This window comes from Cohnella sp. GCM10020058, from assembly GCF_042683485.1.
Lineage (GTDB): Bacteria > Bacillota > Bacilli > Paenibacillales > Paenibacillaceae > Cohnella.
This window is the reverse complement of sequence record NZ_JBHUJV010000006.1, coordinates 115,343-346,028: the sequence shown is the minus strand read 5'-3', so window position 1 is coordinate 346,028 and position 230,686 is coordinate 115,343. Positions and strand designations below refer to the sequence as shown.

176 protein-coding genes, 2 pseudogenes and 2 riboswitches (2 of these 180 cut by a window edge) are annotated in these 230,686 nt (G+C 56.3%); of the genes and pseudogenes, 39 read left to right on the top strand and 139 right to left on the bottom strand.

Going from position 1 to position 230,686, the window contains the following annotated elements; translation table 11 throughout:
- The 5 genes from ACFSR7_RS09930 to ACFSR7_RS09910 all read right to left on the bottom strand — a co-directional run.
- A protein-coding gene (locus ACFSR7_RS09930; protein WP_378161022.1) for a CBM35 domain-containing protein crosses the window boundary here: on the bottom strand, nt 1-159 show its beginning. It extends 3,189 nt beyond the left edge of the window; the window shows 159 of its 3,348 coding nt (coding positions 1-159); it begins with the start codon at nt 157-159; its stop codon lies off the left edge, out of view.
- Between the two features lie 99 nt (nt 160-258).
- Nucleotides 259-1,869 carry an ABC transporter substrate-binding protein gene (locus tag ACFSR7_RS09925; RefSeq protein ID WP_378161020.1) on the bottom strand — a complete coding sequence of 537 codons (1,611 nt, stop codon included), beginning with the start codon at nt 1,867-1,869 and terminating at the stop codon, nt 259-261.
- 53 nt (nt 1,870-1,922) lie between these two features.
- Nucleotides 1,923-2,810, bottom strand: coding sequence for a carbohydrate ABC transporter permease (locus tag ACFSR7_RS09920; RefSeq protein ID WP_378122133.1), 888 nt, complete (start codon nt 2,808-2,810; stop codon nt 1,923-1,925).
- A gap of 11 nt (nt 2,811-2,821) precedes the next feature.
- Nucleotides 2,822-3,775 carry an ABC transporter permease gene (locus ACFSR7_RS09915; RefSeq protein WP_378161018.1) on the bottom strand — a complete coding sequence of 318 codons (954 nt, stop codon included), beginning with the start codon at nt 3,773-3,775 and terminating at the stop codon, nt 2,822-2,824.
- Nucleotides 3,776-4,000: 225 nt separating this feature from the next.
- A complete protein-coding gene (locus tag ACFSR7_RS09910) occupies nt 4,001-6,685 on the bottom strand; it encodes an alpha-mannosidase (RefSeq protein ID WP_378161016.1) in 2,685 nt (894 codons plus the stop codon).
- A gap of 173 nt (nt 6,686-6,858) precedes the next feature.
- Between ACFSR7_RS09910 and ACFSR7_RS09905 the strand changes: the two genes are divergently transcribed.
- Nucleotides 6,859-8,022 (top strand): GntR family transcriptional regulator, encoded by a 1,164-nt coding sequence (locus ACFSR7_RS09905; protein WP_378161014.1) that lies wholly within the window; start codon nt 6,859-6,861, stop codon nt 8,020-8,022.
- A gap of 612 nt (nt 8,023-8,634) precedes the next feature.
- Here the strand turns inward: ACFSR7_RS09905 and ACFSR7_RS09900 are convergent.
- The 7 genes from ACFSR7_RS09900 to ACFSR7_RS09870 all read right to left on the bottom strand — a co-directional run bounded on the left by ACFSR7_RS09900 (nt 8,635) and on the right by ACFSR7_RS09870 (nt 17,311).
- Nucleotides 8,635-9,672: a Gfo/Idh/MocA family protein gene (locus tag ACFSR7_RS09900; RefSeq protein WP_378161012.1), complete on the bottom strand. Its 1,038-nt coding sequence runs from the start codon at nt 9,670-9,672 to the stop codon at nt 8,635-8,637.
- Between the two features lie 151 nt (nt 9,673-9,823).
- Nucleotides 9,824-10,834 carry a Gfo/Idh/MocA family protein gene (locus tag ACFSR7_RS09895; protein WP_378161010.1) on the bottom strand — a complete coding sequence of 337 codons (1,011 nt, stop codon included), beginning with the start codon at nt 10,832-10,834 and terminating at the stop codon, nt 9,824-9,826.
- Nucleotides 10,827-11,693 (bottom strand): sugar phosphate isomerase/epimerase family protein, encoded by an 867-nt coding sequence (locus ACFSR7_RS09890; protein ID WP_378161008.1) that lies wholly within the window; start codon nt 11,691-11,693, stop codon nt 10,827-10,829. Before ACFSR7_RS09890 ends, ACFSR7_RS09895 begins: the two co-directional genes overlap by 8 nt.
- Before the next feature lie 52 nt (nt 11,694-11,745).
- Nucleotides 11,746-12,570 carry a carbohydrate ABC transporter permease gene (locus ACFSR7_RS09885; protein ID WP_378161006.1) on the bottom strand — a complete coding sequence of 275 codons (825 nt, stop codon included), beginning with the start codon at nt 12,568-12,570 and terminating at the stop codon, nt 11,746-11,748.
- A gap of 27 nt (nt 12,571-12,597) precedes the next feature.
- Nucleotides 12,598-13,554, bottom strand: a complete 957-nt coding sequence (locus tag ACFSR7_RS09880; protein WP_378161004.1) for a carbohydrate ABC transporter permease — start codon at nt 13,552-13,554, stop codon at nt 12,598-12,600.
- A 26-nt stretch (nt 13,555-13,580) separates the two neighbouring features.
- Nucleotides 13,581-14,996: an ABC transporter substrate-binding protein gene (locus ACFSR7_RS09875; protein ID WP_378161002.1), complete on the bottom strand. Its 1,416-nt coding sequence runs from the start codon at nt 14,994-14,996 to the stop codon at nt 13,581-13,583.
- A 62-nt stretch (nt 14,997-15,058) separates the two neighbouring features.
- Entirely contained in the window at nt 15,059-17,311 is a 2,253-nt protein-coding gene (locus ACFSR7_RS09870; protein ID WP_378161000.1) for an Ig-like domain-containing protein, read from the bottom strand.
- Nucleotides 17,312-17,566: 255 nt separating this feature from the next.
- On the opposite strand from ACFSR7_RS09870, the gene ACFSR7_RS09865 reads away from it, so the two are divergent.
- Complete coding sequence (locus ACFSR7_RS09865; protein WP_378160998.1) at nt 17,567-19,543, top strand: sensor histidine kinase; 1,977 nt, start codon at nt 17,567-17,569, stop codon at nt 19,541-19,543.
- Entirely contained in the window at nt 19,515-20,582 is a 1,068-nt protein-coding gene (locus ACFSR7_RS09860; protein WP_378160996.1) for a response regulator transcription factor, read from the top strand. The genes ACFSR7_RS09865 and ACFSR7_RS09860 overlap by 29 nt, the downstream gene beginning before the upstream one ends.
- 88 nt (nt 20,583-20,670) lie before the next feature.
- Here the strand turns inward: ACFSR7_RS09860 and ACFSR7_RS09855 are convergent, their stop codons facing one another.
- The 3 genes from ACFSR7_RS09855 to ACFSR7_RS09845 all read right to left on the bottom strand — a co-directional run bounded on the left by ACFSR7_RS09855 (nt 20,671) and on the right by ACFSR7_RS09845 (nt 35,851).
- Nucleotides 20,671-21,936, bottom strand: coding sequence for an outer membrane protein assembly factor BamB family protein (locus ACFSR7_RS09855; protein ID WP_378160994.1), 1,266 nt, complete (start codon nt 21,934-21,936; stop codon nt 20,671-20,673).
- Nucleotides 21,937-22,136: 200 nt separating this feature from the next.
- Nucleotides 22,137-34,169 carry an S-layer homology domain-containing protein gene (locus ACFSR7_RS09850; protein ID WP_378160992.1) on the bottom strand — a complete coding sequence of 4,011 codons (12,033 nt, stop codon included), beginning with the start codon at nt 34,167-34,169 and terminating at the stop codon, nt 22,137-22,139.
- 293 nt (nt 34,170-34,462) lie between these two features.
- Entirely contained in the window at nt 34,463-35,851 is a 1,389-nt protein-coding gene (locus ACFSR7_RS09845; RefSeq protein ID WP_378160990.1) for an MFS transporter, read from the bottom strand.
- A 116-nt stretch (nt 35,852-35,967) separates the two neighbouring features.
- Here ACFSR7_RS09845 and ACFSR7_RS09840 point away from each other — a divergent pair, with 116 nt between their 5' ends.
- Nucleotides 35,968-36,861: a LysR family transcriptional regulator gene (locus ACFSR7_RS09840; RefSeq protein ID WP_378160988.1), complete on the top strand. Its 894-nt coding sequence runs from the start codon at nt 35,968-35,970 to the stop codon at nt 36,859-36,861.
- Between the two features lie 115 nt (nt 36,862-36,976).
- Here the strand turns inward: ACFSR7_RS09840 and ACFSR7_RS09835 are convergent, their stop codons facing one another.
- From ACFSR7_RS09835 to ACFSR7_RS09825, 3 genes are all read right to left on the bottom strand, one after another.
- A complete protein-coding gene (locus tag ACFSR7_RS09835) occupies nt 36,977-37,300 on the bottom strand; it encodes a hypothetical protein (RefSeq protein ID WP_378160986.1) in 324 nt (107 codons plus the stop codon).
- Nucleotides 37,301-37,459: 159 nt separating this feature from the next.
- The gene (locus ACFSR7_RS09830) at nt 37,460-40,084 is read right to left on the bottom strand and encodes an S-layer homology domain-containing protein (protein ID WP_378160984.1); all 2,625 of its coding nucleotides are present in this window, start codon (nt 40,082-40,084) and stop codon (nt 37,460-37,462) included.
- 5 nt (nt 40,085-40,089) lie between these two features.
- Nucleotides 40,090-42,492, bottom strand: coding sequence for a dockerin type I domain-containing protein (locus ACFSR7_RS09825; protein ID WP_378160982.1), 2,403 nt, complete (start codon nt 42,490-42,492; stop codon nt 40,090-40,092).
- Between the two features lie 202 nt (nt 42,493-42,694).
- Between ACFSR7_RS09825 and ACFSR7_RS09820 the strand changes: the two genes are divergently transcribed.
- Nucleotides 42,695-43,384: a response regulator transcription factor gene (locus ACFSR7_RS09820; protein ID WP_378160980.1), complete on the top strand. Its 690-nt coding sequence runs from the start codon at nt 42,695-42,697 to the stop codon at nt 43,382-43,384.
- Here ACFSR7_RS09820 and ACFSR7_RS09815 read toward each other — a convergent pair.
- Complete coding sequence (locus ACFSR7_RS09815) at nt 43,360-45,435, bottom strand: sensor histidine kinase (protein ID WP_378160978.1); 2,076 nt, start codon at nt 45,433-45,435, stop codon at nt 43,360-43,362. The two genes, ACFSR7_RS09820 and ACFSR7_RS09815, sit on opposite strands and share 25 nt — an antisense overlap.
- A gap of 123 nt (nt 45,436-45,558) precedes the next feature.
- Entirely contained in the window at nt 45,559-46,296 is a 738-nt protein-coding gene (locus tag ACFSR7_RS09810; RefSeq protein ID WP_378160976.1) for an SDR family oxidoreductase, read from the bottom strand.
- Between the two features lie 181 nt (nt 46,297-46,477).
- Here ACFSR7_RS09810 and ACFSR7_RS09805 point away from each other — a divergent pair, with 181 nt between their 5' ends.
- Entirely contained in the window at nt 46,478-47,464 is a 987-nt protein-coding gene (locus tag ACFSR7_RS09805; protein ID WP_378160975.1) for an AraC family transcriptional regulator, read from the top strand.
- A 412-nt stretch (nt 47,465-47,876) separates the two neighbouring features.
- On the opposite strand, the gene ACFSR7_RS09800 is transcribed toward ACFSR7_RS09805, so the two are convergent.
- The 5 genes from ACFSR7_RS09800 to ACFSR7_RS09780 are packed head-to-tail and all read right to left on the bottom strand — an operon-like array spanning nt 47,877 to nt 55,000.
- The gene (locus tag ACFSR7_RS09800) at nt 47,877-50,123 is read right to left on the bottom strand and encodes an alpha-L-fucosidase (RefSeq protein ID WP_378160973.1); all 2,247 of its coding nucleotides are present in this window, start codon (nt 50,121-50,123) and stop codon (nt 47,877-47,879) included.
- A complete protein-coding gene (locus ACFSR7_RS09795; RefSeq protein ID WP_378160971.1) occupies nt 50,120-51,430 on the bottom strand; it encodes an alpha-L-fucosidase in 1,311 nt (436 codons plus the stop codon). Before ACFSR7_RS09795 ends, ACFSR7_RS09800 begins: the two co-directional genes overlap by 4 nt.
- Before the next feature lie 15 nt (nt 51,431-51,445).
- Complete coding sequence (locus tag ACFSR7_RS09790) at nt 51,446-53,080, bottom strand: type 2 periplasmic-binding domain-containing protein (RefSeq protein WP_378160969.1); 1,635 nt, start codon at nt 53,078-53,080, stop codon at nt 51,446-51,448.
- Between the two features lie 48 nt (nt 53,081-53,128).
- A complete protein-coding gene (locus ACFSR7_RS09785; protein ID WP_378160967.1) occupies nt 53,129-54,013 on the bottom strand; it encodes a carbohydrate ABC transporter permease in 885 nt (294 codons plus the stop codon).
- 27 nt (nt 54,014-54,040) lie between these two features.
- A complete protein-coding gene (locus tag ACFSR7_RS09780; RefSeq protein ID WP_378160965.1) occupies nt 54,041-55,000 on the bottom strand; it encodes an ABC transporter permease in 960 nt (319 codons plus the stop codon).
- A gap of 223 nt (nt 55,001-55,223) precedes the next feature.
- Here ACFSR7_RS09780 and ACFSR7_RS09775 point away from each other — a divergent pair, with 223 nt between their 5' ends.
- Nucleotides 55,224-56,807, top strand: coding sequence for a response regulator (locus tag ACFSR7_RS09775; RefSeq protein WP_378160963.1), 1,584 nt, complete (start codon nt 55,224-55,226; stop codon nt 56,805-56,807).
- On the top strand, nt 56,804-58,555 hold the full coding sequence (locus ACFSR7_RS09770; protein ID WP_378160961.1) for a sensor histidine kinase: 1,752 nt from the start codon (nt 56,804-56,806) through the stop codon (nt 58,553-58,555). Before ACFSR7_RS09775 ends, ACFSR7_RS09770 begins: the two co-directional genes overlap by 4 nt.
- A gap of 410 nt (nt 58,556-58,965) precedes the next feature.
- Here the strand turns inward: ACFSR7_RS09770 and iolB are convergent, their stop codons facing one another.
- The 16 genes from iolB to ACFSR7_RS09690 all read right to left on the bottom strand — a co-directional run bounded on the left by iolB (nt 58,966) and on the right by ACFSR7_RS09690 (nt 79,685).
- Nucleotides 58,966-59,769, bottom strand: coding sequence for a 5-deoxy-glucuronate isomerase (gene iolB / locus ACFSR7_RS09765; RefSeq protein ID WP_378161176.1), 804 nt, complete (start codon nt 59,767-59,769; stop codon nt 58,966-58,968).
- A gap of 22 nt (nt 59,770-59,791) precedes the next feature.
- Nucleotides 59,792-60,946 carry an inositol 2-dehydrogenase gene (iolG, locus tag ACFSR7_RS09760; protein WP_378160959.1) on the bottom strand — a complete coding sequence of 385 codons (1,155 nt, stop codon included), beginning with the start codon at nt 60,944-60,946 and terminating at the stop codon, nt 59,792-59,794.
- Between the two features lie 16 nt (nt 60,947-60,962).
- Nucleotides 60,963-62,429 carry a CoA-acylating methylmalonate-semialdehyde dehydrogenase gene (locus ACFSR7_RS09755; protein WP_378160957.1) on the bottom strand — a complete coding sequence of 489 codons (1,467 nt, stop codon included), beginning with the start codon at nt 62,427-62,429 and terminating at the stop codon, nt 60,963-60,965.
- A 46-nt stretch (nt 62,430-62,475) separates the two neighbouring features.
- Nucleotides 62,476-63,489, bottom strand: a complete 1,014-nt coding sequence (gene iolC / locus ACFSR7_RS09750) for a 5-dehydro-2-deoxygluconokinase (protein ID WP_378160956.1) — start codon at nt 63,487-63,489, stop codon at nt 62,476-62,478.
- A gap of 2 nt (nt 63,490-63,491) precedes the next feature.
- Entirely contained in the window at nt 63,492-64,421 is a 930-nt protein-coding gene (gene iolE / locus ACFSR7_RS09745; protein ID WP_378160954.1) for a myo-inosose-2 dehydratase, read from the bottom strand.
- Nucleotides 64,422-64,471: 50 nt separating this feature from the next.
- Nucleotides 64,472-66,316: a 3D-(3,5/4)-trihydroxycyclohexane-1,2-dione acylhydrolase (decyclizing) gene (iolD, locus tag ACFSR7_RS09740; RefSeq protein WP_378161174.1), complete on the bottom strand. Its 1,845-nt coding sequence runs from the start codon at nt 66,314-66,316 to the stop codon at nt 64,472-64,474.
- 89 nt (nt 66,317-66,405) lie between these two features.
- On the bottom strand, nt 66,406-68,718 hold the full coding sequence (locus ACFSR7_RS09735; protein WP_378160952.1) for a glycoside hydrolase family 88/105 protein: 2,313 nt from the start codon (nt 68,716-68,718) through the stop codon (nt 66,406-66,408).
- A gap of 89 nt (nt 68,719-68,807) precedes the next feature.
- Nucleotides 68,808-70,562: a hypothetical protein gene (locus ACFSR7_RS09730; RefSeq protein ID WP_378160950.1), complete on the bottom strand. Its 1,755-nt coding sequence runs from the start codon at nt 70,560-70,562 to the stop codon at nt 68,808-68,810.
- Nucleotides 70,559-71,554, bottom strand: coding sequence for a sugar phosphate isomerase/epimerase family protein (locus ACFSR7_RS09725; RefSeq protein ID WP_378160948.1), 996 nt, complete (start codon nt 71,552-71,554; stop codon nt 70,559-70,561). Before ACFSR7_RS09725 ends, ACFSR7_RS09730 begins: the two co-directional genes overlap by 4 nt.
- On the bottom strand, nt 71,551-72,423 hold the full coding sequence (locus tag ACFSR7_RS09720; protein ID WP_378160946.1) for a carbohydrate ABC transporter permease: 873 nt from the start codon (nt 72,421-72,423) through the stop codon (nt 71,551-71,553). Before ACFSR7_RS09720 ends, ACFSR7_RS09725 begins: the two co-directional genes overlap by 4 nt.
- Before the next feature lie 27 nt (nt 72,424-72,450).
- Complete coding sequence (locus ACFSR7_RS09715) at nt 72,451-73,353, bottom strand: ABC transporter permease (RefSeq protein ID WP_378160944.1); 903 nt, start codon at nt 73,351-73,353, stop codon at nt 72,451-72,453.
- 93 nt (nt 73,354-73,446) lie between these two features.
- Complete coding sequence (locus ACFSR7_RS09710; RefSeq protein ID WP_378160942.1) at nt 73,447-75,084, bottom strand: extracellular solute-binding protein; 1,638 nt, start codon at nt 75,082-75,084, stop codon at nt 73,447-73,449.
- 477 nt (nt 75,085-75,561) lie between these two features.
- The gene (locus ACFSR7_RS09705; protein ID WP_378160940.1) at nt 75,562-77,814 is read right to left on the bottom strand and encodes a helix-turn-helix domain-containing protein; all 2,253 of its coding nucleotides are present in this window, start codon (nt 77,812-77,814) and stop codon (nt 75,562-75,564) included.
- Between the two features lie 270 nt (nt 77,815-78,084).
- Nucleotides 78,085-78,591 carry a DinB family protein gene (locus ACFSR7_RS09700; protein ID WP_378160938.1) on the bottom strand — a complete coding sequence of 169 codons (507 nt, stop codon included), beginning with the start codon at nt 78,589-78,591 and terminating at the stop codon, nt 78,085-78,087.
- A gap of 262 nt (nt 78,592-78,853) precedes the next feature.
- Nucleotides 78,854-79,234 carry a VOC family protein gene (locus ACFSR7_RS09695; protein WP_378160936.1) on the bottom strand — a complete coding sequence of 127 codons (381 nt, stop codon included), beginning with the start codon at nt 79,232-79,234 and terminating at the stop codon, nt 78,854-78,856.
- A 58-nt stretch (nt 79,235-79,292) separates the two neighbouring features.
- Entirely contained in the window at nt 79,293-79,685 is a 393-nt protein-coding gene (locus tag ACFSR7_RS09690) for a VOC family protein (RefSeq protein WP_378160935.1), read from the bottom strand.
- Nucleotides 79,686-79,867: 182 nt separating this feature from the next.
- Between ACFSR7_RS09690 and ACFSR7_RS09685 the strand changes: the two genes are divergently transcribed.
- Nucleotides 79,868-81,004 (top strand): hypothetical protein, encoded by a 1,137-nt coding sequence (locus ACFSR7_RS09685; RefSeq protein WP_378160933.1) that lies wholly within the window; start codon nt 79,868-79,870, stop codon nt 81,002-81,004.
- A 163-nt stretch (nt 81,005-81,167) separates the two neighbouring features.
- Here the strand turns inward: ACFSR7_RS09685 and ACFSR7_RS09680 are convergent, their stop codons facing one another.
- From ACFSR7_RS09680 to ACFSR7_RS09630, 11 genes are all read right to left on the bottom strand, one after another.
- Nucleotides 81,168-81,536 (bottom strand): VOC family protein, encoded by a 369-nt coding sequence (locus ACFSR7_RS09680; RefSeq protein WP_378160931.1) that lies wholly within the window; start codon nt 81,534-81,536, stop codon nt 81,168-81,170.
- On the bottom strand, nt 81,533-82,006 hold the full coding sequence (locus ACFSR7_RS09675) for a MarR family winged helix-turn-helix transcriptional regulator (RefSeq protein WP_378160930.1): 474 nt from the start codon (nt 82,004-82,006) through the stop codon (nt 81,533-81,535). The genes ACFSR7_RS09680 and ACFSR7_RS09675 overlap by 4 nt, the downstream gene beginning before the upstream one ends.
- 604 nt (nt 82,007-82,610) lie before the next feature.
- Nucleotides 82,611-85,574: a DUF4962 domain-containing protein gene (locus ACFSR7_RS09670; RefSeq protein ID WP_378160928.1), complete on the bottom strand. Its 2,964-nt coding sequence runs from the start codon at nt 85,572-85,574 to the stop codon at nt 82,611-82,613.
- A gap of 131 nt (nt 85,575-85,705) precedes the next feature.
- Entirely contained in the window at nt 85,706-86,011 is a 306-nt protein-coding gene (locus tag ACFSR7_RS09665) for a DivIVA domain-containing protein (RefSeq protein ID WP_282906780.1), read from the bottom strand.
- Nucleotides 86,012-86,067: 56 nt separating this feature from the next.
- Entirely contained in the window at nt 86,068-87,273 is a 1,206-nt protein-coding gene (locus tag ACFSR7_RS09660) for a multidrug effflux MFS transporter (protein WP_378160926.1), read from the bottom strand.
- A gap of 835 nt (nt 87,274-88,108) precedes the next feature.
- Nucleotides 88,109-90,001: an allophanate hydrolase gene (gene atzF / locus ACFSR7_RS09655; protein WP_378160924.1), complete on the bottom strand. Its 1,893-nt coding sequence runs from the start codon at nt 89,999-90,001 to the stop codon at nt 88,109-88,111.
- Nucleotides 89,998-93,639, bottom strand: coding sequence for an urea carboxylase (gene uca, locus ACFSR7_RS09650; protein WP_378160922.1), 3,642 nt, complete (start codon nt 93,637-93,639; stop codon nt 89,998-90,000). Before uca ends, atzF begins: the two co-directional genes overlap by 4 nt.
- Nucleotides 93,640-93,687: 48 nt before the next feature.
- On the bottom strand, nt 93,688-94,338 hold the full coding sequence (locus ACFSR7_RS09645) for an urea amidolyase associated protein UAAP2 (RefSeq protein WP_378160920.1): 651 nt from the start codon (nt 94,336-94,338) through the stop codon (nt 93,688-93,690).
- A gap of 24 nt (nt 94,339-94,362) precedes the next feature.
- The gene (locus tag ACFSR7_RS09640) at nt 94,363-95,067 is read right to left on the bottom strand and encodes an urea amidolyase associated protein UAAP1 (RefSeq protein ID WP_378160918.1); all 705 of its coding nucleotides are present in this window, start codon (nt 95,065-95,067) and stop codon (nt 94,363-94,365) included.
- 85 nt (nt 95,068-95,152) lie between these two features.
- Nucleotides 95,153-95,290: riboswitch (guanidine-I (ykkC/yxkD leader) on the bottom strand.
- Between the two features lie 116 nt (nt 95,291-95,406).
- Entirely contained in the window at nt 95,407-96,750 is a 1,344-nt protein-coding gene (locus ACFSR7_RS09635) for an APC family permease (RefSeq protein ID WP_378160916.1), read from the bottom strand.
- Between the two features lie 65 nt (nt 96,751-96,815).
- Nucleotides 96,816-96,921, bottom strand: a riboswitch (guanidine-I (ykkC/yxkD leader).
- A gap of 277 nt (nt 96,922-97,198) precedes the next feature.
- Nucleotides 97,199-97,537: a VOC family protein gene (locus tag ACFSR7_RS09630; protein WP_378160914.1), complete on the bottom strand. Its 339-nt coding sequence runs from the start codon at nt 97,535-97,537 to the stop codon at nt 97,199-97,201.
- Nucleotides 97,538-97,709: 172 nt separating this feature from the next.
- Between ACFSR7_RS09630 and ACFSR7_RS09625 the strand changes: the two genes are divergently transcribed.
- The 3 genes from ACFSR7_RS09625 to ACFSR7_RS09615 all read left to right on the top strand — a co-directional run bounded on the left by ACFSR7_RS09625 (nt 97,710) and on the right by ACFSR7_RS09615 (nt 99,678).
- Nucleotides 97,710-98,177, top strand: coding sequence for a MarR family winged helix-turn-helix transcriptional regulator (locus ACFSR7_RS09625; RefSeq protein ID WP_378160912.1), 468 nt, complete (start codon nt 97,710-97,712; stop codon nt 98,175-98,177).
- A gap of 42 nt (nt 98,178-98,219) precedes the next feature.
- On the top strand, nt 98,220-99,158 hold the full coding sequence (locus ACFSR7_RS09620) for an NADP-dependent oxidoreductase (protein WP_378160910.1): 939 nt from the start codon (nt 98,220-98,222) through the stop codon (nt 99,156-99,158).
- 115 nt (nt 99,159-99,273) lie between these two features.
- Entirely contained in the window at nt 99,274-99,678 is a 405-nt protein-coding gene (locus ACFSR7_RS09615) for a VOC family protein (RefSeq protein WP_378160908.1), read from the top strand.
- Nucleotides 99,679-99,798: 120 nt separating this feature from the next.
- On the opposite strand, the gene ACFSR7_RS09610 is transcribed toward ACFSR7_RS09615, so the two are convergent.
- The 5 genes from ACFSR7_RS09610 to ACFSR7_RS09590 form a co-directional block, all read right to left on the bottom strand.
- Nucleotides 99,799-100,254 carry a DinB family protein gene (locus tag ACFSR7_RS09610; protein WP_378160907.1) on the bottom strand — a complete coding sequence of 152 codons (456 nt, stop codon included), beginning with the start codon at nt 100,252-100,254 and terminating at the stop codon, nt 99,799-99,801.
- A gap of 25 nt (nt 100,255-100,279) precedes the next feature.
- On the bottom strand, nt 100,280-100,462 hold the full coding sequence (locus ACFSR7_RS09605) for an RCC1-like domain-containing protein (RefSeq protein WP_378160905.1): 183 nt from the start codon (nt 100,460-100,462) through the stop codon (nt 100,280-100,282).
- 191 nt (nt 100,463-100,653) lie between these two features.
- Entirely contained in the window at nt 100,654-101,055 is a 402-nt protein-coding gene (locus ACFSR7_RS09600) for a hypothetical protein (RefSeq protein WP_378160903.1), read from the bottom strand.
- Nucleotides 101,056-101,061: 6 nt separating this feature from the next.
- A complete protein-coding gene (locus ACFSR7_RS09595; RefSeq protein ID WP_378160901.1) occupies nt 101,062-101,685 on the bottom strand; it encodes a DUF6199 family natural product biosynthesis protein in 624 nt (207 codons plus the stop codon).
- Nucleotides 101,686-102,001: 316 nt separating this feature from the next.
- Nucleotides 102,002-102,382, bottom strand: coding sequence for a DUF2500 domain-containing protein (locus ACFSR7_RS09590; protein WP_378160899.1), 381 nt, complete (start codon nt 102,380-102,382; stop codon nt 102,002-102,004).
- 252 nt (nt 102,383-102,634) lie between these two features.
- Here ACFSR7_RS09590 and ACFSR7_RS09585 point away from each other — a divergent pair, with 252 nt between their 5' ends.
- The 3 genes from ACFSR7_RS09585 (at nt 102,635) to ACFSR7_RS09575 (ending at nt 105,848) form a co-directional block, all read left to right on the top strand.
- Nucleotides 102,635-103,723 (top strand): alpha/beta fold hydrolase, encoded by a 1,089-nt coding sequence (locus ACFSR7_RS09585; RefSeq protein WP_378160897.1) that lies wholly within the window; start codon nt 102,635-102,637, stop codon nt 103,721-103,723.
- Nucleotides 103,724-103,828: 105 nt separating this feature from the next.
- Complete coding sequence (locus tag ACFSR7_RS09580; RefSeq protein ID WP_378160895.1) at nt 103,829-104,509, top strand: response regulator transcription factor; 681 nt, start codon at nt 103,829-103,831, stop codon at nt 104,507-104,509.
- Nucleotides 104,510-104,630: 121 nt separating this feature from the next.
- The gene (locus tag ACFSR7_RS09575; RefSeq protein ID WP_378160893.1) at nt 104,631-105,848 is read left to right on the top strand and encodes a sensor histidine kinase; all 1,218 of its coding nucleotides are present in this window, start codon (nt 104,631-104,633) and stop codon (nt 105,846-105,848) included.
- Nucleotides 105,849-106,159: 311 nt separating this feature from the next.
- Here the strand turns inward: ACFSR7_RS09575 and ACFSR7_RS09570 are convergent, their stop codons facing one another.
- Both ACFSR7_RS09570 and ACFSR7_RS09565 read right to left on the bottom strand, forming a co-directional pair.
- Entirely contained in the window at nt 106,160-106,819 is a 660-nt protein-coding gene (locus tag ACFSR7_RS09570) for a suppressor of fused domain protein (protein WP_378160891.1), read from the bottom strand.
- Nucleotides 106,820-106,863: 44 nt separating this feature from the next.
- Nucleotides 106,864-107,730, bottom strand: a complete 867-nt coding sequence (locus tag ACFSR7_RS09565; RefSeq protein ID WP_378160889.1) for a DMT family transporter — start codon at nt 107,728-107,730, stop codon at nt 106,864-106,866.
- 120 nt (nt 107,731-107,850) lie between these two features.
- On the opposite strand from ACFSR7_RS09565, the pseudogene ACFSR7_RS09560 reads away from it, so the two are divergent.
- The 3 genes and pseudogenes from ACFSR7_RS09560 to ACFSR7_RS09550 all read left to right on the top strand — a co-directional run.
- A pseudogene (locus tag ACFSR7_RS09560) lies at nt 107,851-108,039 on the top strand (GntR family transcriptional regulator); the annotation flags it as partial.
- 117 nt (nt 108,040-108,156) lie between these two features.
- A complete protein-coding gene (locus ACFSR7_RS09555; RefSeq protein WP_378161172.1) occupies nt 108,157-109,224 on the top strand; it encodes an aminotransferase-like domain-containing protein in 1,068 nt (355 codons plus the stop codon).
- Between the two features lie 29 nt (nt 109,225-109,253).
- Nucleotides 109,254-110,090 carry an alpha/beta hydrolase gene (locus ACFSR7_RS09550; protein ID WP_378160887.1) on the top strand — a complete coding sequence of 279 codons (837 nt, stop codon included), beginning with the start codon at nt 109,254-109,256 and terminating at the stop codon, nt 110,088-110,090.
- A gap of 65 nt (nt 110,091-110,155) precedes the next feature.
- Here ACFSR7_RS09550 and ACFSR7_RS09545 read toward each other — a convergent pair whose 3' ends face one another.
- The 28 genes and pseudogenes from ACFSR7_RS09545 to ACFSR7_RS09410 all read right to left on the bottom strand — a co-directional run bounded on the left by ACFSR7_RS09545 (nt 110,156) and on the right by ACFSR7_RS09410 (nt 142,773).
- Nucleotides 110,156-110,899 carry an SGNH/GDSL hydrolase family protein gene (locus tag ACFSR7_RS09545; RefSeq protein WP_378160885.1) on the bottom strand — a complete coding sequence of 248 codons (744 nt, stop codon included), beginning with the start codon at nt 110,897-110,899 and terminating at the stop codon, nt 110,156-110,158.
- A gap of 24 nt (nt 110,900-110,923) precedes the next feature.
- Nucleotides 110,924-111,916: an alcohol dehydrogenase catalytic domain-containing protein gene (locus tag ACFSR7_RS09540; RefSeq protein ID WP_378160883.1), complete on the bottom strand. Its 993-nt coding sequence runs from the start codon at nt 111,914-111,916 to the stop codon at nt 110,924-110,926.
- A gap of 18 nt (nt 111,917-111,934) precedes the next feature.
- Nucleotides 111,935-112,897, bottom strand: a complete 963-nt coding sequence (locus ACFSR7_RS09535) for an alcohol dehydrogenase catalytic domain-containing protein (RefSeq protein WP_378160882.1) — start codon at nt 112,895-112,897, stop codon at nt 111,935-111,937.
- Between the two features lie 33 nt (nt 112,898-112,930).
- Nucleotides 112,931-115,939, bottom strand: a complete 3,009-nt coding sequence (locus ACFSR7_RS09530; RefSeq protein ID WP_378160880.1) for a FlgD immunoglobulin-like domain containing protein — start codon at nt 115,937-115,939, stop codon at nt 112,931-112,933.
- A gap of 68 nt (nt 115,940-116,007) precedes the next feature.
- Complete coding sequence (locus ACFSR7_RS09525; RefSeq protein WP_378160879.1) at nt 116,008-117,795, bottom strand: extracellular solute-binding protein; 1,788 nt, start codon at nt 117,793-117,795, stop codon at nt 116,008-116,010.
- Nucleotides 117,796-117,864: 69 nt separating this feature from the next.
- Nucleotides 117,865-118,752, bottom strand: a complete 888-nt coding sequence (locus tag ACFSR7_RS09520; RefSeq protein WP_378160877.1) for a carbohydrate ABC transporter permease — start codon at nt 118,750-118,752, stop codon at nt 117,865-117,867.
- 28 nt (nt 118,753-118,780) lie between these two features.
- Nucleotides 118,781-119,710 (bottom strand): ABC transporter permease, encoded by a 930-nt coding sequence (locus ACFSR7_RS09515; protein ID WP_378161171.1) that lies wholly within the window; start codon nt 119,708-119,710, stop codon nt 118,781-118,783.
- A 161-nt stretch (nt 119,711-119,871) separates the two neighbouring features.
- Nucleotides 119,872-121,785 (bottom strand): cache domain-containing sensor histidine kinase, encoded by a 1,914-nt coding sequence (locus ACFSR7_RS09510; RefSeq protein WP_378160875.1) that lies wholly within the window; start codon nt 121,783-121,785, stop codon nt 119,872-119,874.
- Entirely contained in the window at nt 121,763-123,382 is a 1,620-nt protein-coding gene (locus tag ACFSR7_RS09505; protein ID WP_378161169.1) for a helix-turn-helix domain-containing protein, read from the bottom strand. The genes ACFSR7_RS09510 and ACFSR7_RS09505 overlap by 23 nt, the downstream gene beginning before the upstream one ends.
- 197 nt (nt 123,383-123,579) lie before the next feature.
- A complete protein-coding gene (locus ACFSR7_RS09500) occupies nt 123,580-123,954 on the bottom strand; it encodes a YciI family protein (RefSeq protein WP_378160873.1) in 375 nt (124 codons plus the stop codon).
- Between the two features lie 285 nt (nt 123,955-124,239).
- Nucleotides 124,240-124,839 carry a hypothetical protein gene (locus ACFSR7_RS09495; RefSeq protein WP_378160871.1) on the bottom strand — a complete coding sequence of 200 codons (600 nt, stop codon included), beginning with the start codon at nt 124,837-124,839 and terminating at the stop codon, nt 124,240-124,242.
- Nucleotides 124,840-124,985: 146 nt separating this feature from the next.
- A complete protein-coding gene (locus ACFSR7_RS09490) occupies nt 124,986-125,342 on the bottom strand; it encodes a cupin domain-containing protein (RefSeq protein WP_378160869.1) in 357 nt (118 codons plus the stop codon).
- Between the two features lie 28 nt (nt 125,343-125,370).
- On the bottom strand, nt 125,371-126,636 hold the full coding sequence (locus ACFSR7_RS09485) for an MFS transporter (protein WP_378161168.1): 1,266 nt from the start codon (nt 126,634-126,636) through the stop codon (nt 125,371-125,373).
- A 146-nt stretch (nt 126,637-126,782) separates the two neighbouring features.
- Complete coding sequence (locus ACFSR7_RS09480) at nt 126,783-127,256, bottom strand: MarR family transcriptional regulator (protein ID WP_378160867.1); 474 nt, start codon at nt 127,254-127,256, stop codon at nt 126,783-126,785.
- A gap of 73 nt (nt 127,257-127,329) precedes the next feature.
- Entirely contained in the window at nt 127,330-127,947 is a 618-nt protein-coding gene (locus tag ACFSR7_RS09475) for a DUF1349 domain-containing protein (RefSeq protein WP_378160865.1), read from the bottom strand.
- Nucleotides 127,948-127,967: 20 nt separating this feature from the next.
- Nucleotides 127,968-128,519 carry a GNAT family N-acetyltransferase gene (locus tag ACFSR7_RS09470; protein ID WP_378160863.1) on the bottom strand — a complete coding sequence of 184 codons (552 nt, stop codon included), beginning with the start codon at nt 128,517-128,519 and terminating at the stop codon, nt 127,968-127,970.
- A gap of 35 nt (nt 128,520-128,554) precedes the next feature.
- Nucleotides 128,555-128,992, bottom strand: a complete 438-nt coding sequence (locus tag ACFSR7_RS09465; RefSeq protein WP_378160861.1) for a hypothetical protein — start codon at nt 128,990-128,992, stop codon at nt 128,555-128,557.
- A 94-nt stretch (nt 128,993-129,086) separates the two neighbouring features.
- Entirely contained in the window at nt 129,087-129,596 is a 510-nt protein-coding gene (locus tag ACFSR7_RS09460) for a DUF6886 family protein (RefSeq protein WP_378160859.1), read from the bottom strand.
- 277 nt (nt 129,597-129,873) lie between these two features.
- The gene (locus ACFSR7_RS09455; protein ID WP_378160857.1) at nt 129,874-130,317 is read right to left on the bottom strand and encodes a metallophosphoesterase; all 444 of its coding nucleotides are present in this window, start codon (nt 130,315-130,317) and stop codon (nt 129,874-129,876) included.
- 114 nt (nt 130,318-130,431) lie between these two features.
- Nucleotides 130,432-131,250, bottom strand: a complete 819-nt coding sequence (locus ACFSR7_RS09450; protein ID WP_378160855.1) for a stalk domain-containing protein — start codon at nt 131,248-131,250, stop codon at nt 130,432-130,434.
- A gap of 107 nt (nt 131,251-131,357) precedes the next feature.
- Nucleotides 131,358-131,705, bottom strand: a pseudogene (locus ACFSR7_RS09445) (GNAT family N-acetyltransferase); the annotation flags it as partial.
- A gap of 187 nt (nt 131,706-131,892) precedes the next feature.
- Nucleotides 131,893-132,192 carry a hypothetical protein gene (locus ACFSR7_RS09440; RefSeq protein ID WP_378160854.1) on the bottom strand — a complete coding sequence of 100 codons (300 nt, stop codon included), beginning with the start codon at nt 132,190-132,192 and terminating at the stop codon, nt 131,893-131,895.
- A 13-nt stretch (nt 132,193-132,205) separates the two neighbouring features.
- Nucleotides 132,206-138,076: an RHS repeat-associated core domain-containing protein gene (locus ACFSR7_RS09435; protein WP_378160852.1), complete on the bottom strand. Its 5,871-nt coding sequence runs from the start codon at nt 138,074-138,076 to the stop codon at nt 132,206-132,208.
- Between the two features lie 119 nt (nt 138,077-138,195).
- Nucleotides 138,196-139,791, bottom strand: coding sequence for an RHS repeat domain-containing protein (locus ACFSR7_RS09430; protein ID WP_378160851.1), 1,596 nt, complete (start codon nt 139,789-139,791; stop codon nt 138,196-138,198).
- Between the two features lie 879 nt (nt 139,792-140,670).
- Nucleotides 140,671-141,117: a hypothetical protein gene (locus ACFSR7_RS09425; RefSeq protein WP_378160849.1), complete on the bottom strand. Its 447-nt coding sequence runs from the start codon at nt 141,115-141,117 to the stop codon at nt 140,671-140,673.
- Between the two features lie 128 nt (nt 141,118-141,245).
- On the bottom strand, nt 141,246-141,812 hold the full coding sequence (locus ACFSR7_RS09420) for a dihydrofolate reductase family protein (RefSeq protein WP_282906714.1): 567 nt from the start codon (nt 141,810-141,812) through the stop codon (nt 141,246-141,248).
- A 203-nt stretch (nt 141,813-142,015) separates the two neighbouring features.
- A complete protein-coding gene (locus tag ACFSR7_RS09415; protein WP_282906713.1) occupies nt 142,016-142,354 on the bottom strand; it encodes a hypothetical protein in 339 nt (112 codons plus the stop codon).
- Nucleotides 142,355-142,413: 59 nt separating this feature from the next.
- Nucleotides 142,414-142,773, bottom strand: coding sequence for a MerR family transcriptional regulator (locus ACFSR7_RS09410; RefSeq protein WP_378160847.1), 360 nt, complete (start codon nt 142,771-142,773; stop codon nt 142,414-142,416).
- 119 nt (nt 142,774-142,892) lie between these two features.
- Between ACFSR7_RS09410 and ACFSR7_RS09405 the strand changes: the two genes are divergently transcribed.
- Complete coding sequence (locus tag ACFSR7_RS09405) at nt 142,893-143,531, top strand: nitroreductase family protein (RefSeq protein WP_378160845.1); 639 nt, start codon at nt 142,893-142,895, stop codon at nt 143,529-143,531.
- A gap of 77 nt (nt 143,532-143,608) precedes the next feature.
- Here the strand turns inward: ACFSR7_RS09405 and ACFSR7_RS09400 are convergent, their stop codons facing one another.
- From ACFSR7_RS09400 to ACFSR7_RS09385, 4 genes are all read right to left on the bottom strand, one after another.
- On the bottom strand, nt 143,609-145,183 hold the full coding sequence (locus ACFSR7_RS09400) for an ABC-F family ATP-binding cassette domain-containing protein (RefSeq protein WP_378160843.1): 1,575 nt from the start codon (nt 145,181-145,183) through the stop codon (nt 143,609-143,611).
- Nucleotides 145,184-145,262: 79 nt separating this feature from the next.
- Nucleotides 145,263-146,042: a transporter substrate-binding domain-containing protein gene (locus ACFSR7_RS09395; protein WP_378160841.1), complete on the bottom strand. Its 780-nt coding sequence runs from the start codon at nt 146,040-146,042 to the stop codon at nt 145,263-145,265.
- 27 nt (nt 146,043-146,069) lie between these two features.
- Nucleotides 146,070-146,846 (bottom strand): amino acid ABC transporter ATP-binding protein, encoded by a 777-nt coding sequence (locus ACFSR7_RS09390; RefSeq protein WP_378161166.1) that lies wholly within the window; start codon nt 146,844-146,846, stop codon nt 146,070-146,072.
- Between the two features lie 26 nt (nt 146,847-146,872).
- Entirely contained in the window at nt 146,873-147,550 is a 678-nt protein-coding gene (locus ACFSR7_RS09385; RefSeq protein ID WP_378160840.1) for an amino acid ABC transporter permease, read from the bottom strand.
- A gap of 117 nt (nt 147,551-147,667) precedes the next feature.
- Between ACFSR7_RS09385 and ACFSR7_RS09380 the strand changes: the two genes are divergently transcribed.
- Nucleotides 147,668-148,030, top strand: a complete 363-nt coding sequence (locus tag ACFSR7_RS09380) for a winged helix-turn-helix transcriptional regulator (RefSeq protein WP_378160838.1) — start codon at nt 147,668-147,670, stop codon at nt 148,028-148,030.
- Here the strand turns inward: ACFSR7_RS09380 and ACFSR7_RS09375 are convergent.
- Nucleotides 147,976-149,451: a hypothetical protein gene (locus ACFSR7_RS09375; RefSeq protein WP_378160836.1), complete on the bottom strand. Its 1,476-nt coding sequence runs from the start codon at nt 149,449-149,451 to the stop codon at nt 147,976-147,978. The two genes, ACFSR7_RS09380 and ACFSR7_RS09375, sit on opposite strands and share 55 nt — an antisense overlap.
- Nucleotides 149,452-149,857: 406 nt before the next feature.
- Between ACFSR7_RS09375 and ACFSR7_RS09370 the strand changes: the two genes are divergently transcribed.
- Nucleotides 149,858-150,151 (top strand): hypothetical protein, encoded by a 294-nt coding sequence (locus ACFSR7_RS09370; RefSeq protein ID WP_378160834.1) that lies wholly within the window; start codon nt 149,858-149,860, stop codon nt 150,149-150,151.
- Nucleotides 150,152-150,269: 118 nt separating this feature from the next.
- Here the strand turns inward: ACFSR7_RS09370 and ACFSR7_RS09365 are convergent, their stop codons facing one another.
- A complete protein-coding gene (locus ACFSR7_RS09365; protein WP_378160832.1) occupies nt 150,270-151,355 on the bottom strand; it encodes an AI-2E family transporter in 1,086 nt (361 codons plus the stop codon).
- Nucleotides 151,356-151,608: 253 nt separating this feature from the next.
- Here ACFSR7_RS09365 and ACFSR7_RS09360 point away from each other — a divergent pair, with 253 nt between their 5' ends.
- The 3 genes from ACFSR7_RS09360 (at nt 151,609) to ACFSR7_RS09350 (ending at nt 153,908) form a co-directional block, all read left to right on the top strand.
- The gene (locus tag ACFSR7_RS09360) at nt 151,609-152,274 is read left to right on the top strand and encodes an NAD(P)H-dependent oxidoreductase (protein ID WP_378160830.1); all 666 of its coding nucleotides are present in this window, start codon (nt 151,609-151,611) and stop codon (nt 152,272-152,274) included.
- A 30-nt stretch (nt 152,275-152,304) separates the two neighbouring features.
- Nucleotides 152,305-152,952 (top strand): peroxiredoxin-like family protein, encoded by a 648-nt coding sequence (locus ACFSR7_RS09355; RefSeq protein ID WP_378160828.1) that lies wholly within the window; start codon nt 152,305-152,307, stop codon nt 152,950-152,952.
- 101 nt (nt 152,953-153,053) lie between these two features.
- Nucleotides 153,054-153,908, top strand: a complete 855-nt coding sequence (locus ACFSR7_RS09350) for a sigma-70 family RNA polymerase sigma factor (protein WP_378160826.1) — start codon at nt 153,054-153,056, stop codon at nt 153,906-153,908.
- Nucleotides 153,909-154,044: 136 nt separating this feature from the next.
- Here the strand turns inward: ACFSR7_RS09350 and ACFSR7_RS09345 are convergent, their stop codons facing one another.
- Entirely contained in the window at nt 154,045-154,548 is a 504-nt protein-coding gene (locus ACFSR7_RS09345; protein WP_378160824.1) for a hypothetical protein, read from the bottom strand.
- Between the two features lie 217 nt (nt 154,549-154,765).
- On the opposite strand from ACFSR7_RS09345, the gene ACFSR7_RS09340 reads away from it, so the two are divergent.
- Nucleotides 154,766-156,682: a serine hydrolase domain-containing protein gene (locus ACFSR7_RS09340; RefSeq protein ID WP_378160822.1), complete on the top strand. Its 1,917-nt coding sequence runs from the start codon at nt 154,766-154,768 to the stop codon at nt 156,680-156,682.
- Between the two features lie 754 nt (nt 156,683-157,436).
- Here ACFSR7_RS09340 and ACFSR7_RS09335 read toward each other — a convergent pair.
- Nucleotides 157,437-158,891: a P-loop ATPase, Sll1717 family gene (locus ACFSR7_RS09335; protein WP_378160820.1), complete on the bottom strand. Its 1,455-nt coding sequence runs from the start codon at nt 158,889-158,891 to the stop codon at nt 157,437-157,439.
- A gap of 767 nt (nt 158,892-159,658) precedes the next feature.
- Between ACFSR7_RS09335 and ACFSR7_RS09330 the strand changes: the two genes are divergently transcribed.
- On the top strand, nt 159,659-159,988 hold the full coding sequence (locus ACFSR7_RS09330) for a tyrosine-type recombinase/integrase (protein ID WP_378161164.1): 330 nt from the start codon (nt 159,659-159,661) through the stop codon (nt 159,986-159,988).
- An 83-nt stretch (nt 159,989-160,071) separates the two neighbouring features.
- Nucleotides 160,072-160,782, top strand: a complete 711-nt coding sequence (locus tag ACFSR7_RS09325) for a hypothetical protein (RefSeq protein ID WP_378160818.1) — start codon at nt 160,072-160,074, stop codon at nt 160,780-160,782.
- A 953-nt stretch (nt 160,783-161,735) separates the two neighbouring features.
- Here ACFSR7_RS09325 and ACFSR7_RS09320 read toward each other — a convergent pair.
- The 21 genes from ACFSR7_RS09320 to ACFSR7_RS09220 form a co-directional block, all read right to left on the bottom strand.
- A complete protein-coding gene (locus ACFSR7_RS09320; RefSeq protein ID WP_378160816.1) occupies nt 161,736-162,584 on the bottom strand; it encodes a sulfurtransferase in 849 nt (282 codons plus the stop codon).
- Between the two features lie 171 nt (nt 162,585-162,755).
- The gene (locus ACFSR7_RS09315; RefSeq protein ID WP_378160814.1) at nt 162,756-163,529 is read right to left on the bottom strand and encodes an ABC transporter ATP-binding protein; all 774 of its coding nucleotides are present in this window, start codon (nt 163,527-163,529) and stop codon (nt 162,756-162,758) included.
- A gap of 19 nt (nt 163,530-163,548) precedes the next feature.
- Nucleotides 163,549-164,601, bottom strand: coding sequence for an ABC transporter substrate-binding protein (locus tag ACFSR7_RS09310; protein ID WP_378160812.1), 1,053 nt, complete (start codon nt 164,599-164,601; stop codon nt 163,549-163,551).
- Between the two features lie 75 nt (nt 164,602-164,676).
- The gene (locus tag ACFSR7_RS09305) at nt 164,677-165,456 is read right to left on the bottom strand and encodes an ABC transporter permease (RefSeq protein WP_378160810.1); all 780 of its coding nucleotides are present in this window, start codon (nt 165,454-165,456) and stop codon (nt 164,677-164,679) included.
- 18 nt (nt 165,457-165,474) lie between these two features.
- Nucleotides 165,475-166,860, bottom strand: a complete 1,386-nt coding sequence (locus tag ACFSR7_RS09300; protein WP_378160808.1) for an LLM class flavin-dependent oxidoreductase — start codon at nt 166,858-166,860, stop codon at nt 165,475-165,477.
- Between the two features lie 46 nt (nt 166,861-166,906).
- Nucleotides 166,907-167,896 (bottom strand): aldo/keto reductase, encoded by a 990-nt coding sequence (locus tag ACFSR7_RS09295; protein ID WP_378160806.1) that lies wholly within the window; start codon nt 167,894-167,896, stop codon nt 166,907-166,909.
- 134 nt (nt 167,897-168,030) lie between these two features.
- Nucleotides 168,031-168,891, bottom strand: coding sequence for an ankyrin repeat domain-containing protein (locus tag ACFSR7_RS09290; RefSeq protein WP_378160804.1), 861 nt, complete (start codon nt 168,889-168,891; stop codon nt 168,031-168,033).
- 1,462 nt (nt 168,892-170,353) lie between these two features.
- Nucleotides 170,354-170,908: a dihydrofolate reductase family protein gene (locus tag ACFSR7_RS09285; protein WP_378160802.1), complete on the bottom strand. Its 555-nt coding sequence runs from the start codon at nt 170,906-170,908 to the stop codon at nt 170,354-170,356.
- Nucleotides 170,909-171,046: 138 nt separating this feature from the next.
- Entirely contained in the window at nt 171,047-171,805 is a 759-nt protein-coding gene (locus ACFSR7_RS09280) for an ABC transporter permease (protein WP_378160800.1), read from the bottom strand.
- Nucleotides 171,798-172,718, bottom strand: a complete 921-nt coding sequence (locus tag ACFSR7_RS09275) for an ABC transporter ATP-binding protein (protein ID WP_378160798.1) — start codon at nt 172,716-172,718, stop codon at nt 171,798-171,800. The genes ACFSR7_RS09280 and ACFSR7_RS09275 overlap by 8 nt, the downstream gene beginning before the upstream one ends.
- A 116-nt stretch (nt 172,719-172,834) precedes the next feature.
- A complete protein-coding gene (locus tag ACFSR7_RS09270) occupies nt 172,835-173,764 on the bottom strand; it encodes a sensor histidine kinase (protein ID WP_378160796.1) in 930 nt (309 codons plus the stop codon).
- Complete coding sequence (locus tag ACFSR7_RS09265; RefSeq protein ID WP_378161162.1) at nt 173,764-174,468, bottom strand: response regulator transcription factor; 705 nt, start codon at nt 174,466-174,468, stop codon at nt 173,764-173,766. The genes ACFSR7_RS09270 and ACFSR7_RS09265 overlap by 1 nt, the downstream gene beginning before the upstream one ends.
- A 564-nt stretch (nt 174,469-175,032) precedes the next feature.
- Nucleotides 175,033-175,203, bottom strand: a complete 171-nt coding sequence (locus ACFSR7_RS09260) for a hypothetical protein (protein ID WP_378160794.1) — start codon at nt 175,201-175,203, stop codon at nt 175,033-175,035.
- 634 nt (nt 175,204-175,837) lie between these two features.
- Nucleotides 175,838-177,058, bottom strand: a complete 1,221-nt coding sequence (locus tag ACFSR7_RS09255) for a CynX/NimT family MFS transporter (RefSeq protein ID WP_378160792.1) — start codon at nt 177,056-177,058, stop codon at nt 175,838-175,840.
- Between the two features lie 548 nt (nt 177,059-177,606).
- Nucleotides 177,607-178,173 (bottom strand): helix-turn-helix domain-containing protein, encoded by a 567-nt coding sequence (locus ACFSR7_RS09250; RefSeq protein ID WP_378160790.1) that lies wholly within the window; start codon nt 178,171-178,173, stop codon nt 177,607-177,609.
- Between the two features lie 110 nt (nt 178,174-178,283).
- Nucleotides 178,284-179,192: an aminoglycoside phosphotransferase family protein gene (locus tag ACFSR7_RS09245; protein WP_378160788.1), complete on the bottom strand. Its 909-nt coding sequence runs from the start codon at nt 179,190-179,192 to the stop codon at nt 178,284-178,286.
- 5 nt (nt 179,193-179,197) lie between these two features.
- On the bottom strand, nt 179,198-179,521 hold the full coding sequence (locus ACFSR7_RS09240) for a hypothetical protein (RefSeq protein ID WP_378160786.1): 324 nt from the start codon (nt 179,519-179,521) through the stop codon (nt 179,198-179,200).
- A gap of 55 nt (nt 179,522-179,576) precedes the next feature.
- Nucleotides 179,577-180,617 carry a HAMP domain-containing sensor histidine kinase gene (locus ACFSR7_RS09235; RefSeq protein ID WP_378160784.1) on the bottom strand — a complete coding sequence of 347 codons (1,041 nt, stop codon included), beginning with the start codon at nt 180,615-180,617 and terminating at the stop codon, nt 179,577-179,579.
- A gap of 46 nt (nt 180,618-180,663) precedes the next feature.
- Entirely contained in the window at nt 180,664-181,350 is a 687-nt protein-coding gene (locus tag ACFSR7_RS09230; RefSeq protein ID WP_378160782.1) for a response regulator transcription factor, read from the bottom strand.
- A 26-nt stretch (nt 181,351-181,376) separates the two neighbouring features.
- Nucleotides 181,377-181,943, bottom strand: coding sequence for a class I SAM-dependent methyltransferase (locus tag ACFSR7_RS09225; RefSeq protein WP_378160780.1), 567 nt, complete (start codon nt 181,941-181,943; stop codon nt 181,377-181,379).
- Between the two features lie 11 nt (nt 181,944-181,954).
- Nucleotides 181,955-182,443: a DedA family protein gene (locus tag ACFSR7_RS09220; protein WP_378160778.1), complete on the bottom strand. Its 489-nt coding sequence runs from the start codon at nt 182,441-182,443 to the stop codon at nt 181,955-181,957.
- Nucleotides 182,444-182,699: 256 nt separating this feature from the next.
- Here ACFSR7_RS09220 and ACFSR7_RS09215 point away from each other — a divergent pair, with 256 nt between their 5' ends.
- Nucleotides 182,700-183,200 carry an RNA polymerase sigma factor gene (locus ACFSR7_RS09215; protein ID WP_378160776.1) on the top strand — a complete coding sequence of 167 codons (501 nt, stop codon included), beginning with the start codon at nt 182,700-182,702 and terminating at the stop codon, nt 183,198-183,200.
- On the top strand, nt 183,185-183,847 hold the full coding sequence (locus ACFSR7_RS09210; RefSeq protein ID WP_378160774.1) for a zf-HC2 domain-containing protein: 663 nt from the start codon (nt 183,185-183,187) through the stop codon (nt 183,845-183,847). The genes ACFSR7_RS09215 and ACFSR7_RS09210 overlap by 16 nt, the downstream gene beginning before the upstream one ends.
- A 70-nt stretch (nt 183,848-183,917) precedes the next feature.
- On the opposite strand, the gene ACFSR7_RS09205 is transcribed toward ACFSR7_RS09210, so the two are convergent.
- A complete protein-coding gene (locus ACFSR7_RS09205; protein ID WP_378160773.1) occupies nt 183,918-184,346 on the bottom strand; it encodes a MarR family winged helix-turn-helix transcriptional regulator in 429 nt (142 codons plus the stop codon).
- Nucleotides 184,347-184,503: 157 nt separating this feature from the next.
- Between ACFSR7_RS09205 and ACFSR7_RS09200 the strand changes: the two genes are divergently transcribed.
- Nucleotides 184,504-185,811: an amidohydrolase family protein gene (locus ACFSR7_RS09200; RefSeq protein WP_378160771.1), complete on the top strand. Its 1,308-nt coding sequence runs from the start codon at nt 184,504-184,506 to the stop codon at nt 185,809-185,811.
- 286 nt (nt 185,812-186,097) lie between these two features.
- Here the strand turns inward: ACFSR7_RS09200 and ACFSR7_RS09195 are convergent, their stop codons facing one another.
- On the bottom strand, nt 186,098-186,781 hold the full coding sequence (locus ACFSR7_RS09195; protein WP_378160769.1) for a VOC family protein: 684 nt from the start codon (nt 186,779-186,781) through the stop codon (nt 186,098-186,100).
- A gap of 403 nt (nt 186,782-187,184) precedes the next feature.
- On the opposite strand from ACFSR7_RS09195, the gene ACFSR7_RS09190 reads away from it, so the two are divergent.
- Together ACFSR7_RS09190 and ACFSR7_RS09185 are read left to right on the top strand one after the other, a co-directional pair.
- Nucleotides 187,185-188,303 (top strand): phosphotransferase, encoded by a 1,119-nt coding sequence (locus tag ACFSR7_RS09190; RefSeq protein WP_378160767.1) that lies wholly within the window; start codon nt 187,185-187,187, stop codon nt 188,301-188,303.
- Between the two features lie 57 nt (nt 188,304-188,360).
- Complete coding sequence (locus ACFSR7_RS09185; RefSeq protein WP_378160765.1) at nt 188,361-188,699, top strand: hypothetical protein; 339 nt, start codon at nt 188,361-188,363, stop codon at nt 188,697-188,699.
- 58 nt (nt 188,700-188,757) lie between these two features.
- Here the strand turns inward: ACFSR7_RS09185 and ACFSR7_RS09180 are convergent, their stop codons facing one another.
- From ACFSR7_RS09180 to ACFSR7_RS09160, 5 genes are all read right to left on the bottom strand, one after another.
- On the bottom strand, nt 188,758-189,528 hold the full coding sequence (locus tag ACFSR7_RS09180) for a hypothetical protein (RefSeq protein WP_378160763.1): 771 nt from the start codon (nt 189,526-189,528) through the stop codon (nt 188,758-188,760).
- A 142-nt stretch (nt 189,529-189,670) separates the two neighbouring features.
- Nucleotides 189,671-190,114, bottom strand: coding sequence for a YhfM domain-containing protein (locus ACFSR7_RS09175; RefSeq protein WP_378160761.1), 444 nt, complete (start codon nt 190,112-190,114; stop codon nt 189,671-189,673).
- A gap of 138 nt (nt 190,115-190,252) precedes the next feature.
- Nucleotides 190,253-191,245: a cation diffusion facilitator family transporter gene (locus ACFSR7_RS09170; RefSeq protein WP_378160759.1), complete on the bottom strand. Its 993-nt coding sequence runs from the start codon at nt 191,243-191,245 to the stop codon at nt 190,253-190,255.
- Between the two features lie 64 nt (nt 191,246-191,309).
- Nucleotides 191,310-192,032: a gamma-glutamyl-gamma-aminobutyrate hydrolase family protein gene (locus ACFSR7_RS09165; protein ID WP_378160757.1), complete on the bottom strand. Its 723-nt coding sequence runs from the start codon at nt 192,030-192,032 to the stop codon at nt 191,310-191,312.
- A gap of 158 nt (nt 192,033-192,190) precedes the next feature.
- Nucleotides 192,191-193,729: a glycoside hydrolase family 31 protein gene (locus ACFSR7_RS09160; RefSeq protein WP_378160755.1), complete on the bottom strand. Its 1,539-nt coding sequence runs from the start codon at nt 193,727-193,729 to the stop codon at nt 192,191-192,193.
- A gap of 124 nt (nt 193,730-193,853) precedes the next feature.
- Between ACFSR7_RS09160 and ACFSR7_RS09155 the strand changes: the two genes are divergently transcribed.
- On the top strand, nt 193,854-194,720 hold the full coding sequence (locus ACFSR7_RS09155) for a helix-turn-helix transcriptional regulator (protein WP_378160753.1): 867 nt from the start codon (nt 193,854-193,856) through the stop codon (nt 194,718-194,720).
- A gap of 30 nt (nt 194,721-194,750) precedes the next feature.
- Nucleotides 194,751-195,158: a hypothetical protein gene (locus ACFSR7_RS09150; RefSeq protein WP_378160751.1), complete on the top strand. Its 408-nt coding sequence runs from the start codon at nt 194,751-194,753 to the stop codon at nt 195,156-195,158.
- A gap of 316 nt (nt 195,159-195,474) precedes the next feature.
- Here ACFSR7_RS09150 and aroC read toward each other — a convergent pair whose 3' ends face one another.
- The gene (aroC, locus tag ACFSR7_RS09145; RefSeq protein WP_378160749.1) at nt 195,475-196,530 is read right to left on the bottom strand and encodes a chorismate synthase; all 1,056 of its coding nucleotides are present in this window, start codon (nt 196,528-196,530) and stop codon (nt 195,475-195,477) included.
- Between the two features lie 110 nt (nt 196,531-196,640).
- On the opposite strand from aroC, the gene ACFSR7_RS09140 reads away from it, so the two are divergent.
- Complete coding sequence (locus tag ACFSR7_RS09140; RefSeq protein WP_378160748.1) at nt 196,641-197,522, top strand: LysR family transcriptional regulator; 882 nt, start codon at nt 196,641-196,643, stop codon at nt 197,520-197,522.
- 26 nt (nt 197,523-197,548) lie between these two features.
- On the opposite strand, the gene ACFSR7_RS09135 is transcribed toward ACFSR7_RS09140, so the two are convergent.
- The 4 genes from ACFSR7_RS09135 to ACFSR7_RS09120 all read right to left on the bottom strand — a co-directional run bounded on the left by ACFSR7_RS09135 (nt 197,549) and on the right by ACFSR7_RS09120 (nt 199,812).
- Entirely contained in the window at nt 197,549-197,719 is a 171-nt protein-coding gene (locus ACFSR7_RS09135) for a hypothetical protein (protein WP_378160746.1), read from the bottom strand.
- Between the two features lie 51 nt (nt 197,720-197,770).
- Complete coding sequence (locus ACFSR7_RS09130) at nt 197,771-198,259, bottom strand: DinB family protein (RefSeq protein WP_378160745.1); 489 nt, start codon at nt 198,257-198,259, stop codon at nt 197,771-197,773.
- Nucleotides 198,260-198,409: 150 nt separating this feature from the next.
- Nucleotides 198,410-199,291 (bottom strand): PhzF family phenazine biosynthesis isomerase, encoded by an 882-nt coding sequence (locus ACFSR7_RS09125; protein ID WP_378160743.1) that lies wholly within the window; start codon nt 199,289-199,291, stop codon nt 198,410-198,412.
- 125 nt (nt 199,292-199,416) lie between these two features.
- Complete coding sequence (locus ACFSR7_RS09120; protein WP_378160741.1) at nt 199,417-199,812, bottom strand: (R)-mandelonitrile lyase; 396 nt, start codon at nt 199,810-199,812, stop codon at nt 199,417-199,419.
- A gap of 189 nt (nt 199,813-200,001) precedes the next feature.
- On the opposite strand from ACFSR7_RS09120, the gene ACFSR7_RS09115 reads away from it, so the two are divergent.
- Nucleotides 200,002-200,550: a TetR/AcrR family transcriptional regulator gene (locus tag ACFSR7_RS09115; RefSeq protein WP_378161160.1), complete on the top strand. Its 549-nt coding sequence runs from the start codon at nt 200,002-200,004 to the stop codon at nt 200,548-200,550.
- Nucleotides 200,551-201,252: 702 nt separating this feature from the next.
- Here the strand turns inward: ACFSR7_RS09115 and ACFSR7_RS09110 are convergent.
- From ACFSR7_RS09110 to ACFSR7_RS09080, 7 genes are all read right to left on the bottom strand, one after another.
- A complete protein-coding gene (locus ACFSR7_RS09110; protein ID WP_378160739.1) occupies nt 201,253-203,679 on the bottom strand; it encodes a DUF4832 domain-containing protein in 2,427 nt (808 codons plus the stop codon).
- Nucleotides 203,680-204,319: 640 nt separating this feature from the next.
- Nucleotides 204,320-206,041, bottom strand: coding sequence for a sensor histidine kinase (locus ACFSR7_RS09105; RefSeq protein WP_378160737.1), 1,722 nt, complete (start codon nt 206,039-206,041; stop codon nt 204,320-204,322).
- Nucleotides 206,038-207,555: an ABC transporter substrate-binding protein gene (locus tag ACFSR7_RS09100; RefSeq protein WP_378160735.1), complete on the bottom strand. Its 1,518-nt coding sequence runs from the start codon at nt 207,553-207,555 to the stop codon at nt 206,038-206,040. The genes ACFSR7_RS09105 and ACFSR7_RS09100 overlap by 4 nt, the downstream gene beginning before the upstream one ends.
- Before the next feature lie 84 nt (nt 207,556-207,639).
- Complete coding sequence (locus tag ACFSR7_RS09095; protein WP_378160733.1) at nt 207,640-214,071, bottom strand: S-layer homology domain-containing protein; 6,432 nt, start codon at nt 214,069-214,071, stop codon at nt 207,640-207,642.
- A 457-nt stretch (nt 214,072-214,528) separates the two neighbouring features.
- Nucleotides 214,529-215,365, bottom strand: coding sequence for a carbohydrate ABC transporter permease (locus ACFSR7_RS09090; RefSeq protein ID WP_378160731.1), 837 nt, complete (start codon nt 215,363-215,365; stop codon nt 214,529-214,531).
- A 12-nt stretch (nt 215,366-215,377) separates the two neighbouring features.
- Nucleotides 215,378-216,247, bottom strand: coding sequence for a carbohydrate ABC transporter permease (locus ACFSR7_RS09085; protein ID WP_282906634.1), 870 nt, complete (start codon nt 216,245-216,247; stop codon nt 215,378-215,380).
- Between the two features lie 77 nt (nt 216,248-216,324).
- Nucleotides 216,325-217,683 (bottom strand): ABC transporter substrate-binding protein, encoded by a 1,359-nt coding sequence (locus ACFSR7_RS09080; protein ID WP_378160729.1) that lies wholly within the window; start codon nt 217,681-217,683, stop codon nt 216,325-216,327.
- 245 nt (nt 217,684-217,928) lie between these two features.
- Between ACFSR7_RS09080 and ACFSR7_RS09075 the strand changes: the two genes are divergently transcribed.
- Nucleotides 217,929-219,464: a glycoside hydrolase family 31 protein gene (locus tag ACFSR7_RS09075; protein WP_378160727.1), complete on the top strand. Its 1,536-nt coding sequence runs from the start codon at nt 217,929-217,931 to the stop codon at nt 219,462-219,464.
- Nucleotides 219,465-219,621: 157 nt separating this feature from the next.
- Nucleotides 219,622-221,259 carry a response regulator gene (locus ACFSR7_RS09070; protein WP_378160725.1) on the top strand — a complete coding sequence of 546 codons (1,638 nt, stop codon included), beginning with the start codon at nt 219,622-219,624 and terminating at the stop codon, nt 221,257-221,259.
- A gap of 637 nt (nt 221,260-221,896) precedes the next feature.
- On the opposite strand, the gene ACFSR7_RS09065 is transcribed toward ACFSR7_RS09070, so the two are convergent.
- Nucleotides 221,897-223,288 (bottom strand): family 4 glycosyl hydrolase, encoded by a 1,392-nt coding sequence (locus ACFSR7_RS09065; RefSeq protein WP_378160723.1) that lies wholly within the window; start codon nt 223,286-223,288, stop codon nt 221,897-221,899.
- 178 nt (nt 223,289-223,466) lie between these two features.
- Here ACFSR7_RS09065 and ACFSR7_RS09060 point away from each other — a divergent pair, with 178 nt between their 5' ends.
- The gene (locus tag ACFSR7_RS09060) at nt 223,467-224,306 is read left to right on the top strand and encodes an AraC family transcriptional regulator (RefSeq protein ID WP_378160721.1); all 840 of its coding nucleotides are present in this window, start codon (nt 223,467-223,469) and stop codon (nt 224,304-224,306) included.
- 368 nt (nt 224,307-224,674) lie between these two features.
- Here the strand turns inward: ACFSR7_RS09060 and ACFSR7_RS09055 are convergent, their stop codons facing one another.
- The 3 genes from ACFSR7_RS09055 to ACFSR7_RS09045 all read right to left on the bottom strand — a co-directional run.
- On the bottom strand, nt 224,675-229,246 hold the full coding sequence (locus tag ACFSR7_RS09055; RefSeq protein WP_378160719.1) for a polysaccharide lyase family 8 super-sandwich domain-containing protein: 4,572 nt from the start codon (nt 229,244-229,246) through the stop codon (nt 224,675-224,677).
- A gap of 101 nt (nt 229,247-229,347) precedes the next feature.
- Nucleotides 229,348-230,394: a glycoside hydrolase family 130 protein gene (locus ACFSR7_RS09050; protein WP_378160717.1), complete on the bottom strand. Its 1,047-nt coding sequence runs from the start codon at nt 230,392-230,394 to the stop codon at nt 229,348-229,350.
- A gap of 13 nt (nt 230,395-230,407) precedes the next feature.
- Nucleotides 230,408-230,686 carry the 3' end of an extracellular solute-binding protein gene (locus ACFSR7_RS09045; RefSeq protein WP_378160714.1) on the bottom strand. It continues 1,257 nt past the right edge of the window, so only the last 279 of its 1,536 coding nucleotides appear in the window; the start codon falls outside the window, past its right edge; its stop codon occupies nt 230,408-230,410.

Here is a 230,686-nt window from a genome sequence, read left to right as displayed (position 1 = left end):
CGCCGTGCCGCCGATGACGCCGTTCTCGGCCTGATAGGTCACGTCCCCGGCCGCGTAGGCGCTGCCCGACGGGCCTGCCGCCAGCCAAAACGCCCCCAAGCCAAGCGCAAGCGCCGCGCTCCATACGTACTTCCTCAACCCGCTTCGACTTCTTCCCACTTTATTGACCACCTTTACATTAGGGTAATGGCACAGGTCAAGCAGCTGCCAGAGACGCGCCCGCCTCCGGCAGCCCCTTACAGGGGAATGCGGCAAGTCTTATTTTTTCGCGGCCAGGAAAGCGTCCGCTTGCTTCTGAATCTCAGCTACGATCTTGTCCGTACCCGCTTTCTTCTGCTTCTCGATGTAGTCGGCGAGCGCTTTGTCCGCATCCTTGACGATGCCGTACATGAGCGGCTTGCCTGCTTCGGTCGTCAGCGCGGTGCGCTTGGCGATCTCGTTCTTGATCGAGTCCGTCGTCGGGAAGAAACCCGTGAGGCCGGAGACGAGACTGTTCGGCTGATTGGTGAAGTCGGCGATCGCCTTCCAGCCGTCGGCCGTTCTCGACTGCGTCGGCCGCACCAGGTTGTCGCGCCAGAAGCCCCATTGCCCCTGCCAATCCATGTAGTTCGAAGTCTCGGCCGTCATGCCCTCCGGATAAACGAACGTATCGCCGTTTTTGACGTACGTCTTGCCTTCGATGCCGAACAGCACCATGTCGTAGAGGCTCTGATCCGTCGCCATCAGGTCCATGAACATGAGCGCTCTTTCCGGGTTTTTGGCGTTTTTGTTAATCGCCATCATGTTGGCCAGCGGCGACCGTCTCTGATAATTGCCTTCCGGATACATCTCGGAGTAGAAATTCTCCGGCTTGCCCAGGAAGTCGTTGAAGTTGATGTATTCGTTCGTGTTGAACCCGACGACCTTCAGATTGCTGGATTCGCCGGCATGCGCGTCGCGATTGATCATGAGATCGGCCGGAATGATGCCTTGGTCGGCCCACTTCTTGGCCCAGGTGACCGCTTCCTTATACCAGTCGGTCTGCTCGACCGGAATGAGCTTCATCGCCGGATCGTCGAGCTTGTAAGTGAGGCCGTACAAGCCGTCGACGGGATCCGCGTAGTTGTATTTAGGGGCGAGCATCGAGAGGATCTTGCTGTATGTCAGGCCGCCGTCCCATTCGAGAATGTGGCTGTTGGGCGCAGCCTTTTTGGCTTCCTGCAGGAAGGCGTCCAGCTCCTCGACCGTCTTGATGGAGCCGTTCTCCGGTTGGGCGACTTTGCCTTCAAGACCCGACTTTTTGAAGTCGACCGAGACGAAGGCGTGGTCGTTCGTGATTTGCGTCCAGGGCATCGCGGTGATTTTGCCGCCGGACGTGATGGAGTCGACCAAGTTGCGCGACTGCAGCTGCTCATAGTAGTTCGGCGCGAATTTTGGAAGCAGATCCTTGATGTCCAGGTAGTTGTTGACCATCTGCGGATAGGCGAGCCAGTCGGCGTCGAAGTTCAGGTCGTAGTTGTCGCCGGACGTGGCGAGCAGCTTGATCTTGGTCGCGTAGTCGTTAAAAGGGATGAAGTTGATTTCGAATTTGGCGTTCAGCGTGTCCTTCACTTTTTCTTCGACGGCTTTCCATACTTCGTCGGTGGCGGGTCTCTTGTCTCCGGCGAAATAAATCTTGAGCGTCACCGGGTCGAGCTGCTGCGCGGCAGGCGAGGATGCGGAGGAATCCGAAGCCGAGGCGGAGGCGGAGGCGCTGGATTGTTGAGGCGGCGCGGACGAGGATGCGGCGTTGCCGTTGTCGTTATTGTTGTTGCCGCACGCCGATAGCGCGCCCCCCAGCATAAGCGCGGACAGGACCGCGCCGGTCAGACGAATGGTTCTTTTTTTCATCGTCGTAATCTCCTTCATCTATATTCTACATAAGGGTTTGACCCCCAGAGTAGTCAGCCTTTGACTGCGCCGATCATGATGCCTTTGACAAAATAACGCTGCACGAACGGATACAGGAATACCATCGGACCGATCGTTAAAACGCAGGTCGCGAGCTTGATGCCTTCGGAGGGAACCAGGCTGCCCGACAGCATCCGCGCCGCCGCGTCCGACGACTTCAGGAACATGATGTTGGAAACGATGGACCGCAGCAGCAGCTGCAGCGGCTGCAGATCGCTGCTGTCGATGAGCATGACGCCGAGGTACCAGTCGTTCCAGTACGTCAGCGCGATGAACAGCGATACGGTCGCGATGACCGGCGTCGACAGCCGCATCACGATCTTGAAGAAAATCGTCGCTTCTCCCGCCCCGTCGATCTTGGCCGACTCGGACAGTTCCTCCGGCAGCGACTGAAAATAATTGCGGATCAAAAACACGTTAAACGCGCTGCACAGATACGGAATGATAAGCGCGGCGACGCTGTCCTTGAGGTGCAGGTAATTGACGCAGACGATGTACCACGGAACCATGCCGCCGCTGAACAGCAGCGTGAGCATCGAATAGACGGACAGGAACTTTCTGTACTTCACTCGCCGGAGCGACATGGGATAGGCCAGCATCGCGCAGATCAGGACGCTCGCCGCCGTCCCGACGACGGTCACGATGGTCGAGATCTTGTAGCCGTTCACCAGCACCTTCCACTGGACGAACAGAATGTGGTAAGCGCTTAGGCTGAAATGACGCGGGATCAACTGATAGCCGTGCGCCTGAATCTCCAGTTCATTCGTGAAGGAGCCGCCAATGACCATCAGAAACGGCAGCAGGCACAGAAGCGAGAAGGCGAGTACGACCGCGTATATGACCAGATCGGAAAATCGAATGGCGCCCCATTTGCTTGTCATCTGCTTCCCTCCTAGAACAGGCCGGAGCCGCTCTGATATTTGTTGGCCCAGCGATTGCAGGCAAGCACGAGCATGAAGGCGATGACCGATTGATAGAAGCTGGCCGCGGAGGCCATGCCGACATCCCCGAGTACGCGCAGATTGCGGAAAATAAAGGTGTCCAGCACGTCGGTCGTCGCGTACAGGTTCGGGTTGTCGCCGATGATGCCGTAGAACATCCCGAAGTCCGCGTTCATGATGCGTCCGATCGCGAGCAGCGTCAAAATGATCATGGTCGGCTTCAGCATCGGCAGGCTGATGTAACGCATCTGCTGAATCCGCGTGGCGCCGTCGATCTCCGCGGCTTCGTAATAGCTGGTGTCTACGCCCGATAATGTCGCGATGTACAGGATGGAGTTGTAGCCGGCGCTTTTCCAGATCGTGATCAGCGTCAGGATGATCGGCCACGCCTCCGGCTTGTTATACCAGTTGACCTTCGAAAGGCCGAACCATTGCAGCAGCTGATTGAGCATGCCCTGGTCGAACGCGAAGATGCTGTAGGCGAAGACGCTGACGACGATCCAGGAGACGAAAAAGGGCAGCAGCGTAAACGATTGAACGAGCTTCTTGAACGTCTTTTTTCTCACTTCGTTAAGCAGGAGCGCCAGCCCCACCGCGACGACCGTACTGCTCGCGATGAACAGCAGGTTCAGCAGAATCGTATTGCGCGTCGCCCGGAAGGTCGTATCCGAGGTGAAGAGGAAGTTGAAGTTGTTGAAGATCGGCTTCGTCCATTCGCTGCCGAAGATGCCTTTGCCGAAATCGAAGTTTTTGAAGGCGATCAGCACGCCCGCCATCGGCAGGTAATTAAAGAAAAACAATACGACCAGGCCTGGCACGGCCATGAAGTACAAGAACGCGTTTTTGTTGAGCTCGAAGGCGATTCCCTTCGTTTTGCCGCGCTGCCGGCCTGCGCCTGCGTCCATACGATCCACCTCGCTGTTTATATTCGTAACCGCTTACATAAAGCGCTTTCAATCGTTTGCTTGAAGGACGCGCGAAGCTTCATCTCCTCCATCTCATCCATTTCCTCCATCTCATCCACCTCCGCTGTCATTCAAAACTAACATCTCAACTTGTTATATTTGTTATAAACTTATATGTTGCTTGTATATTGAGATTATACTTTTAGAACAACATGTTGTAAAGGGTTAATTTACCTCCGCGGAGATCCCTTCAAAGCCCAGCGTCAGCATCTTCTTCGACGCAAGCGGGAAGGCAATCGTCCCCTTCTCGGCCTGCATGGGCGTCACGGCTCGTTCGTTCAGCATCCGCTCGCTGATGGCGACGTCGCCTTCGAACAGTCGTCCCGTCGCCATGACGGTCCCTTCCGAGTCGCCGAGATTGACCATCCGGAGCACGACGCCTCCCGCATCCTCCGCCCGCTTGAGCGCGGTCGTCACGACGGCGCCGCCAGGCGAATCGACGCTTGCCCAAGAGATCGCCGGAGGAAGCGTGCCGCCATGAATGCCGGTCGTCACGGCCCGAAGCGGCGTATTGAACGTTTGTGCCGTACGGACCACCTCGCGGTAATCTCCGCCATGAGGCACGATGGCGAAGCGGCAGCTATAATGTCCAAGGCACTGGGCGCCCGGCGTGGGAAAGCAGTTCCAGTCGCCGAGCTCGCCCACGCAGCGTAGCAGCGTCAATGCGATCGTGCCGCGGCCGTCGCGCAGCGCCTCGTACTCGGGCAATCCCGCCGTGACGACCGCCAATCCCCGCTGGCCGTCCGACACGTCGACGAACGACTGCATCCGCTCGTTGCGCGATGGATTACGCCAGCCTTCCCATGGCGCGATCGACCTTTCCACGACGTCGAACGGCGCGTCGGCGCGGACGGTCCCGGCATTCGCGTCGCTCGGGAACAGCGCGCGCAGCCGGTGGTCCTTGGCCGCATTGTCCAGGCTGACGTCGATTTCTGCGTATTTGGCGCCGGATCTGAGGCTGACGACGACTTCGATCTCTTGGCCGATCGTGCGCGGCGACCGCCCGCTCCCTTCGCGTTCCGCCGGCAATTCGAGCCGGTGCCGGACGGCAAGACGCGCGCAGCCGGCGGCGGAACGATCCTCAAGCAGCACCGGCACCGCACCTGTAACGATCGGGCCTGCGCCCTCGGCGGCCCGGTACAGGTATTCGTTGCCGATATCGCCGCTGTCCTCGAGCCTGAGCAGATCGCGATATACTTGCCCCGTTTCCTTGTCCTCCAGAGTAAGCGTGCCGCCCGCGTCCGTTAAGATACGCAAGTAAGCGTTTTCTAAAATCGCCGAATCAGCTCCCATGAAGCACGCGGCTTCGGCGCCGCTTCCGATCGGCGCCAGCTTGCCGCCAGCCCGCCGCACCCAAGCAAAAGCTGCGTGCCCCGTTCCCGGTATTCCGTTCGCCAGGAAAGTCAGGCGGTATCTTCTTTTCCGCCAGGGTATCCGGAACCGGTCGTCCGGCAGCGTAAATCCGCTGATCCAGCCGAGGTCTTCCCAAGCGTAAGCGACTGCGGCGCCGTCACGGTCCAGCAGCGCGTACCGGTCGGGCTCAAGCTCGGATTCGGCGTCGATGTCGACCGCCGCCCATTCGTTCCGGGTCCAACCGAGCGGGTTAAATACGACGAACGGATGCGCGTCCTCCGTCGCGCAGTTCTCCGCCGCGGCGAATCCGGACGTATCGGTCCTGCCGGCGATATAGGACATCGCGTCAAAGCTTAGCGACTCCGCGATCTGCGCGCTCTTCATAAAGCGCGTCACCATCTCCTCGTGAACCGCGTCGACGCTGCAGCCGCAGATGCTGTCGTGCGGATGATTCTGAAGCAGCAGCTTCCAGGCATGCTTCAAAAAGGCGGCCGGGCATTCCCGCCCCAGCAGGCTCGCGATCGCGGAAAAAGGCTCGGCCCACCGTTCCAGTTCGCCCTGTACGCGCGTATTCCATTGCTTCAAATACATGCGCGAGGACGCCGTGTTTACCAGCGTGGTCCAGCCGTCGGTCCGCTCGCCGATGAGCTCGCCCAGTACCGCAGCGGACGGAGACGCGCACGATTCCAGCTTGTCGAAATAATCTTGGAACCGGCTGTGGATGAACCGGTAAGCGGGCAAACCCTCGTTCAGCGCCGCGATGGCTTGCCCGACGTCGGACTGCACCGGCTGATGGTCGCAGCCGTTCATAAGCAGTAGATGCGGCGTGGAGGCGAACCGCTCGACGTTGTCCAGCGCCTGTCTCCCCCGCTCGCCCGCCCGCACCGCGTCGGTCGGCAGCTCCATGCCGTTGTGGTACCAATTGGCAAGAAAGACGGACAGCACCCGCGAGCCGTCGGGCGACGCCCACCACAGCTCCGACGGGTAGCCCGAGCTGTCCGCGTTGCGGACGGCGTTGTTCTCGGCGATGGCGTTGATGCCGCGGCCGAACACGGCATGCCTGATTCCGAAGCCCTGCAGCAGTTGCGCGGATTGGGAGATGTTGCCGAACGTATCGGGGAAGTAGCCGATCTCGGTCGCGCCGCCCAGCTCCGCGGCGCGCGCGAGGCCGAGCTGCATGTTGCGAATCTGCGCTTCGCCGCTCGTCAGAAAAGCGTCCTGCAGCACATACCAGGGACCGATGTTCAGCTTGCCTTGCCTTACAAGCGCGCGAAGGCGCTCCTCCTGTTCGGGGCGGATCTCAAGATAATCGTCGACGAGCAGTACGTGCCCGTCCAGATGAAAAAAAGTAAAGCCGTTATTTTCCGCCTCCAGCAGGTCCAGCACATCGTCGATCAGCTTGACGAGCCGCATCCGGAACTTTTCGAAGGGCATGTACCACTCGCGATCCCAGTGAGAATGCGAAATGATGTGAACCGTCGCTTTCTCCATCTCCATCTCCCTGCCCCTCCCGTTTATCATCGTCTTTTTCAAATTAACTTGTATACTTTATAACAAGCTTGTAATAAAATATTAGCATGTTCATGACAACCTGTAAATTAAGGAATGCAACTGTACAACCTTGCGTTTAAGTTATATATTTGTCATAGAAAATGTTAGGAGTGTTAATGATGAATAAGGCCGTGCAGCGCGTCCCGTTATATACGCAAATACGAGACTACGTATTTAAGCAAATATCGGACAATGTGTGGAAGCCTGGAGACAGGCTGCCTTCCGAAAACGAGTTCGCGGAGCAGTTCAACGTCAGCCGGATCACGGTTAAAAACGCGCTCGCGCAATTAATCGAGGATAACCTGATCTACCGGATTCAGGGTAAAGGCTCCTTCGTCTCGCGCGATCTTGCCGGCGAACCCAAGCTGTATCAGGAGGGCGAGCAGCCGCAAGCGGAGGAAAAGCAGCTCGTCGCCTATCTGATGCCGAGGCTCGGGAACACGTTTACCGCCCAGCTGCTCAGCGGCATCGAGAGCGAGCTGACCAAGCTGAATTACAGGCTGCTCTTCTGCAAGACGGACGACTCTCAGGAGACCGAAAAAGAAGTGCTGCGCGAAGTCATTCAGCTCGGCGTAAAAGGCATTATCGTTTTCCCGGTCGACGGAGAGTCTTATAGCGAAGAGATTCTGCGGCTCACGCTGAACGAATTCCCGCTCGTCGTGGTGGACCGCTACCTGCGGGGAATCGAGACGAACTGCGTCTGCTCGGACAACGTGGACGGCGCCCACAAAGCGACCGCGCATCTGATCGAGAACGGCCATAACCGGATTGGCTTCATCTCGACGGCTTATCAGGGGACGACGAGCATCGAGGACCGTCTGGTCGGCTACGAAAAGGCGCTCGCGGAGCATCAGATCCCCGTCGAGCATCGGCTTCGCCTGCATCACTTCGACGGCGAACGGATCAACGCCGTGCTGAAGGACGGCGAGGCGGACCCGGGAATCAAGGAGGAGATTCAAGCCTTCCTGCGGCAGAATCCGGACATGACCGCCGTCTTCGCCATCAATGCCGCGGTCGGCTTGACGGTGATCGAGGCCGCCCGCGAGATCGGCATCCAGGTGCCCGGGCAGCTGTCGATCGTCTTCTTCGACAACTACGAGCTGTCGGCGCTGTCGAGCGTCCCTCCGACCTGCATCAGCCAGGAAGAGGAGCTCATGGGCAAGGAAGCCGCGCGCCTGCTCGCTTCGATTATCGAAAATCCCAAGCAGGAGCGCCGGAAGATCATCACGCCGAACAAGCTGATCGTGCGCAAGTCGGTGGCGCCGGTGGGCACGCCTGTTTAACGCGCGAGATTCGCACGGTTTGATAGACGCATGAAGGAGAGGGCTGCCGAGGCAGCCCTCTCTTTGCATGCAAACGTCCAGCCCGCAGGACGCCTCCCCTCCCGCGCCGCAAGTCGCATCCGGCAACTCAAGTATCTTCTCTCAGTCGTCAGCCGCGCCAAGCTTCGCAAGTAACTCTACCAACTTTACTTCTCCCCCGCATTTGGTCGCGGTACAGCCAGCCTCTCCGCGCCCGCAAGCGGCTCCTTTATACGCTAGGCTCTTAGCAAGAGCAAGCGCTGACGATCGGACACACAATCCTCTATTTACTCAAAAATCATCATTCAGAGCGACATCCGGACACACGGTACGTTAACAAGGCAAAACGAGGGGGGATATACGCATAAATCCGATGATAACGGATCCATAGTCCGCCGCCTGGCAGTATGGGGTGCATCCGGCCCATTAACGGATCCTCTGTCCAGCAAGCGCCCCAGGTGCAACGATGCATCATCAACGCGGCCACGTTCAACCGGATCGTCCCCCTCCCCTGCTCCTTTATGACAAAAAAGGCACAGTCTCGTGTGTCTCCACAAGGACTGTACCCTTAAGCGCCGTATCGATAGACAGCGTTCAGTTACTCACGCTCCCGACGGGCACGCTCAACATCTCTAATTCGCATCCCCGCCGCGAAGATTCATAGACGCCGAGGATGATCGCCAGCGAGTGACGCCCCGCCGCGCCTTCTACGACGGGCGGCCTGTTGTCCCGAATCGCCAGCGCCAGATCGCGCAGTTGGGCGAAGTGTCCGTCCGGGATGACCCGGAACGGCGCGAACGCGGGCAGCTCCGCCTCCTCGCCCTCGATCTCGAGCGAGACGATGTCGTCCTCCACGATGACCAGCGTGCCTTTTTCACCATGAATCTCGAGACGCTGGCCCTTGCCCTTGTAGGCGGTCGTCGTGATCTCGAGCACGCCCAGCGCGCCTGATTCATAGTTCAGCACCGCCGCGGCGGTGTCCTCCACTTGGATATCGCGAAGCACCGCACGGGCTTTTCCGTTCAGCGAAGCGACCGGCCCGACGAGCCACTGGAGCAAATCGACCGTATGAATGCCCTGATTCATCATGGCGCCGCCGCCGTCCATCTCCCAGGTCCCCCGCCATCCGGCGCTATCGTAATAGGCTTGGTCGCGGTAGATCTTCACGTACGCCGAGCACAGACTCAAGCGGCCGAGCTTGCCCTCCCGGATGATCTGCCTCGCGTACTGCGCCTGCGGCGACATGCGCCGCGGGAAGACCGTCGCGAGCCGCACGCCCGCCTCCTCGCAGGCGCGCAGCATCGCCTCGATATCCGCCAGCTTGATTGCCATCGGCTTCTCGACCATGACGTGCTTGCCCGCACGCGCGGCCGCGATCGCCTGCTCCGCATGGAGCCCGCTCGGCGTACAGATGCACACGGCGTCCACATCCCCGCGCGCGAGCAGCTCCTCCAGCGTGCCGCAGACGTCCCCGCCGTATTGCTTCGCGAAGTCTGACGCCTTTTGCGCCGACCAGTCGTACACAGCCGTCAGCCGCGCCTCCTCTATCTCCAACAGGCACTTGGCATGAATCTCCGCGATGATGCCGCAGCCGACGATGCCGAATCTAACCGGTTCGATACGCTTTTCCATCCCGCTTGTGTCCTCTCCCGTCTCTCCAAAATCCGCCCCATCGATCCTCTATCCCTGATTCCTCTATCCCTACACTCCTCTATCCCTGCATTCCTCTGCCACGCCAGTCCTCTACCACATCAATCTTCTATCCCGTTAATCTTTTATCCCTTTAATCCCTACTCCGCTCGATCCGCAAGGCGCGCTCGTCCGCCGAGATCGCCGCTTCGGAGGCGGCCAGCAAGTCCCGATGGGCCAGCATGCAGGCGCCCCCGTCCAGACGACTCAGGAAATCCGCCGTAACGAGCGCCGCCGGCTCCAGCTCCCGAACGCGATGCCATGGTTCTGCGTCCGTGGTCATCAGCAGCGCCTCGTCCGTCTCCAGCAGCGGATCCCCTTCCAGCCGAAGCTCCAGCGTCCCTCTCGTTCCGGTGACGAACATACGGCCGTCGCCCCACGTCCAGCTGCCCGCGGGCGTGAACCAGTCGGCGTACAGCTGCGCCGTGATCCCGCCTTCCATCACCGCCTGCACGCTCGCCGTGTCATAGAAGCCCGGATGCGGCGAGCCCGCCTCCTTTCCCATGCAGCCTTCGACCGAGCGGAGCTCCCGCCCCGTCAGCCAGCGCAGCAGATCGAAGTCGTGAATGAGCAGATCGACGATGATGCCGCCGGACAACGCTTTGTCGAAGTGCCAGGCCGGACGCCCCGCCGGGTTGAGCCGATGAGGCTTGCGCATGCCGATGTGGACGATGTCGCCGATGACCCCCTCCTCGATAAGGCGCTTGGCCGTCCGCGTCGAGGCGCGGTACCGCTCCGTGAGCAGCATGCCGACCTCGATCCGGCCGCGGCCGATCGCTTCCCGCAGCCGCTCGAGCCCCGCGCGGTCGACGACGGCGGGCTTGTCGAGCATGACGTGCTTGCCGTGCCGCTCGCACCATTCCACGACATCGATCTTGTCCGCGTTCACGGCCGCGCAGCCGATGACGGATACGTCCTCCGCCAGCAGCGCCTCGCGATCCGTCAGCAACTGGCCGCCGTGCGTCTCCGCAAGCCGCCTCGCCAGCACCGTATCGCCTGGCTCCCAAATGCCTGCGAACGTATGGCCCAGCCGAAGCATCTCTTCAATAAAGATGCCGATATGCGCATGCTGACAGCCGACGATGCCGAACTTTCGTTTAACCATGCATGCGCTCTCCTTCCCGCCACCACGACCGGACGACGGCCAGATCGTGCCCCAGCTGCTCCTCGGGCGGATAAGGCGCGAAGCACTCCAGCGCGATCCACCCGCCGTAGTCCGCCGCTTGCAAGGCGGCGAACAGCTCGCGGTGGTCGACCTCGCCTTCGCCGAGCCGGCATTGGAGGAAGTGCTCCTCGCCGCGCACCGTCCGGTTACGGAACGAGCCCGGCATATCCGCGAGCGGAATCCGCTTCTCGTCCTTGACGTGAACATGCCGGATCGCGTCGCCGAGCCGCCTCACCGACTCCCGGCCGAAGTCCTCTCCCGTAATATACATATTGCCGGCATCGTGGATGAGCCCCACCCGGCTGTCGCCGACGAGCGCGAGCAGACGCTGCGCGCCGTCAATCGTCTCGATGAGGCTGTTGTTGTGAATCTCCAGCAATATCCGCTTGTCCTGCCGGCGCGCCTCGTCCGCGCACCGCCGCAGCCAGAAGGCCGTCTTTTCATAGTGATAATCCTGTGCGAGAAAAGCGCTCGGACCGCCCTGGAACAGGCGTACCGCATCCGCGCCGAGCCGCCCTGCGCGCTCGAGCAGCGCGGAGAACGCCTGGCACGAAGCCTCGCACTCCGCGTCCGAGGACTCGGAGAAGGCGCCCATGTATCCCGCCAGCACAGGGATCGCGAGGCCCAGTCCGTCTGCGACCCGGCGCATTTCGTCGACCCGTTTGAGAGACGTATCCGGACCCAGATGCGGCTCCCTGCCGGCGATCTCGATGCCGTCGAAGCCGAGCCCCGCGACGATCGCCATCGCCTCGTGTATGCTGTACTCCATGAGCGGGCCGCTGAATGCCGCGTATCTCATCGCTGCTCCTCCTTCATCCTGCGTCGGCACGCCTGCGACATGCCGCCCATGCTCACTTGATGCCAGAGCTGGCATGGTTCTGCACGAAGTACTTCTCCGCGAACAGGAACAGCGCCAGAATCGGAATCAGGCTGATCAGCGCCGCCGCGACCATGAGCTGCTCGTTGCCGACCCATTGCCCGCCGAGGGACAGAATGCCGATCGGCAGCGTGAATTTCTCGTTGGTCGTCAGATAAATGACCGGCGCGAGAATCTCGTTCCATTTGCTCATAAAAGTAAAGATGACGAGGGTGGCGATCGTCGGCTTGGCCATCGGGACGAAGATGCGCAGGTAGATATGGAACGGATTGCAGCCCTCCATCTTGGCCGACTCCTCGTACTCCTTGGGTATGTTCATGAACGCCTGCCGCATCAGGAAGATGCCGAACGGCTGGGCCAGCCACTCAATGACCCACAGCGGGGTCAGCGTGTCCAGCAGGCGCATATTATTGAAGATAATGAAGTGCGGAATGATGATGACGACGGGCGGGATCATCATCGTGCCGAGCACCATGACGAACAGCGCGCCTTTCATCGGGAAGCGCAGCCTCGCGAACGCATAGCCTACCAGCGAGCAGGAGAATACCGCGCCCGCCACGGACAGCGCCGCGACGTACAGACTGTTCAGCGTATACTGGCCGAAATTGCCGAGCTCCAGCACCTTGGCGTAGTTGGACCACTGGAGCGTCTCCGGAATCCATCTGGGCGGCACGGAGGTATATTCCTTGTAGGTCTTGAGCGAATTCATCAGCGTCGTGACAAAAGGCACGATCATGATCAGCGAGCTGATCGCGATGGCGAGGTAAGCGGCCGCTCTGGACCATCTCTTATGCTTCATATGCCGGTCTCCTTCCCGCCGCGGGTCCTAATCGTAATGGACCCACTTTTTTTGCCCCCACAGCTGCAGCATGGTCAGGGCGAACAGAATCATGAACAGCACCCAGGCGATCGCGGAAGCGTAGCCCATCCGCATATAGGTGAACCCTTCGCGGTACAGGTCCAGCATGAGCACCATCGCGGCGTTGTTCGGCCCGCCGGCCGAGCCCATATCGCCCCTGCCGGTCAGCACGTAGATCTGCTCGAACGCCTGGAAAGTCGAGATCGTGCTCATGATGACGACGAGGAAGGTTGTCGGCGAGATCATCGGCAGCGTGATGGACCTGAACTTGCGCAGTGCGCCTGCCCCATCGATCTCGCTGGCCTCGTACAGATCGCCAGGCACGCTTTGCAGTCCCGCCAGATAGATGACCATGATGTAGCCGATGCCCTTCCATACGGCGATGATCACGAGCAGCGGGATCGCCAGCGCCTCGTCCTGCAGCCAGCGCTGCGGGTCCAGTCCGAGCCGGGTCAGCAGCGCATTGGCCATGCCGAACCGCGGATTGAAGATCGCGTCCGCGACGTAGAGAATGACCGTCCAGGAAGAGATGACCGGGATGAAGTGCGCCATTCTGAACCACTTGAGGCCCTTGAGCTTCTGGTTGAGCACGACGGCCAGCACGAGCGCCAGCAGCGTCTGCAGCGGCACGAACAGCACGGCGAAGTACAAGGTGTTCCACAGCGACCGCCAGAACAGCGGATCGTCCGCCATCCGCGCGAAGTTGTCCAGTCCGGCCCACTTGGGCGGGTTCAGCATGTCGTAGTCCGAAAAGCTGAAGTAGAGCGAGGCCGCCAGCGGCCCCGCGACGAATACGAAAAAGTGTATCAGGTAAGGGGAGACCATGATCAGTCCCCACCTGCCCTCCGAAGAGAACCGCTTCCGCCTGGCGGCCGGGAACGCCCGGGTATCCGGTCGTCCGGCCTGCTTGATCGTCTGGTCCATCGGAATTCCGCCTCTCTAAGCTAGCTTTACTTGTTGAGATAGAAGTCGTCGAGCACCTTCTGCACGTCGGTGTTGGCGCTCTTCAGCGCATCGTTGATCGGCGTATCGCCGAGGAAGGCCTTCTGGACGTTATCGTTGAACTTGCCGACCCACTCTTCCCATACGGCGTTCACGTCCAGCGTCTGGGCGAAGCCGAGGCTGTCGAGGAAGGCTTGGCGGTTCGCCGGCTGCGCGCCCGCCTTCAGGAAGACGTCGGAGTTCGCGACGGACTTCTTGACCGGGACGGCCTCGCCGAGCTCCGCCCACTGCTTCTGCACGTCGTCCTGCGTCGCCCAGTATTTGACCCATTCCCAGGCGGCCTGCGCCTTGGCGTCGCTCGACTTGGCGTTGACGACCCAGGAGTTCGCGATGACCGGCGCGACGCGCTTGCCGTCCGGGCCCTTGGGCAGCACGGTCACGTCGTAGTTTAGTCCGGCTTCGTTCGCCGCCAGCACGCGGGCGTACAGGCCGATCCGCATCGCCGCCGATCCGCTTGGGAAGACGGCCGTATTGCTCTGGAAGCTCTTCAGGTCGACGGGGTCGGTAACGATGCCGCGGTTCATGCCGTCGACGATCCATTCAAACGCCTGCTTGTTCTGCGCGGAGTCGATCACCGATTTCTTGCCGGTCTCGTCCAGCACGCCGCCGCCGTAGGATTTAAGCACCGAGAACCAGCCTTCCGTGATGCTGAAAAAGGTGAGGCCGAACTGATTCACGTTGTTTTTGTCGAAGCCGCTCTCGCCCTCCGTTTTGCCCTTGGCGTCGATCGTCAGCTTGGCGGCGTTGGTCTTCAGATCCTCCCACGTCCAATCGTCCGTCGGATACGCGACTCCGGCTTTGTCGAACATGTCCTTGTTGTAAAAAAGTACGCCGACCTGGATGCCTTGCGGGACGCCCCAGTATCTGCCGTTCGCGTCCTTGTTGTATTCGAGCCCGTAATAATCGTCGGCCTTCAAGTCCTTGGCGATCCAGTCGGTAAGATCCTTGGCCGCGCCACGCTCGGCATACTTCATGACGTAGACGCCGTCGGAGAGCCAGACGTCCGGCGCGGTGCCGGCCGCGATCTGCGTGTCCAGCTTCTGATAGAACTGGCCGTACGGCGCGCTCTGGGTCTTGACGTTGATATTCGGATGCGCCGCCGTGAACTGGCCGATGAGCTCTTTCATCTTCGAGTCGGATTTCTCGTCGGAGTAGTAGCCTAGCAAGATGTCGACCTTCTCGCCGGAGGCCGCGGGTGCCGAAGCGGATGCGCCGGTATCGGATGAGGAAGCCGGTGCGGATGCGCTCCCGCTCGCTCCTTCGCTGCTTGCGCCATTGTTCGCATTGCTGCTTCCGCAGCCGGTTGCAGCCAGCGTCAGCGTCAAGGACGCCGCCAGCATCGTTTTTTTCCAGGTAATCGCCATCGTTCAGTCATCTCCTATAGGTAAGGTGCGTGCGAGTTCCTATATTTGCGAAACCTTATATGTCAGGACGGCCAGGCCGTCGCAGGCGCTTCCTTGGTGTCGTAAGCCGAAGCCCAGTAGTAGCCGGCGGCCAGGATACGCGTCGGCGCGAAGCCGATCTCGCCGGAGGCGGCCGATACCGTCTCGGAAGAAGCGACGTACGTGCCGCCCGCGCCCGCCGTCCCGTCTACGAACCGTCCGGCCATCGCCGTGAACCTGCCGTGCACCGAAGCCGGGATGCCCGCGCCCGTCTTGAGGTCGGACACCCGGAGCGTGACCGTCGCCTTCGAGGCGGCGTAAACGATGTCGATGTCGCTGACGATCATCGGCTTCAGCTCGGTATCGGCCGTGCGGGCCGAGACAGTCGCGGATGCCGGTCCTTCATGGCCCGCCAGATCGACGGCGGCGACCTTGTAATAATAGACCGTATCCGGCAGCAGGCCGGTATCCTTGAAGCCAAGCCCTCTGGAGGTGCCGGCAAGCCGCTCGGGCGACGGTACAAAGTCGGGACTGTCGCCGCGGTAGATGCGGTATTCCTTCAGTTCGCCGTCGTCATAGGCTCTGCCGTACGCAAGGTCGATCCGCTGGTAATCGAAGGCCCTCGCCGTCGGCGTACCGCCGATCGCGGTCGGCGGCTGCGTATCGGCGGGCGGCTGCCAGTACACGGCGCCTGGTCCCCATGCCGACGGCAGCAGCAGAAGCGAGTCGTAGTGATGCAGCGCGATGCCGCCGAAGGCCGGGTGGCTGCCGATCGCCGCGTAAACTTCGTCGAGCTCGGCCTCCATATAGGTTCGTCCTTCCTCGTTGAAGCTGATTGTCTCCGGATCGCCCCCGCCGGCGATATCCTTCGTTTCCACGCCTACGACGACCGACTTCGGCTTGCCGATCGACTGCGCGTAATCGAGCTCGCCCAGGGCTTGCTGGATGATGCCGACGCTGCCCTCCGCCTGATCCCGGTAGTCCATGATGGAGATGTAATCGGCCGTATCCTGAATGTGCTGGGACATCCACTTGACCGCGCCGTGCCAATCGATGCTCGCAGCCGAGACCGACGAATCGTACCACCTCGGGATGGCCGCCCCTACGGCGAGGCCCAGACCCGAAGCTTGCTTGCGCTGCATGAGCGCCTCCAGCATGTGGAGATACTGAATCTGCACCTCGGGATAGCTCGTATGGAAGTCCGGCAGGCTGTAGGGCTCGGTATCCAGATTAATGCCGTCGAACCGCTCGCCGTCAGCCGATGCCAGATTGTAGTTCAGCACCTTCTCGAATTCGCGCAAGGCCTGTTCCCGGTAACGCGTGTACGTCCCGAAGTACGGCGGATTCGTGCCGCCGGCGATCAACGCCTCTACCCGGTATCCGCGGTCATGCGCCCAGGAAACAAAGCTGCGAACGCGGTCGCGCTCGTCCTCCAGCATATCGATGCCGTCATAAGCGCCTACGCCCAAGTATAACGTCGTCACCGCATCCTGTCCGAACGTCGTCGTGTCGGACGCCATGGCGTCCAGCACCGTGCGCGAGCCGGGATTCAGAATCAGGTTGTAAGAGGCGTTCTCCCAGATCCACATCGACCGGTCCTGATCGGCCGGCACGGTCGTCTCATGCGAGCCCGCGCCGGTGTCCACATAGGTTGTGAGACTGCGGCCGATGTTCCCGTTGCGGTCGATCACGCGAGTCTCGATGCTGTGCGTGCGGTCACCTTGACCGGAAGCGTCCCAGGCGTAGACGTACTGCTTGCCGCTTTTCGCCGCCTCCAGCCACTGTCCGCCGTCGATCCGCACCTGTACGCGCCGCACCGGCTTGACCGCATCTGGTTCGGTACGAATCTGCACCGTCCCGCTCACCACCGCGCCGTCCGCCGGAGCAAGCACCTCGATCTCGGGCGTGCTCGCCTGCGGATGAACGGCTCTGAACCGCAGGAAGTCCGACCATGCATTGTACCGTGTGGCGACATCCGCCGCGCGCACCGCCAGCTCCACCTCTCCGTGGTAGGCCGATGTGTCGAGGTCGTAGTACCACGTGCCCGACTCGTCGCCGTCCGGGTCGACCATGTGCGTATCGAAGATCCGCTCGCCGTTGACCACCAGTTGAACGTTATAGGCGCCTGCGTAAGTCCCTTCGATTCGCTTGACGTCCGACGTCACTACGGCCCCCTCCTGAAGCGAGTCAATCGTCAGTACGGCCGCCGCATCCGCCCTCGGCATAGGCAAGAGCGCACCTGCGGGCAATATCATCGACATCAGACACAAACCTACTCGTTGAACGCTGCGATGCATAGATCGTCCTCCTCTGCGTATCGATATGTTAGGTAAAGTGACGCAAATAGCTTCGATCGATCCTCCGTTGATCCTCCCCGTTATAAATGTCAGAGTAAAGCGCTATTATAAAGCGCCTTCTTCTTTTTTCTGTTCAGAGTATAAAAAATTGTTTGCTTATCTTACATGTATTTTCATATACAACTTGTGTTTTTTTGCTATAATGTGAGACATTCATTCGATAAAAGGCATGCCAGAGGGGAATGAGCCGCGGCGGTGGAGGAGCAGGTTAAGCACCGTGTCACGTTGACGATCCATCAGAGGCTGCTCATGCTGATCGTCTGTTTCATTTGTTTTCCGGTGCTCGTCATCGGATGGTCCTGGTATCGCTCCTCGACGGAGACGATCGAGCAATCGGCGATCGAAGCCAACAAACGAATCATTGAGCAGACGAACGATTATCTCGACCTGTATGTGACGAATCTGGCCAACTCGACCTATCCTTTTCTCAACAATGCCCTGATCCAGACCTTGCTCGCTTCTCCGTCGCTTACGCCCTACGCTTATTTCCAGCTGTCAGAAAAGGTGGAGGACGATCTGTTCGCCCAGATGGTCTACGGCAGATCCGATATCGTCGGCATCTCCCTGATCACGAGCTCGGGACGGCAGATGCACGACTTCAGCGAGGCCGACCAGCTGCTCGACATGAAGGAAATCCGCATTCGCAACGCCGGCTATATGACGCGGATCGGCGAGATGGACGATTTTCAGGTGCTCGGCACCGGCAAGGTCGGAACAACCCCGGTCTTTACCGTCGTGCGCAAGCTGTACAGCAATACGACTTACCAATACGAAGGGCTGCTGATCGTCGACCTGAATCTGCGGCAGATCGAGCATATCAGCCGCAATGTGTCGCTGGGCAGCTTCAACGTCTGGATCGCCGACTCGGACGGCTCCGTCATTTACGATTCCGATTCCGCGTTGACGGATACGAGCCTGCCGCAGGAATTTATGGACCGCATCCAGGGCGCACGCGGCAATACCGCCTTTCGCCTGCGGCAGTCCGGGGAGGAAAAGATCGTGCTCTATGCCTTCTCCGGCTCGACGAACTGGATTATCGTCGCCGATATCTCCCTGCACGACCTGATCGGCAATATGATCCGGATGCGCAATCTGTCGCTCGTCGCCGCCGCTATCCTCCTCTTGGTCGCCATAGCCGCCGTCGCCGGCTTTTCATTCTCGTTCACCCGGCCGCTCACCAGGCTTCAACGGCTCATGGCCAAGGTCGAGGCCGGCGACTTCACCGTCCCCAAGCCCGGCAGGCGGCTCAAACACGACGAGATCGGCTCCGTCTTCCGCAGCTTCTACCGGATGGTGGGCGAACTGAACCGGCTCGTGCTCGAGGTCCACTCCGCCAAGCTGAAGGAGCGGGAGCTCGCGATCAAGCACAAGGAATCCGCGCTGCAGGCGATGCAGGCGCGCATTAATCCGCATTTCCTGTACAATTCGCTCGAGATCATCAACTCCGAAGCGATCATCAGCGACAACCGGGAGATCAGCCGGATGACGACGGCGCTGGCCCATCTGTTCCGCTACAACCTCGGCAACCCCCGGCAGCATGTGCCGCTGCAGGAGGAGCTGGCCCATATTCGCTCTTACTTGAGCATTCAGCAGGCCAGGTTTCCCAAGCTGCAGGTGGACGTCGCAATCGGCGAGGCGGACGCCGCCCGGGTACAGGCGCTGCGGCTGACGCTTCAGCCGATCGTCGAGAATGTGTTCGTGCACGGCTACAAGAACAAGAAGCCGCTGTATATCGGCATCGAGGGGACTGCCGAGGACGACGGCTACTGCGTGACCATCGCCGATCGGGGCGTCGGTATGACGCCTGACCGGCTGGCGTCGCTGAGACGGTTGTTGGAGACCGCGGACGCGGATACCGGCGATTCCGGAGCCGCCTATGAGGCTGCGGCTGGCGACGACTTGCGGCAGCGGGTTCCCGCGGAGGGTGGATTTAGCGAAGAGGGCGCGCGCGAGGAAGATGCCCGCGACGGCGGACGTTCTTCCGTCGGCATCGGCCTGCTGAACGTGCATCAGCGCCTGCGTTTGTATTACGGAGCGCCGTTCGGCGTGAGCATCCGCGCCTCGTCGCCCGGGGAAGGCACCGCATTTGTCGTCCGGCTGCCTTATGAGACCGGCCTAACCCTTAGGGAGGTGGAGAAGACCGATGTATCGGATGATGATCGTAGAGGATGAACCGGCCATTCACCGCAGTCTGAGGAAGCTCGTCGAGACCTCGGGCTTTGACGTCCGCATCGCGGGAGAAGCGGAGGACGGAGCCGAAGCGCTCTTGCTGCTGGAGGAAGTCGCGCCCGATATCGTCGTGACGGATATTCGGATGCCCGAGATGGACGGACTGGCTTTCATCAAGGCCGCCCGGGAAGCTTCGCCGCACATCCGGTTTATCATATTGACAGGCTACGAACGCTTCGACTACGCCCGTGAGGCACTGCGGCACGGGGTGTCCGATTTTCTGCTCAAGCCGATCGATCCCGATCAGTTCGTGCAGACGCTCGGCAAGCTGCTGCAGGAGCTGGCGGACAGCGAAGCGCGCCACGCGAGACATAACGATCTGTTCCTGCTGCAACAGGAGCAGATTAAGGAGCTCGCGGAGCGAATCTGGGCGACCGACGCCGAGGGCGTTTCGGCGAAGCTGACAGAGGTCCTGGCGTCGCACCGCGAGATCGCCGATGCCGATACGCGCGCGGGCCAATTGGCCGGCCATGTCATGCGGTCGGTGGATCAGGAGCTCCGCGCCAGAGGGTACGAGTGGACGGGGCCGGATGCGGCCGAGGAAGATCAACCGGTCCGGGAGGCCGACTGTCAGCAATGGCTGAAGGAAGCCTGCCTGCGGAGACTTGCCGACGTCAAAGGCTCCCGCAACTTCGGCTCCCGCCAGACGATCAACAAGGCCGTTCGCTATATCGAGACGCATTATGCCCGCGAAGATCTATCGCTGCCCGAAGTCGCCGCCTCGCTCGGCATGTCGGTATCCTATCTGAGCCGGAGCTTCAAGGAAGAGATCGGCGTTCCCTTCGTCCAGCATCTGATCGGCGTACGGCTAAGCACGGCGCAGCGACTGATCCGGGAGACGTCCGAGCCGACGTCCGAGATCGCCTTTCGCGTCGGATTCTCGGATTACGCGCACTTCAGCAAGACGTTCAAAAAGCATTTCGGCATGACGCCGTCAGAGTACCGCAAGCTGCCGCATGCAGGCGGCGGCCTGCCGGGTTAAAGCGAGGCTTCTCGAAAGCTTCGCGCGCCTCCGGCCGCCATGAAAAAGGACCCGTCCATATCGGGCGGGTCCTCGCATCTTGAGTCGCCTATTTCACTTTCTTTTGCTTGATCGCCAGCACGCCCATCTCCGTATCTACTACATATAGCGTCCCGTTGCCGTCGACCAGAATCTCGCTGATCGATCCCATGTTCTTCACGACCAGCACATACCGTTCCTTACCGGCTGGATCAAGCGAGAATACGCTGCCCCCGTTATCCTGAATATAAACGTTGCCTTTGGAATCGCTCAGCAAGGACATGACCGTGTAATAGCCGTTGAATCGCAGCGGATATTCCCATATCGTTTTGCCTGTCGTATCGATCTGGGCGATGCCGCGGTTCGCTTCCACATAATAGCGTCCATTTCCCGCCTTGGGCAGGATCAGATCCAGCTGAGCCGCGGTCGGCTTGGTCACTTTGGTCAGCTTCCCGCTCTTCAAGTCCAAAATTTCCATACGCGCCGTCGGATTGCCGAACGCCCGGACCCACTGTCCGGTTTTTTGGATATAGCCCGATGCCTTCCAATCCTTCGGCGTCGAATCAAGCGCCACGTCCCACAACAGCTTGCCGGAGCTGTTTACGTAGTAAACATGATTTAAATCGGTCAAGACAAGTACGTTATTCTGGGCGTCGACGATCAATTCTTCGATATTGGTCTTATGCGTCGTAAAGACATAGCTTCCGCTCGATGAAGAAGAAATCGTCCAGTCCACAAAGTCGTCGTTGACCCAATTGACCGCCCCATTCGGAGCAACGGAAACGAGCCCCCCGCTTATCGTCGTGATCAGGTTGTCATTCGAGTCCAGACCGCTTGCAGAAATAAAATCCGGAAATATGAAATCGTCATGAGGAAGATGATAAGTGGATTTGACCTTGCCGTCGCGCGTGAGCAGATCCACCCGGGCGTCGAACGTATCGTCCACAATATCCTTGCGGAGTGTGAAGATCGTTCCATTTGAAGATTGCCCCCATGCGTCCACACTGAGTAAATCGGAATCAAAATAATGCTGCTCCCACAGCTTTCGTCCGCCCGAGGTAGAAATGGCTTTCGTGTAATCTCCGTTCAGAAGCAGCAGCCGATCCACATTCAGCATGACCGGCCAGGCATCCTTTTCCGCTACGCTCCAATCGACCTCGAAGTTTTTGTAGCCCCGAAGCTGTACCTTTTTCCCGTTGTCGTTGATATAGGGCAACTCCTTGTAGTCGTTGGAAGGAAGCAGCTGCACCTTCGCCGCTGCGGCGGCACCCTGGAGGCCGGAAACGCTGACAAGAAGGAAGAGTGCCGCGAATAAGCCGAGTATCTTTCTTTTCATTCACAATCCCCTTTCATAAACAAGTAAGTTAGCACTAGATTTGGGACTATAGATTCATAGGACCTATTGTATTATGATATGGAATAATCTTCAAGGTACAATCAAAAAAGAAGGCTCCGGCGCCTGCCCGTTCAAGGTACAAGCAGCGCCGAAGCATCCTGTTCCATTCTCATCACGCAGTCGATCGGCAAGCCGACCAATTATTTTACGTTTTTGCTGATTATCGTAACGATCTTCTCGATCACGAACTTGTACTTGTCCCAATCCTTGATGAGCTGACCCGCGCCGGAGCTGAACAATGCGATCAGCACCTGGATGCCGATCTCCGTCCGATAGGTGTCGAATACCGCATTAATGACGTCCGTGACGCCGTAGCCCGACATGAAGAGGATCAACGTAGCGAATTTCCAGTCGCTCACGCCGCCTTCGTTCTTCAGGATGACGGACGCCTGGTTCGCGCTCACGCCGATCGCCCGCATGATGGACAAGCCCGCGATGTTGGGCACATGTTCGCCGACGACTTCGGCGGCAATCCCCAGGGAGCTGCGCAACGACGCTTGCTCCGCAGTCGACAACGCCTTGACGATCGTGAACGTTTCGCCGTACTTATTACCGTTCGCATAATTGATCAGGCCTGCCAGCGCCACCAGCGAGATCGACTCGTGCTTCTGCAGCTCCCGCACGACGTCGATCAGCGGCCAGCGATGGGTGGTGCCCGCACCGTACGACGTCCCGTAAATGTAGATATCGTGAATCGTCCACATCATCGGCTCGCCCGACCGATAATAAGCGTCGACCAGCGTCGGCAGATCCGAGAAGCCGCCTTCGTCCAGGTAACGGATCATCCAGAATGGCTCCGTATTCGCGCGGTAGAGCGACTGTGCGATCTGGACGGCCGAGAAGCCCTGTTTTTTCAAAATGACGACGAGATCCGTGCTTCCGTTGCCCAGGGTGCCGAAGTAATTTTCCAGCGGATAGCCCAGTTTTTTCAGCCAGACGACTTTGCTTTCCGTCGAGTAGCGGGCGCTGTGCAGAATCTCCGACGCTCGCGTCGCCGAGAAGCCGAAGCTCCTCAGCAGCGCCGCGATGGAATCGTCGAAGCCGAAGGCCAGCATGCCGCTCACGATCGCTTCCGCCGTGAAGCCCGCCTTCTTCATCTCCTGCGCGATGCTGCCGTGCGTCGCGTTCGGCAGCGCCAGCGTGAGAACGCGGACCGGCGTAGCGCCTTCGTTCGGATTGTAGCGCGTCTTCAGCAGCATCGCGGCCATGCTCGCGGCATCGGAGAAGCCCGCTCTCACAAAGTTCTGCGCGATGTCGGCTTCGGTGCTGTAAGGCTTGTAACGTGTAAGAATTTCGTACATGATGCTCTCTTTATCGTAGCCCAGGGACTTCAGCGTATCGATGAGGAAGCTGCGTCCTTCGGCGCTGAAGACGCGCCCTTGCTTCTCCAGCTCGTTCGTAATCTCGTACGCATTGGCGCCCCGCTGCTTCATCAAGGCCAGATAGCTCGATAACGGATCCGAACCGTAAGCCGTCTGCAGCGCCACGAGGATATCCTGCTGCCGGTAGTTGGAGATCGCGCTCATGTAAGTCAGTGCCGCCTGCATATCGGCGTGGTAAATCTCGTTCAGTACGCGCGCGGTCAAGGCCATGCCCGCACTTCGATCCGCCAGGTACCGCACTGCCGAGCGGGCATCCGTGATGCCCGCGCCGACGAGCAGCTTCGCGGCGTTTCCGATCTCGTCGCCGGCTCGGTAGGCCTCGTTCACGCCGTAGCTGATCTGCACCGTATTGTAAGCGGCGCTCTCGAACAGAAGAGCCGAAGCTTGCGCGGCATCCTGGCCGTAACCGTTTTTCAGCACGCGCGCGACAATCGCGAGGTTAACCGCGCCGTTCGCCTTGTCGTAACCCAGCTGACGCAGCTTGACGATCGCCGCCTTGGGCGACGTCACGCCCTGCGCGGACAGTACGTCGAGGATCGTGCTCTCTTCCGTGGAACTGTAAGCCAGCGTCACCTTATTAAGCACTTCGCCGAGCGTATAATTGCTGTTCCCGACGAAGTAAGCATTGAGCAAGGCGGTCGCTTCGCCGGAGGTTTTGCCGTATACCGTTTTTAGGGCGACGGCCATTTGGAGCAGCTCGTAATGATGCGTCGACATGAACGACAATGCTTCTTCCGGCGTATTGGCGGCTGCGCCCGCCAGTATGTCGGCGAGGCCAAGCTCCTGCTGGCCGAACACGTACTTGAGCGCCGCGATGGCCGCTGGCAGTTGAGTGACGCCGCTGTTGCGCTGCAGAACGACCGCCGTCACTTCGCTCTTGGAGAAGCCTGCTGCCGCCAGATTGCTAGCCAGGTTGCCCGGATCGTTCACGCCGTGATTGTTCAGGTAAGTGGCGACCTCCGAGGCATTGAAGCCTTGAAGCTTAAGCAGCTTCACCGCTACGGCGATCTCGGCTTCGCGATAGATGTAGCCGATCGCCTGACTGACCGCCTGCACGTCGTGCGACGCCGTGAGCAGCGACAACGCCTGGTCCGCCGTCAGACCCATATCTGCGCGCAGCACAAGCACGATTTCATTTATGCTGTACGGGCTCAGCTTGCCCACGATCTCGGCGTTGGTCAAGCCCTTATTCTTGTAATACGCGTTCACGTCGCTGGCGGTCAGGCCGTATTGCTTGAACTTGTCGATCCACCCGCTGCCGTACCTTGGATTCGACTCGATCGCGGCCAGGATCGTCTGCATCGGGATGCCGGTATTTTTAAGAATGCCGATGATGCCTTTGACATTCGCCGAGCCGAAATAATCGTCTAGCCCCTGGATCAGCTCGTTCAGCGTGAACTGGCTGGAGACGCTCATCGCATTCGCGACATCCTGAATGGTCACCGTACTGCTGCCGTACAGCAACAGCGTATCCCGGATAATGCCCCAGGTCGACGGCACGCCCGGTCCGCTGACCCGGCCGTCCGACTTCTCGAGCTCCATCCACTGCTGCATCGTCATGCCCATCCGGCCGCGCAGCTGCATGGCTCTGTCGTAGAAGCCGGTCGACCAGCCGTTCAGTCGGATCTTGTAAAAGGCCAGGCCGACCGTCTGGACGTCAAGCGTCACGCCGGTATCCTCCGCGAAGGCGTACAGGACGGCCGACAGCACTTCGTCGCTCGTATAGTAGCCGCCCCCGAACGATTGGAAGGCGCCGTCGATCGTCAGCGGATATCCGTCCTCCTTGGCGATGTCGTGAATCGCGCGCAGCGCCTGGTCCGTACCGATGCCGGCCGCCTTCATCTCCCGCAGGACATTCGGTATATTCCGGCTGTACACCCGATCCAGATAATATTTGGCTAGTTGGGCAGAATCGTACCCCGCATCGGTCATCGCCTTGAAAATCGTAGATTGCGCGCCCGCGCCGGAATTCGTAGACGCGAACGCGTATCTGAACCGGTCCTGAAGCAAGACGTAGGCCGCCGGGATCTCCAGCTCGTAAGCCTGCTTGAAGACGACTGCAAGCTCGCTGAGTCCGTAGCCCGCCGCCAGGACAGCCGATGCCGTCTGATCGACGGCGTAGCCGCCCGCCCTCATGGCTGCGGCGAGCTCGATCGCGCCCAAGTTCGTCTGCTTGAAGGCGTAGGCGATGACCGCAGCGCCGTCGGAAGCGCCCGCAGCCTTCACTGCGGCCAGGACCTGGCCGAAGGGAATTCCCGCGCGCAGCATGCCCGCTGCCGCATCTTTGCCGGCAAAGGCGCGGCTGGCCGCGGCGTAAACCTGCTCTTCGCTCAGACCCGCGGCGATCAAAACGTTAACCAAAGACGCGGCGTTATCGATGCCGTATGGCGACGCGATAACCGAGCCGATCTCCGTCGGCGTATACCCGGCGCCGTACAGCAGCTTGACGGCCGCTGAAGCGCCCGGGCTGCCGGCCTGACCGGCCGACAGCGCCGCGGCGGCGTCGGCGATGCCGATGCCGGCTTCCTTCAGCGTCTTGTAGGCCGCCGAAGGCGCCAATCCGTAAACCTCGCCCAGCAGACGGACGATATCGGCCGTGCTCGTACCGAGCTTGCGAAGCGTCGAGACCGTCTTGGCCGCCGGATCCGTCAGGTTGGCGTACAGAATGCCGGCGATCTCCCGGTCGGTCTGACCGGTCTCCTTCAACAGCGACGCGATCCGGTCGCTCTGGAATCCCGCAGACCGCAGCGCAGGGACGAAGATCGGCGCCTCATAGCCTGCAGCCACGAGCGTCTTGAAAATGTCTGCGCTGATTAAGCTGTATCCGGCCGGCAGCAGGCCGGCAAGCGCGGTCAACCCGTCCGCCTGCATATTTCGGAACAGCTGCGCCATCTGGCTCGCGTTCAAGCCGTAGACGCCGGCGATCGCCTGCGCGTAATTGTTCGTCTGGAAGCCGGCGACGCGCATGATGTCGGCTGCCTCCGTCGCGCTCAGCTTGAAGCCGTCCTTCAGCTTCTGCGCCGTCGGTGCGGCGTCGTATCTGGCTTGCGTCATCGCGTAGCCCAGCGCCGTCGTGCCGACCAGCACGATGGCGTCGCTGAATGCGGCCAGGTTGGTTCCGTTGATCGCCTTGACCGTATTCTTGCCGGAGAAAGTCACATACACCTTGTCCGAGGGACTGATCAGCGTGTACGGATCCAGCTGCAGGATAATCTGGGTCGGATCCGAGCCCAGGCTCTTGCCGATCCCGCTCAGCCAGCTGTTATTGTATTTGACCGAAAACTGCGCCGACGTCGGAACCGTGGAGATCGGCCTGTCGAAGCTCAGGACGATTTTGTTCCCGATCTCATCGGTCACGGCGTTCAGCAAGGCAGGTTCGACGGCTGCGTTGTTCACGGTGAGCGGCGTGCCAAAGTCATAGCCGTCCTTGCTCACGACGAGCACGTATTCCGTATTGACGCCAACGTTCGCCTTGATCCGGTACGTATATCCGCCGTCCGTCGTCGTCGCGGATTGAACGGCGAGGGTCTGTCCGCCTCGCGTGAGGGAAAACTTCGCGTCCTTGACGCCAGGATCGAGCTTGACGGTAAATCCGCTCGTATCCGGATTCAATACCGTTGCCTCGACCTTGACCGGCACGTGGAACGCGATGTCCGCGCCGAAGTCGTAGCCCTTTTTGCGAAGCTTCAAGGTGTAATCCATGCCCTCGACGATATCTCCGATGACCTTATAGGTGCCGGCTTGGTCTCCTGCCGTCAGCGTGACCCCGGTCACAGCGTCTCCTTCCGGCGTGTACAAGCCGATATCCGCCGCGGAGAGCTCGACCTGGGTCGAGCCGAGCGTCAGGCTGAAGCCGCCTCGCACCGGCTGGCTAACTGCGGCTGCGACCGCATAAGGCTTGATCACTTCGATCGGCGCGCCGAACGGATGGTTCGGATCCGCGATCGCAAGCGTATAGCTGGCGCCTGTCTCGAGGCGGAACTTCAGCTCGAAGCTCGAGCCGGTGAAAATAGCGCCGCTCAGATCGTACAAATCGTTGCCGCTGCCGAATGTGTACGCACGGCCGTCTGCGTCCGTCAGCTTGACGTAAGCGCCGTTTAGATGCGGTACGGGACGGCTGAGGTCGAACCGGAAGGTCGACTCCCCGATGCTGCCGAGGCGCACCGTGATCGTTTCCCGCACGCTTGCCGTCAAGGCGGCTCCGAAGTCGTACCCGGCTTTGAGCAGTTCAAGCTTGTAATCCAATCCGGGCTTGAGCGCTGCAGTTACCCGGTAGGAGGCGCCGTCGTCCGCGGTCGTCACAGCCGCGATCGCGACAGGCGTGCCATCGCTGTCCGACAGGTTCAGGTCGCTTGCAGCAAGTCCCGCGACAGGCGTTCCGAGATGGATCGTCAAGCCCTGCTCGGATACGTAATCCAGATTCGCCGCTACGGGAATCGGCACCTGGAACGACAAGCCTGCGCCGAGCCCGTATCCGTTTTTCGACACCGTCAGGCTGTAACTCTCGCTCTCCGTCAGACTCGCGCGGACGGTATAGGTCAGACCTTGGTCCTCCGTCGTCACGCTGCTCACCGCTACGGGCTGGTACTGACGATCGCGAAGCTGGAGATCCGCGGCGTTCAATCCGACGACGGCTGTATCGAACTTCAGCGTGAAGCCCGACTTTGTCATGCCCGACACGGATGCCAGGACCGGAATGTCCACGTGGAAATCGGTTGGCGTAAACGCATAACCGGATCGCTGCGTAGTCAACGCGTACGACTGGCCGCCGGTCAGCGCCGCCGACAGCGTATAGCTGGCACCTCCGTCCACGGTTGTCGCGGAAGCCACCGGCGTCGATACGCCGCCCGAGATCAGGCTGAAGTCTTGCGCAGTCAATCCCGCTACGGCCGGACTGAAGGATAAGGTTAAGCCGCCCGTGCTTGCGTCGGTGATCGTCGTCGCAATCTGACTCGGAATAAAGGCCGAGACCGCTGTGCCGAAATCATAGCCCGACTTGCCCGCCGTCAAGGTATACGTTCGTCCGCCGGCGAAGTCCGCCGATACGGCATACGTAGCGCCGCCGTCCGAAGTGAGCGCGGAATCGGCCGTCCAATCGTTGCCCAGATCGTCCTTGATCGTGAAGCTGTCCGTCGTTAGATCCGGGACGGCAGGGCCGAACGCAATCCGGATCTCCTTCGCCGCGACATTCGACAGGCTCTGGATGACGCCGACCGGCACTTCGGCCGTCAACTGCGCCCCGAAATCGTAGCCGTCCTTAACGATCGACAGGCTGTAAACGCTGCCCTGCGCGAACAGCGCCGTCAACGCATAGGTCAAGCCGCCATCCTCGGTCACGGCATCCAGGATCGGGAGCTCCTTGGGGCCCGCGACGAGATGGAAGCTGCGTTCGTCAAGGCCCGGCAGGGCCGGATCGAATGCGACCTTTACCTTGCTGCCGTTGCTGCCCGGCACCACGCCGCCGTAGCTGGCGTCGACATGGACGACTTTGATCGCAAGATCTGCGCCGTAGTCGTTGCCCGGGGTCGCGTTGTTAATACCCACGTTTTCCACTTGAACGGTATAAGTCTCGTCAGGCGTCAGCGCGATGCCTACCTCGTAGCTGAAGCCCTGGTCCGTCGAATACAGGCTCCTGATCGTCTGCCGCTCGCCCGCAGCATCCAGTACCCGGACTTCGATTTGGCCGAAAACGTGCTTCTTCAGCAGGTTCAATCGAAAGCCCTGGAGGCTCAGACTGTCGATCGATGCGCCGTTGGCGATAAGCGTGAATGTGGCCTTTTCCGGATTGTAATTCGCCTTGGTCACGGTCACCGTATAGGTCGTCCCGCCGGTCAGCGGCGCCAGGATCCGGTAGCTCTTGCCGAAGTCCGCCGTGGACGCGGCCGTCGCGCCGACAAGATGACCGTCCGCATCTTCAATCGCGATATCCGCCGCCGCGAGACCCGGAATGGCCGGCGAAAGGTTCATCGTAAAGCCTTTCTGCGACTGATTGGTCAAAAGGGTCTCCACAAGAATAGCGTCCGAAATCGTGATGGCTGGCCCGAAGTCGTACCCCGGATACACGATTTGAAGCGTGTAGGCCATCGGCTGCGACAGGTCCGCGTACAGCGTGAATACGCCGGCGGATACCTGGTTGACCGTAAACGGCACAAGTTCTCCGTCGCCGTCCTTCAGGATGAAGTTCGCTGCCGTCAGCTCCAGCTCATGGTCGATGCTGAGCAGAATGGACGTATTGTTCTTGGAAAGGAGCTGAACGACGCCCGGCTTCGGGATGTCGAAGCTGACCGGCGAAGCCAGCGCGTACTTGTCCTGATAGGTGCCGTATTCGTCGCCGGACAGCGTCACCGTATACGTATCCGCGAAGGCCAACTGATAGGCGATCCGGTACGTCTTGCCCTGATCGGCCGTCGAGATCGTATACTGGCCGGTCGGCAGGCGCACGCCTTGACTGTTCTTCAAGGTAAGGTCCATCGCCCGGAGTCCCGGCACCGGCTCGCTGAACGTCAGCGTGAAGCCGTAGAGGGAAGGACGCGACACCGTGGCGCCCACGTTCTTCACGACGGTAACCCGCAGCGGATCGTAGAGCTGATCGTCCTCGTTCGGCAAATAGGTGACCCAGTACAGCTTGCCCTCCGGCATCGATGCCTTGACGACATAGCTCAGGCCGTCATCCGCGGTCTCCGCCGCGCTGATCGGCACGACCGTTCCCGCATCGTCTACGAGCTTGAAGCTAGCCTTGGTCAGACCGGGCACCGGCACGTTAAAATTCAGCGTGAGCTGCGCGGCCGACTTGCTCGCCACGGATACGATGACCGGCGTCGTAATCCGGATGGCCGCGGTCGTATAGCCCGGCTGGTTCACCGCGACGTCATACGTCTTGCCCCAGCCCAGCAGGTTCAGGTTGCCGAAGTCGGCCCGGTAGCTCGCGCCGCCGTCGGATGTCGTCAGCGCTTCGTACAGCTCCTGATGCTGCGCGTCTGTAATGACGACCTTGGCGGCATTCAGATCCGGCAAGGCCGGCGTTAAATACAGCGTAAAGCCGTTCGGCGTGACATTGCCGACGCGGACGGACGCGCTTTTGTTCACGTAGAACGAATTGGACGCATCGAATGCGAAGAAGCTTTTTGCGAAAACGGCCTTATACGTCTTGTCGCGAATCAGTATCGCCGTCACGCGATAGCTCAGGCCTCCGTCCTCCGTCGCGAGCAGAACGTTCTGGACGGACGCGCCCGACGAATCGGCGAGGCTGAGGTCGGACGGTTCCAGATCCGGCACCTGATGGTTAAACGTGACGGTGAAACCGCCCGTCGTGACGTCCGTAATGACGGCGCCCGTCGCATCGACCGTCTCCGGCACGACGAGCGTCGCCTGCGCGTCCGATTGATAAGGCGTGCCCGAGGGGAGCGATCCGCTAAGCGTCAGCGTGTACGCGCCCGCCGCCAAGCCTGCGCCGCCCATCACAACCCGGTAGGACTGGCCATGGTCTTCCGTCGAGACCGATTCGGGATAAAAATAGTGGCTATTGGCATCTTTCAGCCTGAATCCGTTTGTCTCGATGCCGTCGACGGCGATGCCGAGCCGAACCGTAAAGACGTTGTTGGACTCGGCCGTTGCCGTCAGCCGCGTCTCGAGCGGAATCCATACGAGCGGCAACTCCGTACTCGGGTTCGATTGCAGGGACAGCGTGTATGCGCCAGGGCTGAGACTTGCCGTAAAGTCATACGAAGCGCCGTTCCCGTTCTTCGTCACGGATCCGATGGGTACAGTCTGATCGGCGCTGTTTTTCAGCACGAAGTCGGAAGTTGCATAATTCATGGCGGGATTCAGCAATAGCCTGAAGCCCGACGGGGATGCCGCTTCAATATAATGAAAGGAAGTAGGACGGATCATCTTGGGGTCGCCGAAGTCGTAGCCCGGGATCATGACACGAACATAATAGCTCTGCGCGGCCTCCCTCGCGAAGTGAAGCAGATAAAACTGCTGAGGCGCGTACCAGCTGACCGTGAACGTCACAAGGTTGCCTGCGGCGTCCGTCACGCTGAAGTTGCTATGCGTCAAGGCCGAGCCGACGCTGGGGTTGAAGCCCGCGAACACATCGTCCTGTCCCCAGGGCGAAATGGTGACGTTCGCGATTCGGAAGGTCGGAATCGTGCCGAAGTCGTACCCGGCGCTCGTCATGCCAAGCGTATATATACGACTGCTGCTCAGCGACGCTTCGATCCGATAGCTCGCGCCTTGATCGGCGGTCGTCGCCGATGCGACGGCGATGGTCCCGCCCAGATCATCCGCAAGCGTGAAGTCGGCTGCGGTCAGATCCGGCAGCGGGACGCTCAGCTTCACCGTGAATCCGGCGTTCTCGACCGACTTGACCGTCGCCGTGACCGCGATCGTATCCGTCATGTCGAAGCCGCCGGCCGCGACCTTGTTATCCGCCCAGGCGATCTGGAACGTATAAGGCTGCTGCCCGGACAGCGGCACGCTCACAACGTAGCTTGTGCCTGCAACCTTCTCGGTGACCGACGGGATGACGACACGGTTGCCTTGGCCGTCTTTGAGCACGATCTCTCTGGCGAAAAGGTGATCGACCTGGCTCCCAAAGGTCAGGAGGAACCCGTAATGGGCAGCCCAGGTCACGCTCACCGGAATCTCGGACTTGTCCGTCACGGGGACCGCGACGACCGCATCCTCTGCGAAGGCGTATCCTTCTTCCGCCAACGCCAGCTTGTAGGTCTGGCCTTCGCCGAGCTGCGCCCAAACGCGGTACGTCCCGTCCGTGTCCGCCGTAACCATGTCCACGGGAACGTTGGCTGCGCTTGAATCCTTCAGGACAAAGCTGAGCGCATCCAGATCCTGGATCGCCGGGCTCAGACGGATGGTAAATCCGGACGATGTGACGGCGCCGACCGTCGGCGTGACCAGGACATCCGGCACGCGCGGAACGACGACGCTCGAAGCCTGCGAGGCCGCCGAGGTTCCCGCCGCATTAATCGCTTGGACGACAAAAGCGTATTCCGTGCCGTTGGTGAGGCCCGTTACCGCGATCGGGCTGCTGTCGCCCGTCGCCGTGAACGAACCGTCGGTCGTTGCGACCTTATAGCCCGTGATCGTGCTGCCGCCGTCGTCGGCCGGCGGCGTGAAGTGAACGATAGCCTGGCGGTCTCCACCGACGGCGGCTACGATTGCAGGCGCGCCCGGCACGGTGGCCGGTGCCGTTGTCGGTTCAGTCGTCGGCGATGTTGTGGGCGATGTCGTTGGAGATGTCGTTGGCGACGTTGTTGGAGATGTCGTCGGTGACGTTGTTGGTGACGTTGTGGGTGTTGCAGTTGGCGTTGCGATCGGCGTAGGCGTCGGGGTTGCCGCCGGCGATGTCGTCGGGCTTGTCCCTTGACCCGCATTCGAATGGCCCGCCTGCCCCGCCGCTTCTCCGGACTTTTCAACGTTGGCAGGCTGCTTCTCGAACGTTACGTTCGCGGAAGCCACGATGGCTTTTTGAATCGTGCCTTCGCCTTTGACCGAAGCGCCGCCCTGCAGATTCATCTCGGTCACGCGTACGCTGCCGTCAAGCGTAATCGTCGATCCGGTTACCGCCGCGTCTACGGACAGATGCTCGATGACGCCTGCGGATACCGACAATTTCACGTTCGCTTTCACTTCAACATTTTTAAAGTCGCCGGACAAGGTCACTTCTCCCGCCTGGGAGATCGTGATGCCCTCGATGCCGGCATTGCCTTCGGACTCGACAGTCGCATCCGAACGGATGTCCATTTGCTCGACGACCGTCGTTCCGCCGACGACGACGCGCACGCGTCCGCCTACCTTCTCGACGACGATCGACGTCAGGGTGGAATTATCGATGTGGATACTGTTCGGTCCGCCGCCTTTTACGATCGTACTGCCGGAGACTTTGACGTTCTGCAAATAGACGTCGCCTTCGCCCACGGACTCGGCGATTGTGAGATTACCGCGAATCGTCAGGTTTTGCAGCGTGATGCCCGGTGCTTGAATCGACACGTCGCCGGCTACAGCCGCCTCGCCGCTTGCCGGACCGTAAGCGCCCGCGTCCGTCAGCGCCTTCGGAGCGGCCTTGAACGTCGCCGTCTGCCCCGCATCCAGGCTACCTTGCTTGAGAATCCGATTCAGCAGCGCGGCTGCTTCCGCGCGGGTCAAAGCCTGGCCCGGCCGAATCGTCGCATTTTCGAAGCCCTTCATGTAACCGGCTTCGATTGCGCCTCTGAAGGCGTCCGCGCTATAAGCGGGAACCGCAGAGCGGTCGCCGAACGCGGTTAACGGGTCCGTACCGGTTTTCGTCAAGAAAGGGACGAGCCGCGACAGAATAACGGCCGCCTCGGCACGGTTCAATGGCTGGTTCGGTCGAAACGCTCCCAGCGCATCCCCTTGAATATAGCCTGCTTGCGATCCGATGCTGACTTGCGTAGCGAACCAATTTTTCGGTTGAACATCCGAAAAAACGGCAGCGCCCGGAACGCTAAAATGAAATAGCTTGTTCACTAACGTCACGAACTCCGCTCTCGTGACAAGGCTATTCGGCCGGAACGTGCCGTCCTGGAAACCGCTGACGATCCCCTGATTCGAGAGGTCCGTAATCTCCTGTTCCGCCCAGTGCCCCTTCGTATCGTTGAATGAGGTCAAAGTGCTCAGCAGGTCCTGGATCGCCGCTTGTCCGCTCTCGGCCGAGGCGCGATTCGCCGGAACAAGGTTTGCCAGCATGGCCAGCACAAGCAAGCAGCTGACAAAAATACGATTTCTTTTGTGCATCAAATGATGGTACACACGTTTGCCCCTCTCGATGTTGACACGCTCCGACAAAAAATGGTTCATATCTACCATCTTAACTGATCCGGATGTCAGCAGGATGTCGAAATTAAAAATAAATGTAAAATATTCGACATTTATTTAATAGAGAAGAAAGCAAGAAAAACGGCGACCGTTCCCCGGTTGTACACCGGAATACGATAACCGCTTCGCTAGTCTCCCGTTCTTGGCTGGCCTACGCCACCGTGCACATTTATTGTGCATCTACGGAGTCGCCGCGCCGACGACCTTTCTTCCCGCCTACTAACCGGCTAATCCCGGACGACCGCCGCCAGCGCGGACGCGCTGCGCCGCAAGTTCATCAAGACCAGGACCAGCGCGATCACTGCGAGGAAGACGCCGAGCTGGCGGAAGCCGGCAAAGCTGAACGTCCCGCCCATGATCAGGCCTGTCAGCAGCGAAGATAGAATCGTCCCGAGATATCTCGATGTATTGAATAGGCCCGCGGCTACGCCGGTCAGATCCTTGGGCGTGCTGTTAAACAGGACGGCCTGCATGCCGACCGCGTTCAGTCCGTTGCCGGTCCCGAACGCTGCCAACGGCAGGCCCACGCCGATTACCGGCGAGGACTCGCCCAGTGTAACAAGCCACAATGAGCCGAACAGCATCAGCATGGCGGCCGCAAGCAGCGCGGGCCTCGGTCCCGACTTGTCAATCCATTTGCCCGCGAACGGAGAAGCGACAAGCGAGCACAATCCCAGGGTCAGCATCAGAAGCCCCGCATGGAACTCGCCGACATGGCGAACCGTCTGCAGATATGAGGGAACGCCGAAGAAGAGTGCATAAAAAAGCAGGTTAACGAGCAGGTATTGAACATTGACCCAAGTCATGGCCGGGTACTTGGCAAAGGCGCGCAGCGGAATAAACGGCGCGGCTGCCGTCAGCTCATGCCTCGCAAATGCTGCCAGCGACACAATTCCGATCGCCCCGACGGCAACGTTCCAATATGAGGCATGCCCGGACGATTTGATAGACAGCAAGCCTATGAGCAGTCCTAGCAATCCCGCCGTAAAAAGCAGAATCCCGATCGCATCGATTCTCGCCGCCCATTTTCGAAGAGATAGCTTGCCAGACTCTCCCGCCGGACCGTCCGCGGGAATCGCACGCCTCGCCAGCAGGAAGCTCGCCGCCACGAACGGAATATTGACGATAAAGATCGCATGCCAGTCCCACCGCGCCAGCAAAACGCCCCCCGCAAAAGGACCGATCGCCGCCGCTCCCGACAAAAATACCGACAGCACGGACAGTGCCGTCGCCTGCTTTTCCGTCACGTGCATTCTTACGATCGCCATGCCGACCGCGACCAGCATGCTCGTTCCGACGGACTGCACGACACGCGCCGCGATCAGCCATCCGAAGCTCGGAGACAGCGGGGCCAGCATCGAGGAGACGAAGGCTACGACGAGACCCGCGAGGAAAATTTTTCTGCGGCCGAATAAATCGCTGACCTTGCCCATAACAGGCTGGGCGATCGCGCTCGCCAAATAAAAAGAAAAGATGATCCAGGAGACTTCCGTATAATCGAGCTTGTAAACTTGCTGCACCCGCGCGATCGCGACGGCGATCATCGAAGAATTTAACGGATTCAATAAAACGCCCAATCCGATCGCGATCAACAGCTTTCTGCTGCGAACATCCATTTATGCATCCCCCTCCAAAAACCGTTCTATAGCCATCTTACTTAACGCCATCCATTTACTCCAACGCATTTAAAGCTATAATTGCATTGATTATAAGGAATGAATGGAGGGTCGGTATGGAGCTTCTTCAGCTGCAATACTTTATCGCGGTCGCCCGCCTGGAGCATATGACCGAAGCCGCGCGGAGCCTGCATGTGACGCAGTCGTCGCTCAGCAAAACGATCCAGCGCCTGGAGGAGAGCCTCGGCGTGCCGTTGTTCGACCGAACGGGCAGGCAGCTGCGGTTGAACGCGTTCGGCAGCCGGTTTCTGCGCCGTGCGGAACGGGCGCTGTTCGAACTGGAGCAAGGGAAGCAGGAGTTAAGCGATCTGACTGATCAGAAGGAAAGTACGCTTAAGCTGGCGATGACGACCGCGAGCACGCTGCCCGGCATTTTGAAGGCGTTTCGGAAAAGGCGTCCTTCCGTCCATTTCCATGCGCAAATGGCGAATCTGACGGAGATGATCGCGCTGCTTCGTCGCGGAGAGGTTGACTTCTGCATTACGTCGCCGGCTGTCGAGGAGGAGGGCATTCGCTGTCAGGTCGTATTCGACGACCCTTTCGTTCTGGCGGTTCCGAAGGGACATCGGCTGGCGGATCGAAACAGCGTATCGTTGGGGGAGCTTCGTGACGAATGGTTTGTCGGCGTAAAGAAGGGCTATGGCACGCGCGATTGGTTGGATGCCGTCTGCGATGCTGCCGAATTCGCCCCTCGATACGTGTACGAGGGTAATGAGCCCGCAAGGCTGAGCGCCCTTGTCGAAGCCGATATCGGCATCGCTTTTATGCCGGGCACGGCAAGGTACCCGCAGGCCAATGTCCGTTATCTCTCGCTGGAGGATGCCGGATTGACGCGGGAGATTGCTTTGTTATGGCACGAGAGCAGATACCTGTCCGAGGCTGCGCTAGATTTTCGCGAGGTCGTCTTCGGCTATTTCGAGTCACAATCCGAGCGCTCGTTGAGAGGCTAAATGATCAACGGGGTCAAATGAAAACGAAATCGGCAGGACATTCGGGAGCACAGCTGTCCATAAAGAGGGGCTTGCTCGCAATAAGACCCGGCCGGGGCCGGGTCCTGCGGTTCGATCAAGGGTAGCAGGTCGTCTTGACGCTCAGCGACGTGGGAGCGGAGGTATAATATTGCGGCACGACCGTAAACGTGTAATCGGTACAAGAGGTTAACCCGTATGCGGTATAGCTATAGGCCGGCCCCGAGTAGACCAGCGTTCCGTTTTTAAACACGTTGTACACGGTACTCGCATTCTCTCCCGGCGAATAGTCCCATAGCATCGCTACAAAATCTGGCCCCTTGTACATCACGCGCATATTGGTCGCCGCGCTCGCCGACGTCGCGGACGCCAGCAGCATGGCCGCCGCCAGCGCTATGCCCGCCTTTTTCGCCAATTTCATCATCACACGCTCCTCGATTCATATATAGGCATTACGCCTTTCTTTAGTTTAGTCGGCCCTCCATTCCATTTCCGCCAACTCTGTGTCCTGCGCTGCTGCGATTGTGACCTGCGCATCAAAAAACGGAAACCCTCGGGATGAGGATTTCCGCAGCTTGCATTAATTGTTTGTGTCCCATTGCTCGCGGCCATCGGCATCCGTCGTGTACCGGTGCGTTACCGACGCTTCGAGGATGTCGGCGTATGCCCAGTGCGTGCCGGGAACATCTCGCCATGTATGGCCCGCCGCCTGCGCGGATGAACCGTCGCGATCGAGCAGCTTATTCACGATCGCGACTGCCTCGGCGCGCGTCAAAGGCTTGTCCGGACGGAAGCTGCCGTCCGCGTAGCCCTTGATGATGCCGGCGCTTTGCACTTGCTTGATCGCCGATTCCGCCCACGTGCCGGCGGTATCCGTGAAGCCCCTTCCAGCGTTAGGTTCGGCGGTCGTCCCCGTCGCAGCGCCATCCAACAGTTTCGCCGCCAGGCTTGCCAACTCGGCGCGTGTGATCGGCTTGTCCGCGCCGAACGTGCCGTCTGCGTAGCCCTTCATCAGTCCCATCGTCGTTACCGATGAGATAACATCCTTGGCCCAGTAGCCGCCAGCCACATCGTTGTATGCGATATCGGCCGCCGTCGCCGGCAGCGTCACCGTGCGCGACAGAATCGCCGCGATCTCCGCGCGCGTGATCGTGCGATCCGGACGGAACGTGCCGTCGTCGTAGCCCTTGATATACGCGTCATGCGTTTCGCCAGTCGTCTGCACGAGCGTGAACGTACTGAACTTGCTCACCGTAAATTCGATGCCCTGCTCGCTGCCCGTCTCATTGTACGAGACGATTTTGCCATACAGCAGTTCTTTGGTTCCATCGCTGTGCTCCACGTAAATCGCCATGTTCGCCAGTTCATTCTGGCTCAGCTGCACGCCCTTCAACGGCATGACCAGCGTTACTTCGCGATTTTGCAGGTTCGTCTCGATCGTCATCGGACGGCCGATAACCTTAACGCCCAGCTCGCCTGCCGCCGCCAGCACGAGCTTGTCCTGCTCGGCGCGCGTCTTTACCTCCTGCTTGCCCGCTTCGCTCTTGATCGGCACGAAGCGGAAGTACAGTTCATCCTCGAAGCCTTGCAGCGACGCTGCAGGGATTTGCACCTTCACGTTGTCCGTCACGATGCCGAGGCCGATCTTCGCGTCCCGGATCAGCTGTCCCGCATCCTTGGGCACGGTCACGTTTACTTCGGACACTTCGTCCTTCGCGTCCGGAATGACGATGTTCGCCATCTTCGACCCTGCGGCCACGATGCTCGCCACCGTCTGCTTCGCCTGTTCAGCCGTCAGCACGACTTTGTCGCTCTTCGTGCCGTCCGCCTTCTTCGTGCGCTCGATCTGCGCCTTCGCGACCGCGCCGCCGCCTGCCGCCCCGCCATCCTTCACGTCGACCGTGATGATCTCCTTGTCCGGCTGCGCCGTCGACGGCGCGTAGACCTCTACGCTGCCAGCCGTCAGCGTCTTCGTCGTTTCATTGGCATCCGCGTCCGTCACGGAGAACTGCCGCAGATCCGCCTCGTCGGCAACGGTCAGCGCCTTGGCACCGTACGTCGCGTCGGCCTTGATCTTGAACGTCACGGTGAACAGCTTGTCGCCTGCTTCTAGCGCTTCGTCGCCGCCGGCGATGTCGGCCCAGGCCGCCTTCATCCAGCCCGCCTCGTTGTCGAAGCCGCCGTCGAACAGTTCGCCGCCGGGACCGGCGATGCCGGTCACCTCAAGCGCCTCCTCGTCGAACCCGATCTTCATGCCGTACGAGCCAATCGGCGCCGAAGCGGCCGCCAGCGTCACCGGCACATCGACGGTTGCTCCCGGCAGGCCGGAAACTCGACCGATCGTCACCGCCGCCGTCTCCTTCACAGCCTCTACCGGTCCTGCGACCGCACTAAGCGCCGCAGCGCCCGCAGTCGCTCCGCCCGTCGCGATTGGCGTCACCTCGAAGAATACGTACTTGCCCGTCAACGTTGCTGTCGTCTCCAGCGTGTTCGCCGTCGCGCCTTCGATTGCCGTCTTATCCGTACCCGCGGCATCGGACGCCGCGTACCATTGATAAGTCGACGTTCCTTCGGCGTTGCCTTCCCGGTCCGCATACGCGTAACCGCCTGTCAGCGTCTGTCCGACCGTTGGCGTGCCGGCGATGGCGACGCTCCCCGCCGTCGGCGCGTCGTTCATTACGTTCACCGTGCCGGACGTCAGAGACACGATATTCACCGGATCCTGATCGATCGTGTACGATGCGGACGTCAGCGTGACGGCCGTATCGCCCGGCGCTGCGTCCTTGTTGATCGTGAAGTTCAATGTAACGACCTTCTGCCGCTCGGAGATGAAGCCGAAATCGCCGAACGATTCCGCTTCGATACCGACAGCGCCCGCCGTCGACGTATCCGCTTGGAACTGTTGCGCAGCCGCTTCATCGGCGACTGGAGCCGACAGCGTCAGCACATTCGTATCGTACGTCAAATTCAGCGTATATGCCCAGTAGGCATCGTCATAATCAGCTACGAGACCCGGCTCCAGATAGACCGAGACTGCGACCGACTGGCCTCCGACACCTGCAGTATCCGCGACCTCAGCCTTGAAGAGCTGCATCGGTCCCGCTTGCGCGGCAGGCATCAGGCCGAAGAGCAAGCATAGGGCCATAGCCAGCGCGACCAGTCGGCGAGAGGCGGATTGCCGATTCGTGACGGATTGTTTATTCATCGCCCTCAAGCCCCCTTGCCGTTATAAATGTTTAGAATGAGCTTCGCGTCGTTCGCGTCGACGTCGCCGTCGTCGTCGATGTCAAGCATGAGCTTCTGCTCGTCGGTCAGCGTCATCTTGCCCGCGACATACTTGTTGACGATGAGCGCATCGGCAGGCGTGACGATACCGTCGCCGTTGGCGTCTCCTTTAAGAACGCCGACCGGTCCGAGCGCCTCGCTCTCGACAGGCGTGCCCGTTAGCGTACCCGCCGCCGCGACCGGGGTCACCTCGAAGGTGATGTATTTGCGGTACTGAGCCGCCATTAGCTCCAGCTTAATGCCGGTCGCGCCGGCGATAGCCGTCTTGTTCGAGCCCGCAGCGTCGTCAGCCGCGTACCACTTGAAGATCGGCAAACCTTCCGCGTCTCCTTCAAGGTCCGCGTAAGCGTAAGAACCCGTCAAAATCTGGCTCAATTTAATGCCTCCGGTAATATGGACGCCGCTCACGACCGGCGCGGCGTTCGCCGCGACCGCCGAGTTGCCCGTGAAGGTCGTCGCGGTTCCGGAAGCCGTACCTGCCGCCGCTCCCGGCGTTACTTCGAAAATAATGAACTTGCCCACCTGCGCGTTCGTCAGCGTCAGCGTAGACGAGGTCGCTCCCGCGATTACCGTCTTCCCCGTACCTGCCGCGTCGGTGGCCGTATACCACTTGAACGCCGTCGCCAACTCCGCATCGCTCTCCGCATCCGCGTACGTATACGTGCCGGTCAGCGTGTTGCCTTCCTTCAACGTGCCCGTGAAGCTCACCGCGCTCGCCGTCGGCGCCGCGTTCGCCGCGACCGCCGCCGTGCTTGTATAAGCGACTGGCGTTCCGATATTCGTCCCCGTCGCCGCTCCCGGCGTCACTTCAAAGATGATATACTTGTTCGCCTGGGCACTGGTCAGCGCCAACGTGGACGAGGTCGCTCCCGCGATCGCCGTCTTACCGGCGCCTGCCGCGTCGTTAGCCGTATACCACTTGAACGCCGTCCCCAACTCCGCATCGCTCTCCGCATCTGCGTAAGCGTACGTGCCTGTCAACGTGTTGCCTACCTTTAACGACCCCGTGAAGCTCACGCTGCTCGCCGTCGGCGCTTCATTATCCGGCCCCATCCGCACCACTCTTACTTGATTGGCGGTACCGTTGCTCTCCAAGAATATCGCGTACAGGCCACTGTCGCCGCCGTGAGAATGAACGACTAAATCGCCATAATTTGAACTCTTCGTCGCATCCTTGTTCAAGCCATTCCCGCTCGCCGGCTCAGCGGAGGTCCAACTGGTCCCGTCATACTTTTTTGCGCGTATCGTATTGATACTGAAGTAATTCTGCGCCCAAATCGCGTACAACTTACCGTCGTACACGGCGAATCTGGCAAAAGAGTCTCTTTCGTATTGCCTATGGGTGGCAATCCCTTTGACTGGGTCTCCGCCGTCCGCTGATGTCCAGGTCGTGCCGTCAAACTTTTTTACGCGAATCTCGCTGCCGTTATCGATCGACTCCACCCAGGTCGCGTACAAATTGGAAGGTTCCGAACCGGCACCGTACACGGCCAGTCTGGGTCTCATCCCGGACATGCCGACGTTTACATTAAGACCGCTTGTTCCCCCCCCGTCTGCGGAGGTCCAGCTCGTGCCGTCATACGCTTTGACGCGAACCTGGTATTTATAATTGTCGTCCGCCTCATGCCAGGTGGCATACAGCTTGCCGTTCCAGATGGCCGCCTCGGGATATTGCGCAGCGTGACTCTCATCATAATTCAGCGGCGTCCCGTTCGTCAGACTCCAGGTGGCTCCATCATTGTTATACTTTCGCATCCATATGAGCGTCTTGATTCCTGTCGACTCGTCCCAAAGCAAATATAAAGCGTTGTTGTATACGACAAGCTTGGCATCCCGGGCATTGATGTTCGGATTGAAGTTCAGACCGTTCGCACCGTTGCCGTCGACCGACGTCCAAGATGAACCGCTGAGCTTTTTGACGCGTATCTGCCACATCGGTCCGACTTCTTCCCATGCGACATACAACTCGCCGTTGTATATGGCCAACGAAGGATTTTTCGCTTCTTGGCCTAACGAATAGTTAAGCGGATTGCCGTTATTGGCATCCATCCAGTTATTGGTTTCGTCGTCGTACTTTTTAATCCGAATTTGTGTCGTCTGCCCGAAAGATTCCGCCCACGACGCATAAAGCGAGCCGTTGAATTCTACCATCGCTGGAATTTGTGCATTTTGGCTCACGTCCGCGTTAATACCGCTCTCGCCGTTGCCGTCGATGAAGGCCCAGGACGCTGCTGAAGCCGACGAATGGCTCAATATGGACACCGTCAAAAGCAGTAAAGCCAGCGTGCCTGCGCAGACACTCCAAAATTTCTTCTTTCTGATAGTCAAGCGGATTCCTCCCCATAACATGGTATCGCTCTCCCGGAAAACTCCGTCCGGTCCCCAATGTCGACAAATTCATACAATTTCCCCATAACGAAATGAAGTATAATGGAGACCGTACACGAAGCCTAGTAACGGAAAGACACTATAATAGTGACCTTTAGTCACTTCGTCCTGCGCATCCCATGCAGCGGAAAGGACCTACATCGTGCCGACAAAAACATGGAACGTGCTCATCGTGGAGGACAATGCGTTAATGCGGGGAGGACTGCAGCTGGCGATCGACAGCGAGGATGACTTGAACGTCGTAGGCACGGCCGCGAACGGCCTGGATGCGCTTGATTGCTGGGAGCGGCTCCAACCCGACATCATCCTCATGGACGTGCAAATGCCCAAGATGGACGGGATCGCGTGCATCAAGGAGATTCGCAAGCAGGACGATCAGGTGCGGATTGTCATCTTGACGACATTTAATGAAGAGGAATATATATTCGAAGGGCTGGCGAGCGGGGCGAACGGGTATTTGCTTAAAAGTCTGGATGTCGATAAGCTGATCCGGACGATCCGCGATGCCGCAAACGATGCGTTCGTCCTGCCGGCGGAGGTCGCGGCCAAGGTCGCCCGCTACGCCGTCAATAACTCGCAGACTGTGCGGCAGCAGCAAATGATGAACCGGTTCATGGCGAACGACACGCGGTTCACCGACAAGGAGAGGCAGATGATCTCGCTCCTGCTGCTCAAGCTGTCCAACAAAGAAATCGCGGCCAGACTCGCGCTCACCGAAGGCACGGTGAAAAACAAGCTGACCGTCATTTACGATAAATTAAACGCAAACAGCCGGCACGATGCCGCCCGGCTGTTGAACGAATATATTCACGGCTTTGATTCAGGTACCTGAAGCGAACGCCCCGCCTCGGCGCACGGCAACAGCGGCAGCGCGATGCTAAACGTGCTTCCCGCCCCCTCTTTGCTGTCGACGCCGACCGCGCCTCCGTGCCGCTCGACGATTTCCTTTACGATCGCCAGTCCGAGGCCGCTGCCGCCTTCATTGTTTTCCCGCTGCGTGTAGAAGCGGCGGAACACGTGGGGCTGTTCCTCTTCCGCGATGCCGACGCCATAATCGCGCACGGCGATGACGAGCGCGCCTTGCGGATGCGCCGAATCCGGCCGGACGTACGCCTCGAGCTCGAGCACCTCGCTGACGCCCCTGCTGAACTTGACCGCATTGTCGATATAATTTTGCATCGCCTGCGCGATGCGGACCGGGTCGATCGAGGCGACCGCTTCCTCGCCGTTCTCCGCAGCCGTGTGCCATATCCCCCGGCGCAGCGCCATGCCCGCGTGACTCAGATCCGACTCGAGCTTGCGATACGCCGCTTCAAGCCAGGTTCCCATGACGATAGGCTCGAACTGGAAGGCCTGTCCGCCCGATTCCAGCTTGGACAGCTCGAACAGGTCGTCGACGAGGCGTTTCATATACCCGGTATGATCAAGCAGCTGCTGCGTCAGCGCCTCCCGATCCGCCCCGGCTTTTCCTCGCAGCATCAATTGCAGATACGTCTGTATGCCGACAAGGGGCGTTCCCAAGTCGTGCGCGATGTTCAGCAGCATCTTCGTTCGGCTGTCGTTCGCCTCGCGGAGGCTGTGCGTGCGCAGCGCCACCTTATGCTCCAAGTCCGCGTTCAACCGGTTCATCTCCGCCAGCAACATATTATTGCGCGTCGACAGCTGCGTATAGCGGTACGATACGATGATCGCCTGCGCCATAATAAAAGGAATGACGCTGTATCCGAGCAGCTCCGGCGTATCGGCCAGCCTCAGATAATACAGCATATCGTTCATCGAAGCTGCCACGATGATACCCAGCGCGATGAGATGGATAAGCGCGCCTTCTCTTTTTCTCAAATAAGCCCGCACGCCGACATAAAACAAAAAATAAAGCAGCACCGCCGCCTTGACGACAGTCTGAAGGAGCATCGTCTCCGTGTAGACACGGGCGGGCGTAAGCGCGACGAACAGCGCCAGCGCCAACGCGACGGTGAGCGAGATTCTCGCTATCCAACGACCCGTCTCCTGCGGGTACAGCCGCTTCATCAAGAAGACGCAGGCGACTAGACCGCCGATCTCGCTTATATATTCGAGCTTGACGAGCAGCTCCCAGCTCTCGATGCCGAGCAGCTGCGTAGACACGTAGCCGTTGATAAACAGCGTCCGCAGCGACACAGCCAACGCCAGCAGACCGACCCACAGCGTCGCCTGGTCTCTCCTGCGCATGGCGAAGAGGATCAGATGATAAATGCCGATCATCAGAAAGCCGCCGATGACGCAAATATCGATCAGGAGTTCCTTGAGGACGAACGGAATGAGCGCGGCCGTATCGCCGTACACGATGTCGCGGTTAATCCCGCCTTCGCGGAACGAGTAGTTGGACACCTGCATCACGATCTCAACCGTCCGGTCGCGAGGCTGGAAAAACACCATGTTGATATGCGCCTGCGGGCGCTCTTCGCCCAGTGCGGTGCCCACTTTGCCCAGACCTTCCATCTCCGTACCGTCGATCCACAGCCGGTAGGCGCTCCCGACGGAACGGATAAAGAGCGCCTTGCCCTGGCCGACGTCGGAGGCCGGTACGCGAAGCAGCAGCCGGTAGGTTCCGTACCCGTGCGCGTCCCACGAGGAGGGAACCGTCCGGTAGGAAGGCTGGACATCGTTTAATTGCAGGTCCTGCGGGTCGAGCAGCTTGTTCCAGTAAAATTCCCACTCGCCGTCAAGCGCGATTTTCTGCCCGCCGGCTTCGGCATCGTCGCCGATCTGCAGGGTGCCGCCTGTCGCAGGCGGCTGTGATTGCGTCTGCGACTGCTTCTGCGGTCGAACGTCGCCCACCCCTGCCGCAAACGCCCGCTGCGGCAGCGATGCCGCACCCGCGACCAGCAGCAACAGCAGCAACAACGGCCATAGTCTTCCAACCGATCTTCCTTGCATCCGATCCCGCCTCTACGTTCGACAAAATACGCGAATATGCTGTAAGCATACTTCACGCTTGCCTGCGGGTAAACGAATTTTACCGGAAAATCAATTGAATCCGCCGTTCACGCGAATCGTCTGTCCGGTAATCCAACGCCCTCTGTCTCCGGCGAGCAGCTCCACCGCGTTCGCGATGTCCTCCGGCTCCCCCAGACGTCCGAAGGCGTTCATCCGACGGAACGATTCAACCAGTTCTTCCGACTTCCCGGTGAGAAACAGCTCGGTCGATACCTGCCCCGGCGCGATGCAGTTGATCGTGATGTCCTTGGGACCGAATTCCTTGGCCAGTTGGCGGGTCAATTGCTCGACGGCGCCCTTGGTCGCCGCATAGACGCTGTACGTCGGCAGCATCGCGCCGGCTACGGAGGTCGAGAAGTTGATGATCGATCCGCCCGGCGACATATGCTTCATCGCTTGCTGGCAAGCGAAGTATGTTCCTTTTACGTTGATGGCGAATTGACGGTCGAACGCCGCCTCCGTCACGTCCGCGATCGCCGCGTTGTCCATGATGCCGGCATTGTTGACGACGATGTCGACGCGGCCGTATTGCCCGAGCGTCCGCTCGAACAATGCTTCGACGTCGCTCACCTTGCTTACGTCGGCGCCGATGGCGATCGCTTCGCCGCCGGCTTGCTTAATGGTCTCGACGACCTCCTCCGCCTTGCCCGGATTCGAAGCATAATTGACGATCACCTTCGCGCCGGAGCCTGCCAGCTGAATGGCGATCTGCCGCCCGATTCCTCTCGATGCCCCTGTGACGATCGCGACTTTTCCCTGCAATTCCATATCGAATCTCTCCTTTTGGTTTAAACGGCCGCCACGCTGACTGCGTCCGACCTCGTATCCTCATTATAGGAAAGCTTGGCTCTCACAGGGTAGAACAGACGTCTTCGATCCTTGCCTATTTCTCTTCGAACCGGGTATGATGAAAAAAAACGCGAAGCGCGCGGGAAGGAGCCGTCGACCGATGAATGAAACTTCGCGCATGGAGCAGGCCCGGCGGCGATTGGCGAATGCCATTCAGCGCCATGCTCCGAGAAGCGGCACGCATCGAACGGCCATACCGGATTTGACGCTGCTGCATGCCGTGCGAACGTCCGAACCGCTGGAGTCCGTCTATAAGCCCTCCATCTGCATCGTGGCGCAGGGCGCCAAAACGGCCGCCCTGGCAGACGGAACCTATACTTACGATCCGATGACGTACCTTGTGACCTCCGTCGAGCTGCCGATCTTCGGCAAGATCGTCGAGGCTTCGCCCGAGATTCCCTATTTAAGCCTGAAGCTGTGCTTCGATGCCGACGTCATTCTGGACGTCGCCGGCGAGATCCGGCCTCCCGAACTCGTCTCTTCGGAGCCGGTCCGCGGCATTACCGTGAGCCGCATGTCCCCCGCCTTGCTCGAAGCCGCCTGTCGGCTGGTCGAGCTGCTCGATGCACCGAAGGACGTCCCGGCGCTCGCTCCCCTCGTCATCCGCGAGATGTTGTACCGCCTGCTCCAAGGCGAGCAAGGTCCGCTCCTTCGCTCGTTCGCGACGGTCGGCAGCCAATCGCACCTTATCGCCCAGTCTGTCCGGTTGATCAACAGGCAATACCAGCGTCCGCTTCGCGTCGAAGAGCTGGCTGGCGCCGTTAACATGAGCGTGTCGGCGTTCCACAAGCACTTCAAGCGCGTCACCGCGATGAGTCCGCTGCAATATCAGAAGACGGTGCGTCTGCAGGAAGCGAAACGACTCATGTTGACGGAAGCCGCACCGGCGTCCGAGGCGGCTTTTCGCGTAGGTTACGAGAGCCCGTCTCAATTCAGCCGGGAATACGCCCGCTTGTACGGCCGGCCGCCGATGCAGGACATCCAGGAGCTTCGCGAGGCAGCGGCCGTGGGGGCGAGCGGCGCGGGCGGCGGAACGGACGGCTTTCAAAGTGCCGGCGGAGCGGACAGAGGAGAATATTCGCTATAGGCCGTTCTTGCAAGGGTTGCGAGGATGGCCCGCGCGAGATAGATGCAAATATGCAGTTTTATAACACGAGGGAACGAGGTCTGAGAAAATACCTGCGAATATGCAGTTATTTTCTCAAGATAAGCGCGTTTGGCTGCGAGCGGGCTGAAATACCTGCATTTTCGCAGGTATCGGACTCATACTGGTGCGTTTGGAAGAAAAAAGATGCACGTTTGCAGGTATTGCAACTTCCCGCTCGACACCGCCGCTTGCACCGACCCCGTACCGAATCTGCACACCTGCAATGGTACTCGCACCAAATGCCTCGCCGGCTCGCGCCTCCCCCGTCTGCCCCCCTATCGGAAGCAACCGCGCGCAAGCAGCCCTGGGTCGCTCCATTCGGAGCGGCCCAGGGCTGCTAAGGTAACTTGTTTTACTGGAACGACAAGGCATCCACTTCTACATAATAATTCGTCGATCTCACGTTTTTGCTGTTCTTGGCCACCACCTTGATCGTATGCGTGCCGTTCGTCAGGCCTTGCTTGCGGTAGACGGCCACATCGGTGAAGCGTTCTTCGCTGTACAGATCGACCGTCTGGTCCAGCACGCCGTCGATGTAGACGTCGGCCATCCCGTGGTCGGCGTCCGTCTTGCCGCGCCATTCGACGCTCGTTCCCGTGAAGCTGACTTGCATATACGCGCCGGTCGAGGTCGTGTGATGGCCGGTATCGCGATAATAGCCGGTTCCGGTCGAGATTCCTGTGCTCCACGTGCCGGAATAAGCCAGCTGCGAGTTGCCGTCGTCCCAGGTGACGATCGGCGTGCCCTTCGAGCTGTTCAGCCGGTCGACCTCCACGTAATAGCCGGTCGAAGCCGCGCTCTTGTCGCTACGCGCGACGATCTTGATCGTATGCGCCCCGTTCGAGAGTCCGCGCTTAACGTAGATTTGATTATCGATATGCCGATTGGCATTGTAGAGATCGACGGTCTGATCGAGCGTGCCGTCGATATACACGTCGGCTTTGCCGTGATCCGGACCGATGGCGCCGTACCATTCGATGCTTGCGCCGTTAAACGCATATTGCGCATAGCTGCCGCCAGTCGTCGAGAAATGGCCCGTATTGTTCCAATAACCGGTTCCCGAAGGTACGCTGGTCAGCCACGTGCCGGCGTAGGTAAACCCGCTGGCCGTATCGTCGATGACCGTCGGCGTCCCCGTCGTAATATTGAAGCGATCCACTTCTACGTAGGTGCCCGTCGAAGCGCTGTTTTTGTCGCTCCGGGCGACGATCTTGATCGTATGCGGGCCGTTCGTCAGACCGACCTTGGAGTAAATCTCCGTGTTGACGAAGCGATGGGCCGCGTATAAATCGACCGAATTGTCCAGCGCGCCGTCGATATAGACGTCCGCCGTGCCGTGATCGGGACCTTTGACGCCGGACCAGACCACGTTGGTGCCGTTAAACGTATATTCCGAGTAGCTGCCCGCAGTCGTCGTAAAATGTCCGTTGTTCCCCGAGTACCCCGTCCCCGACGGGACGCTGGTCAGCCAGGTTCCCGAATAGGCGATGCCCGCGTCGTTGTCTTCCACCACGGTCACGCCCGGCCCTACGCCCGCAATCGCATTATGCATGTTGACCAGCTGCGCGTACTGCGGAGAATTGATATGACCTTCCTTGCTCACGTTCGGGCCAATGGAGATGACACCGCTCTGATTGGTTACAGTCGAGAAATAGTTGGTCAAATCCGGCGTCGAGTACTTGAAGCCGTTGCGCGCCCAATCGTAGCCCTGATAAGCCGTCTCGCTCCACTGGACTCCGCCGATCCATCTGGAGTAAGGCGCCGCGTTGTATTGGGAGGGCACGTATTGGAGCAGGTTTTGCTCGCCCGTAATATAGTCCGCGTACGTGGTCATCGGCGCTTCTACCGACAGACCCGGATCGAAGGAGACGATCGCGTCGGCATTGCCGTGCTTGGCGGCGGCTGCAAAGGTCTGAAAGTTGTGCGCGGCGGTGTAATCCGTATAGGCTTGCGAAATATCCGGTTTGCCGTACATGGCGCCGTTATTGTAAGTCCCGTCGAACCACCAGCCCGCCACCTTCGCGCCGTATCGGTCCGACCATTCCTGAACGACGCTCTCCCACTTGGCCTGGAAGGCTTGCGGCGCCAGATGGTCGTAGATCGGCGTCGGATCGCCGAGCGCCGCGACCGCGTCCGGGTCGTCCGAAGGCGAGCGGGCGGGCAAGTAAAGCATCAGCTTGATGCCGTAAGGATTCAGGGCGTCGTACAGGTCTTCCGGCAAATCCCGCGTCGACATCTTTGATGTAGAAGCAGTGCGCCCGACAAGACTGTCATAAGTCGCATTGGGCGAAGCGAAGTAACCGCTGTTCTGCCCGAGCGTAAAAATGACGTACTTCGCCCCGGTCTCGCTCACTTGCTTCGCAAAATAATCGACGTCAAAGTTGTCGACCAGCGTGTTCCAATCGCCCGTAATATCCCCGCCGCCGTACAGCCACTGAACGAACAGCCCGAATTTCCCCTGCATGAACCAATCCGTGTTGGCATTGTACGTCTGGGCCTGCGCGCGATGAGGCGGGATGAGTGCCAGAACAACAAGTAAAGCCAGAACCAACGCATACGTACGATTAGAACGTCTAAATGGTCTTTGACGCGTCGTCATGCTTGAACCCTCCCTTGGCGGATGGCTTGCTTAATGGCTTGCAGCTGCTCCCGTTGCTGCGGATCAAAGCGGCCGAACCGGTTGACGTGAACGTCCAGTGCAATGACGCCCTGCATCGCGATGGCGGACTTGACCCAATCCGTCAACTCGCCGGTCGGCCAGTTCAGTCCCGTATTGCCCCAGCCTGCCAGATCCGTGACGAATCGTCCCAGGAACGTCCAATGGAACCACTGTACGCCTTCCCGTTCGTCCGCCCATTGCCCGTTCCCCGGCAATGCACCGATCTCGTTGGTCTCTCCCGCCGTATAATCCTCCAGCGGCGAATTGACGAGCCGATCGGCGAAAATGCCGCCGTTAAAAGCCACGATGCGCGACGGGTTGCCCGACTTCGCGGCGCCGGCGAGGCTGTACCAGTTGCATGGCAGCGACAGGTCATCGTAGGCCTCCTGGAACCACATGCCGTCGAACCACCAGCCCGCCAGCTTTTCCCCGTACCGGTCCGACCATTCGCGGATAACCGCCTGCCACTTGGCCTGCGTCTCCTGAGACGGCGCCACCTCTACCGGGTAACCGAATGCCCGGTTGATCGCGTGATCCCCTGCTTCTAGATGCGCATTGCTCGGCGGATTGGCCGGCACGTACAGGATCAGCTTAATGCTGTGAGGCGCCAGGGCATCGGCAATCTCAAGCGGCAGATCGCGTATCGAGGCGCGTTCGCCGGGCTGCAGGCCGGCGATGCGATCGTAGGTCGCGTTGGGCGAGAGCAAGTACCCGCTGTTCTGACCCAGGGTCAGGATGACGAAGCCCGCCCCGCTCTCTACGACCTGCTCCACATAACGATCGACGTCGAAGCCGTCGATCACCTCGTTCCAGCTCTCCCCGTCCCGCCATTTCTCGTCGTCGTTCGGCGCCACCCGGTTCATGAACTCCGCCAGCAAATGGTGAGAGATGCCATAGCGAGCGGCGTGCAGCCAATCCGTATTCGGATTCCCCGATGCATCAGCAATGGGTCCGATCGCTTCGCTGGTCAAGACGAGACGCTCATCTCCGCCAACAAGCGCAGCCTCGCAACGGACATAGCGGCCGACGGCGGCCGCGGAGAGCGGCAGAACATCGTAGTAAGCGCCGGCTATAGGCGTATAAATCCCGTCCTTGGCATCCGAAGTGAGCCAACGGTAGGATGGATCCTCGTACCGGGCGGATTCCCGCTCCGGCAAAATGACCTTGGCTTGCAGCGCTCCCTTCTTGCGGGGCAAGCCCGTTATTTCGACGCGCGCTGCGTTAACGTTCTCTCGATTGGACGGCACGGGCATCCACTCCTCTTATTTCTTATTGAGCTGGTCCAAAGTCGCCTGCGCTTCGGCCAACACCTTGTCGCCCCCGGCCTTTTTCCAGTCCGCTACGTACTTGTCGAATTCGCCGATCGGCCTGCGGCCGGTGATAAAGTCGATGAAGCTGTTGATCGTAAGCTGCGTCAGCGCGTCCTGGAACTCGTCGTAAGCGGGCTTGGCCAGCGGTGTCATAAAGTCGTACTTGCCGATCCCTTTGCTCGCGGCTGCTTCCTTGACCGGCATCAGGTCGCCCCGGGTCATGAACGGCGCCTGGAAGTCGTAATCGTTGAAGCTGGCCGGCGCGTGATAATAGTTGCCGATGCCGAACTTCGTGCGCGCCTCGTCCGTGTCGTAAGGCGGGATGTAGGCATAGGTGCCGTCGCTCTTGATCTCGAACGTCTTGCCTTTCTCGCCGTAGTGGATTTTCGTGTACAGGTCGAGATCGAAGGAAGTCGCGTCGAACATTTTCAGATAAGCCGCCATTTTCTCGGGATCCTTCTCGAGCTGCTTGCCGAACTGAATGCCCGTTCCGAGCATCGGATTGCCCTGCGTGATGCCGAAGCTGCCGCTCGGACCTTTCGGACCGCTGGACAGCGCCCAATCCGCGTCCGGTACGTTTTTGCGCAATTGGTCGTAATATTTCCCTTCGTAGAACGCCTCCGGCTGGATGAACTCCCACCAGGACTTTTGCACGGTGCCGACTTTGCTGGAAATGACTTTGTCGTCCACGTTGGAGTCTTTGTTGACGAAAAATTCCGGATCGATCAAATCGGCCTTGAACCATTTATTCAACGTCGTGAGCGCTTCCTTGGCGCCAGGCTCGATCTCTCCCCGCACCGCCTTGCCGTCCGCATCGACGGTTGCGCCCGGATACACGCCGTACGCGCCGAAGACGGACGAGAAAATGGTCTGAATCGTCGTGGCGCTGGCCGTCATGCCGTAGGTGTCCTTCTTCCCGTTGCCGTCCGGGTCGTCGTTGCGGAACTTGGTGAGCGCCGCTTCCATCTCCTCCACGGTCTCAGGCGTCTTCGAGATGCCGACCTTCTTCAACCAGTCCTGCCGATAGCCGATGATTTCGGATGAGGAAGCGAGCGTCCACAGCACCGGCAGATTGTAGATCTTGCCGTCCTCGTGACGGACGAACCGCATCGGATCGGCACCCAGATTTTTCTCCATCCAGGCCATATACTTCGGCGCGTTCTGCTGCAGCATATCGATCGGAATCTCCGCCGCGGCCCCTTGATCGGCGAACTTGTCGGCATCGGCGAACGGCACCTCCTTCCACCAATCCGGAATGTCGCCCGAGGCGATCTGCAGCAGCAGCTTCTCCTTGATAGCCGCCGCGTCGTTCGTCGAATTGTAAAATCCGATATCGACGCCGAACTTCTCGCGGATCGCATTCATCGCATACCCGTCCAGATTCGTCTTGTCCGCGTCGAAGTTCCATACCATCAGCTTCATTTTTTCGCCAGATGCCGACGCCGACGCCGACGCCGACGCCGACGCCTTAGACGCGCCGGACGATGCCGCGGCATTGCCTTCATTGTCGTTGCCGCATGCCGTCACCGTCGTCGCCAGCAGCGCCGCCCCCAGCAGCATCGAGATTTTTTTCTTCTGTTTATCCATCTGAACCGCTCCCTCGATTGTCGTTTTTCGAATCTGTATATAAAAGGCTCAGCCTTTTATAGCGCCTACCATGACCCCTTGGACGAAATACTTCTGCACGAAAGGGTAGACGACCAGCATCGGTATGATCGACAGCATGACGACCGCCGCCTGCAGCTGCCTGTCCGTATATTCGCTGTGCGTATTCATCTTCTGGATCATCGCGTTCATGTCCGCCGTATCGTTTTCGATGAGAATCTTGCGCAGGACGACCTGAAGCACCTGCTTGTGCCCGTCGGTAATATAAATCAGACTGTCGAACCACGCGTTCCAGTGACCGACGCCCACCCACAAAGCAAGCGTCGCCAGCACGGGCGCGGACAGCGGCAGGATGACCGAGACGTAGATTCGCAAATAACCCGCGCCGTCCACGCGCGCCGATTCCTCCAGGCTGTCGGGTATGGAACGGAAGAAATTGCGCATGACCAACGCGTTAAAAGCGCTGAGCGTCCCGGGCAGCACGAGCGCCCATACCGAATTCAGCAGATGCAGCTCGCGAATCAACAAGTAATTCGGGATCAGGCCGCCGGTAAAAAGCATCGTCAGCAGCAGAAAGCCGGTCAAGGCGCGATTGAAGGGCAAGTCCTTCTTGGACAAGGGATAAGCGGTCAAGGAAGTCACCACGAGCATGCACAGCACGCCGAGCACGGTTCTGACGGTCGTATTGAGGTACCCCGTCCACAGCGGCGTAAAGTGAAAGGCCAATCGGTAAGCCTCGAAAGAAATGCGCTCCGGCATAAGCATCAGGCGGGTCGAATACACGGAAGCGCCCGATTCCAACGAGGTGACCAGCTGCGTCCAAAAAGGATACAGCGTAATCAGCATGAGCAGCGTCATTAAAACGTAAAGGCCTATGTCCGCAGCAAGACTGAGCCGCGTTTTACGGTAAACCATCGTCTCACCCCTTCTCGTTCGATCCAACTACCAGAGCGTGTGCTCGTTGCCCCCCAGGGTCTTGACCAAGCGATTGACGCCGAGCAGCAAGATCAACGCCACCACCGATTTGAACATGCCGACCGCCGTGGAATAGCTGTAATCCGCTTTAATGAGCCCCAGCCGGTACACATAGGTGTCGATCACGTCGGCAACGCCGTACACCTGCGAGTTGTACATATTAAAGATCTGATCGAAGCCGGCATCCAGAATCGTTCCCATCGAGAGAATGAGCATGATGGAGATGACGGGCGCCAGCATCGGCAGCGTAATCTGAATCATGCGCCTGAAGCGGCCGGCCCCGTCCATGATCGCCGCCTCGTGAAGCTGCGGATCGATGCCTGCAATCGCGGCCAGAAAAATAATCGAGCTCCAGCCGAAGCTTTGGAAAACCGAGGTGCCGACCAGAATGCTTCTGAAGTATCGCTCGTCGGCCATAAATACAACAGGCGCATGACCGAACGCCTTGACGAGGGCATTGACGGGTCCGTCGAGCGAGAACAGCGTCGTGAAGATGCCCGCAAGCACGATCCAGGAAATAAAATGCGGCAAGTACGACACCGTCTGCACCCATTTGCGGACAAGCGGGCGCTTCAATTCGTTCAGCAAAAGCGCGAATGCGATCGGCGCCGGGAAGCCGAAGATGAGCTTGTAGACACTGATCAAAATCGTGTTTTTGAGTACGACGTAAAAGTGCGGATCGTCGAACACCTTGTGAAAGTGCTTCAGGCCGACCCAGGGACTGTCCAGGATGCCCGAGGTAATGCGGAACTCCTTGAAGGCGAGCACCAGCCCGTACATGGGAACGTAATTAAATACCAGCAAGAAGATAAAGCCAGGTATGAGCATCAAAAACAACACCCGGTATTGCTTAAACTTATTGAACCGTCCCTTTGCCCGACCGCTCGCCCGGGTCTGAATCGCAGACTCTATTCTGGTTGCCTGCATCGCTCGCTTCCTCTCCAGCGCTTGCCGAACGCCATTTGCTTGTGCCTTGCATGAGTAATATTAGCAAGCCGGAGTGGCTTTGTATCGTTCTCATTTCTTCGATTCATTTCAGTTTTTTTCGTTGTTGGCAGACGCTGCCTCATACCGCTTGACGCCCTTTCTCCAGGTAAGCAATAATCGATTAAAGCGCTTACGCTAACCTGCAACGGAAAGAAGGCTGGCCATGTTCCGCATCCTGATCGTCGACGATGAGCACTTCGAACGTGACGGCGTCGTATTTCTCATTCGCAAGTTCGGTCTGGATCTTTCGATTGCCGAAGCGGAGAACGGCGAAGAAGCACTCGCCTATATGAAGGCGCACGCCGTCGATATTCTGCTGACCGACATCCGGATGCACGGGATGGACGGCCTGCAGCTGGCACGGCAAGCGCGGGACCTGCAGCCGAATGTCAAAATCGTCATTCTGAGCGCCTACGGACAATTCGAATATGCGCAGCAGGCGATCGACCTGAAGGCCGTTCAATACGTCCTGAAGCCCGTCGAAGTCGAGAGCTTCGTGAAAGTGCTTCATCAAGCGATCAATCTGTGCGCGGAGGAACGGCGGGAGTCGGAACGGCAATCCCGGCTTCAGCAGGTGTACCGCCGCGGTATTCAGTCGGAGAAAATCACGCTGCTGGCCGATCTCATGAGCGAGGGGGAAAACGAGGCTGCGTCTGAGGAAAACGTCCACGGCGAGCTGCTGCGATTGCACCGTTTGTTCGCCGGTCCCGGCGTTTCCGACGATCGCTCGTATCGCTTCTTGATGCTGGATGCGCGACTGCGGTTCTTCGATACGGTCGACGCCGGATTCGAGGCGCTGGTAGGCGATCGACTGGAAGGCGAAGGCTCCGTCATGATCCTGAACGAATATCAGGCGCTCGTGCTCGTGGAAGCGCACGCCGCGGAGACGGAGCGATCGCTGTCGCGGATGTGCGGGAATTTGCTGCGCTGGTTCAAGCAGCAATACGGCAAGGAGCTGAGCATCGTATGCAGCGGGTCGTTCCATGACTTCGCGCAGATGAGAGCCGAATACCGCAAATTGGAGACCATGCTCGAGAGCAAGTTTTTTTACGAGGAAGGCTTCGTCTTGTTCACCGACGCCCCCCTGCCGCAGCTGCAATCTTCCGCGTTTGCGGAGCGGGCGATCGCGGATATTTCCCAGTGCTTGGCGCGCAAGGAGTGGGACGTCGCGCAGGTCCGCTTCGTCAAGCTGTTCGACGATTTGAAGAACGGCGGACATTTTTCCGTGATCTATGTCAAATACATCTGCTCCGAAATCATCCGCCCGCTCCTCCAGACGATGCGTAAAGGAGATTCCGACTACTTCCGGCGCACGCTCGAAGCGATCTTCCGCACGGCCGCGCTGAAGGAGCTGCGGCAATTGATGCTCGACCTGTTCAGGGAATGCGGCGCCCGTTCGGATCAAGCGGTCCCGCCGGAAGCGAACCATAAAGTCGTGGACGAGGTCATTCAGATCATCGAGCGGGAATATCATACCGACTTGTCGGTCGACACCATCGCCGAACGCGTCTATCTGACGCCGAGCTATCTAAGCCACTTGTTCGCCAAGCAGACCGGCTTGAGCCTGATCAAGTATCTGACGATGCACCGGCTGGAAAAGGCCAGACAGCTGCTGCAAGAAACCAACCGCAAAATCATCGATATCGGCGCCGAAGTGGGCTATGCCAACTATCCGTATTTTTGCTCGCTGCTCAAAAACTATTACGGTAAAACGCCCACGCAAATCAGGGAGGAAGGCCGTGTATGATCGCCAGAATCCGGCATGCGGCAAACCGGCTGAGGTTCAGGCAAAAGCTCGTGTTATCCTACTTGTTTATCAGCTTGATCCCCATTTTGTTCCTGGGAACGTATTCCTACAATCAATCGAAGCATTTCCTGAACGATCAGGCGATGGGCGATTTCCGCGGCAGTGCGGGCATCTTCGCCGAAAGCATCCGCGCCAATATGGATCGGTACGAGACGATGGCCAGCCTCGTTTTGTACAACGATATCATTCAAAAAATTTTATCCAAGCGTTACCTGGATTTGTTCAACCTGTACGACGACTTGACGGAGTTCTTGAACCCTTATTTGAATATGCTGCTAAATCTCAACAAGGACACGCTTCAGCTCACCATCTATACGAATAACGACATGCCCGAGTACGGCGACTACATCAATCGGATCGAACGCATCGAAGACTTGCCGTGGTATGCCGCGCTTCAGGACGGCAACCGGCCGCAGTGGTTCCACGACCCGAACCAGCTGTTCCTCGCGAGCCGCTTCCCGAAGCTGCGCCCGGCCAGCAATGCGAACGGCGCGGCAGGAAGCGCGCGCGACGAAAATGTCCTCTACATCCGCGTGAACAATCGCAATTTGTTCGCAAGCCTGCCCGACGCGATGAAGGACCAGTGGGTGTTCCTCGTGGATGCCTCGGGAGCGACGGTCTACGCCAATCAGACCATGGACGAACAGATGACGCGCACGCTCGCCGGCATCGTGAACAGACCGGAGGGTCATCTGAAAATCGGCGGAGCCGATATGATCCTGATCAAGCAGCCCGTCGCCGCGACCGACTGGCTGCTGTATTGCCTCGTTCCCTATCGCAACCTGGCCCAGCATTCGGGCAGCATCGTCCGGGCTACGCTTATCGTCGCGGGACTTTGCTTGCTTTTTCTGATCGTGATCATCGCGGTGTTCGCCAAATCGATGATTCGGCAGATCTACAAGCTGAACAACTGGATGCGGCGCGTCGAAGAAGGAGAGCTCGAGCTGAGAGTCAAGAGCACGTCGATGGACGAGATCGGCGAGCTGACGCGCCGGTTCGGCAATATGCTGCAGCGGATCAACGAGCTGATCAACGAAGGCTACAAAAACAAGATCAAGCAGAAGGAAGCCGAGCTGAGCGCCTTGAAGTCGCAGATTACGCCGCATTTCCTTTACAACACCCTCAGCTTCATTAATTGGAAAGCCGTGAAAAGCGACGATCTCGAGCTCAGTCGGATGGTCACGAGCCTCTCCAAATTTTACCGAACGGCGCTTAATCGCGGGGATAACATGATCTCCGTGCGCGACGAGATCGAGAATATGAAGTCCTACGTGGACATCGTCCTCATGACCAGCGGCCACCGTTTCGACGTTGTCTGCGACCTGGACGAGACCGGATACGACTATGGCACGATCAACCTGATTCTGCAGCCGCTCGTCGAAAATGCGGTCAAGCACGGCATCAACAAAAAGACGGACGGCAAAGGCTTGCTGGAAATCAGCCTGCGCGTCGGCGAGGACACGATCGAGTTCAGCGTTCGCGACAACGGGCCCGGGATCGAACCGCGCCTACTGAGCGAATTGCTCACCCAGCCTACCGCCGGCTACGGTCTGAAAAACGTAGATGAGAGAATCAAGCTCATGTTCGGCGCCGAATACGGACTGCTGATCGAAAGCGAAGTCGACCGGGGAACCTGCATGCGGGTCGTTATTCCCAAGCAGGCGATGCAGAGCGGCGGGGGAGAATAAGCGGGGAGCGTCAACTCCGATTCCGCGGATTCCCGGCACATCAACTCTGTTCCGCCGACGCCCTGCACATCTTCACCCCCGCCGAGATAGCTGTCAAAAAGCATTTATTTCGGCAAGACTTGCCCGTTCAAACAGAAATAAGTGTTGAAGAGCAGTTAATTGCTCCCAGAACGCCGCAACCGAGCGAAACGAGAGAGAATAACTGCTTTTTAACACTTAATGGACGCGCATATTGAAAATGAACGAAATTAGATGCTTTTTAACACTTATCGCTTTGCTCCAGCCTGCCGGCCTCCCGCGCAGTTTGCGATTATGCTTGTGAGGGAGAGATATTGGTGCTGCCCCAGCAAAAAAAGAAACCGCGCCGGGTCGGCGCGGTTGCAGTCTGGCAGTTATTTGTTTTATGTGCGTCAGCGCATCAGCCAGGCGTGGTCGGGGTCGTTGTGGAAGCGCCAGGTGCGCGTCGGGCCGGCCATGACGTTCAGGTAATAAACGTCGTAGCCCGGCGGCGCGGATACGGGGTGGTAGCCGCGGGGCACGAGCACCGCCTCGCGGTCCTTGACGGCGAGCGTCTCGTCGAGCGAGCGGTCGTCGGTGTAGACGCGCTGCACGGCGAAGCCCTGTTCGGGCTGCACGCGGAAGTAGTAGGTTTCCTCCAGCAGCGACTCGTTCGGCAGGTCGTCTTGGTCGTGCTTGTGCGGCGGATAGCTGGACCAATGTCCGGCCGGCGTGAACACTTCGACCACGAGCAGGCTGTCCGCCGGCTCGCTCTCCGGTAGAATGTTGTGCACGAGGCGCGACATGCTGCCGCTCCCCCGGTGCTCCACGCCGACGTCGTCCGGCGCGATTAGCCGTGCCTGATGGCGGCCTTGGCCGGGCGCCAGGCAGACCGCCAGCTCCACGTCGGTCAACGCCTCCAGGTCCCACTGGCTGCCCGACGGCACGTAGACGGTATAAGGCGGTGTCTTCTCAAATACGTTCATGCGCTTGCCGACGTCCCGCCAAGTCTGTCCGCCGGCACTCACGTCCGCGCGGCCGGACAGCAGCACGAGCGCCGCCTCTTGGCCGCCGGTCTCCCGGCCGAGCTTGTCTCCTGCCGCGAGCCGGAACACCTCGAAGCCGACATACGTCCATCCGGCGCTCTCCGGCGTGATAGACAGCACGCTGCCCCGCTCGTCGGGAACCGCGCGCGAAGGTACGATCAACTCGGACATCCCCATGCGTTCTCCTCCTCTCTTAGGCCTCGACAGCCGGAACAGCAGTATCTGCGGCCCGGGTTTCCAGGTCGGCCAGCTTGACCGGTCGTCCCGTCTCGAGCGAACGCTTCGCCGCCAGGGCAATCAGCTCCGCCTGCAGACCGTCTTGCCCGCTCACCGGCACGGGCCGACCGGACCGCACGCTGTCGACGAATTGGCGCATCTCGTCCCGGTATGCTTCCGTGTATCGCTCGAGGAAGAAATGCAGCGGCTTGTCCCGCGTGATCGCATCGATCCCGCTCACGACCGCCGTATTCGGATAGTCGTTGCCGATCGACACGCTGCCGCCCGAGCCGAACACCTCGACCCGCTGATCGTAGCCGTAGACGGCCTTGCGGCTGTTGTCGATGACGCCGAGCGCCCCGCTGGCGAACTTCAGCGTCGTGATCGCCGTGTCGATGTCGCCGGCTTCGCCGATGGACGGATCGACCAGCACCGCGCCCTGCGCGAACACCTCCTCCACCTCGCTGCCCGATAGGAAGCGGGCGATGTCGAAGTCGTGGATCGCCATGTCCATGAACAGCCCGCCGGAAACTTTGACGTACTCGATCGGCGGCGGGCTCGGATCGCGGGAGGTGATCTTGATCAGGTGAGGTTCGCCGACGCGTCCCTCGCCCACGATCTCCTTCACGCGCCGGAAGTTATGGTCGAACCGACGGTTGAAGCCGATCTGCAGACTCACGCCCGCAGCCGCAACCGCCCGCAGCGCCTCTCGCGTGCCTTCGACGCTCATGCTGACCGGTTTTTCGCAGAAAATCGCCTTGCCGTTCGCCGCCGCTTCCACGATCAGCGGGACGTGGGTGTCGGTGGGCGAGCAGATGACGACCGCCTCGACGGCGGGATCCGTCAGAAGCTCGCTCGCATCGGCCGTCACCCGGGCGATGCCGCGCTCCGCGGCCCAAGCCTCGAGCGCGTCGCCCGCGAACGGGTCCGCAATCGCCGCGACCTTGACCCCGGGCATGCGGAGCAGATTGTCCGCATGGATCTTTCCGATGCGGCCGGCGCCGATAACGCCGATGCCGATCGTTTTTAAAGTGTTGTTCACCGTAGGTTCCTCCCTGCTGATTCCGTGAACAAGCCGTTCCGGGTTCGTCTTCCAGGCTGCCATCGCAGCTTCGCGCTTCGAGCCTGGCACTGGCTCAAACTCCCGCTTACCACCGCGCCGTCACCATTTTTTTGCGCGTATAGAACTCGACGCCGTCGGTCCCGTTGGCATGAAGATCGCCGTAGAACGACTTCTTCCAGCCCGAGAACGGGAAGAACGCCATCGGCGCGGGCACGCCCAGATTGATGCCGAGCATGCCGGCGTCGATCGTCTCGCGGAATTGGCGCACGGCGCTGCCGCTGTCCGTGAACAGGCAGGCTCCATTCGCGAATTCGGAGCGGTTGGCGATCTCGATCGCCTCGCCCAGCGTGGCGGCGCGCATGACGGCCAGCACCGGCGCGAAAATCTCGTCCTTCCAGATCTTCATCTCGCAGGCGACGTCGTCGAAAATCGTCGGCCCGACGAAGTAACCCTTGCCATCCGAAGCGGCGTCCCGGCGTCCGTCGCGCACGAGCTTCGCGCCTTCCTGCTCGCCGGCTTCGATATAGCCGAGCGTCCGCGCCTTGTGCGAATCGCGGATAACCGGGCCGAGGAATACGCCCTCGTCCATGCCGTTGCCGATCGAGATCGCGTTGGCCGCCTGCTTCAGCTTCTCCACCAGCGCGTCGCCGATGTCGCCGACGGCTACGACGACGGAGCAGGCCATGCAGCGCTCGCCCGCGGAGCCGAAGGCGGCGGCGACGATCTGCGTGACCGCCGCGTCAAGGTCGGCGTCCGGCATGACGATGCTGTGGTTTTTGGCGCCCGCGAGCGCCTGGACGCGTTTGCCGTGGGCCGAAGCGGTCTTGTACACGTACTCGGCGACCGGCTGCGAGCCGACGAACGAGACGGCCGCGATGCCGGGATGCTCGAGGATGCCGTTGACCGCGTCATGCGCGCCGTGCACGATGTTCAGCACGCCGGGCGGCAGCCCGGCTTCGTCGAACAGCTCGGCGAGACGCTGCGCCAGGAGCGGCGTGCGCTCGGACGGTTTGAGCACGAACGCGTTGCCGCAGGCGATCGCGAGCGGGAACATCCAGCAAGGCACCATCATCGGGAAATTGAACGGCGTAATGCCCGCCGCAACGCCGACCGGGTAGCGGTACATGCCCGATTCGAGATTGGTCGCAATGTCCGGCAGCTGCTTGCCCATCATAAGCGTCGGCGCACCGGCCGCGAACTCCACGCACTCGATGCCGCGCTGCACCTCGCCGTGCGCTTCCGCATAGCTCTTGCCGTTTTCGAGCGTGATGAGCCTCGCCAGCTCCTCCCAGCGCTCGACGAGCAGCTGCTGGTACTTGAACAGGATCCGGGCGCGGCGCGGCACCGCCGTCTTGGCCCAGGCGCGTCCGGCTTCCGCGGCCGCTTGAACGGCCGCGTCCACGTCCGCTTTGCTCGACAGCGGGACGTAAGCGATCACCTCTTCGGTGGCCGGGTTGTACACCGGCTCTACCTTCCCGGAGGCGGACGGCACCTGCTTGCCTCCGATCCGGTTGCTCAGCGTCTCCACCGCGGCGTCGATCCGATTCGTCATGGCGTGATTGCCCCTTTCCTATGTCCATCTGATAGGTTCTAGTAAATTAGCTGTTGGCGGTAATTTCCCCGCGGTTGCAGCGCTCGATATAGTCGTGGACGGCGCCTGTCGTCGGCATCGCGTCCGAGCAGCTGTGGCTGGAGATCACAATGCAGGCCGCCGCGCTTCCGAATTCCATGCAGCGTTCGACCTCCCAGCCTTGCAGCAGTCCGTACAAGAAGCCCGCCGCATACGAATCGCCGGCGCCGAACGTCTTGACGACCTTCGCCGGGAAGCTGCGGGCCGTGTGCGATGCCCCGTCCTTCGTATAGGCTACGGAGCCTTCCTTGCCGTGCTTGATGACGACGAGCTGCGCGCTGTACGAGAACCACTTGGATGCCGTGACGCGGTCGTCGCGGTCCGGATTGCGTTCGAAGCGCTCCATCATGTCGAACTCCTCGCGCGTGCCGAGGAGGATGTCGCATTTCTCTGCGGCGAGGTTATAGTAGACGGCCGTCTCCTGTTCCGAGCGCCACGTATAGGGCCGGTAGTCGAGATCGAACGCGACGACGGCGCCGTGGCGCTTCGCGTAGTCGAGCGCGAGGAACACCGCTTCCCGCGACGGACTGGCCGCGAGCGCCGTCCCGGAGATCAGCAGCATCTTGGCGTCCGCGACGAGAGCCTCGCTCACTTCGTCCGGCGCCAGCAGCAGATCGGCGGCGTTGTCGCGGTACATCAGGATACTGCAGTCGGTCGGGCTCTTGATCTCGGTGAACGCAAGCCCCGTCGTCGCGCCCGTCCGGTCGATCGACACGCTCGACGCGTCGATCCCTTCCTTGGCGAGATATTGCGTAATAAATCGGCCCATCTGGTCGTTCGCCACCTTGCCGATGAAGCCGGTGGCGAGGCCGAGACGGGACATGCCGATGCAAATATTGGCCGGGGAGCCGCCTACGTATTTGGTGAACGTAAGCGTCTCTTCCATCGGCCGGTTGATCTCGTTGGCGTTGAGGTCGATGCACAGGCGGCCGATGGCCGCGAAGTCGAGCTTTTTCGCCGCGTTAAAATCGATGATTCCCATCGTTAAGCCTCCCTTGTGTCGGCAGTCCCTTGAACCCGGTCCAGGATCGTATCGAGATAAACGATCGCCCGGTGCGCGTATTCGCGGGGCTGGTGGAGCGCCGGGTCCTGCTCGCCCTCCAGCATCGCCCAGCCGCCATAGCCGCGCGCCAGCAACTCGCGCACGATCGGCTCGAAGTCGATGCAGCCGTCGCCGGGGACGGTGAACACGCCTTTGCGGATACAGGAGACAAAGTCTGCGCCTTCCGTTCTGGCTTCGGCGAGCACCATCGGCCGTATATCCTTCAGATGGATATAAGCGACTCTGTCGTAATGCTTGCGCAGCAGCGCCAGTGGATCGGAGCCGCCGTAAAAGGCATGGCCCGTGTCGTACAGCAAATGGACAAGCGCGGGATCGGTCCGGCGGAGCAGCTCGTCGATCTCCTCCGGCTGCTCGACGACCGTGCCGCCGTGGTGGTGGTACGCCAGCTTCATACCGAAGCTCCTGGCAATCTCGCCGGCCGCATTCAGCCCTTTTGCGAGACTGTCCCAGCCCGCCTCGTCCAGCCGCAGCACCGTCTTCTCCCTCGCCGAACGCCGGGGATCGAAGTGCAGGGAGCCTCCGACTTCGGCCGTGCTGATGACCGTGCTGCCGAACTCGGCCAGAAACGCCGCATGGCGGCGGTAATCTTCGAGCTCCCGCTCGAGATAGTCCGGAGCGGAGAACAGCACGGACTTCCACTGGGACACGAGCCGGATGCCCCTGGCATCGAGCTCCCGCTTCAGCACGGCCGGATCCTTGGGAAACATGCGCCCCATCTCCGTTCCCTTCAGGCCGAGGGACGCGATATCGTCGACGATGGTCTCGAAGGTCGTGTCCGCGCCGTGCTCCGCCACGTCTTCGCCCACCCAGTTAATCGGGTGGATGCCTAGATTAAACGGCCGATCGGCCATGCGGCTCACCTCTTCCTCTATATTTAATGAAGCTTCGCTTATTCGCTTAGTTAGTAAGGCTTCGCTTCCGCGGTCCTCGCCGCCATCTCCCGCTGCGCCGCGCCGACCTTGGCCGAGACGGACACCTCCGGCACCTCGACGCGCCACCACGATTCGTAGCCGTCCGTGTTCGTGCCGGGCACGACCGGAATCTCGATCAGCGTGGTCGTCGTCTCCCGCTTAGCGCGCGTCAGCGCTTCGCGCAGCGCCTCCGGCGTACGCGCGGTATACGCGGCCGCGCCAAGGCTGCGAGCATGCGCGGCGAAGTCGATGGGAAGCGGAGCTCCTGTCAAGCGGCCCGTATCGGCGCTGCGGTAGCGGAATTCGTTGCCGAAGCCGTCGCTGCCGTTCGCGCGCTGCAAGTTGTGAATGCATTGGAAGCCGTGGTTGTCGAAAAGAAGAATCGTAATCTTGCGGCCTTCCTGCAGGCTCGTTACCAGCTCCGAATGCATCATCAGGTAGCTGCCGTCGCCCACGAAAGCGTACGCCTCGCGCTCGGGCTCAGCCAGCGCGGCGCCGAACGCGCCCGCTACTTCGTAGCCCATGCAGGAAAATCCGTATTCCATGTGGTACGTCTTGGGCTGCGCCGGACGCCACAGCCGATGCAGGTCTCCGGGCAGGCTGCCCGCCGCGCAGACGACGACCGACGTCGGATCGATGGTCTCCTGGATGACGCCGAGCGCACGCGTCTGGGACAAGCCGTCCGGATGCTCCGCCGCGTACAGTCGATCGACCTCCCGGTCCCACTCCGCCTTGAGCGCCGCGAGCTCGCCCTCGGCATATCCGCTGCGGTAGCCGGCCTGATCCAACGAAGTCTTCAGAGCGGCCAGCCCCGCCTTCGCGTCGGCAACAAGCGCCGTCCCTTCCAGCTTCGCCGCATCCGCGGCCTGCACGTTCAGGTTCACGAACTTCACGCCGTCGTCCCTGAACGCCCGCTTGGACGCCGTCGTGAAGTCGGAGTACCGCGTGCCGATGCCGATGATCAGATCGGCCTCGGCCGCAACACGGTTCGCCGCGAGCGAGCCGGTGACGCCGATTGCGCCCAGGTTGAGCGGATGATCCCAAGGCAGAGAGCTCTTGCCTGCCTGCGTCTCCGCCACGGGAATGCCGAAGCGCGCAGCGAACGCGGCCAGCTCGGCCGTCGCATCGGCGTAATGCACGCCGCCGCCCGCGATGACGAGCGGTCGCTTGGCTGCCGCGATCAGCGTCGCCGCACGCTCTGCCGCGGCAGCCGACGGCGGACGGCGGTCGACAACGTGCACGCGCCTTGCGAAAAATTCGTCCGGATAGTCGTACGCCTCGGCCTGCACGTCCTGCGGCAGCGCCAGCGTCACCGCGCCCGTCTCGGCGGGATCGGTCAGCACGCGCATCGCCTGCAGCGCTGCCGCCATGAGCTGCTCGGGCCGGACGATCCGGTCCCAGTAGCGGCTGACCGGCTTGAAGGCGTCCGCCGCGGAGATGTTGTAGTCGGACGCCACCTCCAGCTGCTGCAGCACCGGGTCCGGCTGGCGGCCGGCGAAGTTGTCGCCGGGCAGCAGCAGCACCGGAATCCGGTTGACGGTCGCTGTTGCCGCGGCCGTCACCATGTTCAGCGCACCCGGGCCGATGGACGACGTGCATGCCCAGATCTGCCGGCGATTTTTCTGCTTCGCATAGGCGGCAGCTGCGTGAACCATGCCCTGCTCGTTTTTGCCCTGCATATAGACAAGCTCGCCAGCGCTGCGCTCAAGCGCCTCGCCGATGCCTGTCACGTTGCCGTGGCCGAAGATGCCCATCACGCCTTGCACGAACTTGGTCTCTACGCCGTCTACCGATATATATTGGTTGTCCAGAAACTTCAGCAGCGCCTGGGCCATCGTTAATCGTAGGGTCAATTCGCTCTCTCCTCTCGGCCGCTCGCCGGTCTCTCGTCGTCTTTGGCCGGGGTCTGTCCGGGGCTTGTCGATCAAACGCCGCCCGGCGCCTGCACGGCCCTCCGCGTCTCGGACGAATCCCGCTCGCGCAGGAACGCTTCAAGTCGGCAGATCTCCACGCCCGCCAGCATCATGATGCCGGTCCCATGGTTGTCGTTGACGACGGTGAGCAGATCGTATTTGTAGTAGTCCTCGGTAAACGAATAACGCGAGCCGCTGCACACGCCGTGCACGTTGCCGTTGCGGTCGATCGCCTTCGAAGCGAGTCCCCGCCAGCCGCGCAGCGCGGCTTCCGCGAAGCGGGCGGAATCGTCCAGCCATCCGAACCGGACGCCGCGCGCGAAGGCGTAGGCGAACATGGCCGTGCAAGAGGCCTCCTCGTACGCGTCCGGATCGGTCAGCACCTGCCGCCACAGGCCGGACTCGCCCTGCTGCGCCGCGATGCCCGCGCACAGCTCGCGGAAAAACGCGAGCAGCGCCGGCCGGTCCGTATGCGTCAAAGGCAGCCGCTCCAGCAGTTCAGACAGCGAGAACAGCGTCCAGCCGTTGCCTCTGCCCCACGGAATGCGCGTCGCCTTGCCGTATTTGAAGTCGTACACATGGCTCATGACGCCCCGGTCCTCCATATACAAGTAGCGCCGGTAATGCAAGAACTGGCTCGCCGCGTCGTCCAGATAACGCTGGTCCCCGGTAATGCCCGCATAGCGGCTCAGAAACGGCGCGCTCATGTACAGATCGTCCGCCCACATCGTATCGGCGGCGTATTCGCCGACGCACAGGCGGTAATACGCGCCGTCGTCTCGCCGCTCCAGCCGGTTGGCGATAAAGTCGGCGATGACGTTCGCAATTGCCAGGTAGTCCGCGTTGCCTTCGGACGGATACGCCTCGAGCATCGCCGAGCCGAACGAGCCGCAGTTGTCCAGCATCTTCATCAGCACGAGCTGATGGTTGATGGAAGGGAATCCGTATGCGGCCTTATCCCATAAGGAATATCCGTACCAGTCGGTGCAGCTGTCGATATGCGCGCGCGCATAGTCCGCGATCTCCGGACGTCCGAGCTCGCGGGCCGTCTGCAGCAGCCCGTACATCGTCACGCCGAGCGGGTAGTCCCAACGCGCGAAGTTGGTCGCGGCGCCCGCCGTCCAGCGGTTGCTCAGCATCGCGTTCTCGTAATAGGGACGCAACCTGAGCCCCGGGCCATCCAGCGCCCAGCCGGTCATGCCGCCGGCGCTCGCCAAGGCTCCGGTCGCGGCCGTTTCTCCGGCCAGCTTGAACAAACGCTTGACCGATTGCACGGCGGCAGGCGCCTCATCGGACTCAGCCGGCAGCGGTCCCGCGTACAGCCAGCCGCCAGCCGAGTCCGCCCCGTGAATTGGCGCCGGCAGCTCGAAGCTCACCGGTGCGCCCGACTCCGCCGCGGACACCGCGAGCTCGAAGCCCCAGCCTTGCTCGCCCGTCTCCGCGCGGACCAGCACTTGGCCGTCCGCGATCGCCAGCGGCAGCTCGCGCTTGAACGCCCCCGCCTCGGTCAGCTCGATGACCGGCTGCCCGTCCAGCCAGACGGTCATCGGGCCGTACGCCCGGCCCCGCCAGACGCTGCTCGCGCCTTGCGCCGCCGGCGGCAGCTTGCTCCAGGCATAGCCCGCAGCCGCGCCTTCCGGTACGCCGAAGATGCGCTCGAAGTTCGGCCTGGCCGCCGCTTCCGCCGGCCACTCGCGCGCCGGCAGCCAGGCGATGCCCGTGTTCGCTTCTTTGCCGCCGAAGTCGGGGAACCCGAGCCCTTCGCCGTATGCGGCGGCCGGAAGCGCTTCGGAATACGCCCAGCCCGCGGTCTCGCGGCGTTCGACGAACGGCGCCAGCACCTGCAGGATGCGCACCTTGCCTTCCTCCGCGCCGAAGCGGCAGCCGAAACCCGCTTCCGTCCTGCGCATTTCGAGCAGGAGCGTATTCCAGCCCTTGCGCAGCAGGAGCGGGACGACCGCCTTGGCGTCCGGCTTCATCTCGTCGACCGCGCCGGAGCGGTACAGCAGCGTTTCGTTCAAGTAAAAACGGACCGGGCTCGCGGGCATGATCCCCGCGTCCAGCGAGCGCTCGTCGTCGCTCCACACAAGTCCGCAGGCATATGCGACCTCGCCGTGCCGCGATTCCGGCAGCCGCCTTGCCAGATCGAAGTCGTAATAGCCTTCTTCGGTCTGGAGAATGCCATCCGCCGAGAATGCGCGAAGCGCGAAGGGAATCTCGGGATTGGCGCCCAGGTAGCGCCCGGCCACCGCGCCGAGGATGCCGGCGGCGTCCTCGCCCAGCCAGTAGCCGATGCTCTCGCGCCGTTCGATATATTCGGTCATGGTTGATCACTCCAGGCTTAAAAATGACAAAATGGCTAAAGGGTAAAGGCAAGTCGCAATCAAGCAAGTCGCAATCAAGCAAGTCGCGGTCAACCCTCCGCGCCCGGCACGGTCCGGATGCGGATCCGCGTCTCGAACGGCGTGACGACGTTCAGCAGAAGCGTCAGGCAGTCGGTCGGCAGATTCGCCTCGCGCACGAAGCCCGCCGTATGCTCGAAGGCGCCGCCGCTCAGCTCCAGCACGTCCCCGTCCGCCTCGTACCGCAAGGTGCCGGACTTCCAGAACTGCTTGCCCTCACCCACAGGCGCCAGCTCGCTGCCGGACAGCTCGCCGTCCGCGGCCAGAATGACGGAGATCTGCGCCATCGCGTCCTCGGGTTCGCCGGAACGGATGACGAGCTCCCAACCGTCGGCCGTCTCCAGCGCGTCGACTTCGACGCGAAGCCGCTGCACGTGCGTCTCCTCGCGCAAATGGTGCGGCAGCAGGTACCAAGGGCTGGTCGCTTCGCCCGCCGTCGCCGGCAGGCTCCCGGCCGCCACCGGGCCGTAGTAGCCTTTCAGCTGCTCGCCGGCAAGCCGGTATCCGCCCTCCGCTTCGGTCAGGCTGTTCATCGGGACGAAGCCCGGCGCGAAGTAGGTCGCGACCTGAACGCCGAGCAGCCGCGCGGCGCCGTGCCGCAAGGCGAAAAACGACGGCGTCTCCGCGCTGATCGTGACGCTCTCGTCCCCGTTGCGCACCCGGGCCACGGCAGCACCGAAGTCGGGATGCAGGCGGCTGTGATAGATGCGGCCGTTATGGCCCGCGCCCTCCATCGCCGCCAGGTATTGCCGGCGCGGGAAGTCCGCATGCAGCAGCTTGCGGTAAACGGCCGGCAGCGCGGCCGGCTGAACCGCAGGCTCCTGCAGCGACGGATCCAGTAGCAGCCGGACCGCAGCGTTCGTCGGGCAGCTGCCCGGATGCCGCAGCTGTCCGTAGGCGAGGTCGGCGGCCGCCTGGAACTCGGCGTCTCCGTCGAGACGCGCCATCATGGCGTAGGGCAGAAAATACGAGGACAGGTCGTGCTTATGCCCGAAATCCTGGCGGCCGGAGTAATCGGTCACGACGTCGCCGTTCGGATGGACGAGGTAAAGCATCATGCGCAGATTGGCGCGGACGGGCGCGAGCAGCTCGGGCTTTGCGAGCAGACGGGCGGCGTGGACGAGCATGATGTCGCTCACGGCGTTGTAGATGCCGTTGCTCCGCTCGGTCCATTCGCCGTCCGGCGTCATGTCCATGCCCTCCGCGATCCACTGCTCCGCGCGGCGCACCGTCTCCGGCGTGCCGAACAGCTCATGCAGAAAGCCGAGCGCCGCGCTGACGACCCAGCGGTGATTCGGCGTGTGGACGCCGCCCGTGACGAGCGCCGGGATCGTCCGCTCGAGGAACAGGCGAACGTCGGAAGCCGCCTCGCGGAGGGGCGCCCAGTCGTCCTGCGCGAGCAGCTGGTACACCTGCGCGTAGCCGACGACGACGAACGCCGTATCCGGCGGCGAATGGAAGTTGGTCCAGCCCGGCGAGATCGTGCCGTCCTCGTGCTGCGCGCCCAGCATATAGCGGGCGGCGAGGGCGAATCTGCCTGCGAGCTCCCCGTCCCGATAAAAGGGCGAGCCGGGCTGGCATAACGAAGCCGCCCAGATGGCCATTGTCGTCGGCGTCCCTGTGGAGTGATTCGGCGAGGCCAGGCCGTACTCGGCGCTCAGGATGCCGCCGTAGCTTCGGCTGTTTTCATCCAGGTCCTGGCGGTCCATGCCCGCAAGCACCCATTTGTCGTTAATCTCGAATACGTTCCGGTACGCGCTGTTCACGCTTCAATCCCTCCATCCGCTGCCGGCTCCGAACCGGACGCTTTCTTTCGCGCCGACAGCTTTTGCTGCAGTATCGCATGACTGCGGTGAATCGCCTCCGGCTCGCAAGTCGCTTTAAGCTCGTATACCTTGAGCGGTACGCGGTCGATCGCCTCGAGGTACAGGTCGAACGTGTCGTCGTCGCCGCTGTGGACGTACGGGCACCAATGATCCGACAGCCCGATCGTCTCGTGGATGTGAAGCCCGCCGATGTCGTCTATCAACCCCGGCAGCTCGGCTGCGTTGTCGTACAGTCCCATCCGCTCCATCATCATCCCGTGCCCGATGTCGAACCACAATTTCACCGGCGAGCCCTTCAATTGATCGATGATCCATCTGGCCTCGGCGAGCGCCGGGATCTGATTGCAGCGCGAGCGCGTCTCGATGCCGAGGATCAGGTCGTAGCCTTTCGCGGCCAAAGTCTCGGACGCCTGCTCCAGACTGTCGCGGATGCGCGCGAGATACCCGCCGGCCAGCGCTTGCCGCCGCTCCAGCATCTCGTCCCACAAGGTCCGGTAAGCCTCGGCGTTCCGTCCTTGCTCGCGATAGATCTCCTGCAGTCTGCGGCTGATATCGTAGGGGAAAGGAACCTCGCCCGGATGCACGACGACGGCCTTCGCACCGTACCGGTGCGCATATTCAGCGGAGCGGACGAGCAGATCGACCGCCCTAAGGCGCTTTTCTTCGTCCTCGAAGCCAAGCAGCACCGAGTCGGTGCCATAATCCGGGTCCGCCACGTGCGGGAACGTATTGTGCACGCTCGACACGCCGATCTCGCCGCGTTCGATCATCGGCTCGATCGTGGCCAGGAGTTCTTCGGTCACGTTGTAATTCAGCTCGACCTGCCGGAAGCCGAGGCTGCGAATCTCCTCGATCATGTCCCGGCCGGTCGCATGGCGTTTGATGTTCCAGCAGGTGGAGAACGAGTAGCCCGCTTTATCGATGCCGCTCATCCCTTGACCGCTCCCAGCATGACGCCGCTGACGAAGTAGCGCTGCAGCCACGGATAGACGAGCAGAATCGGCACGGTGGCGAACACGACGCTCGCCGCCTTCAGGCTCTCGGGCGTCGAGTGGAGGACGCCGGGCCCTTCGTTCCGCGTCACGTCCGAGATCATGCTGTTCTGCACCAGCTGGTACAGCTTCAGTTGCAGCGGATAGAGCTCGGTCTTGGTGATATAGAGGAGCGAATCCTGGAAGCCGTTCCACCGCCCGACCGCATAAAACAGGCTGAGCGTCGCGATAACCGGCAGCGAGAGCGGGAGAATGATCTTAAAGAGGGTGCCAAACTGGGTCGCGCCGTCGATCTCGGCAGCCTCGACCAGGCTGTTCGGAATCCCGTTAAAAAAAGAAATCAGAATAATCAGATAAAATGGGCTAATCAATCCCGGCAAAACGAGCGCCCACACCGTATTAAGCAGATGCAAATTTTGAACCAGGATGTACTCCGGTATGATGCCGCCGCTAAAGAACATCGTGACGACGATAATGAACATGAACACCTTGCGGCCCTTCAGCTTGGTATGGGTCAGGGGGTAAGCGGCCGCGACCGTCATGATCATGCAAAGCACGGTCGTCAGCACGGTCAGAAAGACGGTAAAGCCAAGCGAACGGATCATCGACGTGTCCGACAGGACGCTGCGGTAGGCTCTTAGATCCAGATCGATCGGCAGCAGCGTGACGGCGCCGGATACGACGGCGCGGGTGGAGCTGAGAGAGATCGCGACGATGTGAAAGAAAGGCGCCAGGCAGATAAGGACAAAAATCGCAAGGAGAATGACGTTGACGGTATCGAAGATGCGGTTGGACGTACGCTCGGTCAAGGTAGCCCGCTCCTTTCGGTAGATAGCTTACAGAATTCCTTCGTCGGTCAGCTTCTTGGACGCATAATTGGCGCCGAGGACGAATACCAGTCCGACGACCGCCTGGAACAGCCCGACGACCGTCGCCAGCGTATACTGGCCGGACTCCAGACCGGTACGGTACACGTAGGTGCTGAGCACGTCGGAATAATCCATGACCATCTTGTTGCCGATGACGAACGGGCGGTCGAAGCCGATCGCGATCATATTGCCGAGATTGATGATGAGCAGGGTGGCGATCGTCGTCTTCAGGCCGGGCAGCGTGATATGCCAGATCCGCTTGAGCCGTCCGGCGCCGTCCACTTCGGCCGCTTCGAACAAGTCGCGGTTGATGCCGGTGAGGGCGGCCAAATACAGAATCGTGCCCCAGCCTGCGCTCTGCCACACGCCTGTCGCCAGGTACGTGAACAGCCAATAATGTTTGTCCGACAGGAACGGCACCGGGCCGAAGCCGAGCGCGGCGAGGAAGTTGTTGACGAGTCCGGACTGCGTGCCGAACACCTGATACACGATGCCGCCTATGATAACCCAGGAGATAAAGTGGGGAATGTACAATATCGTTTGGGACAGCCGCTTGAACCACTGGAACTTGACCTCGAACAGCATGATCGCCAGAATCAGCGGCGCCGGAAAGGATACGATGAGGTCCAGGACGTTCAGCATGAGCGTATTGCGGAGCGTATTGAAGAAATCGTGGGAATGGAACACCTCGCGGAACGCGTCCAGTCCGATCCATTTGCTGCCCATGATGCCTTGAAAGAAGTTAAAGTCCTTGAAAGCGATCTGCACGCCCCACATGGGGCCGTACTTGAAGATGACGAAATAGGCGAGAGGCAGGACTAGCAAAGCGTATAGCTGCCAATAACGGCGAAAGTAAACGGTTCCTCTCATGATTGCCGGTCTCCTCTCCTGAGGCTGGAAGTTAAGGGCGGCCCTGCAGGGCCGCCGCTTCTCCCATGTTTGTCTCGTGCCTGAAACTTAAGCTTACTTCTTCTCTTGGTAGAGCTTCGTGCGCTCGTCGAGGATCGCCTGGCCGCCGCTCTGCATGTAGTCCTTCAAGGCGGATTCGTACGCGCTCTCGAAGTTGGCCGGCTTGGCCGTCGCGGCCTTCACGATGAACTCTTCGTATTTATCCTGCAGCGCCGTGCCGTACTTGGATTCCGCCTCGATCGGACGATCGATGAGGAGCGGCGCGAACGTATCGGTGACCGAGATGTCGAGCGCCTTGCGGAGATTTTCCTGGTACGCCGGCGGGAAGCCTGCCGCGAAAGCTTGCTTGTTTTTCTCTTCGTCGCCGGTGAACTTGCCGTTCGCGAGGATGACGATGTCGCCATAGTTGTAAATGCGGTCGATCACGTTCTGCGGCGCGTCCGTCTTCACGATCGGAATGCCGTCCTTCATCTCGTAGTTCTCGCCTTCTACGCCGTTTTGCAGCGCGAGCATGTTGTCCGTCTGGGCCATCCAGTCCAGGTACTTGACCGCTTCGGCCGCGTTCTTGCTCGATTTGGGGATCATGATATACATGCCGTTCGGCGCGTAAGCCGGCTTCGCGTGCTTGCCTTCGGAATTGGTGAACGCGTCGATCGGATCCAGCTTCGCCGTCGGCACCGTCTTGAGCAGATTCTCGTACGTGCCGTCCGCGTAGTACAGGTTCGGATAATCCTCGGTCAGGAATCCGACCAGGCCGTTCTGGACGTCCTGCGTCATCTGCTTCTTGTCCTTGTCGAGACCGAAGTCCTTGCTGATCAGCCCTTCGTTGTACAGCTTGTTGTAGAATTGCAGCGCGTCCTTGAAGCCTGGCAGCAGCGTCGGATACTCGTTGGAGCCGAGCTTCTGCGTCAGCGTGAACCGCTGCTCGTCGGTCATCGGCTGGATGAACGACCAGATGAGCGGATCGTACTGCGCCGGCTCGATCGTCATGCCGTAAGGGATCACCTTGCCGCCTGTCTTGCCCGGGTCCTTCTCCTTGAACGCGACCAGCGTGTCGTAAAGCTCCTGCGTCGTCGTCGGCGCCTTCATGCCGAGCGCGTCCAGCCAGTCCGTGCGGATGAACGACGAATACTTGCCGAGGATCGAACGCTTGCCGGGAATCGCGAGCTGCTTGCCGTCATAGACGCCGTAGGCGAGCGCATCGTCCCCGAGGAACGTTTTCAAGTTCGAACCGTACTGGTTTAGGAGATCCGACAGATCGGCCAGGCCGCCCTGCTGAGCGTACCGGTTGAAGGTCGCGGAGTCGTAGGTGAAGACAATATCCGGCACGTCGCTGCCGCTCGCCATCAGCACGTTCAGCTTCTTGATCTCCTCCGAGCGGGGCACGGGCACGAATTCCATCTTAATGTTGTTCGGCGTGCCGAAGTTGTCTTGAATGTATTTCGTCAGATAGCTGTCCGTGATGGTGTAAGGGCTGGGCGTATTGCCGCGGTCGAACAGTTCGACCTTAAGGGTGACTTGCTTGCCGGAAGCGGCAGGCGAGGATGCGGTGCCGGCCGAAGCCGATCCTCCGCCGCTTGCGGCGTTCCCTGCGTCCGCATTCGAATTGGATGAACATGCGCTCAGCAGGCTCATGCTTGCGAGTACGGCTGCCAGCGACAGGCTTGCTGCCTTCGTCATCTTTGGTGCCATTGTCACAACCCCTTATCTTATGAATAGGTTCGCCCATTTCGCCGCCGCTCGGGGGAGTCGCTATGAACGCTGCGCGCTCCGCCCCTTGAAAGCGCTTCGATCGGGATGTCCCCAGTATGCCCTCGGTTCCGGCACAGGGACAATAAACTAAATTCGGGCGGCGCGAGACCGCTATTTTACGGGCTTTCCGCGGGGATGCGCCGTGCAAGGCGCACCGTTTTCCCGAACTAAACCGAATTCCGTTCCGCTCGCAAGCTCCGCTTGCAGCCGCGTTCCGCCGCTCCGAACGCCATCGGATTCCGGAGGCCGCACCGTACCGGAACATGCATCCCGAATTAAAAAAACGAAACGAGTGCGCCCCGATCCGGACGATCGCACTCATTTCGCAACCTTAATCTTGAACAATAAACCGAATTCCCGAAGTAAACTTTAACGGAAATCGATGCGTAATTCCTTGCCGTGCCGCGATTCGCGCGGTTATTCGCCCGACGAACGCAGCTTCAGCTTGCGATAGTCGCCCGGCGCGACGCCGTAGGTCCGCTTGAAGACGCGGCCGAACGTGATCGAGTTCGCGTAGCCGATCTGCAGGGCGATATCCTGAATCGGCAGCTTGGTCTCGAGCAGCAGCTTCTCGGCCCGCTCCATCCGCAGATGAACGAGAAAGTCGACGAATTTCATATCGAACTCCGTTTTGAACAAATAGCTCGCGTATTTCCCGGAGATCTGGAAGCGGTCGCTCAGGTGCTTGAGAGATAGGTCCGGATCCGAAAAATGCTCCTCGATGTAACTCTTCATCTCGTTAATCATCGCGCGATACGTGTTCGTCTTGCTGACGACGACGTAGGACCGGTAGGTCTCGCTCAGGAACTCGCCGATACCGGCCTGCAGCTCGTCGAGCGACCTCGATTCGTCCAGAATCCGCTGCCAGTCCTCTCCCTGGTCGCCGGACAAGCGAGATCTAAGCTCCTCGGAGAAGATGTCCAGCTCGTGTCCCAGCATCCGGAGCATCGTCTGCAGCAGAGAACGGATGGCGTCGTCCTTGAGCCTGTCCTTGCGGAAGCGTTCGAACATGTCCTGCAGACCGTCCCGCCAAGCCTCGTTGTTCATCCGGAAGTCCTTGACCAGCTCTGCGATCTTCCCGAGGTACGGCAGCATCGGACTCAGATCGCCGTTCGACATCTCGGCGCCGAATAAAATGGTGCCCTGGCCGTGAGAAAGCTTATGCCTGAGCGCCTCGGTCGCCGCACGGAACGAATGCTCGACCTCCTCCAGTCGCCCGACGGCCACGCCGATGCCGAAGCGAAGCGAGATGCGCAGCTTGTCCTCGACCCAGACGCGGCATTGATCGGAGATGCTCCGGAGATCCTCGGTGCTCCTCGCCTCTTCGCCTTCCGGCAGCGCGATCAGGACGGCGACGCGGTCGCCGGCGATCCACTCCGCCCAGCCATGCATGTTCTCGCTCCGGGCCAGCTCCTGGAAGACGTTCATCAGCGCGAACTTCAGCACGTTCTGGTCCTTGACCGAGTATTGGCTCTTAAAGAGCGCATATTCATCAATCTCCGCGACCGCGACCGCGTAGCTTCCCGCAGCCGCATCGGGCGGCAGCGGGCTCAGCTTGCGCATCTTGTCTGCCAGATCGCCGCCGAGCTTGTGGCCGCCGACGAGATCGACGAACAGCTGGCTGCGCTGGAGCAGCAGGTTTTCATGGTACTGCTTCTCGTAATCCATGGACCTGGAGATCAGGCTGGTCAAAGCGTTGTCGATCATCGCCAGCTCGTCCTTCTTGGAGGGCGGCGCGTCGGTGCGAAGCTGGATCGATTGCAGCCGGTTCATGACCAGCTGGATCGGACGATAGTTTTTGCGCGTGATGTACACGATATAGACGACGGCAAGCAGCACCGTCAGAATGCCGATCGCGATCCACACATAAGAAATGACCGATACCCATGCGTATAGCTGGCCCGTAAGGATCCCGCTCTCGAACGCCCAGCCCAGCCGTTCCGAATGCAGCGTAGTCAGCACCTTGCCGCCCGATGCGGAGCCGCCGACGCCTTCCGCCTTGTGCGCTTCGAAGATCGGCTCGCCGGCTTCGTTCTTGATGATCAAAAAGGAGATGCTGTCGTTGGTCATCGCGTTCACGATCTGCTCGATCGGATACATGCTGACGTTAATGACGAAAAGCCCCTGGCTGCCGAACGGAAGCGGCAGACGCTTGTACATGGAGATGACGCGCTGCGTCGTCGTGCTGCCAACGTCCTTCCAATTCCGTACCTCCGACCAGCCCTGATACTGCGGATTTTCAAGCGCCTTATCGATGAACGCACGGTCCGGGTAGGCGGACAGTTCGGTTTTTCCCCGCTCGGTCAGCACGGTCCGATCGGCGTCCCGGTACATATAAACCGACGCGATCAGCTCATTGTTCTCGTTCAGCGCGCGCAGGCGGGGCGCAAGCGAGTAGATCAAATTCTGGTCGTCGTCGGACGAACGGTTCAGGTAATTCGCATAGCTCCCGTTCGTCTCGATTTCCTTCAAGACGCTCATTTCGATATCGTTAACGGTCCGCTCCACGTTCTCCATGATGAAGCGAGTGGAGACGGCATCCGCCTTGGCCGTTTCTTTGCGGGAAATTTCGTTGACCATCAAAAAAGAGAGAAAAACGATGACGGTAATGGTGATCAGAAAAATGGGGAAGTAGGACATTAGCAGTCGTCGAAACCAGCTTTGCTGCAAGTGGTGCGCCCCTTTCAAAATGCGGCGATCGGTTCGGAATGATACGGAGTTCAAACGCTTTCACATCTCTCTATTGTACCATGGCCGCGTGTTCGCGGAAACTGAATCGGACCCGTTCCCTCGCATTGGAAAAGGTGGGAAACGCAGTTCGACTTGGCGGAACCGGACCTCATCCGCGCAGTCCGGCAAATAAAAAACGGAGCCTCCGCCGAGGACTCCGTCATTTCATTTATTTCGTTTCATTTCATCGTTTCGTATGAATGCGGTCTATTACTGTCCGCGCGCAGCTTTGATCGCGGCGCCTTCTTCCTCGTTCGGACCGTATACGCCCGGAGGAATCACGTCCGCCTGGCGCATGAGGATCGTCATCTGTCCGCGGTGGTGAATCTGATGGCGCACGACCAGGGTGAGCACGCTGTCGTAAGTCATGTTCATCGCGCCGAACAGGACCAGGCTCTCGGCCAGACGCGCGTCCGTCCACTGCGCCTTGATTGCGTCGGCCACGGCGACGCTCATGCTGCGATAGGCGTCGGCAAGCTCCGCAGCGCTCGCGGGAACGGGGCGTTTGAAGTCCGGGCCGGCAATCTGAAGACCGGCGCTGCCGAGGATGCCGACTGGCGCGCTGGCCACATGCCAGGCGATATCGCCCAGCGTTCTGTGACGAGTCTCGGACACGGCTTGCTTCAGCGAAGCATCGTTCAGCGCCTCAAGCACTTTAAGCGTCAACGCGGCTTCCTGGTTCCAGTCGTTTACGACTTGTTCGATCGATTGATACATCGCATTATCGCTCCTTTATTGAGTAGATATGTGTCCAGCATAACATCGCACGGGGGCCCGGGACAAACGAGGATCCGCCCCGGATCGCTACGATCAGGCAGCAGAGGAGTGCAATGACTTCACGCTTTCGCTTATATGGAGACCTGCCTCTTTTCCAATTAACGAGGTACTTGAGTAACATCTCCGTCGTACCCGCGTAAAATGCAAAAAAACGCCCCTTCGATCAGGCGGTTCGCGTTCAAAGAAAGCTTGCCGTTTCCTTTTACTTCTTCTCCATCACGGCGAAGTAGTTGTCCTCGTCGTCAGCGAAGTTGAATACGCGGCCGAAGGGCAGTTCAACCAGGTCCCCTACCTTGACTTCCTTGCTCTTGTAGTCGGCGTACAGCTTGTCCAGCTCGCTCGTGAAAAACATGAGGGAAGGCGTGCCGAGGTTGATCTCGGGCGACATTTTGGCCACGAAAGCCTTGTCGTGCAGCACGATCGTCGTCTCCGCACCGCCCTCCGGCGCAATCTCGATCCACCGCATGCCTTCGCCGTTGTTCTCCTCGTTCGCGACGCGGAATCCCGCTTTTTCCGTCCAAAAGTTCCGCGCCTTGTCCAGATCGTCTACGTACACCATAATTTGCCCTACCTGGTTGATCAACTCATCCACCGCTCCCTCGCCGTTTAATCGGACGCTTCCATGATTATATAGTGAAAATCTAGCCTGCGGTAATCATCCACCTGATGCCGAACTTGTCCGTCAGCTCGCCGTAGTACAGGCCGAAGGGCTGCGTCTCGATCGGATGCTTGATATGCCCGCTCTCGGCTAACTTCCCGAATGCCTCGCGCGCTTCATCCTGTGCCGCATAACTAATCGACAGCGCGACTGCTGCGCCGGAACCGACCGGCTCGATCGCATCCGCCAGAAAGATGTAGTTCTCCCCTGCGACCGCGATGCACATATGCATGACTTTGTCCTTAAACTCGTTTTCCGCGCCCATCAGCTCGCCGTGCGTGCTCACGGACATCAGCTTGCCGTCAAGCGCCTGCAGATAGAAATCGGCCTGCGCTCTGGCGTCCTCCGACTGAATATACGGCTTCAATGCTCCCATGCCGCGCCACCGTCCCGATTCGATTTTGAAGTGCCTCCTTCAAGCTATCATAACCATGCTTCCCGCGTTTCTTACGAATTGCTGTCTTTAAAAAATTGTCCGTCTCGAATATCAACGCCGTTAACCTTTTGTCCGGGCAACCCGTCCAATTAACAAACACAACCGAACGGAGGCGAAGGAAGATGACGATCTATCGGAAATTGGCGACAGCGGGGTTAACGGCGGCGGCTGCGCTTGCGATCGCGGGGTGCGGCGCAGCACTCAAGGCGACAAGCTATTCGAGCCTCCCTGCGGCAACGACGGATACAACGGCGGCAACATCGGCAACGACGGCTACAACGACAGCATCCGCTTCACTCGCGCCGGGCACGCCCGCCGCCTCCCCCCCTTCACCCGCTCCCGCTCCCGACTCGGCTTCCGAGCCAATAGCCCTACGCTGGGAGCAGGTGCCTCCGCCCCAGCCGGCGGAGCCCATCGCGATTTGGCCCGCCCCCGGCACCAGGACGATCCAGACTTATCCGGTTCCCGGGGAAAAGGGACAATCGATTGAGGTATACGCCAAAGACAGCGATACGGAGTCGCTGTATGCTGCTTTTTTGATGAACGGCACCGTATACGGGCTGGGACGAATCGCGGGTTACCACTATGATAAAAAGGAAAACGTAACGGTCGAGAAGGTGCCAGTTTTGATCGGAGGAGGCGGAGCGTTGGTGAAGCTGACCGGAAGCACAGGCGCAGCCGCGACGTTCACGCTGTACGTGGAGAGTAGAAATGGCGTTCCCGAGCCGCTGCTGGCGATCGAAGACGGCCTCACCCGAGAGGTCGATCTGGACTTTGACGGGAAACCGGAAATCGCGGCGACCGCCGGCTTGCCCATGTCGACTCGTCTCTATCGCTGGAAAGGCGACCATGCCGAGACAGCCGACCTGAATACCGCCCTCGGTGCCGCCTCGGTCGCCATCAGTCCCGAGCTCGCGATCGAGGCGACTTACGGAAGCGAGAATCTGGTGCGCCTGTATTGGTTTTCGCCAGATCGCCTCTCGCCATTTGCCCAATATACGACGGAGGAATACACATCCGATACGTTCCTTCGTATTCCCTATCAGAAGCAGGAACTTAACGACATCAAAGATGCTGCTGAGGACATCGGTCTCGCCGAGCCGTACGCAGCCGCCAAAGGGATCGCGACCGACTACGGCCTGCAAATTACGATCGAGGAACAAGATGTCCTGAAAATCGGTTACCCGCACTTCTCCGTCAGGCAATCCAGGAACGATCTGAAAGCCGAAGTCCGGCGGAAAGGTCGTCAGCGTAGTTGAGAGTTGAGCTACAGGAAGGCCCCGCCTACTGGATCGAGACCGAAGGCACCGCGGCCTGATACCTGCAGCGCAGCGACACCTATCTATCGGTTAGCACTGCCAAGCCGCTCACCCCCGCGCAGCTCCTGTTCGCGGTCGCATCGCTGGTCCCTTTGCAACACATTCATTCGCGATAATAAGACAGCACCCAGCACACGCCGTTCCGGTCGGTCACGATGGCGAGCAGACCGTTGAACGGCGCTTCATAAACCGCGGTATTGATCGTACCTTCGTCCCCCAACCTGTCGTAAATGCCGCGAAAAGCATCCTCCGTCTCGATCTTGACAAATACCCTAACGTAATCGCCCTTTTGCGCCGGCTTCGCCGCTTGGGAATCGGCAAACTTCAGAGTCGCGCCGTCCGCATGCAGGTCCGCGTTAAACACCGCATCCCCTTGCTTGCGCAAAATTTCGATTTCGCCGCCGAAAACCGTCTGATAGTATTGAATCTCGTCCTTGCAATTATCCACCACGATAAAAGGGATCGCGATCATTCGGGCCTCTCCTCCAGTTCGGTTAAATTGCGGAGCACGATCTTCAGGGAGCCAAGGAATTCATCGTAGGCCTCGTCCGAAAGCCCCTTCCGCGTCCGCGCCTTCACGCGGGCCAGCGCTTCCCTCACCTCGGGCACGACCTGCCGCCCCGCTTCCGTCAGATCGAGCAGCTGATACCGGTTGTCGGCGGGATCCGGCTCTCTTCGCACATAGCCTTCCGCTTCAAGCTTGGCGATCGCCTTGGCCGTTGTCGTCTTGTCGACGAGCAGCCGTTCGCTCAACGCCTTCTGGGTGACGGACCGACCGGACGCGATCGCCATCAGGAAAATGTATTGTCCGCTTCCGATGCGGTAGGGCGCCAACTCGGCGGCGATCATGACCTGCATGTGACGATAAATAGCCGATATATACTGACCGTGCGATTCGGCGGCGCCTTCGCCTGCCTGCTGCTCTTGCTCGCTCAGTGCCATCTCCTCCAATAGATAGAATGTTATTGCAACTAATTGCATCATACGCGATATATAATGCTATTGCAACTAATTTTCCACATGCGATGATCCATTTTTGTCTATGTTGTTCTAAAAGCAGTCTTAAAACCAGTCGCCAGCGGCCTTTTCGTCTACTTCTGTAGATGGCTCATCCGCCAGCCGTTTTGAAGGGCCCGCCCACCTATCGTCGCCCGCACTGCTTATCGCCTTAATGCCTGCAAATATACATCTAATTCTGCTGGTGTCGGCCCTTTTAAACAGAATAGATGCAGAAGTGCAGGTATTTTCATTCATCCGCCCCATTTCCGGCTTGTGCTTTGAATTTACCTGCACATTTGCAGGTTTTTCATCAAATGTCGTGGGTCGACAGAAAATACCTGTACATACGCAGGTTTTTTCACCCGAAAATATCGACTAGGTGCCGGCACGGGCACACCGACGCCGAAACGCCGAAAGCGCGCTTACCTGTCACGGTCGCCGCCGAATTATACTTGCTGATCTAGCCAAAGAAGCTTAGGGCATAATTGCCCTAAGCTTCTTGGCGATCCCGCCGCCTGCCCCCAAATCGTCGGTGCGGCAGTTCAGTTCACACGCCCGCGCGCCGCAGCCGGAGCAAGCCGGGCTCCCCGCGCAGCAGCACCGGCTCGCTCGCGCCGAGCGCACCGCTGCGGATACGGCCATGCCGCACGAACGCGAAGCCCGCCGGCGCCCCCAGCACCTCGTAGTCGCCGGCCTCGAGCGCGAGCCGGCCCCACGCGAGGCGGTCGCCGTCGACGTCGCGCCAGGCCTCGAGCGCCGTCTCGCCGGACGCGCCGTCGATCTCGATCGGCAGCGTCACGGGCGCGAGCGGCCCCGGCAGCGGCGCGTCGTCCAGCCGAAAAGCGTGCTGTCCCTGCTCCAGCCGGAGCGCCAGACGCCCCGGTGTCGCCGTCCAGTGCACGCCCTGGCTGCCAAGGCGTGCTGCCGGATCGCCGTCCGCCGGCAACTCGCGTCCGGTGACGAGGTCGCGCAGCGCGACCTCGCCCGGCACCGCCAGGGAGAGCGCCGCATCGCGGTCGGCGGACGCCGACAGACGGCCGTCGCCCCAGGCGGCCGTCGCCGGCGCGTCGCTCTCGAAGACGACGTCCCCGTCGCGCTCGACCCGCGTGCCCTGCACAAGCAGGAGCGAATCGCCATGCACCGCCAGCGCCGCGCCGTCGAAGCGATACCCGTCGGCCCCGGTGTCGACCGGACCCTCTCCCGCCGTACGAACGAAGAGCACGGCGCCGCCCGCGAACGACAGCCGGATATAGCCGTCGTGCTCTTCCGACGCGATCGTCTCCGGGGCGCCGCCGTCCAGCCGGTACGGCGCCAGCGACGCGACCAGCACCGCGGCGTCCTTCTTCGGCGTGGCGAACGTCGCATGCACCTGCGACTTGCCGGCAGCCCAAGCGACCGGCGTCGCCTCATTGCCTTCGGGATCGAGGAACCGGGTCTCGATCGAAGCTTTGCTGCCCAGCGAATCCGCGCCATGCAGACGTACCTGCAGCCCGGCCCTGCCCTTCTCGATCATGGCACCGCCTCCGTGCGAATCGAGCGTCAGGCGCTCGTCGGCATGCAGATTCCACTCGAAGGAAACGCCCTCCGGATCCGACGCGGCCAGGTCGTCTATGACGACGAACACAGAAGGCTTCATGTAGACGATATGCCGAAGCGCGCGGGCGAGCTCGCCGCCTCGATAGGCTGCGGCCGCGTCGCCCGTCGCCGCGTCGAAGGCGGGGTGGGTCGCGAAGCCGAGCATTCGGCCCTTGGCGTCGAAGTCGTCGATCGGCTGGCCCTGCCGCCCGTCGAACGTGATCGCGTTTGCCGAGTACGTCCGCTTGGTGTACCCGCGGTGATGCACGCTATTGTAGTAGTCGTAGTAGCCGCTCTTGAGCGCCAGCGCCTCGCCGAAGGCATGGATAATAAAGCCGTTCTGGTCGGCCTGGCTGTGGCTATAGCTGCCGTATGGGCTGGACTTGAAGTAGAGCGAGATGCGCTCGGGATCGGCCAGATCGCTGTGCATGGCGACAAGGCCCGTTGTCGGGAACCACTTGGCCTTCGGCAGGTCCGCCGGCGGCCTCGGCGCAATGCCTTCGTCGCCGTAGAAATAATCCTGCAGCCCCGATACCGTCCGCTCGCCGATCGCCTCCGCCGCCCACTGCATGCGCGGATCGCCGTACACCTGCGCCAGCCTGTTCAGCAGGCTGATGCTGGGCCAATCCGGCAGGTAGTGGCTGTCGTTGCCGAATACGCCTGTCGGGCTGCCGTGCGGGAACATGTAGATCGGGTACAGACCCTCGTGCCGCGAAAAGGCTTTGGCATACGCGTCGATGGCGCCCGCGCTCAGCAGCACGTCCATCAGCTCCTTGTTGGAGCCGGACGACCACTGCCAGTAGCCGGTGCCCTGCGACCAGGAGCCGTCCTCCCCGCCCCAAGGCGGGAGCAGGTTAATAAACGCGGGCACGGCGCGGCGGACCCACGCCTCCGCTTCCGGCATGTCGTGCAGCATGATCGTGCCCATCAGCCCGATATAGCCCGCGATCGTCCAGCCGTGGGAATCGAACGGATACTGATAGATCGGCTGGCGGTCCAGGTAATGCGCGATCAGCACGGCGATGCGCGTGCGGACCATGTCTTGTACGGCCTGCCGTTCCTCGGAAGACAGCAGGTCGTATAACCAGTCGTAGGCGATCGTGGAACGGTACGCGACGGCGCGGTGCACCTGGTCGTTGATATCGAACCGCGTCGCCGCTTCCGGATCCCAGGAAGCAAAGTTCAGCAGATGCGCCTTGGCGTGTTCGCCGATCTCGCGGTCGCCCGCGATCAGATAGACGAAGGCGGCCTGGAGCAAGTGGTCGAGCGCGGTGTCGGCGTATTTGCGCAGGTCCTGCAGCGCCTTGACCCATTCCGGCGATACGCTGGAGATGGATCTGTCCATGTACGGAAAGGTCGGGTCCGGCGGCAGCGGATCGCCAAGACGCGCGAGCACCGACTCGCGGACGTTCTCGAAAACGGTCTTTGCGGCCCCGTTCAGCCGCCGCTCGCGAAAAGCCTCGAGCTCGCGCGGGTTCGTCCAGACCCGCGGGTGGCCGGTCTCCATGCGCGCGAGCAACTCGTCGATCGGCGGCACGGGGAACGGTACGCTTCCTTCCGCGATGCGGAATCTGCGAACTTCGCTCCAGGCGGACCAGCCGGCCTCGGGCGTATGAAACCGCACGCGCCAAAACCAGGTGCCTTCATCTAACGCTTGGGCAAAGTTGTAAAAGTTGATCGCCGGCTCTGCGGCTTCGATTGCGCCGCCGTCCATGACGGCATTGCGCGCGAGCTCCAACCGGTACCGGTCGGCGCCGGGAACGAAGGGCCAATCGAAGTCGGGCGGGTTCTGCGTCGTCACGAGCGCATCCGCCGGGCGGAACGGAAAATTGGCGTTCGCCATCAGCTCGGCGGGCCAGGCGCGTTCTCTCTCATTTAATTGCTCGGGGTGCTGCCATTCCAAAGCTGCTTCAGCTTGTTTGCTTGCGTTTTCCATGACAAACTTCCTTCCTCATCGGAATGTAGCCTCATGGTAAGCGCGGCAATCGGGCAAAACAACTCAACAATGTGCAGTTTTATGAACGATCGGCACGTTGTGGGAGGATTTCATTTTTGTACGAATCTCTTTTACCGCTTGTTCTGCAAATAGTGCTCGATCTTTCTCAACCGGACGTGCAGATGCTCGACCGACATCTCCGCCTTGTTCGTGATCGACTCGCGGAACGCCTCGACTTCCACCTCCATGTCGCCGAGCAGCTTGTACAACCGCTCGTAATCCTTTACGACCTTATCCAAAAACGCGTCCACTTGATCGGCGTCATAACGACGGGACATCATGCGTCCTTTATCGAATTCCTGGTTAAAGACATCCAGAGCCGTAAACGAGACGCCATTGTCGGTTAACAATTGCTGAAGCTTCGGGCTGACGGACATGCGACTACCTCCAAATTTTAATTCGGCCATACGTATAGCGGGCTGCCTGCGCAAGCTCAACTTAGCGCGGATGCTTGACCTCTTCTCACCAGCAGCAAGTAAGCGAGCATCGCTGCCGCGCTTGTCGCCAGGATAATGACGCCCAGCGGTACCGCCGTATCCTCGCCCGCAATGCCGACGAGCGGCGAGACGATCGCGCCGATCAGGAACTGGATGACGCCCAGCAGTGCGGCTGCGCTGCCTGCCATATGGGCCTGGCTCTCCATCGCGAGCGGAAATGCCGCCGTGGAGGTCATGCCGATGGACGCGACGAACACGAAGAGCGGAATGACGAGCGCGAACAGCGGACCGTGAACGAGGGCCACGATCAGGACGGCGACGCTGGCGCATAGCGCCAGACAGAGGCCGAGCAGCAGGAAGGTGCGTTCGGATACGCGGTGCGACGCCCGTCCGACGATTTGCGAGCCGATGATCAGGCTGATGCCGTTCGAGCCGAACAAAAGTGCGAACACCGTCGGCGACGCGCCGTATATATTTTGATAAATGAAGGGCGTTCCCGAGACGTAGGCGAACACGCCCGCGATCATGATGCCCTGGGCCAGCATGTAGCCGACGAACTGGCGGTCGCGCAGAAGCGTGCCGTAGTTTCGCAGCTGCTGCTTGAAGTTGCTTGGCGTGCGCCGCTCCACCGGAAGCGTCTCCTTCAGGCGCCACTTGGTCATGATCCACAAGTAGATGCCGAGCAGCGACAGCGCGACGAAGACGCCGATCCAGGAAGAGAAGGACAGAATGCCGCTGCCGGCGACCGGCGCTACGAGCGGACCCAGGTTGCCGACCAGCAGAAGCAGCGAGAAAAATCGCGTAAGCTCGTGGCCTTCGTACAAGTCGCGCGCGATCGCACGGGAGATGACGATACCAGCAGAAGCGGCAAAGCCCTGCACGAACCGGCAGGCGATCAATAGCCCGATATGGGGCGAAAACGCGCAGCCTAACGAAGCGAGCACATAAAAGGCCATGGCAATAAGCAGCGGATTGCGTCTGCCGTGGACATCGCTAAGCGAGCCCATGACGAGCTGACCGACGCCGAGTCCGAGCAGGCAGGCGGTCAGACTAAGCTGCACCAGCGATGCGGTCGTGCCGAACTTTTCGACGATCTGCGGAAACGCCGGCAAGTACATATCGATCGTAAAAGGCCCGAGCGTCGAAAACAGGCCAAGCAGCAAGGCTTGCCTAAGCACATTGGAGTTGTTCTTGGTGGACATTCGGTTGCGTTCTCCTAATCCTGATCTGTCTCTCTATCTGTGTAGGTATTCATATCAAATGCCAGTCCATCCTACCACAATCGGGCGCGGATTCCGACAACAATTTATGACGGATGCGCGCAAAAAACGCAAAAAGCGGCGAGACCGGGATACCGTCCGCGCCGTTTGCCTCGGATTCAATATCGTTTCTTCTATATAAAAAGAAGTCCCGATTCTGCCGCCGAAGCGGAAACTGCAACGCCACAGATACGGTGAATTTGCCGCCGACGCGGAACCGGCAACGCCGCACGTACTGAATCTGCCGACGCCAATCGATTAGTTGTCAAAAAGCAGCTATTTCCCCTCATTAATCCTTGCCAGCGTAAATAAGTGTCAGAAGGCAGTTAATTCCTTTGAGAAGGGCGTTTCTGCCCATAATTCAGCGTATTAACATCCTTTTAGCAACTAATTTGCTCACCTTGCGAGTGCCGCGCGGAAATAACTGCCTTTTGACAACTATCGCTCCCGCCCGAACGGCCAGAATGCCGTTCCATACGAATAAATGCCAAAAACCTCTTTCGGAAAGAGCGCCGGATAAGCGGCCGCTCTCCTATGGAGGTTTTTCTGTGGCTGCAATTGACGTTGCTGTCGGTACGTTGTGTCGGTACGTTGTGTCGGTGCGTTGCTGTCGGTGCGTCGCTGTCGGTGCGTCGCTGTCGGTGCGTTGCTGTCGGTGCGTTGCTGTCGGTGCGTTGCTGTCGGTGCGTTGCTGTCGGTGCGTTGCTGTCGGTGCGTTGCTGTCGGTGCGTTGCTGTCGGTGCGTTGCTGTCGGTGCGTTGCTGTCGGTGCGTCGAAGCTACTCGACCGTCACGGGTGTCGCCATCGCCGCCCGCCAGCCGCCAAATGCCGTAATATCTTCGGCCTCCCGCTCCGCCAAGCCCTCGCAGATGAAGCCGGGGACCTCCGTTCCGTCGGCCAACTCCACCTTGCCGATTCCGAGCGGCGCCGGTATGGCCGCGGCGAAGGACCCGAAGCGGGCGAGCGGCATCGCCCACAGCTCAAGCGCGATGGAGGCTCCGCCAGCGGTTTGCTTCAGCAGACCCGGCTTGGCCGGCTGCGTCTGCAGCCGCACCAGCTTGTACTTGGCGGCCGTATGCGACTCGCGGATAAACGTCGCGCCGTGCGCCTTCATCTGCGCTTCCAGCGGGAAGCCTCGCATGTGCAGGCCGCAGACGGCGACGAGCGTCGCGGGCTCGGGATTCGACTCGGCCTTTGGCTCGGCCTTTGGCTCGGCCTTTGGCTCGGGATTCGCCTTGGGATTCGGCTCCGTCGGCGTTTTCGTTTCCGTTTTCATTTCCGGTTTGGATTCCGGCTTCGACTGCCCTTGCGCGTGGCCATAGCGTTCCGCAAGCCCGACGAGCAGATCCTCCTGTCCGGACAGGGCGAACAGCGTAATGCCGAACGGCAGCTTCTCGCCTGCGAGCCCGGCCGGAACGGCTACGGCGCACAGATCGAGCAGATTGCAGTGGTTCGTGTAAAGGCCCATCGCGCGGTTTGTCGCGATCGGATCCTGCTTCGCCTCCTCGCGCGTCCAGGTCCCGCCTGCCGTCGGCATGACGAGCGCGCCGCCCTCAAGCAGCTGCTGCGCCTGCCGCTTCAAGCTCTGCAGCCGATGCTGCGCCTTGAACAAGCCGGCGGCATGGTGCGCCGGATCGGCGCCCGTCCGCAGGATCCGCTCCGTTACGGGGAACGTGCTGCCCGGATGCGTCTCGACGAATTCGCCGAGCGCGGCCCACCGTTCGGCAACCCACGGCCCTTCGTACAGAAGCGCCGCGGCTTCTTCGAACAACGCCATATTCACGTATGCCACGGCGATGCCGAGCCGCTCGAGCTGCGCCTTCGCGCGCTCCCAGGCGAGACGATAGCCTTCTGCGAACGGACCGTAAAACGCCGGCGGCTCGCTCGGAAGATAGACCTTGGCGGGAAGACTTTGCGCCGAGCCCGGCCGGCGCGGCATGTCCTTCGACCAAGGATCGTCCGGCGCCAGGCCGCGAGCGGTCCGATCGACCAGGTCGGCGTCTGCCAGCTGGTGCGCGAAAACCGTGATGCAGTCCAGGCTCTCGCAGGCCGGCACCATCCCCGCGACCGGCCAGGCGCCGACGCTTGGCTTCCAGCCGATGAGCCCGTTGAGCGCCGCGGGCACGCGGCCCGAACCGGCCGTATCGGTGCCCAGCGCAAAAGCCGCCTGGCCCCGGGCCACCGCGACCGCCGAGCCGGAGCTCGAGCCGCCGCTGATCAGCTCCGGACGCAGCGCGTTGTGCGCCTCGCCGTAAGGGCTGCGCATGCCGACCAGCCCGGTGGCGAACTGGTCGAGGTTCGTCTTGCCGACCGGAATCGCGCCCGACTCGATCAGCCGCCGCACGACCGTCGCATGCGCGGACGGCACATACGCGTAGTCCGCGCAGCCGGCCGTCGTCGGCACGTTCGCCACGTCGATGTTGTCCTTGACGGCGAACGGAATGCCCCATAACGGCGCCTGCTTCGGATCCAGCTCGCCGAGCCGCGCAAGGTAGGGCTCGATCGCAGCCAGCGTCGGCGGACTGATCCAGATGTTCATGTCCCGGTCCGCTTCGGCGCGCCGGACGATCTCGGCCGCCACGTCGCGCGGCGTAAGCCGGCCGCACGCGTACTCCGTTTTTAACCATTCCACCGTCAGCTGCTCCGCAAATTCGAATGCAGTCTCGCTCATACGGCCGCCAGCTCCTTCTCCTCCGACTTGGCGATGCCCACGACCAGTTGCCCCGCATGCACCGTATCCCCCGGCTTCACGTGAACCGAATGAATGATGCCGTCATACGGCGCGTTCTGGGAAAACTCCATCTTCATCGATTCGACGATGAACAGCGCGTCGCCCTTGCGCACCCGCTCTCCCGGCGCGACCTGCACCTTCCACATGCTGCCCGGCATCGAGCAGCGGACCGCGTCCACCGCCTCCGGCAGCTCGTCGTCGCTTGCGGCCTTGCTCGGCTCCTGCTCCGACACGTATTCGGACAGCCCCCGCGCCTTCCAGTCCTCGCGTTCTTCGCGGAACGCCTGCTGCTGCTGCGCGCGGAACTGCCCGGCGCTCTCTTCTATAGAAGAAAGAAACTTCAAATACTCGCCAAGATCGAACGTCGTCTCCGTAATGTCCGCCTCGAAGCGGCCGCGGAGGAAGTCCTCCCGCAGGACGAGCAGCTCCTCGGCGCTGACCGGGTAGAACTGGATCTGGTCGAAAAACCGGAGCAGCCACGGCTTGCCGGATACGAAGCTGGCCGTTGTACGCAGCTTGTTCCACATCTGGATCGTGCGGCCGACGAACTGGTAGCCGCCCGGCCCTTCCATGCCGTATACGCACATGTAGGCGCCGCCGATGCCGACGGCGTTTTCCGGCGTCCAGGTGCGGGCCGGATTGTACTTGGTCGTCACCAGCCTGTGCCGCGGATCGAGCGGCGTGGCGAGCGGCGCGCCCAGGTATACGTCGCCGAGACCGAGAACGAGATAGCTGGCGTCGAACACGATGCGCTGCACGTCGTCGATGCTGCCCAGCCCGTTCACCCTGCGGATGAACGCCAGGTTGCTCGGGCACCAAGGCGCGTCGGGACGCACGTTCTGCTGGTAGCGATCGATCGCGAGCTGCGTCGCAGGATCGTCCCAGGACAGCGGCAGACGAACGATGCGGGACGGCACCTGGATCGAAGCGAGCGGCGGCAGCCCGGCATCCAGCTCGAGCAGCTGCCGGGCGACTCGGCTAACCGTCGTGCGCTTCGGATCGATGCGCACCTGCACGGAGCGGACGCCCGGCGTCAGATCGAGCACAGGCAAGTCGTCCTCCGCCCGGATCGCTTCGATCAGCGCATGCACCTGGAAGCGCAGCAGCAGATCGAGGTCGAGCGAGCCGTATTCGACCAGCAGGTTCTCGTCCCCGCTGCAGCGAATTGTGATATTGAAGTTGCGGCCTTCGGACGCGCTGTGCAGGATCGGATATTCGGGAGTGAACGCCGCGGCATCCTCCGGCAGCGTCAAGACCGGCAGTTCCTCTCGAACGCCTTCCGCGATCGCCTGCAGCTGCGCTTCCTGAACGCGCCGCATCTCCTCCGCCTGCTCCAGCGTGACGAGCCGAAAGCGAACCTCGTCGCCGGCATGCAGCTGGCCGAGCTTCCAGAACTCCGCCGAAGCGGTCGTCACCGGGCAGACGAAGCCGCCGAGGCTCGGTCCGTCCGGGCCGAGCAGAATCGGCATGTCGCCGGTCAAGTCGAGCGTCCCGATCGCATAGGCGTTGTCGTGAATGTTGGACGGATGCAGCCCCGCCTCTCCCCCGTCCTCGCGCGCCCAGAGCGGCGCCGGTCCGACGAGACGGACGCCCGTGCGGGAGCTGTTGAAGTGGACCTCGAAGCGCGTGTCCGCGAGCTGCCCCAAGTATTCCGGCTGCAGGAACTCTTCCGTGCAGTGCGGGCCGGGGATGACGCCGATCGTCCATTCCCGCGCGATCGCCGGGCGGTACGCTTCGGGCAGCTTGCCTTGCGGCTCCCGCGCCTTGCCTTCCCGGCGCACGTTCAGCACGTCGCCGGCCCGCAGCGCGCGGCCGCCGTGTCCGCCGAAGCCGCCGAGCGTGAAGGTCGACGCGCTGCCCAGCGTCAGCGGCATGTCGAAGCCGCCGGCGACGAGCAGGTAGGCGCGCAAGCCCTCGCTCGCCTCGCCGAAGGACAACACCTGCCCGCGCTCCGCCCGCACCAGCTCGTACATCGGGATCGGCGCGTCGTCCAGCGCCGGTTTCATGTCCGCGCCGGTGACGCACAGCCACATCGCTTCGCGGAACTTATAAGCGCCGCCGCGCAGCGTCAGCTCCAGGCCGCTTGCGTCCTCGGAATTGCCGAGGAGCGCGTTGCCAGTGCGGAAGGCGAGCGGATCCATAGGTCCGCAAGGCGGTACGCCGACATCCCAGTAGCCCACGCGGCCCGGCCAATCCTGTACGGTCGTCTGCACGCCGCCGTCCAGCACCTCGATCGCCGCCTCGCTCGGGGCAAAGTCGCCGAGCAGTTGCGTATACACGTCGCCGTCCGTGAACGCCGGTTCGTCCAGCAGCGCCTCAACGTACTGCAGGTTCGTCGTGATGCCGTAAAAGCGCGTCTCCGACAGCGCCCGCTTCAGCTTCGCGATCGCGTCCGCGCGGTCCGTCCCGTGCACGATGACCTTGGCGAGCATCGGATCGTACAGCGTCGTGACCGTGATGCCGTCGCGCACCCACGTCTCATTGCGCGCATGTTCGGACAGGCGCACTTGATCCAGCTGTCCCGCGCTCGGTCGAAATTGCTGCAGGCAGTCTTCGGCATAGACCCGCGCTTGAATGCTGTGTCCCGTCGGCTCCGCGAACAGCGTCTCCAGATCGCGGAGCTCGTCGGCCGCCTCGCGGATCATCCACTCGACGAGATCGATGCCCAGCACTTCTTCGGTAACGCCGTGTTCGACCTGAAGCCGCGTATTGACTTCGAGGAAGTAGAAGCCGCGGCTGGCCGGATCGTACAGGAATTCGACCGTGCCGGCGCTACGGTAGCCGGCTTCCGCTGCCAGCCGGCGCGCGCAGGCGAGCATCTCCGCTCTGACGTCTGCCGGGAAGCTGGGCGCAGGGCTCTCCTCGACGACCTTCTGGTTGCGGCGCTGCACCGAGCAATCGCGCTCGCCGAGCGCGACGACTTCGCCGAATCGGTTGCCGAAGATCTGAACCTCAACATGGCGCGCCTTGGCGATATACTTTTCCAGGAACACGCCGCCGTTCTTGAAGTTCGTCTCCGCCAGGCGCCGCACACTGTTGAACGCGTCGCGCAGCGCTTCTTCGTCCGCGCAGACGCGCATGCCGATGCCGCCGCCGCCGGCGGTGCTTTTCAGAATGACCGGATAGCCGATCGCAGCGGCTTGCACGATCGCTTCGTCCGGCTCCGTGATGAGCGGCGTGCCCGGCAGGAGCGGCACCTTCGCCTTCGTCGCAAGCTCTCGGGCCGAGTGCTTCAGCCCGAACGCTTCCATCTGCGCCGGGGAAGGCCCGATGAACACGATGCCGCTCTCCTGGCAGGCCCGGGCGAAGTCCGCATTTTCGCTCAGAAAGCCGTAGCCCGGATGGATCGCGTCCACGCCGCGCTCCTTCGCGATGCGAAGGATGAGCTCCGCGTTCAGGTAGCTTTCCTTGGCCGGACCGTCCCCGATCAGCACCGCTTCGTCGGCGAGATCGACGTGCAGGCTGTCTTGATCGGCCGTCGTATAGACGGCGACGGACGCGATTCCCAGCTTGCGCAGCGTACGCTCGATTCGGACGGCGATCGCGCCCCGGTTGGCGATCAGTACTTTGGTGAACATGGCGTTCCTCTCCTTTTTCCCCTCAAGGCTCGTGATGATCGCTTGTCGCTATTCGTTCCAGATCAGGACGCGGATCGGCGTCGGATTGTAGGCATTGCACGGATTGTTCAGCTGCGGGCAGTTGCTGATCAGCACCGTCGTCCGGCCGTGGGACTGCAGCTCTACGTAAGCCCCCGGCGACGAGACGCCGTCGTCGAACTTCAGTCCGCCTTGCGGCGTGACGGGCACGTTCATGAAAAAGTTGATGTTCGGCGCCAGATCCCGCTTGCCATATTCTCCGCCTCGCTTGGCAAGCTGGAGCATAAAAGTATCGCGGCAATTATGCATGTGTTCCTTCTCGTGCGCATAGCGGACCGTATTGCTCTGCGCGGAGCAGGAGCCCCCTAACGTATCGTGCCTGCCGCAGGTGTCGGCGACGATCGTGAGCAGTTCCTTCCCGGACTCCGCCACCAGCACCGATCCGGCCGTCAGATAAATATTGCCCTGCCGCGCGATCGTCGCCGCCGCCGCATAATGATCCTCCGGACGGTCCGCATCGTAGAACAGCGTGTCCGCGGCCTGGTTGCCCTCCAGATCGACGATCCGCAGCACCTGTCCGGGCTCCAGATCGTACATCCATCCGCCTCCGGCCAGAATGATGTCATCATAGACGGCCTGCTCGGGCTTGCGCGGACTCTCGACTCGGTGAAATGCGCCCATCTTTTTTCCCTCCCGTTGGCTCGATTAGATAAGCGAATAATAGGCCCATGTGTTTTCGTAAGCGCGGCGGTTCTCGTCGCGATGGTTGACGCAGACGTCGTCCCCGCGAACCGGCTCCGCTTGCGTCACTTCAAGCCTGACGGGGACGGCGGGGTACGATTCGCGCCGATCAAGCGGGTTCGGCGTATTCGACAGCGCCAGGATGACATCCATCTCCGTGCGAAGCGTTACCGACGATCCCGCCTGGCAGTGCTCCTGTACGTAGTGCATCGCGCCGTTCTCGTCGCAGTACACTTTGGAAAACAGGTTGACGACCGGCATCAAGTCCCGCATGCCCAGTCCGTGGCGCGTCAACTCGACCGCGAAGTTTTCCTGGCCGCTGCGCAGCCAGTCGTTGCGAAGGTCCTGGTAAGTCGTGCGGCCGTATCGGTCGTCGGTGAGCGACCTCGTCGTATAGCCGCCGATCGGATCATGCCAGCCGAGCTCGTCGTGCACGATGCCGGCGAGCACCCGGCCGTTGTCGCTCATCAGCGTGTGGCCGGTCGTGAGATGCGCCGTATACTGGGCCTTTAACGTATCCGGCATGTTGTAGCGCTCGGTCAGATCGTGCGCGTGGAACAGCATCAGCGATACATTCGCCCCCGCCTCGAGTGCCGTGAAGCGAAGCAGCTTGCCGCGCCCGATGCGGCCCGACCATTTCCCACCTGCGCCGATAACGGTGTTTAACATCCTGTTCAACTCTCTTTCCCGATGGATTCGATGGATTCGATGGTTAGCGATGCGTCGTCCGAACGACAAAAAGCCCGGGAGCGTCATCTCCCAGGCTTTTATCCTTCCGTGTCTTAGGTTCGCGGCGCCGATCCGTTCGATCTGCGTTGCCGCGCTTCCCTACGCCGTCTCTTGGACCAGGCCTGATGCGAGAAGCATCAACGGAACCCTAGACTGCATTTTCGTTCTTGACGGTGTGCTGCTTGCAAGAACCCGGATTCTATTGTCATGTTTTCTAACATGCGGTTAGTATAAGTCCGACAATCATCCGATGTCAATATATATAACACAAATTAATATTTATTCGCTTTTGATCGCGGCAGGCGCGCCATCGAACAGGTTCGCCGAAGCGCTGAACGAGCGCGACTTTCTGGTGCGGAACAGATAATACGCCAGGCCGGCCGCGAGCCAGATGCAGCCGAGCGTCAGCGCATTCGCGTCGAGCAGCGTGATTAGCCACACGATGAACGAGGCGCCGGCCAGCGGGAAGATCAAGTACTGGAACGTCTGCTTCAAAGACCGCTGCCTGCGTTTGATATAGCACTCTGCGATGACAGATAGGTTGACAAAGGCAAACGAGGTCAACGCGCCGAAGCTGACGAATTTCACGGCCATATCGAGGCTGATCACCAGCGCCAGCAGCGAGACGATGCTGACCAGCACGATATTGTTCACCGGCGTCCGGTACTTCGGATGAATCTTGCCGAAAAAACCTTTGGGAAGGATAGAATCGCGCCCGAGCACGTACAGCAGCCGGGAGACGCTCGTCACCGACGTCAGCCCTTGCGTGAAGATCGCGAAGATCAGGACGGTGGTAAAAATCGCGCCGAGCGTCGCACCGCCCGCCATCTTCATCAGCTCGAAGCCGGCCGAATCCAGGTTGACGAACGTCAGGTGCGGATACGAGATTTGAATGAGGTAAGAAGTGACCACGTAAAGCACGCTTGCGATCAGAATGATGAGCATAATCGCCTTGGGGATCGTTTTCTTGGGTTGAATCGTCTCCTCCGCCAACGTCGACACCGTATCGAAGCCAAGGAAGGAAAAGCAGATGATCGAGGCCCCCGCGAGAATCGTCGGCAAACCTACATCAAGGTTCGCGAAGGGCTGGGCGACACCCTCGAAGCCATGGAAGCCCTTGATCAAGTACGCGCAGAACAGCGCGATGAAGATAATCTGGAACAGGACGAACAGCTTGCTGAGGCTTGCGGAAAACTGGATGCCCGCGATGTTGACGACGGCCAGCACGATGTTGAGCAGGATGATCCAGACAAAGGCCGGAACGGCCGGGAACTGGGCGTGCAGGTAGATGCCGAACGTGAGGCAGGCGATGATCGGCGAGAACAGATAGTCCAGCAGAATCGCCCAGCCCACCGTAAATCCCGGAATCGGATGCATTGATTTTTTCACATACGTGTACGACGAGCCGGAGCCCGGGAAAACCTTCGCCATGACGCTGTAGCTGTATGCCGTGAAAAAAATGGCCACGACCGACAACGAGTAAGCCTCAGTGATCATCCCTTTTGACGCGTCGTACGCGATGCCGAAAACGGAGAAGTAAATCATCGGCGTCATCCAGGCCAAGCCCAGCGCGACGACCTGAACCAGCGTAAGCGATTGGCGAAGCGTAACCTCTTGTTTCATCCCTTTGCTCCCCTTCCCTGTCTCAAAAAACAAAAATAAAAAGCCGCAGGAAGATATGTAACATATCCTCCCGGGCTTTTATCCCTCCGTGGACACGGCCGCTGAGCCGTGCGTCTTCTCTCGGACCGGACCGGCGATACAAGCAGCCGCGGAACCCTAGAAAACAATGCGTATGTAGTTGGATGAAGCAGATAAGCTAACAGGCTTGAATGCACCTCAACCAGTTATGTTAGTTAATATAACATATAATCTGAGGTTTTCAAGCGTCTTTTTGAAATGAGGCCGCTTTTATGTCTTCATACCTAACGCAAGTAAGCTTTTTTCCTGATTTTCAACACAAAAAAAGCCCTCATGACCAAAAAAAGAAGTGGTCCGCAATGCGTGAAGCTTATTTACGGGTCTCTTTTTTTTGGAAAGGGCTTTGCAGATTAACGATTAAAATCGGCGATTAATGAAGAACCTCGACCAGGAATCCCCCAGGCGCTTTGACGTAGAACGTCCACGCGTGGGAGCGCTGCGGGGAATCCACTTCAAATCCATCGTCCCTGAGCCTCCGATTGATCTCGTTCACCCGCTCCTCGCTCGCTTGAATGAAGCCGATATGAAACGTGTCCGGATAAGCGACCTGCTTGCCTTTCATCAAAGTAAGCACGAATCCGCTGTCGTCGAACAGCACGGCGAAGCCGCTGCCGCGAGTGGTCCCGATCTGCAGGTCAAAGTAATGAACCAGGAATTCGGTCGTCGCTTTAACGTCGCTGACAGTCAGGTTTAGATGGTTTAGTCTCAAGTTCGCACTCCCCCAATCCCAAGGTGCTTACGACCATATTTTAGCAGATTGTATTTGAATGAACAGCTTAAGATAGAAGCCGCTTCAATTTATGTTGACGGCCACATATTTAGATGCTATCTTTGGGATATGAAATATGTTGACGACCACACAATAAGGAGTGATGACGGAATTGAAATACAGCGACAACCATGAAGCGGTTGAAAATGAAATCAGCGCGGTCACCCGTTTTCCCGTAAGCTTCTCGATTTTCAGCCTGGCTCGTTCCCACCATCGCGTTGCGGGGCAACTGCTTCGGGAAGCAGGCTTGTATCCGGGGCAGGAACTCGTACTGATGCAGCTGTGGCAGCGGGACAGCCAATCTCAGAATAGTCTCTCGAGATCGCTGCGCCTGGATCATTCGACCATTGCAAAGTCCGTACGGCGCTTGGACGATGCGGGGCTCGTCACCTGCAGCCGCTCTGAAGAAGATAAACGAGTAACGCTCGTATCGCTCACCGAGGCAGGGCGCGAAATTGAATCCAGAGTCAATCAAGCCTGGAGCAAGATGGAAGAGATCACGATCGAAAATTTAAACGATGAAGAAAAAGCGCAGTTCGCAGCCTTAGCCAAAAAAATCACCGCGGTTCTGGAAAATTAAAACGAAAGCAATCAAAACGAAAAATATCGGAGGAGATTTCAAATGTCGAATAAAACCATGCAAGCGATTCAGGTTCATGAATACGGCGGTCCGGATGTCTTAAAAGTAGTCACGGTCGATCGTCCCCAACCGGAGGCAGACGAAGCGCTTGTTCGCATCGTATATGCTGCAGTCATTCCGCTCGACTTTAAAATTCGCAACGGTTGGCTTCAAAATGTTTTCCCGGTAACGATGCCTTACATCCCCGGATTTTACGCTTCGGGCGTTATCGAAGAGGCAGGACCAGGCGTAACGGCGTTCAAGCCCGGCGATCGCGTTTTCGGTATGATTGGAGGCGCTTATGCGGAATATGGCGTCGCTAAGGTCCAAGAGCTGGTCCAGTTGCCTGAGAACCTCACCTTCGAAGATGCGGCAACGATTAAGGCAGGCGCCGAAGCCGCCTGGAAGGCGTTGTTCACCGAAGGCGAGCTCCAAGCCGGTCAAACCGTTCTCATTCACGCGGCTGCGGGCGGCGTCGGACAGTTTGCCGTTCAGCTGGCCAAATGGAAGGGTGCAGCCGTAATCGCCACGGCTTCAACCGCCAACCTGGACTTTGTTAAGTCGTTGGGCGCGGATCAAATCATCGACTATACGACGACGAATTTTGAAGACGTCGCTAGTGAAGTAGATCTGGTCGTCGATACGGTTGGCGGCGAGACGGAGACCAGGTCCTGGCCCGTTCTGAAAAAAGGCGGCATCTTCGTCTCGTTGACGCAAGCCCCCTCACAGGAGAACGCTCAGAAGCATGGCGTTACAGCTAAATTCAATACCCAATTACCTACTCGCCAGGATTTGCAAAGCCTAACGGAATTAATAGCCGAGGGTACCATTAAAGCAGAAATAGATTCCATATTCCCGTTAAGCAAGGCGCAAGAAGCGCTGGAGAAAAGCGAAGCCAGACGCGGTCGGGGAAGAATCCTCCTGCAGGCCGACTCCATCTAATGGATTGACGCTAAGCTGATGACATACTGTTGTCAGTAGTGTCTATGTATGATCGGAGTAGGTTGTAAAGCATGAAAAGATAAAGGCGATGTATATGAAGGAAGGATGTTGTCCGTTGAACTTTGCTTCTGTGCGCATCATTACCGACGACGTGGATCGTCTCGTTGCGTTCTATGAGACAATCACGGGCGTTACGGCAGAACGCCCCGCACCTGTCTTCGCCGAACTGGTGATGCCATCGTGCACGCTGGCGATCGGCCATTCCCAGACGGTGCCATTGTTCGGCGTCGGTTCCGCAGTGGCGGCTGAGAATCGCTCTGTCATTATCGAGCTTCGCGTCGACGATGTCGATGCCGAATACGAGCGTTTGAAGCCGCTCGTTGACGAGTGGGTAAAGGAGCCTACAACGATGCCCTGGGGAAACCGAGCCACGCTGTTTCGCGATCCCGACGGCAATCTGGTGAATCTCTTCGCGCCTGTCACGGAAGAAGCAATCAAACGTTTTAGCAACAGGCGTTGAAGTGCTGACGGTGAGAGAGACCATTGCGTTGAGCAATGGTCTCTTCCTTTTAACCTGCTATCTGTTAAAAGCTTCGGTATGCGGTTCACGCCGGGTCGAGCGGCAACGTATTCTTGGGCGCTATAGCCTCGCAAACGTAATGTAATCGACCTGGACAGGCTCTGCCGATTCGCTTCGAAGTGCCCGGTTGATCTGTCCCCGGTGATATTGCCCATGCAAGAGGACCTGCGACAGGATGTCCCGGACGGACGTTTGGAAAGGAACCCCGCTCTGGTTGGCATAGTCGACCATCTCGTCTAACTTGTCTTCCTCGAGGCCTTCGATATAGACGCGATATTGCTCGGCGTTTTCTTCGAACATCGTTCGGATTGCCGCCAGATCTTCCGTTTCCTCCCACAACGAATATTGCGCGCTGCCCTTGCCCTGCAGCCGTGACAGCCAGACTTGCTCTGCGACCGCGACGTGTCGAGCCAGCTTCAAAAGGTCCCTGTTCTTCGTCCCGCTCTCCTCTAGCGCTTCCAAGATGCGTCCGTCCGCCCAGTACAGGTGGTCCATCATGCGCTTGATCGTCTTCATTTCGGCTTCCCCTTTTCGCAATATTCTAGTGGTCGACATTACCGGTCGCGACCGCTGCAATATCGCGCCAATCGCCAACCTTGCATTGGCCGCACTTGTTATCGCCTGCAGCGACCAGCGTTCCGTCCGACTGAAGAGCAACGGTATGGCGTTGGCCGGTGGCTATGGTTATTTTAGGGCTCTGTTTCACGATAAACGTAGCTCCCATAGATGAGTTGTGATCAACGTTTCTATTTCTATGCTGCTCTTTAATTGAAAGTTTGCAGTTTTGGTCAAAACTAACCCCACTGATAGAACTCTAGAATAAATACCTTAGCTTCAATTACAAAATAAAACTGTTCCCAATCAAATTCATTTTTTGCTTCGACTTCTGTTTCCAATCTGCATACGATAAGCTCTTTACCGTCCTCCATCCATTCTGTTCTTTGCCAGTGATCGAATTTCTTCATTGTCATCGTTTAGTAAGATGCTTAGAACTTTAAGTGTCGCTTTTTTATTGTAGACAATCCGTTGTCTGACAGATTCACTAGTGTCCCTTGCTAGTATTAATTGCACGTCTTCAGGTAATCGATTTTTTGTTGCAACCGTAAATCGAACCCGTTCATCTACATCGACAGCGAGAATTTCCATGATTACAACAGGAATTGATTTATTATGTGCCACCCATTTGCGCATGTCAGGGTACCTATTAATTACTTCTAACCAAACCTCGACAGGCGCCTCATCCCATGCCGCTTTTAAGTATTCATCCTTCTTTTCGCTGCTTCTTAGCCTAACAAATTCTTCAGCAGAATTAATCATAACTCGTTAGTAAGCTTTGAAAGCGACGAATATCGAACCGATCATCACGACAATGCCGCCGACCTTGCTCATAAAATAATAGAAGTCGCTCGGCTCGGGGTTCTCGTACATGAGCCGCTGCGGAGATAGACGGAACATGAAATCCTGGAGGGCTTGGTACCGGAAGCTGCACCAGCCAAAGATCAACAGGCCGAGAGCTAGAAACAGAAAACCTGGCAAGCCTCGTTTGACATGGTAATCGGGATAAGCCGCGCTTACGAGCGCAACCGGCAGGAAATCTTCTTCCCCATCCCGCTTGATCCTCTCGCCGTTGACGTACATCTGAGCAGCTATGACCATATTGCCTTTGTCATCGTAACTTAAGAGCAAGCCGTTATGATCCTCGACGCTGTAGACATGGCCGTTCGGATAGGTCACGCGGAACTTGGTGGAGTAAGGGACACTTTTGTCCGCAATCGCATACGACTGCCCGCCGATAGTCACTGTACGGTGCAGCTCGTCGACGGTGCGTACTTGGACGGGAGCGGCCGTGCTGCTATGATAGGTAACGAGACGGTCTTGCGCAACGGCGAATTTGTACGTATCCTCGTACAGGTAGAAGACGCGATCCGTGAAATAGGGCTTCGACAAGACGCCAATTAAAACGGACACCAGAAAAACGGAGACGAAAAAAATAGAACTTGGCGTTTTGATTTTTTGGAATAAAGCCGCTCGGGTAGAAATATGCGCTCATCCTTTCTGCCTTATCCCTTACGTTCTATAGAGAGAGGGAGTTGCAAACAATTAAAACTCTTTCTGATTCAACCGTTTTGCGTTTTTCGACGATATCCCTCTTCAAGGATTTGTTTCTACAAACACAAGCTCATTTAGCGACTTCATAAGGAAACTCCTTTAACTCCTTGCCTGATCGTGGATCGAATAACCCGGCTTTATATATTAGCATTCCCTATCTATGGAATTCTTTAAAACGTGTGCCTTGATAGGTGAGTTGTCCATGGTCTCCCACTACAATAAGACCATACCTATCGCCTCTAACCTGCAATTCAATACGAGCATGGTCTGCCAATTCAAAAGTCACATAGTAATTGGTGCTTGAACTGGAGTCACCGGAACCTCCCCATACCTCTGTTCTTTTATCCACTACTTTCACGGGGGATGTAATTAGCTCCGAAGCATTGTTTTTCGTCCATGTCCCGACACCACGAATAATTACATATAAGAATATGCCAACTAGAATGATGAAAATAAAGCCTCCGAATAGTTTGAACGTTAGAGGCACTTCTTTTATAAAACTTACGAAGCCTTCATTAGCAGGGTTACCATTCACATTAACTCCTCCTCGCATTGTCCGCCCGTAGAATTCGCTCCAGAACCTTCTGGTGAGGCTCGAACATTCGCAGGATCTCCTTTTTGGCCGTTCGCGCCCGGCTTGTGCCTCCTTTCCTGTATAACAAAAATTATCCAAATTGAACAGGGCACAGATTAAATACTGTGCTCGGCTTGTCTTTTAACGCTCCGTTCATTTTCAATTCAAATAACATTTTTATATTGTCCCCAGGTGATGAAGGGAGAGAAATTTATGAATCGGCTCATGGCAAAACAAGACATTCATGCAGGCGGGCAAAAGAGGCGTCGATCCTGGAAAAAATGGATGAAGCGCACGGCCGTCGCTATCCTTATTTTTGTAGTCGCGACGGTCTCGCTCGGCGCCTTCTATGAACAAGCGGCCCGAAGCAAGTCTGCCAAGGACTTTCCGCCGCCCGGCAAGCTCGTGGATATTGGCGGCCGCAAGATCCATCTGAATTGCGCAGGCAACGGAACGCCGCTCGTCGTGCTCGAGGCGGGCGCCGATACAAGCGGGTCTGCGCTCTGGCAACCCGTACAGGAGCAAGTTGCCCGGTTCACGCGGGTATGCTCCTATGACCGGGCCGGCATCATGTGGAGCGATTCGGCCAGAGGGAAGCGCAATAGCGTCGCCATTGCCGAGGATCTTCACAAGGCGCTGAGCGCCGCCCATGAACGGCCGCCTTACGTGATGGTCGGCGCGTCTATGGGCGGTCCGTATGTGATGACATACACCAAGTACTACGGCGACGAGGTCGCGGGCTTGGTCTTTGCAGACGCTTCGCACCCGGAACAGACCGAGCGGCTCGCTCAGGCTGCCGGACAGCCGGAAAGCAATCCGATTCCTTTCTTTTTCCGCGCCCTTGCGGCGGTTGCCTGGACAGGGTTGCCCCGGCTCGTGCTTCCCGACGCCGATGTCCCGGAGCTCCCTCTTCGGACGGCCCAAGCCATTACGGCCTATCAACCCACATCGCTCGCGGCCGCATTCGCCGAGGCGGCGGCATTCGAAGATTCGCTGCACGAAGCTGGTACCATTCGCACGCTCGGCAACAGGCCGCTTGCCGTGCTGTCCAGAGGCAAGCCATGGCGCGCATTCAGCGAAGACCAGCAGAAAGCGAGCGGCCTCACGCAAGAGCAATTCAATCGTGCGGAATCCGCATGGGCAAGCATGCAGGAAGAGGAGGCCGGATGGTCCTCCAACAGTACGCACCGGATTCTAGAGGACTCCAGCCATGTCATGCAATTAGAGCGCCCGGACGCAGTCATTGATGCGATCAAGGAGGTCGTCGGGAAGACGGCGAAGACGGACGTCGGCAACAAATAATTCAAGCGAGCCAATGGTGCACATGTCGCCGCTCTTTGACCTCGCTTGCTGTATAATCATAGCATCGTAGCGGACGCTATATGCGTAAACGGAGGTGGACGGCGGATGCCCAAAGTACTGGTTGTGGACGATGATGCGAACATTCGCGAACTGGTACGCCTCTATCTCGAAAATGAAGGGATCGCGGTCGTACAGAGGGCTAACGGCGCAGAAGCGCTGGAATACGCCGAGAACCATGCGCCGGATCTGATCGTAATGGATATTATGATGCCGGGGATGGACGGTTGGGACTTGTGCGAAAAACTCCGCGAGCTCGGGGACATGCCGCTGCTCATGCTCACCGCAAAAGGCGAGCCTGAAGACCGCATAAAGGGCTTCAAGCTGGGCACCGACGACTATCTTGTAAAACCGTTCAACCCGACGGAGCTTGTGCTCCGCGTCAAGGCGCTGTTGAGACGTTACCGGATCGCCTGCTCCCAGACGGTCCGGCTCGGCAACCTGCTGCTGGACCGCAAAAGCTACCAGGTGGTATACAAGGACGGTCAGGAGATCACCTTGCCGATGAAAGAATTCGAACTGCTCTACAAGCTCGGAAGTTATCCCGGACAGGTGTTCACCCGCGACTTTCTGATTGGGGAGATATGGGGAATGGACTTCGAAGGAGACGAGCGGACCGTAGACGTTCATATCAAGCGGCTTCGGGATCGATTCGCCGATCACGAGTCCGATTTTCGCATTGTTACGCTGCGCAATCTCGGCTACCGCCTGGAGGTGCATCGGGATTAAGTCTCTTTATACGCGCATTGTCCTTCTGTTCATCGGCGTCATCGCCGTTAGCCTCCTCATCGGCTCCATCACTTCTGCTCTCTTATTTCAGAAGCCCTTCACGCGAAGGCTGGAGAACAGCTTGATATCCAACGGCAAGCAAATCATTCAGACCTACCGCTCATCCGCCGGAACGGAACTCATTCCTTTTATGAACGACGTTGCCGGCATATCGATCTACGCCATTCAACTGTTCGACGCCTCCGGCACGCCGCTGCTGGCAGTCACATCGGAGGCAGTCGTTCCAGGCGCCGAACGAATTCAACTCGTATTGGCCGGCGGCGTGGCGAGGGACATCGCGCATAAAGGAAGAGATCCAATCGTTGGGCTCCCCTTAACGGTTGACGGCAAGTCCTATGCCTTGTTTGTCATGCTGAAGGGTAACGATCTGTGGCTCCAGGCGAACAAAGAAGTCAACACGGAGCTGTTGGCCGTCTTCCTGGTCGGAGCCTGCCTCGTTTTGGTCGCCGCCCGATCGATCGTACGACCGCTGCTCGGCTTAAGGGATGCAGCCAAACGAATGGCGAACGGCCATTTCGACGTGCGGTTTTTAACGAAACGCAAGGATGAGATCGGACAGCTTAATGAGAGCTTCGTCGAGATGGCGCAGGAACTATCCAAGCTGGATCGCATGAGACGGGAATTCGTGGCGAACGTATCGCATGAGATTCAGTCGCCGTTGACGTCCATCTCCGGCTTCGCCAAGGCATTAAAGGAGCAACGGATGAGCGAGGAAAGCCGGATTCGATATCTGACGATTATCGAAGCGGAAGCCAACAGATTGTCACGGCTCAGCCAGAACCTGCTGCGCCTGTCTTCCTTGCAGTACGACCAACATCCCGGTCAATCTGTGGCTTTCCGGCTTGACGAACAGCTCCGTAACGTCGTCATCGCCCTTGAACCCCAATGGTCGGGTAAAGAAATCGCCGTCGAGCTAGACTTAGAACCGATGACGATCCGCGCGGACAAAGATCGTCTCGGCCAAGTATGGACGAACCTGCTGGACAACGGCATTAAATTTACGCCAGTCCGCGGCATTATCCGAATTCGCGCCTATACCGACAGCCAGTCGGCGGTCGTCTGCATCATTGATAACGGCATAGGGATACCGGAGGATCAGCGGACGGATATTTTCAAGCCGTTCCACAAAGCGGACAAAGCCCGCGAACGCTCCATCGGCGGCAGCGGACTAGGACTGTCCATCGTCAAGCAGATCGTGGATATGCATAAAGGGGACATTCTGGCGGATGAGGGAGCCGGTGGAGGCTCCGCCTTCACGGTGAAGCTGCCGCTCGGGTGAACGCATTGGCCACCGTCATAGCCGCCTATCGGCATCGATGATCCGTCGCCCGAAGGAAGGGCTGAAATATCGCCGCCCGATTCGCCCGAGTTACGCTTTCGCCGCAATGCCTGCAAATATACATCTTTTTCCGCCGATGTCGGCCCTTTTAAGCAGGATACTGCAAAAGTGCAGTTATTTTCCTTCATCTGCCCCATTTCCGGCTTGCGCTTTGCATTTACCTGCACATCTGCAGGTATTTCATTACGTGTCACGCGTCGGCAGAAAATACATGTATAAATGCAGGCTTTGGGGACCCGAATTTGCTTGTTTTATAAATAAGACCTCGTCCGATTCATATCCGTCGCCATAAACGGATTATCCTGCTTCATGTTCTCAACTAAACGCTGAATTTGAGTACTGTCCGCTTTCATTATTTCTAATTCTCGCTGCGTGATGCCAACCAGTTGAATGAAGTCGACTTTGCCGTGGACCGTATCGGTCCCTTCCGCTTCCGTATCGCTGACGACGATTAAGGCGGTGATTGCAGATTCAACGCCCACGTGAATGGAACTCCCATTTCCCGAAATATATTGAAAGGGTTCGAATATAGCTTCACGGGTGTACGTATACCTGGCCAGATTAGAGAGCATATCGATGGCCCACAGACATTGCTCCACCGATTCTTCCTTTAACTTGAACGTCATCTCATAGCCCCAACGGCTCCACTCGCCGCCAAAAGATTGCTCTTCCACGTAAAGCTCGGTCATCCCATACGTCAGGATATGCTTGTAGCCATTCGGGGATTGATAAATGCTGTATCCGTCGAGATACGCGTCTCCGCCGAACAAGGCGCGCTTATGGATCTCTGTCCCATAATGTGCCGGCTTCTGACCGGGATAGAGCTTTTCGAATACGTCATCGATGGCGTCCCATCCCGGGGCCCAATCGTCCTGCGCTGAAGCCCGCGCTTTATATTCCTCTAAATTCATGCTGTTCACCTCACGATTGTGCTGAGAATCCAGTTACCTCCATTCTATTTAGAAGCAAATCGTTTCGCAAACGCCACGCACAGAACAACGCCGAGGTTCACGACAAAGACCGGCCAGCCGACGGATTCATGCAGAACGAGCGCCGAGAGCAAGAGGCCGAAGAAAGGCTGGAGGAGCTGCAGCTGTCCGACCGCCGCTATTCCGCCTTGCGCAAGACCGCGATACCAGAATACGAAGCCGATCAGCATACTGAACAGCGAGACATATCCGAGGCTCAGGTAAGAAGAAGCTTGAATGTTCCCCCAAGATAGAGGCATCGTACACAACGCAATAACCAACATGAGCGGCAGCGAAATGAGAAGCGCCCACGAGATGACTTGCCACCCGCCCAGTCTCCGCGAGAGACGCGCGCCTTCGGCATAACCGTATCCGCACGCGATAATCGACGCCAGCATGAGTCCGTCCCCGAGCGGTGAAGATGCGGCTCCATTCGCTAATGCAAATCCCGCTACAAGACAGCTCCCTAGCGCCGATAATACCCAAAAAACCGGTTTGGGGCGTTCACCGCCACGAAGCACTCCAAAAATGGCTGTCGATAGCGGCAGTAAGCCAACATAGATAATCGCATGCGCAGTCGTGACATATTGAAGCGCCAAGCCGGTCAGCAGCGGAAATCCCACAACGACACAAAGCGCCACTAGCGCAAGCGGGAAAACTTCGTTTCGAACAGGACGTTGCTGCCTGAAGAAAATGAGCAATGCCGCCGCCAATACTCCCGCAATGGCAGCGCGACATACGGTTAGAAACAACGGATCGAAATCCATGACGGCCAGACGCGTTGCCGGCAGTGATCCGCTGAAGACAAGCACGCCTAAAAACCCGTTGATCCATCCGCTCGTTGTTTGGTTCAATCTGTCCACCCCGCGTTTACTTTTGTGCGATAATCTGCATTATAATAGTGACAGATATACGTGTATATCCGTAAAAATCACATCTGTAAGGATACAGATTACAAGTGACGGGAGGCAGTTATGTCGAACAAAAAACAAACGGTGACCGATCGTATCCGGTCCGATATCGTCAACGGTCTTATTAAACCCGGGCAAAAATTGCCCTCCATTCGGGAGCAGAGCCAAGCCTTTGCTTGCAGCCTGAATACGATCATCAGCGCCTATCAGGCGCTTGAAAAGGAATACCTGATCTATTCGCGCCCGAAAAGCGGCTACTACGTCGTCGCGCCGGAAGCCCTGTTGCCCTTGCTCCAAAAGAAACGAATTGATTTTACGTCAGCGGCGCCCGATCCCTCTTCGCTATCCCAGACGGACTTCCGACAATGCTTGAACAAAGCGATGGAATTGTTCGAAGGCTCCATTTTCACCTATTCAGACTCGCAGGGGCTATTGTCCCTACGCCAGGAGATCGTGAAGCTTTTTCATAAGCAGCAAGTCTTTTCCTCGGAGCAGCAGATATTTATATTCTCAGGTGCCCAGCAGGCGCTTCATCTGCTGAACGGAATGCCTTTTCCAAACGGAAAAACGAACATTCTGGTGGAGCAACCCACCTACTGGGGAATGCTCGAGTCGCTAAAAGCGCAAAACCAGACCGTGATCGGCATCGAGAGAACGCCGGATGGGATAGACTGGGCTGCGTTGGAACGCCATTTTCAGAGCAACATGATCAAGTTTTTCTACACGATCCCGCGTTTCCATAATCCGTTGGGCACGTCCTACACGCAGAAAGAAAAGCAAAGAATCGCGGAGCTTGCGCAAAAGTACGACGTCTATATTGTTGAAGACGATTATTTAGCGGATTTTGAGACAAGCAGCAAGGCCGATCCCATTTGGGCCTATAACGGATCCAGTCACGTCATCTACCTGCGGAGCTTTTCAAAAGTCATGCTGCCAGGACTCAGACTAGCCGCGGCAACCGTTCCAGGCGCTTTAGTGCCTTCCCTTCAGCAGCAAAAACGGACGGCGGATCTTAGCACATCCGTTCTCTCGCAAGGCGTATTGGAGATTTTTATCCAATCGGGCATGTACGCGCATCATGCTAAACAAATGAGAGCCATGTACGCCCAACGAATGCGCAAGCTAAAGGAAGCTGCAAGCCGGCTGCTGCCCAAAGCGTTCTTATATTCGTTTCCGTCCAGCGGAGGGCTCTTTGCTGCGTTGAATTTGCCCGGCATTCATATGGAGGAGCTCGTCAAGCGGATCGGCCAACAGGGTGTCGATGTGCTCCGGGCGGATCAGCAATTCCTCCCCACTTTCCCCAAGCCGAACTTGCTGCGTATGAGCATTATGCGCACGGACGAACAGGATATAGAAGAAGGCATACAAATGCTTGCCGAAGAATTGGATCATGCTACACTGACGAATAACGCCTATACGCCGTCCTTCTGGATTTGAATCCCATTATTTTTCAAGGAGAGTCACGCATGACGATGAACGCCCCTTTGCCTTGGAGAGAGGTACTTATAGACGAGGCCGCTCACACGATTTCCGGCGATGTTCGCATAATTGAAGCCTTCCCGGTTCCGCAGCTCGCGACGACGCGCAGAGTCTGGATTTATTTGCCAAGGAGCTATAGCGAAGGAAATCGCAGCTATCCGGTCTGGTACTTGCACGATGGTCAAAATGTATTCGATCAAGCGACCTCCTGGGGAAGCGAGTGGGGCGTCGACGAGGCGTTGGAGCGGATGGCGCTGGAGGATCCTGCGCTCGAGGCGATCGTGGTCGCGGTCGATCACGGGGACGATCAGCGCAATCATGAATATAACTTCGCGATTAATTCGGAATATGGCTTCGGGGGAAAAGGGGAGGCGCATGCCGCGTTTGTGGCGGAGACGCTGAAGCCTTATATCGACAGCCGCTACCGGACGCTCCCCGAAGCAGCGCATACGATGATCGGCGGCAGCTCGTTCGGCGCCTACATCTCGCTGTTCGCTGCGATTCGTTACCCCGATCGGTTTGGCCGCGTGGGCGGCATTTCCTTTGTCATGTGGCACGACGAAGGCGCGATCATGCAGCTGCTCCGGGCGTCGGCGCTGTCCCCAGCGCTGCGCGTCTACCTGAGCATCGGAGAGCTGGAGACCGACAATCCCGCGTTTAATAAGCTGGCTCAGGAGCATGTCATGCAAGCTCGCCAGGCCATAGTCGCAGCAGGGGTTCCGGAGGGAAGCGTCAGATTTGACTACGTTCCTGGCGGGACGCATCACGAATCTACGTGGAGCCGACTGTTTCCGCAGATGCACCGGTGGCTGCTTCAGCCGTGAGGCCAATTATGAATACGCAAAAGGGGGAGCAGCCGCCGCATCGGCGCTGCCCCCCACAAAAAAATTCAACGATTGTTGGCCGCGTACCGCCGCGCCGTTTCATCGCGCTCGCCGAACAGCAGCCCGGCCAACGCCTTCCCCCATGTCACATGAAAACGCGCATCCGGATGATTGATACCGTTCGACAGACGATCGCAAACGTTCTCGCCGTCGCGGACCATCCGCTGCCACATCGCGTGAACGTCCAGCAGGGGGATGTCGAGCTCGGCGGACAGCTCGCGAACGCGATCGGCGTACGCTTCTAATAGGCCATCCTTCGCCAGATGCACAAACGCCGGAATCAGCGGCTTGTGCTCGGCCGCGACAGCGTCATTGTCTCTGTCCGTCATCATGCAGGGCGTCATCAGCAGCAGCTCCGCTTCGGTATCGGACCGGATCCGCTCCACCAATTCGACGATGGCCTGCGCGAACGGCGCCATCCCTTGCTCGCGCCCATGAGCGTCGTTGTGGCCGAAGCAGATCGTAACGAGATCCGGCTTGTATAGCAGGATATCGCGTTCCCAGCGCATCCTGGAGGCCGTCGCCGTATCCCCGCTTACGCCTGAATTGATGACATTCAGCACGGTCCCCGGGTATCGGCGCTCGATGTCCCTTTTCGCAACTTGATGATAGATTCGCTCGTACTCCGATATGCCGATCTGCATGCAGCCTTGCGTGACGCTGTCGCCCATGGCCACATACGTCACCGCCCGTTCCCGGACATTGTCGGCCTTCTCCCGTAGCCGGCGGTTCAATCGAGAAAAATGCAAGTGCCGTCGTCCTCCCCGATCGTTCTATCGCCAATCCAGCACAATCCCCAGGAAAGGCTCCTTCTTCTCCGAAATAAGGCGCCACGCGTCGGCCGCACGCGCCGCCGGGAAACGGTGGGTAATAAGCGAACCGGTCCGGAGCCAGCCTTCGCTCACGCCTTGAAGCGTCGCATCCATCCGTTCGCGCGTCCATCCGGACGGGGCATGCAGCGTGATCTCCATATCTCTGAGCCGCTGGATGTCGATGAGCCCCCGGCTTCCGTAGAATCCTGCCGAGACCAAGTGACTGTCGCGCCTCATCTGCGGCAGCATTCGATACATGGCGTCGATGTCGCCGACCGTATCTACGACCGCGGACACGCCTTCCGGCGCAAACGCACGGACGGCCTCCGCCGCTTCGCGCCCGCGCGTATTGCACCGGACCGCATCGGCCGGAAAAGCGGCTAGCCGTTCATCATGTCTGCCGAGGGCCATGACTTTTGCGCCGCGATGAAGCAGCGTCTGCGCGGTCCAGTTCGCGACGAGCCCGTCGCCGATGACGACCGCACGGTCGCCCGGCACGACCGGCGCCCGAATCCCGCAGTTGTAGCCGACCTGTGTCAGTACCAGTCCGGCGTAGTCTTCGGCAGGCAACTCGTCGGGAAGCTTCCACACTTGGTCGGACGGCGTAATCGCGGGGTTCACGTGTCCGCCGAGCGGCTCAAACATGCCCGCTACGCGGCTGACCGTGGCGAATACGCGGTCGCCGGGCCGCAAGCCCGTCACCCGTGCTCCGACCGAGACGACGGTCCCCGTCTTCTGATAGCCGGCTACGATCGGAAAAGGCCATGGCATCCCCTCTTCATAAGGCGTATCGCCGGCGATGCGCTCGCCCCGGAAATACGACGACTCCGTGCCGTTGCTGATCCAGGATACGTCCACGTCGATGACGACGTCGTCCGGCCCCGGCTCCGGCAAGTCCACCGGACGGTAGACCGCCGTCATCCGATCCGTAAAAACGACTGCATGTCCTTGCACTGCATTCCCTCCAATTATCTACGAAAATTCCCTCGCCGGGAAGAAATGGAATTTGATCGCTTCCTGCGATTTTAACCGATCGACCGCCTCGCCGTATGCTGCGAACGAACCGCAATGCGTCTGAATGCAGGTCGTATCGAGGCCTTTGTTGACGACGGCGTCGAGCATCAGCTCGCGGTCCCTGTCGCCGAACGGCCGGTACCGGTACGACTCGAGCTTCATGCCCTTGGCCCACAAATGGTCCTCGTACTGAAGCGTCCCTCTTAATACGCCGAAGATGACGACATGCTCGTCGACGATACGCAGCAGGTGCTGGACCGATGCGGCCGCGCCGACGCAGTCGTAGCCCAGGTCGAAGCGCCGGCCGTCCAGACCCTCCGCATGCGCCGCCTGCCCGATGCCTAGCTCGCTCACGTACCGGATTCGCTGCTCGCTTACGTCGATGCCGACGACCTCCGAGGCCCCCCAGATGCGTGCGACCTGAATCGCCAGCATACCCGCCGGGCCGAGTCCGGAGACGACCATCGACTTGCCGCGCAGATCGCCGAATTGCGACAGCCCGATCATGACGCACTTGAGCAGCTCGAACGATACCGCCTGCAGGAACGAGACGCTATCCGGCAGCTTGATCAGTTCGTGCTCCCTGTAGGACAGAAATTGGGCATAGGCGCCGCTGCCCTCGATATGCTCGAGGGCAGCGACCCGGTCGCCGACGCGCAAATTCCGCACGCCGCGTCCGACCTCCCGCACGGTCCCGGCCGCCTCGTGGCCCGGCCAACCCGGCGGCAGCGGATACGCGGGCGCCTTCGAATAGTCGAACATGTCCCGGCCGCCCAGCATGTTCATATCCCATCGCGGACAGGTCGCCACGACCTCGATCTCCACTCTCACTTCATGGTCCTGAAGTGCCGGCATCTCCGTTTCGACGATTCCGTATTGTCCCGGCCCCGCGATTTGAAGCGACTTCATTTTCATGTTCATGGTTGCACGCTCCTTGACGGATTCATTCCTGATTTAACGCTTCACGAAGTAGAACTTGTCGACGTAGACCTCCTGTACGTTCGCCGGATTATCCCAAGGCATGATATAGACGACTTGGTTGTTCGTCTGGGAAGGCGTGAAGGTCCCGATCTTGACGGTATGCCAGAACATATTTTCCATTTGCGAGGCCGCCTTCGTTTGCTCCGGCACCGGATACGTATTCGAAGTCACGTCGTACACCCCGTAGGAAAAGGCGGTCCCGGTCGGCTGGAAAAGTCGGTCGACGCCGCTTCCGTCCTTGTAAACGTCGGTCGCGTATTTGATTTTGACGACCGCGTACAGATCGTACGATGCGCCGGGCGTCAGTTGGGCGCGGTCCCAGAACCATTGGAAGTTCCACGTTCTGGCCGACGTAACAGTATGCTTCGCCGTCTTGCCGTCGCCGGCGGAAACGTCCGTCAGCCCCTTCGATGCGCCATTATTGACGTTGAACGACGGATCTTCGCCGACGTATACGACCTTGGAGGCATCCTTCGTCAGCTTCAGAATCTTGCCGTCGCCCGGCGCAAAGCTCAGATTGCTTATCGTATAGCCGGTCGGCGTAGCCGTGAACGCGACGCCTGACTGACTTCGCAGATCGGTCACCGCCGAGATATCCATCCCGAGCGCCGAACGGTCGATCGTGACGGTAACGTTGGCCGCGCTCAGGCAGTCGTGATTCACGACGACCAGGTAGTAGTCGCCCGTCTGCCGATCGATATGCGTCGTCACATCCGCCGTCGCGTATGCCGCGTTGCCGCCGCCCGAGGCGGTCGCGACGTTCGCGACCCGCTCCATCCGGCGGATCATCGGCTTCAGCGCCTCGATCTCGCCGAACAGCGTCTGCACGTTGCCGTAGTCCGGGCCCGGCAGACCGTGTTCGTCCACGATGCCGTTCCAGTCCAGCTCGGTCTGGTAGACGAAATAGGTGAAGCCTTTGGATCCGTGGCCGATCGCCTCGTACGTCATCGCGCGAATCTCCGCCGCGGTCGGATTCCGCAGCCAGCCGGCCGCCTCGGTCGTCTGCAGAATCGTCCACATCGGCGCGTCGTCCGCGATATCCTTGCGCACCTGATAGGACGAGAAGTCCGTGTACGACTCGAAGGAGAAGCCGGGATAGTGATAAATATTGCGAAAATCCCCGATCGCGCTGCCTTCCGTGACGCCGTACGGATCAATATTCATGACGTGCGGCTTCTGGACGTCGTAATGCAGCGGCACCCGGTCGATCCCGACGTACGTGCTGATGACCGCCCGGCTGGGGTCGATCGTCTCGAGCATCCGCTTCATATCCTTCAAATTGTCGGCGAGCTTCGCGTCATTGCCCGGTTCGTCGTAGAGATAGTACGCGTACAAAGCGCTGTTGCTCATGTACGGCGCGACGATCTCGCCGATCCGGGCGTACATCGCCTGCTCGTCGTTGTACAGCGCTTCGTTGAACAAAGCATAAGCCGCGTCCGGGAGCCCGACGACCTTCAGCTGATGGTTCGCCGCCTGGGTCAACGTCTCGGCATAGACGGCTGCCGGCTTGGCATGCCAATTGGCGAGAAAAACGGTGTCGGCGCCCAATTGATGAATGTCCGCGAACGTATCGTCGAGGTAGTCGGCAGCTTCGACGGGATCGTAGGGAATCGCCCCCGCTTCGTAGAAAATGCCCTTGGGCACATCGTTCTTCACCGGATTCGCGCTGGCTGCGAGCGACACCCCCGCGATCACCTGCACGTTCACGCGGCGCAAGTCGGTCGAACCGTTGCGGACGCGCACGACGTACAAGCCGTTGCTCACGTATTGTCCGCCGTCGTTCTTCCCGTCCCAGACGACCGCGCGGCTTCCCGAGGAAGTCGAAGCCGGCGTCAGCGTGCGAACGGTCGCCTGGTCCGATACCCGCTGTACGATGACGCTCTCCGTCTGCGGCGCGGGAAGCGTATACTCGACGCGCGTCGAATCGTTCAGCCCGTCCTGATTGGCCGGAGACAGCTTGTAGGGATAGGCGTTGATCGCCTTTGCGGCGCTCTCGTCTTCGGGCTGCAGGGTTAGCGCCACGCGATCGATCCGGACAGCCGGGAAGTTCGCCGCATTGTTGACGGGATAGAAGCAAACGCGAACGTCATGCGTCGGATCGACCGTCACCGTACCGAGCTGCACCTGATGGTAGTACGCCACCTTCGGTATCGTCGCGGAGGAGACGACCGTGGGATTGACCAGGTAGCTGCTCGTCGTCAGGTCGTACACCAAGTATCCGAAAAGATCGCCCGACGACGTCTGCCAGTCGGATCGCTCCGGCTTGATGTCCGCCGTGATCCGGTACGACTTGCCCGCCTCGATTCGGGCGCCATCGATCTTCGCCTGCACATTCCAGCCCGAGCCCGGACCGTTCGCCATTCTGGCGGCGCTGTGATCCGGCGTCATGCCGTCCGTCACGAGCGAAGCGCCGTTAAATTTATAGAATGACGCGTCCTCGATCTGCACGTTGCTGTATTCCTTGAAAATAAAGGCGTCCACGTAGATGTCGGACACCTGTGCCGAATTGGACGCACCGCCTACGAAGAAGCTTAGCGAGTTGACCCCGGCATTCGGCGCGAACGTGCCGAGCCTGTACTCCCGCCAGACGCCGTCCGCGGTATTCGCCGCCGCGATCGTCCGGGCCGGCACGACATCGCTTGCGTTCGTCGCGTCGTAGATGCCCGCCACGAAGGCATTGCCGGTCGGGGCAGGAACCGCGTGCTTGACCTTGACCTTGACGTAGACGTCGTACAGCTTCCCTGCCTTCAGCGTACCGAAGTCCCAATTCTGGTACTGGATCTTCCACGCCGCCGAGTCGTTCGTCATGTGCGCCGAGTAGCCGTCTCCCGCGGTCGTGTCCGCCGTGCGTGCCGCTCCGCCGGACAGCGTGAACTGATCGTCGGCAATCGCCTGGTCCTGGGCGTGCGCGCTTCCCGCGCCGAACCCGATGGCCGCAAGTAACGATAAGAATGCAACAAGCCTGCTTGCGCTGAACTTCATCGCGATCCTCTCCCTTAGCCCGGTATGAGCGGGAGACTTGCATCTCCCGCTGCCGTTCCGTAAGACGCTTACTTCTTCAAGCCCGCGTAGGTTTCCGACGCTTTGGTCATGTTCGCCATCCAGTAGTCGATCGCCTTTTGGGCGCCCATGCCCTTCAGTTCGTCCATCATCTTCGCCTGCGTCGAGTCGTACGCTTCCTCCGTTGCCGCGTAGATCAGCTTCGGCGCCATGCGCACCAGGTAATCCGTCACCTTGGTCTCGATGCGCTTGATATCGTCCGGCATGCTCGTATCCGTGCCCAGCTCGTTGTCCATATCGTAGTAGATCGTCCGGATCTCGCCCGCTTCCACGCGTTTCTCGACGAGCTCGCCCGGATACGATACGCCGTAATGCTTCGAATAATCCTGGTCCAGCTCCGTCATCTGGGTCCGCCAGAAATCCGCTTGATTCGTAAAGTTGATCGGCGTCCCGTATTCGGGATCCGGGTAGCCGTCGACGAAGCCCGCCAGGTTCCAGTAAAGTCCGATGCCGGTGTTCTGCGAGAAGTTGGGATCGTTTTTCTGAGCGTCGATCGTCGCTTGCTTCCATTGCGGCTTGCCGTCCACGACGTCCCAATCCTTGCCCTGGATGCCGTTCTGGATCAGCCTCGAGCCTTCGAACGACTGCAGGTAGTCGATGAGCTCCATCGCCCGCTCGGGATGCTTGCTGTTCTTGGAGATCATGACCAGGCGGTTGGAGAAGCCGTTCTCCCCGAATTCGCCCAGGTACACGGTCTGCCCCGCCGGAACCGGCAGCGGCTCCCATCCCTTCAGCGGGTCTTCCTTGGCCAGGGCCGCGTTCGCCTCCGTCACGCCCGCCCAGGTCCAGGGCGACAGGAGGACGCGCCCGCTCTTCACCTTTTCGGTAAAGTTCTCGTACTTTTGGGTGAACGAATCGGGATCGAGCACGCCCATCTCGTTGGCCTTGCGGTAGAACTTCGTGCCTTCCCAGTAAGCGACGTTCGGATCCAATATACCTCCCGCCGGCTTGAACGTATCCGGTTCGAGGTAGACGAACAGGTTGTTTTTATTGATTCGGTTGAACAGGCGGTCGAACATCTCGTACGGAACGAGTCCCCAATCGAACAACGGGGCCATGCCGTACACCTTTTGCCCCTGCGCGTTCGTCGGATGCTTCTGCTGCATATCCGCGAGCAGCTTGAGCAGATCGTCCAAATTGTTCACGGCCGGGAATCCCAGCTCTTTGTAATAATCCCAGCGGATGTTGTAAGCATGGTTACCGTACTTATACTGCGGCCCCTTCCGGCTCGCGATCCCGGGGATGGCGTACAGGCTGCCGGTGCCGTTGCTGAAAAACCGCTTGCTGATCTCGATCTTCGACGGCGACTCCTTCAGAATGGTCTGTCCGTGCTTCTCGATCAGTCCGTCAAGCGGGATGACCTGATTGCCTTCGATCATCTGCTTCAAGTACTTGGGGGCGTTCTGCAGCACGATGATGTCGGGCAGATCGCCGCCGGCCAGCATGAGGTTGAACTTTTTGTCGTCGGTTTGCGTGTCGAGCTCGAGCGTTACGCCGGTCTTCCGGCGAATCTCCTCCATGACCGGATCGTGCTGCGCGCCGGGTGCCAGCGTCGCCATGAACAAGGCATTGTCGCTCGACAGCTTGAGCGTGACCGGCTCCTTCTCCGGCGCCCGCGTCGGACTCGCGCCCGTCGTGGCGGTCGCCGCAGCGCTCGACGCCGCCGACGACGAGGCCGCGGACGGCTTCGGATCGTTCGAGCCCGCGCATCCCGTCATGACCGCTACGGTCAGGATGGCCGCCATTCCCGCGACGCGCCTTCGTTTGTTTCGAATCATACATCGGACCCTCCATTTATTTGTGGTTATATACGATGGCCTGGACCGCAGGGCCCTGTATATCAAGCGTTAGCCTTTGACCGCGCCGAGCATAATGCCCTTGACGAAGTACCGCTGCATGAACGGATAGATCAGCAGGATCGGCGCCGTGACGATCATCGTGATCGCCATCTTGACATTTTGCGGAGAGATGAGATGTCCGGACGTTTGGTTGCCCATCATGCGTCTGGTCGTCTCTTGCGCGAGCGCCTCCGATTGCTTGAGAAAATTGAGCAGTGTCAGCTGCAGCGTCTGCAGATTCGGATCGTTGACGAGGAACAGATTGTCCATCCATGCGTTCCACTGATTGACCGCGTTAAATACGGTGATCGTCGCGACGATCGGCAGCGAGACCGGGAAAATGATCCTGGCGAACACGGTCAGATAGCCGGCTCCCTCGACGACCGCAGCCTCCTCCAGCGCGGCGGGAATTTGCTCGATAAACGTTTTCATCAAAATGACGAAAAATCCGACGATTATGGTAGGCAGGATGTAAAGCCAGAAGCTGTTCTTCAGCCCCAGCATCTTCATCGTCAGATACCAGGGGATCAAGCCTGCGTTCAAATACAGCGTCACGACGACGAAGCGATAGACGGTCTTGCGAAAAGGCATTTCCTTTTTGGTCAGCAGGTAAGAAAAAAACGCGCAGCTGAACACGGTCAGAATCGTGCCGACCACGGCGCGCGCCGAGGACACCCAGAACGATACCGAGATCGTCTTCTGGCTCAGCATCTCGCGGTACACCGTCAGATTGAAGCCTTCCGGCCATAGATAGACGCCCTTCGTCACCTGGAGCGGGTCGCTCACCGAATTGATCAGGATGTAGTAGAACGGATAGATGCAGCATAGCGCGAATAAGACGAAGAAGGCGGTATTAAGCGTATGAAACAGAACATCGTGCCACCGGCCGGGCCACATCGACTGAAGCACGCTCCTTTCTTTGCGGTTAAATGATGCTCTCCCCGCGTATTCTCTTGGCGATCCCGTTCACGGTGAAGAGGACGACGACGCTGACGATCGTCTTGAACATGCCGAGCACGGTCGAGTAGGAAAAATCGTTGTTCTCGAGTCCCACCCGGTACACGTAATAATCGATGACGTCGAGCTTGTCGGCGACCAGCGCGTTGTAGAACACGTAATATTGCTCGAAGCCGTTGTTCAGCATGTTACTCACGTTCAGCAGCAGCAGCACGACGAAGGTCGGCATGATGCCCGGCACCGTAATATTCCAAATCGTGCGGAATCTGCCTGCGCCGTCGACCTTGGCCGCATCGTAGAGCTCTTGATCGATCCCGGCGATGGCAGCCAGATAGATGATCGCGCCCCAGCCGAGCCCTTTCCACAAGCCGACCAGCGTCTGGAAGCCCCAAGCGATCTCGCTGTTGCCCAGGAAGTTGAACGGCCGCGCCAGCCATTCCAGCTTGATCAACACGTTGTTGACCACGCCGTCCGAGACCGCGAAAAAAACGTAAAACACGGAGTACACGAGCACCCAGCTGATGAAGTTCGGCAGCGTCGTCGTCACCTGCACCCATTTTCGCAGCAGCTTGCCCCTCATCTCGTTCAGCAGAATCGCGAACGCGACATACAAAGGCGACACCAGAATGCCGAGAAAACTGAGCACGAGCGAGTTTTTCAGTACCCGAGCCAGGTCCATCCCCTGCTCCGTAAAAGCGATCCGCAAATATTTCAGCCCGACGAATTCGGACCGGTTCAGCGGAATGCCCGGCTTGTAATCGAAAAAGCCGTACACCCAGCCGAAGAGCGGGACGTAGTAAAAAACGAACACCACCGCTATGAACGGAAGCGCCAGCAGCAGAAGGGTCCAGCCCTGCTTCCTTTTCACGCTTCCGGCTCCCGTTCGCCCCGCCGCCATTGCCTTCAAGTCCACTCTCCTCCTCGCAACCCGTTGTCTGTCTTGCATAGCCAGCATAAAAGCAAAAAGCATGCAGCTAAATGACCGCAGCTCCGAAAATCATGTCCGTTTTTCGGAGCTGCGGCATCGTCGGCTGGCATGCCATGCGAAAGTTTTCTTATTTACGGATTTGTTTGCTTGTCTTCAGGTGCTGCGGTCGGGATACAGATCTCGACGATCGTTCCGCCGGATGCCGGACGGGAGATCGCAAGACCCGGCGATTCGGGAAAGTTCAGGCGGATACGGCGATGCACGTTTTTAAGGCCGATGCCGAACGCGTAGAGCTTGGATGCGGCGGTGCCTTCGGATGCCTCTGATGCATGGAAGGCTTCTGTCTCCGGCCTGTCGTTCGCCATCCATTGTCGCAAGTTCTCTAATTTTTCGTCGGTTATGCCTTGTCCGTCGTCGGCGACGCGGACGAGCAGATCGGCTTCCCGCCGCTCCGCTTCGATCCGTATCGTACCCGTGTAGCCCGTTTTCTCAAAGCCGTGCAGCACGGCATTCTCAAGCAGCGGCTGCAGAAAGAACCGCGGAACGCCGCAGTCTGCCGCCGCCTCGTCAACCTCGATACGGATCACGATGCCTTCGCCGTAACGGTAGTTCAAGATCGTAACGAAGTTTTCCGCATAGGCGAGCTCCTCCTTGAGCGTGCATAGCGGGGCCGTGCTTTTAAATATAGGCCGCAGCAGGTTGCTCAGGGCCGTAATGCTCTTCGTGATATTATCCGACCTGCCGACAACGGACATCCACTTGATCGTGTTCAAGGTGTTGAAAAGAAAGTGGGGGTTGATCTGCGCCTGCAGCATCTGGATTTCCGCTTTTGTTTTTTCCTTCTCCGCTTCCCGGTTCTGCTCGATCAGCTGCCTGATCCCGCCCGACATCCGGTTGAAGCCTCCGCTCAAGCGGCCGAATTCGTTCGTATCGCTGTCGTCCAGCGCGATGTCGAGCTGCCCCTTCTCGACCTTGCCCATCGCCTCCATCAAGTTCCGCATCGGCCGCATGATCTTGCGAATCCAGAGCGCGGAGGCGACGAGCGCGGCGATGAAGCACACGCCCACGATCCAGAACAGCTGGTACCTCAGCTTCAGGATGTCCCCGATCAGTTCGTGAATCGGCACTTCCTTGACCATCGTCCAGTCCGTGGACGGAATGCGGTAGTACACGATCTGCTCGTTATTCCCTTTTACGCTGCCGCTGTCGGAGCCGTCCGGAATGCGGGCGCAAGCCTCGCTGCGCGAACCGAGCATCGCCTTGCTCGCATGAGAGATCGTCATGCCGGCATTGTCGCACAGATAGATTTGTCCGTTGAGCTTGGATCTCAGGTTGTTATACAAAGAGAACAGCTTCTCTTCCTTGACGTTAATGATCAGGATCGCGGTCGGAAGCGATTGATAGAGCGATTTAACCGAGCGTGCCGCCGTGACGAGGCTTCTGTCGCCGGCTTTTTCGGCTGCGGCTCCGAAAGACTCGCCGAAGTCCGTCTGCCGATTCGCGCCGGACCAGACAATCTGCGGGTACGTTTTTTGCAGGCCCGCATTTAGCGATTCCCGGTACAGATCGGTCGCGTAGAAACTTGCCCGCTTCGCACCGTCGCGAATCAAAGCCGTCTTCTGTCCCGCGACGCCGATGGCCCTCCCGTCCTCCGCATACAGATAGATGGAGTCCAAGTATTCGTAAGTTTGCAGATAGTCGTCCATCTCCGCCATGAGCTCGCGGTGCAATTCGATCTGGCTCGGGATCTCCTTCAGCTCGTTGTCCAGAAACTGCTGAATCTTCGGATCGATCAGCAGCTGCTTCGTCATCTTGTCGATCTCTTCGCGGAACTCGTTGATCGAATCGCCCGCCTGCAAAAAATACTGCATCGACGATTCGTTCGTCTTCCGCTCGAGAATGCCCAGCACGCCGAAATAAGTCAGCAGGGCACTGACGATCAAAGCGTTCAAGGTGATCAGGAGAAAAGATAGCCGAAGCTCGAATTTCAGGCTGCGGCCCCTTCCCTTTGGCGTCATGCCGTCATCCCTCTTCAGGCCGATCATCTTCCACCGTGCCTCCGTCCCATTGCTTGCGGTACTCGCGGGGGCTCAAACCGCACACCTTTTTAAAGGCGCGGCTAAAATGGCTCGTGTTAATAAACCCGACTCGTTCCCCGATCTCGTACGCTTTTAAATTCGTATGCAAAAACAGCTCTCTTGCCCGCTCAACGCGGTATTGCAGCAGGTAATCCCCGAAATTTTGGTTCATCTCTTTTTTGAACAGCGTGCTGAAATAATTCGCGTTCATCGACACCGAATCGGCCACTTGCTGCAAAGAAAGATCCTGGGCGTAATGGGCTTCGATATAACGGAGGGCTCGGGTGATCGGCCCGCTCGTACGCCTCTGGGCGTTCAGCGCGGCGACGGCCTCCTGGGCGTAGGCTTCAAGCAAGGCAATCATCTCGTCAAGCGTCCTGGCATCGACGAGCCGTTGCGCATAAGCGGAGCAAAGGGAGGTCATCTCCTCGCCCGCCAGACGCAGCGTCAATACCGGCGCGTGCAGCCATTGCATAAACGTCCGCAGCGTGTCGGTTCTCGTGCGGTAATGTCCCCCCTCCACGAAAGCGCCGATCTTCCCCGCCATGTCCGAACAAAGCTGCGGGCTTGCCTGTACCCAAGCGTTGGCAAGCTTGACCAGCCGCTCCCGCCGGTTCGTCGGCAGGCCCGTCTCCGTGCTTGCGCCGGCGTAGTAATCCCGTCCCGTTCCTTCCGCGAAGCTTCGTTCCAACGCTTCGAGGCTCTCCCGGTATTGGCGCTTGAGATGCCGGTATCCGTTCTGCCTGCCGCTGATCCCGAACGTGACGGGCACGTTGAAGTACGTCTGCATCGCGCGCCGGATTTGCCCTGTCATGCGACTTAATGTCTCCCCGGCTTCTCTTTCTCCGATCGCCTCTGGATGGCTGAACAACAAGACGTAACGACTGTCCGCGTCCTGAAACGCCTCGCAGCGCCCGTGTACGTTAATGACTTCGTGCAGCACGTTCATGAGCGATAGCCGGACCAATTGGCGGTTATCGTCTCCGAACTTCTCCCGCAGCGTCTCGAACGATGCAATCTCCATCGTGCAAACAGTGAGATTGCGCGGACTGAGGTTCAGTTCCAACGCTTCGGCCTTCCGGCCAAATTCCGCGTCGTCATACTTGCCTGCGAATAAAAATTCCTTAATCAGATTCTCCTTCATGACCGCGATATCCGCGCCGGACACGACCGCTCTGACGGAGGCATCCGGAAATGCGGCAGCAAGCTCGTCCTTGATCCTAGAGAGCATCGATTCCATCTCGTCGGGGGTCATGCTGTGTTTGACGATATAACCGCTAACGCCAAGCGACATGGCTTGCTTCGCCAGCTCGAACTCTTCCAGGCAGGTCAGAATCAACAGTCTTGTCTTGGAATTCACGCTGCGGATCTTCGATAGCAACTCGATGCCGCCCATCACCGGCATTTTCAAATCCGTAATGACCACTTCGGGCGCCAACTTCTCGTAGGCCTGCCAGGCATCCGCGCCGTTTTGAACATCGGCCACGACCTCCATATCGAAGCGGCGCCAGTCGACCGCGTTTTTCAAGCCTAGCCTGACCAGCATTTCGTCTTCTGCGAGCAGAACGCGATAAATGGCTTCTCTCCCCTTCGGTGAAACCGTTTACTTTTATCCAACAGCGTACATGAAGATCGGCGGTTAATCAATAAACAAGTCTCATCGACAAGGCGCAGCACGCATGACAAAAAGCTCTCCAGCGCCCTGGGCCCTGGAGAGCGACTTCCCTCGTTTGCGGCTTTAGACGGCGTGGCACGCTCGATTCATTCCTCCGAAATATCCGGCGCCTCAAACACTTGCCGCAATTCGATCTGTCCTTCCCCGTGCCCTTGCGGGTCCGGCATCCGCTTGGCCCAATGGACCGCTTCTTCCTTCGACTGCACATCGATAAGGAAGAATCCCGCAACTAAATCCGGCGACGCCGCGAAAGGACCTTCCGTGACGACGGGCTCCTCCCCCGGCTTCGGAAACGATATGCGCAGCCCGTTTGAGCTGGGATGAAGGCCCTTTGCCATAACGCGTACGCCCGCGTTTGTTAATTCATCATTGTACTTCGACATGGCTTCTCTGAGCTCCGCGCTCGGAAGCTTCCCGGCTTCCGAATTGTGCGAGGCTTTGACGATCAACATAAAGAGCATCAGGCTTCCTCCGTTTCCCGAAAGGTTAATCAAGCAAGAGATCGTCAACGCGTCCCGAATAATATAAAAAAGCTTCGCCCCATCCATTCGATAGCGAGATTTCTTGGAGCGACGCAGTAGGCGCAAACATAGCGGCGATCTCGGGCAAAACCGATAGGTCCTTGCGCTGGAGGCGTTCTAAGACATTGTCAAGCTCAGCGATCAAGTCGTTAATGTCATCGTACTTGGACCAGAGCAGTTCTGTGTCATTCCCCATGTATCCTCGTATGTGCAGGATGATCTCCGCTAATTGTTCGTTACGAATGTTGCTCCCTCCTTATTTTCGATTTTTGCTTTACTCCAAAAATCAACATCGCCATATTCATACATTATTTTTCCTTCTCTATTCGTCGCCTGAATCGTTATAGGCCGCTTCAACCTGCTTTCTATCAAAGAATACCAAAGGATAATCTCGCCATCATTAATCATTTGGGCTGTCTTATTGCCCTCGCTTATCAAAAAAATCTGGGTGATATCCGGATCTTTAATCAGGCCGTACAGCAGATGGATGTTTGATTCTTGTTTTTCCGTACCGTGCCAGCTTAATTTCTGATCTGTAAAAATAGAGGTTTTGCCTAGGTAATCATCGACTTCGTATCTACGAAAATTCTTTTTAAGCGATAAAACGCCCAACTCGGACTTATTCGTTTTGTAAAAAGCGATCGTTTGTTTTTGATCTGCATGCAAATGAACGATTTCGTTATAGTTTGGATCTGCCTTTAATATCGCCTCTCCAAGCTGATCGTAAAGAGGCTTATTTTGTTGCAGCAGCCACACAAGTAGCAACAATGAAGTTATAAGAAAACCGAGCGTGACGAACGAAATAAAAAGCATTTTATTATTCATTCGGGATCTCCTCAGTATCTGCACTGTAACGTTAATATTCGTTGTTCGCCAGAACGATCCTGCCCAACATATGTAAAAAAAGCAGCAGCTCCGGACAGACTCAGTCCTTCACTACTGCTGGTCTCTTGCTTAATTACGCTACTATGCTATAAACCCGGCGGCTTCGAATCGAGCACTCGATCTCCCTTGCTGTTCGGCTGAGAAATGACCAGAAATTCAATCTCCTCATCGGATTTATTGAACATCTGATGCGGCACGAGCGGGGCGACTTCGACGCCCTCCTGGACGTGTAGGACCGTTTCCTCCCCGTCTATATCAATGGTCGCCGAACCGGACAATACAAAGAAAAATTGACGCGACTGCTGATGGTAATGCTTCACTTCCGAAGTATGCGCCGGCATCCGCTCGTGGATGATGCTCAGGGCTTGATTCTTCACCAAATGCCAGCCGTCGCAATTGTCCCCCCAAATATAATGCTCGGCACTTTGTTTGCTTATTTTCATGCCAGTCACGCCTCCCCGGTACTTTCCATTATGATCCGCCCTCACTCATTTTAACAATGCCGGGTCTCCTCCTGCCCCACAACACAGGGACCGCAGCCGCAATAAGAATCACGCCCATTAATGCAGGTGCGGCGTGGCCAAGCGATACGTAAACCTGCCCTCCAATGATCGGCCCGATCATCCTCGCTAATGCCTGAATCGATTGGCTGCCGCCCTGGATTCTTCCTTGTTCGCTCGAATCGACCGACTTGGATAACATCCCATTGAAGGAAGGGCCGAAAATCGAATCGCCAAAGCCGAATACGAACATGCCCGCGATAAAGAGCGGATAAAAGGAGAACAACGCGGATACCGCAAACATGCCGTAGCCAATGAGCTCCGCACTCATCCCGATAATCGCGATCTGTTTATCGCTTCGCTTTTTCAGAAGTTTGGGCATGATCAATCCTTGGGAAAGGATGTCTTGAACGCCCATGATGGAAAACAGGAGTCCGTTCGTTGCCGGCTGCCAGTTGAAGGTGTCCAGGGTAAATTGAGAAAATACGGCCTGGAGCGATCCGTTCGGTACCCATAGCAGAAATGCGGAGATAAGGAGTCTGCTCAAGCTTTTCATGGAAAGCAGGCTTGCAAGCTGGGCGAACGGATTCAGTCTTGCAAGGGGAATCGCCTTCAGCCTCCTGTTCTTGTCCAGGCTCTCCGGCATAAAGAAGTATCCAAATGCGACGTTCAATAACGTGATGACAGCCCCAAAATAGAGTGGTGCGGAAAAATCGAGCTTGGCCAGCACCCCGCCCAGTGTCGGACCGATGACGGTACCTACGCCGACGACCGCGCTGACCCAACCGAAATACTTGGTTCTCTGCTCCGCTGGAATGATATCCGCAAAGTAGGCGAATAGGGTGCCGATGCTGCCGCCGGTTATCCCTTCTATGATGCGCCCCGCAAACAGGATCCACAGCGCGCCGCCCAATCCGAATACGAAGTAGCCAATCGCGGAACCCAATAAGCAAAGCAGCAGCAAGGGACGACGGCCATATTTGTCGCTGAGGGCGCCAAGCACGGGAGCTGCGAAAAACACGCAAAATGCGTAAACGGAGGTCAGCAGCGTAACGGCGATCGCTTGCTCCTCCGGGTCGCTTATATACGGCTGCACCAGGAACGGGACGACAGGCGCGATGATGCTGAAGCCGATTCCGCATAAAAACACGGACATGAGACCGAATAACAGTGCCTTCCTATCTATGCTTTGCGCTGGGTGCCGGTCAGATTTGGATCTGGATTGGAACACTGGCATTCTCCTCTTGATACTCGATCTTTTGTTTCCTCGGAAACACAATCACATCGTAACGTCTTTTTGTGTCCTCGTCAACAAAAATTAAAGTATAAAAAAGCAGCCTATACTCCAAAGAGTCGGCTGCCCGGATTCCATCGTTATGGCTTCTATTCCGACGTCATATCGACGCCCTGTTTCTTGATTTCCGCATCCAAATGCCTGCTGTACCGCTCCACGAAGCTTAACATGCTGTCGTATTGCGCATCGGTTATATGTTCAAAAACGGCCTTGTCCCGCTCGCGAAATTCGTTGTGCAGCTTCTCATGTATCCGGTTAACCTGCTCCCCTTGCGCCGTAAGCCTGAAGTAAATTTCCTTTTTGTTCTCCGGCTTCTGGTAGCTTTCGATGAGACCTTTTTCCATGAGCTTTTTCGCAATCTTGCTGATGGCGCTTCTGGTCATATAGAAGGACTCCGCAAGCTTGGTCACATTGGAATCCGCATGTTGGGCAATGTATTCGATGCAGTGCACCTCTGAGGGCTTGTGTCCCTTGAGACTGACTTCCATCTTCGATTTGTTGAGCCATACCAGCTTGTTGTACAGGTCTCTGAAGCTCGCGAGAACCTGGTCTTCCTTGTTCATGGCGTGTCCTCCCGCCGCTCATCATACTTCCCTTATATCATGCGGACGGCAAATAGTAAATCAAACGGACCTGTCACGCTTCAACCAGAGGGTCGACATGGAGATCTTGATCAGGCGCAGTCAGTTCCCATCTAGTGAAAGTAACTTCAAAACCCTCCCGGGTCGGCGAACATGCAAACGGGCCTGCCTGGTTACCCGTTGGATATGGGAACCTTGCGACGCGAATGGTCCGCCAAGCATGCTTTTTGCTTCGCGCCCGGATAATGACGGCATCTTTGAGGATGGATGCGCGTACGGTCACTTCCTCACCCGCCCATTCAGGCACCGCCGTAAGCGACCAGTCCGAATACCCGTCCGTCACCACTGTAGCGAGTTGAGGAATGCCATCGTTTATTTCAATCCCTGTTTTAATCCATTGCCCGGGACCGTGGTATAACAGCAGGCCAGCCTGATCGTACAGCTCCGTAAAGGAATGGAGTTGAAAACTCACTTCCACCGCATTCTTGGGATCCCAGTGAGAAAGCAATGCCGGCCCATCTTCATATTCGAATCCGTACAAGGTCTTTTTCCAAAAGTCTCTCCCTTTTTCGGGCGACACCTTCAAAAATCCGCCTTCCTCCCGGAAGCTTTGGGGAGGGTTGAGCCATGCGCCTGTATGCCATTCCATTCGTTGTCTGCGCTGCTGCGTCATCCTTAAAACTTCCTTTCCTCCTATGATATGGGTGGTGCCTGGCAATGCGACCCGATATGAAAAAGAACGTGTTTCCTTATAGGACTGTCTTCTTCGACTTTCGGATGGTTAAATGTGCGAACAAAACGCATGCCGATTTTGCGCATAACATTTTCCGAAGGCTTGTTCACTTCAGCCGTAAAACTATAAATGTCGTTAAAACCCAACTCATTAAAGCCATACCGTAAGCAGGCAGTCGCCCCCTCGGTGGCATATCCTTTTCCCCAAGCTTCTTTTTTCAGCCGCCATCCGATTTCAATACAAGGCGTAAAGTCAGCCTCGAATGTTGCCCTATGAAACCCTATAAACCCGATAAACGCTTGACTTTGCGTTTCTTCCACCGCATAAAATCCGAACCCGCATTCTTTAAACTCGGCCACGATCGAGTGATAAAACGCGGTTGTTTCCTCGGCCGATAACGTTTTAGGAAAATACCTCATCACGGTCTCATCCGCATTCATTCGACAGAATGGCTCCAGGTCGGCTTCTTCCCAATCGCGTAATTTTAGTCTTTCCGTCTCCAGATAGATCAATTTACACCTCCGAAAGTTATAAGGCTCGATTTCATTCAGTCAATATCTGCAATCTTCCAAGCGTGATCTTCTTGTGTGAAAGTATACATCTTCGCATACTCGCCATCGGATTCGGTAGTGACAAATACGGTTGCAATGGCTGATTGTTCATCCATAACCTGAACGGATTCTAATTTTATCTTGCTGATTTTATGCGTTGGCATTTTTCTATTGGGATCGAGCTGTGAATTAAATAGAGAGAAATACGAAGCCGTATCTCCCTTGTTCTGGAATTCAGCAGCCTGATTCACTAACTTTATTATTTCCGCTTCACTCCCGGAAAATGGACTGGTGTCGATAAATACTTGTCCAATCGTTTTTGAGTGTTCAATCGCTTGTTGTTCCTTGATATCTTCTTTATTTGAATTCCCACACCCCGTTAAGACTACAAGGAGCAATACAGCGAATAGGGTTAAGCGATGTATAATCTTCACGCGTTCCCTCCTTCGTTTAGAAGATACCATGATATACAGACGATTATGATTGGAAAATCGTTGCGCATACTGCGTGCGGAGCGGCTGAGGATTATCATCTTTTCGCGTTATTAAACCGATGTATGCCGAACCCTTTAAAATCAGAGGCCAGGATTGCTTCTCTAAGCGGAGAAAGATTCGTAGTAAATCTGATTTCAATCCCTTTTTGGATCAATCTCTCTATCAAATTTCCATAAGTATCAACGGCCTTCGGCGTGACCGTGTTACGAGAAATATAATAGCCCGCAGTCTTGTCAAAAAGCTCGAAACCCTCATTTTCAAAACCATATCTGAAAATAATCTGCTTTGAAATTCTACTATACCAATCACTTTCTACCGTAACGATAGTGTCGGCCATCGAGTTGTTAAAGAAAAGCTGCGTATGTTGTTCCGTTGTCGTCTCATCTCTTCTACAAACAATTCGAGGACATTCCCTTGGAAAATAATATGTAAACTCATGTTCCTCATCGATGGCCCAAACGACTGGAGGAAAATCGGGACGATTTTGTTTTTCTCTCGGTACGAAAATTTCGATATCGGCTTGCTCGCTAAAATGAAAAAGCACTTAAGCCCTCCTCGCAGTTTACGTCACCCTACAAATGGAGGATGTCCTCATAAATTAGACGCTGATTGTCCATCAAATCAATATCCCGATGAAAGTGTCCGAAAAACCACTTTTTATACTTCAGCTGATTTTGTATGGTTTCAAAATAAAGGTGCATATCATCTTCGTCGTACGAATATCCGTGATTACTATTCAACCACCTTAACTTATTTAGGGAACAAGTGTGAGTCAGCACGTAGTCAACAGACCAGTTGACGTGACCGAGATTATTAATTCCCTATTCATATTCTGCTTGTGAAGGCATTTCTCTCCTCCACCAGGACTTGCCTTCAATGCGATCCTCTTTATCATGCGAGAATGCTCCACCAAATGTAAAAAAACCAAGTCCATCAATATTAAATACTTGTCCTCTCATCAGATGCATTACGCTGTCATTGATCCGATGAATTTTCCCGCCATTCCAAATTTCAACTGGGTAGCTCTCTAATAGATCAAAGTTCTCATGGTTTCCGTCAATAAAAAGTGTAGTAAATGTCTTCTGTTTACTAAGCCACTTTAACCAATATCGGTCTTCAGCATCGAGATTCCATATCAGACCAAAATCGCCCACAATGATAACGTAATCCTTTTTAGTCAGTTCACGCTGCTTAGGAAAATTTCTTGTATTTAATCGCTTTCCAATACTGATTGCTCCATGCGTATCGCCAGTTACAAATATCATTACATCCCTCGCCCCCTATTTCTTCGACATAACCATCACACGAATACGGAGTAAAAAAACGGCAGCCGGACTTCTAGCCGTCTACCGTTCGTATCTAGAGATTTTTCATTAAGCTTATTCAGAAACCAAAATATACTTCAAAGAGCCTTCCGAGGAGTATAGCGTTCGGTTAACCTCGTAAGTGCCCCCTGCAGGAACGGCCTCACGCGAGCGCTCGGGAACGGGATCGGAAAAACCGTATCCGCCAATAGTAACATCAGCGGTATGGAAGTCTTCTGTCCCTGCCGGCAAGTCGTTGCCGGATACGTTCTTTGCGACAAACGTAAGCGAAATACGTTTATCTTTACTGCCTGCGGGCGGCAGGTTCATTTTGAAATAAAGCGGCCGAAAATAACCGACCGTTTGAAATTCCCCGAAATCGTTGAGGCGTTGCGTGATGCTTCTTCTTTCACTTCCATCGGGGATGGAAATGGAGAGCAACGATTCTTCATACTGAGCTTTGATATGGAGTCCGTTCAATAGTACTTTTGCAGGGATAAAGAACTGGCCTTGTTTCATTACGGGCATCGTGTCCAATTTAACGATCGTGCCATCGTACAAAGCGGTATTGGCGTTTAGCGTCAACTCCACTTGATGTTTTGCCAAGGACACCGTAGCGCTGTGAAGTTTGGCGTCGTAAATCACATCCGCGCCTAGCAATTCACCAACGGCGCGCAGCGGCAGCATAAGTCTATTTTTTGCATCAATGTAGGAGACATCGGGAGCAGTGAAGAGCACGTAGTAATTGTTGACCTTCAAATGCACTTGCGCTTGTATTTCCTTGCCTACTGATACAGGAGAGGCTTGTGCACCTTCTCTTCCTGCCGCTAAAACTGGAAAGGCTAACAAGGCTGTCGCAGCAATGCGCAAGCCATTTTTAATGAAATGCAACAACAGGGATGGCCTCCTTGGAACGGCTGCTAAATAAGGAATAGCCTTGACGCTCGTTCTCTTAAGGGAAAATATAACATTCGGAAAACAATTTGTATATCGGTAGCAAGTCAGAGTCGTAATACGGTTATTGATTCATTGTTGAAGACTTCTCCATTATCACGGAAGCCGAAGCTTTCATAGAGCTTTTTAGCAGCAACGTTTTCGGATTTATAAGGAATCCAGCAGTAATGTGCGGGGCCAGCGGGGAATGTGCGGATAAATTCCAGAATTTTTTTCATAGCCGCCCGACCATAACCCTTGTTCTGATATTGCTTGTCAATCATCAGTCGCATGATGCAATAATTATTTTCTGCAATAGACGGTTCATCGTATCCTGTTATTCCATAGGCCAACATAACAAATCCAACGGGCTGCTCATCCGCGTATATGACAAATGGAAATGGATGCCCTCCATTAAGTACGTCTGATTAAACAAATTAAAAAATATTCTAAATACAAATTAACGACAGCTTTGGGCTTTAGATCAAGTCCTGCACCGTCGCTGAATTCTAACGCAATCGGTTGAAGCATCGAAGAAAACCCACCAGGAGTAAAACACTCACAGGTGGGTTTTGTAATACATCATTTAAACCTCTCTCAATATCACTTCTCTAGTTCGAAAAATTCAATAAGTAGTTTGTAGAAATTCTCAAAAGCTTCTTCTTCGCTACTGGAGTTTAAAATAATTATGGATGCCCAGCTGTGCGTAGTGGTAACATTAAAATTTTTTTCAATATATTTTTGAAACTCGGGAAGAAAGAAAGAACTTGATTCACCAGTCATTTCGTAATGATATTCAATATAACCATTCAGGAAAGCCTGAAGTAAATGTAGTGACTTCGTGCCAAGATAGATTTCAGGTAGATGCCCTATCTTTTGGAGTAGATTATACAGTTTGTCCATATTTACCATGCTCCTAATTGATCTTAATATCTTTTGTTTTTCTTGTTCCAGTGGCATGAAGATCATCTAACCATTTTTGATACTCTATCCCATTGGGATGGATATTATCGTAAACTTTACCTTCATACAGGATCCCTGTATGATAACCGTTTTCGCTGATACTTTTCCCAGCGGAATCACTCCAAATCCACCCTCTTCCTCCCTCATACTTCACTTCAACTTGCATTCCCTTAATTCCATTTTTAACCATGTAAGCTTTCATATCTTTAGCTGCATCTGTGCAAGTAAGATTACAGTTTCGATATTTACCTGCGATTTTAGAGAGATCTTTACTGACTTCAGTAATAGTCTTTGTTTTAACAGGAATTTTAATTCCGCTTTTCTTTCCAGGACCTTTTAGCCCTCCTATTGCTGATGCTGCATCTACATATGTGGGATTGAAAAAAGAATCTATCATATCCCCATACATCATTTTATAATACCATGAAAAATCACTCATTTCTTTATTTTCAGATTCCATCCATTTTAATGTACTTTTCACCTTCTTTACCGAACCATTCCATAAATCTTTTACATTAGGAAAGACAATTATATGGCCACTTGGGTCCGTATATAGCAGTGGATTATTATGCACATAGGTGTACAAATTCAACGTGAGCGGATTATCAATTTGTCCTTCGAACGTATCCTCATTAATAAACCTACCGACACTAGGATCGTACCATCTGGCTCTCAAATACTGTAATTCAGTCGTAGAGTCCCAGTATTCTCCGGAGTAAAGAAACGGATTTTTTATAAGTTCAGTTTTGCTTTGGATATTCCCCCAGACATCGTATTTATAGCTATTTAATAATCCGCCATCAGCGCCTCTTAAACTAGTAACATCGCCGTGACCATTAAAGCTAAAAAATGCTTTTGAATCATTATAAACTATAGCTTCAAGTCTGGCTCCGCGTAAATATGCAGCCTTGAATTGTGGGTGTCCATTAATGACTTCCGCCTCAGCAATAATCTGATCTCCATCGTAATAGTAGCGGGTCTTTTGTCCCGATTCTGTCCTTTCTACCATCAAACCGTCGCCGTTATACTTATATTGGACTATCTTCCCATCTTGTTCGGCGCGAATTAGACGGTTTTGCTTATCATAAGTGTATTTTGAGTCAGTAAGCACCATGCCATGCGAAGATTCCATTACGATCCGATTGCCACGATTGTCGTAGTTGTATTTTTCTTGCAATTCCGGAGAAGACTCAATTCGATTTAGTTTGTCATAAGCAAAATGAGTCGTTGATCCATTGGTCTTAACACTTGTAATATTGTGATTGTTGTCGTAACCATAATCCCAGGAATCGCCAACGCTTTGCTGATTCAACTTTTGAGACATTTTCGTTAACTTCATGCCGTCATACTCATATTCCGTTTGAACACCGTTAGATTGATCGACATAATGAAGCATACTGTTGTCGTAATAACTATACTTTGCTTCGGCCATTTCAGGATTAACATTCGTTCCGGTGGTCTTTAATCGATGCATTGAGTCATAGGTCCAATATACGGTTTGCCCGAAAGGCCCAGTGGCTTGCGAACGATTACCGTTGGCTTCGTATTGAATATTGCTTAGCTGGAGCCCGTCTGGATATGTGACAGTTTTTAGCTGACCAGTATTTGAATCGTAATCATATTTAGTTGGCCCTGTATCGTCTATTAAATAAGTTCTTCTTCCAGCTTTATCATATTTAAATTCTACTGTCTCATCATTGTTAATTTTCTTAAGCATTCTATTACGTGAGTCAAACACAAAGCTAGTCTTGTTACCCATTCGATCTGTAACAAATAACGGATTTCCGTTTAAATCATATTCGTTCAGTTCATTGGTACCCTCCTCATTGATTTGCTGGATCATTTGCCCCAGCTCATCATACACATATTGTTTAAATGAACTATCAGGGAATGTAATTCTCGTCATATTTCCTTGTAAATCGTAGTCATAACTTGTAGTCTCGTTCTTTGCATTCGTGACCGTCTTCAATTTCCCATCGTAATCATAGGTGTAAGCAGTGAGATTTTGTTCTCCATCTTTCACTGACTGTAACAGTCCACTTACGGCATCAACTTGCTGATTTGAAAGCTGTGTTAGCAATTGTGTTACTGGTGACTTCTCAAACTCCGCATGCAACTGCCCCCACTTGTCATAAGTTTTCATTTGTATTGCATCTTCCGCGTCTGTTGAGAGGACTTGGCGTGTCACATCGTCATAGAGCGTTCGAACCGTGGACGAATCGGGAAAAGTTGTAAGCTTAAGACGATCCCAATTATCGTATTCATAACTGATTTTCTTACCAAGGGCGTCTACGCTAGTACGCAATCTACCGTATGCATCATGCTCGTACGATTGCACTACGCGGAAGCCTGTACTATCCTTAATACTCTCGCTTATCTTCCAGCCAAGAGCGTTCCAACCGACCTGTGACTGGTTGCCCTCTTCGTTCGTAAATGTGACTATGTTCCCCATATCGTCATAGGCGATAGAAGAAGATTCATGATTCGGATAAGTGATATTTAAGATACGTCCAAGTTTATCATAGGTATAACTCGTCTCAAGCTCTCGGCCATCCTTATAAGAATTCATAAGTCCAGTTGATTTCTCATATTTTGCAGACTGAGCCTTAACTATTAAAATTCCGTTAACATCGTGAAATTGAGTGCTCTCTTTTGTCAAAAAAGCACCGGAATAAACACTACTGTACTCATACTGAATTGTCGTTGGTTTTGCACCATTGGCCAACGTCATTGCTTGCAAATTACCATAGCTATCGTATCCACTGTATGTGAATTGCTGTAACACTTGCCCTGTAGCGTTGTCTTTTCGGGATATTACTTGTGTCAGCTTACCCAATGCATTTCTTTCATATAACGTATACTTAAATCGCGTGTTATCTACTGGTTCAACGGCTGTTTGAATAAGATGCCTACTGTTATCGTAGGTATAGTTTGAAGTTTTACCGGTAGGGTCCGTTTTTTGCAAGACATTTCCATAGTCATCGTATTGAATAGATGTCGAAAATACATCAGATGTGCGATTGTCGCTCGAAACAATGGAAGTAGGTTCTGAAACTGGATATGTCCGCGCTCCCACAATTTTATTATACGCATAGACCGTTTTCTTCTCCGTTCCCTCAGCCATCGCGGTCGATTGCTCAAGATAGTATTGTGCAGGAGTGGAATCATTTACAAATTTTTTCTTGAATTGATATTGTGTAATCACCAATCCATCAGTCATTGTATTAGAAAAAGTAAGATCTTGATTGTACGATGAAGCATAATCAGAGCTGTTGTAGTTAATCGATTTGCGATTATATTCAAGTGTAGAGCCATTGTTGTAATGAATCTCATCGTATCGATCTGACAAACGATACACTTCATTTACTGCATTGGCACCAATATACCTACTCACTGGACTGGATTCAAATTTGTATGTTGTAACAGCACCGGTTGGATAAGTCACCTTTTCCAAAAGCGCATATGGATTTGAAACTGCACGATCCGGTCGATCAGCAAAAAGATTAAATTTAGCTTGCCCGGTGAAATACATGTAACTAGTTAGCCTGCCCTCCGCATCTTGTACAGAGCTTAATACTTCAACCCCTTGCTCAATGCCCTTGGTATATTTGACGACTTCATTGCTTTTCGTCAAAGTTACTTCGCTTGGTGAATACGAAATATTAATAGTATTACCAATCGCATCCTCAACTTGAGATAAAACCTTGCGATTGTATTCCAAACTCTGCTCATATTTGAACTTTATCGTATTGTTGTAGTTATCAGAAATTTGAAGCAAACGCCCATCAGCATCGAAATACTGCCTGGTTAGTCCATCAACCGTGACTAATACATTTGCTGAAACTAGATCGTTCACGGTGACAGAGTTATCTGGATTAATTGATGTCCCTTCCCAGCTACTTCCTTTTATTTTATTCCCCTCAATTTCATATTTGCTGCCGTCCGCCATATTCAAATATTTCTTATCATCATCTGATTCAATGTACGGCAAGTTCCAAGACCAACCGGCACCAATTGGGTATGTTTGTTGATCTACTTTAGGCTTTGTTTTACCAAAGTAATTGGTAGTAAAACCAGTACCTACACTAAACCAGTGCACCTCGGCTTTTGGAGTGGCTGCAGCATAATATCTATAACCATCTTCATCACCTATATATCTCCCTGGTAGACTGTTTATTCTATTTACTTCAACAATAGCGTCAACATAGTTTTCAAAAATAGAAGGAGATTCTAAAGTAACTGGAACGGATGGCCCTAACACTTCATTCTCATTTATCCGAGTGGAACGTACATCGTAGACATAACGCCAATGATCGCTTCCACTGTTGGTCCAGGAATTTTTGCCGACCGTGCCTTCATAATCTTGCTTCCAGTTACGTGTATCTTTAGCTGGACGGGTCACATTTCCGGAATAGTTGGCAATATAAGTTTTAGTACAGATGTATCCAGGTGTTCCTGGACTTGAGCATGGCTTCGGATTAGTCGTATCACCTCGGCTCAATGTGCCAGAGAAACCATCAGCATCGCTATAATCTATGGAACTGGGACATGAGTTTCCTGTGCCGGTGGCTACCCAATTGCCACTCGAATTGTATATGCCAGGTATCGCATTTGTACAAATATCGGATTTAGGTTTAGTCTCTGCGTTTTTATATTCGCCGGAATTAAGAGTTGGAGACCCCTTTTTGAACAAAGTGCCTGTGTATCCGTCGGAATTGTATGATACAGAGTTCGGAAAACTTGAGGTCGATGAACTTATAATTGAGCTACTTCTGACATCGCTTATGTAGGATGTATTATAGGTTTTCCCACGTCTCGCCAGTGCTGTACGTGCCGATTCCGCTTCTGTTTTTGTAGCATAATTACCCAGCAGCTTCTCTGTAGACTCCAGTATATAAGTACTGTTGTCCGGTTGCCCGTCTCCATTGTAGTCTTCCTCTACCCACATATCTTCAATATATTTTACCGAATAAGTTTTCGATACACTTTGCTGGTTTCCTGAATATTCTACATAGTAATGAAGCACATCAAATGAGTAAGTCTCCTCCCCCACATCCATGTCATATAACTGTGAAGAGGAGCTGTTATACTTGCGTGTAAGAGCAAAAGACAAGCCATTTCTTCCCGGCAACTCCATATCCGTTTGCTGAATCGAAAGATCTCCAGTCATGCTAGAAATTGATTCTGCATCGGAATTCACTGAATAAGGGGCTTGATTTATGCTTTGTCTGCTGAACTCAGGAGGAACACTTATGGTAATCGGTTTTTCAGGCTGAGCGACTAAAGCAAGCGGTTCTGACTTTACCGCGTATGCGGCTTCAGCGACAGAAATGTCTTGTTTAAATTCTTGCGAATTACGGTAGACGACATCTTCTACTGAGGATTCTTCACCATTCAACTCCCCGTAAGCCACACCACTTACTGACAAATTAGCGAAGGGAGCATCCTCTTTTAGTACTATCGGCAAGTCTAGTATTGAGTCATTGGGTTCTTCATAGACATCGCTGGTAATAGAAGTCGATAAATTCTGTTCTTCAGGAAAAAGCTTGTAAATTGCATCCTGGTAAGAAACACTTTTAAGCCCAGAATAGACAAAAGCAGAATAGATCTGGTTTAAAGAATAACCTGAATTTAATTGCCCCTGTATGAATGCTTCTGTTGTCCCAAAACGCTGTGCAATATATTGTGATGAAATTTCAAACTGACTTGACTGATTGTCTGAATTTTCATTTGCATAAACAACTTGATTTTCCTTAAGAAAATTGCCAGCCACTAAACTCAATATTATAAGAATTGATAATCCGCTTTTTAGCCATTTCATCATAAAGGCATTTTCCCCTTTGATAAATTTGATTTAGTTACAAACTGATGAAGGAAAAAACAAAGCATCAAAAAGCTACTTAAAATTATGAATATATTTGGATTTGATCAAGAATTTATAAGTCATGGATTGAAAACCTTTTTAGAAAGCAAGTTCCCATTCAAATCGTAATAAAATTCAATAACTTGTCCGTTAGATAACTGAATTGAAAGCAGCCTTCCTTTTGAGTCATATTTATAAATGCTTTTGCTAGGAATTTGAGTTGTGGAACTATCGATGCCTACCCTGACCTTCATGTTGGTTGTATATCCATTAATTCTAACGTAATAAATTAAGCCACCCTGTAAACTCACATTGGTAGCACCAGTTCCCCATGCAAGTAATTGATTCATTCTCTCGTTGTATACCTCAACTACGGTATATGGAGGAAGCTCACCAGCAACTGGGATGCCCTGATAGAAGTCCGTTGTAACTAAGTAATTTTGCGTAGCGGGCGTAAGAAACTCCAAACCCCATTTTGTTGTATTTGTCTTGTTTATATCGGTGGGTACTTTCATCAATAAGGATGAATCTACATTGGATACAACTTGAAACCGAGTTTGTAAATCATGATTTAATACATGATCTGGAGCAAGCTTAATGAAATAAGTGTTACCTTGTTCTAAATAGACACTTAATTCCGAATATATGCATTCATCGTATGTCTCTTCTCCAGTTGAAATTAAATTTTCTAACGAATCTTCCTCAAACATTTCAATTAATGCTCCGTTAGAAGAACAACTTTCAAAACCACCATAAGGGCTAGTGAAGAATTTGTACTCACCTGTTTGAATTGGACTAAATCGTAATATTGCATACTGATTTTCAGGGATTGATAAATCGAGAGGGGAATTTAAATCCACGATTGGTAAACTAGTAATCACAAAATTGGCGTTCCCAAGACTTGAAAATACACTTATTGGATAGGTCCTGCCCCCGCTTAAATTTACCGTAATTGTCTTTGTTAATTTACTCCAGTTATTTGTAATATCTCCAGTAATCGTATGTTGATAATTAGGAACGTTATCTGCAAATATTAAAACAACATAATCCATGTCTTCAAGTTCCAGATCAATTTGGGATACTGTAAGCTGATAAACCCCATTCTTTGGAGGAGTAAAATACCACAATGTGTCTGTAGCATATTCAATAATATGTGTTGTACTTAATTGAATCGACTTTCCTGTAGGGAAAGAGGACTGAAGACTGAAAGAGTTAGAATTAGACGTTTTACTTGAAGACAGCTTGCCTGCTTCCGTTAGTTTTCCTACCTGACTTTTAAAATACTCAATATTTTTTATATATTCGTTCAATAAGGACTCTAGCTGCTCTGATGTGGCATTTGCTTCATGCAAGTTATAATTAGTGCTTAATAGATCATAATAAGTTTGCAAAATTACTGTATTAAGTTCATATTTCTCTTGTGAATACGCTAATTGGCTTAAATATTTTAAATAGTCCCCTTTATTCGAGAGCTCTTGATTTAAACTATATTCAACATCATCATCGGCATTTGTTATTGAGCTGTTTTTAGAAATGCTTGATTGTTTGCTATTCGAATTCAATTTACTTTCAGTACCATAATTACTTGTCGTTGTTCCTTCTTTTGCACTTACCCCTGTTTCCAAAGAAAAGATCAAAGCCAATAATACTACCATGAATCCATACCGTTTCTTCATAAGGAGCCCCTCCAGCGAAATATAATCTTCATCTATTATATTTTGCTGGATAAATTGTGAAAGTCATTTTTTCCATATTTAATATACGGATTACAATTTGATCGATTAGTTAACAAATAAGCAAATCAAAAACTCTTTTCAAGGTCTCTTATTAAACTTTAAGTCCGACACTCTTCGTTTTATTTCTATCCAATATTTGAGATATATAGTCATAGTGATGAAATAATAGGAGTAAGATCGTTCTATATAAGGTAATTGAAACATCGGAACGTTGAGGAGTATAAGAGGAAAAACCCGCTACCTGACTGCTTCCAGCGTTACTCTACGCCGCTCATTTTGCCTGACCAACATTTCCCTGTCCAACCACTCCAACGAGCGTACACCTTTATGGGACGCTCTCTCAGCTGCTACTGGAGCGGGACCTGGATGCTGAGGTTGCGAATCGTGGTTTCATGGCATAAAGGTTGCCCTATTAAAATGCGGTCATTGTTTAGAGTCGATCTGCAGAAAATCCTTTAATTTTAAGGAATAGTCGGCCAAAAAGGTATTGAGAACCCCCTTGATATTTTGATCCAAAACCTACCCGTCAGATTTTGATCGGTGTGACATTTTCCCGCGAAAAGGGTATATGCCAGCAAAAGTAGAACAAAGCCTTACGCAGCAAGGGTTACAGGGGATTTTCGAACACCCTTGCCGCGTGATATTTTGCCTCGAAAAGGGTATATAATAATCTTTTAATATCTTTAATAAAGATCTAATATCTCTTTGCAAGAATTTGCAAATGGTTGGACGGCTTCCCCTGATTGTCGTTGACGCTCTTGGGCTTCGCCCTTCCGCCCTGTCGGGCTGATACAAATTTGACAATATACTATTACAAAATTACTTTTTGTTTTGATCGTAGTTCAACACATGACCGTAAGTATCTACCACCAACAACCTCGATTGAAAGATCATCGTAGCTAATAATATATGCGGAAGTCTCCAAGTCGTCTTGTATCCAAATATCAACTTCAATTTCATTTTGAATACATGATTCGATTTGCTCATTTCGTAATGATTGGAATATAGCGATTCAACATACTTGTCCTCCTTTCTAGACGCATAACGCTGTCTGTATCGCATTATGGCAAAAGGCAGATTCACTGCTCCAAGAATAAAACAAGAAACAATAGGTATGAGTTGAGGAATGGTGGGATATTTCGGTTTTCCGTCTCCGACAGGCCCAGTTTTAGGTTGATGGATATCCCACAAACCATACAAAAGACCAATAACGGGTATCAAGATACAAATCACGCTGGCAACTATATAAATTACATACTTGTTCATCATCCCCCTCCATTTGGGAAACGATTGAACGCTCCTGCTTGTTAGCCAAACAGCCTGCCGGATTGCGCCAGCAGGCTGTTGAATTAAAGTAACGCTTCAGTTCGAGCGGAACATGTTATAGTTCTCGACTATTTCTCCACCGCATAGCGGGTCGCGATAATGCCCGAGTCAAATGTGCGGCTGGACAGCAGCTTGAGCCGGATTTTCTCGACGCCGTCGAATGCCGACTTTCCACTGCCAAGGACGACCGGACAAATCGTCAGTAGGAACTCATCGATCAGGCCAAGCTCAAGCAGCGTCTTCGCAGCTCCAGGGCTACCGAAGATTACGAGGTTTTTGCCCGGCTGCTCCTTAAGCGCCTTGATCTCCTCTGCGATATTGTCCTTGATCAACATCGTATTGTTCCATTCCGCCTTGTCCATCGTGCTGGAAATGACGATCTTTTTCACATCCTGTACCCACCTAGCATGCTCTAAACTGTGCGTCGACTCGTTCGGATCGTCCAGCACCGTCGGCCAGTAGCTCTCCATCATCCGATACGTCGTACGTCCGTATACCGGAGAGCCGACTTCGGCTACGACCTCCTCGGCGTACTTCTCAAATTCCTCGTTGTAAGGAATCCAACCCAGGCCTCCCTCCGAATCCGACGCATACCCATCCAGCGATACATGCATGAACAATACGAGCTTTCTCATGTCCATCTCTCCTTCAATTTGGAATTTATCTTGTTCGTTTTTGAACGTTTCCCATACTTTGTCCTGTTGCTAAGTTCACTATAAATCATTACGTAACGTAACGTTCAAGAGGAAGCCTAATTTTTTTTGCAGACAAGAAGTTTCGCAAAACTCCCGATTAAGCCGGCAGGCTGCATGTTTAAGGTGTCGCCTCCGGTTGTGACCTATCGTTGAACTGCTCCATTATACGAATGACGCGTGTTACAAGCGTTAAAATCTCTGTTTCCATTCATTCTTGGTCGTGTCAAGTATAAGTGTTGATCTTTAGCAGCGTAATTATGAACCTCGAATACGCCAGCAAGCAAATTATCAAGGTAGGGCAAACGTTCATTTATTGAGTGTACCGTCCTGTGATTTAACTCAGGCGTTTCGTTGTGTAGGTTTTGAGCAAATCTTAAAGTCATTTTCTTTTGTTCAATTAAATTTTCCCCTTCGATCTGAGACCGATATTTATCAATAGCAGCAAGCAAATACTTTTGGTCTTCAATCCAGTGTCTGGACATCGTCTCTGCCCCTTCCTATTGTTACAGACCCGACCATCGAAAATGATGCTTGATCCCCCTCAACACTTCGTTTGAAACTTGGCTTCCCCCTCCAAGATGGCCTTCAAAAATGCTTTCGACTTTTGCAGCTGCCGCTGAAGATTTTCGATTTCGATGAGCTTCTGCTCCACCACTTTTTTCTTGGCCTCGGATGAGAAATGATGCTGTTGATCGACCAACAAACGCAGCTCTTCGATCGAGAATTCTACGGATAGAAGGGTCTTCACGTCATTGAGATAGTCGACTACCTCCTCCGAGTAAATGCGGTAATTATTCGGATCTCGTTTGACGAATGTGTCCGGGATTATATTTTTGCGTTCATAGAATCTCAAGGTGGAGATCGGCAGACCCGTCAATTTAGCAACATCGTTTATTCTCATCAGGAGACCTCTCCTTTACCTGTTGCTATGAACTTAAGTTCATAGTCCATAATGCGAGTAGGATAACCGATGGCAAATGCCAAGTCAAAAAATCACGGTTATCAAAGGGAGAGGTTTTGATGTTCAACCATATTCAAAATAACGATTTTGCCAGCATTGTTAAGGGTCGGCGTTCCGTTCGCAACTATGACGAAAACGTTAAAATATCAAAAGATGAGCTGCGTGAGATCATTTCGGAAGCCAGCCTGGCGCCGTCCTCTGCCAATATGCAGCCTTGGCGCGTCGTGGTGGTCGACACCCCGGAAGGTAAAGAAAAACTGAGGCCGCTCGTGCGGTTTAACACGCTGCAGAACGACACTTCGTCCGCCATGCTCATCCTTTTCGGCGATATCCAAAGCTACGACTATGCCAAAGAAATTTACGATGCAGCGGTGGAGCAAGGTAAAATGCCGCCCGAGGTCAGAGACAGCCAGTTGAACACGATCCTGTCGATGTTCCCGACGCTGCCTAGAGAACTGCTGGTTGAAGTCGCCAAAATCGATAGCAGCCTTTTTGCCATGCAGCTCATGCTGGTCGCTCGCGCGCACGGGTACGATACGAATCCGATGGCGGGCTTTGAAACGGATCAGGTAGCCAAAGCGTTTGATTTGGATGAAGACCGCTATGTTCCCGTAATGATCATTTCCATTGGAAAAGCCAAAGAAGAAGGGTATGCATCCGTTCGATTAGATTCGGAGAAAATTACGTTTTGGAGATAAGATCATGCACGGAGAAGCGCAATGAGGACCGCAACAGACTGCCTCCCGGCAATCTGTCGCGGCCCTCTAAATCGCGTCTATAAACTTTGCTCGGTCACTCCCGCTATCGGATCGAAGGTCAGCATCTTCGTCCCGATCTTATCGATGAAGAAGCGATCGTGGCTTACCGTAATGACCGCGCCGGGAAAATGGATCAGCGCTTGCTCCATGACCTGAATGCTCGTAAGATCCAGATGGTTGGTCGGCTCGTCCAGGATGATCACGGCCGCACCGGAGAGAAGACACTTGGCCAGCGCCACCCGCGCCTTCTGCCCGCCGGACAGATTGCCGATGACCTTGCTCAGATCCGCCTCCGAAAATTGCAGCATGGCCAGGAATTTGTTCACCTTTTTGCGGGGAGCGTCCAGTCCCAATCCATACGTATTCACCGCATGGCTGACGGTATCCTTGGGATCAAGCTCCTCCCACATCCGGTTGAAGTAAGCGTAGCTGACGCCCTTCTCCCAGACCACCTCTCCGGACTCAGGCTTTTCCTGCCCGGTGAGCGCCTTGATAAGCGTAGACTTCCCGCTTCCGTTGGGCCCCACGATGACGAGGCGGTCTTCCTTCTGAATATCGAAGCTCACGTTCTCGAAGATCTGCCGCCCCTCGTAGGTCTGCCCGATCTTCTTGGCTTCGCATAGCTTGTCCGGAAAGCGCAGCCGCTCGTAAATATCGGTAATCAGCACGTTAACCGGATGCGGCTCGATTCGCTTCTTGTTATCCGCCAGCTTGCGCGAGAGCCGGTCCTTGGCGCCCGACTTCCTGTTCGCGCGTTCGTCGATCGCCTCGGACTCCATGAGCAGCAGCTCTTCCTCCCACTCGAACTGACGGTCGAGCTCCTTCTTGCGCATTTTCTTTTTACGAACGTAGTCGGTGTAATTGCCTTCGTATTCCTGAAAATGATAATTTTCGATCTCAATCGTGCGCGTAACGACCTTGTCGATGAATTGCCGGTCATGGGACACCAGAATCATGGCACCCTTGAACCGGTACAGCCACTGCTCCAGCCATGCGATGCCTTCCATATCCAAGTAATTGGTCGGCTCGTCGAGCAGCACGACGTCGGGCAGCTGGATCAACATCTTCGCGAGCGCGGCGCGGTTGCGCCACCCGCCGGACAGCTCATCGATCGGCTGATGGCGCGATCTGTCGTTGAACCCCAGCTTCGTCAGCACCGTGTTAATCTCGACGGACACATTCCAGCCATCGAGATGCTCCATCTGCTCGAATAGCTCCGCCTGCCTGGCGAGCAGCCCGTCCATTTCCTTGTCGTCGGTAACGATACCCAGCTTATCCCCGACCTCTTGCAGCTCCCGTTCGATAAGCGCGACCTGCTCGAAGCATGCCTCCAGCTCTTGCTGAACGGACAAGCTGCCCCTTAACTCCGAGAACTGCGAGAAATATCCGATTTTCACCTGAGGATCGATCTCTACTCTGCCGGCCGTCGGTTCTTCCTGTCCAAGAATGAGCTTGAATACCGTCGACTTGCCGGCGCCATTTCGTCCGATGAGACCGATCCGTTCACCTTGCATCACCCGAAAATAAATATCGCGAAAAACCATCGAATCTTCGTACTTCTTCGTGACGTTCTCCAAACGTATGACGCTCATGCCGATCACCTTTCCGGTTGCAACTTCTAAGGTGATTATAGCATTGTTGGTCAAAGGAGATCGGCCGCGCATGGTCGATTTACAGTTTTACACCCTCGGAAATGTCCTTGCCAAAGTATTTCGTCGAAATCTTGGCGTAGGTGCCGTCCGCGTGCATCGCCTTCAGCGCTTCGTCGAAGGCTTCCACCGTATCCGCATTGCCCTTCCGGAACAGGAATGCCGCGGTCTCCAGGTCGTCGGACTGGTCGACCACTTTGATTTTGAGATCGGGCCGTTTCTTGCGCAAATCCAGAAAGTACAGGCTGTTATAGATGAGCGCATCGACCCGCTTCGATTGCAGCAGCTCGACGGAGTCGCCATTTTCCGGCACCAGCGTGGCACCGTATTTTAACGCAAGCGCCCCTTGTACTGATTCCGCAAGCCCGTTCGTCTTCTTCCCCTTCAAATCCGCGAAGCCGTTGATCTCTTTGTTCTCCTCGAGCACGATTAGGGTCAGGTTGGAAAATTGATAGGGATCCGAAAAGTCGTACTTCTTCTGACGCTCCTCGGTAATGGACAGCTGCGGGATCGTGTCGAAGCGGCCGCCGTCCAGGCCCGAGAACATGCCGGCGAATTCGACCTCGGCAAACTTCACCTTCAGACCGATCCGCTTGCCGACTTCATTGGAAATATCGATATCGAAGCCGGTTAAACCGCTGGCGTCGTGGAACGAATAAGGCGGATACGTGCCGGTGGTGGCGACGACGATCTCCCCTTTTTTCTTCAATTGCGCAAGCGTGCTGCCGGACTGGCTCTTGGCGCTGCATGCGCTCAGGAGCAATCCTGCCGCAACCATAAGAAATGCCATTTTTCTGAACACGATCAACCATCCTCCGATAATAAGCAATTAAATGGAATACGCAGGGAATAGCGAAGAAAACCCCGGTGCCAGACGGCTCACGAATTGCCGAACCCGTTCCTGGCGGGAATGCACGAAAACGGCCTCGGGGGTTCCGTTCTCCAGGATCGTGCCCTGGTCCATGAACAGCACCCGATCTGCGACCCGGCTGGCGAATTCCAGCTCGTGCGTCACGACGACAAGCGTGATACCGGAGCGGCTCAAGGCGCGCATGACCTCCAGCACCTCGCCGACCAGCTCCGGGTCGAGCGCCGAGGTCGGTTCGTCGAACAGAAGAATCTGCGGCTCCATCGACATCGCCCGGGCGATGCCGACCCGCTGCTGCTGTCCGCCCGACAGCTGGTACGGGTAGCGGTCCCGGAAGGCCGCAAGGCCGACTTGCTCCAGCAGCGCGACGGCGCGCACCCGTGCGTCGGTATGGGTTAACCGGCGTGCGGTGATCGGGCCGATCATGACATTTTCGAGCGCGGTCATATGGGGAAACAGGTGGTTGCCCTGAAAAACCGTTCCGGTCTGCCGACGGAAGGCCAGGATGGCCTTCGGGTTCGGCTTGTCTGCCTGCGAGAAGCGAAGCTCCCGCTCGCCGAGGCGGATGCTCCCGCCGGTCGGGAGCTCCAGTAGATTGATGCAATTCAGCAGCGTCGACTTGCCCGAGCCCGACGGCCCGATCACGACCGTCGTCGTCCCTTGCGACAGCTCCAGATCGATGGCCTTCAGCACCGGCACGTCGCCGAATTGCTTCGTTAAGCCTTGAAGAGTAAGCAGCAGGGCCGCTCCCTCCTTCCTTCGGTTTAGGTCTGATAGGCGCCAAGCCGCCGCTCCAGCCGGGATTGCCAGATCGTCAGCGCGGAGCAGAGAACGAGATAATACGTGCCTGCGATCAGGTACAGCAGCATCGGCTCGAAGGTCGAGGCGGCGATCAGCTTGGCCGCGCCGAACAAATCGGGGATCGTCACGAGCGCGGCTAACGACGAGGTTTTAAACAGCGTGATGAATTGATTGCCGAAGCTCGGCACGCAAATCCTGAACGCCTGCGGCAAAATCACGCGGATGAGGTTCTGGCTCCGCGACATGCCGAGCGCATAGCCTGCCCGCCACTGACCGCGCGGGATCGACAAGATGGCCGCCCGCATAATCTCCGACGAGTAGGCCGCTTCCGAGATCGTCAGGCTGATCACGATGCTGGCGAACGGCGACAGCAGAATGCCAAGGCTTGGCAGACCATAGAATATGAGAAAGAGCTGCACCAGAATCGGCGTACAGCGAATGATCCACACATACACCCGGGCGGGAACCCGGGCATAGGGGTTGGCCGATAAGCCTGCGAGGGCGATGGCCAGCGCAAATACGAGTCCGAGCGCGAAGGAAAGCAGCGAGATCGGGATCGTATACAGGACCGTCCCCTTCAGCAAGGGCTGCAGCGACATGGAGATGATCTCCATAATGCGGTCTAATCGTTCTGAAGCCATGAATGTCACCTCGAACCTGCGAGTGCCGGAGAAAACGGTTGAAGCCGTCTTGCCGTTTTGCTAAAATATTGGGTAAATAAATGGATTTACTCGGTTTTTAAAAATGGAGGGACCCGCATGATTCAGTTCAGGGACAAAGCGTACCGCTGCGCCTCCGAGGTCGCGATGCAGCTCGTAAGCGGCAAATGGAAAGTTCTTATCCTGAGCCTGCTGCACGACCAAACCTTCCGGTTCGGCGAGCTGCAGAAGCGCATGCCAGGCGCGACCCACAAGATGCTGACCGAGCAGCTGCGCGACCTCGAACGTGACGGGCTGATCGTACGCAGCGTGTATCCCGTGGTCCCGCTCAAGGTAGAGTACGATCTGACCGACCGCGGCAAGCGGCTGGCGCCCATCCTCCAGCAGCTGTGCGAATTCGGGGCCGATTATATCGACAGCTTCCCGGCCGAAGCTTCGGCGGAGGAGGACCGGCGAGCCTGATCCTGTCCGGGGTGGAGGAGAAACTTGGCGCCGAATCGCTTGCCTGCATTTTTTGCCGCCTCAAGCGCTTCTGCATCGCCGCGTTCGAGCAGAATGACGTTTTCCGGGTAGAGCTTCCCGAGCAGCGCTCTCGTGACGAGTTCATTTCCTCCGGTCGCGATCTCATGCGTACCCGCATCGTCCGTAACCAACCCGGAGAGGGATAGAATAGGGCCCGCAGCGTGATGGGCGATAACTGGCTCCTCCTGCGTCGGGGACGGGCCGATCGGCTTCTTGTCTGCAGAACCTGCGCGGTAATGGAAGCGATGGCCCCGAAAGATTTGCCCCAAGTCGACGTTATAGATATCGGTACCCGCAGGCAGTTGGAACGTAATGACCGCCTGATCGTCGCTGATCAGGTTTGCCTGCAAGCTCGCTTCGGCGATGCCGCCCAACTCCGCCGCTCCTCCCCCGCTCTCCTCTGAACCGACCCCCAGCTTCGATCGCGTTGCCTGGTAATAGTCGGGATATTCATACGCAAAAGCAATCGCATCCCCTTTGCCGGACGCGATCGTCCGTACCGGGTACCACCGAAGAAGATACCGGGGCGCCTCGGCCAGTTCGGTCCCCAGGCTAGCCGGCAGAATCGTTCCGTGCCGATACTGAAAACCATAACCGACGGCAGCCAGCTCCGGTGCCAGCAGGCTTGCCGCATAGCGAACGAGCGACTTGTGGTCCAGCGGCCTGGCCAGCAGCTGCGAGAGGAACGCGGTATGCGCTTGCTCGGTATACCGCAGCCCTCGGGTTGTCCGCGCCGTCAGCGCAAGCGGCACCTCCTGCCAATTCTCGAACGGGAGAAGCGCGTCACGGAGGAGAACGATCTCGTGCAGGTACTCGTTGAACAGCTGCATGACGGATGGGCCGCCTGCCGGCCCCGTGAGCATAGCGGTCACCTCGTGCGTCCAGAGATGATTATCGCACCGGCTCCGGAATACGAGACGCCCAAGCACCTCATCGCCGAGCTCCCGCAATCCGCGCGCTTCGCCGTCGAACGCGCGGGCCCACTGCGACAGCGTCTCCCCGATCCGGCTGGCCTGCTCGGACAGCTCTAGCCTCCCATAGTCGCTTAGCTCCAAGGCGGCCAGCGGAAGCGCCGTTTCCCGCCCGGCTATTGCGAGCGTCTTCTCGATATTCGCCAGCAGCGCTTCGCGATCGGCCGCCTCCCCTAATTGAACGGCGATGGCCTCGAGCAGCACGCTTAACGCCTTAACGATCTCTCTGGCAGTGTACACGCCATTCGGAATGTCCCATTCCCACAAGCCGTTGTCGGCGGATGGCTTCACGGTCTCCCCGCCCGGTCCGGCATTCTGGCCGGCGGCAGCTTCCAGCCGGGTCCCCCAGACGATTCTCTGCTCCCCTACATCCAAACGATACGATGACATGCGGCACCTTCCTTTCTGATGGGATCATCCTATCACAGCTATTCCGATGCGGATAGAATGCACTTTTTCGAGCGATAGGCACGGTTTGGTAAGATAGTTCCCGAATGGGAACTATGTCTCGTTTCAAAAAAACACATCGCCCGGGCGTTGAGCCGCTTGGCGATGTAACTTCGACAATTAACTTATTGGGGCGAACCGGGCCAGAGCCACCAAAGCCGCGATACGCAGTTTTGCCCGCTTCATCACGGTATCGAATTGTTCATCGATGGCGGGCAGAACCAGATTTAAGCAGGTCCGCCCCGAACGATCTCCAAAGCCTGCTTTTCGACCCTGCACGCATGCGCCTGTCCCCTGCTGAATATCCTGCTAGTGGAATCTTAATCTACGCAGGAAAGGATGATTCTGTATGATTGGTTCGTTGACGTATTGGATGGAGGTTGCGCTGTGGGTTGTGCTTGGCTCGATGGCAGTCGACTTTCTCGTCGGACTCTTTCAATCGCTTCAAGGCAACAAGCTTGGCAGCGCGAATGAAGCGGTTCTCGTCCCCCTGAAGGGAATCGTCGTCCATGTGCTGCCGCTCCTCATACTGTCGGGAATCGCTCTGATGGACGAGACGGGTTGGATCGTCAAGACAGCTTATTATATAGGTGCCGTCGCCGTGGTCATCAAGTACTTGAAGGACATCAAGGCGAAGCTGTAATTAAAGGCGAAGCTGTAACTAGCAGCCTCGCGCCTCGTCTCGGAACTTGGCCCTCTGCCGGTAAGGCGGAGGGCTTGTTGGCGTTCAGGCGAATGACATCCTGCGTCTTGCATCGCCGTTATTCTACGATCTCTTCCACCTTCTCCTGGAAGAATAGCTTGTAAATGTGCGTAAACAAAATTTTAACGACAATATAGACCGGGATGCTCAGCAGCATGCCCAGCACGCCGGCGAGATCGCCGCCAAGCAGCAGGAGCACGATAATGGTGACGGGATGAATCGCCATCGTCCGTCCGAAGATGATCGGCGTCAGAATATGGTCCTGGATCTGCTGCGCAGCCAGAATAATGAGCAGCGACCAGAGCGCCAGCATGGGAGATTCCATAAATGCGACAACGAGGACCGGAATTGCCGCCAGAATAGCGCCGATGTACGGAATAAAGTTCAGCACGACGGATATAAGTACCAGAAGCAGCGCGTATGGAAGTCCGATGATCAGGAAGCCGACGTACATAAGAGCGCCGAGAATGATGTTCAGCACGACCCGGCTTACAATGAACGAACCGAGCGCTTCGTCAATCTCCGACAGGGCTGCACGCCCTTCTGCCTTGTATTTGCGCGGCACCAGATACAAAAGGGAATTTTCCAGCTTGCGCCCGTCCTTGAGCATAAAGAAGAGAATGACCGGCACGACCCCGATCAGCACGACGGCACGGGAGACGACGGAAATGATGTTCGTCAGGTACGTAGAAGCCCAACCGGCGGCCTTCTGGGCGTACTCCGACATCCGGGCTTCCAAATCGAACGACTCCGGCAGGACCGAGGAGACTACGCTCCCGTCTTCGGTCTGGTCCTGAACCTGATCGCTCAGGTCCTCCACGACTTTGGGCGCGTTGTTGATAAAGTTATTGGTCTGATCGCGCAGCGTCGGCCACACGAGCCAGACAAACAGGGCGATTAAACCCGCAAACACCAAATAGAGCAGCGTGACGGCCAGCCAACGCTTCATCCCCCGGTTATGTAAAAAGCCGACGATCGGGCGAAGAAGGTAATAAAGAAAGCCGGACAGCGCAATCGGCAGAATGAGAATCTCGAACATCCGAACGATCGGCGCGAACATGAAGCGATCAAGGAAGAGAAGAAAGATCGCCAGCAGCACGAAAATAACGCTGAGAATGATTCGAAAAAACTTCGCATACGGCATGGCAGCCCCTCCTTTTGGCTCTATTACCCGCCGGATGAACGAACAGAAACCCAAACGGCTTGCCTACATCCAAACGGTACGATGACATGCGGCACCCTCCTTTCTGATACCATCGAGCGGTCAATAAATAAAGCTGCGCGCGGCAGCGCAGTCGGCTAAAGGATCCGCTCAGTCAAATTTATTTTGCTTTCGTTGTCACAAATCGGCGCCCTGCATTGTTATATGTGCAAATCGCCAAAGGAGTTGTTTTCTCATGGTAGGGACGGAGAGCAAAAAACAAGAAATTTTGAACGCTTATCGGTTCAGGTTTGCTTGCAGGTCATTCGATTCAAACAAAAAGATCCCGGATGAAGATTTTCACTTTATATTGGAGACAGGAAGACTGTCTCCAAGCTCGGCAGGTCTAGAGCCTTGGAAGTTTGTCGTGATCCAAGATGCGGCGCTTCGTGAAAAATTAAAACCCGTAACCGCCGGTGCCCAGGGTTCTCTGCCTACCGCGAGCCACTTTGTCGTGATCTTGGCCAGACATGGCTTAAAGCATGATTCCGCTCATGTGACCAAAATGGTGAACGCCGTTCATCATTTCCCCGAAGCGCTTATTCCGCATTTCTTGGGTTCCTACCAAACCTTCGTGGAAACGGAGCTCGAAGCGGACGATCGTCTCCTTTTCGAATGGGCCAGCAAACAAACCTATATCGCGTTGGGCAACATGATGACCGCCGCGGCTCAAATCGGCATTGATTCGTGTCCGATCGAAGGCTATGACAGAAAACAGGTGACCGCTATTCTGCAAAATGAAGGAATTATTAACGGCGACGATTTCGGTTTAGCCTGTATGGTCGCTTTCGGATATCGTCATGAGGATCCTAAACGTCCGAAAGCAAGACAAATGCTGGATGAGATTGTGGAGTGGCGGTAAACGATTCCAGATAAAAGGGAGTGTTGCACCATGGCAATTAAACCATTATTGGATCAAGCAAAGGACCATTTTATCGCTGTCGCGCCCGAAGAAGTGCAATCGCAAGTTTTTCGGCACATCAAGGAGCAGCAGGAGTCCGGTTTCGTTTTCGGTTTGCAGGAAGGGGACCCAGCTCCGAATTTTACGCTGGCCAGCCCGCTCGGAGAGCGCGTGAATCTATATGACGAGCTTGCGAAAGGACCGGTCGTTCTGACCTTTTACCGCGGCAGCTGGTGTCCGTTCTGCAATCTCCAGCTTCGGGCTTACCAGCAGTTGCTGCCGGAGATCGAGAGGCTTGGCGGACAACTGATGGCCGTGTCGCTGCAAAGCCCCGACAACTCGCTGTCCCATCAGGAGAAGGAGAACCTCACCTTCCGCGTGTTAAGCGATGCGAACGGCCACGTCGCGGACAGCTACCGGGTGCTGTACGAATTGCCCGATTACCTGCAGAATCTCTATGAGAATTCCGGGATGGATCTCGCCAAGTTCAACCAAACCGACCGCTGGATTCTACCGATTACGGCGACGTTTATCGTGGATAAGGAAGGAATCATCCGCCGCGCGCACGTGAATCCGGACCTCATGAAGCGGATGGAACCCGAGGACATCATCGATCAATTAAAGAAGCTGGCCGAATAAGAAAAATGAGAACACCCGCCTTTACGCTTGCGTAAAGGCGGGTTTCTTTGGAAAATAAAGAAGCGAATAGGGAGACGCTCCAGGAAAGGGTGAGACGGCGAATGGATGAACTGTACGTTCGATACAAGGCGCTTCTGTTTACGCTGGCCTATCAGTTGACGGGATCAGCTGCGGATGCGGAAGATGCGGTACAGGACGTGTTTATTAAGGCAGGCGACGTCCATCCCGAACGCCTGGAAGAGCCGAAGGCGTATTTGTGCAAAATGGTCACCAACTACTGCCTCAATCTGCAGAAGTCGGCGCGGAAGAAGCGAGAAACGTACGTCGGTCCCTGGCTCCCCGAGCCGATTCGGACGCAAGAGACGGATACGCTTGAGACGGCGGTCGTCCGCCGCGACCTATTGTCGTACGGCATGCTCGTGCTGCTGGAGCGGCTGACGCCGACGGAGCGGGCGGTGTTTGTCCTGCGCGAGGCGCTGGATTTCGATTACCCCGCAATCTCCGAGCTACTCGGCAAGCAAGAAGCGAATTGCCGGAAGCTGATGAGCCGGGCCAAGAGCAAGATGGACATTTCCGAGGAGGAGGAGGTCCCGGCCGCAGCGGCCGATCGGGAATGGGTGAGCCGGTTCCTCTCTTCCCTCGAGCAAGGTAACGTCGATCATATGCTGTCCCTGCTGACCGAAGACGTCATGTTCGTCTCCGACGGCGGCGGCAAAGCGGTTGCGGCCCTTCGCCCGGTACAAATGCGCGTTCCCGTGGCCCGTTTCTTGCTCGACGGGTTCAAAAGCGTCGTTCAGGAAAATCTCCGCTTCGAGGCTGCCCAGCTGAACGGCGAGATGAGCTTGATACTCCGTTCGGGGGACGAAGCCGTCGGGACTCTGTTTGTACAGCTCCAACGCGGGCAATTTGCCAGGATCTTCGTTGTACGAAATCCGGATAAGCTAACCCGGGTATGAAGACCGAACAGGAGGCGGGAGGTTCTCCTCCCTCCTCTCTATACATGAATCAACAGGAAACAAGCAACCTCAGTTCTTTAGAGGCGTCTTCAAAATCCTTTTCATATAATCGGTCCGTTGCGTTGAAGATTATCAATTATGCATCTGTACGTATTACAAAATGATATTGTTTTTCTTGCTTTCCCCAACTGACCGTAATGGTAATCCCTCTAGAATATTTCTTTGATTTATCGAATTGCGAGCTTAATGCGGAGGCCGGGTTTTTTTGAACAATATATTTTGAAACTCCATCTTCTATGGGGAGCGGCGTTACAAGGGACAATTTATCAGGATAGATATACTCACCGTTCGAGTTCAGTAAGCTGTCCCTTACACTAACTTTGTCCGGAGACGGATTTCCGAAATTAATCGTTATTTTATCCTGCATTTTTATATATTTAATATTAGCTAAAGGTTCTTCTTGAAAAGCGAATTTATATCGAAATTTTTGTCCGTTTTCTGATTCGGAAGGGTTATACAAAACATAATCAACCGAGTCCCCCCCGACAGTTAATGTCATTTTCCGGTTATCATCATTCATTCTGCATCCCGTAATTCCCATCACAATTATTAATAGTAATGTGCTTAAGACATATTTCAAAGTGCCTCCCCCTCCATGTTATCAACTTATTCTTTGACCCCCGTCGCTTCGTCTTGGTGAACTTGTTGGAACTTCCATTATAGTAAATAATACACGCTTTTATTGATTTAAATGATGTAACTGCTTGTACCTTTTACAATATGCTACGGTCAACTTTGAGAACTTTTGTTAGAATAGGGGGACTGCCGGAATTTACCTGCTTAGAGGAGAGGTTTTATTGTTAAGAAAAGGATGTACGATTGTGTTCTACATGCTACTGTTTCTGTGCGGTAGTATCGCAGCATTTGCAGCAGAGGACACTACCGTGGGAACAGATGGTGCAACGCCTTCCGGGATTCCGCTAACCGGTTTGGAAGCTTTTGTCGACGATTATGTGAAAACGTACATAGGGAAACAAACCGTAGGCGCGTCGGTTGTTATCGTGAAGGATGGCCAGGTATTGCTGTCCAAGGGTTACGGCTATGCGGACGTGGAGCAGCAGATTCCTGTCTCGTCGGATACGGTCATGGAGTGGGGCTCCATCAGCAAGCTTGCCGTATGGGCGTCCGTGATGCAACTGGCGGAACAAGGGAAAATCGATCTGAATGAGGATATCCGCAGCTATTTGCCGGAGAATTTCCTGACTAAGCTGAAATACGACGATCCCATAACGATGCTTCATCTGATGAACCACAATGCCGGGTTTGAAGAGTATATGTTCGATATGGCCTACCAATCGTCGGAGGAAGTACGGTCGCTGGAGGAAGGACTGCAGCTTGCCCAACCCGCACAGATTTATAAACCCGGCGAAGTTGTGGCCTATTCGAACTACGGCAACTCGCTGGCAGCTTATATTGTAGAGAGAATCAGCGGTCAACCTTTTCACGAATACGTTCAGCAGCATATTTTTGATCCCCTGGGCATGACCCATTCCATTGCGCATTCCGTCGTAGAGGATCGCCCGGAATTGCTGGAGCATAAAGCCAAAGGTTATTTCTTCAAAGGCGAAGGTTCCTTCACCCCGGGATCGTGGAATTATATGTCCATGTACCCGAACGGCGGCAATAACGGCACTGCGGAGGATCTGGCCAAGTTTGCGATGGCATTCCTCCCTCCTGCCGGACAACAGTCCCCTCTGTTCGAGAAACAGGAGACGCTGGGTACGATGCTGACGCAGAGCCATACCTCTGCTGAAGGAATGCCAGGCATTGCCCATGGATTCTGGGAATATCCCGGACAGCACCGGACGCTCGGACATGGCGGGAACACGATTGCTTTTTCCACCAATCTGCAGCTTGTGCCCGAAGACCGGTTTGCGATTGTCATTATGACCAATCAGGCCGGCGAAACCAACATTGTCCATGGTCTGACTAAAGCGATTGTAGGCACGCAGACGCAGGCGGAAGCTGTCAATCTGCCGGAGGTGTCGGAGGTTCGAGGCGAGTTCGTGGCTGCGCGCCGCCCTGAACATGGCTTCATGAAGCTATTTCCCTACCTTACGATGATGAAGCTGAAGCCGCTGGGAGCCGATCAGCTCCAGATGACGCTAGCGGGCAGGACCGGAAGCTATAAGCAGGTGCAGCCTTACCTCTATGAGAAAGTAAGCGGAGACTCGGCGCTCGATGCCTGGCCCATGCTGTATGCGACTGTCAAGGATGACGAGGTAAAAGCGATCTCGGTCTATACCTCCGATTATTTGCCGCTGCCTGCCAGTAAATCCATGCCGGTGCTGATCCTGAGCGCCGCTCTAGCGGTGCTGGCCATCGTTTATTTCATCATCGCTCCGCTCGTATTGCTGGTACGGGCAGTCATGAACGCGCTGAGAGCCAGAAAACGCCGCCCTGCACCTCGTACCGTCAGCCGCAAGCTGGTGGCTGGCCTCACCTTGACGGGTACCGGCATTGTGGCGAACAATCTGATCCTTGCCTTGCGGATGCTGAGCAACAGTGAGCGGGCCTATACCGAAGTCTATCCGCAGATTATCGTCAACTACGGTCTGACTGGGCTGGCTGCAATATTGTTAGGTGTGCTGCTGCTATCCTGGAGGAAGAGAAGCTCTGGTTCGACTGCCCTGTATAAGTGGTCGGCCATTCTGCCTGCTGCGATGATAGTTTTTCTGGTGGGGCAGCTTGTGTTTTGGGAGTTTTATAGTTAGGTAGGCAAGTTAAAAAGTGGATTTTGTGCTAACTTCGTAAATGCAGAACAAGCCGTCATGTAGCCGAGGGCTTTGGCGGCTTGTTTGTTGTACGGATACGATTATGCGTCCTTCGGGTTTTCTTCGTCACCGGTGGCGATACGGTTGTTGGGGTAGATGATCCAATCGCTTCAATCGGCGGAGTTCCTATCCAATCGTTTCAATCGGGTAAGTGCTCTTTTGCTGACTTACAACTGCATTAGACCAAGTCAGAAGACGCCACGCAGCAGCTCGTTAACCCGAGGAAGCTCCATCGACTCAATAACCCGGCAAGCCGCACCCACCCTCGGGAGGGACGACGAAGATCGACACAGCGAACCGCGGGTTATCATTATACGAAATCCAATCGCTCCAGCTTCTTATCCCCCCACGCCCCCTATGCTCCGAGGGTTCCAAGGTCAACAAGTGGGGGGTTCCGATCCAGGCTCCGGGAAAGCCCGAGGATAGGCGAGCGCGCCGATGTGCAGCGATCCCCTTTGGCGACGCTTGGAGCACTTTGGGAGCAAGAAGTCCGTAGACGACGGGGCTCGGGAGACAATACCGTTTGAGCCTAGGGAAGCCATCAACCTGTGGCTGAGTAAGCCGAACGGAACACCACGGAAAGGCCAAGTGAAGTAAGGTGATGTACCGAAGGGTGGGGCCGGTTTAGATCAAAATCAAAATTGTTGATTGTTTGTTTGCACAATATAATCACAAATCAATTTGTAATACTTTTCTAATCGGCACTTAAATCTATTTGTTTATATATGTCTTCGATTTGTTCCGTCTGTAACGCCCAACGATATGCTGGATGAACCTCAAAACTGTAACCAAAGTCGGCATGCTCACCAGAGATGTAACGATTCTCCTCGAAATATTTCCTTATAACTTGTCCACTTTCAGATTCTTTCCTAGCAGTTAAAAAATTTATTTTGTAGAGGAAATTGCACAATTGCTTTGTAGATAACTCCTTATTAGCAGCAGATAAAAATCTACCGCTCTGCAAAATGTTGGTCATCTTCAATTGCAGTTTATCAGTCGTATATATCCAGCCATTGGAATTTCTTCTTTCCGTTTTATTGGGTTTCATATTCAAAATCAATCGTTCAATATCTGGAAGTTCAGTTCTATATTCATTAATTGTATCCTGCACTCTGTCTTGAGAATAGTTGTCAAATACATCTTGAAAATGCTTAGTCAATATTTTAGGTGAATTATCATCGTACGCTTTTCTTGCAGCTTGAGTACAAAGTTTAACTAAATCTCGAGGCCTTTTTCTTATAAGAGACATCAGGATCCGGTACATCGGAGCCTTTTCCCATTTACCTGTGCCTAAAAACTTTTCGCTCATAATTTGATCTAAAAATTTTGCTGAGTCCTTCGAAGTCATTTCTTTTAAAAGCTCATCTTTAATAGTTCTTCCGAAAAACGTTTCTATTCTTTTCACTAACATTAGCAATATCTCATGGTTATCCCAAGTGTACCATATAACCGAGGATCCAATTTTGTCTGTCGATTCATCTGAAGTGCGTACTAAATAATAAACATCACTTCGGAGCGCTATTCTAAAGTATATACCCTGATTGTCATTTATAATATCCCTAACTGCATTCAGTAAGGTAGAGATTCTAGTAATATCCTGTTTGCTTCCGTGCCATCCCCGATCTAAATCATCTATATAAACAACAATTTTTTTATTCTTCAAAAAATTTGACAAAAGCAACATTTTTGTCGGATTTAAATCTACTTTAATAGAATCAGAGAAACTTTTTATCGTACTATCTAAATAATTCAAAAACCTCCCGCTTTTAGTTTTTAGTGTTTCCCAAGTATTCTTATTTTCTATTCCTAGAGACTCAAATACTTTATTAGCGATAATTTCCGTTAGTCTTGCTTCCCATTCCTTTATTAGTTTTATAAAATTATCAGAGTCAACATTTAAATCAAGAATATCATTGGGTTGTAGTTCTATGGGAAGGTACCCTCGTTCAATATCTTCTTGGATTGCTATCTTAAATAAGGCTGATTTCCCAGTGCCTTTGTGGCCTACAAGAATTCGCAATGAAAGATCTACTGCAAAGCGTTCATATGTTTTGTTTTTTAAATAATAACGCTTCAGGCTATCTATGCTCTCATCTTCAGCTGCCTCATGTCCAAACAAATCTCTAATTGTGATCTCATCGAATTTCAAACAGCACCCTCCTAAATCCATATTATTCCACAATAATACACTAAGCGCTACTTTTTCTTCAAGCTAGTTTTGTGCTACACGACAAATGGCTATGTAATAAATATAGTTACGCAGAACTTCTCGCCGAGCTGATCGAAGAGAACTGGGAGCAGTTCACCATGCGTATCGGGTATCCTGGGTCAACTGTTCCGGCATGGTGGCAAGATCGACCTTCCCACGATTGAAGAACTGCAGTGACAGGTGCACAGCCGGGAACTGTCACTCCGTACCGAACTGATCGGGCTCCAACTGAACAAAGTCATGGTGTCTTTCCGGCACAGCAAGGCTACTAGAGAGAATAGACCGTTGGAGGATCGGGATGAAGAATAGGCTCCCGGCAGTGAAAAGGCACTTCCCTTGAGCTTCAAGTCCGGACTAGCGCAAACAATAGTCGTCCACAGACCGAAACCAAGTGTTGGATAGGCTCCGTTGCTCCAAGATACTTTCGATGATCTTTTTGATCGTTTCCGGGCTGATCTGGTTTGCGCCAACGCGTTCCGCCAAATCGTTCATCATTAGGATGCCGAACACAACCGCGCTCACTGCGTTGTACGCTCGCAGGTCTCCGTCGGTACGACCGACAATTTCCTCTGCGCGGGCGAACCAATCCCGCCACTGTTCTTGTTTCTCGATCAGGTACAACAATAAGGATACAGAAAGTGGCTGAAGTCTGTTCGCAAGAGTTTCCCAACATCAGCCTGTTTTATCAAACGATCTGTTTTCCTTACATGGGTGGGAAGACACGATTAAGGCTCAGTTTTGCAGACGCGAAACGGCTTACCGGTCAGTCCGTACTTTTGGAAGCGCGTTGGCAGGACTTGTTCAGGAAATCTGGACTACCCAAGATCAGGCCACACGATCTTAGTCACACGCACGCCTCGTTACTGCTCAAGGCTGGAAGACATCCGAAAGCCGTCTCGGAATGGCTAGGACACTCCAGTATCATGATAACGTTAGATCGCTACTCGCACCTATTCCCAACGCTCCAGCAGGAGGCGGCTGAGAAGATAGATGAATTGTTGACTATCAAACTGGAATCTACTGAACGTCTGATATGAACTGATTATTAACACATAAATATTCCATTAAATGTTTCCGATATATATTTCATATATGAATCAGTCTGAACAGGGAGGGCCAAATGGATAGAGCTATTAATCCAAAAGATAGGCTAGTTTATAAAATTGATGAGTGGTTAAAGCTGTTTTCCGCAGACCACTCTGGACTCTGCATTGTTTGCGGGAATAAGTTAGAAGTCAGGGCAGAGAGTACTGTTTCGACAACAACTCATTTTTGGCATTCCGTTCGTGGATCAAATTGTCCAACTATTCAAGCTAATTCAACACCGTATTTGAATCTTCTTCCTTCAGCGGAGGATGAGGCTAACGCTCTTAAAGTCAAAAGTGATTTTACACAACGATTTTACGAAGTTTTTCTTAAATGCGACCTTCTTTGTGCTGGCTTAAAGTTTGAGGAGTTCAAAGAGCTAGTCGAACTCGCGAATACAAAACGTATCTGGTACTATAGGGATCTCATATTAGATTTCTTACCATATATTTTTTTGACGCTAAAGAAATTTTCATCAAGGGATAGCCGTTTTAGAGACAATAGCTTTTACTTTGTCTTTGAACCGAACCTAAAAAGGTACAATGAGCTGTGGATCGATAAGAAGATTAGAAAGAAAATATGGAAAGTCGAGAGTGTTACTTACTCAGAGAAAGTGAACGGAGTATATAAAGACAAACGCAAACAAGTTGTAACAGAGTATGACATAGATTCTAAATATCCAAGTGAACCGGTTTGGGTCACAAGAAGCAGAACAACAATACAAAAGCTTATAAACTTGAATTAATGAGGCTGCAATTGGGAGCAACCTTTTCCCTTTGTGAGAGTGGCCTTCCGGGTGCTCCCCTTTGCTGTCCTTACGCGTTCCTTGCGTGACGCGAAGTCCGGTAAGTATGATTCCAAGCTAGGTTCGCCGCACTGTGGTTCTTACACTCCCCGAACCCAAGCGTAAGGTCAACGAGGCCCGGAGTGCGCGACGCTGGGATAGCTATCCTTACGTTCGGAGCCATCCGAGCGTTGCAATCCCCCAGCCCGGAGTCTGTTGTGCCGCCGGAGCACCAAAGTTAGGTTCGGAGCGTAAGGTCTAGTGAGCCGGAGCCATTGGGAGCAATTGTCGGGAATACGCTTAAAAAGAAGAAGTGTAAGGTCATTCAACTCTGTTGTTGTACAATAATCGCTCCCTGCGGAGTTTGCTTCATCTTACGCTTGAAAGCTTCGGGAACGTAAGGTTGCGTATGCTTCTTTAAGCTAGCGCTCCGCTTTTGACCCCTCCGGGTCTGTGGATGAATCATAACCTTAGCCTCCACTTTCACTGAACCCGGCACCCCGACACTCCGCACAGTGCCCGCTCGTAACCATTTACGCGGCGGGACGAATCCGGCTCCGTTGCGTCCACTCCCCCGAACCGCTTCGTTCCCAATGCCGACGTTCCAGAATAGGGGGATGCCGATCACGCCAAGGAAAGTGAAGCGAAGTGTTCCCAAGGGCGATTAAGCTCTTGCTCCGCACAGAAGGTTAAGACGAGCCTGTTGGTGGATGGCCGGAAACAAAGTCTCCGAGCATTTAACAGCAACCTGATGCGACCATCCCGCTGTGGCTGGCTCCGGGCCGCTTACAATCATTTTCAGCCAACGATGGTTTGCAAGTTGTTGAAAGGAAGGACCAAAGAGGGCCACACAGTCTGCCTTCTGGCAACCTGTCACAGCCCCCAACCCCGCGTCCGACGCGACCTCTCAACTCTTACTCTTCTCCTGTAGCCACCGGACTTCCCTCATAGCTAATCCAATCGCTCCAACTCCCCGAATACAGCTTCACGTTGCTGTACCCTGCTTCGCGTAGCGCTAGCACATTCGGCGTCGCCGAGATGCCGGAGCCGCAGTACACGATGATCTCGCCGTCTTGCGGCAGATCGCCGAACCAGTCGCGAAGCTGCTCCGGTGACTTCCAGGACCCGCTCTCTTCGAGCGTGTCCTTCCAGAAGTAGTTCGCCGCGCCCGGGATGTGTCCGGCGACCGGATCGAACGGCGCCTCGCGCCCGGCGTACTGCGCTGCGTCGCGCGAGTCCACCAACGCCGCGCCGCCCCCGGAGGATGCGGCGCGAACTTCTTCCACGCCGACGAGCCAGTCGGCTCTGGGCGCGGGCACGAATTCGCGCGGCGCAACGGCTGATGCCGGCTCCGCGGACACGGCTCCGCCGGCGGCCGTCCAAGCGGAGTAGCCGCCGTCCAGCACTTGCGCGCGATCCGCGCCCAGGTAGCGGAGCAGCCACCACAGTCGCGAAGCGGCTGGGCCGTTGCCGTCTTCGTAGGCGACGACGGCGGTCTTGCTGTCGATACCGAGAGACCCGAACAGTGCAGACAGCCGTTCCGGCGACGGCAGCGGGCTGCGCCCGCCATGCTCCTGAGCCGGATCGGTCAGATCGGCCTTGAAATCAATGAACAAGGCGCCGGGCAGGTGCCCCTTCGCATAAGCATCCTTGCCGTAAGCCGGATCCTTTGGATTAAACCGCACGTCGAGCAGCACGATGCGCTCGCCGCCGGCTAGCCTTTCCTGCACTTGCGCCACGCTCGCCACATTGAATAATGACATATCTTCCACGCTCCTTCGCATTTTTTCCGCAATTACCGCTTGTCTTCGCTATCTTCACACTCTTTGCTGTCTTTACTGACTAAGTTGCCTTTAGCTTCGCTGTACCTTTGCCCATAGCCCTTTTCCTTGCCCTTACTTTGAGACCTCTTCCCCCAGCCAACCGCCATGCTATCAAATCGTAAACTCCAAACTCTCCGACGACTTCACCTCGTGAATCGCCGCGTAAATATCGTTCTGTATCTGCAGCAGCTCGGCGTCGTCGCGCTTTCGCGGACGCTCCTTGGGCACCTGGAATATACGGTTGATCCGTCCCGGCCTTGGGGACAGCAGCACGACCCGATCGCCCAGGAATACCGCCTCGGACACGTCATGCGTGACGAACACGACGGTCTTTTTCTCAGCCTCCCAGATTCTCAGCAGATCGTCCTGCAGCTGCAGCCGGGTCAGGTGGTCGACCGCGCCGAACGGCTCGTCCATGAGCAGCACCTCGGGACCGTTCGCGAGCGCCCGGGCCAGACCCGCGCGCTGCTTCATGCCGCCGGACAGATGATGGGGATACTTGTGCTCGAACCCATTCAGCCCAACCAGGTCGAGATACCGCTGCGCGCCTTCCCGGCGCTCGCTCCTCGCGACGCCTCGCATTTCCAATCCCAACTGGACGTTCTTCGTCACCGATCTCCACGGATACAGCGAAGGATCTTGGAAAACGACGCCCCGCTCGATGCCCGGCCCCTTCAGCTTCGCTCCGCCGAACCATACCTCGCCCGACGTGGGCAACTGCAGCCCGGCCAGGATCTCGAGCAAGGTGCTCTTGCCGCAGCCGCTCGGACCGAGAATGCTCAGAAACTCGCCGTCTTCGATGGTCAAATTAATATTCGAGAGCGTCTCCGTCGGCGTCGCTCCACCGTATACTTTGGACACGCCGCGGACCTCGAACCCCGCCATAAGATCGCCCCCGCTCGCGTTATTTTTTCGGAATGAACCGCAGATCCAGAATCTTGTCGACGTCGTAAATTTTATCCTGGAAGCCCAGGTCGACTTGCACCTGCTGCGTATCCTTCAGCGCGTTCAGGTCTACGTCGGGGTTGTTCTCCCACAGCACGTTCTCGCGCTCGAAAGCCTTGTCCACCGCGGCCGGATTGATCTTCACGTTTTCGAGGAAGTACTTCTTGTACTCGTCCAGGTTGCTCTTCGCGTAGTCCTGTGACTTGAAGTACGCGCGGAGCAGCTTCTCGATAAGCTCCGGATGGCTCTCGATGAAGTCGTTGCGGGAGGCGAGGACGCCGGTATGGAACGTCGGCAGGTAATCCCAGCCCTTGGCGAGAATCTTGCCGGTGCCTTCAATCTCCGCGAGAGAAGCGAACGGCTCGTGGATAATCGTCGCATCGACTTGGCCGGACGTGAGGCTCGCATAAGCCGCATCGTTGACGCCGTCGGCGAGATATGTAACATCGTCCTTGCTGAGACCATGCGCCTTCAGGATCGTCTGGGTGTACACGTCCAATCCGCTGCCGAGCACGGCGGCGCCGACCTTCTTGCCCTTGAGGTCTTCGACGCTGTCGATGCCCGTTCTGGCGACCAGGTAAAACGGCCCCTTCGTGCGGAACATCGAGGATACGATCTTGATCGGAGCGCCCTTGCCCGCGGCCACGATGGCGTTGGTCGTTGCGACGTCCACGATGTCGACATCCTTGCTCGTCAGCGCTTCGATCGGTTTCTGGGTGGAGATCAGTTCGACGTCCAGACCCTCGTCCTTGAAGAAGCCCTTCTCGATGCCGAAGCGCACGGCCAGTCCGCTCACGCCGTTAAACGGCGCGTACCGGATTTTCTGAAGCTCTGCGGACGCAGGAGCCGACGCCGACGCAGATGTCGACGGCGATGCCGATGGAGATGCGCCTTCAGAACCTGACGGAGAAGCCGCACCTCCCGCATTATTGTTGTTGCCTCCGCAGCCCGCAAGCACAAGCGCAAGCGCCGCCGTTACGATTCCGGTTCCCATCCATTTTTTCTTCAACATGGTTTCTCTCTCCTCAAAGGTCACTGTTTATTTGTCTAACTGTTAAGCGTGCTAACGGTTAAGCTCGCTAACTTCTTAAGATGACTTCCACTTCAGCACGACCCGCTTCTCCAGCAGATCGATGACGCCGATAATAAGCACCGATACGATTGTCACGACCGTGATGATCCCGAACGCCTTCGCCGTGTCGTACAGGGAGGTCGCCTCCACCAGCAGGTTGCCAAGCCCGTCCTTGGACGCGACCATCTCCCCGAACAGCGCGCCGACGAGCCCCGTGGCCGCCGACACTCTCAGAGAGACGAAGATCGTAGGCGCAGCCGACGGCAGGATGACCTTGACGATCGTCTGCAGCTTGGACGCCTCGAACACTCGGGCCACCTTGAGATGCGCTTCCGCCGTCTGCTTGATGCCCGTGATGGTATTGAACGCGATGGTAAAAAAGCAGAACAGGAACACGATCGCGACCTTGTGCGACAACCCGATTCCGAGCCAGAGCATCAGGAGGGGGATAATCGTTACCTTCGGGACCGCCAGCAGTGCCGAGAGGAACGGCCGGAAGAAATTTTCCGCGTGCGGCACAAGCACGAGGAACATCCCGGTCGCGATTCCAGCGAACGCGCTTAGCAGGTACCCCGCCGCGAATTCCTTAAGCGTGACGAACAGGTCGTGGAAAATCTCGCCGTCCGCGAACAGCTTGTAAATCTCCTCCACGACCTGGGTCGGCTTCGACAGGTACAAGCTGCCGACGATCTCCGCTCGTACGAGGTATTCGATGATGCCCAGGCAAGCGAGCAGCAGCGCGACTTGCCCGATGAGAATGCGCCACCGGTAGCGCTTCTTGCCGTCATGGCCCATGTGGCTCAACTCCCTCCCTTACTCGCCCGCGCCTTGCAGGGCTGCCTTCTTGGCGAACCGATTCTCGGGAACGGACAGGCCGAAGTGACCGCGGAACGTATTCGCTTCATACTCCGTCCGGAACAGGCCGCGGCGCTGGAGCACCGGTACGACCAGGTCGACGAACAGATCGAGGCCGCCCGGCATGTACGGCGGGCAGATGTTGAAGCCGTCGGCCGCGCCTCCCTCGAACCACGCCGCCATCTGATCCGCAATCTCCTCCGGATTGCCGACGATGAGCAGATGGCCCCGTGACGTGGCGGCGAAGTAGTGGAACAGCTCGCGGACGGTGATGGCTTCGCGTCCTTCCGCCTTTTGCGCCAGCCCGACGAGCCACTTGGCCTCGTTGCCCGGAAGCGACGAGAGCGACAGGTCCGGAAGCGGACCGTCGAGCGGATATGCGGAGAGATCGATTCCGATCCTCGCGGACAGCGGCGTTACATCGTAGTCGGTCACGAGCAGCGAATTCAGCTCCCGATACTTGGCTCGCGCTTCCTCCGAGGTGCGGCCGACGAGCGGCACGAGGCCCGGAAGGATGAACACTTCATCCGGACTTCTTCCATACTGTACGGCTTTCGTCTTGATCTCGGCGTAGAACGTCTTTGCGAGCTCGAGCACAATCTGCCCGGTGAAAACGGCGCTGGATTGCTGCGCGCCCAGGTCGCGGCTGCGCTCGGACGTGCCGGCGTTCAGCAGCGGAATCTGTCCTTGCGGCGGCCTCGCCACGTTCAGCGGACCCGCGACGGAAAAGTGCTCGCCCTCGTGATTGATCCGATGCACCTTGTTGCCGTCGACGAACTGCCCGGTCTCCTTGTTCCGGACGAACGCTTCGTTTTCCCAGGAATCCCACAGCTCCTGCACGATCTTCACGAACTCGTCCGCGTAGTCGTACCGCTTGGCGTTATCCCAGTGCTTCTCCCGGCTGTGGTTCTGAGCCGCCCGCACGTCCATGCCGGTCACGACGTTCCAGGCGAGGCGGCCGCCGCTCAGGTAATCGAGCGAAGCTGTCTGCCTGGCGACCGTATACGGCTCGGAGTACGTCGTGTTCGCCGTCACGATCAAACCGATCTTCTCGGTGACCGCCGCGATGTTCGCGATCATCGTGAACGGCTCGAGACGAACCATCTGCGACGGGAACGTGTGCTGCATGTCCGCGCTTGTGGCGAGCGCGTCGCCGAGGAAGAAGAAGTCGAACTTCGCTTCCTCCAGCCTCTGGGCTACGCGGTGCAGAAATTTCGGATCGAACGCGCCGTCGGTCGCCGCTTCCGGCAGCCGCCAGCCGGCAGGGTGATAGCCTGTCGAGAACAGGAACAACCCCAGATGGAGTTGGCGCTTGGACGGCTTGGCTTGTTGGGATTGCGTCATGTGGGTTACCTCCTAATTTTTAGTTTACCAATGCGATAACACGGTTTTATAACGTGAAAAGACCGATTCGGCGGGAGATGTCATCTATTTCTTTGAGTTCCTCAGCGGTCAATCTCTCGCCGGCGTGGGCGAGCGAGTCGCGAATTTGCTGCGGCTTGGACGCACCCAGTATCGCTGAAGTCACGAAGGAATGGCTGAGTACCCAGGAGAGCGCATATTGGGCAAGCGTCCAGCCTCTTGCTTCGGCCAGCGGGCGGATCCCGTCGACGAGCGCGTACGCCGGATTCGTATCCAACAGCAGTTCCAGCCGCTTCTCCCCATGAGCCAGCCGAGATTCAGACGGAGGCGCTTCGCCCTGGCGATACTTACCGCTCAGAATTCCCCTGCCAAGCGGGCTGTAGCTGATGACGCCGACTTGCTCCGACTGGACGAACGGCGCGAGCTCCCGCTCGATGCCTCTCGTGATCAGGCTGTACTCCGGCTGGACGCTCTCGAATCGGTGAAGGCCGTGCAGCGCGCTGACGCCATGCGCCTTCGCCAGCTGCCAAGCGGCATAATTGGAGCAGCCGAGATAGCGGATCTTGCCCTGCTTCACCAGATCGTCCAGCGCACGCAGCGTCTCCTCGATCGGCGTCTCGGGATCAAAGACGTGAATCTGGTACAGATCGATATGATCCGTCCGCAGCCGTCGAAGGCTGTTCTCCAGCGCGCGGTAGACGTGGTAACGGCTCTGTCCTCCGTCGTTGACGCCCGGACCCATATGAGCGCTGAACTTCGTCGCCAGTAAAATGTCGTTGCGGCGGCCCTGAAGGAGCCTTCCCAGAATTTCCTCCGACTCACCGAACCGCGACCGGTCGCCGTTATCCATGCCGCTTCCGTATACGTCCGCGGTGTCGACCAGGTTAATCCCCGCTTCCAGCGCCGTGTCCAGCACCTCGCCGGACGCCTTTTCGTCAATCCAGCGCCCGAACGCCATCGTTCCCAGACTGACCTCGGACACTTTAAGTCCCGTTCTTCCCAACCTCCGGTATTGCATCGAGCTCTTCCCCTCTTCCGTTACGACAAAAAGGACAGACGCAGGCCGCTTTGCGAAATCAGCGACTCTCCGTCTGTCCGGTCGAGTTGTCGTATGTAATTGGTAAACGAATAAATGTGGTTATCGTCAACCGGCTAATTCAGGAGCAACTCGGCGGAAGCCATATGTCCGAGCGAGATGGCCAATTCGTAAGGCGTCTCTCCGCTCGCGTTTTTTACCGTCTTGTCGGCTCCGTAGCCGAGAAACTTCTTGATCAGCTCCGCTTTGTCGAAATAAGCCGCCACATGCAGCACGTTGAACCCTTTTCTGAGCTCGCCCTCGCATCTGGCATGAATGTCGGCCCCATGCTCCATTAGCAGGTCTACGAGATGTCCATAGTCGCCGAATACGGTCGCGTGGATCGCCTTGTTGTTCAGACTACCGTCGCGGCTTCGCGCATGAATGTCGACGCCCCGTTCCAGCAGCAGCTTCACCGTATCGGTGCTGCCGAATTGCACGGCCAGAGACAGGAGCGGGAACCCGTCATGGCTGTAGGCGTTCACCAGGTCCGGAGATTGGTCCAGCAGCTCCTTCACCCTCGCGCTATAACCGACCGCCGCAGCCTCGAATACATTCAGCCTGCCCGCTCCGTTTCGCAGCAGCAGTTCCTTAATGTCGTTCGCGCGAAGCAGCACGGCCATCAGCACGGGCGTCTCCCCTTGCGGGTTGCTGACGTTCACCAGGCTCGCGTCCCGATGGATCAGCTCGGCGACTTTGTCGATGTCGCGATGCTTCACGGCCTCGAACATTTCGTTTTTCAGCCGCTGAAGGTTATCCGCCTGCTCCCTTGCCCGTACCAGCAGATCGTGGGAAGCCCGCACCCCGACATTCACGAAGTGGGCGACCGCCCTCGAACGATTGGACTCGAGCCCGGATTCGACAAGCAAATCCACAGCCTTGAGAACTTCATCGTCCAATCGGATGGAAAGCACCGCAGTGCTTTTTTTCTTCGGCATGGCTCTCCTCGTCGCTTACATGTAATTAAAATTACAAAATTACTATAGCATGAGACACTGAATTTGAATAGCCCTAAATTCCGACTTTTTTAGATGGTTTAATTGGAGGTGCTACGAAACTGGGGAATTGCGGGGAGAAAATTACGATATAACGTCAATCAACGATCGCTTTTGGGGTAAAATTCGAAAAATAAATACTTCCAATCCTCCATAAAATCGCTCTGAAAAACGCTGTTGTAATAGCCGATGTGTTCGCGCCAGAATTGGTGAGATGTACAATGATAGTTGCCTAAAATAAACGAAGGGTAATTATGAACCGAACTTGCCATAATTCTAGTTTTCTCTTCCTCACCATGCTCCATTACGCTTGATAGGCTTTCCAATATGTATTTAATCGGTCCGAGGCTCTGATAGATCCTTTCCATATTAGGGGCTCTTTTAAAAAGCCTTACTTTTGTAAGCTCCGAGATGACACTAACCTTACCCGAGTGATTCTCTATTTTATTCAATTCTTTTATTAACTGCCGAATAGAGCGATAATTAATTTTGGGGTTCTTATTCAGCCAGAATCGATACTGTTGTAAAAGGTCATAAAGGACGGGGTCCGTCGGAAAAGATCGAATGAAAATAAAGAGATCATACAAGGAGTCCATCAAGTTTTTGGCGTACATCTTCTCGAGCATGATGGTAACCTGCCTTTTCCGGAGACAAAAAATTGTCTTACTCGATCTGGTTTACAAAATCGGTACCGTACGTGCTAAGGTGCTCCCATCCATATTCATGCTTTGTGTCGGTATGCAAAACAAAGCGAACCCATGTTAGTCCTGTTAATGAGGGACTTGTGTGTATGCCTTCAAACGAAAACAAAATCTCGGACGAATGAAAGGGATCATTTGTTAAATTAGGTCTGTAGACGTTCCAGCCGGTCCCCAGGTTATTAATGATTAAAAGTGTCTCAAAGACGGCAGCCTCCATCGTCATATCATCATTTAATTTCATTACGAACGTCGATCCCAGCAATGAAGGATCTCTCTTTAATCGCTCAAATCGTTTCGACACGACGGGGTACCTTATCAATTCTATTTGTTTAATAAGCCGGCTTGCTTTGTCCTCATTTTTAACTTTGAAGAAAGCATTCCAAACGATTTCAAATCTCATCGTTTCTCCTTTACGCCTCTCAGACATGATCTACTTTTCTTTCCTCTTGCAACAACATAACTTCCCGCTAATAAATAAGCTCATCCACGATTTCAACTTTCAAAATGAGTTTGCCAGGCGTACCGCCAAAACGACCTCTCTCTTTGAGCGCGTCGCCTTCAATCACCCTTTATAATTCCACAACCTTCCAACTTATCCTTCCTTTCAATTTAACCAAAAGCCCGCCGAACCAAGCCGGCAGGCTGTGTTGCCGAAGACCGGGAAACAAGTCTTGTGACTGCCGCTTTTAACGCTTTAGATCCGATTATTTTTCGTCAAGCCGGTAAATCAATTGCACAACGCCCGAGGAGAACGACCTTGTATCCACCCATTTGAGATTCAACCGCTGCCGGACATCTGCGAACAACGGCTTTCCTTCTCCCAACACGACAGGGTGAACGGATAATCTAAATTCATCCACTAGCCCTAAATGGATAAAAGTCGTAATCAGACTCGCTCCGCCGTACAGCCAGATGTCTTTGCCAGGTTTACTCTTGATCCGATCGACTTCTTCAAGGAGATTGCCGTTGATGAATACGGCTTTTTGGTCGGTTCCCTTTTGCGTCCTGGAAAACACGTATTTGTCTTTACGATGGACCATTTCCCAAAACTGCTTTTCAACTTCTCCGGATTCCTTTTCCGGCGCGAATTGTCCCCATAATTCATAGCTTTTTCTTCCGTAAAAAATCGTGTCGATTTGATTCAAAAACCGATCGAATCCCATCTCCGCATCCATGATGCACCAATCGACTTCGCCGTTTTTCCCTTCAATAAAACCGTCCAGCGTAACGGCCAAATCCAGTATGATCTTTCGTTTCACAAACGTCACTCCTTTCGTTCTTGTGCCTCCCATTATAAGGTTTATATATGTCATCTTGTGTCATATTACAATTCCAATGCAGCGCCAATGAACACCTCGCGGCAGCTGCTCCTTTTTACGATACCTGATCCATTACGTTCAAGAACCGCTATGGACCTCGGATTTCGTATAGTAGAATACATTGAAGAGGAAAAACAACAAGAAGACGGCTGCCTGAGGATAGAGTGCATGGATGCGGTGTATATCATCGGGGACATTCGCTTTCATAATATCCAGTAAGTGTACGATCATGGAGCCGAAAGGGATATAGCTGACAAAGGTAACGCGCCCGGCAATATGGTCTTCTACCCCTTGCATTCCCATCATATTGATGAGAACGGCGACGATTCCCAGCACAATGGGCGGAATGAAGCTTTTGCCTATGATCCCTACCGTCATCGTAACCGGGATAAGCAGCGCTTGGAACGCCAACATCCATGCGTTAGCGCGGGTGAACTTCCAGAATAACGCTTCTGAAAGCGGCTGGTCGCTCATGATGCTGCCCGCAGCCAAGGTCAAAGCATAATTCAACACAAAGATTGCCATCGATAAGAACAGAATGATGATCATCTTGCCGATCAGAATCTTCACACGATGATGCGGGTATACGAAAAGCTGGTTAATCGTATTATCACCGTATTCCCGAACGACAACAAAGCCTGCGAGCAGCGAGAGCAGCAACGGCGCGATCATGACATTGAGGAACAGAGAATTGTTGATCAAAAGCTCGTTCCAATTCAAGTTCTTTGATTGCCCGAATATCGATAATACGGCCGGCAGCATGCCGCCGAAGAGCGTCAGCCACAGGAGCTGGGTGCGTTTTAATTTCAATATCTCGGCATAGAAAACGTTAAGCACTGCGTTCGCCCCCCGTTAAGCTTAGGAAGTAATCTTCCAGGGTTTCGCGCAGCATCGTGATTTCCGCAACCTCGATCCGGTTCTCAACCAGCATTCGATTGATGGCGGCCGACTCCGATAACTGTTCGAACACCCGTATAACCCCCGGTTCGGGAACGGAGTAATCGCGAATGTCCATTTTTTGTTCTAACAGCATGACCGCCTCGCGTTCGTTGCTCACTTTAAATTCGACGCAATGCCTGTTTTTCATCTGCAGATCCTGCTGCTCGATCTCCTCAACCAGCTTTCCGCGATGCACGATGCCCAGCTTCGTCGCCATCAGCTGGACCTCGCTTAAGATATGGCTTGATACGAGCACGGCAATATTCCGCTTGGAGGCCAAGTCAATAATTAACTGCCGCACTTCCTTGATTCCGGCCGGGTCCAGTCCGTTTGTCGGTTCGTCGAGAATTAGCAATTCCGGATGGTGGAGCAAGGCCCGGGCGATGCCAAGACGCTGCTTCATGCCCAGCGAAAAATTTTTCACTCTTTTGTTCCGGGCGTCCAGCAAACCGGCTTGTTCCAGCGATTCCTCCATGCTCTCCTTGTTCCCCATCCCCATCATCCGCCGGTGAATGTCCAAATTCTCGACAGCTGTCAAATTCGTGTAAAAACCGGGGATTTCGATCATCGAACCGATGCGTTCGAAAGCGGACTTGCGGCTTGATTCCGCGTCCTTCCCGAACAATTCGATCCGTCCGGACGTGGGCTTGATCAAGCCCATGATCATGCGGATCGTCGTCGTTTTTCCGGCCCCATTCTGCCCGAGGAATCCGTAGATTTCGCCTTTTTTTAGAGAAAGGCTGATTCCGTCAACGGCCGTGTGCGTCTTGTACTTTTTGGTAAGTCCGCTAGTTTTCAAGATAGATTCCACTCGTTTCCAACCTCCTTAGCGGCTTTTGCGAAGCCAGCTTCGTAACCATTCGCATGGGTTGGATTGATTATAAGATAACGGATTTACATCGGATTGAACTATTTCTTACATGTTTCTTAAGTTGCCCGAGGCAGGTAGAAGGAGAACACGGTCCGCTCATTCGGAATGCTGCTCGCTTGAATCTCGCCGCGCTGCTTCTCGACCAGTTTCTTGACAATCGTCAGACCTAGTCCATTGCCTTGCTGGCTTGCGTTGCGGGAAGCTTTGCCAGTGTAGAGGCGCTCGAAGATATGGGGCAAGTCGGTCTCCGAAATCCCTTGGCCGCAATCCCATACGTCGACCCACACCCGTGCTTCCGCTTCCCGCACCCGAATGCCGATTGTCTCACCATTTGCACCGTAACGAAGTGCATTGCTCAGCAAATTGTTCATGATTCTTTCGATGCTCTGCCTGTTTCCCCATACATAAACGTGCCGCTCCGGAAATTCAAGTTGCGGCGAGAGCCCCGCGAGTTGGAACTGTTGATAGAAAGAGAGGGCTGACTCCTGTATTTTCTCGACGATATTTAATTTTTCGGGCTCCGGCGCGTCTTCGTCGGCTTCTAATTTGGACAGCTCGAAAAAGTCCCTGACCAATGCATCCAGCTTGTTTCCCTTGGCGGCTATGATCCGGAAGTACTGCTGCCGAATGTCTTCCGTCAAGGTCTGGTCACGTTGCATGACTTCCACATATCCCATAATCGCTGTCAGCGGTGTGCACAGATCATGGGATAAGTGGGTAATCATCTTCTTTCGTTCGGATTCCAGCAGATTAAGCTTCTCCATGTTTTGCTGCAAATCGTCTATGAGCCGGTTTATGCTTCCTCCGAGTTCGACCAAAACGGAACTGCTGCTTGGGAGGCGCACTCTTTGGTTGATGGCTCCCGCACGTATCTCTTCAATCCGCGCGGTCATCAGTGCCAATTGCCGCTTCATGTTCCATTGGCGATAACCAAGCAAGCTGCTTACGGCCAGCAGGATGACAGAAATCGAGATGTACGCCGGCATCAACCTGTGGACTCCCCCAGCTTGTACCCGATTCCCCACACTGTTTGAATGTAGATCGGGTTTGACGGATCCAGCTCGATTTTGGTGCGCAGCCGTCGGATGTGAACCATGACGGTATTCTCGTCGGAGATCGTCTCTTCTTTCCAGACAGCCTGGAAAATTTGCGACTTCGTGAATACCCGGGTGGGATAGCTCAGAAACAGCTTTAAAATATCAAACTCTTTGGCTGTCAGCGTCATTTTGCCGGCCAGGGAAGTGACTTCATAGGTATGCAGGTCGATCGCCAGTTCGCCATGGGTCAGCACGGTTGGAGAATGGTCGTTCGAATGGTTATTGAAGTAAAAGTAGCGCCGAAGCATCGCCTTGACTCTGGCAGACAATTCCCCAAGCCCGAATGGCTTCGTCAAATAATCGTCCGCCCCGAGTCCGAGACCGATGATTTTATCCACCTCTTGCCCTTTGGCGGACAAGATCAGCACGGGAATGTTATGGGTTTCACGGACGCGGCGGAGCACCTCGTAACCGTCAATCTCAGGCAACATCAGATCCAATATCAGAAGTTGGAAAGACATTTGCTTGATAAAGCCCATGGCTTCCTCCCCTGTATAAGCAGAGGTTGTATGATAGCCTTCCGTACGTAAGCAGTTGACCAGTAAGCCGTGAATTTCCAAGTCATCCTCGACAATAAGAATGTTCGATACGATGATGCTCCCCCCTCGGTATAAGATCGGATACGTATATCCTATCCGTGCGCAGCGGTTGATAGGCCCAACGCCGGGTGCTCGGTTGGTTTCCTAGCTCTTTGAAATACTACAGATTCTCCCGGTTGCGGTGAATTTTATCCGTCAGAATCACGGCTGGATACACGCCGAAACGCTTTTTGTACCCAGAGACTGAGCCCTTCAAAGATTCCCATTCCATCGAATCGACTCGCGCAAAACCGCCGACCAGCCTGGCTGCCACCTTCGCTCCAAATTCTACAGGGGCTCCGGCTTTGCCGCGAACGATGGGGAGAACATAGGGCTGTTCAATGCACACAGCAGATGGCGATGCAGACTTTTCTTCAGCAAGGTCAAAGGCTTATGCTGAATCAGGCGCTCTATGATTCGCAAATCTCGACCCACATCGACCAATTGCTTCTTCATGGCCTTGCGATACGTTTTTCCCTTGAGCTGGCGTTGCTTTGATACGTTCAAAAAGTCTTTGCGGGCCTGTTTCCGAAACGTGCGCGACTGTCCATCGTCCCCACCAGTGGCTGGTACACGGTGTCAATGATCGTCTTCAAGATCGATGTCCATGACCAACTGCCCGCCCTCGGAATCGTCGTCATCCTGATCTTCTTGCGCTTCTTCCTTGGCTTTCGCCGCTACTTCTTGTTCAGCCTTCGATCCTTCCTGAGCAATCCAGTCGTTGACCTCAACCAGGATTCCCGTTCCCATACTGGCACGAAAAGCCTTGTCCTATGGGAGGAGTTTGGCAAGTTGAACTCACCAATTGTTGGGGTTCAGCTTCCCACCGAAGGGGAGGTAAGAGTTTTCTAAAAGATCAGGGGTCATTTCGTTCCGATGAAACACGTACGCTTCCTTCATCTGCAAGGGTTTTGGCTGTTTTCCCAGTATTTCCTTGCAAATGAATTCGACAAAAAGAGCCTCAAATCCTTTTGGGAGTAGGAAGTTTTCGTTGTTTAGCAAGCCCTAAGTAGGGAAGATTAACAATTATCATACCATGGGTTTTTCGGCCGTTTATTTCTTTTGGCGCACTTGTATGTCACAATCAATAGAGATTTACAGCATCCCCTTTTGGCGGTGCATGCGGAAAATAATTCATTAATCGCCATAAAGGAATCTGCCCTATACAGAATATATTGATCCCGATGTCGCACGATCGCCGGGTTATGAACCATCTGCGCGTCCCAATGCCCGCCCGCTCTTCCGCGCAAAACCACTTTGAAGAAGGTATAGGGGCCCTCCGGCTTTACGGCGATCGCCCTTACGATCTCCGAATGCGTTCTTTTGCATTTATGCGCTTCAAGATAAAGAAGGAGGCTCGACGAACACGCCTCCTCCCGTTGTCCTATTCCTTTTTCACAACCGCATCTACAAACCGGTCCCTTGCCGCCCCCATACCGACTATAAGCAGCAAGACTGAAGCGCCCAGCAGTATGAAAAGCGGCGGGTTCCAACTATTTGTCGCATCATGCAGATATCCGATGAGAGCGGGCCCGAGTGCCGCCAGAAGATATCCGACTGCTTGTGCCATGCCGGACAGTTCCGCCGCTTGATGCGCATGCTTTGTACGCAGACTAAAGAACATCATGGACAAACTAAAAGCGAAGCCTACGCCGATGCCAAGTACGATCATCCACAATAATATGACGTTGGAGCTTCCATAGAGCAATCCAAGCGTTCCCGTCAACAGTAAAAGGCTTGTGATTAGTACCAACGGACGTTGGCTGGACATCCGCCCGGCAATAACGGGGACGATAAACGTGAACGGCAGCACGGCTAACTGCATGAGGGAAAGGTACCAGCCGGACTGGCTTGACTCAATACCTAGCTGAGTTAATATTTCAGGCAACCAGGCAATCAGCACATAGAATACCATTGACTGTATCCCCATAAACAAGGTGACTTGCCAGGCAAGGGGGGAACGCCACACATTTCCATGATGGCTGACCGTCACTCGACTCGCCGAAGTCGCGTGCTTGGCTTGACTTCTTAATTGAGGCAGCCAGCAGAGGATGGATACAAAGCTTAGGATCCCCCAGACTCCCAATGCGCCCTGCCATTTCAGTCCTGCGTTCGTGGCAAGCGGCATGCTGATCCCCGATGCGATCGCTCCGCATAAATTCATTGAAATCGCATAGACGCCAGTCATGGAGCCCATTTTCCCAGGGAAATCCCGTTTGATTAAGCTTGGCAATAATACATTACAAACGGCGATTGCGAATCCAAGTATCGCGGTACCGATATACAGATCGGCAGCGCCGGAGAGCGATCGAATGACAATGCCTACAGTCAATAAGATCAGGGCAATCCCTATCATGCGTTCAAATCCGTACCTCCGCCCTAATTTGGGTACCAGAGGCGATAACAGCGCAAAGGCAAGCAAAGGCACCGTCGTTATAAAGCCTGCCAATGTATTTGAAAGATGAACCTCATTCTTGATGAGACTTGCCAAAGGACCGACCGAGGTCAAGGGAGCCCGTAAATTAGCCGCAATAACAATAATGCCGAGCATTAACAGTCCCACAGAGTAGGGGGCGGCCGCTATTTTATTTGGTTTGTCCGGCATTCTCCATGTCTCCTTCCTGATCAGCGTATCTGTATTCCCTCCCGATGAAAGAACAATAAGCCTCGTCCGCGCGAACAAGAAAAGTATATTATAATATATTTATTTTAACAATAAGTATTTCATAATATAAAAAATCGCAATAAAAAAACCATCAGGGAAGATCGCCTGACAGTCCATTTTAGTTCGGCGGATAGCCGACGCTCGTTCGCGCGTAATGCCTGTCGACGGCTCATCCAATAGCCGCTGCGATGGGTCGGCCTATCGTTGGCCGCGCCGTACGCTCGCCACAATGCCAATGCCTGCAAATATACATCTATTTTCGCCGATGTCGGCCCTTTTAGACAAGATAGATGCAAAAGCGCAGTTATTTTGCGCCATCAGCGGGATTTCCGGCTTATTCTTTGCATTTGCCTGCACATTTGCAGGTATTTCATCAGGTAACGTTGGCCGGCAAAAAATACATGTATAAATGCAGGTTGTGAGTCTCGCAAGCCACCGAAATGCTCCGGCAACCGAATGTGCGCTTTTACGATGAGATCTCTTCGTCTTCAAAAACCGTATTTTAAGGATATATGGAGCACTGCTTCGCGATCCGTATGATTGGTATAAGAATGAGGGCAATCCGCACGGAAACTGATCGTGTCATATTGATTCAACGTATAAGCCTCGCCATCGACCTGAATCTCAACGGAGCCGGTCATGACGGTCGCAATTTCTGTCGTATTCACGTGATGACCCTCAGGGTGATACGAGCTGTTGGGCTGCAAGTAAGCCCGGCACATTTCAATATCGCTGCTCGCGTTTTTGAAAAATGGTTCGATGGTCCAATTTTTCTGATCGTTCGAAAATCGCAGTCCTTCGCCCGCTCGATACAGACTTACGGATGGTTCATTTTTAAACAAAGAAAAGAGCGGCAAGGAGATGCCTTTCGAAATCTTCCAGATGATTCCCAAGGTTGGGTTGGTCTCGCCGCGTTCGATATTCCCCAGCGTAAGCTTGCTTACGCCCGTTAATTCTGCCAAACCGTCCAAGCTCATGTTGTTTTCTTTTCTGTACTTTTTCAAGGCGCCGCCGATTTGCAATACGATTTGTTTGGATTCATCGACTTCATCCATTTGATATTCACCTCAATAAAAAACAGTTACAGCTAGTATAGGGTTTATGCTGCGCATTTTCCAGACGGTTAGTATTGGATGGCGAATACGCATCCATGCCATAAAACCCCTCAATCCAGACATTTAGAAAACCGCTCCGTAATCTGGATGCCCCGTTCCCAATCCGTTCCTCCGTCTTCAATCGTCCATGTGGCTTCTAACACGCCCCTCGCGACGCCCCACATGGCTATTCGTCGAGGATCCAAGCCAAGCCAGTCTGCCATGATCGCAATTCGATTCCGGAGCACTTGATCGCGGTGGCCGCCCTGATCTTCGTAGTTAAGCAGGTACTGGATCGTATCAAAGTGAATGTCCCCGACGATGCCTTTCGGATCGATGACAGCCCAATCTTCGCCATGGCGAAGGATGTTGCCGTGATGCAGGTCGCCATGCAACAGGACATTTTCGCTTGTCGTCGCGATCAGATATTGCAGGCATTCCTCGGCATTTTCTACCCAACTTTCAGGCAACGGCGCAGACCGCTTATCGTCGTCGTAACGCTCCCGATATCGTTCAATGGCAGCGAAATGCTGCTTGATGGACGGATACGGCTTGCCGGCCGTTGCTGGAAGCTGAAGACGGCGAAAAACCTCGCAGAAAATAGCTGTCGCTTGCGAGTCATCCTCCATACTGGACAAAGGCTTACCAGGGTTGGCGCTCTCAAGCAAGACCACGCCCGTCTCCTCGTCCGCTTCCAATACGCGAATAGCTCCGCGGCCCTCATAGTCCCGAAGTACACTGACTTCCCTGGCGAGCTCTTCTTTCATAAATGAACACTTCAACACGGCCGGCTTACCGTCAGTGCGCCTTACTCGCAGAACGAAGTTATAGGTTAAGTCGGGAAACGGCGTCTCCGGAATAAACCCAAGGCGACTAGCATGTTCGGCAATCAGTCCTGGCAGCGTCGTACACCAAGCCACGCCTTCCTCGCCGTGAAGCTCGGACATGCGATCGATAAATGGTTGAGGGATCTCCATCATGCCGCTTAATCCTCCGTTTTTCCAAGTTGAAACCCTTGCAGTTTGCCAAGGTCGGCTTTCGAGTTGCCCCTTTTAGTCGGCGCAGGTCGAGACGCATTTTTTAGAAGCAGCTCATATTCCAGATTCCGTATCCGGGCATTCGTGTCTTCGACATAATCCAGCATAATGGCGATCGCGAAGAATAAAATCCCGGCAACGATCCCGCTGATCCACCACGTCAAGGCTGAGCCCCATCGAAATCCGTCGGCGCCGTCATTTCCAACAATGATGCCCGATATCATGCCTGCAACGATAAAAAATACGGCCAATCCGTTCAGTACTTTTACCACTCCAAGTCTCCTTATAAAAAAAATATCGATGGAGCCGCAAACGCAACGCAGCGCATCAATTGAAATCCAAAGGCAGCTCTAAAGTAAATGCATAATACCCCTCATTATACGAAAGCGTAAGACGGCCGCCCTGGCGTTCGGCAAGCTGTCTTGCAATGGCAAGACCTAAGCCGGCGCCGACTTGAAGATGGGATTCATGCGCCATATTGTCAGCCTTATAGAAACGATCGAAAAGCTTAGCTTGTTGCTCGCGGGTAATCGGCTCCCCCTCATTTTCTATAGTCAAGTAAACGCATGTCTGGTTGGAGGTCAGGTGAATATCGATTATTTTGGGCGCGGCAGCGTACTTGAGCGAATTCATAAGGAGATTGTCCAGAATCCGAGCGACATGCTCAGGGTCGATATGGACAGTTGCCTTTTCAATCTTGATATGTGTATGAACGACAGCATCATTTTCTTCGGCAATCGGCACAAACTCAAACAAAACCTGTTGCAGTAGCTCAACCATATCGGCTTTCTGCTCTGAAAATAGAATATCACCGGAAGTTAACCGGGTATATACAAAAAGATCGTCGATTAGCCTTTTCAACTGCTGAGCTTTGCTGAATGCGTTGTTTACAAAGCGATTATATTCGTTCTCGTCCAAATAAGATCTTTTTTGCAGCAAATCCAAATAGCCGATCATGCTCGTTAGCGGCGTACGAAGATCATGGGAAACGCCCGTAATCAGGTTCATTTTAGACGCTTCCGTCTCTTTCTCCTTGTTTTTTTGCATGGCGAGCTGCTCGGCCATTTTATTCATATTTTTAGCCAGCGCCCCTAGCTCGTCTTCGCGAACGACAGGAACCCGGTATTCCAGATGGCCTTGCGAGATCAACTCAAGACCTTTCGAAAGAACGGAAAAGTATTTAATAATACGCCGCGTTAGAAGATAGAAGAACAGAACAAAACTCATAATAAAAACGGTTAGCGATGCGGCGACCAAAAACGGAATATACCCAAGCTTCCCTTTTGACGTTGTCGAATCGATTAATTGTCCAACCCATCCAGTAACGTACAAGCTGAAGAGATAAGACAGCACGACGGTCAGAACCATCGCCCCAAGAAAGGAGTATCGTACGCTGCGCCTTAATTTGAACCGCCTAGTGATCCATTTTATAGCCAACACCCCATACCGTCTTGATGTACTCCGGTTGCCGCGGGTTAATCTCAAGCTTCTCCCGCAGATTTCGAATATGAACCATGACCGTATTGTCCGAGTAGCCGCCTCGCTCGTTCCATACCGATTCATAGATCGCATCGGCGCTAAATACTTGACCCGGGCTGGAAGCCAGCTTGTTAAGAATCGAAAACTCAAGCGGTGTGAGCATGACTTGCTGGCCCCGGATCGATACAAAGTGTTTGGCAACGTCGATCACGAGCTCTCTGATGGCCATTTGACCGCGCGCATCGTCGCCTACGGCGTGCATTTTCTGTCGTCTTAACTGCGCCTTCACGCGAGCGATCAGCTCCATCGGATTAAACGGCTTCGTTATATAATCGTCGGCCCCCGTTGTTAGTCCCATGATCTTATCCATATCGCCTTCTTTGGCAGAGAGCATAATGATCGGTATCGAATATTGTTCCCGAATGTTCATACATGCTTTTATGCCGTCCATTCGGGGCATCATGACGTCTAATATGATCAGATCTACACGATGTTGAACAAGCGCCTCTAGCGCTGCCGCGCCGTCGCCAGCCTCAATCACCGAGTGGCCTTCGTTGCGCAAGTAAACATGGATAACGTCCCTGATTTCCGTATCATCGTCAACGACTAGGATTACGCTCATTTTATTTTCACCTTCAAATGAAGAGATTAATGTTTTCCTGTCTTCTTACAAACATAAACAAACGCCGGGGGAAAATTCAAGGGGACAAAGGAGATGCTTTCAATCTCGAAATGCGCCGAAAGGAGCTTTTTCATCTCCAGAGAGTATTGAAAAGCGATCAACTTCCCTCCTGGTTTTAGGGCCTCTTTGCATTGCTGAAGCAGTTGGAGTCGCATAATCGGAGAAAAGTTGTAAAACGGTAAACCGCTAAAAATGTAATCGACGCCTTGTATATTGTGCTTATTCAGTTGGGCAACTAACCGCAATGCATTTGTTTCTCTGACGAACCGGGGAAAATCTTCTTGAAGCCTCTCCCCCATCTCCTTCTCCTTTTCAAATAAAATTACTTTACTGTCTGGTCGCACTCGCTCTGCAATGACGCGTGTAATCGCACCGGTACCTGCGCCAATTTCAACAATATGGTCAGCCTTCTCCCACTCCGCCGCTGCAACCATACGATTCGCCAAAAAACGTGAACTTGGAATCATACTGCCGACATATTTGGGATTATGAACAAACTTCTTGAAAAAAAGCAGCGAATGGTTCTTAAACATGCGCTCACACCTCATTGGAAGATTCGAATGATTTGATTCCCGCAAATGCAGCCAACCCCATAGATCGCTCCGATCCATACGATGGCGCTTGGATAGGAAACGAAGATCATTCGTTTAAAAGACACGCCGTTCGCCCCGGCCAGAACTGTAACGAAGTATCGAACGATTGGAATGCAATAACCGACAGATAAGGCAGCTCCGTTGTGTTTAACATAAAATTGCTCCGCTTTTCGGTAACCCTTGTAACGGCTCAATCTGTTTAAAATGCTGTATTTTCTGGCCAGCCTGCCGCCCCAATACCCGATCGTCACAGCGGTTGTTATGCCGAGCAGCATGGACGCGAATGTATAAATGGGATGCAATAGACCTTGCGCGGTCATCATGCCAGCGGCGATAAGCGTCACCTCGCTTGGAACCGGAATCCCAAACGGCCCCAAACAAAAAGCTAAGAAAAGCACGATATAGCCGTAGTGGCTTACCAATGACATCATTTGGTCCATTTCCGTTCTCCTCTCCACGTAATCAGCCCCGTCATCTTGCCGACAAAATCAGTTTAAGAAAAATAACTTAGTTTCTACCTGAGAAATTTCTGAAGGAATCCTGAAGGTTTGGACATAGAAAAATGCAGAAAGCAAAAAACTCGCCCTATAGAGAGGCGAGTTTGTGGATTGTTCAATTCCTCTATGCGATATTTTATTTCAAAAATATCGTAACGAAATCCCTATGACCGATACTTATGTGGTGGGAGGCGAATCGATGGAGAGTATGGAGCAGCTATACGAGAACTACGCGCAAACCGTTTATCGATATTTATATAGCATCACGCAGAACGCCGATCTGTCGGAAGAGCTGACACAGGAGACGTTCTATCAAGCGATGAAGACCATTCATCAATTCCGCGGAGAATGCAAGCTGTCCGTATGGCTGTGCCAGATCGCCAAGCGGGCGTGGTATAAGGAGCTGAACAAAAATAAGCGGAAGCCTTCCGTCTCCCTGGATGAGCTGGAGGCGCCTCTCCCCGCAGGCCGAGATCTGGAAAAGGACGTTTTGCATAATGAAGAGAAGCTCGCCATGTTCCGGGCGCTCCATCAATTGGACGCAAAGACCAAAGAAGTCATGTACCTTCGTCTCTCCGGCGAGCTGAGCTTTGCCGAGATCGGCGACATTCTGGGCCAGAGCGAGAACTGGGCGCGGGTCACCTTCTATCGCGGCAAACAAAAAATGACGAAAGGAAGATCCGAATGGAACCGAGATTGAATTGCGAGATCGTGCAAGATCTGCTGCCCAACTATATCGAGGGCCTCACCAGCGAGTCGACGAACAAGTCCATTCAAGCGCATCTGGCGGGCTGCGGAGAATGCAGGAGAACGTTGGAGCAGATGACGCGGGATACCCACGGCATTAAAGCGGCTCCGCCCAAGCAAATCAACTTTATGAAAAAAATAAAGCGCAGACAGTGGCTCATCGCAAGCGTCAGCGTCGCGATCGTCGCCGCGCTCTTGATCGGCGCTTATTACCTGTTCGGAACGCGAGACTTCCCCGTACCCGCGAGCGAGGCGAAGATTACCGATGTGTATCAGACGCAGGACGGTACGATCCACTATCGCGTCACCGCCAATGTAAAGGGTTTTGTCAGCCGCGTATCGACGCACGGCAACAAGCATACGGAAACCTACCGGATTTACGAGCATCGGCAGCTGTTTTCCAAGGAGAAAGAAAGCCTCGTTACCTTGCCCGAGAACTGGTCGTCGACCAAGAAGGCGGACACGAATCGGGAGAAGACGGGCATCTACTACGAAGGGATCAACAACAACGATCGGATCACCATCTGGGAAAAGGGCATGACGCTCCCGCTAGCCACCGCCGAGCAAGAAGAGGCATACCGGAAGTATCTTGGACGATAACGCCTCGCTATTTGCCCACTCGACCAATTAAAAATGGCAGACGATCTTGTGATCGACTGCCGTTTTTTTCTTATATGCGTTCATTTATTTTGAGGAGCAATGCCTTTAAAGTTTGCTTTTCCTCTTCAGAAAGGACTTGAACGATTTCGTCCTCCACCTTCTGGAAGGATTCATTGAAGTCTTCGATCAATGCAACGGCTTTTGGCAGTACATAAATGTTCTTTTGACGTTCGTTATGAGCCGGAATTTTCCGCTCGATATATCCTCTTTGCTCAAGACCTTGAAGCATGCTCGTAATGCTGGCCCCGCGCAGATGAAACCGATCGGCAAGATCCCGCTGGATTAACTCCGTTTCTTGATTCTCATAAATATAGCCGATTATTTTTCCTTGTTGCGCGTTTAATCCTAACTCTTTTATGCTCTCGTCCGCTTTTTTCTTTAATTTAAGGCCAATGAGCTGAAACAAATCCAGATAAGGCGTATCCTTGCGAGGCTTCATAAGCGTCCTCCCATATTGTTAGGAAACTAACTGTAAGTAATTAAACTATATCGGTATCTATGGGGTGTGTCAAACGATAATTAGTTCATTGACAGTTAGACATCTAACAATTATACTTCGAAGTGTCATCAAGCAAACGCCAAGGAGGAATAATAAAATGAACGATGCCATGCAAAGCTCTTCTGGACAAAAAGTGACGGCGATTACCAATGCGCGTATTTTCGATGGAGAGAAAGTGATCGAATCAAGGATCGTCGTCGTCAAAGGGGAAACCATTATCGCAATGGGCGACGACATTCCGGAGAATGCAACGATAATCGACGCTGAAGGTGCAACCTTGCTGCCCGGCTTGATCGATGCCCATGTGCACACTTCCGTCGGCGGATTACGCGACGCATTAATTTTCGGCGTAACGACAGAACTCGAAATGAACGGTGATTTTACGGAAAGAGGACGGGCCATCCAGTTGAAAAATGTGGATGACGTCGCGGATGTGCGTTCTGCAGGAACGGCAATCACCGCGCCCGGCGGACATCCGGACGAGTTGCTGCCCGATGATGGCGAGATTCCGGAATTCATATTAAAGGAACTGGAGAAGCTGTCGGAGGAAGACCGGGAAGCAATGTTGGCGGCTTATGCGCACGATCATGAAGAAGTACCGCAAGTAACGAATGTGGAAGAAGCGATCAAGCATGTGCACGCCCAGGTGGAAAATGGCGCCGACTATATTAAGATCATGATCGAAGAAGGAACCGTCATGGGTGCCCCTGGCCTGCCTGTACTCAGCGACGAGATTCTAAAAGCAGCCGTTAATGAAGCCCATAAGTTCGGTAAAATCGTCATCGCACACGTCTTAACGGCTCGTTCGTCGCAAACCGCCATCGATCTTGGCGTGGACGGCTTGGGGCATCTGTTTATCGACAGACCCGCGTACACGCCGGAGGTCGTGCAAGCCATCGTCGATTCCGGCGCATTTGTTACGCCGTGCCTGGTGTTGAACTCGTCCATTCTTGGGAACCCGGCAGCGGAATTGGCGAATGATGCTCGCGTTCATTCCAAATTGAGCTCGGACTGGATCGATATTTTGAACGCCAGTTTCAATACCTTCCCGCAAGGCAAATTGGAAAATAGCTTTAAAAACGTGATGGACCTTCACCGTGCCGGCGTGGACATTCTGGTCGGAACGGATGTCGCCCCCGTTCCCGTTCCAAATCTAGGCGGACTTGCTCATGGGGCCAGCGTACATCACGAATTGCAACTGCTGGTTCAAGCCGGGTTCACGCCGATCGAAGCGCTGCAGTCCGCTACCTCGAAGCCGGCCCGGCGGTTCGGTCTTCACGATCGCGGCCGCATAGCCGTAGGTGCGCGTGCCGATCTCGTATTGGTAGTCGGCGATCCGACAACTGACATCTTGGATAGTTTGTCCATTAAAGCCGTATGGTTTAAAGGTGTGCAGCAACGATAACAACAACCATTTTGCGGCGGCAGGGTACCCTACTTTAAGGCGTGCCCTGCTGGTTGGTTTTTGAATTTCGTAGAGTAATCAACAAGATTTCTCTGCTCTTTAACTTTAACAGAACATTGTGGGTTCCTATGTCTAAATTTATTCTTTTATCTACAAAAGTGTAAATTATACTTTACGTTTTCAGTACTTTATTCAATATTCCCGTATACAATTTAACGTTCTCCGCTATTCATTGTGGCATAACAATCTTGCGCACGATTTCTACCGCCCTTTTTTCAATCCGGCACTACGCACGAACAACCGACAGCTTATATGGATACTCACCAATCGCATATACGCCCGCTTGACCTCCTTCAACCGTAACTTCCGTTTTAAACACTTGCGCTTCTTTATCGGAACCAAGCCATACTCTACCGATCGCCGACAAAATGAACAATCCGTCTTCGTCCCCTACGGCAGCAAACAATTCATGACCCTTTTTATACTCGTTCATCAAATAATCGGCGTACATCGCGTTTTTAACCTCGTTTACGTCGCTAACGACAAGCCCGATCTCGCTAATACTGATAAGGCTGTCGCCTGTAAACGGCTTCTCGACGTCAGGACCGCGATCGTGTCTTGCGATGAACTCAACGATATTTCCCCCAGCGTCGTGAAAATAAACGGAGGTTGAATGCCAGGACTTCGAGTACACGCTGTTCGAATGGTCCGGGAACACATGGATGGCAATGCCGATCGATTCTAGCCAAACTATCGATTCATCGATTTTATTCCGAGGGATGTCGAATGCAAAATGGTAAAAGGGGGCCTCGGCACCATGGGTCTGCACAAAAGTAAGCGCCGAACGCCCGATGCCCACAGTAAACGTAGTATCGGAATCTTTCGCCAGAGGAAGTCCGAGTTCGTTGATATAAAATGCCTTTAGTTGCCCTAAGTGTTTCGTCAGTAATTGTACATGTTGTATTCTCAAACAAACCCCTCCTTAAAATCCTTTAAAATTCCGCTATCCTCACAAATTTTGTTCCATCCTCGTTGCGGTTGCCGACAATATCCTTCTCATAAACAATAACCTCACGCACGCCAAGAGGGGCATTAGGCAAAAATGCTAACGACAAACTTATATTGCTTAAGTAAAATTTATTTTGATCTCTGGGCTTCAGCCTGTGGGTGCCAAAAATATAGCCCCCTCCCTTTCCAACTGAAGCGCTATGAATCTGGCAGTCGACGACTTTCCCGATCCCGGGATACCTTCCACAAATACAAGCTTCAATGGACTCCCTCCCATAAACCTTTGCGCCCGATTATTCCCATTTCCTATACTGCAATGTTACCATGGTTCTGTCCTCATAAAAGCCAAAATTGGAGGAGCGCCCATGCCCGATTTGCAAGCGGCAATCTCGGAACCACAGATCATCCGCTATCTCGGCATCAAATTCAACGCAGAGGAATTATCGCTGGCCGAGTGGTCTATGACCAAGCTGAATTGGAAGGCGTCGAATACGGTGACGGACGCCTTATATCGAATTACTGGGATGGTGCTTGTCGACGGAATGACGCTCGACTGGTCCTTTATCCTCAAAGTGATCATTCCGGCGCCTGAGACGGATGATCCCAACCACTACTGCTATTGGAAACGCGAGCCGCTGCTCTACCAATCCGGGCTGCTCAAGACGCTCCCCGAGCCGGTGCGGGCGCCGCAGTGTTATGGCGTCGAGCAAGGGGATGACGGCACATGGCGGATGTGGCTGGAGGAGATCACCGAACACTCGGATGGACCATGGGAGCTGCCAAGATACGGGGAGATTGCCGAGATGCTAGGGCAGTTTAACGGCGCCTATCTTGCCGGTCTCCCGCTGCCTTCAGAGCCTTGGCTATGCCGTGGTTTCCTCCAGTCCTGGACGCACGAGTGCGATAAATACGACAGCGGTATCGCAAGACTTGAAGAGACATGGGCTCAATCGCGCGTAAAAGAACTTTTGCCCGAAGGCACTTTTGAACGCTATCTGTCGTTTTGTCAAAACAGGGAGCTGCTGCTGGCAAGCCTTCAGAAGCTTCCGAAAGTATTGACCCACAACGATGCCTGGAGGCCGAACCTGTTTCCTTCTGCAGGCCGCGGGCTGACGATGATCGATTGGTCCAATTGCGGTCTTGCCGGCGTCGGGGAGGAGCTGGGACGTTATTACGGATTGAGCCTGAACGCAGATCTTGGCGCCCTAGCCGATAAGCGGGCATTTGCGGATGAAATGGCGATTCGATATTGCGAGGGGTTACGTAAAGCCGGGTGGTACGGAGATGATCGTTTAGCTAAATTCGGGTTTATGGCTTCTGCCGGCACACGGTGCGGAATGATGTTTCCCAGCCTGTTCGAGCAGCTTTCTCGCCTCCCCGAAACCGATGAGGTTCCGGCTAAATGGAATGAACGCTGCACGGTTGCGTTGCATTTGCTTGAGCTTGCGGAAGCGTCAATTGAAATGGCGGGAGGCGCTACTTAGCGCCTCTTCGCCCCGGTTGGCTGGCCTGTACTGCCATGTGACGTTGTACAGCGCCTCTTGACGTGGTTGGCTGCCCAATCGGGCCAAGTAACGCTGTACAGCGCCTCTTCGTCTCAGTTGGCGGCTCGATTCGACTATGTAACGCTGTACAGCGCCTCTTCGCCTCCGTCGGCTGTCCGGCACCGCAATGTAACGCTGTACAGCGCCTCTTCACCCCGGCCGGCTGCCTCGTACCGCCATGTGACGCTGTACAGCGTCTCTTTACCTCCGTTGGCTGCCCAGCACCGCCATGTGACGCTCTACAGCGTCTCTTCGCCTCCGTCGGCTGCCCGGCACCGCAATGTAACGCTGTACAGCGCCTCTTCACCCCGGCTGGCTGCAGCGTACGCCATGTGACGCTGTGCAGCTCATTTTCACCCCGGTTGGCTGCCCGTACAGCCTCCGGCTTCTACAGTCAAACCCGCTCAGCCAATCTCCGAATCTCCTCGCACATCCTCGCATTAACCGGATACGCCTCTTCCAGGAACGCCAAAATGCGCAGCGCCGATTCGGGGACGCGGTCGTAGCCCTGCATCATGTCTCCGACGATCGCCGCGAAGCGCGGGAATCGCTTCTCCAACCGTCTCTCGTTCCCGAAGGGATCGGGATAGTAATCGACCTCGGGCTCCAGGAGGTGAAGGACCGACAGAATCCGGTCTATCGCGTAGCCTTGGATGAACCTTGCGGCGGATAGGCGCTCTCCCCTTGCGTAGCGGCCGAGGCCTACGTATAGGTTGGTTAAGGCTTCGTTCAAAGGAAAGTCCAGCGAGTCTGCTTTGAGGCTGGGGATCGGTACGGAAGACTTGGCGATGGACAGGTTCTCGTAAGCAGGATCCTTCCATACGACCCGGCCTTCCGGATAGGCGGCGTTCGTCAGCTCGCCCTCCTCGAAGATCGCGTATTCTCCGAAAATGCCATCTTGGAACAGAATCTTGCAGCCGGCATCGGAATTTTTAAAGGCATAAACAAGCGGATGCGTATCTTCCAGCCAGTCCAGACGGTCGATGAATCTGTTCTTCTCCCCCGGCTTCGCGATAACAAAGAAATCCAGGTCCGAATATTCATCCAGCCGCGCCGTCTCGACCCCGACGGAACCGACGCCTAACAATAAAAGCGCGCCTCCCGTCCGTTCGAGCGATTGGCCGATCTCGCCCAACCGCTGCAGCAGCCTTTCTGTTCCCCGCATACTTATCCTCCCCTTAGTTGAATGCAAAAAGGGCCCAACCCCACTCTTTCAGCGAGGTTGAACCCGAAGGTTGCATGGCCTTTATTCTATTGCCAAAATATCACGCAGGAATTGCCGCTGTCAACCGCCAATCTGTTCCGCCTTAATCGTTAGATCCATAAATAACGCTTCTCAGTTCGTTCGTTAGCCCCTTGGATATCGTGTATCCCTGGCTGCTATCGTCCGTGTCCACGAGCAAGGCGGTTCTCCCCGCTTCGTCTGCGACGTTTAGTACGTACTTCTTTCGCGTGCCGTCCCCGAAGGAGAGATACATAAAAAAATCCACGCCATAGTCCACTTCGCCATTCATTTTTTCCGCGTTAACGATCGCCTTGCGAAATACCTTCAGTACGACGCCGTTTTCCTTCGTAAACGTCTTCTCCGCAAACGGAGCCCCCGCTTGCTTGCAGAATTCCGCGCATTCAAGCTTCACGGATACGATTTCTTTTCCGTTCAGCACGACTTTGCCATTGGCGCCCGCATCGTTTGCGCAGCCGGTCGCAGCGATGCACAGAAGAAGCATCAAAATTATCGTAAAAACTCTCATGCCTCCGAGCTCCCCCCTCCCTACCTTATGAGTTAGAACGATTCATTTTGCGCAAAAGTTACTTGCACCGGTCATCAATAAAATAGCCCGCCGGATTGCGCCGACAGGCTATTGCATGCCATTCAATGGTTAGCGTCCTTAAGAATTCACAGGCTCCGGATTCCAGTTCTTCACGCCGTTGTCCTCGATAATCCCGATCGTCACATCGGCAATGTCGCTGTCCAGCAGCAAGCGGTCTCTGATCTTAAACTTGATATCGTCCGCGTCCGCAAGCGTTAGACCCGGGCGCAGCTCGATAAGTCCCTCGACGTGGTAATAACGGCCTTCCTGCAAAATCCGCATTTGATAAATATCGGTCACGTAGCTGTTGGAGAAAATGATCTGAGCGACTTTGTCCTCGACATCGCGGGGAGCGGATACCCCGATGAGCCCGACCATATTATCGTAGCCGACCTTGAACGCGACCCCGACCATCAGCAAGCCGATGAGGATGGTGGAGACGCCGTCGAGCAGATGAAAGCTCGTCAGCGACGTCACGACGACGGCCAGCAACGCCAAGAGCGCACCGGTCGTCGCGACAAGATCCTCGTAAAAGACCAAGCGTGTCGGCGGCGCGGCGCGTCCTACGTTTTTAAAGGCCTGAGGGACGATCGCCAGTCCCTTCGCCTCCGTACGCGATTCATGCACGATTTCCTTCATCGCTTTTATAAGAACAAATCCGTCGACCGCGACAGACAGGAGCAGCACAATGAGATTAAACCAAAAGCCATGCGATTCTGCGGAAGGATGCGCCAGCAGATGGAAGCCTTCCAGGATGGTCTCGTAAGCCATCACGGTGACGACGATGACAGCCACCATACAAAACAGATTGATGACCCGGCCAAATCCGGTGGGGAAGCGGCGCGTCGGCTTTTTCTCGGCCAGCACGCTGCCGGCGAATACGAAAGCTTGATTCACGGCATCGGCGATCGAGTGCATGGTCGATGCGAACATCGCCCCGCTGCCCGTCGTTACCGCCGCGATGCCCTTGACGATCGCCACCCCGGTGTTGCCTATGGCAGCCGCGGCCGAAGAGGTATTGCCTTTTTTCAATAATGCGATAAAGCCTGTCCGTTGACTGTCGGATTCCACGTTAAAAATTCCCTCCTCAATGATTTCAATAGCTATTTACGTACGGTTCCGCCTTACAGTCGCGCTATATCTTTAATTTTTTGCACGCCTTCACGAATACCTCGAATAGTCTAAAGTTATAACCATCCGTCTCGTAGTTAAACTCCGGATGCCACTGCACGGCTGCCACAAACTTCTTACCCGGCATCACGACCGCTTCTACCAAGCCGTCTTCGGCCTTGGCGGCAGGCAGGAGCTGCCCGGACAACCGCTTGATGCCCTGATGATGGTAGCTGTTGACTTGTAAAACTCCCGCTTCGACCAGGCCGTGGAACGGCGTTTCCTTCGCAATGTATACAGGGTGGACCGGCTCCGAGTAAGGAGGCGACTGCTTGTGGCCGACCTTCAAGTCGGACTGCATTTGCGTCGGAATATCCTGGTACAGCGTCCCGCCGAGCAAGACGTTAAACAATTGAAGGCCGCGGCAAATGCCGAATGCAGGCTTGTCCAGCCGTAAGACAAGGTCGAAGAGCGCTGCCTCCATCTCGTCCCGCTCGTCGCATGGTTCTCCGCAGAACGCTTCCGCTTTTTCCCCGTACAGTCCGGGATTAACGTCATGTCCGCCCGTAAAAAGAAAGCCGTCGAACAGATCCGCGATGCGAGCGATTTGCGCTGCATCCGAGGTAAGCGGCAGCATGAACGGAATGCCCCCGGCCGCCTCGATGCCTTTCATATACCCTGGAAGCATCCAATAGCTGTCTTTTTCTCCGTCATACAAGGGCAGTACGCCAATCGTCGGTCTCTCCATGTCCGATGCCTCCAAGCCTATCCTGTTCTATTTATCTAAATATTTACTTCATTTTATCATCTCCGCCTTCGGACAATTGCGCGAACCTTTTGCACGAATCCGCCTATAAACGCGAAAACGAAAAGAGCCCCGCTGCGGCGAGGGCTCTTCCTTCTAAGCTATGCTAATGCGCGACGATACCACGGCAGCCGGGACAACGGCGCCTCCACTTCGATTGCGCAGGGTCCGCGCACCGAACTGCCGTCGTCGCCTTCCCACGTTCCTTGCGGAAAAACGACTTTTCGCGAGGTTGCCCCTTTTTCCAATACCGGCGCCGCCAAAATGTCGTTCCCAAGCATGAACTGGTCGGAAACGGTCTCGAAGCCGTCTTCCGGGAATGCGTACGCCATATGCCGCATGATCGGCTCGCCTGTCTCCGCGGACTGCCGGACAAGCTGCTCGATCTCGGGTCCGAGCCGGCAGTGAAGCTTGGCCGCCTCCAGGCAACACGCCAAGTGCCGATCGTCCAGGACTCTCCAGGGCGCCGTCGAAAATTGGATCATCGGGAACAGCGCCGAGCATTGCGCGTACCGCACGAACAGCTCCTGATCGACCTCGAAATCGGGACGAATCAGATCCTCGTACTGCCCGCCGCCGACCATGTCCGGGCAGTTGAACGCATAGCCGAGCAGCCCTTGCGCCAGGCCGTTCGGGATCAAGCTGGCGAGTCCGTCTCCGATCCAGCTGTGATTTTTGTCGCTCAGGCGCTGGACAATCGGCTGGCCGGCCAGCTTCCAGCAGGCCCGGTATTCGTTGAACGCATACCGAAGTCCCAGCCGCGCCCACGCCTCGCACTGCTCGTTCGGCGTCGCCGGCCGGGCGCCGACGTCCGACGGCTTGTAGTACTGCGGATCCCCGGCATCCAGCTTGAAGCCGTCGATCCCGTACATTTCGATAAGACGATTGAGCTGCCTGTTGAACCAGTCCAAAGCGTCCTCGTTCGTGCCGTCCAAGATTCCGCTGTAGCCGTTCCACCACTTGCGGATGACAGGCTCTCCGTCCGCTTCGCGCAGCAGATAGCCTTGCCGATGAAGATACCGGAACACTTCCCCGTCGGGACTGACGAACGGGCTGACCCACAGCATCACGCGAAACCCGAGCGCATGCAGCCTTTCGACCATCGCCCCGGGATCCGGGAAGCGCCCCGCATGGAACGTCAGCGTGCCGTAATCCTCGTGCCAATTGTCGTCGATCATCAGGATGCCGGGCGGAAATCCGTTCGCGACGATCGCTTCCGCATAAGCCAGCACCTTCTCCTGCGTCGGTTCGTAGCTCATCTCCATCCAGGTATTGTACTGCGGCACGTTAAAGAACAGCGGATCCGGCGCGGTGCCCGACGGCGGAAAATACGCGCGCGACGCATGGCCGAACGCCCCCTGCAGATTTTCCCCGCCTCGCTCGATCTTGATCGTTCCCGCTTGTCCCTCAACGATCAGGGCGCCGTCCTTAAAGGCGAATTGGAAAGGCGCTTCCGACCATACGCTTCTCCCCTGGCTGGAGAGCAGCAGCGGACTCGCCTGGTTATAGCCGGCATCGCCGTACAAATCTCTCCAGTGGTCTGTGGTGCTGCCGAACGGCATCTGCACGCCGTCGCTGACCGCCCCGCCCCACCAATATTCATTTTCCAGCAACGGAATTCGAATCGATTCTTTATTCATATGGCCTCCTGAAGGAACTGCTTCATACCTCGATCTTACCGCCGGACCCCTTGGAGGACAATCTTAAGTTTGTGCGCTATACTATAACAAAATTGACCTCATTGAAACTGGAGAGAACGAGCGGATGGAGCCTTCCGTCTACGGATTTCGCAATGAAGAGCATTCGATGTTGACTGTCGACTCGATCGGCTGGCAGAGCATCCGAAGCGCCGGATATGCCTTCTCGGGCGACGACCGTCCGGACTGCGGACATGTCGTATTTCAATATACGCTTGGCGGAGAGGGCTGGATCGAATACGAGCAGCAGCGCGTTCGCTTGCCGAAGGGGACGGCGTTCCTCGTCCGGATTCCGGGCAGCCACCGTTATTATTACGAGGAAAACGGCGCCCCCTGGGAAGTGATCTGGCTCAATCTGCGGGGCGACGAAGCGGGCCGGATCTGGGACCTTGTCCTGGCGCAGGAAGGGACGGTCATTCGCAGGGATGCGGATTCCCCTTTGATCTCGCAGCTGTGGAAGCTCTATCGGGCGATCTCCGAGGAGAAGCTGACGGATAAGTACCGCTTGTCCGTCCTCGCTTACGAGTGGATGCTCGCGCTGCTCCAATCGAGCCGGGAGTCGGGTCGGGAAGTCAGCTCGAAGTCCCACTCGCTGCTGTATGAAGCCAAGCGGCTGATGAAGGCGAGCTTCGCCTCGCCATTAACGCTGGATGCGATCGCGCAGCAGCTTGGGGTGAACAAATATCACTTTTGCAGACTGTTCCAGAAGGCCGAACACACCTCGCCGCTCGCCTATCTGCGGGACCGGCGGATGGAGGCTGCGATCGCGATGCTCCGAACGACGGATCTGCCGGTTCAGGAAGTGGGCAGGCGGTGCGGCTTCGACAGCCCCAGCTACTTCGGCAAGGTGTTCCGGGAATATATGGATATGTCGCCGACGGCGTACCGGAACAAGAAGCTGGAGTTCCCGTACGATGCCATCTACTACGATTGACCTTGAGCGGTGCGAAAAGGAGACGATGACATGACCGAAGCCGCCGCCGAATACGGCACCTACGGCTTTCGCTTCGCCGATTCCCCGGAGCTGCCGCTATGCGGCTTATTCGCGGTCGGACGGGAGCGGGAGATCAGCGCCGCGTATCGCTGGGACGGCCTGACCCGCGACGACGGGACGGACGCCAGACTGGTAACGCGGGACGGCGATCGCATCGTCTGGACGTCGAACGGGCCGGACGGCGTGCGTTATGTCGCTTTGTTTAATGTCGGCGACGCGCCGCTGCGGGTCGGCGTCGTGCTGGAAGCGCTCGGCTGGAACGATGGCGCGGCGGCTGTGGCTTTCGATATGTGGGCTGCGTCGGCGCTCGAGCCGGTCGGAGAGCGGTTGGAGCTGGAGGTCGCGTCGCACGGGGCGCGATTGGTGAGGTTGAGCTAGCGCCAGCAGGCCGGACTTGGGGTCAAGACTGAGCGAGTCCCGGACGGTGCGTCCGGGACTCGGTTTGTTGCTGGTTGGGACTTCCTGCGGCCGCGTCGCTGCGTAGGGGCGTCGTTTGTTTCTGGTTGAGACTTCTTGCGGCCGGATTGCTACGTTCGGGCTGCGGTTGTTTCTGGTGGAGACTGCGGTTGTTTCTGGTAGAGACTTCTTGCGGCAGGTGCGCTGCATACGAGCTAAGTTTGTTTCTGGTTGAGACTTCTTGCGGCCTGCATGCACCACTCTGGTTTGATTGGTTTTATATCGTTGCCTTGTTTCATCAACCAAGTAGAGCCGTTTGTCTCTTGTAATGATCCTCAATCACCATGCACGCCATGGCTTCAATCACAGGTACGATCCGAGGGCAAATACACGGGTCGTGCCTGCCGATCGTCGAGATCTCCCGCTCCCCGCCTCCCGCATCTACCGTCCTTTGCGCGACGGAGATGGACGACGTGGGCTTGACGGCGACTCGGAATACAATGTCCGAGCCGGTACTGATGCCGCCGACGATGCCGCCGGCATGGTTTGTCAGAAATCCGCCCGCATCCATCTGGTCGTTGTGCTCGCTCCCTCGCATCGAAGCGGCCTGAAAGCCCGCTCCGAATTCAATCCCCTTGATCGCGCCGACGGACAGCATCGCTTTCGCAAGCTCCGCGTCCAATTTGTCAAACACAGGCTCCCCGAGCCCCGCCTCGACGCCGCCGATCCTGCACTCCACGATTCCCCCGCAGCTGTCCCCTTCCGCGGCTAATCGTTCCACTTGTTCGATCATGCGTACCGCCGCTTGAGCGTCGCACGCCCGCACGATATTGCGATCGATCGCATCCGCATCGAAGGTCTCGCACCGGATGCCGCCGATCTCGGTTGTATACGCCAGGACGGACACGCCTCTTCGCTCCAAAAGCTTGCGCGCAACTGCGCCGGCCGCTACCCGCGCTGCCGTCTCTCTCCCGGAAGCCCTGCCGCTCCCCCGGTAGTCGCGAATGCCGTACTTCTTTTCGTAGGTAAAATCCGCGTGTCCGGGCCGAAACATGGATTTAAGATCGTCGTACGCCGATGGAATCATGTCCGTATTGTCGAGCATGATGCATAAGGGCGTCCCCGTCGTTCGACCTTCAAAGACGCCTGACAAAATGCGAATTTTATCGTATTCCTTTCGCGGGGTCGTGACCGAGGACTGCCCCGGCTTCCTTCGGTCCATTTGAACCTGAATGTAAGCTTCGTCCAGCTCGACGCCCGGCGTAACGCCTTCCACAATGACACCGACAGACACGCCATGCGACTCTCCGAACGTCGTCATTTTCAAGCGTTCCCCGAACGTACTTCCGGCCATGCCGCCGCCTCCCGACTCGTTAAGATTTCTTCTCTTTGAGTTTAGAGCTATACTTGCAATAAAAGAAATCAGAATAATCGACGATTGCCATAGAGAGGGACGATATCAAAATGATCGCGAATATGGAGTGGTATCGGGTTTTCTTGCAGGCCGCAGAGACCTCCAATCTCACCAAAGCCGCGCAAAACCTTAATATGACGCAGCCATCCGTAAGCTATGCGATCAAGCAACTGGAAGCGACGCTCGGGGTTGGGCTATTTGACAGGCTGTCCAAGGGGGTCCGGTTAACATCGGAAGGACAAGCCCTTTACCGCTACGTTCGGCAAGCGTTCGCCGAACTCGATTCGGCAGAGCGTCACATGAAGCAGCTGAAGCAATTCGAGGAAGGCCGGCTGCGAATCGGCGCGAACGGGGCTATTATTAAAGACTTCCTTCTCCCCTCGCTCGACGCTTTTCACGCCCGATATCCCGCTCTCCGCATTCAACTGTCGCAAGAACGGACCAACCGCATTGTGGAAAGGTTAAAGGAGGGATCGCTAGACCTCGGCTTCGTTCATTTGCCCGTAGAGGACGAAGAGATCCAAGTAGGCGTCTCCCATACTTCGCCGTATTGCGCTGTCGCAGGAAGCGTGCATGCCGATTGGGCCGAGGAGACGCTATCGATGGAGCGGCTTGCGGAGCTCCCTCTTCTGATGCTGTCTCCCGGCAGCTCGTCCCGGCTGTTTATCGAAAGATGGTTCCAATCGCATGGAGTCCAGGCCGAGGCCGACTTCGAGCTGAGCAGTCTTGAGATGCTCGCGGAATTCGCGGAGCGCGGTTACGGCGTAGCCTTCGTCCCAAAAGCCTTCACTGCTTCCCGCGTTGCAAGCGGCTCATTACTGGCGCTGAGCACACAAGTTCCGCTGCCGGCAAGGCACTTCGGAATGGCCTTGCACAAGGATTCGGCGCCTTCGCTCGCAGCCAAGGCCTTTATGGATATGCTGGATGACTGACGTCTTCGCCCGACAGCCCGAATGCCTCAATCGGCCGCAGCCTTTTTGTCATCGAGCAAGAGCGCGATAAACGCCTTTCCTGCGTCGGCGCCGGGCCGTTCATTACGGAGTTCCATGGCGAAGAAGCCCAGACTCTTCGGCGTCTGGGCAATGATGCGAAAATGAATGCCGTTAAAGACCATGCTGCGGATATGCAAAAAGCCCAAGACGTCCGATTGGACGACTTGGGCTGCCGTAGATGATTTTCTTTATTGCTCGTCGGCGCTGGGACCGTAAATGCCGGGGATCGGCACATCGAGCAGGCGGAGATAGACCGTCAATTGACCGCGATGATGATAGCAGTGGTTAAGAAGCGTCGAGCGAACCTGCTCGTATCGCGAGGTCGAGACGATCGCCGTGCCGCCCAGCGTCCAACTGAAGGGATGCTGGAGTTCGTCGTCGCTCCACTCGCGGACCTTGCCGGCCGCTGCCGCGGTGGATCGCGCCAACAGCGTCAAGATTTCCGAGACGGATGCGGCTTCGGGCAGCGGAACGATCGGCACTTCATGGGACGATGAAGCCAGCATCGAGGCCACAGTCTCGGGCATGCCCGCCAAATGCAAGGCCAGCTGTCCCAAAGACATAGACTTGGCATGCGGCCTCCAAGCCAGGCTTGCTTCGGGAATCATCTCGATGAGACGGCGGGTAGACGCCGCTTCCCGGTGCAGTTCTTCCTCTAACAGTTGGATCAGGCTCATTAATCGATCCCTCCTTTGTGATAGCCCGATTATACGACAAGCCCGAGCTCGTCATTTCTTTCCGATTGCTCGTTTTTAAATGAGGAGCCTCAAGTTGACGTTGGGGTCAAAACGGCTGGCTGGGCGTTACTTCTGCCAGATAAAATTTATTCACTCCTCAGCAAAATTAATTTTGAATTCATTTACATAAACGGCAGTGCCCGTCATATCGATCTGTTCTCCGTTCATTACGGCGACCCTCACGCTTCCATCTCTTCCGAGCTCCTGCCCCTGTTCGATCAGAAGGTTTAGTTCGGACTCCGGCTTAATATATTTCGCATAGTAAGCGCCCATGACGCCCGAGGCCGTCCCCGTCACAGGGTCCTCCACCGTACCGGAAAATGGCGACGAAAAGTGGCGGGCATGCATATCGGCGCGGGGATCGTGAGTTTCAACGCAAAAGGGATGGACGGAGGCGTTCGGCATTTCCTTTAAGAGGAACGGGAACTGTTTATTGTCGGGCTTCATTCGTTTGAATGCGGACAGGGTCTTGATTGGAACCAACAGCGTCCAGGTCCCGGTACTTCCGTAGATGGTCGGCCATTCTGTCTCTATGTCACGCTCGTCGATTCCCATCGATAGGGCCAGCTCTTCTAGCGAACCCTTGAACGCCTGAAATTGAGGAGTCGCTTGCCGCATTGTAATATACAGTTCATTCGTTGCATCAAAACGGATAGGCAAAATTCCCGCTTTCGTTTCGATCGTCAAATCGCGCTTGTCGCCCAACATGCCTCTCGTTTTTAACGCATATAGCGTCGCCATCGTCGCGTGTCCGCAGAGATTGATCTCATGTCCCGGCGTAAAAAAACGGATTCTCAAATCCGCTGCATCGGAAGGAAGCGGGAAGGCCGTTTCGTTAAATCCGACTTTCCGTGCCACCTCCAGCATCTGCTCGGCCGTCAGCATCTCCCCGTCCAGTACGACGCCAGCCGGATTTCCTTTGTTCGGAATACGGCTAAACGCATCATAATGGTACACGGTCACTTTTCTCACGAGTTCGCCTCCGACATTGGAAGTTTTGATCACCTCTTATTTATAACTCAACGCAAGGCGCCGCGTAAAAAAAACGAGGAACGGCTGATTGCCGACCCTCGTTTTTGCTGGCGTATCGAGACGTTTTAACCCTCGTACTGCCCGTCGCTCACATGCTCCAGCCACTCGACAGCTTTGCCGTCCAGCCGTTCTTGAATGGCGATATGCGTCATCGCCGTCGTCGGCGAAGCCCCGTGCCAGTGCTTCTCGCCGGGCGGGAACCAGACGACGTCGCCTGGACGAATCTCCTCGATCTCGCCGCCCCAGCGCTGTACGCGTCCTTTGCCTGCCGTCACGATGAGCGTCTGTCCGAGCGGATGCGTATGCCATGCGGTCCGCGCGCCCGGCTCGAAGGTCACGCTGGCGCCGGCTCCCCGTGCGGGATCGGACGCTTCGAATAGCGGATCGATGCGTACCGTGCCGGTAAAATAATCGGAAGGTCCTTTGCCGGAAGGCTGCTCCCCCGCTCTTCTGATCTCCATGTCTGCTCTCCTCCGTCCGAATCGGGATCTCCTTCATAACTTAGTCGAACCCATTTGAATAGTCAACTCATGTCTATTATTATATAATCGACTTCGCCGGTTTCAATGGTCAATCCGCCGGGATCTGTTCATAGATGAACACATCGGCGGAAAGTGTCAAGTATGTCGGGGAAAGCTAGGTGAACGATTATAGCGAAAATGGACCGAAGAATCGCGAAGACGCAGGAGGCTTTGAAAAAAGCCGTCATCGAGCTGATGACCGAAAAGAATTTCGACGACATCACCATTCAGGAGATCGCGGACCGGGCGGACGTCAACCGCGGGACCATTTATCTTCATTATCAGGACAAGTTCGATCTGCTCGACCGACTCATCGAATCGCACTTGAACGAAATGAGCGAGATGGACGATTGGGCATGTGAGCTGGAATGGAAGGACGCGCTCGTCCCTTATTTTGAATACTTTGAAAAAAATTATTTGTTCTTCTCGACGATGCTGGCCAGCAAAGGCGTCCCGTCTTCGTTCAGAACCCGGCTGCTGAATTCGTTCATGGAAGGCTTCAAGTGCGAGATCGACCGGGATAGCGGCAAAAATACGGACCTGACGGACGATGTGATGCTCCAATATGCCGGCACCGCCTATGTCGGTATCATTGAATGGTGGATTAAAAACGGCATGCCCCATCCGCCGCGCGTCATGGCGCAGCAAGTCGGAACGCTGCTTGGGAGAAGTCTGTAGCCGGTCGGTGGCACCTGCGCCTCATACGCGCCGCCCTTCGGCGCACCATCATTCTGCATAGCTCGATACGCTACTGGACCCCGGAGTGAGCTGCCTTGCCTTCCATGCTTCGCAGGTTAAATCGTTGGGTCCGCGACCGGCTGCCGCTCGGCCTTCTTTTCTTCCAGGACAATGGTTCGGCGGTAAAAGGTCGAATGCGCAAGAAAACCGTCAGGCAGGATCGATGATCGCCCTGACGGTCCTTTTAAATTTGACAGATATCCGAAACGCGATTTGCGCCGAATGCCTTGCGACGGCTCATCCGACAGCCGTTCCGAAAGCCCGCGAATCCGTGCCCCCGTATCGTCGCCCGTGGATCTTCACCCGCGGATCCGTGCCCGCATCTCGTCGCCAACTGATCCGTGCCCACGTATCGTCGCCCGCGTCGATCCTTCGCCGTAAAACCTGCAAATATACATCCATTTCTGCCGCTGTCGACCCTTTTGGACATAAAAGATGCAAAAACGCAGTTATTTTCCTCCACCGGCCGGATTTCCGGCTTGCGTTTTCAATTTACCTGCATATTTGCAGGCATTTCATTCGATGTCTCGGGTCGGTTGAAAATACATGTACAGATGCCGTTTTTTCGATCCGCCGAACGCTCGCTTACCTGTCCACGATTCGCTGCCGCCGAGTCAGGGTGCCGTTTTTTTGAAAACAGGCCTATTCGAACCGGATCTCGTCGATCGTAAAGTTGCCCGTAAACGCACTATGCTTGAACTTGATGGCCGTAGCTTTGTCGAAGCCCGTAAAGTCGGCCAGCGGGATGCGAATCGTCTGATAAGCAGTCGTGGCGGTGACGGTCTTCGTCCCTTTGGCCCCGCCTGCATCCCACATCGTCACGTTAAACGAGGCGCCGTTCGTGGCGCTCTTCACGACGTATACGAGGTAAGTGTAGGCGGACAGATTGACGTTTGTCTCGGCGGCGCTGAACGTGGAGTCCCACCAGCTGACGCCGCTGAGCGTCAGCTCGGAACCGTTGCTCGAGATGCTGCCGTCTCCCCAATAACCGCCCCCCATGTCATTTTTCAGCAGCGTATTATACTGGGAAACGCTATCGTAGTTGTCAAAGATAAGCGGCGTCACGCCCCCTCCGCCGCTGGCGCTCACGACGATGCGGTCGATATCGGGCGCATAGCCGGTCGGCTGGGAAAACAGCAGCGTATTGGCGCCCGATTGCAGATGCACGGTCACAGTCTTCGCCGCTACCGTCGTCCAGCCGCCGGAGCTCGGGAAGCTGATCGACGTGCCCGCGCCGCCGTTTACGCTGAGCGAGGCCGAGCGGCTCGCGTCTCCGTTCAAATAGTAGATCGTCAGCGTATAATCGCCGGCGGCAGGCGCCGTGACGCCGTTGAACCGCAGCGTGCCGCTGCCGTTGCCCACATAGCCGACCTTGTTCCCGCCGGAGCAGGTCGTACAGCTCGAGACAGCAGCCGGGCTGACGAGCGTGTTGCCCGAAGCTTCCGCTTCATAGGAGGTCGTGCCGGTCGGTGTTGCTGTCGGCGTTGGTGTCGGTGTTGGCGTTGGGGTTGGTGTCGGTGTTGGCGTCGGGGTTGGCGTTGGGGTTGGGGTTGGCGTTGGCGTCGGTGTCGCTCCGCCGGTTAATGGTGGATCGGCCAACGTCGTGGACGTCGTGGCGCTTGCGGTTACATGGAAGCCCGACAGCGTCAGCCAGCCGCTGCGGTTCGCATCCTGCCGTGTGTTCGCGAAGCGGAGCGTCTTGCCGTTCGATAACGGGTTGACGACGCGCATGACCAGCTTGTAATCGCCGGCAGCCAGATTGTGGCTCGCGCTGAAGGCAAAGCTGTAATCCGCGCCGCCCGGCTGCACGCTTTTCAGATTCCAGTTCGCCGTGCCGAGCGACTTGACCCAGACGTCGGAAGCGTTCAGCACACCGAACTCGACCGGCCAGTTATAGTAGAACGGCGCCACACCCTTGTTCTGCAGCTTGACGTTGACCGTCAGCGAGGATGCCGGCGAATCGGGCAGTTGCACGCCCGAATTGTGCAGCGTGTAGCCGAGCATCTTGTGCGCCCGAAGCGCATTGGCCGTAGCGGTCGTGCTCGGGAGGGTCGACTTGTAAACCTTGTCGTACATGAGCCAGGAGGCGTGCGTCGTCTCGACCGAGGTCTGGAAGTTCTGACCGTTCTGGTTGGGCCAGGTCTGCCAGAAGTTCGCGTCCTGCTGGAGCGGCGGATAAAGCTCGCCTCCGATCGGATGCGTCTGCCAGATGTTTTGCAGGTTGTTCTGCGTAATGAGGCTCCAGAAATCCCAGGTCGTCTGGGTCAGCGTCTCCCAGGCGAACGAATCGTCATGATAGCCGAAGGCGTTTTTCAGCGTCGACGTGCTGGCGGAATAGGGGTAACGGGCCAGGACCTGCGTCGTGTGAAATGCGTCTTTAAATGCTGTGAGCAGCCCGTCCATATTCGTCTGATTCATCTGCCAGTCGTTCGGGGCGGCATTGTAGGGCCACGTATGCCACTCGCCCCAGAAGCCGTACAGTCCCGTCGTCACGAAGCCGATCCGCGGATCGCCGTCGTAGCGGGCGCCGAGCGCGGCGACGAATTGGCGCAGCGCCGTGTTCAGGTTGGCGTCGTTCCAGTCGGGCGCCAGGCTGTGCGTCGACGTGTCATGGTTGCCGTTCTGGTCGTAATCGCGCGTCAGCAGACCGCCGTTGATCAGAAACTGCGGAATGCCGGTCGTGCGTCCCGGATAGTCGACGTAGACACGGAACGCAGCCTGGTTGCCCCGGCTTGCGATATCGTTCAGATAGGCGTCCAGCGGCGCCCAGTTGTACGTGTTGGAGCCTGTCATGAGATCCCGCAGCGACACGTAGAACCATTCCATGCTGTGCGGGAAGCTGTTGTTCGGATCGACGCTTTCCGAAGGCTGCTTGGAGAAGGGCAAAAAGCCCTTCAATGGATTTTGCTCCAGCCCCGGCTTGTTCGGGTCGTACGTCTGGGTCTGCCATTCTCCCGAAGCCGCGGCGTGCTGCAGCCGAAGGTTCATAAGCAGCATTGTGCCAATCAGGACAAAAACCAGCATGATGAGTACCGGCTTTGCGGGCCTTGCGAGTCGTGCGTTCGACATTACATCGTTCACTCCTGTTCGCATGGGATATGTTGCTAAAGCGACCGGCGAGCCTGCCCGCCGTCCCTGCCCCTCGCCCCCTCCCCGGTGCGTCCTCGTCACCGCAGCATCCCGGCAACCACGCATGCATGCAGACTGGCGCGGACTAGTTCGCACCTTCGTAAGCGCTTACGATCTCATCATAAATCACGCGTTTTGCCTGCTGATAGGCCCCGTTTTTAAGATCGCAACCATCTTTTTTAGATCCGCTCTCCAGCGGTGGAGCTTTGGAAAATCAAACAAGAGCTGTCTCTTAGGTCACCTCATGACCTTTTGAGACAGCCCTTCGGGCGGGCGTGAGGCATCGCTGGATTGCCGTACTGCGGGCTGTCGTAAGGCAGCACTTTGCGATTGCTGCGGAGGCGATGCTGGATTCGCGGGCCGCGGAAGGCCCTATCGCCTTCTATACGAGAGGCGATGCCGCCTTCGTCGGCCGCGGATTGCCAAAGTTGCATACACAGGGTTCGTTAACGCAGCTAATCAAGGCAAGTTTGCCAGGTAACATGCGAGGTGATCGGAACTGTGGCCCGTAAAACGACACGATTTGCGCGAACTTCGCCGATTTAGCGCATCCCCCACCGATAGCGGCTCCCACGTCCGGTCACTCCGCTTCCTCCGCCTGCACCTGCCAGATCAGCTCCGCGCACAGTCCGCCCCGCTCGGATTGGCTGAGGAACAGCCCTGAGCTTTTGCCGAACAGCAGCATGAGCCGCTGATGCACGTTCTGCAGGCCCGAGTCGATCTGATCGCTCGGCGCCGTGCGAATCTTCGTCTGCAGCGCCTCCAGCTGCGCCGGCGACATGCCCGTGCCGTTGTCGTCGACCGAGAGCCGCGCGATGCCTGCCTCCTCCAGCGTTCCCCGGATGCGGACGGTCCCGTACTTCACGGGCTTGCGGAACGCATGCACGATCACGTTCTCGATCAGGGGCTGCAGCGACAGGCGGGGGATCTCCATCTTCAGCATCGCCGGATCGATATCGATCTCGTACTCGAAGTCGTCCGTCAGCATACGGTGGATGTCCAAGTAATTTTCGATCAGATTGAGCTCTTCCTGAATGGTCGCGAAGCTGCTGCTGAGCTTGGTCGTATAGCGGTAATACCGGCTCAGGTTCATCGTCATCGAGACGGCCGCTTCCTTTTCCTCGAGCTCCACCATGCTCTTGATATACGCCAGCGTGTTGTAGAGGAAATGCGGATTGATCTGCGACTGCAGCTGCTTGACGTTCGCTTCCTTCGTCCGAATCTGTTCCTTCAGCACGTCCTCGATCAGCTCTTCGATTCTCGCGGCCATCGAGTTGAACTTTTGATAGACGTACCGAAACTCTCCCTTAGGCGGATCCTTCATCCGGCTCGTGTAGATGCCCTTCTCGATGAAGTTCATGCCCTGCATCAGCTTGCGGAACGGAATGCGGATGCTCCGGTACAGCAAAAAGCTCAAGATGCAGGCCATAAAAAGCATCATGCCGCTGATCGAGTAGAACATCGTCTGGCTGCGCTTGATCGGAGCCATGATCGTGTCGATCGGCACGTAGTCTACCAGATACCAGCCCAGCGGCTGCACCATGTCCATATGCACCTGGTACGTGCCCCCGCTCGTCCGGATAAGCAGCGGATCGAAGCCCTCTTCCGTGGCAACCGGATCTAGCTCGGGCAGCATCTCCTGAATCAAAGCCTGATTCGCCGTATAGTTATAGATCGGGTTGTCTCCGGGCTTGTATAGAAAGGGATCCTCCAGTCCGTTGCTCTTCATCTCGGACAGATCGCTCTTGATCTCGCCTTCGTCCACTTTGGCGACGACCGTCAGATCCGCCTCTTCCTCCTTGGCGCTCTTGGCCGGATTGGAGATCGTCTCGATAAAATAGGCGCTGCCCTTCGAACTCGTCCGGTAGCTCCAGAAGCCGTCTTTGTCCGGCAGCTCCTCGGGCACGGCGCCCAGGCTGGAATTGCTCTTGATCACGACTCCCGTCTTTGGATAGACGACCGCGATGATGCCCTTCCACCTCCCGTAGCCCGCCAGCCTGCTGATTTCCTCGGATACGGTCTTCAGCGTGCGATAGTAGAGCAGGTCGTCGTTCAGCAGGTCCGGATAGGCCAGATTGCGGACTTCCGTGCTCTCGTACAGCATCTTTTGATAGGAATCGTATTGGGCGAACATTTGACCGAGCTGCCCGACGAACGTTTCGACCTGCGTCCGCTTCGCCTTCACGATTTCCCGCGTCAGGACGCTGGAGCTCGTATGATTCGAGTAGGCGTACAGCGCGATGATCGGCGTCAGCAGCAGCAGCAAGGCGAGTACCATATTCGTGAAAATGCTGGATTTCACTTCGATTCCCCCCGATCCGCGGGGGAGGTCTGCGCAGCCCGGAAATCCGCGTACTGACGCTTGAATTCTTCCCATACTTTCTCGTAGCCGGCTTTCTTCAGGGCCTCCATCGAGCCCGGAAAGGCCTGGTCGTAGCCGACGATGCCCAGATTGATCGGCAGAAACTTCTCGTTGTACACCGCGAGCACTTTGGCGTACTCTTTTTTGACCGGCTCCTGGTTAAAATGAAAACCGAAAATTTTCGATATCCGCGCATTGTCGTCGTTATGCAGCATATCCTCCACGACGGAATCGTCCACATTGGTCGTCGGCATGAAATAGTTTTTGTTGCGCCACATCCATTCGTACATGAACTGGTCGTTCGTGAGAAGCTGGATTTTGTCGTTCTCGATGCGATAGTCTTTGCCCTCTACGCCATAAATGATGAAGTTGTAGTGCTCCTTGCTCTGCAGGATCCAGTTCATGAACTGCATGGCGCGCTCAGGGTGCAGCGCCTTGGTCGGAATCATATACGCTTCGTTGGAAGGCGCGACGATGTACTTCGGTTTGTCCGGGGCCAGATAATATTCTCTCAGCTTGGCGTCGGGATCCGCGTTTTGCACCGTCTGCAGGTTTTCCATCGCCCGGGAGACGGCGCCCACCCGGAACAGCAGCCTGCCCGCATCCTCCTGATCGATGTTGGCCGCCTTGTTGCCGGCGAGGCGTTTGTCGATTACGCCGATGTCCACCCAGCGTTTGCGTACTTGCGCGACCTTCTTGTACAGATCGGATTCCAGATAATCGACAAGCTCGCCCGTATCCTCGTTCACGGCGAACATCTGATTTTCGTCGAGGAAGGTGAGCGGCTGATCCGACAGCTCCCGCCACAGGACGTCCTGGCCGCGATCGTTCTCCAGATATCCGTAGTAGCGCGGATCGCGCGCATGCATTTTCGTATAAAACGCTTCTAGATCGGCAATCGTCCGGATGTCCTTCATGCCGACCGACTCCAGCAGATCCTGGCGCACCATCACCGACGTGAACTTGCCGGCAGAGGTGAACGCCTGGGATGGAATCGCCCAGAGGCTGCCGTCCATCTCGTACTGCTTGAAGTTGTCCGCCGGGATGTTCGCCGTCAGATCCTTGCCGTACGTCCGAAGCAGCGTATCGAGCGGCTGGAGATAGCCCTTCGTCTTGTAATCCGACACGAACGACATGCCGTACCAGAACAAATCGTAGTTCTCGCCGGTGGACAGCGCCAGCTCCACCTTGGATTGATAGTCCGCCCAGGGGATATACGTCAATTCCAGCTTGATGTTGAGCTCCTGCTTCAGGCGCGCGTTCAGCTCGTTGTCGACGAACTCCCGCATGCGCGCCGACTCGTCCCCGGGCATGATCATGCTTAGCGTGACGTAAGGCTGCGGCACATCCCCGCCTGTGGATTCGCCATGCTCCGGCACGCCTTTGCAGGCCGAGGCAACCGCGGTCCACGCGATGAACGCGCATAATAATAAAATACGATGGATTGTTTTCACCTAAGCTGTCTCCCCCGCAAAAAGAGCATCGATACCATTCAATTGTATAAAGCCCCGGCAGAATCCTGCCGAGGCTCCAAACATTCAGTTCATAAATTGAACGCGCTGTAAAAACCGCTTGAGCAAAACAACCGCTTCGGCTCTGCTCGCATTCGCGGCAGGATCGATCGTCGTTGCCGATCTGCCTTGAATGATGTCGGCGGCGAGCAGCTGCGCTACAGCCGGTTTGGCCCATGCGCCAATCGCGCCCCGGTCGGCGTACTTCGCAAGAATCGTCTCCTCGGCATCGCCCGCTGCCGCGGATTGGCCTGCATATTTCAGCGCTCTGGACAGCATGACCGCCATTTGTTCGCGGGTGATCCGGTCGTTCGGTTTAAATGTACCATTTTGATAGCCCTCGATGATACCCGCATTCACCGCCTGTTCGACCGCATCGTTGTACCAAGCCGATTCGTCGACGTCGCTGAACGAAGCCGCCGCAGCCGGGGCGCTTAAGCCGAGCGAACGAACGAGCAGCGCCGCGAATTCCGCGCGCGTAATCGCGCTGTTCGGCGAGAAGTCGTTTGGCGTAACGCCGCTCACGATCCGCTTCGAAGCCAGCGATTCGATATCCGCCTTGGCCCAGTGTCCGTTCAGATCGGCGAATGTCTTGCTGCCGGACGCCACCGCGTAGATGCTGTTCCCGTTCCGTTTGATCACCGCTTCCGTGCGGTCGCCGCTCGCCTGGAAGACGGCCGGTACAAAACGGAAGGTGCCTGCAGCCGGATCGTACAGCAGTGCTGTCGTTATTGACGGATCAACCGTACCGGATAGGACGATCGTTCGCTCGACATAGGTGCTGCCGAAATCGGCGATCTCGACGGATTTTCCGTTTGCTTCCGCATAAATGTCGTATTCCAGGACAGGGGCTAGCAAGGTCAGGCCATCCTTGGCTGCCTGTGCGGACAATTGCGCTGCCGCCGCGCCTGCTATTTTGTTGATATCGATTCTGATGGTTATCGCATCGGCGCTTACGCCAAGCTTCTCCGCCATTGAAGTCAATCCCAGAACGGAGACAGGCACCTTGTAGCTGCCATAATCCGTCTGCACGACGATGGACGCGCCCGGCAGATTTTTCGCGGCATCGACAAGCGCAGCAGACGGGATGTTCAACTTCACGCTGCCGCCGTCGTTTTTCACGTCGATTGTGACCGCGTTTAAGGTCGCCGACGCTTGCTTCGCGAGCGCGTCGAATGCCTCTTTCAGCCGCTTCGCATCGATCGTTGCCGTCGTTTCCGTGACGCCGTCCGTATTTTGGGTTTGCGACGTCTTCACTGCGTCCTGCCTCAGCTTGACGCCGTCCTTCGTCTGCTCAAGCGCCGGTGTCCCGGGCGTCACGGTCGTACCGCCGGAAGGCGGGTTGGTCTCCGGCTCGGACCCGGAGGACACGGTGACCTGGAATTGCTTCGCGATATTGCCGTCCGACGTCTTGGCCGTGATCACGGTCTGCCCGACGCCTACAGCCTTGACCAAGCCTGCTGCAGAAACATAAGCCACGGCAGGGTCGGACGAAGACCATACGACTCTGGCGTTGCTTGCTTCAGCAGGCGCAGCAGCAGCGCTGATCTGCGAGCTCGCGCCAGGCGCCAGGTGCAGCTGTTCTGCCGTCGTAGCCGTTAAGCTCGTTACCCGCACCGGTGCCTCAGCCGCGCTGCCGGTCACGACGACGCTGCCCAGCTGCAGCCACCCGCCGTCATGTTGCTCGGCATTCGCGAACTGGAACGGCTTGGCGTCCGCATTGACCTGCTCGAGCGGATTCACGTAACGCATCAAAATCTGATAGCTTCCGTTGCCAAGTGCCGGATTGTTCGTCGACTCGAACAGCTTGTTGCCGTCGAACCCGTTTGTATTCGGCAGCAAATCTTTCAGATCCCAACCCGGTTCCCAGATGCTGACGATGCCGTTTTCCGTTTGGGCTGCGAGCTCCACCTTCCAATTGTAATAGAAAGGCGCTACGCCTTTGTTTTCGACTTCTACGCCGACCTTGAGGTTGCCGTTAGCCGCATCCAAGTAGGCAGTCGGTACGTAGTACTCGTAACCCATTTTGCGCGAGCCTTCCGTCGCTCTTGCCAGCGCATCGGCGTCCAGCGGCGTCTGGAAGATGCCTTGCGCGATCAGCCAGGAGGCGTGGGTCAGATTCAGGCTGGTGTAATAATCCTCGCCCTGCGCGCCTTCGATCGGCGTCGACGGCTCATTGTAGCGCGGCGGATCGTTGTTCCACATTTTCACCTGAATCTCGGGCCGCATCTCCCCGCCCATGGCGTTCTTCTTCCAGAATTCCGTGGCCGACGCATCCTTGATGCGGCCCCAGAAATGCCAGCTTTGACCGCCGAGGCTCGGCGGGAGCGTCTGGAACGCGAACGAATCGTCGTGATAGCCGACATCGAAATTCGTCGTCTTGAGCGTGGCGTTGTCCATCGGATACCGCAGCACAAGCTTGGTGCTGTCGAACGCATCGTCCATATCGGTCAGCACGCGCTTGAGATTGGCGTCGGTCGGCATCAGGTTCGGCGATTTTAAATTGCCGTCATACGGGTACGTATGCCACTCGCCCCAGAAGCCGATCAAGCCGATCATGATAAATCCGATCCGGGGATCGCCGTCATAACGCGCCCCAAGCGCGCCGATGAAATTGTCCAAAGCGCCCATCAAGCGTTCGTCGTTGTAATCGGGCGCCAGGCTCGTGGCGTCCTTGCCGTTGTCATAGCCTTCATAGGCAAACGTCTTCAGCCCTTCGTCGATCAGGAATTGCGGGATGCCCGAAGGTTTGTTCGGATAGTCCAGATACACTCTGAACACGGCCTGATTGCCTCTGGCGGCTACGGCTTCCAGCCGTTTGTCGAGCTCCGTCCAATCGAAGTCGTTCAGGTTGTTCATCAGCTTGCTCAGCGGCAGATAGAAAAACTCCATGCTGTACGGCAGCTGGGTCGGACGGTCTCGCCAATCGTCGCCTGCCGTGAAGTACGCTTCCTCGGATGCATCGTAGAAAGGAAGGAAGCCCTTGAGCGGATTATCTACGGGTGCCTGGCTATACGTGAGGGCGTGCGTTCCCTCTGCCGTCGCCCATGCCGGCGCGCTCGGGTGGTCGACAGGCTCAGGTCCGGAAGGACCTCCGTCGCCGCCGCTCGTTCTGCCCGCCAGCGCATACAAGCCAAGCGCATCGATTGTGAGGACATTGTCCGATTGGCCGGCCGGGCCGAAGCCGAACTGAATTTGCAGCACCTTGCTTCTGTCGAATGCGGCGTCGCAAGCGCCGCAGCCCTGCCAGGACGATTGGGCGAAGGCGTCCCAAGGAATGCGGACCATCCCTTTGTAGCCCGCGGCGATCGACAGCGAGCCTCCGCTAAGCGTGATCGTCTTCCAGCCGTCCGCAGCGTTATAGAACTTGACGGCGGCTCCGGCTTTTAAGGAAAACTCGCCTTTCGACGCATCGGTAACGAGCGCTACGTTGAGATCCATGCTTTTGCCGCTCGGCGACGCATTGTTCACCCAGAAGGTTAGACCGTCGTAGTCGGTCCATTCCGTATCCGTACCGGTAAACGCCGCGCGCTTGATATTGATCCAATTGGACGCAGACTTGCCGGGCGTCGGGGAGACGGAGAACTTCATCGCCTGCGTGCCGTTCGCCACGTTTACCTTGTCGAGCGTCCGAAGTACGGACGGATCGCCGTCCTCCCAGTCGATCTTCCAGACGTTCTGCAGCGCGGCATCGTCCGCATAGGTATCGAAGCTGTCCAGGCTGCGGTCTGCCCGATAGAGCGCGATGTCGTCGACCGTGACGACATTGTGGATGTAGCCCTTCGGCGGGAAGCCGAACTGAAGGCCGTCGATCTCGCTCGGGTCCAGCGCGGCCGCGCATGCCGCCTGATCGCCGTCGCACTGCCAGGCCGCTTGAACGAATTGATCCCAAGGGATTCTGACGACGCCGCTGAAGCCTGCCGGAACGTTCAGCGAAGCGCCATTGAACGCCGCTGCGCGCCAGCTTCCGTCCGCGGCGAGCGTGTACGCCGATCCGCCGTCCTTTAACCCGAACTCTCCGTTCGCAACAGGCGTCTCGAGCGCGACGTTCAAGCTGAAGTCCTTGCTGTCGCTCGTCGTGTTGTTGACCCAGATGCTTAGGCCGTCGTATCGGGACCAATCCCGCTTGCCTTCAGGGATCGCATGGATGATATTCGCCCATTCCGAATCCGCGGTGGCGACGGACAGCCGGAGGCCCTTGCTCCCGCTCGCCTGGCCGAGCGCTCTCGTCACCGAGCCCGGCTTGTCGGACCAGGCTTCCGTCCATGCTTGATTGATGGCCGTATCGTCCGCATAAGACTCGAAGTCTTCGATCAGCCCGGCCGTGCCGGTGCCCGGATTCGTCGGCGTGTCCGGACCATTACCGTTACCGCCGCCTGTTTCCGCATCCGATTCGTATTTGTCCGTGAAGTAAATTTCATCGATATAGATCGTGCCCGTCGTATTCCAGGTCGCTTGCGCGAGGGCGATGCTCCAGATCGTCTGCGACAGATCCACGCCTTTTGCAGGCAGATCGATGACGAGATCCTTATAGCTTGTCGTAAGGGTGTCGCCGCTGAATTGGCCGAGCGTCTTGGTGACGCCGCCGATCGTGAGGCTGATCTGGCTTTCTTCGCCGCCGACGGCGCCTTTCGCCCGAATGACGAGCTTGCTCGTAGCGGCCAGATTGCGGCCGATATTCGTCTCTAACCGCGACATATTCTGATATTGAAGGATGAGCGCGCCGTCTTCAACGACGCCTGCGCCGCTGCCATTCGCAAAGTTGCTGGAGCCGGTCCATTGATTCAGATCGTTTTGCGTGCTGCCCGACCAGGCCGGCGTTCCGTCGTAATTATCGACGAGCAGCTTCGTCGGCGGAGGCGGAGGCGTTGTCGGCGGCTGCGTGCATGGCGACGCGCAGTTGCCCATCAGCACCGTGCCGAGATTAAGCCAGCCTTCCTTGTCCTGATCCGCGTTGGCGAATCCCACCTGCTTCGCTTTGCCGCTGATCGCCTCGAGCGGATTCACGACTTTCATGACCAGGTAATAATAACCGTCGCTTAAGGCCGGATCGTTGATGGTCGTATCAAAATAATACGGCTCGCCGAACGGCACATACTTCGGATTGCCAGCTACGTTCCATTCCGGATACGTGCGGATCTCCGAAGGCTGGACCTTCGTGATATCCCAGGACGTATCCCACTGCTTGACCAGCTTGCCGGATGCGTTTTTCACGCCCAGCTGTACCTTCCAGGGATAGGAGAACGGCGCCACGCCGTTATTCTGAATAGCTACGCCGATCTTAAGCGGAGCTCCCTGCGCTACATTGTTGTAATAAGCGCTCTTCACGTTCAGATCGTAGCCCATCTTGCGGATGCCCGCAGCCACCTTGGCATCGTTCGCGCTGTAGCTGCCGACGCCTTTATGATTGATCATCCACGTTGCATGCGTGAGCTCGATATCGTCGATCGCATTGTCGACGTCGGTGCCGCCGCTGAAGAAGCGCTCCTGAATCTCCGGACGGACTTCGCCGCCGATCGATTCCGTGATCCACTTGTTCTCCGAGCCGGCATCCAGCATCTGCGTCATGAACGAATAATAGGCGCCGCCCATGCTCTCCGGCTGGGTCACGCTCTGCAGCGGATCCCCTTCCTTATAGCCGAACGAGTCGTCATGGTATCCGATGTCGTAATCGCCCGCATTGGGCAGGCCGGGATTGCGGACCTCTAATTTAGTGTGATTAAAGGCCGTGTCGTAGGCGTTAAAAATAGCGTTGATCGTGTCTGCATTCGGCATATGGTCCGGATAGCTGTCGCTGCTCGTATCCGTATCGTACGGCCAGGTATGCCACTCGCCCCATAAACCGACCAGGCCCATATGGATGAAGCCGATGCGCGGATCGCCGTCGTATTTGGCGCCAAACGCTTTAATAAAGTTGGTCAAATACGTGACCATGCGCGGATCGTCATAGTCGGGTTCGTCCTGATTGAAGGCATCGTTGTGACGAATCTCAATGCCGTCGTCATGCATGAACTGCGGGATCGCGTCGGCTTCGCCGGGATATTCCAGATAGACGCGAAGCACCGCCTGATTGCCGCGTGCGGCAATGGCATTCAGCTGCGGCTCGATCCCCGCGTCGAACGTGAAGGAATTCGGGCCGTTCATGACCGCCCTGAGCGGCACGTAGAACCACTCGAGGCTGTGGGGAAGCGAGGCCTCGTTGTCCCACGGATAAAAGGGTGCGAAGCCTTTGAGCGGATTGTCCAGCGGACTGGGCGCTGCGGTCAGATCGTGCCTGGCCAGCGCGCTGTCCGCCACCGGGCTCGGATAGGGATTGACCGGCACGCGCGTCGGATCTGGGCCCGCGGCATGGGCGCTGCCTGGCGCCGTATTCGCCAGCACGGTACTTAGGAGCATACACATCGCAAGAAAAACGCTGAAGGACGATTTTCGGATCTGACGAGCCGATAATGGATTCATCGGAATCCTCCTTGATTGTTTTTTACCAATGATAGCGTTACCACAAAAGCCTTGAAGGGTCTGCCGACGATTAGAATCGCCGTTCTCCCTTCTATTTCAAGTAAAAAGGTCCTTGTGCATCTCAACAGCGGGATCGCTCCTTGCAAGGCATAACCATAGCTGCAAATTTGCCACTACGACTCCGTTTCGTAACTTCGATCAAAGCTATAAAGGAATTTTTTTCGTTATAGCGATGAAGTGTCGCCTCGGGCATAGGCATAACGGACATTTTTTCCGCTATCGCAGCGCAGGGCCGCCCCATGCTTAGGCATAACGGAAATTCTTTCCGCTATCGCAGCGCAGGGCCGCCCCATGCTTAGGCATAACGGAAATTCTTTCCGCTATCGCACCGAAGGGCCGCCACAAACAGAGCCGTTCCGCAAGATTTGCCGGCAACCTTCCTTAGCGCCTATCAGCCTCAGCCCTTGCTCGCGCTAAACGCAACGCCTTCGATGAACCGCCGCTGGAAGATAAAGAACAGCACGAGCATCGGAATGACGGCCATGAACGCGCCGGCCGTGAGCACCGGATAGTCCGTGCCGAACATGGAGACGAGCGTCGCAAGTCCTGCCGACAGCGTCAGCTTCTCGGGCGAGCTGTTGATAATGAGCGGCCATTGCAGGTCGTTCCAGGACCAGAGCAGCTGGATGATGACGATGGCCACCAGCGCCGACTTCACGAGCGGCAGCATGATGTGGCGGAAGATCTGGAACGGATTGCAGCCGTCGAGCACGGCGGCCTCCTCCAGCTCCTTGGAGATGCCGAGGAAAAATTGACGCAGCAAGAAGGTCGCGAACGGACTGACGAGCGAGGCGATCCAGAGCGCGGTCACCGAGTTGACGAGTCCGAGCTTGCTCATCATCATATATTGCGGCGTGTAAAACACCGGGTTCGGCACCATCATGACCGAGATGATCAGGAAGAAGCACAGGGCGCTGCCCGGGAAGCGAATGCGCGCGAACGCGAACGCCGCCATGGCGCTGAAAATGACGGGAAACACCGTCTTCATGAACGCCGACATCAGCGTATTCGCGTAATAGTGCAGAAAAGGGGACTGCGCGAGCGCATCCTTATAGCCGCGAAGGCTGGGCTCGGCAGGGAACAGTCGAATCGGAATCTGGGTTGCCTCCGTCGTCGTCTTGAGCGACGTAAGGACCATCCAGAGGAACGGAAGCACCATGATGACGGCTCCCGCGATGAGAATCAAGTGAATGACGATATTGCTTCTACGCTTGGCAGAGGCGACGCCGCTCATATTCGTACCTCCTCAGTCGTAAACCACCCATTTTTTTTGCATCAGGAACTGGAAGCCGGTCAGGATCAGGTTGATGAGCAGCAGAATATTGACGATTGCCGCCCCGTAGTTCTGATCGTAGTAGATAAACGAATTCTGGTAATAGGCGTAAACGAGCGAGCGCACGGAAGGCAGCGCGACGTTCGTCTTGCCGATGATCAGGTAGATGCTGTCGAAAATTTGCGTGGCGCCGATGACGAGCACAATGGACGTAAAAAACAGCGTCGGCGTCAGCAGCGGGAGCGTAATATAGCGGAACTTGCGGAAGCCGACGGCGCCGTCGAGCTCTGCCGCTTCGTACAGCGGACGCGGGATGCCCTGGAGACCGGCCAGGATCAGCAGCATGTTGAAGCCGATCGCGCCCCATACGCCTACCATGACGAGCGCGTACATGGCGAACCGTTTGTCCGAGATCCAGGCGATGTGCGTGCCGATCACGGAGTTCAGCAGGCCGTAGTCCTGTGCGAAAATAATGACCCACACCATAGCAGCTGCGGCGGCCATCGTGACCTGCGGCAGAAAATAGATGACCCGGTAAACGGACCTGCCCTTGATCTTCGCGTTCATCAGAACGGCGAAAAACGTAGACAGCACGATCGTCAGCGGCACGAACAGCACGACGTACAGCATCGTGTTGCGAAGGTTTTGCCAGAACTCGTCGTCCTTGAACAAACGCTCATAGTTGGCGAGACCCACCCAGTGATTGTCCATGCCGAAATTTTCGGACTTCAGGAAGCCCAGATAAACCGAGTAGATCGCCGGCCACAGCCAGAATACCAGCGTCCCGATCAAGGTAGGGGCGATCATGATATACGCCCATGCGTATCTGCTTCTCGAATGCATTTCCTTCACCCCATCATGGCCGAAGGCGTCCCGATAGCGGGATCGCCTTCGACGATATTACCTCTTTGAGACGATGCTTACTTCGCGTCCGCGATCGCCTGATTCATCATTTCGGCGACCTTCTTGGCGCCTTCTTCGACCGAGATCGCGCCGCCCCATGCCTGGGACATGATCTCGCTCTCCTTCGCGAACCAGACCGGATACGACTTGGAGCCGCTCGGATAAGGGACCGCGTCCGCCGTCTGGTCGATGAACACCTGCAGGTTCAAGTCCGGCTTGGACTTCACCCATGCATCCTGCGTGCCGTTGAACGCCGGGATCGCCGCGCCCATTTGCGCCGTAATGTCAGCCGCTTCCTTCGAGCCGAGGAACTTCAGGAACTGCCAGGACTCGTCCTTGTGCTTGCCCTTCGCGGACATCACGTTGCCGAGGCCGTTGATGATGTTGCCGCGCTTGACCTTGCCGCTCGGCAGCTTCGCCCAGTCGTACTTGCCTTTGATGACGTCGCTGCTTGCCAGGTTGCCGTTATCCCACGAGCCGTCGAAAATCATCGCGAGCTTGCCGGACTTGAACATCTCGACCGCGTCCGTGTCGGTCATCTGCTGATGCGTCGGCGAAGCCTTGTCGAGGATCAGCTGGTAGCGGGCTTTGAGCGCTTCGATGGTAGCCGGCTCGTCATAGCCGGACTTCGTCATGTCGTCGTTCAGGATGTAGCCGCCGTTCGCCAGAATGTCGTTCCAGTAACCGGCTTGCGTATCGAGCTTGGCGCCGAAGCCGTAGATGCCCTTGTCCGGCTGGCTGAGCTTCTTGGCTACTTCGGCAAGCTTCTCGTAGGTCCACGTATCGTCCGGATATGGAATGCTCGCCTGATCGAACAGCTCCTTGTTATACGCGAGGCCGATCGTATCGAAATCCTTCGGAATGCCGTAATTTTGCCCGTCGAGCGTGTAAATCGATCCGAGGTTCGAGGCGTAGTTGTTCAGATCGATCTCGCCCGCTTGCACCTTGTCCGTGATCGGCTCGAGGAACTGGCCCGTCGCATACTTGATGAACTGGCCGCCGTGCATCCAGAAGACGTCGGGCAGCGTGCCTGCCGGCGCGGCCGCGGACATCTTGGTCCAGTAGTCGCCCCAAGGGATGACGTCGACCTTGACCTTGATGTTCGGGTTCTGATCGGTGAACGCCTTGGCGATCGCCTCCATGGCCGGCTGCTGGTTCTTGTCCCAGATCGTATAGGAGATCGTGACGGCTTTGCCGCTGTCGCCGCCTGCCGGCTTGCTGGCCGCGGGGCTCGAAGCGCCCCCTGCCGAAGCCGGCGCGCTGCTTGCCGCGTTGCCTCCGTTATTCGAGTTGCCGCCGCAGGCAGCCAGCGCCAGCGAAGCGACGAGCAGTACGCCGGCCGCCGAAGCCGCTTTCGATTTCTTTGTTACGTTCATCGTGATATCCCCCTCGTATTTGGCTGATGATCGTCGTGAGCTCTTGACGATCTCATCATAAAGCACAGGATTTGCGCGTTGATATGCCCCGATTTTAAGATTGAAACCACATTCTTTAGATCCCCTTTCCTGTCGTCTGCGTTGTCTGCATAATTAAAACTGAAGCAAAAATTCAGCTGAACGAGGACGCAAAAACCGATGGCATCCGCCCGCATCCGTCCGTTACAGACAAGGAGAATCAAGCCATGAACGACATATCTATAGCCAGGCTGCCCGGCGAATATTGGTGGGGGGGCGTGATCAACGAAGGCAGCGCCATGCCGTTCGGACGCACGGCCCATGCGAGAGATCTGCGCATGACGGACGACAATCAGGCCTCTCCCCTGCTTATATCCAGCCAAGGAAGATACCTATGGAGCGAGGAACCTTTCGCCTTCCGCGCCGACGAGGAAGGACTGACCGTCTCGCCAGGCGCCGGCGAGGTTATCCTGGAAGAAGGACATGGTTCGCTCAAGGGCGCATACATGCATGCCAGCGGCGCCCATTTCCCGCCGTCCGGCCGGATCCCCGATGCGCTTGCCTTCACGGCGCCGCAATACTGCACCTGGATCGAGATGTTCTACGCGCCCACGCAGGACAAGATTATCCGCTACGCGGAATCGATCCTGGCGAACGGACTGCCGCCGGGCATCCTCATCGTCGACGACAACTGGATGAAAGACTACGGCATGTGGGACTTCGACAAGCACCGGTTCCCTGATCCGGCTGCCATGGTCGAAGAGCTGCACCGCATGGGCTTCAAGGTGATGCTGTGGATGTGCCCTTATGTGAGCCCGGACAGCACGATCTTCAAGGCGCTCCGCAGCGGCGGGCTCCTCATGATCGGCGCGGACGGAGCGCCAGTGCTCCGTCAATGGTGGAACGGCTACAGCGCCGTCATCGACTATACGAAGGCGGAAGGCGCGGCCTGGTTCAGGCGGCAGATGGACCGGCTGATCGCGGACTACGGCGTGGACGGCTTCAAGCTCGACGCCGGCGAGCCGATCCTGCCGGGCGCGCCTGACGTGACGCAGCCCGTCGCCTGGTCGCGTCCGCTGCGCCAGCTCGAGGATTGCGAGGCCTACGCGTCCCTCGGCGTCGGCTACTCGCTCATCGAGCTGCGCATGTGCTGGAAGCTCGGCGGTCAGGCGCTCATCCAGCGCCAGCGGGACAAGACGCATACCTGGGACGCGGGCGGGCTCGGCGGCCTGATCCCGAACGCCATCGCACAGGGGCTGCTCGGTTATGCGTTCAACTGTCCCGACATGATCGGCGGCGGCATGGACGGCGACATCAACGCCCCCGACTTCCGCTTCGACAGCGAGCTGTTCGTCCGCTATGCCCAGTGCGCCGCGCTGTTCCCGGTCATGCAGTTTTCCATGGCGCCCTGGCGCGTGCTGAGCGGCGACGAGCTGGCCTGGTCGCTGGACGCCGTGCGGCTGCGCACCGAGCTCGGAGAGGAACTGCTGGCGCTCGCCCGCCAGGCGGCAGTCGACGGTCTCCCGATCCTGCGCAGCCTGGCGTTCGAGTACCCGGACCAAGGCTACGAGCTTGTGCAAGATCAGTTCCTGCTCGGCTCGGACCTGCTCGTCGCGCCGGTCGTCGTCAAGGGACAGACGGCCAGAGTCGTTCATTTCCCTGAAGGCCGCTGGCTCGGAGATGACGGCAGCCTCGTCGAAGGCCCCGCCGCGCTTGAGATCGAGGCGCCGCTATCGCGGCTGCCGTGGTATCGTAAGCAGTAGGCGTATGCAATGAACCGTAAATTCGCAATGATCCGTAAATCTGCAATGATCCGTAAATCTGCAATGAACCGTAATTTCACAATGAACCGAAATGCACTATAACGATTCGCAACGAATTGCAATAAATCGCAGGAATCGAACCATGGGGGGAGAACGCATGTATGAGCTGCTAATCGTCGACGACCACTCTCACCTCGTGGACAGCCTCGAACGCAACATGCCATGGCAGGAGCTGGGGATCGGCAAGGTGCACAAGGCGTTTTCCGGCGAAGAGGCGCTTGAATTTTGCAAGACCTGCCCCGTCGACATCGTCCTCACCGATATCCGAATGCCCGGCATCTCCGGCCTGGAGCTGATCCAGCAGCTCAAAAAATACGACAAGCACTTCAAAAGCATCTTGCTGTCCGGCTACGGGGAATGGGATTATGCGCAGGAGGCGATCCGGCAGCAGGTCGACGGCTACCTGCTCAAGCCGGTGGATCACGAGGAGCTGGCCGGCACGGTACGCCGGTTGACGGAGGCGCTTCGCCTTGAATGGGACGAGCGCGGCAGGCAGCAGAAGGCCATGGATATGGTCCGCGAGCATATGCCGCTGTTCAGGGAAAAGCTGCTGACGGATCTGCTGCAAGGGCGGAAGCTGCCGCCCGAGCTGCTTGAGGAGAAGCTGGCTTATTACCAGCTGCCGTTTCGCCCGGGAGACCTGACGGCGATGTGTCTGCTGCGCATCGAGTCGTCCGCGGAGGAGCTGAACTGGCGGGACCATTCCCTGCTCGCCTCCGCCGTCGTCAATATCGCGGAGGAGACGTTCTCGGATCTGTTCCACGTCTGGCACGGCCGCGATGCCTACGATTACGAGGTGTTTATCCTTAAGGTCCGGGAGGAATCGTGGCTGGCGCAGGATCCGCAGCCCGAGCTTGCCCGGCAGCAATCGTTCGAGCATCTCGCCTCGCGGCTGCAGCAGCATGTCAGGCAGTTTCTCAAGAGCAGCGTCTCGATCGTCCTGAGCGATTGGCAGGTCATGTCGCGCGGCCTGCGCGGCATGTACCGGGATTCGCTCGCCGTATTCGCCCGCCAGCTCGGCGGCGGGACCGATCTGCTCATCCGCCTGCAGGACGCCGCCACGCCCGAGATGCCCTACCGCATTCACAGCCTGTACGAGTCGCCGACGTTCATTCAGCTGTCCGAGATCGGCCAGTGGGAGGCGATCCGCTTGAAGTGGGACACGGTCTTCCAGGAGGTGGCCGACAAAGGGATGGAATCGCGGGAGACGCTGCTCGAACTCTATTATCACGCCATGGGCGCCTTCAGTTTCTTTGCCCACAAAAACGGGCTCAGTCTCCACGACGTCTTTCCGTCCGAGCCCGACAGGCCCGGCGACGCCGGCCGGTTCCGTCAGATGCGCCAGCTCCAGGACTGGGTCGCGCACACGCTCGATCAGTTGCAGGAGATGACCAAGAGCGAATGGAACAACGAGCAGGCCGCACTCATCCGCAAGGTGCAGCAGTTCATCGCGGAACGGCTCGCCGATGCCACGCTCCAGTCGGCGGCGGACCACGTCGGCCTGCATCCGGCGTATCTGTCTTCGCTGTTCAAGAGCAAGATGAGCGAAAATATAAGCGACTATCTGTACCGGGCGCGTATGCAGCGGGCACGCGAGCTGCTGCTCGAGCAGCCCGACCTCAAGGTCAGCGACGTCGCTTCGGCGATCGGCTATCACAAGCCGCAGTACTTCATCAAGCTGTTCAAGGAGCATTACGGCCTGACGCCGCAAGACTACCGGAACAAATCCTCCTGACCGGGGAACGATTAGCGGATCCGCTGGGCGATAGACAGGCCTGTGCCCGTGCCGCTGCGCCCCTTGCCGGGCGAGCGCTCCATCATTGCATAGATGAGCCTTAGACTGCAAAAAGCGTGCCGACCCTAGGAGGTCGGCACGCTTTTGCTCGTTTCAGAAAGTATAAATTGGGCGGCGATTTGTGACAGGTTAGCGCGCTTTCGGCATGACGGCTTATCGGAAGGTTGGCAGGCCCCAAAACTGCATTTGTACATGTATTTTCTGTCGGCTCGCGCCACTGGAGGAAATACCTGCAAATGTGCAGGCAATTGCAGAGCGCAAGCCAAAAACCCGGCCGATGAAGGAAAATGCCTGCACATTTGCAGTTATCCTGTTGAAAGGGGCCGACATTGACGGAAATAGATGTATATTTGCAGGCATTTCGGCGAATGAACAACACGGCAGCATGCGAGGGCAATGTAGCTCTGGACAGAACCTCTTCGTGGCTTCGCGGCACCTATCCGCCAGCCTGCCCCTTTTACACTTACCTGAGCGCCGGCTTGGAAAATTCGTTATCCGGGATAGCGAAAGAGCCGCCCCGTCAGTCATCTCGTGACTTATGAGACAGCTCCTGTTTTATCTTCGTCCGCTCAATATCCTATTCCTTGTACCATTCCTTCGGAATCATGTCCCGCTCCCGCTCCAACAGCTCGCGGATGATCAGATCCGCGTCGTGAATCGAGCTGACCAACGGATCGGACAGCATCGCCCTGCGCAATTTCGCGTAGCTGCGCTCCACGACGGCCTCCGCGGTCAGCTCGTGCGTGTCCAGCACTTGCTCCTGCATGCCGCGGATACCCCGCGGCATCTCGCCTACAGGCAACGGCTTGATCCCGTCCCGCCCGACTTCGCAGAGCAGCTCCAAAAACGCATCGTCGTTCATATTGGTAACGGCTCCGCGGTTCAACGTATTCAGGAAGAAGCGCTTGCCCAGATTCCCTACCATATTTTCGATGATATCGGTGGCATGGTCGGGACCGAACGACTTCATATAGTCCGCAATCGGCAAGCGGCCGGACAGGAAGCCGTCCACCTGCTGCCACATCTCCTCGTGCCGCAAATACCGGTCCTCCGTCTCCCAGATCGACAGCGGCGGGATCGCGTCCTTCGTCTTGCCAAGACCTTGCCAGAATCGCACGTATTCCTTGGTATGGGCCGTGCAGGTCGGAATATAGCCGAAAATATCGTACAGCTCGTACGTGATAGCATCGTTATAAAGCGCTTTGGCGCCCTTGTCCCCGCCGTCGTTTTCCGTGCCGGCCGACGCCCGGAGCGACTCGGCGATCCGGGCCATGACGTCCCTTCCCTCATGCTCCGCCTTTAGCAGCCAAGTGAAGTGATTGACCCCGGCCACGCGGAAATCGAACTGCCGGTCGATCTCGTCGATAAATTCGCCCGGATCCCCGATGATACCCGCCCGAACCGCGTAATACGCTTTTTTGTGCGGCATATGATGGCTGTCGCACAGTGCGAAGCTCTTGAGCTTCGGCGCGTAACGGCTGAGCGCGATGCCGTGAACGGTAGACGGATTAATGTAGTTAATCACCCAGGCGTCAGGACACAGCTCCTCGATGTCTTTGGCGCATGCCACAATGACTGGCAGCTCCCGCATCGCCCGAAAGATGCCGCCCGGTCCGATCGTATCCCCCGAGCACATGCGAATCCCGTACTTCAGCGACACCTCGCAGTCGATGCCGCGGTACTTGACCGTGTCCTCCGCGAAGCTGAGCACGACGAAGTCCGCCCCCTCCAGCACCTCCCGGCGATTCGTCGATCCCTCCACCTTCAAGGGCACGCCGTTCTCCTGCGCCACCATCCTAGCAAGCCGGACCATCTTGGACAGCCGCTCTTCGTTCGTGTCCACCAGGGCCAGCGTGCCGCTGTTCAAATAAGGAGAGTGAACCATCTGCCATATCGACTGACGCCCGAAAAACAGACTGCCCGCTCCGACGACGACGACCTTCGGATGCCGTCCGTTTGAATCGATCAACACTAGGACCTCCCATTTTGTGATAACTCCATTTGGCTACGGCTTCATTATAAAAGACCGGGGAAAATGGAGAATATGCGATGGTTCGATGTTCATGTCAAATAGTAAGATGTTAATCCGTCCATTCAGCCAGTGATATAATGGGTTTCTGATAAGAATGTCTAATAGGGGGATTATCATGGCGGATATGTTCATTTTCGACGAGCTGTCGGAGATGATCTCGATTCGAATCAACTCCTTCAACGAGGAAGATCACGGGCGGGATTGGATCGAGCACAAGACGCACAGCGACTACGATCTCTGGTTCGTTCAGTCCGGGCAAGTCCAAGTTCAAATCGATGGAACCGAACATACGGCAAGCGCAGGCGACGTCGTGTTCTTCTACCCCCAGATTCCGTATCGAGCTTCCGCACCAGCCGAGGGCTGCAGGTTTATGTACATTCATTTCGAGTACGGGATCGGCGGGCAGCAGAGAATTTTAAAAGACTTTCCGTTATCGGGCATTATTCGGCGTGAACTCATTGGCGAAGAAACACGCTTGTTCGCCGAATCGTTCGGACGAGCGACGGAAAGGGGAGGAACGCCCGGCGGCCGATTGTATCTGAAGGCCGGTCTGACCGCGGTCATCGCCAGAATCATCGAGCTGTACGGTCAAGACCGCTATACTGGCGCTTTCCTGAACGGCAAAACGCCGCGAAGGTCCGAACGAAATCTGGACACGTTGCAGCCGATTTTCCAATATATCGACGCCCATCTGCACCAGCCGATTAAAATGGCCGAGCTGGCTGCATTGGCGGGAATTTCCGAGAAGTATTTTATTTCCTATTTTAAAAAATCGCTTGGCATTACGCCGGGACAATATTTATTCCAAGTGAAAATGAACAGAGCCAGGGAATATATTTATCGAAAAAATTATTCCGTTCAGCAAATCGCGGGTTTGCTCGGATATCCCGATCCGTTCACGTTTTCCAAGGCGTTCAAAAAACACTATCGCGTGCCGCCGTCCAAGTTTGTGTAGGCATCTATCCGATCCGAATCTGGGGTCGTGCGAAAGTCTATCGACGGCTCGTCCGACAGCCTTCCCACGGGCCAGCGTATCGCCGCCAGCGTCGTTCTGTCGCCGCAATGCCTGCAAATATCTTTTCATGCCAATTCGGACCCTTATGTACAAAATTGATGCAAATATACAGGCATTTTCCTTCATCAGTCGGACTTTTTGCTTGCGCTTTGCATTTACCTGCACATTTGCAGGCATTTCCTCCAGTGGCACGAGCCGATCGTAAATACATGTACAAATGCAGTTTTTTGGGCCCGCCAAACATCCGTAAAGCTCCGAAAAACCCTTCTCCGAGTGAACCGTCGGAGAAGGGTTTTCGAGGACGTTACCTATTCGCTTTGTGCTATACCTATACCTTCATCTGCTTGCTCCGATTGCGCCTTGGCCGCCAGCATCCGCAGCAGAACCGTGACCGTCTCCGCTCTCGTTGCGGCAGCTTTCGGGAAGAAGCCGTTGCCGCCTTTTCCCTGCATGATGCCCAGCTTCTTTATCTCGGCTACTGCCCCTGCGGCCCAGGCCGGGATGTCGCGATCGTCCGCGAAGCCGGCGGAGCCTTCGGCAGGCGCCAGCTTCAACGCTCTCGCCAGCATGACGGCCATTTCCGCTCTCGTCATAGGCGCGTCCGGACGGAAGTTATCGTTGGCATCGCCCTGGATAAGCCCCATGCTTACGGCTTGGGCAACGGCCGTCCGGGCCCAAGATCCGATCCGGTCCGCGTCCTTGAAGGACAAGGCTGACGCTTCGCTCTGCAGCTTCAGCGCCTTGGCCAGCATCACCGCGAATTCGGCGCGGGTCACCGTGCGGTCGGGCCGGAAGGAGCCGTCCGGATATCCGGCGACGATTCCCTGCTTTTCCGCTTCCAGGATATTGGCCTGCGCCCAGTGGCCGGCAACATCAACAAAGATATGGCCGGTTCCCGGCATTTCCGGCGTACCCGGATTTTCGGTCGGCGGTTCAGGCGTTACCGGCGGCGTCACCGGAGGTGTCACCGTCCCTGGATTGCTGCCATTGTCGCCGCCCGAGCGTTCGTTCACGGAGATCTTCACTTGCCCCGTTACGGTCGGCGTCGCGGTCAGAACGGCCGTAATCGTTATTTCTCCGGCTGCGGACGGCGCCGTGAACAACGCGCTGAACCCGCCATTCACATCCGTCATCACGCTATCGGTCTTGATGCTGCCCGACGAAGCCGCAAGCTTGACCTCTACGCCAGGGACCGGAACATCGTCGCCATCGTAGACGACGCCTGAAACGGTCGCTTCGCCCCCCGCCGTCACGGAAGCCGGCGTCGCCTGCAGTTCGATGCGAGCGGGCACCTGTACGGCCTCATTTACGTAGACGACAGTCGTCCCTCTTACGGATAGATCTGCGGTCGTGACCGCCGTAATCGTCACTTCCCCGGCAGCGGACGGCGCCGTAAAGACCGTGCCGAACCCGCCGTTCTCGTCCGTCACCGCCGTGGCGGCCTTGACGCTCCCCGCTGCAGCCGTAATCTCGACCGCTACGCCGGCCACCGGAAGATCGTCGCCGTCGTAGACGACGCCCGTCACGGACGCTTCTTCTCCGAACGTCACGGAAGCCGGCGACGCTTGAAGCGCGATTCGCACAGGCACTTGCGCCGCCCGGTTCACGGACACGGTAAGCGTATCCGTCACGGACGGACTTGCGGGCACGATCGCCGAGATCGTCAGATCCCCTGCCGTCAGCGGCGCCGTATAGACCTTGCTGAACCGGCCGTCCGCATCCGTAACCGCGCTAACGGTGTCGAAGCCTCCCGGCGATGCCGATATTTCGACGGCTACGCCGGCAATCGGAAGACGGTCGCCGTCGTACACGACGCCTGAGACGGACACGTCTTCGCCGACCGTCACAGAAGGCGGCGTCGCTTGCAGCTCGATGCTGGCGGGCACCTTCTCTACGGTCTCGGCACCGTACACTTTAAATTCCCAGAGCGAGTAGCCGTAGGCACTCCCTCTTTTCAAGCCGTTCATCTTCACGTATCTGGCATTCACCGGTTCGAAGGCGATCTCGTCGATATCGCCGTCTCCGGCCGCAGTGCTATATACGGTCGTCCAGTCTGCCGCATTGTCGGACACCTGAATCTGGTACTCCTTGCCGTACGCGGTCTCCCAATGCAGCACGACCTTCTCGATCGGTTGACTTGCGCCGAGATCGACGTAAATCCACTGCTGATCGGAATAGTTGGATCCCCAGCGGGTCGTCAGCGAGCCGTCGACCGCATTCCCGGCCGATACGTCGGCGGCTCTGGTCGAACTAACCGTTGCCGCCTTGCCCTCTGCGAGATTCGGCGCCACCGCTTCATAGACGTTAAACTCGGATAGCGAGTAACCCGCTCCGTTCCCCTGCTGTACGCCCTGCATCCGGACGTACCGGGCACCGGCTTTGCCGAACGTGATGTCGTCAATTCCGCCGTCGCCCATGGATGTGGCGTAGACGTCGGTCCAGGCGACCGCATCGTTCGAAACCTGGATTTTGTAGCTCTTTCCGTATGCCTGCTCCCACTTTAACCTGACTTTATTGATCGTATATTGATCCTGCAAATCTACGACAAGCCATTCGTCGTTCGAAGCGTCCGATTGCCAGTAAGAGGTTCTGTACAAGTCCGTCGCGTTCGATGCGAATTGCTTGCCCTTGCTGGACGAAGCGGTCGCGCCCTTGCTGTAAGCGAGATCGAATCCGCTGTCGTCAATCGAAGCGCCCTCGTTCACCGTCATGCTTCGGCCGGCGAAGATGTCCTTGCCGAGTCGATAGGTTGTCGTCGATTTTTCTCCGTTCCGGTCCAGCGTTACGTTCACCGTAATTCCCGGCGTCTCGGGATTGGCGGCCGAGATGCGGACCGGCGACGCGGATTCGTCAACGATAACCATAGCCGGCTTATCCACCGCGACCGTCAAGCCGTCTCTCGCCGTCACTGTTCCGGGTTGATAGAACAGCATTTCCGTAATGCCAAGGGTATCGTGCCGAACAGCCTGGGCCGACGCAGTATTCGCCACAATGCGGATCGGATTGTCGTTCGCGTAGCTGCCGACTTCCTCGGCGCTTTTGTTCGGCAGAACGATGTACTGGTAGGAAGCGCTGGTCGGCTTCACGCCATGATCGAGCCAGATCGAGAAAATCGGCTTGGTGACCGGATCCGTCGCGCTTCCCGTGACGACGTCGCTCCATTTGCCCGTCTTCGTCTCCAGCTTGACTTGGAAATCCGTCGGATTCGGAAATACATAGCCGATCCGGTCGTTGTAGGCCCATTTCCCGTTCGTCTGCTTCGTTCCTTCCGCCATCGCCTGGCCGTCCACGATGACGTCGCCTGCCGCCATGCTTTGGTTCAATGTCGTGTGGATCGCGGCGGCATTCGTCGAAGCGATGCCTGCGCCAAGCGCCACCATCTCACCGTCGAAGAAGAAGTAGCCTTTTTTGCCGCTTGTGCTCAGTTTGTTAAAGTCGAATGCGGTGGCGCCGTACCGCTCGTCGGTCACGCCGCCTACGAATGTCTTGGGATTGTTGAAGTTCCCGTCCTTCGTAAGCACGTAAGGGGCCGTCGTGCCGGGAACGTGCGCCCAGTCCATCAACGGGTAGACCGGCCTGTATTCGTCGCCGGTCCGCTGAATGGCGGTCGCGCCTTGCGGCGTCCAGTACAGCAGGTTGTACCCGCTCGGATGAATCGTTCTCCATTCGCCGCCCTTCACCGTGCTGGAGGACATCTTGACCGTAATACCGTAATCCTTGCGCATATGAGACGAGACAAGCGTCTGCCATTGCGTCATATTGTTGTCGTCCAGTCCGTTGCTCGTACTCGTGCCGATATTGCGGATATTGTCCAAAAAGCTGGCGAACTCCGCAGCCCGCTTCGGATTGGCGGCCTCCATCCATTCCATCGGATCTTCGTAGAAGGTCAGGGCCGCGCTCTTGTAATCCGGCCAATCCGGCCCGTTCATCCCCATGCCCAGGTCGGCGACGTCGCCTCTGACTTGATACCGCGTGCCGTCGAGCAAGTAGGACGACAACGAGTCCATCGCCGCCTCGCTATAGGAGAAGACGGTACCTGAGGTAATGTAGGCCCAGAACGACATGTCTCTGGCGAAGCTTCTTCCGTAGCCCGTCGTATAGTTGGTTTTGCCATGCTGGAAAAAGGACATGTCCGACTGGATGCCCGTCACCGTCGTCGTCACGGTCGACAGCACGTTAAACGCGTTCACGGCTTTCCGGACGATCTGAGCATCCTCAAGCAGCACGCCGCGGTACATATAGTTCTGGTTGTACCAGGACGAATTGGCGCCATCGACGGTGTTCGGGCTGCTGTCCAGCGTACCGACGATATTGGAGGCCTGCGCTGCCGTTAAATAACCTTCGCATAATAGCGCGACCTTCTCCAGCCTCAGTTGGGTGCCGATCGTATTCTCCCACCAGTTGGTCGAAGTCGGCTTGACCGTGAACCAATGGTCCAGCGCCTTTTTAATGCCGTTCAACAGCGTCTCGCTATGATAGTTCGGATCCTTCGGATCGGCGAACGCCGCAGCCATCGACTGCATCCGATCCAAGGCCAGGTAGGACGGCCAGCCTCGTCCGTTGGCGGCGGATTGCTTGCTCGCGTAATCGACATCCGCCCAGCTGCCGTCCGATTTCTGGCTGGATAAGTAAGCGGCGGCCTGCGATTTGAAGGTCCATTCGACCCGGCCGTTCGTTCCGTCATTGATGATATCTTTGGAGATGTAGAATTCAACCATCCGCTTCTTCATTAATTTCATATCGGCAATCTCTTGTGCGGCATCCGTCTGCCCGGGCGCGCTCGCCGATGCGGACGCGGATAACCAGATGGACGATAGCATTGAACCGACAAGAACAAGACAGATCCACTTCCTAACGAACCTTTGCATTTGGCCAGTCATGCGCATGCCCTCCTTTGTTAAACAAAACCTGATTCAAACATGATTGAAAGCGCCTTCCAAATTAGGGATGCAAGAAGGCAGTTTGCACTGCCCTCCTGCCTTCAATAAAGCGTGTTGTATATGTCCTCCAACGGGATGTCCGCGCCTGCCATGACTTCGTCCGCGGCCCCGTAATACATGCGGATCTTTCGATCCAGCAAGATGGCGCCGCACGAAAAGACGACCCGGCCGAAAAATCCGTTCACCTCGTAAGCCGCTTCCGGCTCCAGAACGGGCACGCGGGATCTTGCGAGCACCTTAGCCGGATCCTCCAGATCCAGCAGCAGTGCGCCCATGCAGTAACGGTCCGTTACGTCCGCGCCGTGATACAGGACCAGCCAGCCTCCGGGCGTTTTGATCGGAACGGCCCCGCCGCCGATTCTCCCGCCGTCCCATTGCCCTTCCCGCAGGCCGATCAGAAACTGATGGCGGCCCCAGTGGACGAGATCGGGAGATTGCGCAAGCCACATCTCGGGCGAGCCGATCGCCTTCGGCACCGGACGATGCAGCGCATAATAGCTTCCGCCGATCTTTTCGGGGAAAATCGCAACGTCCTTGTTCTCCGGGGGAAGCATCGTGCCGGCCCGCGCAAAGGTAACGAAATCCTCCGTCACGGCGACGCCCACGCTGACGCCCTTCGACGATATCGCGCTGTACGTGATGAAGTACTGTCGGCCGATCCGGGTAATCCTCGGGTCTTCGATGCCCCAAGCCTCCAGCGGGCCGACCGGCAGCATCGCCGGACCGGCATCCACCTTAAAGCGGACGCCGTCCGTGCTTCTCGCGATCCGCAAATAAGAGAGGGACGTCAGATACGCGTATTTTCCCCGCTGCTTGATCACCCGCGAGTCGGACAGATCGTAACGGTCGTCCGACCTGGCGATGCGAATGATCTCCAACGCTCCGCTTGTCTCGCTGAGCACGGGCACCAGCACATGGTTCTCGTCGGATTGAATCGGCATTTCCGCGACGCGAAGCAACAGGATAATCTCGCTGCCGATCGTCGCAACCCCCGCGTTAAACACCCCGACGACCTGAAAACCGGGATGCAGCGGCGTTACGTCTCTTGTTTCCACGATTGGGTTATTCGTAAATCTGCTAATGGCCATCCTCGCGTCTCCCTTACTTCTGCGCCGCCAGATAAGCATCCAGTTGCTTTTGATATTCCGCCTGAATCTTTTTCAGATCCGCGCCGTACTTGGCTTCGAAGTCGGCAAAGGCTTTGTCCGGATCGAGCGTGCCGAGCAGAATCGGGTATACGAACGAGTTCGCCTTCAGCCTTGCCATCTCTTGCAGCACCGGCTCCGGGTTAAAGGTAAAGCCGGAATCCTTCGATTTCGTGAAGTTGGCCGCATCCTTCGCCCAGTTCCACCACTTCAGCTCATCCGGCGACAAGGACGC

What these genes read in the sequence shown, in the direction of transcription:
- atzF (WP_378160924.1), bottom strand. Translation starts at nt 90,001, where the DNA reads ATGAGCGAGACTGCATTCGAATTTGCGGAGCAGCTGACGGTGGAATGG.
- ACFSR7_RS09295 (WP_378160806.1), bottom strand. Translation starts at nt 167,896, where the DNA reads ATGCAATACCGGAGGTTGGGAAGAACGGGACTTAAAGTGTCCGAGGTC.
- ACFSR7_RS09430 (WP_378160851.1), bottom strand. Translation starts at nt 139,791, where the DNA reads ATGAAGAAACGGTATGGATTCATGGTAGTATTATTGGCTTTGATCTTT.
- ACFSR7_RS09120 (WP_378160741.1), bottom strand. Translation starts at nt 199,812, where the DNA reads ATGGAGATCAGAAGAGCGGGGGAGCAGCCTTCCGGCAAAGGACCTTCC.
- ACFSR7_RS09180 (WP_378160763.1), bottom strand. Translation starts at nt 189,528, where the DNA reads ATGCGGGGAACAGAAAGGCTGCTGCAGCGGTTGGGCGAGATCGGCCAA.
- ACFSR7_RS09715 (WP_378160944.1), bottom strand. Translation starts at nt 73,353, where the DNA reads ATGAGAGGAACCGTTTACTTTCGCCGTTATTGGCAGCTATACGCTTTG.
- ACFSR7_RS09440 (WP_378160854.1), bottom strand. Translation starts at nt 132,192, where the DNA reads ATGGACAAACTGTATAATCTACTCCAAAAGATAGGGCATCTACCTGAA.
- ACFSR7_RS09690 (WP_378160935.1), bottom strand. Translation starts at nt 79,685, where the DNA reads ATGGGAGCATTGAAGCCGTATATTCAGTCGGAGGACGCCAGAGCGCAG.
- ACFSR7_RS09110 (WP_378160739.1), bottom strand. Translation starts at nt 203,679, where the DNA reads ATGTCGAACGCACGACTCGCAAGGCCCGCAAAGCCGGTACTCATCATG.
- ACFSR7_RS09530 (WP_378160880.1), bottom strand. Translation starts at nt 115,939, where the DNA reads ATGAAGTTCAGCGCAAGCAGGCTTGTTGCATTCTTATCGTTACTTGCG.
- ACFSR7_RS09510 (WP_378160875.1), bottom strand. Translation starts at nt 121,785, where the DNA reads ATGATCGGCCTGAAGAGGGATGACGGCATGACGCCAAAGGGAAGGGGC.
- ACFSR7_RS09890 (WP_378161008.1), bottom strand. Translation starts at nt 11,693, where the DNA reads ATGAGATACGCGGCATTCAGCGGCCCGCTCATGGAGTACAGCATACAC.
- ACFSR7_RS09605 (WP_378160905.1), bottom strand. Translation starts at nt 100,462, where the DNA reads ATGGGAGCTACGTTTATCGTGAAACAGAGCCCTAAAATAACCATAGCC.
- ACFSR7_RS09700 (WP_378160938.1), bottom strand. Translation starts at nt 78,591, where the DNA reads ATGTATCAATCGATCGAACAAGTCGTAAACGACTGGAACCAGGAAGCC.
- ACFSR7_RS09385 (WP_378160840.1), bottom strand. Translation starts at nt 147,550, where the DNA reads ATGGCTTCAGAACGATTAGACCGCATTATGGAGATCATCTCCATGTCG.
- ACFSR7_RS09235 (WP_378160784.1), bottom strand. Translation starts at nt 180,617, where the DNA reads ATGGTTCTGACCGTCGTGCTGTCTTATCTCTTCAGCTTGTACGTTACT.
- ACFSR7_RS09405 (WP_378160845.1), top strand. Translation starts at nt 142,893, where the DNA reads ATGTTCAACCATATTCAAAATAACGATTTTGCCAGCATTGTTAAGGGT.
- ACFSR7_RS09250 (WP_378160790.1), bottom strand. Translation starts at nt 178,173, where the DNA reads ATGGATGAAGTCGATGAATCCAAACAAATCGTATTGCAAATCGGCGGC.
- ACFSR7_RS09355 (WP_378160828.1), top strand. Translation starts at nt 152,305, where the DNA reads ATGGCAATTAAACCATTATTGGATCAAGCAAAGGACCATTTTATCGCT.
- ACFSR7_RS09880 (WP_378161004.1), bottom strand. Translation starts at nt 13,554, where the DNA reads ATGGACCAGACGATCAAGCAGGCCGGACGACCGGATACCCGGGCGTTC.
- ACFSR7_RS09710 (WP_378160942.1), bottom strand. Translation starts at nt 75,084, where the DNA reads ATGGCACCAAAGATGACGAAGGCAGCAAGCCTGTCGCTGGCAGCCGTA.
- ACFSR7_RS09350 (WP_378160826.1), top strand. Translation starts at nt 153,054, where the DNA reads ATGGATGAACTGTACGTTCGATACAAGGCGCTTCTGTTTACGCTGGCC.
- ACFSR7_RS09415 (WP_282906713.1), bottom strand. Translation starts at nt 142,354, where the DNA reads ATGTCCAGACACTGGATTGAAGACCAAAAGTATTTGCTTGCTGCTATT.
- ACFSR7_RS09245 (WP_378160788.1), bottom strand. Translation starts at nt 179,192, where the DNA reads ATGATGGAGATCCCTCAACCATTTATCGATCGCATGTCCGAGCTTCAC.
- ACFSR7_RS09130 (WP_378160745.1), bottom strand. Translation starts at nt 198,259, where the DNA reads ATGAGCCTGATCCAACTGTTAGAGGAAGAACTGCACCGGGAAGCGGCG.
- ACFSR7_RS09905 (WP_378161014.1), top strand. Translation starts at nt 6,859, where the DNA reads ATGAATAAGGCCGTGCAGCGCGTCCCGTTATATACGCAAATACGAGAC.
- ACFSR7_RS09515 (WP_378161171.1), bottom strand. Translation starts at nt 119,710, where the DNA reads ATGGCGGCGGGGCGAACGGGAGCCGGAAGCGTGAAAAGGAAGCAGGGC.
- ACFSR7_RS09645 (WP_378160920.1), bottom strand. Translation starts at nt 94,338, where the DNA reads ATGGGCGCATTTCACCGAGTCGAGAGTCCGCGCAAGCCCGAGCAGGCC.
- ACFSR7_RS09495 (WP_378160871.1), bottom strand. Translation starts at nt 124,839, where the DNA reads ATGAATAATAAAATGCTTTTTATTTCGTTCGTCACGCTCGGTTTTCTT.
- ACFSR7_RS09875 (WP_378161002.1), bottom strand. Translation starts at nt 14,996, where the DNA reads ATGGCGATTACCTGGAAAAAAACGATGCTGGCGGCGTCCTTGACGCTG.
- ACFSR7_RS09480 (WP_378160867.1), bottom strand. Translation starts at nt 127,256, where the DNA reads ATGAACAAGGAAGACCAGGTTCTCGCGAGCTTCAGAGACCTGTACAAC.
- ACFSR7_RS09075 (WP_378160727.1), top strand. Translation starts at nt 217,929, where the DNA reads ATGAACGACATATCTATAGCCAGGCTGCCCGGCGAATATTGGTGGGGG.
- ACFSR7_RS09485 (WP_378161168.1), bottom strand. Translation starts at nt 126,636, where the DNA reads ATGCCAGTGTTCCAATCCAGATCCAAATCTGACCGGCACCCAGCGCAA.
- ACFSR7_RS09665 (WP_282906780.1), bottom strand. Translation starts at nt 86,011, where the DNA reads ATGTCCGTCAGCCCGAAGCTTCAGCAATTGTTAACCGACAATGGCGTC.
- ACFSR7_RS09600 (WP_378160903.1), bottom strand. Translation starts at nt 101,055, where the DNA reads ATGATTAATTCTGCTGAAGAATTTGTTAGGCTAAGAAGCAGCGAAAAG.
- ACFSR7_RS09190 (WP_378160767.1), top strand. Translation starts at nt 187,185, where the DNA reads ATGCCCGATTTGCAAGCGGCAATCTCGGAACCACAGATCATCCGCTAT.
- ACFSR7_RS09580 (WP_378160895.1), top strand. Translation starts at nt 103,829, where the DNA reads ATGCCCAAAGTACTGGTTGTGGACGATGATGCGAACATTCGCGAACTG.
- ACFSR7_RS09320 (WP_378160816.1), bottom strand. Translation starts at nt 162,584, where the DNA reads ATGTCATTATTCAATGTGGCGAGCGTGGCGCAAGTGCAGGAAAGGCTA.
- ACFSR7_RS09365 (WP_378160832.1), bottom strand. Translation starts at nt 151,355, where the DNA reads ATGCCGTATGCGAAGTTTTTTCGAATCATTCTCAGCGTTATTTTCGTG.
- ACFSR7_RS09800 (WP_378160973.1), bottom strand. Translation starts at nt 50,123, where the DNA reads ATGACGACGCGTCAAAGACCATTTAGACGTTCTAATCGTACGTATGCG.
- ACFSR7_RS09840 (WP_378160988.1), top strand. Translation starts at nt 35,968, where the DNA reads ATGGAGCTTCTTCAGCTGCAATACTTTATCGCGGTCGCCCGCCTGGAG.
- ACFSR7_RS09225 (WP_378160780.1), bottom strand. Translation starts at nt 181,943, where the DNA reads ATGTTTAAGAACCATTCGCTGCTTTTTTTCAAGAAGTTTGTTCATAAT.
- ACFSR7_RS09050 (WP_378160717.1), bottom strand. Translation starts at nt 230,394, where the DNA reads ATGGCCATTAGCAGATTTACGAATAACCCAATCGTGGAAACAAGAGAC.
- ACFSR7_RS09380 (WP_378160838.1), top strand. Translation starts at nt 147,668, where the DNA reads ATGATTCAGTTCAGGGACAAAGCGTACCGCTGCGCCTCCGAGGTCGCG.
- ACFSR7_RS09375 (WP_378160836.1), bottom strand. Translation starts at nt 149,451, where the DNA reads ATGTCATCGTATCGTTTGGATGTAGGGGAGCAGAGAATCGTCTGGGGG.
- ACFSR7_RS09210 (WP_378160774.1), top strand. Translation starts at nt 183,185, where the DNA reads ATGGAACCGAGATTGAATTGCGAGATCGTGCAAGATCTGCTGCCCAAC.
- ACFSR7_RS09175 (WP_378160761.1), bottom strand. Translation starts at nt 190,114, where the DNA reads ATGAGAGTTTTTACGATAATTTTGATGCTTCTTCTGTGCATCGCTGCG.
- ACFSR7_RS09310 (WP_378160812.1), bottom strand. Translation starts at nt 164,601, where the DNA reads ATGTTGAAGAAAAAATGGATGGGAACCGGAATCGTAACGGCGGCGCTT.
- iolC (WP_378160956.1), bottom strand. Translation starts at nt 63,489, where the DNA reads ATGGGAATCATCGATTTTAACGCGGCGAAAAAGCTCGACTTCGCGGCC.
- ACFSR7_RS09525 (WP_378160879.1), bottom strand. Translation starts at nt 117,795, where the DNA reads ATGATTCGAAACAAACGAAGGCGCGTCGCGGGAATGGCGGCCATCCTG.
- ACFSR7_RS09780 (WP_378160965.1), bottom strand. Translation starts at nt 55,000, where the DNA reads ATGCAGGCAACCAGAATAGAGTCTGCGATTCAGACCCGGGCGAGCGGT.
- ACFSR7_RS09435 (WP_378160852.1), bottom strand. Translation starts at nt 138,076, where the DNA reads ATGATGAAATGGCTAAAAAGCGGATTATCAATTCTTATAATATTGAGT.
- ACFSR7_RS09830 (WP_378160984.1), bottom strand. Translation starts at nt 40,084, where the DNA reads ATGAATAAACAATCCGTCACGAATCGGCAATCCGCCTCTCGCCGACTG.
- ACFSR7_RS09755 (WP_378160957.1), bottom strand. Translation starts at nt 62,429, where the DNA reads ATGACGAATCGGATCGACGCCGCGGTGGAGACGCTGAGCAACCGGATC.
- ACFSR7_RS09290 (WP_378160804.1), bottom strand. Translation starts at nt 168,891, where the DNA reads ATGCCGAAGAAAAAAAGCACTGCGGTGCTTTCCATCCGATTGGACGAT.
- iolB (WP_378161176.1), bottom strand. Translation starts at nt 59,769, where the DNA reads ATGTCCGAGTTGATCGTACCTTCGCGCGCGGTTCCCGACGAGCGGGGC.
- ACFSR7_RS09060 (WP_378160721.1), top strand. Translation starts at nt 223,467, where the DNA reads ATGGCGGATATGTTCATTTTCGACGAGCTGTCGGAGATGATCTCGATT.
- iolD (WP_378161174.1), bottom strand. Translation starts at nt 66,316, where the DNA reads ATGGCCCAGGCGCTGCTGAAGTTTCTGGACAACCAATATATATCGGTA.
- ACFSR7_RS09455 (WP_378160857.1), bottom strand. Translation starts at nt 130,317, where the DNA reads ATGATATTTGTAACTGGCGATACGCATGGAGCAATCAGTATTGGAAAG.
- ACFSR7_RS09160 (WP_378160755.1), bottom strand. Translation starts at nt 193,729, where the DNA reads ATGAATAAAGAATCGATTCGAATTCCGTTGCTGGAAAATGAATATTGG.
- ACFSR7_RS09270 (WP_378160796.1), bottom strand. Translation starts at nt 173,764, where the DNA reads ATGCCGGCGTACATCTCGATTTCTGTCATCCTGCTGGCCGTAAGCAGC.
- ACFSR7_RS09895 (WP_378161010.1), bottom strand. Translation starts at nt 10,834, where the DNA reads ATGGTTAAACGAAAGTTCGGCATCGTCGGCTGTCAGCATGCGCATATC.
- ACFSR7_RS09670 (WP_378160928.1), bottom strand. Translation starts at nt 85,574, where the DNA reads ATGGAAAACGCAAGCAAACAAGCTGAAGCAGCTTTGGAATGGCAGCAC.
- ACFSR7_RS09790 (WP_378160969.1), bottom strand. Translation starts at nt 53,080, where the DNA reads ATGGATAAACAGAAGAAAAAAATCTCGATGCTGCTGGGGGCGGCGCTG.
- ACFSR7_RS09835 (WP_378160986.1), bottom strand. Translation starts at nt 37,300, where the DNA reads ATGAAATTGGCGAAAAAGGCGGGCATAGCGCTGGCGGCGGCCATGCTG.
- ACFSR7_RS09500 (WP_378160873.1), bottom strand. Translation starts at nt 123,954, where the DNA reads ATGCTCTTTATGTTGATCGTCAAAGCCTCGCACAATTCGGAAGCCGGG.
- ACFSR7_RS09675 (WP_378160930.1), bottom strand. Translation starts at nt 82,006, where the DNA reads ATGGCACTGAGCGAGCAAGAGCAGCAGGCAGGCGAAGGCGCCGCCGAA.
- ACFSR7_RS09860 (WP_378160996.1), top strand. Translation starts at nt 19,515, where the DNA reads ATGTATCGGATGATGATCGTAGAGGATGAACCGGCCATTCACCGCAGT.
- ACFSR7_RS09610 (WP_378160907.1), bottom strand. Translation starts at nt 100,254, where the DNA reads ATGAAGACGATCAAGCGCATGATGGACCACCTGTACTGGGCGGACGGA.
- ACFSR7_RS09085 (WP_282906634.1), bottom strand. Translation starts at nt 216,247, where the DNA reads ATGCATTCGAGAAGCAGATACGCATGGGCGTATATCATGATCGCCCCT.
- ACFSR7_RS09620 (WP_378160910.1), top strand. Translation starts at nt 98,220, where the DNA reads ATGTCGAATAAAACCATGCAAGCGATTCAGGTTCATGAATACGGCGGT.
- ACFSR7_RS09925 (WP_378161020.1), bottom strand. Translation starts at nt 1,869, where the DNA reads ATGAAAAAAAGAACCATTCGTCTGACCGGCGCGGTCCTGTCCGCGCTT.
- ACFSR7_RS09640 (WP_378160918.1), bottom strand. Translation starts at nt 95,067, where the DNA reads ATGTTAAACACCGTTATCGGCGCAGGTGGGAAATGGTCGGGCCGCATC.
- ACFSR7_RS09920 (WP_378122133.1), bottom strand. Translation starts at nt 2,810, where the DNA reads ATGACAAGCAAATGGGGCGCCATTCGATTTTCCGATCTGGTCATATAC.
- ACFSR7_RS09055 (WP_378160719.1), bottom strand. Translation starts at nt 229,246, where the DNA reads ATGACTGGCCAAATGCAAAGGTTCGTTAGGAAGTGGATCTGTCTTGTT.
- ACFSR7_RS09200 (WP_378160771.1), top strand. Translation starts at nt 184,504, where the DNA reads ATGAACGATGCCATGCAAAGCTCTTCTGGACAAAAAGTGACGGCGATT.
- ACFSR7_RS09325 (WP_378160818.1), top strand. Translation starts at nt 160,072, where the DNA reads ATGGATAGAGCTATTAATCCAAAAGATAGGCTAGTTTATAAAATTGAT.
- ACFSR7_RS09400 (WP_378160843.1), bottom strand. Translation starts at nt 145,183, where the DNA reads ATGAGCGTCATACGTTTGGAGAACGTCACGAAGAAGTACGAAGATTCG.
- ACFSR7_RS09315 (WP_378160814.1), bottom strand. Translation starts at nt 163,529, where the DNA reads ATGGCGGGGTTCGAGGTCCGCGGCGTGTCCAAAGTATACGGTGGAGCG.
- ACFSR7_RS09360 (WP_378160830.1), top strand. Translation starts at nt 151,609, where the DNA reads ATGGTAGGGACGGAGAGCAAAAAACAAGAAATTTTGAACGCTTATCGG.
- ACFSR7_RS09140 (WP_378160748.1), top strand. Translation starts at nt 196,641, where the DNA reads ATGATCGCGAATATGGAGTGGTATCGGGTTTTCTTGCAGGCCGCAGAG.
- ACFSR7_RS09770 (WP_378160961.1), top strand. Translation starts at nt 56,804, where the DNA reads ATGATCGCCAGAATCCGGCATGCGGCAAACCGGCTGAGGTTCAGGCAA.
- ACFSR7_RS09090 (WP_378160731.1), bottom strand. Translation starts at nt 215,365, where the DNA reads ATGAGCGGCGTCGCCTCTGCCAAGCGTAGAAGCAATATCGTCATTCAC.
- ACFSR7_RS09725 (WP_378160948.1), bottom strand. Translation starts at nt 71,554, where the DNA reads ATGAGCGGCATCGATAAAGCGGGCTACTCGTTCTCCACCTGCTGGAAC.
- ACFSR7_RS09205 (WP_378160773.1), bottom strand. Translation starts at nt 184,346, where the DNA reads ATGAAGCCTCGCAAGGATACGCCTTATCTGGATTTGTTTCAGCTCATT.
- aroC (WP_378160749.1), bottom strand. Translation starts at nt 196,530, where the DNA reads ATGGCCGGAAGTACGTTCGGGGAACGCTTGAAAATGACGACGTTCGGA.
- ACFSR7_RS09805 (WP_378160975.1), top strand. Translation starts at nt 46,478, where the DNA reads ATGAATGAAACTTCGCGCATGGAGCAGGCCCGGCGGCGATTGGCGAAT.
- ACFSR7_RS09810 (WP_378160976.1), bottom strand. Translation starts at nt 46,296, where the DNA reads ATGGAATTGCAGGGAAAAGTCGCGATCGTCACAGGGGCATCGAGAGGA.
- ACFSR7_RS09095 (WP_378160733.1), bottom strand. Translation starts at nt 214,071, where the DNA reads ATGAATCCATTATCGGCTCGTCAGATCCGAAAATCGTCCTTCAGCGTT.
- ACFSR7_RS09420 (WP_282906714.1), bottom strand. Translation starts at nt 141,812, where the DNA reads ATGAGAAAGCTCGTATTGTTCATGCATGTATCGCTGGATGGGTATGCG.
- ACFSR7_RS09855 (WP_378160994.1), bottom strand. Translation starts at nt 21,936, where the DNA reads ATGAAAAGAAAGATACTCGGCTTATTCGCGGCACTCTTCCTTCTTGTC.
- ACFSR7_RS09535 (WP_378160882.1), bottom strand. Translation starts at nt 112,897, where the DNA reads ATGAACATGAAAATGAAGTCGCTTCAAATCGCGGGGCCGGGACAATAC.
- ACFSR7_RS09735 (WP_378160952.1), bottom strand. Translation starts at nt 68,718, where the DNA reads ATGACCGAATATATCGAACGGCGCGAGAGCATCGGCTACTGGCTGGGC.
- ACFSR7_RS09370 (WP_378160834.1), top strand. Translation starts at nt 149,858, where the DNA reads ATGATTGGTTCGTTGACGTATTGGATGGAGGTTGCGCTGTGGGTTGTG.
- iolE (WP_378160954.1), bottom strand. Translation starts at nt 64,421, where the DNA reads ATGGCCGATCGGCCGTTTAATCTAGGCATCCACCCGATTAACTGGGTG.
- ACFSR7_RS09330 (WP_378161164.1), top strand. Translation starts at nt 159,659, where the DNA reads ATGGGTGGGAAGACACGATTAAGGCTCAGTTTTGCAGACGCGAAACGG.
- ACFSR7_RS09080 (WP_378160729.1), bottom strand. Translation starts at nt 217,683, where the DNA reads ATGAACGTAACAAAGAAATCGAAAGCGGCTTCGGCGGCCGGCGTACTG.
- ACFSR7_RS09550 (WP_378160887.1), top strand. Translation starts at nt 109,254, where the DNA reads ATGACGATGAACGCCCCTTTGCCTTGGAGAGAGGTACTTATAGACGAG.
- ACFSR7_RS09410 (WP_378160847.1), bottom strand. Translation starts at nt 142,773, where the DNA reads ATGAGAATAAACGATGTTGCTAAATTGACGGGTCTGCCGATCTCCACC.
- uca (WP_378160922.1), bottom strand. Translation starts at nt 93,639, where the DNA reads ATGTTCACCAAAGTACTGATCGCCAACCGGGGCGCGATCGCCGTCCGA.
- ACFSR7_RS09300 (WP_378160808.1), bottom strand. Translation starts at nt 166,860, where the DNA reads ATGACGCAATCCCAACAAGCCAAGCCGTCCAAGCGCCAACTCCATCTG.
- ACFSR7_RS09220 (WP_378160778.1), bottom strand. Translation starts at nt 182,443, where the DNA reads ATGGACCAAATGATGTCATTGGTAAGCCACTACGGCTATATCGTGCTT.
- ACFSR7_RS09775 (WP_378160963.1), top strand. Translation starts at nt 55,224, where the DNA reads ATGTTCCGCATCCTGATCGTCGACGATGAGCACTTCGAACGTGACGGC.
- ACFSR7_RS09635 (WP_378160916.1), bottom strand. Translation starts at nt 96,750, where the DNA reads ATGAAACAAGAGGTTACGCTTCGCCAATCGCTTACGCTGGTTCAGGTC.
- ACFSR7_RS09785 (WP_378160967.1), bottom strand. Translation starts at nt 54,013, where the DNA reads ATGGTTTACCGTAAAACGCGGCTCAGTCTTGCTGCGGACATAGGCCTT.
- ACFSR7_RS09070 (WP_378160725.1), top strand. Translation starts at nt 219,622, where the DNA reads ATGTATGAGCTGCTAATCGTCGACGACCACTCTCACCTCGTGGACAGC.
- ACFSR7_RS09680 (WP_378160931.1), bottom strand. Translation starts at nt 81,536, where the DNA reads ATGATCGCGATCCCTTTTATCGTGGTGGATAATTGCAAGGACGAGATT.
- ACFSR7_RS09900 (WP_378161012.1), bottom strand. Translation starts at nt 9,672, where the DNA reads ATGGAAAAGCGTATCGAACCGGTTAGATTCGGCATCGTCGGCTGCGGC.
- ACFSR7_RS09910 (WP_378161016.1), bottom strand. Translation starts at nt 6,685, where the DNA reads ATGGAGATGGAGAAAGCGACGGTTCACATCATTTCGCATTCTCACTGG.
- ACFSR7_RS09885 (WP_378161006.1), bottom strand. Translation starts at nt 12,570, where the DNA reads ATGAAGCATAAGAGATGGTCCAGAGCGGCCGCTTACCTCGCCATCGCG.
- ACFSR7_RS09215 (WP_378160776.1), top strand. Translation starts at nt 182,700, where the DNA reads ATGGAGAGTATGGAGCAGCTATACGAGAACTACGCGCAAACCGTTTAT.
- ACFSR7_RS09845 (WP_378160990.1), bottom strand. Translation starts at nt 35,851, where the DNA reads ATGGATGTTCGCAGCAGAAAGCTGTTGATCGCGATCGGATTGGGCGTT.
- ACFSR7_RS09165 (WP_378160757.1), bottom strand. Translation starts at nt 192,032, where the DNA reads ATGGAGAGACCGACGATTGGCGTACTGCCCTTGTATGACGGAGAAAAA.
- ACFSR7_RS09685 (WP_378160933.1), top strand. Translation starts at nt 79,868, where the DNA reads ATGACGATCTATCGGAAATTGGCGACAGCGGGGTTAACGGCGGCGGCT.
- ACFSR7_RS09255 (WP_378160792.1), bottom strand. Translation starts at nt 177,058, where the DNA reads ATGCCGGACAAACCAAATAAAATAGCGGCCGCCCCCTACTCTGTGGGA.
- ACFSR7_RS09520 (WP_378160877.1), bottom strand. Translation starts at nt 118,752, where the DNA reads ATGTGGCCCGGCCGGTGGCACGATGTTCTGTTTCATACGCTTAATACC.
- ACFSR7_RS09660 (WP_378160926.1), bottom strand. Translation starts at nt 87,273, where the DNA reads ATGTCCACCAAGAACAACTCCAATGTGCTTAGGCAAGCCTTGCTGCTT.
- ACFSR7_RS09155 (WP_378160753.1), top strand. Translation starts at nt 193,854, where the DNA reads ATGGAGCCTTCCGTCTACGGATTTCGCAATGAAGAGCATTCGATGTTG.
- ACFSR7_RS09870 (WP_378161000.1), bottom strand. Translation starts at nt 17,311, where the DNA reads ATGCATCGCAGCGTTCAACGAGTAGGTTTGTGTCTGATGTCGATGATA.
- ACFSR7_RS09150 (WP_378160751.1), top strand. Translation starts at nt 194,751, where the DNA reads ATGACCGAAGCCGCCGCCGAATACGGCACCTACGGCTTTCGCTTCGCC.
- ACFSR7_RS09915 (WP_378161018.1), bottom strand. Translation starts at nt 3,775, where the DNA reads ATGGACGCAGGCGCAGGCCGGCAGCGCGGCAAAACGAAGGGAATCGCC.
- ACFSR7_RS09585 (WP_378160897.1), top strand. Translation starts at nt 102,635, where the DNA reads ATGAATCGGCTCATGGCAAAACAAGACATTCATGCAGGCGGGCAAAAG.
- ACFSR7_RS09490 (WP_378160869.1), bottom strand. Translation starts at nt 125,342, where the DNA reads ATGAAAATAAGCAAACAAAGTGCCGAGCATTATATTTGGGGGGACAAT.
- ACFSR7_RS09230 (WP_378160782.1), bottom strand. Translation starts at nt 181,350, where the DNA reads ATGAGCGTAATCCTAGTCGTTGACGATGATACGGAAATCAGGGACGTT.
- ACFSR7_RS09260 (WP_378160794.1), bottom strand. Translation starts at nt 175,203, where the DNA reads ATGGGAACGGGAATCCTGGTTGAGGTCAACGACTGGATTGCTCAGGAA.
- ACFSR7_RS09425 (WP_378160849.1), bottom strand. Translation starts at nt 141,117, where the DNA reads ATGAACAAGTATGTAATTTATATAGTTGCCAGCGTGATTTGTATCTTG.
- ACFSR7_RS09305 (WP_378160810.1), bottom strand. Translation starts at nt 165,456, where the DNA reads ATGGGCCATGACGGCAAGAAGCGCTACCGGTGGCGCATTCTCATCGGG.
- ACFSR7_RS09475 (WP_378160865.1), bottom strand. Translation starts at nt 127,947, where the DNA reads ATGACGCAGCAGCGCAGACAACGAATGGAATGGCATACAGGCGCATGG.
- ACFSR7_RS09570 (WP_378160891.1), bottom strand. Translation starts at nt 106,819, where the DNA reads ATGAATTTAGAGGAATATAAAGCGCGGGCTTCAGCGCAGGACGATTGG.